At 70.3% G+C, this 225419-nt stretch carries 220 protein-coding genes, 5 tRNA genes and 3 pseudogenes (2 of these 228 running past the window's edge); 158 read left to right on the top strand and 70 right to left on the bottom strand.

What is annotated here, in order from left to right:
- The 4 genes in view from BLV39_RS04245 to BLV39_RS04260 are tightly spaced (at most 40 nt apart) and all read right to left on the bottom strand, a layout consistent with a single transcriptional unit that may run on beyond the window.
- Window positions 1–931, bottom strand: partial view of a dolichyl-phosphate-mannose--protein mannosyltransferase gene (locus tag BLV39_RS04245; RefSeq protein ID WP_090787456.1) — the 5' portion only. The gene continues 599 nt to the left of window position 1, outside the view; the window shows 931 of its 1530 coding nt (coding positions 1–931); its start codon is at window positions 929–931; its stop codon lies beyond the left edge, outside the window.
- Between the two features lie 16 nt (window positions 932–947).
- Complete coding sequence (locus BLV39_RS04250; protein WP_143049637.1) at window positions 948–1223, bottom strand: hypothetical protein; 276 nt, start codon at window positions 1221–1223, stop codon at window positions 948–950.
- A gap of 40 nt (window positions 1224–1263) precedes the next feature.
- Window positions 1264–2994 carry an NAD-binding protein gene (locus BLV39_RS04255; RefSeq protein ID WP_176984760.1) on the bottom strand — a complete coding sequence of 577 codons (1731 nt, stop codon included), beginning with the start codon at window positions 2992–2994 and terminating at the stop codon, window positions 1264–1266.
- 14 nt (window positions 2995–3008) lie between these two features.
- Complete coding sequence (locus BLV39_RS04260; RefSeq protein WP_204082785.1) at window positions 3009–3590, bottom strand: RNA 2'-phosphotransferase; 582 nt, start codon at window positions 3588–3590, stop codon at window positions 3009–3011.
- A gap of 82 nt (window positions 3591–3672) precedes the next feature.
- Between BLV39_RS04260 and BLV39_RS04265 the strand changes: the two genes are divergently transcribed.
- Window positions 3673–5349, top strand: a complete 1677-nt coding sequence (locus BLV39_RS04265; RefSeq protein WP_090787464.1) for a hypothetical protein — start codon at window positions 3673–3675, stop codon at window positions 5347–5349.
- On the opposite strand, the gene BLV39_RS04270 is transcribed toward BLV39_RS04265, so the two are convergent.
- Both BLV39_RS04270 and BLV39_RS04275 read right to left on the bottom strand, forming a co-directional pair.
- Window positions 5346–7304 (bottom strand): APC family permease, encoded by a 1959-nt coding sequence (locus BLV39_RS04270; protein ID WP_308442695.1) that lies wholly within the window; start codon window positions 7302–7304, stop codon window positions 5346–5348. The two genes, BLV39_RS04265 and BLV39_RS04270, sit on opposite strands and share 4 nt — an antisense overlap.
- Window positions 7305–7307: 3 nt before the next feature.
- On the bottom strand, window positions 7308–8768 hold the full coding sequence (locus BLV39_RS04275; protein ID WP_090787468.1) for an MFS transporter: 1461 nt from the start codon (window positions 8766–8768) through the stop codon (window positions 7308–7310).
- 92 nt (window positions 8769–8860) lie between these two features.
- Here BLV39_RS04275 and BLV39_RS04280 point away from each other — a divergent pair, with 92 nt between their 5' ends.
- The 3 genes from BLV39_RS04280 to BLV39_RS04290 are packed head-to-tail and all read left to right on the top strand — an operon-like array spanning window position 8861 to window position 11270.
- On the top strand, window positions 8861–9856 hold the full coding sequence (locus BLV39_RS04280; RefSeq protein WP_090787471.1) for a DUF5937 family protein: 996 nt from the start codon (window positions 8861–8863) through the stop codon (window positions 9854–9856).
- Between the two features lie 59 nt (window positions 9857–9915).
- On the top strand, window positions 9916–10422 hold the full coding sequence (locus BLV39_RS42145) for a maleylpyruvate isomerase N-terminal domain-containing protein (protein ID WP_143049638.1): 507 nt from the start codon (window positions 9916–9918) through the stop codon (window positions 10420–10422).
- Window positions 10419–11270, top strand: coding sequence for an alpha/beta hydrolase (locus BLV39_RS04290; protein WP_143049639.1), 852 nt, complete (start codon window positions 10419–10421; stop codon window positions 11268–11270). Before BLV39_RS42145 ends, BLV39_RS04290 begins: the two co-directional genes overlap by 4 nt.
- On the opposite strand, the gene BLV39_RS04295 is transcribed toward BLV39_RS04290, so the two are convergent.
- On the bottom strand, window positions 11263–11676 hold the full coding sequence (locus BLV39_RS04295; RefSeq protein WP_090787481.1) for an RbsD/FucU family protein: 414 nt from the start codon (window positions 11674–11676) through the stop codon (window positions 11263–11265). The genes BLV39_RS04290 and BLV39_RS04295 overlap by 8 nt on opposite strands.
- Window positions 11677–11838: 162 nt before the next feature.
- Here BLV39_RS04295 and BLV39_RS04300 point away from each other — a divergent pair, with 162 nt between their 5' ends.
- On the top strand, window positions 11839–13959 hold the full coding sequence (locus tag BLV39_RS04300) for a PhoX family protein (RefSeq protein WP_090787485.1): 2121 nt from the start codon (window positions 11839–11841) through the stop codon (window positions 13957–13959).
- A gap of 40 nt (window positions 13960–13999) precedes the next feature.
- Here BLV39_RS04300 and BLV39_RS04305 read toward each other — a convergent pair whose 3' ends face one another.
- The gene (locus BLV39_RS04305) at window positions 14000–16708 is read right to left on the bottom strand and encodes a helix-turn-helix transcriptional regulator (RefSeq protein ID WP_143049640.1); all 2709 of its coding nucleotides are present in this window, start codon (window positions 16706–16708) and stop codon (window positions 14000–14002) included.
- A 74-nt stretch (window positions 16709–16782) separates the two neighbouring features.
- On the opposite strand from BLV39_RS04305, the gene BLV39_RS04310 reads away from it, so the two are divergent.
- Both BLV39_RS04310 and BLV39_RS04315 read left to right on the top strand, forming a co-directional pair.
- Complete coding sequence (locus BLV39_RS04310; RefSeq protein ID WP_090787491.1) at window positions 16783–17601, top strand: alpha/beta fold hydrolase; 819 nt, start codon at window positions 16783–16785, stop codon at window positions 17599–17601.
- A 117-nt stretch (window positions 17602–17718) separates the two neighbouring features.
- The gene (locus BLV39_RS04315) at window positions 17719–19275 is read left to right on the top strand and encodes a PQQ-dependent sugar dehydrogenase (RefSeq protein ID WP_090791117.1); all 1557 of its coding nucleotides are present in this window, start codon (window positions 17719–17721) and stop codon (window positions 19273–19275) included.
- Window positions 19276–19328: 53 nt separating this feature from the next.
- Here the strand turns inward: BLV39_RS04315 and BLV39_RS04320 are convergent, their stop codons facing one another.
- Entirely contained in the window at window positions 19329–20627 is a 1299-nt protein-coding gene (locus BLV39_RS04320; RefSeq protein ID WP_090787494.1) for an aspartate aminotransferase family protein, read from the bottom strand.
- Window positions 20628–20792: 165 nt separating this feature from the next.
- Here BLV39_RS04320 and BLV39_RS04325 point away from each other — a divergent pair, with 165 nt between their 5' ends.
- From BLV39_RS04325 to BLV39_RS04365, 9 genes are all read left to right on the top strand, one after another.
- On the top strand, window positions 20793–21785 hold the full coding sequence (locus tag BLV39_RS04325) for a Gfo/Idh/MocA family protein (RefSeq protein WP_176984761.1): 993 nt from the start codon (window positions 20793–20795) through the stop codon (window positions 21783–21785).
- A complete protein-coding gene (locus BLV39_RS04330) occupies window positions 21782–22657 on the top strand; it encodes a Gfo/Idh/MocA family protein (RefSeq protein ID WP_090787500.1) in 876 nt (291 codons plus the stop codon). Before BLV39_RS04325 ends, BLV39_RS04330 begins: the two co-directional genes overlap by 4 nt.
- 6 nt (window positions 22658–22663) lie before the next feature.
- Window positions 22664–23509: a fumarylacetoacetate hydrolase family protein gene (locus BLV39_RS04335; protein ID WP_090787502.1), complete on the top strand. Its 846-nt coding sequence runs from the start codon at window positions 22664–22666 to the stop codon at window positions 23507–23509.
- A gap of 26 nt (window positions 23510–23535) precedes the next feature.
- On the top strand, window positions 23536–25146 hold the full coding sequence (locus BLV39_RS04340; protein WP_090787505.1) for an ABC transporter substrate-binding protein: 1611 nt from the start codon (window positions 23536–23538) through the stop codon (window positions 25144–25146).
- 73 nt (window positions 25147–25219) lie between these two features.
- The gene (locus tag BLV39_RS04345; RefSeq protein ID WP_176984762.1) at window positions 25220–26179 is read left to right on the top strand and encodes an ABC transporter permease; all 960 of its coding nucleotides are present in this window, start codon (window positions 25220–25222) and stop codon (window positions 26177–26179) included.
- Window positions 26176–27045 carry an ABC transporter permease gene (locus BLV39_RS04350; protein ID WP_090787511.1) on the top strand — a complete coding sequence of 290 codons (870 nt, stop codon included), beginning with the start codon at window positions 26176–26178 and terminating at the stop codon, window positions 27043–27045. The genes BLV39_RS04345 and BLV39_RS04350 overlap by 4 nt, the downstream gene beginning before the upstream one ends.
- Entirely contained in the window at window positions 27042–28136 is a 1095-nt protein-coding gene (locus BLV39_RS04355) for an ABC transporter ATP-binding protein (protein WP_090787514.1), read from the top strand. The genes BLV39_RS04350 and BLV39_RS04355 overlap by 4 nt, the downstream gene beginning before the upstream one ends.
- Window positions 28133–29128 (top strand): ABC transporter ATP-binding protein, encoded by a 996-nt coding sequence (locus tag BLV39_RS04360; RefSeq protein ID WP_090787516.1) that lies wholly within the window; start codon window positions 28133–28135, stop codon window positions 29126–29128. Before BLV39_RS04355 ends, BLV39_RS04360 begins: the two co-directional genes overlap by 4 nt.
- Window positions 29129–29139: 11 nt before the next feature.
- Window positions 29140–29991 (top strand): IclR family transcriptional regulator, encoded by an 852-nt coding sequence (locus tag BLV39_RS04365; RefSeq protein WP_090787519.1) that lies wholly within the window; start codon window positions 29140–29142, stop codon window positions 29989–29991.
- 5 nt (window positions 29992–29996) lie between these two features.
- Here BLV39_RS04365 and BLV39_RS04370 read toward each other — a convergent pair whose 3' ends face one another.
- Window positions 29997–30374 (bottom strand): RidA family protein, encoded by a 378-nt coding sequence (locus BLV39_RS04370; RefSeq protein WP_090787521.1) that lies wholly within the window; start codon window positions 30372–30374, stop codon window positions 29997–29999.
- A gap of 34 nt (window positions 30375–30408) precedes the next feature.
- Here BLV39_RS04370 and BLV39_RS04375 point away from each other — a divergent pair, with 34 nt between their 5' ends.
- From BLV39_RS04375 to hisD, 5 genes are read left to right on the top strand one after another with little or no spacing between them, the layout of a single operon-like run.
- Window positions 30409–31974: an N-acyl-D-amino-acid deacylase family protein gene (locus tag BLV39_RS04375; RefSeq protein WP_090787524.1), complete on the top strand. Its 1566-nt coding sequence runs from the start codon at window positions 30409–30411 to the stop codon at window positions 31972–31974.
- On the top strand, window positions 31971–32804 hold the full coding sequence (locus BLV39_RS04380) for an amidohydrolase family protein (RefSeq protein ID WP_090787527.1): 834 nt from the start codon (window positions 31971–31973) through the stop codon (window positions 32802–32804). The genes BLV39_RS04375 and BLV39_RS04380 overlap by 4 nt, the downstream gene beginning before the upstream one ends.
- On the top strand, window positions 32801–33880 hold the full coding sequence (locus tag BLV39_RS04385; protein ID WP_176984763.1) for an alanine racemase: 1080 nt from the start codon (window positions 32801–32803) through the stop codon (window positions 33878–33880). Before BLV39_RS04380 ends, BLV39_RS04385 begins: the two co-directional genes overlap by 4 nt.
- Before the next feature lie 46 nt (window positions 33881–33926).
- Window positions 33927–34760 carry a PIG-L deacetylase family protein gene (locus BLV39_RS04390; protein WP_176984764.1) on the top strand — a complete coding sequence of 278 codons (834 nt, stop codon included), beginning with the start codon at window positions 33927–33929 and terminating at the stop codon, window positions 34758–34760.
- Between the two features lie 20 nt (window positions 34761–34780).
- On the top strand, window positions 34781–36103 hold the full coding sequence (gene hisD, locus BLV39_RS04395; protein ID WP_090787535.1) for a histidinol dehydrogenase: 1323 nt from the start codon (window positions 34781–34783) through the stop codon (window positions 36101–36103).
- On the opposite strand, the gene BLV39_RS04400 is transcribed toward hisD, so the two are convergent.
- Window positions 36078–36977 carry a hypothetical protein gene (locus tag BLV39_RS04400; RefSeq protein WP_090787538.1) on the bottom strand — a complete coding sequence of 300 codons (900 nt, stop codon included), beginning with the start codon at window positions 36975–36977 and terminating at the stop codon, window positions 36078–36080. The genes hisD and BLV39_RS04400 overlap by 26 nt on opposite strands.
- Before the next feature lie 236 nt (window positions 36978–37213).
- Here BLV39_RS04400 and BLV39_RS42150 point away from each other — a divergent pair, with 236 nt between their 5' ends.
- The gene (locus tag BLV39_RS42150) at window positions 37214–37393 is read left to right on the top strand and encodes a hypothetical protein (protein WP_143049641.1); all 180 of its coding nucleotides are present in this window, start codon (window positions 37214–37216) and stop codon (window positions 37391–37393) included.
- 227 nt (window positions 37394–37620) lie between these two features.
- Here BLV39_RS42150 and BLV39_RS04405 read toward each other — a convergent pair whose 3' ends face one another.
- The 6 genes from BLV39_RS04405 to BLV39_RS04430 all read right to left on the bottom strand — a co-directional run bounded on the left by BLV39_RS04405 (window position 37621) and on the right by BLV39_RS04430 (window position 43976).
- Window positions 37621–38067 carry a phosphatase domain-containing protein gene (locus BLV39_RS04405; protein ID WP_090787541.1) on the bottom strand — a complete coding sequence of 149 codons (447 nt, stop codon included), beginning with the start codon at window positions 38065–38067 and terminating at the stop codon, window positions 37621–37623.
- Between the two features lie 42 nt (window positions 38068–38109).
- Window positions 38110–38832, bottom strand: coding sequence for an anti-sigma factor (locus BLV39_RS04410; protein ID WP_090787543.1), 723 nt, complete (start codon window positions 38830–38832; stop codon window positions 38110–38112).
- A complete protein-coding gene (sigK, locus tag BLV39_RS04415; RefSeq protein WP_090787545.1) occupies window positions 38829–39449 on the bottom strand; it encodes an ECF RNA polymerase sigma factor SigK in 621 nt (206 codons plus the stop codon). The genes BLV39_RS04410 and sigK overlap by 4 nt, the downstream gene beginning before the upstream one ends.
- Window positions 39450–39529: 80 nt before the next feature.
- Window positions 39530–40942, bottom strand: coding sequence for an urease accessory protein UreH domain-containing protein (locus BLV39_RS04420; protein ID WP_176984765.1), 1413 nt, complete (start codon window positions 40940–40942; stop codon window positions 39530–39532).
- A complete protein-coding gene (locus BLV39_RS04425) occupies window positions 40939–42246 on the bottom strand; it encodes a tetratricopeptide repeat protein (RefSeq protein ID WP_090787548.1) in 1308 nt (435 codons plus the stop codon). Before BLV39_RS04425 ends, BLV39_RS04420 begins: the two co-directional genes overlap by 4 nt.
- A gap of 62 nt (window positions 42247–42308) precedes the next feature.
- Complete coding sequence (locus BLV39_RS04430; RefSeq protein WP_090787551.1) at window positions 42309–43976, bottom strand: DUF4331 domain-containing protein; 1668 nt, start codon at window positions 43974–43976, stop codon at window positions 42309–42311.
- Window positions 43977–44345: 369 nt separating this feature from the next.
- On the opposite strand from BLV39_RS04430, the gene BLV39_RS04435 reads away from it, so the two are divergent.
- Window positions 44346–46682: an EAL domain-containing protein gene (locus tag BLV39_RS04435; protein WP_239083711.1), complete on the top strand. Its 2337-nt coding sequence runs from the start codon at window positions 44346–44348 to the stop codon at window positions 46680–46682.
- A gap of 137 nt (window positions 46683–46819) precedes the next feature.
- Here BLV39_RS04435 and BLV39_RS04440 read toward each other — a convergent pair whose 3' ends face one another.
- Entirely contained in the window at window positions 46820–47332 is a 513-nt protein-coding gene (locus tag BLV39_RS04440; protein WP_176984767.1) for an RICIN domain-containing protein, read from the bottom strand.
- 206 nt (window positions 47333–47538) lie between these two features.
- On the opposite strand from BLV39_RS04440, the gene BLV39_RS04445 reads away from it, so the two are divergent.
- Window positions 47539–48594 (top strand): hypothetical protein, encoded by a 1056-nt coding sequence (locus BLV39_RS04445; protein WP_143049643.1) that lies wholly within the window; start codon window positions 47539–47541, stop codon window positions 48592–48594.
- A 22-nt stretch (window positions 48595–48616) separates the two neighbouring features.
- On the opposite strand, the gene ahcY is transcribed toward BLV39_RS04445, so the two are convergent.
- From ahcY to BLV39_RS04460, 3 genes are all read right to left on the bottom strand, one after another.
- Window positions 48617–50062 (bottom strand): adenosylhomocysteinase, encoded by a 1446-nt coding sequence (gene ahcY / locus BLV39_RS04450; RefSeq protein ID WP_090787563.1) that lies wholly within the window; start codon window positions 50060–50062, stop codon window positions 48617–48619.
- A 112-nt stretch (window positions 50063–50174) separates the two neighbouring features.
- Window positions 50175–50837: a response regulator gene (locus tag BLV39_RS04455; RefSeq protein WP_090787566.1), complete on the bottom strand. Its 663-nt coding sequence runs from the start codon at window positions 50835–50837 to the stop codon at window positions 50175–50177.
- Window positions 50834–51979 (bottom strand): sensor histidine kinase, encoded by a 1146-nt coding sequence (locus BLV39_RS04460; protein WP_090787569.1) that lies wholly within the window; start codon window positions 51977–51979, stop codon window positions 50834–50836. Before BLV39_RS04460 ends, BLV39_RS04455 begins: the two co-directional genes overlap by 4 nt.
- 159 nt (window positions 51980–52138) lie before the next feature.
- On the opposite strand from BLV39_RS04460, the gene BLV39_RS04465 reads away from it, so the two are divergent.
- The 7 genes from BLV39_RS04465 to BLV39_RS04495 all read left to right on the top strand — a co-directional run bounded on the left by BLV39_RS04465 (window position 52139) and on the right by BLV39_RS04495 (window position 57003).
- Window positions 52139–52211, top strand: a tRNA-Arg gene (locus BLV39_RS04465).
- 493 nt (window positions 52212–52704) lie between these two features.
- Window positions 52705–53142: a hypothetical protein gene (locus tag BLV39_RS04470; protein ID WP_090787572.1), complete on the top strand. Its 438-nt coding sequence runs from the start codon at window positions 52705–52707 to the stop codon at window positions 53140–53142.
- A gap of 220 nt (window positions 53143–53362) precedes the next feature.
- Window positions 53363–54433, top strand: a complete 1071-nt coding sequence (locus BLV39_RS04475; RefSeq protein WP_090787575.1) for an RNA ligase RtcB family protein — start codon at window positions 53363–53365, stop codon at window positions 54431–54433.
- Window positions 54430–55035, top strand: a complete 606-nt coding sequence (gene prfH / locus BLV39_RS04480) for a peptide chain release factor H (protein ID WP_090787577.1) — start codon at window positions 54430–54432, stop codon at window positions 55033–55035. Before BLV39_RS04475 ends, prfH begins: the two co-directional genes overlap by 4 nt.
- Window positions 55036–55051: 16 nt before the next feature.
- Complete coding sequence (locus tag BLV39_RS42810; RefSeq protein ID WP_176984768.1) at window positions 55052–55609, top strand: hypothetical protein; 558 nt, start codon at window positions 55052–55054, stop codon at window positions 55607–55609.
- Window positions 55610–55654: 45 nt separating this feature from the next.
- Window positions 55655–55990, top strand: coding sequence for a DUF488 domain-containing protein (locus BLV39_RS04490; protein WP_090787580.1), 336 nt, complete (start codon window positions 55655–55657; stop codon window positions 55988–55990).
- 11 nt (window positions 55991–56001) lie between these two features.
- Window positions 56002–57003: an asparaginase gene (locus BLV39_RS04495; RefSeq protein ID WP_090787583.1), complete on the top strand. Its 1002-nt coding sequence runs from the start codon at window positions 56002–56004 to the stop codon at window positions 57001–57003.
- 1 nt (window position 57004) lies between these two features.
- Here the strand turns inward: BLV39_RS04495 and BLV39_RS04500 are convergent, their stop codons facing one another.
- The 3 genes from BLV39_RS04500 to BLV39_RS04510 form a co-directional block, all read right to left on the bottom strand.
- The gene (locus tag BLV39_RS04500) at window positions 57005–59014 is read right to left on the bottom strand and encodes a glycosyl hydrolase family 28-related protein (RefSeq protein ID WP_090787586.1); all 2010 of its coding nucleotides are present in this window, start codon (window positions 59012–59014) and stop codon (window positions 57005–57007) included.
- A gap of 138 nt (window positions 59015–59152) precedes the next feature.
- Window positions 59153–60886: an Hsp70 family protein gene (locus BLV39_RS04505; protein WP_090787589.1), complete on the bottom strand. Its 1734-nt coding sequence runs from the start codon at window positions 60884–60886 to the stop codon at window positions 59153–59155.
- Window positions 60887–60952: 66 nt separating this feature from the next.
- A complete protein-coding gene (locus tag BLV39_RS04510) occupies window positions 60953–61645 on the bottom strand; it encodes an SDR family oxidoreductase (RefSeq protein WP_090787592.1) in 693 nt (230 codons plus the stop codon).
- Between the two features lie 53 nt (window positions 61646–61698).
- Here BLV39_RS04510 and BLV39_RS04515 point away from each other — a divergent pair, with 53 nt between their 5' ends.
- The 4 genes from BLV39_RS04515 (at window position 61699) to BLV39_RS04530 (ending at window position 64505) form a co-directional block, all read left to right on the top strand.
- Window positions 61699–62112, top strand: coding sequence for a MerR family transcriptional regulator (locus BLV39_RS04515; protein WP_090787595.1), 414 nt, complete (start codon window positions 61699–61701; stop codon window positions 62110–62112).
- Between the two features lie 36 nt (window positions 62113–62148).
- Window positions 62149–62676, top strand: a complete 528-nt coding sequence (locus tag BLV39_RS04520; RefSeq protein WP_176984769.1) for a hypothetical protein — start codon at window positions 62149–62151, stop codon at window positions 62674–62676.
- A 67-nt stretch (window positions 62677–62743) separates the two neighbouring features.
- Window positions 62744–63313: a hypothetical protein gene (locus tag BLV39_RS04525; protein WP_090787598.1), complete on the top strand. Its 570-nt coding sequence runs from the start codon at window positions 62744–62746 to the stop codon at window positions 63311–63313.
- Window positions 63314–63641: 328 nt separating this feature from the next.
- Complete coding sequence (locus BLV39_RS04530; protein WP_090787601.1) at window positions 63642–64505, top strand: aldo/keto reductase; 864 nt, start codon at window positions 63642–63644, stop codon at window positions 64503–64505.
- Window positions 64506–64979: 474 nt separating this feature from the next.
- Here the strand turns inward: BLV39_RS04530 and BLV39_RS04535 are convergent, their stop codons facing one another.
- Window positions 64980–65450: a hypothetical protein gene (locus BLV39_RS04535; RefSeq protein WP_090787605.1), complete on the bottom strand. Its 471-nt coding sequence runs from the start codon at window positions 65448–65450 to the stop codon at window positions 64980–64982.
- A 103-nt stretch (window positions 65451–65553) separates the two neighbouring features.
- Here BLV39_RS04535 and BLV39_RS04540 point away from each other — a divergent pair, with 103 nt between their 5' ends.
- Window positions 65554–66399, top strand: coding sequence for an aldo/keto reductase (locus tag BLV39_RS04540; RefSeq protein WP_090787608.1), 846 nt, complete (start codon window positions 65554–65556; stop codon window positions 66397–66399).
- A 41-nt stretch (window positions 66400–66440) separates the two neighbouring features.
- Here the strand turns inward: BLV39_RS04540 and BLV39_RS04545 are convergent, their stop codons facing one another.
- Window positions 66441–66743 carry a DUF1905 domain-containing protein gene (locus BLV39_RS04545; protein ID WP_090787611.1) on the bottom strand — a complete coding sequence of 101 codons (303 nt, stop codon included), beginning with the start codon at window positions 66741–66743 and terminating at the stop codon, window positions 66441–66443.
- Window positions 66744–66845: 102 nt separating this feature from the next.
- Between BLV39_RS04545 and BLV39_RS04550 the strand changes: the two genes are divergently transcribed.
- On the top strand, window positions 66846–67820 hold the full coding sequence (locus BLV39_RS04550) for an aldo/keto reductase (protein ID WP_090787614.1): 975 nt from the start codon (window positions 66846–66848) through the stop codon (window positions 67818–67820).
- On the opposite strand, the gene BLV39_RS04555 is transcribed toward BLV39_RS04550, so the two are convergent.
- The 6 genes and pseudogenes from BLV39_RS04555 to BLV39_RS04580 form a co-directional block, all read right to left on the bottom strand.
- Complete coding sequence (locus BLV39_RS04555) at window positions 67817–68770, bottom strand: DNA polymerase domain-containing protein (protein ID WP_373315328.1); 954 nt, start codon at window positions 68768–68770, stop codon at window positions 67817–67819. The two genes, BLV39_RS04550 and BLV39_RS04555, sit on opposite strands and share 4 nt — an antisense overlap.
- A 5-nt stretch (window positions 68771–68775) precedes the next feature.
- The gene (locus BLV39_RS43960) at window positions 68776–69315 is read right to left on the bottom strand and encodes a helix-turn-helix transcriptional regulator (protein WP_239083698.1); all 540 of its coding nucleotides are present in this window, start codon (window positions 69313–69315) and stop codon (window positions 68776–68778) included.
- A gap of 41 nt (window positions 69316–69356) precedes the next feature.
- Window positions 69357–69767: pseudogene (locus BLV39_RS45060) on the bottom strand (AraC family transcriptional regulator ligand-binding domain-containing protein); the annotation flags it as partial.
- Between the two features lie 416 nt (window positions 69768–70183).
- On the bottom strand, window positions 70184–70603 hold the full coding sequence (locus BLV39_RS04570; protein WP_090787623.1) for a hypothetical protein: 420 nt from the start codon (window positions 70601–70603) through the stop codon (window positions 70184–70186).
- Window positions 70600–71019, bottom strand: a complete 420-nt coding sequence (locus tag BLV39_RS04575) for a hypothetical protein (RefSeq protein WP_143049644.1) — start codon at window positions 71017–71019, stop codon at window positions 70600–70602. Before BLV39_RS04575 ends, BLV39_RS04570 begins: the two co-directional genes overlap by 4 nt.
- 75 nt (window positions 71020–71094) lie before the next feature.
- A complete protein-coding gene (locus BLV39_RS04580) occupies window positions 71095–71415 on the bottom strand; it encodes a hypothetical protein (RefSeq protein WP_090787629.1) in 321 nt (106 codons plus the stop codon).
- A 174-nt stretch (window positions 71416–71589) separates the two neighbouring features.
- Here BLV39_RS04580 and BLV39_RS04585 point away from each other — a divergent pair, with 174 nt between their 5' ends.
- Together BLV39_RS04585 and BLV39_RS04590 are read left to right on the top strand one after the other, a co-directional pair.
- Complete coding sequence (locus tag BLV39_RS04585) at window positions 71590–72231, top strand: TetR/AcrR family transcriptional regulator (RefSeq protein ID WP_090787631.1); 642 nt, start codon at window positions 71590–71592, stop codon at window positions 72229–72231.
- 679 nt (window positions 72232–72910) lie between these two features.
- A complete protein-coding gene (locus BLV39_RS04590; RefSeq protein ID WP_090787634.1) occupies window positions 72911–74512 on the top strand; it encodes an MDR family MFS transporter in 1602 nt (533 codons plus the stop codon).
- A 388-nt stretch (window positions 74513–74900) separates the two neighbouring features.
- Here the strand turns inward: BLV39_RS04590 and BLV39_RS04595 are convergent, their stop codons facing one another.
- The 4 genes from BLV39_RS04595 to BLV39_RS04610 form a co-directional block, all read right to left on the bottom strand.
- Window positions 74901–76904: an FAD-dependent oxidoreductase gene (locus tag BLV39_RS04595; protein ID WP_176984771.1), complete on the bottom strand. Its 2004-nt coding sequence runs from the start codon at window positions 76902–76904 to the stop codon at window positions 74901–74903.
- A 54-nt stretch (window positions 76905–76958) separates the two neighbouring features.
- On the bottom strand, window positions 76959–77354 hold the full coding sequence (locus BLV39_RS04600) for a TOBE domain-containing protein (protein WP_090787637.1): 396 nt from the start codon (window positions 77352–77354) through the stop codon (window positions 76959–76961).
- Window positions 77355–77363: 9 nt separating this feature from the next.
- Window positions 77364–78968: an ABC-F family ATP-binding cassette domain-containing protein gene (locus BLV39_RS04605; RefSeq protein WP_090787640.1), complete on the bottom strand. Its 1605-nt coding sequence runs from the start codon at window positions 78966–78968 to the stop codon at window positions 77364–77366.
- Window positions 78969–79238: 270 nt separating this feature from the next.
- Window positions 79239–80549 carry a citrate synthase gene (locus tag BLV39_RS04610; protein WP_090787644.1) on the bottom strand — a complete coding sequence of 437 codons (1311 nt, stop codon included), beginning with the start codon at window positions 80547–80549 and terminating at the stop codon, window positions 79239–79241.
- 76 nt (window positions 80550–80625) lie between these two features.
- Here BLV39_RS04610 and BLV39_RS04615 point away from each other — a divergent pair, with 76 nt between their 5' ends.
- Window positions 80626–81849 carry a LeuA family protein gene (locus tag BLV39_RS04615; RefSeq protein ID WP_090787647.1) on the top strand — a complete coding sequence of 408 codons (1224 nt, stop codon included), beginning with the start codon at window positions 80626–80628 and terminating at the stop codon, window positions 81847–81849.
- Between the two features lie 38 nt (window positions 81850–81887).
- Window positions 81888–85475: an AAA family ATPase gene (locus BLV39_RS04620; RefSeq protein ID WP_090787650.1), complete on the top strand. Its 3588-nt coding sequence runs from the start codon at window positions 81888–81890 to the stop codon at window positions 85473–85475.
- Between the two features lie 355 nt (window positions 85476–85830).
- Here the strand turns inward: BLV39_RS04620 and BLV39_RS42155 are convergent, their stop codons facing one another.
- The 6 genes from BLV39_RS42155 to BLV39_RS04645 all read right to left on the bottom strand — a co-directional run bounded on the left by BLV39_RS42155 (window position 85831) and on the right by BLV39_RS04645 (window position 90988).
- Window positions 85831–86148 carry a hypothetical protein gene (locus tag BLV39_RS42155; RefSeq protein WP_143049645.1) on the bottom strand — a complete coding sequence of 106 codons (318 nt, stop codon included), beginning with the start codon at window positions 86146–86148 and terminating at the stop codon, window positions 85831–85833.
- 369 nt (window positions 86149–86517) lie between these two features.
- Entirely contained in the window at window positions 86518–87369 is an 852-nt protein-coding gene (locus BLV39_RS04625; protein WP_090787653.1) for an ABC transporter permease, read from the bottom strand.
- Complete coding sequence (locus BLV39_RS04630; protein ID WP_090787656.1) at window positions 87366–88352, bottom strand: ATP-binding cassette domain-containing protein; 987 nt, start codon at window positions 88350–88352, stop codon at window positions 87366–87368. The genes BLV39_RS04625 and BLV39_RS04630 overlap by 4 nt, the downstream gene beginning before the upstream one ends.
- 25 nt (window positions 88353–88377) lie before the next feature.
- On the bottom strand, window positions 88378–88947 hold the full coding sequence (locus BLV39_RS04635) for an NADPH-dependent FMN reductase (RefSeq protein ID WP_090787659.1): 570 nt from the start codon (window positions 88945–88947) through the stop codon (window positions 88378–88380).
- Between the two features lie 54 nt (window positions 88948–89001).
- Window positions 89002–89328: an ArsR/SmtB family transcription factor gene (locus BLV39_RS04640; RefSeq protein WP_176984772.1), complete on the bottom strand. Its 327-nt coding sequence runs from the start codon at window positions 89326–89328 to the stop codon at window positions 89002–89004.
- Between the two features lie 37 nt (window positions 89329–89365).
- Complete coding sequence (locus tag BLV39_RS04645; protein ID WP_090787665.1) at window positions 89366–90988, bottom strand: ABC-F family ATP-binding cassette domain-containing protein; 1623 nt, start codon at window positions 90986–90988, stop codon at window positions 89366–89368.
- An 80-nt stretch (window positions 90989–91068) separates the two neighbouring features.
- On the opposite strand from BLV39_RS04645, the gene BLV39_RS04650 reads away from it, so the two are divergent.
- From BLV39_RS04650 to BLV39_RS42815, 4 genes are all read left to right on the top strand, one after another.
- Window positions 91069–91821 carry an ROK family protein gene (locus BLV39_RS04650; protein WP_090791126.1) on the top strand — a complete coding sequence of 251 codons (753 nt, stop codon included), beginning with the start codon at window positions 91069–91071 and terminating at the stop codon, window positions 91819–91821.
- Between the two features lie 17 nt (window positions 91822–91838).
- Complete coding sequence (locus tag BLV39_RS04655) at window positions 91839–92204, top strand: tetratricopeptide repeat protein (RefSeq protein ID WP_090787669.1); 366 nt, start codon at window positions 91839–91841, stop codon at window positions 92202–92204.
- Window positions 92201–92455 carry a Smr/MutS family protein gene (locus tag BLV39_RS04660; protein WP_090787672.1) on the top strand — a complete coding sequence of 85 codons (255 nt, stop codon included), beginning with the start codon at window positions 92201–92203 and terminating at the stop codon, window positions 92453–92455. The genes BLV39_RS04655 and BLV39_RS04660 overlap by 4 nt, the downstream gene beginning before the upstream one ends.
- 78 nt (window positions 92456–92533) lie before the next feature.
- Window positions 92534–93850, top strand: a complete 1317-nt coding sequence (locus BLV39_RS42815; RefSeq protein WP_176984710.1) for a hypothetical protein — start codon at window positions 92534–92536, stop codon at window positions 93848–93850.
- Window positions 93851–93906: 56 nt separating this feature from the next.
- On the opposite strand, the gene BLV39_RS04675 is transcribed toward BLV39_RS42815, so the two are convergent.
- Window positions 93907–96300: a M28 family peptidase gene (locus BLV39_RS04675; RefSeq protein WP_239083712.1), complete on the bottom strand. Its 2394-nt coding sequence runs from the start codon at window positions 96298–96300 to the stop codon at window positions 93907–93909.
- A 167-nt stretch (window positions 96301–96467) separates the two neighbouring features.
- Here BLV39_RS04675 and BLV39_RS04680 point away from each other — a divergent pair, with 167 nt between their 5' ends.
- The 7 genes from BLV39_RS04680 to BLV39_RS04710 all read left to right on the top strand — a co-directional run bounded on the left by BLV39_RS04680 (window position 96468) and on the right by BLV39_RS04710 (window position 104845).
- The gene (locus BLV39_RS04680; protein ID WP_090791129.1) at window positions 96468–97661 is read left to right on the top strand and encodes a PP2C family protein-serine/threonine phosphatase; all 1194 of its coding nucleotides are present in this window, start codon (window positions 96468–96470) and stop codon (window positions 97659–97661) included.
- Window positions 97658–99277 carry a sensor histidine kinase gene (locus BLV39_RS04685; protein WP_090787681.1) on the top strand — a complete coding sequence of 540 codons (1620 nt, stop codon included), beginning with the start codon at window positions 97658–97660 and terminating at the stop codon, window positions 99275–99277. Before BLV39_RS04680 ends, BLV39_RS04685 begins: the two co-directional genes overlap by 4 nt.
- On the top strand, window positions 99274–99726 hold the full coding sequence (locus tag BLV39_RS04690) for a response regulator (RefSeq protein WP_090787684.1): 453 nt from the start codon (window positions 99274–99276) through the stop codon (window positions 99724–99726). Before BLV39_RS04685 ends, BLV39_RS04690 begins: the two co-directional genes overlap by 4 nt.
- Window positions 99727–99736: 10 nt before the next feature.
- Window positions 99737–100543, top strand: coding sequence for an inositol monophosphatase family protein (locus tag BLV39_RS04695; protein WP_090791131.1), 807 nt, complete (start codon window positions 99737–99739; stop codon window positions 100541–100543).
- A 147-nt stretch (window positions 100544–100690) separates the two neighbouring features.
- Window positions 100691–101671, top strand: a complete 981-nt coding sequence (locus tag BLV39_RS04700) for a coiled-coil domain-containing protein (protein WP_483294848.1) — start codon at window positions 100691–100693, stop codon at window positions 101669–101671.
- Window positions 101672–101689: 18 nt separating this feature from the next.
- Window positions 101690–103231, top strand: coding sequence for a fused MFS/spermidine synthase (locus BLV39_RS04705; RefSeq protein WP_090787690.1), 1542 nt, complete (start codon window positions 101690–101692; stop codon window positions 103229–103231).
- Window positions 103232–103276: 45 nt separating this feature from the next.
- Window positions 103277–104845: a serine/threonine-protein kinase gene (locus tag BLV39_RS04710; RefSeq protein WP_090787693.1), complete on the top strand. Its 1569-nt coding sequence runs from the start codon at window positions 103277–103279 to the stop codon at window positions 104843–104845.
- On the opposite strand, the gene BLV39_RS04715 is transcribed toward BLV39_RS04710, so the two are convergent.
- Together BLV39_RS04715 and BLV39_RS04720 are read right to left on the bottom strand one after the other, a co-directional pair.
- Complete coding sequence (locus BLV39_RS04715) at window positions 104842–105510, bottom strand: potassium channel family protein (RefSeq protein WP_090787696.1); 669 nt, start codon at window positions 105508–105510, stop codon at window positions 104842–104844. The genes BLV39_RS04710 and BLV39_RS04715 overlap by 4 nt on opposite strands.
- A complete protein-coding gene (locus tag BLV39_RS04720; RefSeq protein ID WP_090787699.1) occupies window positions 105503–106837 on the bottom strand; it encodes a TrkH family potassium uptake protein in 1335 nt (444 codons plus the stop codon). Before BLV39_RS04720 ends, BLV39_RS04715 begins: the two co-directional genes overlap by 8 nt.
- A gap of 68 nt (window positions 106838–106905) precedes the next feature.
- Between BLV39_RS04720 and BLV39_RS04725 the strand changes: the two genes are divergently transcribed.
- From BLV39_RS04725 to BLV39_RS04765, 9 genes are all read left to right on the top strand, one after another.
- Complete coding sequence (locus BLV39_RS04725; protein ID WP_090787702.1) at window positions 106906–108015, top strand: glycerophosphodiester phosphodiesterase; 1110 nt, start codon at window positions 106906–106908, stop codon at window positions 108013–108015.
- A 151-nt stretch (window positions 108016–108166) separates the two neighbouring features.
- Window positions 108167–109369 (top strand): substrate-binding domain-containing protein, encoded by a 1203-nt coding sequence (locus tag BLV39_RS04730; RefSeq protein WP_090787705.1) that lies wholly within the window; start codon window positions 108167–108169, stop codon window positions 109367–109369.
- 11 nt (window positions 109370–109380) lie between these two features.
- Entirely contained in the window at window positions 109381–110133 is a 753-nt protein-coding gene (locus tag BLV39_RS04735) for an ABC transporter ATP-binding protein (protein ID WP_090791133.1), read from the top strand.
- Window positions 110130–110858 (top strand): ABC transporter ATP-binding protein, encoded by a 729-nt coding sequence (locus BLV39_RS04740; protein WP_090787708.1) that lies wholly within the window; start codon window positions 110130–110132, stop codon window positions 110856–110858. Before BLV39_RS04735 ends, BLV39_RS04740 begins: the two co-directional genes overlap by 4 nt.
- Complete coding sequence (locus BLV39_RS04745; RefSeq protein WP_090787711.1) at window positions 110858–111748, top strand: branched-chain amino acid ABC transporter permease; 891 nt, start codon at window positions 110858–110860, stop codon at window positions 111746–111748. Before BLV39_RS04740 ends, BLV39_RS04745 begins: the two co-directional genes overlap by 1 nt.
- Entirely contained in the window at window positions 111745–112827 is a 1083-nt protein-coding gene (locus BLV39_RS04750; RefSeq protein WP_090787714.1) for a branched-chain amino acid ABC transporter permease, read from the top strand. Before BLV39_RS04745 ends, BLV39_RS04750 begins: the two co-directional genes overlap by 4 nt.
- A 165-nt stretch (window positions 112828–112992) precedes the next feature.
- The gene (locus BLV39_RS04755) at window positions 112993–113949 is read left to right on the top strand and encodes a DUF5715 family protein (protein WP_090787717.1); all 957 of its coding nucleotides are present in this window, start codon (window positions 112993–112995) and stop codon (window positions 113947–113949) included.
- A 9-nt stretch (window positions 113950–113958) separates the two neighbouring features.
- Window positions 113959–115551, top strand: a complete 1593-nt coding sequence (locus BLV39_RS04760; RefSeq protein ID WP_090787720.1) for an asparagine synthetase B family protein — start codon at window positions 113959–113961, stop codon at window positions 115549–115551.
- 50 nt (window positions 115552–115601) lie between these two features.
- Window positions 115602–117698, top strand: a complete 2097-nt coding sequence (locus tag BLV39_RS04765) for a RecQ family ATP-dependent DNA helicase (RefSeq protein WP_239083714.1) — start codon at window positions 115602–115604, stop codon at window positions 117696–117698.
- Here BLV39_RS04765 and BLV39_RS04770 read toward each other — a convergent pair.
- Window positions 117695–118717, bottom strand: a complete 1023-nt coding sequence (locus BLV39_RS04770; RefSeq protein WP_143049647.1) for a C40 family peptidase — start codon at window positions 118715–118717, stop codon at window positions 117695–117697. The genes BLV39_RS04765 and BLV39_RS04770 overlap by 4 nt on opposite strands.
- Before the next feature lie 127 nt (window positions 118718–118844).
- Between BLV39_RS04770 and BLV39_RS04775 the strand changes: the two genes are divergently transcribed.
- The 3 genes from BLV39_RS04775 to BLV39_RS04785 are packed head-to-tail and all read left to right on the top strand — an operon-like array spanning window position 118845 to window position 120368.
- On the top strand, window positions 118845–119153 hold the full coding sequence (locus tag BLV39_RS04775; protein WP_090787726.1) for a metal-sensitive transcriptional regulator: 309 nt from the start codon (window positions 118845–118847) through the stop codon (window positions 119151–119153).
- Window positions 119154–119173: 20 nt separating this feature from the next.
- Window positions 119174–119389, top strand: a complete 216-nt coding sequence (locus BLV39_RS04780) for a heavy-metal-associated domain-containing protein (RefSeq protein WP_090787729.1) — start codon at window positions 119174–119176, stop codon at window positions 119387–119389.
- Window positions 119382–120368, top strand: coding sequence for a hypothetical protein (locus tag BLV39_RS04785; protein WP_090787732.1), 987 nt, complete (start codon window positions 119382–119384; stop codon window positions 120366–120368). The genes BLV39_RS04780 and BLV39_RS04785 overlap by 8 nt, the downstream gene beginning before the upstream one ends.
- On the opposite strand, the gene BLV39_RS04790 is transcribed toward BLV39_RS04785, so the two are convergent.
- On the bottom strand, window positions 120365–120772 hold the full coding sequence (locus BLV39_RS04790) for a helix-turn-helix domain-containing protein (RefSeq protein ID WP_090787736.1): 408 nt from the start codon (window positions 120770–120772) through the stop codon (window positions 120365–120367). The two genes, BLV39_RS04785 and BLV39_RS04790, sit on opposite strands and share 4 nt — an antisense overlap.
- 277 nt (window positions 120773–121049) lie before the next feature.
- Between BLV39_RS04790 and BLV39_RS04795 the strand changes: the two genes are divergently transcribed.
- Window positions 121050–121517, top strand: coding sequence for a hypothetical protein (locus BLV39_RS04795; protein ID WP_239083715.1), 468 nt, complete (start codon window positions 121050–121052; stop codon window positions 121515–121517).
- A 162-nt stretch (window positions 121518–121679) separates the two neighbouring features.
- Here the strand turns inward: BLV39_RS04795 and BLV39_RS04800 are convergent, their stop codons facing one another.
- Entirely contained in the window at window positions 121680–122816 is a 1137-nt protein-coding gene (locus BLV39_RS04800) for a class I SAM-dependent methyltransferase (protein WP_090787743.1), read from the bottom strand.
- Window positions 122817–122818: 2 nt separating this feature from the next.
- Window positions 122819–123808, bottom strand: coding sequence for an MBL fold metallo-hydrolase (locus BLV39_RS04805; RefSeq protein WP_239083716.1), 990 nt, complete (start codon window positions 123806–123808; stop codon window positions 122819–122821).
- Window positions 123809–123898: 90 nt separating this feature from the next.
- Between BLV39_RS04805 and BLV39_RS04810 the strand changes: the two genes are divergently transcribed.
- Window positions 123899–124543, top strand: coding sequence for a biliverdin-producing heme oxygenase (locus tag BLV39_RS04810; RefSeq protein ID WP_090791137.1), 645 nt, complete (start codon window positions 123899–123901; stop codon window positions 124541–124543).
- A gap of 22 nt (window positions 124544–124565) precedes the next feature.
- Here the strand turns inward: BLV39_RS04810 and BLV39_RS04815 are convergent, their stop codons facing one another.
- Window positions 124566–126218, bottom strand: a complete 1653-nt coding sequence (locus BLV39_RS04815) for a DEAD/DEAH box helicase (RefSeq protein WP_090787746.1) — start codon at window positions 126216–126218, stop codon at window positions 124566–124568.
- 253 nt (window positions 126219–126471) lie between these two features.
- Between BLV39_RS04815 and BLV39_RS04820 the strand changes: the two genes are divergently transcribed.
- On the top strand, window positions 126472–127143 hold the full coding sequence (locus BLV39_RS04820; protein ID WP_239083717.1) for a ferritin-like fold-containing protein: 672 nt from the start codon (window positions 126472–126474) through the stop codon (window positions 127141–127143).
- Between the two features lie 40 nt (window positions 127144–127183).
- Here the strand turns inward: BLV39_RS04820 and BLV39_RS04825 are convergent, their stop codons facing one another.
- Together BLV39_RS04825 and BLV39_RS04830 are read right to left on the bottom strand one after the other, a co-directional pair.
- Complete coding sequence (locus BLV39_RS04825; RefSeq protein ID WP_090787752.1) at window positions 127184–127408, bottom strand: DUF3107 domain-containing protein; 225 nt, start codon at window positions 127406–127408, stop codon at window positions 127184–127186.
- 92 nt (window positions 127409–127500) lie between these two features.
- Entirely contained in the window at window positions 127501–128169 is a 669-nt protein-coding gene (locus tag BLV39_RS04830; protein ID WP_090787755.1) for a TetR/AcrR family transcriptional regulator, read from the bottom strand.
- Between the two features lie 150 nt (window positions 128170–128319).
- Here BLV39_RS04830 and BLV39_RS45315 point away from each other — a divergent pair, with 150 nt between their 5' ends.
- The 6 genes from BLV39_RS45315 (at window position 128320) to BLV39_RS04860 (ending at window position 137066) form a co-directional block, all read left to right on the top strand.
- Window positions 128320–132060: a hypothetical protein gene (locus BLV39_RS45315; RefSeq protein ID WP_176984773.1), complete on the top strand. Its 3741-nt coding sequence runs from the start codon at window positions 128320–128322 to the stop codon at window positions 132058–132060.
- 31 nt (window positions 132061–132091) lie between these two features.
- On the top strand, window positions 132092–133057 hold the full coding sequence (locus BLV39_RS04840) for an alpha/beta fold hydrolase (RefSeq protein WP_090787758.1): 966 nt from the start codon (window positions 132092–132094) through the stop codon (window positions 133055–133057).
- Window positions 133058–133212: 155 nt separating this feature from the next.
- Window positions 133213–133956, top strand: a complete 744-nt coding sequence (locus BLV39_RS04845) for a DUF3152 domain-containing protein (protein ID WP_090787761.1) — start codon at window positions 133213–133215, stop codon at window positions 133954–133956.
- A gap of 120 nt (window positions 133957–134076) precedes the next feature.
- Complete coding sequence (locus BLV39_RS04850; protein ID WP_244895837.1) at window positions 134077–134823, top strand: DUF3152 domain-containing protein; 747 nt, start codon at window positions 134077–134079, stop codon at window positions 134821–134823.
- Between the two features lie 107 nt (window positions 134824–134930).
- Window positions 134931–136112, top strand: a complete 1182-nt coding sequence (moeZ, locus tag BLV39_RS04855) for an adenylyltransferase/sulfurtransferase MoeZ (protein ID WP_090787767.1) — start codon at window positions 134931–134933, stop codon at window positions 136110–136112.
- 75 nt (window positions 136113–136187) lie between these two features.
- Window positions 136188–137066 (top strand): prenyltransferase/squalene oxidase repeat-containing protein, encoded by an 879-nt coding sequence (locus BLV39_RS04860; protein WP_308442698.1) that lies wholly within the window; start codon window positions 136188–136190, stop codon window positions 137064–137066.
- Here the strand turns inward: BLV39_RS04860 and BLV39_RS04865 are convergent.
- From BLV39_RS04865 to BLV39_RS04885, 5 genes and pseudogenes are all read right to left on the bottom strand, one after another.
- Entirely contained in the window at window positions 137059–138360 is a 1302-nt protein-coding gene (locus tag BLV39_RS04865) for a DUF2252 domain-containing protein (protein ID WP_090787773.1), read from the bottom strand. The genes BLV39_RS04860 and BLV39_RS04865 overlap by 8 nt on opposite strands.
- A 38-nt stretch (window positions 138361–138398) precedes the next feature.
- A complete protein-coding gene (locus BLV39_RS04870) occupies window positions 138399–139187 on the bottom strand; it encodes an SDR family NAD(P)-dependent oxidoreductase (RefSeq protein ID WP_090787777.1) in 789 nt (262 codons plus the stop codon).
- A gap of 206 nt (window positions 139188–139393) precedes the next feature.
- A pseudogene (locus tag BLV39_RS04875) lies at window positions 139394–139924 on the bottom strand (NADH-quinone oxidoreductase subunit B); the annotation flags it as partial.
- Window positions 139925–139934: 10 nt separating this feature from the next.
- Window positions 139935–141392: a pyridoxal phosphate-dependent decarboxylase family protein gene (locus BLV39_RS04880; protein WP_090787780.1), complete on the bottom strand. Its 1458-nt coding sequence runs from the start codon at window positions 141390–141392 to the stop codon at window positions 139935–139937.
- Between the two features lie 10 nt (window positions 141393–141402).
- On the bottom strand, window positions 141403–142788 hold the full coding sequence (locus BLV39_RS04885) for an MFS transporter (protein WP_090787783.1): 1386 nt from the start codon (window positions 142786–142788) through the stop codon (window positions 141403–141405).
- A gap of 89 nt (window positions 142789–142877) precedes the next feature.
- Between BLV39_RS04885 and BLV39_RS04890 the strand changes: the two genes are divergently transcribed.
- Window positions 142878–144275, top strand: a complete 1398-nt coding sequence (locus BLV39_RS04890; protein ID WP_176984774.1) for a gamma-glutamyltransferase — start codon at window positions 142878–142880, stop codon at window positions 144273–144275.
- Window positions 144276–144281: 6 nt separating this feature from the next.
- Here BLV39_RS04890 and BLV39_RS04895 read toward each other — a convergent pair whose 3' ends face one another.
- Window positions 144282–144587 (bottom strand): MGMT family protein, encoded by a 306-nt coding sequence (locus BLV39_RS04895; protein WP_090791139.1) that lies wholly within the window; start codon window positions 144585–144587, stop codon window positions 144282–144284.
- Between the two features lie 60 nt (window positions 144588–144647).
- Here BLV39_RS04895 and proB point away from each other — a divergent pair, with 60 nt between their 5' ends.
- Window positions 144648–145757, top strand: a complete 1110-nt coding sequence (gene proB / locus BLV39_RS04900) for a glutamate 5-kinase (protein ID WP_090787789.1) — start codon at window positions 144648–144650, stop codon at window positions 145755–145757.
- Between the two features lie 25 nt (window positions 145758–145782).
- A complete protein-coding gene (locus BLV39_RS04905) occupies window positions 145783–147027 on the top strand; it encodes a glutamate-5-semialdehyde dehydrogenase (protein ID WP_090791141.1) in 1245 nt (414 codons plus the stop codon).
- Here BLV39_RS04905 and BLV39_RS04910 read toward each other — a convergent pair.
- From BLV39_RS04910 to BLV39_RS04925, 4 genes are all read right to left on the bottom strand, one after another.
- Window positions 147016–148068 carry a glucose 1-dehydrogenase gene (locus BLV39_RS04910; protein WP_090787792.1) on the bottom strand — a complete coding sequence of 351 codons (1053 nt, stop codon included), beginning with the start codon at window positions 148066–148068 and terminating at the stop codon, window positions 147016–147018. The genes BLV39_RS04905 and BLV39_RS04910 overlap by 12 nt on opposite strands.
- 45 nt (window positions 148069–148113) lie before the next feature.
- Window positions 148114–148854 carry a hypothetical protein gene (locus BLV39_RS04915; RefSeq protein WP_090787795.1) on the bottom strand — a complete coding sequence of 247 codons (741 nt, stop codon included), beginning with the start codon at window positions 148852–148854 and terminating at the stop codon, window positions 148114–148116.
- Window positions 148847–149344 (bottom strand): SigE family RNA polymerase sigma factor, encoded by a 498-nt coding sequence (locus tag BLV39_RS04920; RefSeq protein WP_176984775.1) that lies wholly within the window; start codon window positions 149342–149344, stop codon window positions 148847–148849. The genes BLV39_RS04915 and BLV39_RS04920 overlap by 8 nt, the downstream gene beginning before the upstream one ends.
- Window positions 149345–149789: 445 nt before the next feature.
- Entirely contained in the window at window positions 149790–150758 is a 969-nt protein-coding gene (locus tag BLV39_RS04925) for an isopenicillin N synthase family dioxygenase (RefSeq protein ID WP_090787801.1), read from the bottom strand.
- A 22-nt stretch (window positions 150759–150780) separates the two neighbouring features.
- Between BLV39_RS04925 and BLV39_RS04930 the strand changes: the two genes are divergently transcribed.
- The 15 genes from BLV39_RS04930 to BLV39_RS05000 all read left to right on the top strand — a co-directional run bounded on the left by BLV39_RS04930 (window position 150781) and on the right by BLV39_RS05000 (window position 165861).
- The gene (locus BLV39_RS04930) at window positions 150781–151350 is read left to right on the top strand and encodes an NADH-quinone oxidoreductase subunit C (protein ID WP_090787804.1); all 570 of its coding nucleotides are present in this window, start codon (window positions 150781–150783) and stop codon (window positions 151348–151350) included.
- Window positions 151350–152309 (top strand): complex I subunit 1/NuoH family protein, encoded by a 960-nt coding sequence (locus BLV39_RS04935; RefSeq protein ID WP_090791143.1) that lies wholly within the window; start codon window positions 151350–151352, stop codon window positions 152307–152309. Before BLV39_RS04930 ends, BLV39_RS04935 begins: the two co-directional genes overlap by 1 nt.
- On the top strand, window positions 152306–152713 hold the full coding sequence (locus BLV39_RS04940; RefSeq protein WP_090787807.1) for an ester cyclase: 408 nt from the start codon (window positions 152306–152308) through the stop codon (window positions 152711–152713). Before BLV39_RS04935 ends, BLV39_RS04940 begins: the two co-directional genes overlap by 4 nt.
- Window positions 152714–152867: 154 nt before the next feature.
- Window positions 152868–154043 (top strand): sensor histidine kinase, encoded by a 1176-nt coding sequence (locus tag BLV39_RS04945; RefSeq protein ID WP_090787810.1) that lies wholly within the window; start codon window positions 152868–152870, stop codon window positions 154041–154043.
- The gene (locus BLV39_RS04950) at window positions 154033–155163 is read left to right on the top strand and encodes a hypothetical protein (protein ID WP_090787813.1); all 1131 of its coding nucleotides are present in this window, start codon (window positions 154033–154035) and stop codon (window positions 155161–155163) included. Before BLV39_RS04945 ends, BLV39_RS04950 begins: the two co-directional genes overlap by 11 nt.
- Window positions 155133–155855, top strand: coding sequence for a response regulator transcription factor (locus BLV39_RS04955; protein WP_090787815.1), 723 nt, complete (start codon window positions 155133–155135; stop codon window positions 155853–155855). Before BLV39_RS04950 ends, BLV39_RS04955 begins: the two co-directional genes overlap by 31 nt.
- Before the next feature lie 95 nt (window positions 155856–155950).
- Window positions 155951–156727 carry a hypothetical protein gene (locus tag BLV39_RS04960; RefSeq protein WP_239083718.1) on the top strand — a complete coding sequence of 259 codons (777 nt, stop codon included), beginning with the start codon at window positions 155951–155953 and terminating at the stop codon, window positions 156725–156727.
- 112 nt (window positions 156728–156839) lie between these two features.
- The gene (locus tag BLV39_RS04965) at window positions 156840–157394 is read left to right on the top strand and encodes a NuoI/complex I 23 kDa subunit family protein (protein WP_090787818.1); all 555 of its coding nucleotides are present in this window, start codon (window positions 156840–156842) and stop codon (window positions 157392–157394) included.
- Window positions 157391–157894 carry an NADH-quinone oxidoreductase subunit J family protein gene (locus BLV39_RS04970; protein ID WP_090787821.1) on the top strand — a complete coding sequence of 168 codons (504 nt, stop codon included), beginning with the start codon at window positions 157391–157393 and terminating at the stop codon, window positions 157892–157894. The genes BLV39_RS04965 and BLV39_RS04970 overlap by 4 nt, the downstream gene beginning before the upstream one ends.
- Entirely contained in the window at window positions 157891–158238 is a 348-nt protein-coding gene (gene nuoK / locus BLV39_RS04975) for an NADH-quinone oxidoreductase subunit NuoK (RefSeq protein ID WP_090787824.1), read from the top strand. The genes BLV39_RS04970 and nuoK overlap by 4 nt, the downstream gene beginning before the upstream one ends.
- Window positions 158235–160094 (top strand): NADH-quinone oxidoreductase subunit 5 family protein, encoded by a 1860-nt coding sequence (locus tag BLV39_RS04980; RefSeq protein WP_090787827.1) that lies wholly within the window; start codon window positions 158235–158237, stop codon window positions 160092–160094. Before nuoK ends, BLV39_RS04980 begins: the two co-directional genes overlap by 4 nt.
- Window positions 160091–161614: a complex I subunit 4 family protein gene (locus tag BLV39_RS04985; RefSeq protein WP_090787829.1), complete on the top strand. Its 1524-nt coding sequence runs from the start codon at window positions 160091–160093 to the stop codon at window positions 161612–161614. The genes BLV39_RS04980 and BLV39_RS04985 overlap by 4 nt, the downstream gene beginning before the upstream one ends.
- Window positions 161611–163098: an NADH-quinone oxidoreductase subunit N gene (locus BLV39_RS04990; RefSeq protein WP_090787831.1), complete on the top strand. Its 1488-nt coding sequence runs from the start codon at window positions 161611–161613 to the stop codon at window positions 163096–163098. The genes BLV39_RS04985 and BLV39_RS04990 overlap by 4 nt, the downstream gene beginning before the upstream one ends.
- Before the next feature lie 535 nt (window positions 163099–163633).
- Complete coding sequence (gene htpX / locus BLV39_RS04995; protein WP_090787834.1) at window positions 163634–164512, top strand: zinc metalloprotease HtpX; 879 nt, start codon at window positions 163634–163636, stop codon at window positions 164510–164512.
- 89 nt (window positions 164513–164601) lie between these two features.
- Window positions 164602–165861, top strand: coding sequence for an MFS transporter (locus tag BLV39_RS05000; RefSeq protein ID WP_090787837.1), 1260 nt, complete (start codon window positions 164602–164604; stop codon window positions 165859–165861).
- A gap of 519 nt (window positions 165862–166380) precedes the next feature.
- Here BLV39_RS05000 and BLV39_RS05005 read toward each other — a convergent pair.
- A complete protein-coding gene (locus tag BLV39_RS05005) occupies window positions 166381–166635 on the bottom strand; it encodes a hypothetical protein (RefSeq protein WP_090787841.1) in 255 nt (84 codons plus the stop codon).
- Window positions 166636–166819: 184 nt separating this feature from the next.
- Window positions 166820–167317 (bottom strand): YajQ family cyclic di-GMP-binding protein, encoded by a 498-nt coding sequence (locus BLV39_RS05010; protein WP_090791146.1) that lies wholly within the window; start codon window positions 167315–167317, stop codon window positions 166820–166822.
- Window positions 167318–167464: 147 nt separating this feature from the next.
- Between BLV39_RS05010 and BLV39_RS05015 the strand changes: the two genes are divergently transcribed.
- Window positions 167465–167548, top strand: a tRNA-Tyr gene (locus tag BLV39_RS05015).
- Between the two features lie 444 nt (window positions 167549–167992).
- Here BLV39_RS05015 and BLV39_RS05020 read toward each other — a convergent pair.
- On the bottom strand, window positions 167993–168454 hold the full coding sequence (locus tag BLV39_RS05020) for a hypothetical protein (RefSeq protein WP_090787844.1): 462 nt from the start codon (window positions 168452–168454) through the stop codon (window positions 167993–167995).
- A 214-nt stretch (window positions 168455–168668) separates the two neighbouring features.
- On the opposite strand from BLV39_RS05020, the gene BLV39_RS05025 reads away from it, so the two are divergent.
- The 19 genes from BLV39_RS05025 to BLV39_RS05115 all read left to right on the top strand — a co-directional run bounded on the left by BLV39_RS05025 (window position 168669) and on the right by BLV39_RS05115 (window position 187669).
- On the top strand, window positions 168669–168866 hold the full coding sequence (locus BLV39_RS05025; RefSeq protein ID WP_090787847.1) for a hypothetical protein: 198 nt from the start codon (window positions 168669–168671) through the stop codon (window positions 168864–168866).
- Between the two features lie 41 nt (window positions 168867–168907).
- Window positions 168908–171445, top strand: coding sequence for a putative bifunctional diguanylate cyclase/phosphodiesterase (locus BLV39_RS05030; RefSeq protein ID WP_090787850.1), 2538 nt, complete (start codon window positions 168908–168910; stop codon window positions 171443–171445).
- 92 nt (window positions 171446–171537) lie between these two features.
- Window positions 171538–171610 (top strand) — tRNA-Thr (locus BLV39_RS05035).
- 13 nt (window positions 171611–171623) lie between these two features.
- A tRNA-Met gene (locus BLV39_RS05040) sits at window positions 171624–171696 on the top strand.
- Window positions 171697–171802: 106 nt separating this feature from the next.
- Complete coding sequence (gene rpmG / locus BLV39_RS05045; protein ID WP_090787854.1) at window positions 171803–171970, top strand: 50S ribosomal protein L33; 168 nt, start codon at window positions 171803–171805, stop codon at window positions 171968–171970.
- Window positions 171971–172118: 148 nt separating this feature from the next.
- Window positions 172119–172565 (top strand): MaoC family dehydratase N-terminal domain-containing protein, encoded by a 447-nt coding sequence (locus BLV39_RS05050; RefSeq protein ID WP_090787857.1) that lies wholly within the window; start codon window positions 172119–172121, stop codon window positions 172563–172565.
- 3 nt (window positions 172566–172568) lie between these two features.
- Window positions 172569–172970 (top strand): MaoC family dehydratase, encoded by a 402-nt coding sequence (locus BLV39_RS05055; RefSeq protein ID WP_090787860.1) that lies wholly within the window; start codon window positions 172569–172571, stop codon window positions 172968–172970.
- 81 nt (window positions 172971–173051) lie between these two features.
- Window positions 173052–173124: transfer RNA gene (locus tag BLV39_RS05060), tRNA-Trp, on the top strand.
- A gap of 129 nt (window positions 173125–173253) precedes the next feature.
- Entirely contained in the window at window positions 173254–173634 is a 381-nt protein-coding gene (gene secE, locus BLV39_RS05065) for a preprotein translocase subunit SecE (protein WP_089244835.1), read from the top strand.
- A 66-nt stretch (window positions 173635–173700) separates the two neighbouring features.
- Window positions 173701–174447: a transcription termination/antitermination protein NusG gene (gene nusG / locus BLV39_RS05070; RefSeq protein WP_090791148.1), complete on the top strand. Its 747-nt coding sequence runs from the start codon at window positions 173701–173703 to the stop codon at window positions 174445–174447.
- A 124-nt stretch (window positions 174448–174571) separates the two neighbouring features.
- Window positions 174572–175003, top strand: coding sequence for a 50S ribosomal protein L11 (rplK, locus tag BLV39_RS05075; RefSeq protein WP_089244837.1), 432 nt, complete (start codon window positions 174572–174574; stop codon window positions 175001–175003).
- A 61-nt stretch (window positions 175004–175064) separates the two neighbouring features.
- Window positions 175065–175778 (top strand): 50S ribosomal protein L1, encoded by a 714-nt coding sequence (gene rplA / locus BLV39_RS05080; protein WP_090787863.1) that lies wholly within the window; start codon window positions 175065–175067, stop codon window positions 175776–175778.
- 711 nt (window positions 175779–176489) lie between these two features.
- A complete protein-coding gene (locus BLV39_RS05085; protein ID WP_090787866.1) occupies window positions 176490–177221 on the top strand; it encodes an ATP-binding cassette domain-containing protein in 732 nt (243 codons plus the stop codon).
- 2 nt (window positions 177222–177223) lie between these two features.
- Window positions 177224–177886 (top strand): hypothetical protein, encoded by a 663-nt coding sequence (locus BLV39_RS05090; RefSeq protein ID WP_090787869.1) that lies wholly within the window; start codon window positions 177224–177226, stop codon window positions 177884–177886.
- Window positions 177887–178116: 230 nt separating this feature from the next.
- Entirely contained in the window at window positions 178117–178671 is a 555-nt protein-coding gene (rplJ, locus tag BLV39_RS05095) for a 50S ribosomal protein L10 (protein WP_090787872.1), read from the top strand.
- 42 nt (window positions 178672–178713) lie between these two features.
- Window positions 178714–179100: a 50S ribosomal protein L7/L12 gene (rplL, locus tag BLV39_RS05100; RefSeq protein ID WP_090787875.1), complete on the top strand. Its 387-nt coding sequence runs from the start codon at window positions 178714–178716 to the stop codon at window positions 179098–179100.
- Window positions 179101–179538: 438 nt separating this feature from the next.
- On the top strand, window positions 179539–182970 hold the full coding sequence (gene rpoB, locus BLV39_RS05105) for a DNA-directed RNA polymerase subunit beta (RefSeq protein ID WP_090787878.1): 3432 nt from the start codon (window positions 179539–179541) through the stop codon (window positions 182968–182970).
- Between the two features lie 78 nt (window positions 182971–183048).
- Complete coding sequence (locus BLV39_RS05110) at window positions 183049–186939, top strand: DNA-directed RNA polymerase subunit beta' (protein ID WP_090787881.1); 3891 nt, start codon at window positions 183049–183051, stop codon at window positions 186937–186939.
- Window positions 186940–187165: 226 nt separating this feature from the next.
- Window positions 187166–187669 carry a P-loop nucleotide/nucleoside kinase family protein gene (locus tag BLV39_RS05115; protein WP_090787884.1) on the top strand — a complete coding sequence of 168 codons (504 nt, stop codon included), beginning with the start codon at window positions 187166–187168 and terminating at the stop codon, window positions 187667–187669.
- Here BLV39_RS05115 and BLV39_RS05120 read toward each other — a convergent pair.
- Entirely contained in the window at window positions 187666–188373 is a 708-nt protein-coding gene (locus tag BLV39_RS05120; RefSeq protein ID WP_239083719.1) for an APH(3') family aminoglycoside O-phosphotransferase, read from the bottom strand. The genes BLV39_RS05115 and BLV39_RS05120 overlap by 4 nt on opposite strands.
- Before the next feature lie 45 nt (window positions 188374–188418).
- On the opposite strand from BLV39_RS05120, the gene BLV39_RS05125 reads away from it, so the two are divergent.
- The 31 genes and pseudogenes from BLV39_RS05125 to BLV39_RS05275 all read left to right on the top strand — a co-directional run bounded on the left by BLV39_RS05125 (window position 188419) and on the right by BLV39_RS05275 (window position 209173).
- Window positions 188419–188763: a hypothetical protein gene (locus BLV39_RS05125; protein ID WP_090791150.1), complete on the top strand. Its 345-nt coding sequence runs from the start codon at window positions 188419–188421 to the stop codon at window positions 188761–188763.
- Window positions 188764–188834: 71 nt separating this feature from the next.
- The gene (locus tag BLV39_RS05130) at window positions 188835–189314 is read left to right on the top strand and encodes a hypothetical protein (RefSeq protein WP_239083720.1); all 480 of its coding nucleotides are present in this window, start codon (window positions 188835–188837) and stop codon (window positions 189312–189314) included.
- 395 nt (window positions 189315–189709) lie between these two features.
- Window positions 189710–190084 (top strand): 30S ribosomal protein S12, encoded by a 375-nt coding sequence (rpsL, locus tag BLV39_RS05135; protein ID WP_014440718.1) that lies wholly within the window; start codon window positions 189710–189712, stop codon window positions 190082–190084.
- 1 nt (window position 190085) lies between these two features.
- Window positions 190086–190559 (top strand): 30S ribosomal protein S7, encoded by a 474-nt coding sequence (rpsG, locus tag BLV39_RS05140; protein ID WP_089244855.1) that lies wholly within the window; start codon window positions 190086–190088, stop codon window positions 190557–190559.
- Window positions 190560–190592: 33 nt separating this feature from the next.
- Window positions 190593–192689 carry an elongation factor G gene (fusA, locus tag BLV39_RS05145; RefSeq protein ID WP_090787893.1) on the top strand — a complete coding sequence of 699 codons (2097 nt, stop codon included), beginning with the start codon at window positions 190593–190595 and terminating at the stop codon, window positions 192687–192689.
- Between the two features lie 113 nt (window positions 192690–192802).
- Window positions 192803–193996, top strand: a complete 1194-nt coding sequence (gene tuf / locus BLV39_RS05150) for an elongation factor Tu (RefSeq protein WP_090787895.1) — start codon at window positions 192803–192805, stop codon at window positions 193994–193996.
- 258 nt (window positions 193997–194254) lie between these two features.
- On the top strand, window positions 194255–194563 hold the full coding sequence (gene rpsJ / locus BLV39_RS05155; protein WP_007073037.1) for a 30S ribosomal protein S10: 309 nt from the start codon (window positions 194255–194257) through the stop codon (window positions 194561–194563).
- A gap of 12 nt (window positions 194564–194575) precedes the next feature.
- The gene (rplC, locus tag BLV39_RS05160; RefSeq protein ID WP_090787898.1) at window positions 194576–195235 is read left to right on the top strand and encodes a 50S ribosomal protein L3; all 660 of its coding nucleotides are present in this window, start codon (window positions 194576–194578) and stop codon (window positions 195233–195235) included.
- Window positions 195235–195882 carry a 50S ribosomal protein L4 gene (rplD, locus tag BLV39_RS05165; protein WP_090787901.1) on the top strand — a complete coding sequence of 216 codons (648 nt, stop codon included), beginning with the start codon at window positions 195235–195237 and terminating at the stop codon, window positions 195880–195882. Before rplC ends, rplD begins: the two co-directional genes overlap by 1 nt.
- The gene (rplW, locus tag BLV39_RS05170) at window positions 195882–196184 is read left to right on the top strand and encodes a 50S ribosomal protein L23 (RefSeq protein WP_090787904.1); all 303 of its coding nucleotides are present in this window, start codon (window positions 195882–195884) and stop codon (window positions 196182–196184) included. Before rplD ends, rplW begins: the two co-directional genes overlap by 1 nt.
- 12 nt (window positions 196185–196196) lie before the next feature.
- A complete protein-coding gene (rplB, locus tag BLV39_RS05175) occupies window positions 196197–197036 on the top strand; it encodes a 50S ribosomal protein L2 (protein ID WP_089244867.1) in 840 nt (279 codons plus the stop codon).
- A gap of 6 nt (window positions 197037–197042) precedes the next feature.
- On the top strand, window positions 197043–197324 hold the full coding sequence (gene rpsS, locus BLV39_RS05180) for a 30S ribosomal protein S19 (RefSeq protein WP_090787907.1): 282 nt from the start codon (window positions 197043–197045) through the stop codon (window positions 197322–197324).
- Window positions 197325–197359: 35 nt separating this feature from the next.
- Window positions 197360–197839, top strand: a pseudogene (gene rplV / locus BLV39_RS05185) (50S ribosomal protein L22); the annotation flags it as partial.
- Between the two features lie 107 nt (window positions 197840–197946).
- Window positions 197947–198831: a 30S ribosomal protein S3 gene (gene rpsC / locus BLV39_RS05190; protein WP_090787913.1), complete on the top strand. Its 885-nt coding sequence runs from the start codon at window positions 197947–197949 to the stop codon at window positions 198829–198831.
- Window positions 198832–198836: 5 nt separating this feature from the next.
- Window positions 198837–199262, top strand: a complete 426-nt coding sequence (gene rplP, locus BLV39_RS05195) for a 50S ribosomal protein L16 (RefSeq protein WP_090787916.1) — start codon at window positions 198837–198839, stop codon at window positions 199260–199262.
- Entirely contained in the window at window positions 199262–199495 is a 234-nt protein-coding gene (gene rpmC, locus BLV39_RS05200) for a 50S ribosomal protein L29 (RefSeq protein WP_090787918.1), read from the top strand. The genes rplP and rpmC overlap by 1 nt, the downstream gene beginning before the upstream one ends.
- Window positions 199495–199770, top strand: a complete 276-nt coding sequence (gene rpsQ / locus BLV39_RS05205; protein ID WP_090787921.1) for a 30S ribosomal protein S17 — start codon at window positions 199495–199497, stop codon at window positions 199768–199770. Before rpmC ends, rpsQ begins: the two co-directional genes overlap by 1 nt.
- Before the next feature lie 64 nt (window positions 199771–199834).
- Window positions 199835–200203, top strand: coding sequence for a 50S ribosomal protein L14 (gene rplN / locus BLV39_RS05210; RefSeq protein ID WP_089244879.1), 369 nt, complete (start codon window positions 199835–199837; stop codon window positions 200201–200203).
- Window positions 200204–200205: 2 nt separating this feature from the next.
- A complete protein-coding gene (gene rplX / locus BLV39_RS05215; RefSeq protein WP_090787924.1) occupies window positions 200206–200520 on the top strand; it encodes a 50S ribosomal protein L24 in 315 nt (104 codons plus the stop codon).
- On the top strand, window positions 200520–201086 hold the full coding sequence (rplE, locus tag BLV39_RS05220; RefSeq protein WP_090787928.1) for a 50S ribosomal protein L5: 567 nt from the start codon (window positions 200520–200522) through the stop codon (window positions 201084–201086). Before rplX ends, rplE begins: the two co-directional genes overlap by 1 nt.
- 4 nt (window positions 201087–201090) lie before the next feature.
- Entirely contained in the window at window positions 201091–201276 is a 186-nt protein-coding gene (locus BLV39_RS05225; protein WP_090787931.1) for a type Z 30S ribosomal protein S14, read from the top strand.
- 73 nt (window positions 201277–201349) lie between these two features.
- The gene (gene rpsH / locus BLV39_RS05230; RefSeq protein WP_090787934.1) at window positions 201350–201757 is read left to right on the top strand and encodes a 30S ribosomal protein S8; all 408 of its coding nucleotides are present in this window, start codon (window positions 201350–201352) and stop codon (window positions 201755–201757) included.
- Between the two features lie 17 nt (window positions 201758–201774).
- Window positions 201775–202314 (top strand): 50S ribosomal protein L6, encoded by a 540-nt coding sequence (rplF, locus tag BLV39_RS05235; protein WP_090787938.1) that lies wholly within the window; start codon window positions 201775–201777, stop codon window positions 202312–202314.
- A complete protein-coding gene (rplR, locus tag BLV39_RS05240) occupies window positions 202311–202700 on the top strand; it encodes a 50S ribosomal protein L18 (protein WP_090787941.1) in 390 nt (129 codons plus the stop codon). Before rplF ends, rplR begins: the two co-directional genes overlap by 4 nt.
- Before the next feature lie 31 nt (window positions 202701–202731).
- Window positions 202732–203346 carry a 30S ribosomal protein S5 gene (rpsE, locus tag BLV39_RS05245; RefSeq protein WP_090787945.1) on the top strand — a complete coding sequence of 205 codons (615 nt, stop codon included), beginning with the start codon at window positions 202732–202734 and terminating at the stop codon, window positions 203344–203346.
- On the top strand, window positions 203346–203528 hold the full coding sequence (gene rpmD / locus BLV39_RS05250) for a 50S ribosomal protein L30 (RefSeq protein WP_090787949.1): 183 nt from the start codon (window positions 203346–203348) through the stop codon (window positions 203526–203528). Before rpsE ends, rpmD begins: the two co-directional genes overlap by 1 nt.
- Window positions 203528–203971, top strand: a complete 444-nt coding sequence (rplO, locus tag BLV39_RS05255; RefSeq protein WP_090787952.1) for a 50S ribosomal protein L15 — start codon at window positions 203528–203530, stop codon at window positions 203969–203971. Before rpmD ends, rplO begins: the two co-directional genes overlap by 1 nt.
- A gap of 230 nt (window positions 203972–204201) precedes the next feature.
- Entirely contained in the window at window positions 204202–205530 is a 1329-nt protein-coding gene (gene secY, locus BLV39_RS05260) for a preprotein translocase subunit SecY (RefSeq protein ID WP_090787955.1), read from the top strand.
- Window positions 205530–206183, top strand: a complete 654-nt coding sequence (locus tag BLV39_RS05265) for an adenylate kinase (protein WP_090787958.1) — start codon at window positions 205530–205532, stop codon at window positions 206181–206183. Before secY ends, BLV39_RS05265 begins: the two co-directional genes overlap by 1 nt.
- Before the next feature lie 16 nt (window positions 206184–206199).
- On the top strand, window positions 206200–207057 hold the full coding sequence (gene map / locus BLV39_RS05270) for a type I methionyl aminopeptidase (protein ID WP_090787961.1): 858 nt from the start codon (window positions 206200–206202) through the stop codon (window positions 207055–207057).
- A 130-nt stretch (window positions 207058–207187) separates the two neighbouring features.
- Window positions 207188–209173, top strand: a complete 1986-nt coding sequence (locus tag BLV39_RS05275; protein WP_218137073.1) for a S9 family peptidase — start codon at window positions 207188–207190, stop codon at window positions 209171–209173.
- Here BLV39_RS05275 and BLV39_RS05280 read toward each other — a convergent pair.
- Complete coding sequence (locus BLV39_RS05280; protein WP_090787965.1) at window positions 209158–209934, bottom strand: class I SAM-dependent methyltransferase; 777 nt, start codon at window positions 209932–209934, stop codon at window positions 209158–209160. The genes BLV39_RS05275 and BLV39_RS05280 overlap by 16 nt on opposite strands.
- Before the next feature lie 57 nt (window positions 209935–209991).
- Here BLV39_RS05280 and BLV39_RS05285 point away from each other — a divergent pair, with 57 nt between their 5' ends.
- From BLV39_RS05285 to truA, 9 genes are all read left to right on the top strand, one after another.
- The gene (locus BLV39_RS05285; RefSeq protein ID WP_090791151.1) at window positions 209992–210507 is read left to right on the top strand and encodes a DUF1707 SHOCT-like domain-containing protein; all 516 of its coding nucleotides are present in this window, start codon (window positions 209992–209994) and stop codon (window positions 210505–210507) included.
- A gap of 198 nt (window positions 210508–210705) precedes the next feature.
- Complete coding sequence (gene infA, locus BLV39_RS05290; RefSeq protein ID WP_007073013.1) at window positions 210706–210927, top strand: translation initiation factor IF-1; 222 nt, start codon at window positions 210706–210708, stop codon at window positions 210925–210927.
- A gap of 94 nt (window positions 210928–211021) precedes the next feature.
- Window positions 211022–211135 (top strand): 50S ribosomal protein L36, encoded by a 114-nt coding sequence (gene rpmJ, locus BLV39_RS05295; RefSeq protein ID WP_023358216.1) that lies wholly within the window; start codon window positions 211022–211024, stop codon window positions 211133–211135.
- Between the two features lie 152 nt (window positions 211136–211287).
- The gene (gene rpsM, locus BLV39_RS05300; RefSeq protein WP_090787968.1) at window positions 211288–211668 is read left to right on the top strand and encodes a 30S ribosomal protein S13; all 381 of its coding nucleotides are present in this window, start codon (window positions 211288–211290) and stop codon (window positions 211666–211668) included.
- A 19-nt stretch (window positions 211669–211687) separates the two neighbouring features.
- On the top strand, window positions 211688–212095 hold the full coding sequence (gene rpsK, locus BLV39_RS05305; protein WP_030329919.1) for a 30S ribosomal protein S11: 408 nt from the start codon (window positions 211688–211690) through the stop codon (window positions 212093–212095).
- Between the two features lie 14 nt (window positions 212096–212109).
- Entirely contained in the window at window positions 212110–212736 is a 627-nt protein-coding gene (gene rpsD, locus BLV39_RS05310) for a 30S ribosomal protein S4 (protein ID WP_090787970.1), read from the top strand.
- Between the two features lie 102 nt (window positions 212737–212838).
- The gene (locus BLV39_RS05315) at window positions 212839–213861 is read left to right on the top strand and encodes a DNA-directed RNA polymerase subunit alpha (protein ID WP_090787972.1); all 1023 of its coding nucleotides are present in this window, start codon (window positions 212839–212841) and stop codon (window positions 213859–213861) included.
- A 32-nt stretch (window positions 213862–213893) separates the two neighbouring features.
- On the top strand, window positions 213894–214409 hold the full coding sequence (rplQ, locus tag BLV39_RS05320) for a 50S ribosomal protein L17 (RefSeq protein ID WP_090787974.1): 516 nt from the start codon (window positions 213894–213896) through the stop codon (window positions 214407–214409).
- 70 nt (window positions 214410–214479) lie between these two features.
- Window positions 214480–215298, top strand: coding sequence for a tRNA pseudouridine(38-40) synthase TruA (gene truA / locus BLV39_RS05325; RefSeq protein ID WP_239083723.1), 819 nt, complete (start codon window positions 214480–214482; stop codon window positions 215296–215298).
- Window positions 215299–215323: 25 nt separating this feature from the next.
- On the opposite strand, the gene BLV39_RS05330 is transcribed toward truA, so the two are convergent.
- Window positions 215324–216064 carry a hypothetical protein gene (locus tag BLV39_RS05330; RefSeq protein ID WP_143049648.1) on the bottom strand — a complete coding sequence of 247 codons (741 nt, stop codon included), beginning with the start codon at window positions 216062–216064 and terminating at the stop codon, window positions 215324–215326.
- 109 nt (window positions 216065–216173) lie between these two features.
- Here BLV39_RS05330 and BLV39_RS05335 point away from each other — a divergent pair, with 109 nt between their 5' ends.
- The 5 genes from BLV39_RS05335 to BLV39_RS05355 are packed head-to-tail and all read left to right on the top strand — an operon-like array spanning window position 216174 to window position 221459.
- Window positions 216174–216794, top strand: coding sequence for a class I SAM-dependent methyltransferase (locus BLV39_RS05335; RefSeq protein WP_090787980.1), 621 nt, complete (start codon window positions 216174–216176; stop codon window positions 216792–216794).
- A gap of 27 nt (window positions 216795–216821) precedes the next feature.
- Window positions 216822–218501: an ABC-F family ATP-binding cassette domain-containing protein gene (locus tag BLV39_RS05340; protein WP_090787982.1), complete on the top strand. Its 1680-nt coding sequence runs from the start codon at window positions 216822–216824 to the stop codon at window positions 218499–218501.
- A gap of 19 nt (window positions 218502–218520) precedes the next feature.
- On the top strand, window positions 218521–219540 hold the full coding sequence (locus BLV39_RS05345) for a lysylphosphatidylglycerol synthase transmembrane domain-containing protein (protein WP_090787984.1): 1020 nt from the start codon (window positions 218521–218523) through the stop codon (window positions 219538–219540).
- A gap of 48 nt (window positions 219541–219588) precedes the next feature.
- Entirely contained in the window at window positions 219589–220722 is a 1134-nt protein-coding gene (locus tag BLV39_RS05350; RefSeq protein ID WP_090787986.1) for a glycosyltransferase, read from the top strand.
- Window positions 220719–221459, top strand: a complete 741-nt coding sequence (locus BLV39_RS05355; RefSeq protein ID WP_090787988.1) for a class I SAM-dependent methyltransferase — start codon at window positions 220719–220721, stop codon at window positions 221457–221459. Before BLV39_RS05350 ends, BLV39_RS05355 begins: the two co-directional genes overlap by 4 nt.
- 49 nt (window positions 221460–221508) lie before the next feature.
- Here BLV39_RS05355 and BLV39_RS05360 read toward each other — a convergent pair whose 3' ends face one another.
- Both BLV39_RS05360 and BLV39_RS05365 read right to left on the bottom strand, forming a co-directional pair.
- A complete protein-coding gene (locus BLV39_RS05360; RefSeq protein ID WP_090787990.1) occupies window positions 221509–223017 on the bottom strand; it encodes a hypothetical protein in 1509 nt (502 codons plus the stop codon).
- A 13-nt stretch (window positions 223018–223030) separates the two neighbouring features.
- On the bottom strand, window positions 223031–223984 hold the full coding sequence (locus BLV39_RS05365; protein WP_176984776.1) for a glycosyltransferase family 2 protein: 954 nt from the start codon (window positions 223982–223984) through the stop codon (window positions 223031–223033).
- Between the two features lie 191 nt (window positions 223985–224175).
- On the opposite strand from BLV39_RS05365, the gene BLV39_RS05370 reads away from it, so the two are divergent.
- Both BLV39_RS05370 and thiD read left to right on the top strand, forming a co-directional pair.
- Window positions 224176–225120 (top strand): aldo/keto reductase, encoded by a 945-nt coding sequence (locus BLV39_RS05370; RefSeq protein WP_090787994.1) that lies wholly within the window; start codon window positions 224176–224178, stop codon window positions 225118–225120.
- 88 nt (window positions 225121–225208) lie between these two features.
- On the top strand, window positions 225209–225419 hold the 5' end (the start) of the coding sequence (thiD, locus tag BLV39_RS05375; RefSeq protein ID WP_090787996.1) for a bifunctional hydroxymethylpyrimidine kinase/phosphomethylpyrimidine kinase. Its footprint extends 599 nt past the window's final position; 211 of the gene's 810 nt are visible here — the first part of the coding sequence; its start codon is at window positions 225209–225211; its stop codon lies beyond the right edge, outside the window.

The following is a 225419-nucleotide window of genomic DNA, read 5'->3' on the forward strand; positions in this document are numbered from 1 at the left end:
CGGGAAGCTCGGACTGGCCGCTGTCGGCCCGCCAGTGCCGGAAGTAGCCGTCGTCGGTGAGCAGCCAGCCGGACCAGGAGGTCAGGTAGACCGCGACGATCACGAAGCCGCACAGCACCAGAGCGCCGGTCTCCTGGCGGAACGTCTCCTGCCACGGGTGGCGCACGCCGGCCGAGCGCCGGGCGCCGGCCTCCCACCAGAGCACCAGCAGGGCGAACACGGGCAGGAAGAACAGCGCGCTCCACTTGGTGGAGACCGCGCAGCCGAAGAGGAACGCGGCGAACAGGCGCCACCAGCGCACACCGGTCGGTGCCCCGGTGCCGGCGGCGAGGGCCTCCAGCCAGACCCGGCGCCGCTGGTCGCGGTCGATCAGCAGGGCGCCGAAGGCGGCGAGGACGAACAGCATCAGGAAGATGTCGAGCATCGCGACCCGGGACAGCACCAGGTGGAAGCCGTCCAGCGCGAGCAGCAGGCCCGCCGCGCAGCCGAGCACGGTCGAGCCGAACATCCGCCGGGCGATCCGCACCATCAGCAGCACGGACACGGTGCCGGCCACGGCGGCCGAGAAACGCCAGCCGAACTCGGGCGCCGCGTCGATGAGGTGGCCGGTCAGGTGCTGGTTGCCGTCGACGTCGTAGTAGCCGAACGCCCACTCGCCGAGCGCGATCAGCCATTTGCCGAGCGGCGGGTGCACGACGTACGCGGGCGCGTTGTCCCGGTAGTTCCACTCGACGCCCTTGGTGAGCAGGCCCCAGCCGTCTTTGGCGTAGTAGGTCTCGTCGAACAGCTTGCCCTGCGGCTGGGCCAGGCCCGAGAACCGCAGGACGGCCGCGACCAGCACCACGAAGCCGGTCGCGTACCAGGAGGAGACGCTGCCGCGCGGCTCGAAGCGCGCAAGGCGGCGTCGGGTGACTTCGGCAGCCGCGCGCACCGCGCGATCATACGGGTTAAATCCGCGCGGCCCAGCCGCCCTCCGGTGGCTTTCGGACGACCTTGGTCAAGTCCTTCCAGATCGATCGACCACCGGTCGAGGCGGCCATCAACCGATCGACCCAGGCCCGAGCCGCCCACTCCTCGTCGAACGCCGGCCAGGTCACGTCGCGGTCCTTGTCGCCGGCCCTGGCCCGCACCAGCCAGCCGGCATCAGGGTCGCGATGGAGCCAGATGTCGCGCCGGGTGCGGCTGTCGCGGTCACCGTTCCACCATCGTCCGACCAGTTCCACGATCGACAGGCTATCGAACACCTGTTCTATTGACAATCACTTACGGAGCGTCACTGCCGGTCGCTGGGTGTGGTCGGGCGAGCAGGCGCAGGGGCTGTGGTTCCGGCAGTGGCGCGGCGTCCGGGTTCGGCCGGGTGCGGGCGAGCAGGCCGGCCAGCCCGGCCCGGGTGGCCACGACGATCAGCCGGTCGGTGCGGACCAGCCGGCGGCGCTCGGGCACCGTCCACAGCGTCTGGCCGATCCGGCCCGTGCGGACGGCCACGAGACGCACCTCGTTGGGCCGGTCGACCTCTGGGCACAACCGGCCCTCCAGCTCCGAGCCGGCGCCGACGGGAAGCTCGGCGACCAGCAGCACCCGGCGGCCGACGGGGATCGCGTCGATTACCTCGCGGCCGAACAGCGCCGCCGCGAAGGCGGGTGCGGCCAGGTAGGAGACGCTGCGAGACAGGTCGATGTCGAAGGTGCGCTTGACCCGGCGGGCGAAGCCCTCGTCATAGAGGCGCAGCACCACCCGCAGTCGGCCGCCGTGCAGCGCCCGGCCGAGCAGCGCGGTCTCCAGGTTGGAGACGTCGTCGGTGGAGAGCACGAGCAGGGCCCGGGCGGTGGCCACGGACGCGGCCCGTAGCGTCTCGGCGCTGTTGCCGTTCGCGATGATCACCGGGACGCCGAGCTCGCGGGCGACCGCGACACCCCGGGCGTCGGGGGAACGGTCGACGCAGACCACGTCCACGCCGAACCCGTGCAGCTCGCGCAGCACCCGCGTGCCGACGTTGCCGAGCCCCACGATGACCACGTGGTCCGCGACCGGCCGGGTCAGCGCGCCCGAGGCGAGCGCGAGCCGGGCGGTGACCACCGCCTCGACGACGAGGACGGTGACGAACGGGACCAACGCGACCCCGGCCAGCCCGAGGGTGACCAGCACGACGTGTTCGACCGCACCACCGGTGACCTCGCCTTCGATGCCGCCGAGCGCGGTGACTGCGGCCAGGTAGCCGGCCTCCCAGAGGTTGAGGTCGCGCAGGTGGGCCAGCAGCGCGGTGCTGACGAAGAGCAGTGCGGCCACCCCGGCCAGCGCGTAGCGCAGTCGCCGCCGGCCGAGCACCAGCCGGGTCACCCGCAGCGGCAGCCTGGCGGGCCGGGCCGCCGGTCGGGGCGGCTCGCCGTAGCGACGGACCAGGAGCAGGTCGGCCGCGGCGTCGTCGGCCGGCAGGGTCTCCGGCTCGGCGCGGCCGTCGAGCACGGCCAGGCCGCAGACCACGTCGTCCGGGTCGGGCTGCTCGGAACGGTGCGCGGTGACCAGGAACTGGTCGGTCAGCCGGACGTACGTGGGCACGTCGTCCCCGAGCGCCGCCGCGACGAACGCGGGCGCCGCGATCTCCGAGCCGGAGAGCACGTCGCAGTCACCGAGCATCGCGGTCACGCCCTGGGCGAGGATCGGGTTGAACACCCGGACCACGATCCGGGCGGTCGGGTTGAGCTCGCGGACCATCATGGCGGCGTCCACGTTGGCCACGTCGTCGCGCTCGACCAGCGCGACCGCGTTCGCCTCCGCGACGCCGGCCCGGACCAGCACGTCCGGGGTGAGCCGGGCGGCGGCCACCAGCACCGGGCGCAGGTCGGGGTCGCCGGTGTCCGGCTCGAGGTCGGCGATGTCGGGCGCCTGGTCGGCGTCGGCCGACCGGACGATGACCGTGACCGGCACGGCGTACGTGTTGATCAGTTCGCTGGCCAACCGGCGGGCCAGCGTGTTGTCGCCCCACACGAGGAACACGCCCGGATGGTCCGTCACTCCGGTGGACGCGGCTCCAGCCGGCGGATGAACGCTGGTGGAACGTGTTCGGTCAGCCACACCCCGTTGGCGCTGCACTGGAAACGGTGTCCAGCGGCTGCCATCGCCGCCGCGTCGACCACTAACAGGGCCACCGCGCCGTGGCGCCGGGCGCCGACGATGCGGGCCGTGGGCACGTCGACCGACAGGTGCACGGCGTGCCGGCCGCGCTTGACCAGCCCTTCGCGCAGAATCGCCGGCACCGCGGCGGCCGAGGTGCCGTGGAAGAGCCGCTCCGGTGGCGTGCTGTCGGGCAGGCCGAGGTCGACCGGCACCGAGTGGCCCTGGCTGGCCCGGATTCGCTCGCGGCCGTCGGTGCCGATGGCCAGCGCGAACCGGCGCTTGTCGTTGCCGGCCACCACCGCGTCGAGATCGGAACGGGTGAGCGGTGTGCCGTGCGCGGCGAAGGCGGCGAGCAGGACGTCGACCTCGACCCAGCCCTGCGGGTCGAGCGTCAAACCGAGGCTGGCCGGGCGATGCCGCAACACCGTCGAGAGCCGCTTGCTGACGCGTACGTGTCGAGCATCCACGGCACCCATTGTCGCCCGACCTCGTCGGCGGCCGTGGTCCCGGCCGAACGGATGATCATTTACGGGCGCCGGGCACGTAGCGTGTCCGGCTGTGGCATACGGGGATATCGATCCGATCAACGCCGACGAGCCGGCGAACGTTCCGCCGGCCGCGCAGCCGCCGCCGCTAGCGGTGCCATCAGCCGAGGCGCCGGACGAGCCTCCGCTCGCGCTGCCGGCGCCGTTGCCCCCGTTCGCGTTGCCTCCGCTCGCCGCGCCGCCGGTCGCGGTGTCTCCGTTCGCGCCGCCGCCGGATGCCGTGCCTCCGCTTGCGGCAGAGCCCACGGTCGCCGAGCCCTCCCTGGCGGCCGCAGTGCCGGCGGCCGACGCGCCGGCGGTGGAGTCGCCGGAAATGCGCCCCTCAACGGAGAGCCCGGCCTCGACCGAGGCGGACGTGCCACCCGTGGGACCGGCGCCCAAGCGCAAGCGCGGCCTGCTGGTCGGCCTCGTGGTCACCCTGGTGCTGGTCCTGCTGGCGGTGCCCGCGTTCCTGGCGCTCGGCTCCGGCGGGGCGGACGAGGCCGCCACCGCGGCGGCACCCTCGCCGTCGGCCAGCGCGGCCGCGGCACCCACCGGCCCGCCCGCGTCGCCCAAGCCGGGCGACCCGCCGTACGTCGCGTTCGCCTGGGCGAAGGCCTCGATCCTTCAGTCGCTGACCGACATGAGCACGGCGTACGCGGCCGGGAGCCTGGCCGGCTTCGTCAAGCCGGCCGCCGACAAGAAGCTGCGCGGCGAGCTCGAGGTGCGGTTCCGCTCGCTGCGCGCGATGAAGGTGTCCAACCTCAAGCTGACCGCCGACAGTGGACCGTTCGACGACAAGAAGGTCGGCGGCTACTCCGAGTGGGGCGTGACGGTCGCCATCAACCACTGCTTCGTGGTGCCTAGCTGCGAGCCCGACAAGATGCTGGTCGACACGGCCTGGCGGGACTCGCCGTCCGGCTACCGGCTGGTGAAGTGGTCCCGAGTCAAGGACCTGCGTGGGCCGCAGCCCTGGGAGGTCAGCACGCTGACCGCGGCGGTCGGCTCGCGGGCCATCGTGGCGGCACCCAAGTCGTTGGCCGGCCGGGCGCGCTCCTTCCTGCCGGCGGCCGAGCGGGCGGCGAAGATCGCCGACAAGTACGTGCTGGGCCGCAAGCCCGACCGTTACGTCATCTACCTGGCCGGGCCGAGCGACTGGAAGAAGTGGTTCGGCGGGTCGGAGGACTGGGCGATCGGCTTCGCCATCCCGGCCAGCGAGGAGCGCTCCGACATCGTGCTGCGGGCGGAGGAGATCTCCGGCGGGTACGCCGAGTCGGTCATGAAGCACGAGATGGGCCACGTGGCGACGCTGGCGGGACGCGACTACCGCGACTACAACGGCGAGAACTGGTGGCTGACCGAGGGCATCGCCGAGTACATCGAATGGGACGGCCGCTCGGTCGGCTCGTACGACCGCAAGCTCTCGTCCCGGAAGTTCCTGCGCGAGAAGAGCTACAAGGGCAACCTGGAGCGGCTCGTCCCGGACGACGACGCGCCGGACTGGCAGATCGATGCCGCCTACGGCCTCGCCTACTACGCCACGCGGTGCGTCGCCGACCAGTACGGCCACAAGAAGCTGATGAAGTTCGCCGACCAGGTGCTCCGCAACGGACGCCCGTCCGAGGCGGAAAGCCCGGTCATCCTCGGCGCCGACTGGAAGACGGTCACGAAGCGCTGCCTGACGTACACGAAGCAAAAGGTCGGCGCTTAACCAACGTGCACGTGCGGCCGCTTCATGCGGTCCGGTTCGTGCTCGCGGAGGATCTCCCGGGTCACCGGTGCTACCTCGCCCTGGCCGAAGGCGAGGTAGCGCAGGAAGTTCGACGCCGGGTTGCCCTCCGTCCACTCGAAATAGATGTGTGGCCGCTGGCCCGTCGTCTGCTGGATCTCCAGGAGGAGGGCGGCCAGCGCGGTCGCCACGTTGGGGCTGGCCATCGTGAAGACCCGGTAGCGACCGTGCCGGATCTTGCCGCGCACCTGTAGGTCCGACTCGAAGTCGGACGGGTCGGTGATGGTCACCTCGGCGAACATCACGTCGTGCACTTCGGGCAGCACGTCCTCGTCGACGATCTTGCGTAGCTTGGCCCGGTACTCGTCCGCGTCCAGGGCGTCCGGATGGTTCGCGATGATCCGCACGACCGTGCCCTTGCAGTCCTCCAGCAACTGCTGGCCCAACTCGTCGAACTGGACGCTGGTGAAGCGGATCTCGAAGGCCCGGTAGAGGCGGGACAGAATCGAAACGAGAATCATGGCACCGATGAAGCTCCCCGCGATCTTCACGCCGTCCGGGCGCTCGATGACGTTGTCGATCGTCGTGTAGATGAAGACCAGCGAGATGATCCCGAACCCGATGGTCTGCTTGCGCTGCCGATGCCGCCGGCTGGAGATCGTCACGGCGATCGCGGCCGAGGTGATCAACACCAGCACGCCGGTCGCGTACGCGCCGCCCTGCGCGGTCACGTCGGCGTCGAACAGCCAGGTGATGAAGAACGCGATCGCTGTGAAGACCACGACCAGCGGGCGGACCGCCGTGGCCCAGTTCGGGGCCATGCCGTACCTCGGCAGGAAGCGCGGCACCAGGTTGAGCAGGCCGGCCATCGCCGACGCGCCCGCGAACCAGAGGATGAAGATCGTCGAGAGGTCGTACACGGTCCCGAACATCGCGCCGAGGTTCTCGTGCGCCAGGAACGCGAGCGCGCGTCCGTTGGCCGGGCCGCCCGGGTCGAAGGCGGGCGCCGGGATCAGCACGGTGGTGATGATGCTGGTGGTGATCAGGAAGCAGCTCATCGTGATGGCCGCCGTGGTGAGCAGCTTGCGGGCGCCCCGGATGCGGCCGACCGGGTTCTGCTCGGTGTCGCCGGGCGCGCCCTTGATGTGCGGCATCACCGCCACGCCCGTCTCGAAGCCGGACAGGCCCAGCGCCAGCCTCGGGAAGATGATGATCGACATCCCGATGATCGCCAGCGGCCCGCCGTGCATGGTGGTCAGCGCCGACCACCAGTCGTCGGTCAGCGTCGGATGGCTGATCACCCGGATCAGGCCGTCGACGACCACCACCACGTTGAGCGCCAGATAGACCCCGACCAGCACCACGGCGATGCCGATCGCCTCGGTGAAGCCCTTGAGGAACACCGCACCGAGCAGCGCCAGCAGTACGAGCGTGATCAGCACCTGGTGGCCGCGCAGCCCGTCCGGCCAGAACGGGTTCTCGTTGATGTGCGCGGTGGCGTCGGCCGCGGACAGCGTCATCGTGATGATGAAGTCGGTCGCCGCGAACCCGAGTAGGACGAGCACTACCAGCTTGCCCTGCCAGAACGAGAGCAGCTTGCCGAGCATCGCGATCGAGCCCGCGCCGTGCGGGCTCTCGCGGGCCACCCGGCGATAGACGGGCAGCGCGCCGAGCAGGGTCACCAGCACCAGCACGATGGTCGCGAGCGGCGACAGCACGCCGGCGGCCAGCGCCGCGATGCCCGGTTGGTAGCCCAGGGTGGAGAAGTAGTCGAGCCCGGACAGGCACATCACCCGCCACCAGCTATGCCGACGCTCCTGCTGCGGTGGTCGGGCGAACGGGGCCGGCGGGTTCAGCGTGCGGTGGTCGGCGCCGCGCAGGAACCACTCGGAGAAGCGGCGCTGCACGGTGACCTCGGCGGATGGCTTCTTCGACACGGGTCAGGGACGCTTCTTGGCGGTGTCGGAGAGCGGGCGGCGGCGTACCCCTCGCCAGATGTCCTTCCAGACCGGCACACCGGGCCGGTCGTCGATCTGGCGGAAGGCCAGGATGCCCACGCCGATGCCGGCGAGGCCGATCACGAACAGCAGCAGCCGGGTGGTGGACAGGGTGAAGTCGATCGGGCCGACGTGGATCTCCCGCGCGGCGCCGAGGCCGACGATCACGCTCGACAGCGCGATCGCGAGCAGCAGGGTGATCCGCACCGCCGACTGGATGAAGGCGACCACCCGACCGCGTACGTCGTCGGTGATCTCGCCGCCGATCAGCGTGAGACCGGACAGGAAGGCCATGCCGGCGGCGGCGCCGGTGATCCCGGCGCCCAGCACCGCCAGGGACAGCCGGGGCGCCACGGACAGCCCGATCACGGCGATGCCGGCCAGCACGATCGACAAGGCGAACCAGCGGCGGCGGGAGAGGGTGCCGATCAGGGCCGGCCCAAGGGCGATGCCGACGCCGAACCCGGCGAAGATCGCGGCGAACAGGATGCCGAACGTCGCGTCGCCCCCGCCCAGCGACCGGGCGTAGAAGTTGGCGGTGCCGATCACCACACCGGCACCGGCGAACGCGCCCAGCACACCGACCACGATGCCCCGGACCAGCCGCGTACGGACGATGAACCGGCCGCCGTCGAGCAGGTCGCGCATGGCCTGCTTCCCGGGCACCGCGTGCTCCTCGTTCTCCTCCTTCTTCACCGGGCTCGGCCGGGCCGTGCGCTGCGACATCTCCTTGGCGAAGAACAGCACCACGAAGGCGGACGCGAGGAAGGTGATCGCGTCGAAGATCAGGGCGTAGTCGGCCGGACCGACCCCGCCGGGGCGGGGCAGCCGGGCCATGCCGCTGAACAGCAGGGCGGCCAGGATCGGCGTGATGCCGTACGTGGTCGCCAGCGTGAGCTGGTTGGCCGCCTCCAGCCGGGAGCGGGGCAGCAGGTTGGGCACCGCCGCCTCCTTGGCCGGAGTCCAGATCTGCGCCGCGACCTGCGCCAGGAACAGTGCGATGGCGGTCCAGGTGACCACCCGCACGGAACTGTCCTCGAGGAAACCGACGAGCGGGATCGACAGGAACAGCACGAACCGCACCACGTCGGAGACGACCATCGTGAGGCGACGGTCGAACCGGTCGGCGATCACACCGGAGAGCGGCCCGAGGATGAACGCCGGCAGCAACTGCACCGCGATGACCGAGCCGAACGCGGCTCCCTTGGCGGTCGCGCCGGACACCTGTGACGAGGCGAACGCGGCGCCGGCCAGCAGGCCGAGCCAGTCGCCCAGGGCGGAGAGGCCGAGCACCAGGAACAGCCGGCGGAAGGGCCCTACCCGCAGTGCGTCGATGACCTCGGACATACCCGAGCCCTGGACCGTGCCTGACTTCTGCGTCTCGCCCACGCTGTTCGCGCTCATCCGCTCCGTGCCCGTCCCCCCGCGTGACCGACTCGTGACCCAACGTACCCTTGGGTCGGCCCCGAGCGCCGGGCCTATGATCTTTGTTCGCCATGCCAGTCGCGGTTGTCGGTCTCAACAGCGTCTCGGCCGCGGTGTCCCCGCTGTCCGAGCTGGGCTCCGCGCTGCACGCGGTCGGTGACCCGGGCCACCATGGCGCCGACCTGCCGCCGATGAGCGCGGCACTGCGCCGCCGGGTGCGGCGCTGGGCGTTCACGACGCGGGCGATCCGGGCCACGCCGTTCGTCACGGTCTGGGGTTCCGACGACGGTTTCGCGGCCCAACTCGACCAGCTCCGCGCTCTGCCGCCCCGCCGCCTCGCCACCCAGCTCATCCGGCCGATCTCGCCGCCGGGCGACACAGCCGCGGCGCTCCGCTACGCCCAGGCGCGTGGGCTCGGCGACCAGGTCGCGGCGCTGGTCGAGCGCCCTGGGCCGGCGGTGACGGAGTTCCTGGAGTTCCTGGCCGAGAGCTGGGATGCCTGGTTCGCCACTCGGTGGCTCGCGGTGCGGCCGGTGCTGGCCGCCCGCGCCCGGCGCTTCGCGCACGACCTGGCCGCCCTCGGTCCCGCCGCCGCGCTGGCCGCGCTGGACCCGTCGATCACGGTGGCCGGCGCGGGCGTGTCGATCGCCAAGGTCGCCAACCGCCGGCACGACGTGTCCCGCCGCGGCCTGGTAGTGGTGCCGAGCACGCTGATCCGGCCGCACCTCTACGTCGCAGACGTGCCGGGCCGGCCGCTGGTGCTGATCCATCCGGTCGACGCGGGGCCGCCGGTGTTGCCCACCCGCGACCTGCTGCGGCGGCTGGCCGCCCTGGCCAACCCGGGACGGCTGGAGGTGGCCCGGGCGATCGCCACCGAGCCGCGTACCGCCGGCGAGGTCGCCGACCTCTGGCACGTCGACCCGACGCTGGTCAACCGGCACCTGCGCGCGCTGGCCGCCGCCGGCCTCGCGCGGGCCACCCGGCGCGGCCGGTTCGTGCAGTACGAGCTCGACGCGTCCGCCGTCGATGCCCTCGGTGGCGACCTGCTCGGACTGCTGCTGCGCTGAGCTGACTGAATCCGTCAGCCCGCTCGGCCTGGGTCCCACCGGCTGTTTGGTTTGGTGCCATGACTGACCCGCTTTCCCCCGCGCAAGCCGTCGACCGCCTGCGCACCGACCACGCTCTGCTGCTCGCCACGGTCGACGGACTCGATGGCGACGCGCTCGCGGCGGATTACGCCACCGATGCCGGGCCGCTCGGCGACTTCTGCGCGTCGCTGCACGACCTGGTCGCCCACGTGCTCATGTGGAACGAGATCAACCTGGCCGTGCTCACCGAGGCGGACCGGGGCCGGGACCACTGGAGCCTGGCGCCGGCCTTCGAGACCGCCGAGACCGGGCGGGCGCTCAACCAGGCCGGCGTCGCGTCCGGCCGGATGCTCGCCGCCGACCTACTGCTCGACCGGCTGGCCAGCACCCACGCCGCCTTGCTCGACCAGTTCGCCGGCTACGCCGAGGACGACTGGCGCGACCGGGCCGGCCCGCTCGCCGCCCGGGTGTTCACGGTGCCCGGCCGGGAGCCGTTCTGGCACGCCGCCCTGCACCTGCGTGCCGTGCCGGCGGGTGTGCGGTGAACCGCCGGACCGTCTCGGAGCCCCGGTTCACCGCGGAGGCCGACGGGTTCACCATCGTCGGCGCGGCCGACGACCTCGAAGACGTGGCCGCCCTGCTCGACGACCGCGCGCTGCCGCCCGATCCCGCGCTGGCCGGGCGGCTGGACCCGGCCGTGCACGCCGCCGACTTGCGGCTGCCGCTGGGCGGCGGGCCGACCCTCGTCCGGGTCTACCAGGCCGCCGCCGGGCCTCGGCCGCTGCTGCTCTGGCTGCACGGCGGGGGGTTCGTCGGCGGCTCGGTGGCCGACCTCGACCACGTCTGCTCCGGGCTGGCCCGCCGGTCCGGCCGCACGGTGGTCTCGCTGGAATACCGGCTCGCGCCGGAGGACCCGTACCCGGCCGCGCTGGACGACACGTACGACGCGATGTGCTGGCTGGCCGAGCACGGGCAGGTGCTCGGTGGCGACGGGCGGCTCGCGGCCGGCGGCCAGAGCGCGGGTGGTGCCCTGGTCGCCGGCGCCACGCTGCGTGCCCGCGACCAGGGCGGCCCGGTGCTGGACCGGCAGGTGCTCTGCTACCCGGTGCTCGACGTGCCCGCCGAGCCGACCTGGGCGGACCGGCTGTATCTCACCGGCCCCGCCCCGGTCTACGCGGCACCGTTGCGCGCGCCGTCGCTGGCCGGGCTCCCGCCGACGTTGGTGATCGCCGCCGGCCGGGATTCGTTGCGCAAGGACGCCGAGAGCTATGCCGAACGGCTCGACGCGAGCTATGTGGAGTACGCGGACACGCCGCACGCGTTCCTCAACTTCTGCGCCGTGCTCTCGGCCGGCGAGCATGCGATCGGGGTGATAGGGGAGTTCCTTAGCTGACGACGCCGATGGTCAGGATGATGTTCGCGTACAGCCGGGTGTCGCCGCTGGCGATCGCCAGCGCCAGGTCGGGCTCGCGGGCCTTGTCGTAGAAGGCGAACCGGTCGAGCGCGGTCAGCGGCACCGGATCGAGGTGCTGGCGGAACACCGGGAAGATGTCGGGTTCCGGACCGTCCGCCGGCCGCATCACGAATGCCGACTCGACCGGTATAGCCGTCAGCACCGTCGTGAGGATGTCGTCGACCGCCACCAAACCGGGCCGCAGATTCAGGAAAACGACGTCCGCGCCCGGCTTCGTACCCGTGGAATGGGGGTAGTTTCCGTCTGAGATGAGGATCGTCGATCCATGTCCCGCGCGGCCGAGCGCGCCCGCGATGCCGGGATGGAGCAGGGTGGTTTTGAGCATGGGCGGATCATCATGGCCGCACACCGGGTCGTCTAGTAAGGACACCCTAAGCAGGGGTTCTACGTCCGTGGTTCACATTGCGGCTTTTCCATGTTTACCTGCTCTGATTAGCGTGCGGCTGTCTTGACGGAGAGATTTGTCGACGGTTCTAGGAGAGCCCGAATGACGGACCAGATCCGCCGCCAGTTGCCAATCGTCGGCGTGGCGAAGGTTTCGCACGGTCGTGACCGCATGACCTGCCTCTACCGCTGCGGAAACGCATGCGACCACGCGGTGCCGAACGGTTCCGACAACCAATACTTCGGTGACCTGGTCAAGAACGAGGTCACCCGCCGCGGCGTGCTGCGCACCGGAGCGGTGGCCGGGGTCGCACTCGGCCTCGGTGGTGCCGGCGTCCTGAGCGCCACCCCGGCGTTCGCCGCCACTGAGCCCCCGCCGGCGCTGCCGCTGGTCGAGGACTTCAGCGCGATGACCGAGCAGACCACGAACCTCACCTTCAAGGCGGTCGCTCCCAACCGGGTCGACGCGCTGGTCGTGCCCAACGGCTACGACCACTCCGTGGTGATCCGCTGGGGCGACCCGGTGGTGCCCGGGGCGCCGGAGTTCGACGTCCGCAACCAGAGCCTGGCCGCTCAGCTCAAGCAGTTCGGCTACAACAACGACTTCGTCGCCGTGCTGCCGCTCGACAAGAAGGCCAACCGCGCCCTGCTCGTGTGCAACCACGAGTACACCAACGAAGACCTGATGTTCCCGAACTTCGTGAGCCAGGACGCGCTGACCGTCGAGCAGATCAAGATCGCCATTGCCGCGCACGGCATGTCGGTCGTCGAGATCGAGCGGGTCGGCAAGACCGGCCAGTACGTGCTTGTGAAGAGCGGGTCGCGGCCGTACAACCGGCGCTTGACCGCGCTCCAGACGCATTTCCGGCTGACCGGCCCGGCCGCCGGCACCGCGCTGCTGAAGACCGCCGCCGACCCGACCGGCACCGACGTGATCGGCACGATGAACAACTGTGCCGGTGGCGTCACGCCGTGGGGCACGATCCTGTCCGGCGAGGAGAACTTCAATCAGTACTTCGTCGGCGCGGAGACCTCGACGGGCGACGCCAAGGCCCGGTTCAACCGGTACGGCATCGACACCGTCAACCGCTACCCGTCGGGCAGCCGCAAGTGGGAGCGGGCCGACGAGCGCTTCGACCTGACGAAGAACCCCAACGAGGCCAATCGCTTCGGCTGGGTCGTCGAGTTCGACCCGTTCACCCCGGGCTCGACCCCGCGCAAGCACACCGCGATGGGCCGTCTCAAGCACGAGGGTGCCAACATCATCAAGTCGCGCGACGCCAAGGCGGTCGCGTACATGGGTGATGACGAGCGGTTCGACTACCTCTACAAGTTCGTCTCCGACAAGAAGGTCGACGGCCGCAACACGCCCGAGGCCCGCAAGCACAACCTGACCGTGTTGGAGTCCGGCACGCTCTACGTCGCCAAGCTCGGCTACACCTCGGCCACCGAGATCGACGGCTCGGGCAAGCTGCCCACCGACGGCGCCTTCAACGGCACCGGCACCTGGATCCCGCTGGTCAAGGGCGGTGCGTCGATGGTCGACGGGATGACCGTCGACGAGGTGCTGGTCTTCACGCGGCTCGCCGGTGACAAGGTGGGCGCGACCAAGATGGACCGCCCCGAGGACGTCGAGCCGAACCTGGTCAACCGGAAGATCTACGCCGCGCTGACCAACAACACCAACCGTGGTGTCGGCAGCAACCCGGCGGCGGACGAGGCCAACCCGCGCAACGCCAACAAGCACGGGCACATCCTCGAGATCACCGAGGACAACGACGACCACACCGGCACGACGTTCACCTGGCGCGTGCCGTTCGTCTGCGGCGACCCGACGGACCCCGCGACCTACTTCATGGGGTACGACAAGACCAAGGTCTCGCCGATCTCCTGCCCGGACAACGTCGCGTTCGACGGTGCCGGCAACCTCTGGATCTCCACCGACGGCAACGCGCTGGGCAGCAACGACGGCCTGTTCGCGACGCCGCTGGAAGGTCCCGAGGCGGGTCACCTCAAGCAGTTCCTGAGCGTCCCCTACGGCGCCGAGACCTGCGGCCCGTGGATCACCGACGACAACAAGAGCGTGTTCGTCGCGGTGCAGCACCCGGGTGAGATCTCCGGTGCCTCGGTGGCCAACCCGGCCTCCAACTGGCCCGACGGCGACTTCGCCAAGCCCGGCATCGCGGTCACCTGGAGCGTCTGGAACAAGAACATCGGCGCCTGAGCCGTTGTCTTTCTGAGGGCCGTCCCGCGTGGGGCGGCCCTCAGCTTTCCGGCTTGAGCTCGTGCACCGCGTTGGTGAGCTGCACTCGCGACTGCACGTCGAGCTTGGTGAAGACCGACCGCAGGTGCGTGCTGACCGTGTTGGGCGAGAGGTTGAGCAGCCGCGCGGCGGCCTTGTTGGTGTGCCCGGCGCTGATCAGCTCGGCCACCTTGACCTCCGCGTCGGTGAGCGCCGCCCAGCCCTGCTGCGGCCGGGCCCCGTTGGTCTCCCACTTGGCGCGGCGCGCACCGGCCCGGCGCATCACCTGCTGCACCCCGACCACCGCCGACCGCGCCCCGATCCCGTGGTAGATCCCCCAGGCCCGGTCCAGCTCGGCGATGCCCTCCTCGCGCCGGCCGTACGCGAGCAGCATCCGGCCGCGGTCCTCGGCGGCGTTGCCCCGCAGCATCGGCCGGGGGCTGCGGACGAGCACCCGGTTCGCCGCAGTCAGCAGGTCGAGGTTCTTGTGGGCCAGGCCGCGCAGGGCCAGCGCCACACCTTCGAAACTGGCCACACCGGGGTTGCGGGCCGCGCCCTCGGCCGCGATCGACACCGCCTCGCCGATGAACCGCTCGTCGCCGGCGGCCCGTCCGACCCGCACGAAGACCCGCATCCAGCCCGGCCACCACGGCCAGTCGGCCCGGGCGTCGCGCGCCTCGAACAGCAGCGGCGCGAGGATCGACCGCGCGTCGTCGGCCCGTCCGTCGCTGGCGGCCAGCCAGCCCTCCATCAGCCGCAGGCCCGGCAGCCGCACCGACTCGTCGACCTGCCCGTCGCTGTCGGCCGGGGCCAGCCGGTCGGTGGCCTCGGCCAGGTTGCCGCGCAGCAGCGCGATGGCGCTCAGCACCAGCACCGCGTCGAGCTCGTGCACGTGGTCGCCGATCTCGCGGCCGATGGTGAGCAGGGTGCGCGCACCGGCCTCGGCCTCGTCCAGCCGACCGAGGTTGAAGTCCTGCCACACCTGCGCGGCGGTCACCGACGGCAGGGTCGCCTCGACGCCACCCCGGTCGTCCTGGTGCGCGGCCTCCAGCAGCGCGCCCGCGTCCGCGTACCGGTCAAGGAGCTGTAGCTCGATGATCTCCTCGGCCAGGTAGCTGGTCTCGCTGACCGCGCGCAGCTCACGGAAGTAGGCCAGCGACTCGGCGTGGTGGCCGCTGTTGCGACCCAGCTCGCCCATCGCCCGCAGGGCTAGCATCGTCGCGTCGTGGTCGCGGACGGATCGCGCCTCCGCCAGGGCCGGCTCGGCCGCCGCCCGGGCCTTCCAGGCGGGCTCCTTGCGGGTCAGCGCCAGAGCGCGGGCGGCGGCCAACCGGGCCCGCAGCGCGGCGGAGACATCCGGTGCCGCCAGTGCGTCGTCGATCCGGGCGACCGACTCAGCGGGCCGGCCGATCCGCCAGAGCGCCTGGGCCGCGATCACCTGGACCCGGGCGTACGTCTCACCGTCGCGGGCCCGAGCCAGCACGGCGTCGGCGATCCGCACCGCGTCCGCGCAGCGCTGGACCCGGTACAGCACGTCGACGCACCGCTCGCCGGTCGACTCCCACGAACCCTGCGCCGGCCGGACCAGCTCGAACGCCTCGACGACCAGGTCGCCGGCGGTGCCCGGCATCGCCGGGACCGCCTGGTGCGCCGCCTCGCACAGGATCGCGGCGCTCTCCTCGTCGCCGGGCGTCGCCGCCGCCCGGGCGTGTGGCGCCGCCGCCAGCGCGTCCTGCCCGGAGGCCAGCAGATAGCGGGCGCAGCGCCGGTGCAGGTCCCGCCGCACCGAGTCCGACAGTCCCGCGTAGACGGTCTCCCGGACCAGGTCGTGCCGGAAGCGCAGCCGGTGGCCGTCGCGGGTGAGCAGCCCGGCCGCCACGGCGCGGTCGACGTCGGCCGAGCTCACCGACGGCACGACCCGCTGCGCCTCGTCGATCGGGAACGGTCGGCCGAGCACCGCGGCCAGCAACACGACCGTCCTGTCCGGCAGGGTGTCGAGCGTCGCCTCGACCGCCCGGACGAAGCTGGCCGGCGGCCGTCCGTCGGTGTCGGGCTCGTCGAGGATCTGGGTGACCAGGAACGGGTTGCCGCCGACGCCCTCGAGCATCCGTTGGGTCGCCGGGCTGGCCGGGCGGCCCAGCCGGTCCCGCGCGATCGCGGCGACGTCGGCGTCGGTGAGCGGGCCGAGCGCGATGGTCTCCACCGGGACCGCCGCCGACGGCGCGGAGGTCAGTTCGTCGGCGGGATCGCGGGTGGCGAACGCCCAGACCACCGGGTTGCCGGCCAGCCGGTCCGGCAGCACCCGCAGCGCCAACCGGCTGAGCTGGTCGGCCCACTGCACGTCGTCGACCACGACCAGCACCGGTGCCATGCTGGCGACCCGTTCCAGCCGAGCGCACACCCGGTCGACGAGGACCAGTGGATGGTCGGCGAGGTGGGTGAGCTCGGCCAGCGCCGCGCTGTCCAGCAACGGCCTAGGGCCACTGCGCAGGGCCAGCAGCACGGGTGCGCCGGGCGAGATCCGGCCGATCTCGTCGGCCTTGCCGACCCCGGTGCGGAAGCCCATTCCGGTGGCCTGTGCGCCGATCGCGTCGAGTACGGCGGTCTTTCCGATTCCGGCCTCGCCGGTGACCACCACGATGCCGCTCTGGCCGTGTCGTGCCGCTCGGCGCAGCGCCGGCATCGCTGCCGACATCGCCGCCGAGCGACCACGCAGAACCACCCGTGCCACCTTCCACAACCTAGCGAGCGGCGCTCACGTATTCAGGTGATTCGGGGGATGGGCGGACGCGTTCTGCTGGCGGGATGGACGAGGAACGGTTCGAAGTGATCGACGACCTGGGCATCCGGTACGTTTCCAGCCCGGTCAGCCGGTCCGACCGCGATGCGGAGACGTTGCTGCTGCTCAGCCCGTGGCCGGAGAGCTTGTACGCGTACACGCCGACCTGGACCGCCCTGGCCGCCGAACGCCCGGTGATCGCCGTCGACCTGCCGGGGTTCGGCCGTTCAGAGGGGCGCGCGGAGCTGATGTCACCACGGGTGATGGGCGAGTTCGTCACGCACCTCGTCGACCACTTCGGCCTCGAACAGCCACACGCGGTGGGTCCCGACGTCGGCACCGCCGCGTTGTTGTTCGCCGCGGCCGCGCAGCCGGACCTGTTCCGCAGCGTGGTCGTTGGTGGCGGGGCAGCGACCCACCCGATGGCCCTGGAGGGCGAGCTGCGCCCGCTGGTCGAGGACGACGATGGCCCCGTTCCGGACGGGCAGCGGGTGGTGGCCAGCTTCGTCGACGACCGGCTGCCCCGCACGATCCGGGACGACTACGCCGCCTCGTACGCCGGTGACCGGTTCGCGGGCTCGCTGGCCTACCTGCGGTCGTACCCGACAGAGTTGGCCGCCTTGGATCCGTTGCTGGCGACGATCCGGACGCCGGTGCAGATCATCGCCGGCCGGGACGACCCGTACGGTCTCGCCCGCGACGCCGAGGTGCTCAACGCGAAACTGCCGGCCAGCCGCCTGGACGTGCTGGACTGTGGGCACGCGGCGTGGGAGGAACAGCCGGGCAACTACGCCGGCATCATCAGCGACTGGGTGGACGGTTCTTACCTGGGTGTGTCCAATTAGGTGGCTAGTTCGAGGCAATTCACCTTTTCGCGTTAAATGTCCCATCTGACCGTAACCTTCTCATGTCGACTGGCACCGTGGCGAACACAAGAGCCCCCTTCGCTTCGGGAGATGTCCATGCACAAACCCGCGATAGCCGCCGCCGCGGCCGTGGCCGGCGTCGCGTTGAGCGTCGCCGGCATCGCCGTCGCGGTGGACCGGCCGGCGACCCGGACGGCGCTGTCCGCCACCACGCCTACCGTCGACTTCATCAACCCGACCACGGCCGCGAGCAACCTGCGGGTGCCGTGGGGAATGACGTACCTGCCTGACGGCTCCGGGCTCGTCGCGGAACGCGACCGGAAACAGATCCTGCGCGTCCGGCCCGGCCTGCCGACCCAGATTGTCGGTGTGGTGCCCAACGTCGTCTCGGGCGGCGAGGGTGGCCTGCTCGGCCTGACGGTGTCGCCGACGTACGCGACCGACAACCTGGTCTACGCCTACTACACGTCGGCCACGGACAACCGCATCATGCGCTTCACGTTGGCCGACATGACTGCACAGACTCCGATCATCACGGGGATCGCCAAGGCCAACTCGCACAACGGCGGCCGGATCGCGTTCGGGCCGGACGGCATGCTCTACGCCGGTGTCGGCGACGCCGGCGTGCCCAGCCGGGCGCAGAACCTCGCCAGCCCGAACGGGAAGATCCTCCGGATGCGGCCCGACGGCAGCGTGCCGGGCGACAACCCGACCGTGGGCTCCCTGGTCTACAGCCTCGGCCACCGTAACGTGCAGGGCCTCGCCTGGGACTCCGCGGGCCGCCTCTACGCGACCGAGTTCGGCCAGGACACGTACGACGAGGTCAACCGGATCGAGGCGGGCGGCAACTACGGCTGGCCGAACGCGGAGGGCAACTCCACGAACCCGGCGTACCGCAACCCGCTCCTCACCTGGACCCCGATGGAGGCCTCACCCAGCGGCGCGGCCATCATCGGCGACTCGCTGTTCGTCGCGTCCCTGCGCGGCAACCGGCTCTGGGTGGTGCCGCTGAACGGCTCGGGAGGGGTCGGCACACCGGTGGCCGCGCTCAACGGCCGGTTCGGTCGGCTGCGTACGGTCGAGAAGGCGCCGGACGGCTCGCTCTGGGTGGCCACCAGCAACCGCGAGAGTCGAGGCAACCCGTCGACGAGCGACGACCGCATCTTCAAGTTCACGGTGACGATGCCGACGAGCCCGACGGCCTCGCCCACTCCCACCCTGTCGCCGACGGCGAACCCGACCACCACGGCGACCGCGACGCCGACGACAACGCCCACGGCAACGCCGACGGCGACGACGACGCCCACGGAGACTCCGAGCCCGACCGAGACGCCGAACGATCCTGAAGCGGAGTGCACGGTCAGCTACAGCGCCAACGGCATCGCCGGCCTGCTGATCGGCAACGTCCGGGTGCGCAACGACGGCCCGGCGGTCAGCTCGTGGACGCTGACCTGGACGTTCGGCGGCAGCCAACGGATCAGCAGCGCGTGGGGTGCTCGGGTGAGCCAGTCCGGCCGCTCGGTGACCGCCCGCAGCGAGAGCTGGAACGGCGGCCTGGACACCGGCGACAGCGCGAACTTCGGGTTCCTGGCCAACGGAAGCGGCACGGGCCGCCCGAGCAACATCCGCCTGAACGGCACGTCCTGCGACTGACGATCGCGCGCCACGAGCCGCCCGGGTCCGCGACGGACCCGGGCGGTTCTGCGTTAGCGCAGCGTCTTGAGGACCTCGCGGGCCGCCTCGAGGGTGCGGTCGACCTCTTCCTCCGTGTGCGAGCCCGAGATGTGGTTGCGCTTGAGTGACATCGGGAGCATCAGGAAGCCCCGGTCCGTCATGCCGCGGTGGAAGGCCACGTACGCCGCGTTGTCGTTGCGCAGCAGGTCGCGGTAGCCGAGGGCCGGCCCGGACAGGAAGTAGACCGCGAACACGCCGCCGAAGCCGGCGACCGTGGCCTCGATGCCCAGCTCCGCGAGGATGCCCCGCAGGCCCGTGCGCATCCGCTCGCCCAGGGCATGGGTGCGGGTGTAGAAGTCCGGGTGCTCGGCCAGGTAGTCGATGGTGGCCAGGGCGGCGGCGCAGCCCAGGGCGTTGCCGTTGAACGTGCCGGCCATCAGCACGTCGCCGGTCTGGCCGTTGAAGTGCTCCATCAGGTCGCGCCGGCCGGCCAGGCCACCGACCGGGAAGCCGTTGGCCATCCCCTTGCCGAAGGTGGTCAGGTCCGGCGTCACGCCGATCACCTGCTGGTAGCCGCCGAGTGCGTGCCGGAAGCCGGTGATCACCTCGTCGAAGATGAGCAGCGCGCCCTGCTGCTCGGTGAGCTTGCGCAGCCCGTCGACGAACTCGGTGGTCGGCAGCAGCGCGCCCACGTTGTGCGGGATCGGTTCGAGGATGACCGCCGCGATCCGGTCGCGGTGCGCGTCGAAGAGCGCGACGACCGAGTCCAGGTCGTTGAACTCGGCGATCAGGGTGGCGTCGACGGCCTGGTCGAGGATGCCCTTCGAGAGCGGGTCCCGGCCGTACGCCTTCTCCGGCGTGGAGATGACGTTGCGGGCCACCGCGTCGTGCCAGCCGTGGAAACCGCCCTGGAACTTGATGATGAGGTCTCGCTCGGTGACCCCGCGGGCCAGCCGGATCGCCTGTGCGGTCGCCTCCGAGCCGCTCATCGTGGCGATCATCGACTCAGCGGACGGGATGACCTCGACGATCCGCTGCGCGAGGCGCACCTCGGCCTCGGTCACGCCGATGCCGGTCAGGTCGACGCCGCCGAGCGCGGCGCGGATCGCGTCGTTGACGACCGGCGCGTTGTGGCCGAGCAGGATCGCGCCGAACGCGGCGTGGTAGTCCAGGTAGCGCCGGCCGTCGGCGTCGGTCAGGTAGGCGCCGTTGGCCTCGACGAACGCGTAGGGCGCGCCGATGTAGCGGGTCGACGAGTTGACGCCGCCGGGGATGACAGCCGCGGCAGCGTCCGCGATGGCTTTGCCGCGCGGGGATTCAGGGGATGGCATGTGCGACCTCGTATCCAGTTGGGCTGGCGGAGCCGACGCTAGAACAATGCTCATCAACATGGCAAGGCGTTCCATGTTTTATACATGCGACCTTGACAGGGCTCTCTGTCGACCACAGGATGACCGAACATGAAACATCGTTCCGTGCCTGGGGAGGTCGCGTCGATGGATCGGATCGGAATCGTGCTGGTGGGCGCCGGTTTCATCGCCGACGCGCACAGCGGCGCGATCGACGCCGACCCGCGGGCCACCCTGATCGGGATCGTGGATGCCGACCCGGGCCGCGCCGCGGCGTTCGCCCGCAAGCAAGGCGGCATCCGGCACGCTCCCGACCTCGACACCGCGCTGCAATGGCCCGGCGTCGACGCCGTCATCCTCTGCACTCCCAACGACACGCACGCGCCGATCGGGCTCGCGGTCGCTGCCGCCGGCAAGCACCTGCTGGTGGAGAAGCCGTTGGCCACCACGGTCGCCGACGCGCGGCGACTGGCCCGGGCGTTCGACGCGGCCGACACGGTGCTGGTCGCGGCACACACCCATCGCTTCTACGACTACGGCCGAGCGGTCAAGCAGACCATCGAGTCGGGCAGCATCGGCCGCCCGCGGCTGGTCCGGCTGGCCATCCTCGGCGGCTGGATCTGGCCGGACTGGAGTGCCTGGGTCGGCGACCCGGACCGCTCCGGCGGGCACGCGCTGCACAACGGCGTACACCTGCTGGATTTGGCCACCTGGTGGCTCGGCCAGGAACCGACCGAGATCTTCGCCCGCGGCCGCAAGCAGACCGCGGCGGAACTGCGCATCTACGACTACCTGGAGATGGTGGTGACCTACGCCGACGGCGCGACCGCGGTCTGCGAGATGAGCCGCGCACACCGCCCGGGTTCGCTGGCGCAGCGCGAGCTGCTGGTCGCCGGCAGCGAGGGGATCGTCGAGCAGGGTTGGGACGGCGAGTCCTCGCTCGTGTTCGGTGAGGCCGGCACGGCGACGCTGCCGGCCGCCGGTGGCAACGGCTTCGCGGCGCAGCTCGGCGCCTGGCTCGACGCGATCGGCGGCGCACCACCGTTGATGCCGGTCGCGGACGCCGTGCGGGCCGTCGTGCTCGGCGTCGCGGTCGAGGAGTCCATCGTGACCGGCAAGCCCGTGGCGGTGACGGCATGACGATCACCGTCGCGCTGGTCGGCAACGGGGGCATCGGCACCCAGGACCACCAGAACTCCATGTACAGGCCGGCGTTCGAGCGGCACCCGGGTTTTCAGGTCGTCGGTAGCGTCGACGAGGCCGAGGTGCTCAGCATCGCGCTGCCGTTGGCGGAACGCGGTAAGGCTGTCGCCGACGCGATCCGCGCCGGCAAGCACGTGCTCGCCGACAAGCCGCTGGCCGCCACCCTGGCCGAAGCGCTGGAGATCGAACGGCTCGCGGCCGAGCACCGCGTGGTCGTCGTTCCGGCGCACCACCAGCGGTTCGGCGCCGCCCTGCGGTCGGCGACCGCGGCGGTCCGGGCGGGCCGCGTCGGCCTGCCGTGGAACGTGCAGTGCGACTTCGTCGTGGCCGGCGGCGACCCCGCACCCACCGGCGAGCTCGTCAACTTCGGTCTCTACCCGGTCGACGTGGTGCGTGCGCTGCTCGGCCTCGAGGTGCGCCGGGTGCACGCGACCGGCTCGCCGGACCTGGTCACCCTGCTGCTCGACCACGACCACGGGGTGACGAGCACGATCGTCTGCGGCCGGGTGCCGGCGTTGCGCGACCTACCGCCCGGCGGGCTCGCGGTGCACCGCTACCGGATCAGCGGTTCGCACGGCGTGCTAGCGGTCGACGCCCGTAAGCCGGCTCTCCAGGTGCGCACCACGAACACCAACGGTCCGGTGTGGACCGGACCGGGAACGGTCGACGCGCTGCTCGACGTGGTGGCGGCGGGCGTCGCCTCCGGCCGGGCGGCGATCGGCCCCCACGACGCGGTGCAGGCGCAGCGCGTGATCGAAGCCGCGCAGCGATCGATAGAGGCCGGCCAGCCGGTCGAGACAGGGGAGTGAGCAACGATGCGACTCGTCACCTACCGCCGCGCCGGCGAGGTGCGCCACGGCCGGCTGACCGACGACGACCGGGTGGTCGAGTTCGGCGACGGTGACCTGGAGGGCTACCTCGACGGCCGCACCGGCGAGACCGGTCGGCTCGAGGTCGCCGTGGCGGACGTCGAGCTGCTCGCACCGCTGCTGCGTCCCGGCAAGCTGTTGGCGGCGGCCGCGAACTACCAGGACCACGTCACGGAGTCCGGTGCCGAGCCGCTGGACAAGACGCGACTGAGCCCTCGGCTGTTTCTCAAGCCGTCGACCTCGATCGTCGGCCCCGACGCGACGATCCCGCTGCCGGCGGTCAGCTCTGAGGTCGACTGGGAGGCCGAGCTCGCGGTCGTGATCGGCCGCCGGGTGCGCGACATCGCCGAGGCGGACGCGCTCGACGCGGTGGCCGGCTACATGACCTCCAACGACGTCTCCGCCCGGTCGGTCGACTACGGCTTTCCGCGCGACACCGACGACAAGATGGTCTGGTTCTTCGACTGGCTGGCCGGCAAGTGGCTCGACGGCTTCGCGCCGCTCGGGCCCTGGCTGGTCACCGCCGACGAGGTGCCGGACCCGCAGGCGCTGTCGGTGCACCTCGACGTCAACGGGGTCACCAAACAGACCGGATCTACAAAGGACATGATTTTCAGCGTGGCGGAGCTCGTCGCGCACGCGTCACGACTGATGACCCTCGAGCCCGGTGACGTGATCCTCACCGGTACGCCGTCCGGCGTGGGCGCCGCGACGGGTGAATTCCTGAAGGCCGGTGACGTGATGACCGTCGTCGTCGGCCCGCTGGGCCAACTCCGCAACACGGTTGCTTAGGCACCGCCCCCACTGAGAGGTCCAACATGTTCAGAAACCGGATACGGACGGCGGTCGTAGGTCTGACCGTCGCCACTCTCGCGGTCGCCGGATGCACGGGGCCGTCGACCACCCCCGAAGGCAGCGGCGCGGCCGCGAACAAGGCTCTCAACATCTACCTCTACCAGGAGCCGGCCGGGGTGTTCAACCCCATGGCTCCGGTCAGTGGTCCCGACGGCCAGGTCATGTCGTTCATCTACGAAGGCCTGCTCGGCGTCGACCCCAGCTACAAGTTGCAGCCCCGGCTCGCCGAGAGCTACGAGGTCTCGACCGACGCGACGACGTTCACCTTCAAGCTCCGTCAGGGTCTCAAGTGGAGTGACGGCACGCCGTTCACGTCCAAGGACGTGCTGTTCACCTACAACCTGATGGCGAACCCGAAGACCACCAGCACGACGGCCGGCAACTACAGCGGCGTCGCGGGCGTCACCGACTTCGTCGGCGGCAAGGCGACCAGCATCTCGGGCTTCACCGCGCCCGACGACAACACTTTCGTCATCAAGGCGACCAAGCCGAACTTCGGCCTGCTGGCGCTGATCGGCAGCGTGTGGATCCTGCCCGAGCACATCCTGGGCAAGGACAGCCCCGAGGCCGTCGCGAAGAACGAGTTCTTCCGCAAGCCGACCGTGGGCATGGGCCCGTACACGTTCGTCGAGTACAAGACGAACCAGTACGTGCACGTCACGGCGAACGCGAACTACCGCAGCCCGGCGAAGATCAAGGACGTCTACCTCAAGCCGATGACGTCGGACAACGCCACCGCGCAGCTCGGCAACGGCGGCATCGACATCGCCTCGTACTCGCCGACCGACATCGAGACGGTCAGCGGCTTCGGCACCGTCACCACGCAGGAGAAGCCGGGCGCCGGTTTCGTCCGGATCGCGGTCAACCAGGCGAAGCCGTACTTCAAGGACGCCAAGGTCCGTCAGGCGTTCCTGTACGCCCTCGACCGCAAGCAGATCGTGCAGACCGTACTCGCGGGCAAGGCCGAGGTCCGGCTCTCGAACTTCGCCAAGGCCAACGAGCCCGCGGGCCTCAACGAGTACGCCCAGGACGTCAACAAGGCCAAGGCGCTGCTGGCCGAGGCGGGCTGGGACAACAACCGCGAGATCGAGCTCCAGTGGGTGCACGGCCAGCGTGACCGCGACGCCACCTCGACGATCGTGCAGAGCCAGCTCGCCGCCATCGGCGTCAAAGTGAAGCTGGTCAACATCCAGGCCGCGGAGATCCCCAAGACGTACGCCGAGAAGACGTACGACATGGTGCTCTACGGCGGCGGCAACTACGCGGTGGACTCGTCCACGATCAACGGAATCACCGCGTGCGCCAACGCCTACCCGGCCGGTGGCAACATCAACTACTTCTGCAACGCGCAGCTCGACGAGCTGATGGCGCAGGCCAACTCCACGGCCGACGAGGCCCAGCGCAAGTCGCTCTACGACCAGGCGGCGAAGTTGGAGAACGACCAGGCCGACCTGATGTGGCTGTACTCGCCGTACGGTCTGTGGGCCGTCAACAAGAAGGTCCAGGGCTTCCAGGCGTCGGGCTCGCAGGATGCCCTCTACTGGGACCCGGCGAGCTGGAGCATCACGGGCTGACCACGAGCACCGCGGTCGGGCTGGTCAACGGCGCCCGGCCCGACCGCGGTCCGCACCACCGAAAGGAGTGAGTATGGGCGCATTCTTGGTCCGGCGACTGTCGATCAACGTGCTGGTCTTCTTCCTGATCACCATCGCGATCTTCGCGTTGGTGCACAAGACACCGGGCGACCCGATCGCTATGCAGATCCCGGCCGACCAGCTCAACTCCGGCAGTGCCGAGTTCATCGCACAGAAGCGGGCCGAGCTGGGTCTCGACGGTTCGCTGTTGACGCAGTACTGGCACTGGTTGACCAACGCGCTGCACGGCGACCTCGGCTACTCGTTGCTCAACGGGCGACCGGTGACCGAGGTGCTGGGCGAGCGGGTCGGCCCGACCGTCGAGCTGATGGGCGTCGGCCTGCTCGTCTCCGTGCTGATCGCGTTCCCCCTGGGCATCCTCGCGGCCCGCCGCCGCAACTCCTGGCTCGACTACGGCGCCACCGTGGTCAGCCTCGGCTCGGTCTCGGTGCCGGTGTTCTTCGTGGCGCTGATCGTGATCTACGTGTTCACGCTCAAGTTCCAGTGGTTCCCCTCGTCGGGCATCTCCGACCCGACCAACCCGAGCCTGCTGAACACCCTGCACCACCTGGTCCTACCAGCGCTGATCCTCGGCTTCGGCAACTCCGGACCCTTCATGCGGTACGTGCGCAGCAGCATGATCACCGAGCTGAGCGCGGACTACGTGCGCACCGCCAACGCCAAGGGCGCCCCACCGCGCCGGGTCGTGCTGCGGCACGCGTTCCGCAACTCGCTGATCCCGGTGCTCACGGTGATCGCCTCGAACCTGCCGCAGTTGCTCGCCGGCGCGGTGGTCATCGAGCAGGTCTTCGCCTGGCCGGGCATGGGCCAGCTCGCGGTCAGCTCGGTCAACCAGCACGACTACTCCGTGATCGTCGGCTTCGCCCTCCTGATCGCGATCCTGGTGCTGATGTCCAACCTGCTCGCCGACGTGCTCTACACGGTCGTCGACCCGAGAGTGAGGCTGCGATGACGGTGTCCGCGCCGGCCGTTCGAACACCCGCGGGAGCCGCCCTGCGCCGCTTCCGCAAGCACCCGGCGGCCGTGGTCAGCGTGGTGTTCATCGCGCTGGTGGTGCTCGCCGCGATCTTCGCGCGGCCGCTGTCGGGGCATGACCCTAACGCGATCGACCTGCTCAGCGCCCGGTCCGGCCCATCGGGTGGGCACCTGCTCGGCACCGACTCGACCGGCCGGGACGTGCTGTCGCGGCTGCTGTTCGCCGGCCGGATCTCCCTCGGCGTCGGCATCGCGTCCGCCGCGATCGCGGTCGTGATCGGCACCGTCCTCGGCAGCATCGCGGGCCTGCTCGGCGGCTGGGTCGACGGCCTGGTGATGCGGCTGGCCGACGTCTTCATGTCGTTCCCGTCGCTGGTGGTGATCGTGGTCGTAGCCGGCATCCTCGGACCCAGCGTGCTCACCATGGTGATCGCGATCGGCCTGTTCCAGTGGCCGGTCTGCGGCCGGATCGTCCGCGGCGTCACGCTCTCCCTGCGCGAGCAGGAGTTCGTGCTGGCCTCCCGAGCGACCGGCGCGGGTCCACTGTGGCTGATGCGCAAACACATCATCCCGGCCGCCCTGCCGCCCGTCAGCGTGGTCGCCACGTTGGCCGTCGCGCAGGCCATCGCACTGGAGGCCACCCTGTCCTTCCTCGGTCTCGGTGTGCAACCCCCGGCGGCGAGCTGGGGCAACATGCTCACGGACGCGCAAAGCCTCACGGTGATCCGCTCGGAGCCCTGGCTGTGGCTGTCACCCGGCATCGCGGTGGCCCTGACAGTGCTGGCGGTCAACTTCATCGGCGACGGCCTGCGCGACGCCGTCGACCCGAGGTCATCGTCATGACGGCCGAGCAGATTCCCGGGGCTGCGGCGGCGTCCGTGCCCGGGGCGGCGTCCGCGCCAGGGGCTGCGGCAGCGTCCGTGCCCGGGGCGGCGCCCGCGGCAGCGCAGCGGGTCGGCGAGGCGCCGTTGCTGCGCATCGACGGGCTGAGTGTCGACTTCCACACCGACGACGGGGTGGTGCACGCCGTAACCGACGTCAGCCTCGAGGTCGTGGCCGGGGAGATCGTTGCGATTGTTGGTGAGTCCGGGTCCGGGAAGACCGTGACCGCGATGTCCGTGCTGCGGCTGTTGCCTAAGGCCGCCGAGGTCAGTGCCGACGCGATCGCCTTCCGGGGCACGGATCTGCGGACGCTGTCCGGCTCTGAGCTTCGGAAGGTCCGTGGTGGGCCGGTCGGGATGATCTTCCAGGATCCGATGACCGCGTTGAACCCGGTGATGACCATCGGTGCCCAGGTCGCCGAGGCGGTGGTGCTGCACCAGGCCCGGTCGGACAAGAAGGCCGCCTGGCAGCGGGCCGTCGAGCTGCTCCGGCTGGTCGGGGTGCCGGACCCGGCCGAGCGGGTCAAGCAGTACCCGCACGAGTTCTCCGGTGGCATGCGCCAGCGGGCGATGATCGCGATGGCGATCGCCAACGACCCGGATCTGATCATCGCCGACGAGCCGACCACCGCGCTCGACGTGACGATCCAGGCGCAGGTGTTGGCGCTGCTCAAGAAGGCACAGGCGGAGACCGGCGCGGCGACCATCCTGATCACCCACGACCTGGGCATCGTCGCCGAGCTCGCGGACCGGGTCGTCGTCATGTACGCCGGCCGCGTGGTCGAGACGGCCGGCGTGGGTGAGCTCTTTGCGACGCCCCGGCATCCGTACACGAAGGGTCTGCTGGCCAGCCTGCCCCGGATGGACGTCGACGTCGACCAGCTCGACCCGATCCCCGGCAACCCGCCGAACATGGCCGACCCGCCCGCCGGCTGCGCGTTCCATCCCCGTTGCCCGCTGGCCCGCGACAAGTGCCTGACCGACCGGCCGCCGTTGCTGGCGATCGGTGCCGGACGGACGAGCGCCTGCCACTTCAGTGAGGAGTTGGCATGACGAGCCTGTTGAAGGTCGAGGGGCTGCACAAGCACTTTCCGATCCGGCGTGGCGTGCTGCGGCGGCAGGTCGGTGAGATCCGGGCCGTCGACGGTGTCGACCTCGAGCTGGAGACCGGCGAGACGCTGAGCCTGGTCGGCGAGTCCGGCTGCGGAAAGTCGACCACCGGCCGGCTGCTGGTCCGGCTGCTGGAGCCGACCGCCGGGAAGATCCTCTTCGAGGGGGCCGACCTGGCCACGCTGTCCCAGCGGGAGCTGCGGGCCAAGCGGCAGGCGATCCAGATCATGTTCCAGGACCCGTACGCGTCGCTGTCGCCCCGGATGACCGTGCAGGAGATCGTCGCCGAGCCACTGCGGGTGCAGGGCCGTTACGCCGATGCGGGCGCCGACCGCGTGCGCGAGCTGCTGGAGCTGGTCGGGCTGCGGCCCGAGCACTCCCGGCGCTACGCGCACGAGTTCTCCGGCGGGCAGCGGCAGCGGATCGGGCTGGCCCGGGCGCTCGCGCTCAACCCGCGGCTGCTGGTGCTCGACGAGCCGGTCAGCGCGCTGGACGTGTCGGTACAGGCCCAGGTGATCAACCAGCTTCGCGGGCTGCAGGACCGGCTCGGGCTGGCCTACGTGTTCATCTCGCACAACCTGTCGGTCGTGCGGCACATCTCGCACCGGGTCGCGGTGATGTACCTGGGCTCCATCGTGGAGGTCGGCAGCCGCGCCGACATCTTCACCGCGCCGACCCACCCGTACACGCAGGCGCTGTTGTCCGCCATCCCCGTGCCCGACCCTGTCGGCCGCGACGAGCGTGACCGGATCACGCTGGCCGGAGACGTACCCAGTCCGAGTAACCCACCGACCGGTTGTCGGTTCCGCACGCGGTGCTGGAAGGCTCAGGATGTGTGCGCGCAGGAGGCGCCCCCGCTGATCGACCGGATCGGCGTGGGCCACCCCAGCGCGTGTCATTTCCCCGAGGTTCCAGCCACCGTCGGCGGCGCGTAGGAGAGTCCACAATGCCGAGAGCAACCCGCATCTCCGTCGACGACGCCAAGCCGGCGTCGGCCAACTACCACGCCAACGCCCTCGCCCGCGGCCTCGCGCTGCTGGAGATGCTGGCGGCGGCACCCGATCCACTGACGCTCACCGAGTTCAGCGACGCGACCGCGCTGCCGAAGAGCACGCTCGTGCGCCTGCTCGCGGTGTTGTCCGAAATGGAATATCTCGTCCGGGTAGACGACCGACCGTCGTACCGGCTCGGCCACAAGGTTCAACGGCTGGCCGCCGCGTACGTGTCCAACCTGGACCTGACGGTGGTCGCCGAGCGCTACCTTCAGCCGGTCGCCGAGCAGACCGGGCAGACCGCCAACCTCGGCGTGCTCGACGGTGACCAGGTGTTGCACATCTGTGTCGCCGAGCCGGACCGGCCGCTGCGGTTCACTAGCTCGCTGGGCGCGCGCGACCACACGTACGCCACCGGTCTGGGCAAGGTGCTGCTCTCCGCGCTGCCGGACGACCAGGTCGCCGCGGCCGTGCCGGCCGAGCCGTTCGCGGCCTTCACCGATAGCACCATGACCACGCTGGCCGACCTGCGCAAAGACCTGAAGAAGGTGGCCCGGCGCGGCTTCGCGCTCGACGACAGCGAGCGCAGTGTCGGCTTGCGGTGCGTCGCGGTGCCGGTGCGGATCGACGGTGACTGCCTGGCCGCGATCAGCGTCTCCGGCCCGTCGGGCGAGTTCAGCACGGCCAAGCAGCAGGTCTACGTCGCCGCGTTGGATGAGGCCGCCAAGGCGGTGACCGACGACCCGGACTTCGTCACGGCGCTGCGCATCGTGCACCGTTCCCTCCGGGTCGCCGGTCGCCCATGAGCCGCTCAGCCCACGTAGGCGATCGCCTCGATCTCCACGCGTACGTCGGGGTGGCCGAACGCGACCACCACCGTCGTGCGGGCCGGCGGCGCCTCCGGGAAGCGGCGCCGGTAGATCTCGTTGAACGGCGCGAACAGGATCGCGTTGGACAGGAACGCGCCGATCTTGACGATCTGGTCGGGACGCGCGCCGGCCGAGGCCAGCACCGCCTCCACGTTGTCCAATGTGCTCTCCACCTCGCGGGCGAAGTCGCCGATGAAGACCTTGTTCTCGTGGTCGGTGGCGATCTGGCCGGAGACGAAGACGAAGTCGCCCGCCTTGACGGCGGGGGACAGCGGCACGGTCGGTGCGGGGAGCCCCTCGGGGTGGAACCTCTCGATCATTGGCACATGGAACCACATTCCATTCGAGCTGCCCATGCCTGACGAACTGCTGTTGACCGGCGGCCTGGTGGTCGACGGCTCGGGCGGCCCCGCCGTCACCGCCGACGTGCTGGTGCGCGAAGGCCGGATCGCCGCGATCGGCTCCGGGCTCACCGCGGGCGAGGTTCGCGACGTCACCGGCCGCGTGATCTGCCCGGGTTTCGTCGACGTGCACACCCATTCCGACCTGACGCTGCTCTCTGATCCGCGCGCGCTGAGCAAGGTGCACCAGGGCGTGACCACCGAGGTCGTCGGCAACTGTGGCCTCGGCGTGGCGCCGTTGGCGTCCGGCGCGGACATCGGCCCGATCCGGCAGGCGGTCGGCTACCTCGACCTCGATCCTGACGTTGACTGGTCCTGGCCGGATCTCGGCGGCTATCTCGACGTGCTGGCCGCAGCCGGCCCGGGCATCAACGTCGCCACGCTGGTCGGGCATCTCGCGCTGCACGCCTCGGTGGTCGGCTTCACGGACCGGCCGGCCTCGCCTTCCGAGATCGACCGGATGTGCGGGCTGCTCGGCGACGCCTTCGACGCGGGTGCGGTCGGGCTGTCCACCGGGCTGGTCTACGCGCCGTTGCCCTACGTGCGCGACGCCGAACTGCTGGCCCTGGCGTCGCTGGTCGCCGACCGGGACCGGATCTTCACCTGGCACGTCCGGAACTACGACGACGACCTGCTCGACTCGGTGGCGCAGGCGGTCGCGGTCGCGCGGGCGACCGGCGCCCGCACCCAGATCTCGCACCTGGCCGCGGTCGGCCGCCGCAACTGGGGCGCGGTCCGGCGGGCACTCGACCTGGTCGACGCCGCCAACGCGGACGGCTGTGACGTCGGCGTCGACATCTACCCCTACCTGCACGGCAACGCACCCCTGTCGCAGTTGCTGCCCGCGCACGTCCAGGAGGGTGGCCCCTCGGTGTGGGGCCCCCGACTGCGTGACCCTGACGTGCGTGCCGAGGTCCGCGCCGCCTGGGTGGACCGGCCGACCGGCTGGGACGAGCTGATGTTGAGCTGGACCAGCCGGCCGGCGCCGGACCCGGTGGTCGGGCGAACGATCGCGGACCTCGCGGCCTCGGCCGATCCCGCTGATGTCGTGCTCGACCTGCTCGCCGAGCTCGGCAACGGCGTGCTGATGACGGCCGGCGGGCGCAGCGAGGACGACCTGCGTGCCGTGCTCGGCCACCCGGCCGCGGTGGTCGCCTCGGACGGGCTCGCGCTCGACCCGAGCGGCGTGACCGGGGCTGGCGTGCCGCACCCGCGCAGCTACGGCACGTTTCCGCGCTACCTGCGCTCGTACGCCGCCGATCTGCCCGATGCGGTGCGGCGCTGCACCTCGGCGCCGGCGGCCCGCGTCGGGCTGCGCGACCGAGGTTGGCTGCGCCCGGGCGCGCCGGCCGATGTCGTGGTCTTCGACCCCGCGCGGTTGATCGACCGGGCCACCTTCACCGATCCGCACCAGTTCGCCGCCGGCATCGACCTCGTGCTCGTCAACGGCGTGGTCACCGTCGACGGGGGAGAGCACACCGGCCAGCGGGCCGGGAGCGTCTTGAAAGGGTCAGCATGATCGACGTACACACCCACTGTCATCTCGCCGAACACTGGGGTTGCGAGTGGCATCGCAACTGGCAGCCCGTCTACGGCCACGAGTACGCGAACCGCACCCCCGAGCAGTACGACGAGGCGATGGCCGCGGCCGGCGTCGACCTGGCGTTCGTGTTCGGCATGCGGGCCACCCGGGCCGGCGTGATCACCCCGAACGAGTACGTCGAGCAGTTCTGTGCTGACACCTCGACCAACACGATCGGCTTCATGGCGCTCGACCTCTCCGACGCCGACGTCATGGACCAGCTCGCCGACGGCATCGCCCGCGGCCTGCGCGGCGTCAAGCTCTACCCGGTGCTGGCCCACTTCGACCCGCGCGACGAGGCACACGACCCGTTCTTCCGGGCGGCCACGGAGGCTGGGCTGATCGTGCTCTGGCACATGGGCACCACCCCGAGCCCCGAAGGGCGGCTGGAACTGACGAACCCGCTGCTGGTCGACGACGTGGCCCGGCGGCATCCCGACCTCAAGCAGATCATCGCCCACCTGGGCCACCCGTGGCAGCGCGAGACGATCGTGGTGCTGCGCAAGGCGCGCAACGTGTTCGGCGACGTGTCCGCGTCGTGGGCCCGGCCCTTGGACGGCTTCATGGCGCTGGTACGCGCGCAGGAGTGGGGCGTCACGCAGAAGCTGCTGTTCGGCTCCGATTATCCGATGTGGACTCCGGCCGAAGCGGTCGCCGGGCTGCGTTCCCTGGCCGAGATGCGGCCTTCCGGCCTGCCGGCGATCAAGCCTGAGACGCTCGAATGGCTGCTCGACGGCGACCCGCGCGCGGCGCTGGGGCTGGCATGATCCCGCTCGCCGCGCTGCCGACCCCCGCGCTGCTGGTCGACCTCGACCGGCTGGAGCGCAACATCGCCGCCATGGCCGGAGCGTTCGCGGCCGCCGGTGTCGCGCTGCGCCCGCACATCAAGACCTCCAAGTGCTGGGAGGTCGCCCGCCGCCAGCTCGCCGCCGGCGCGATCGGCTTCACCTGCTCGACCGCGGCGGAGGTGGCCTGGCTCCAGTCGCGCGGCGTCGGCGACCTGCTGTGGGCACACGTCCCGATCGGGCCGCGCAAGGTGGCCTTCGTCGTCGACGCGATCGCCCAGCACGGCGGCGGGCTGACCGTCTCGCTGGACTCGGTCGAGGCGGCGCGGCCGCTGTCGCGCGCGGCCGCTGCCGCGGCCGTCACCGTGCCGTTCGTGCTCGAGGTCAACACCGGGCACGCCCGGCTGGGCGTCGAGCCTTCGTCGGCGGTCGCGACGGCTACCGCGATCGCGTCGCTGCCGGGTCTGCGGCTGCGCGGCGTGCTGACCCACGAGGGGCACATTTCCGCGCTGGCCGACCGCTCGGCTCTGGAACAGGCCGGCGGGGCGGCGGGTGCGCTGCTGGTGTCGGTCGCCGACGCGCTGCGTACCGCCGGATTTCCGATCGAGGTCGTCTCCGTCGGCTCGACGCCCGGTGCCACGTCGACGCCGTTCGTGCCCGGGGTGACCGAGGGCCGGCCCGGCACCTACGTCTACTACGACGCGAACCAGACCCGGCTCGGTAGCTGCACGCTCGACCAGTGCGCGCAGACCGTGCTCGCCACCGTGGCGTCCGTGCAGCGCGCCGGCCGGCCGATCATCGACGCCGGCATCAAGGCGATGAGCTCCGACGCGATCGCGGCCGCGGGCGGGGTGGGCCTGGTGCTCGACCGGCCGGACGTCACCTTCCCGGAGGCCAACGAGGAGCACGGGTTCCTGCTCGGTAGCGGCTTGGCCGTCGGTGACCTGGTGCGGCTGGTGCCCAACCACGCCTGCGGCACGACCAACATGTGGAGCCACCTGTACGCGGTGCGCGGCGACATGGCGGTCGAGCGGTGGGAAATCTCGGCCCGCTACTGATTGACATGGAACGACGTTTCACGTTCGCTGGACAACCATGAAGGTCATGACCATCTACGCCCACCCGGCGGACACCATCACGAACTGCGGCGGCACCCTGGCCCGGCACGCGGCCGCGGGTGACGAAGTGGTTGCGCTGATCCTCACTCACGGCGGCCGGATGCACGCCAACCGGTACGCGGAGGAATGGCGTAAAGAGAGCCCGGACGAGGCGATCGTCTCCGCCGACCTGGAGGCGATCGCGGCACACAAGAAGGACGAGCTGAAGCGCGCCGCGGAGATCGTCGGTATCTCCCGGGTGATCACGCTCGACCTCGACGACCACTACGCCGCCCTCCAGGAAGCGGTCGTCGACCAGATCGCCGAGCAGCTCGCGATCGAGCGCCCCGACGTGGTCATCTGTGACTACCCGGTCAATCCGGTGATGGCCGCCAACATGCACACGGTCGCGACGGTGAGCGTGCTGGCCGCCCTCGGCCGTGCGGGCATGTTCCTGCGCAACCTCGACGGCAAGTCAGAGTTCCACGTCAAGCAGGTCTTCTTCACCTCGCTGCCGGTGATGGCCGGTGACGGGCTGAGCCTGTACGGGTTGCGCAACGACGTCTACATCGACATCACGGACGTGGTCGGCAAGAAGGTCGCGGCGATGGACTGCTTCGACAGCCAGGGCTACTCGGGGTTGTTCGCCCGCAAGCTGATCGAGGCCAACAACGGCGAGAGCGGCCGGGTGGCGGGGGTCAACTTCGCCGAGGCGTTCTACCGCATGAACAACGAGACCCACACGCTGCTGCCGGTCACCGAGGCCGCGCGCGGCGACGACGTGCTGACCCGGCACATCACGTACAGCACGATCGACCTGCGGGCGACGTACCCGATCTGACTTTCTGGAGGTTTCTGGTCATGGCGGCGCGATATCTGAAGTCGGCTCCGGCGGCGGCCCACGACGACGCGCAGTCGCGCGGGGTGCGGGAGACGGTGGCGACGGTGATCGCCGACGTGCGGTCGCGCGGTGACGCCGCGGTCCGGGAGTACTCGGAGAAGTTCGACAACTGGTCGCCTTCGTCGTTTCGCCTGTCTCCCGAGGAGATCGAGCGGATCGTGGCGACTGTGCCCGCACAGGCCATCGCGGACATCAAGACGGTGCAGGCGCGGGTACGCGACTTCGCGCAACGGCAGAAGGACTCGCTGCGCGACTTCGAGGACGAGGTCTCGCCGGGTGTGTTCCTCGGTCAGAAGAACATCCCCGTCACGGCGGCCGGCGCGTACGTGCCCGGCGGCCGCTACCCGCTGGTGGCGTCGGCGCACATGACCGTGGTGACCGCGAAGGTCGCGGGCGTCTCGCGCGTCACCTCGTGCACGCCGCCGATCCGGGGCGAGATCCCGGCGGCGACGGTCGCGGCGCTGCACCTGGCCGGCGCCGACGAGATCTACCTGCTCGGCGGCACCCAGGCGGTGGCGGCGATGGCGCTGGGCACCGAGACGATCGGCAAGGTCGACCTGCTGGCCGGCCCGGGCAACGCCTACGTCGCCGAGGCCAAGCGCCAGCTCTTCGGTGAGGTCGGCATCGACCTGTTCGCCGGGCCGACCGAGATCCTGGTCATCGCGGACGGCGCGGCCGACCCCTTCGTGGTCGCGGTCGACCTGCTCAGCCAGGCCGAACACGGCCCGGACTCGCCGGCCATCCTGATCACCGACTCCGAGCCGCTGGCCCGTCGGGTGCTGGAGCTGATCGAGGAGATCCTGCCCGGCATGCCCACCCGTGACTTCGCCGCGCCGGCCTGGCGCGACCACGGCGAGGTGGCCGTGGTCGCCGATCTGGCGGAGGCGTTCGCGCTGGCCGACTCGTACGCCTCGGAGCACGTGCAGGTTTTGACCGAGTCACCCCGCGACGCGCTGACCGCGATGCGGAACTACGGCGCGCTGTTCCTCGGTGAGGGCACCTGTGTGTCCTATGGGGACAAGGTGATCGGCACGAACCACACGCTGCCGACCCGGGGCGCGGCCCGCTACACGGGCGGTCTGTGGGTGGGCAAGTACCTCAAGACGGTCACGTACCAGGAGGTCACCAGCCGGGAGGCCAGCGTCGAACTGGGCCGCCTGTGCGGCCGCGCGGCGCGGGTGGAGCTCTTCGAAGGCCACGCCCGATCCGGCGACGTGCGGGCGCACAAGTACGCCGGCGACCCGCTGCCCTGGGCTCCTACGGGATCGGGTGTGTCTGGTTGAGGTCCCACTCGTAATGCCGCCCGGCGGGCTTCTCGTCCCGCCACACGATGACCCATTCCTCGGTGCGCTCGTCGCGGGCCGGTTCGTCGAGCTCGCCGTACCCTCGTCGCTCTTTGACACTCGGTGGCTGGTCGCTGCGCGGGAAGACGAACCGGACCACGAACGAGGTCAGCGCCGAGGGAGCGCCGTTGGCCGTGGGGAGGCGGTCGTCCCAGCCGAGCCGGTCCCAGCCGCGTTCGCGCAGCGGCCGCCACAGACCCTTGGGGTGGTACTCCACCTCCCACCGGGTCTCGTGGGTCAGAGCCGGGTCGAAGACGAGCCAGACGCGCAGCAGCCCGATCCGCTCGCGGAGCGGCAGCGGGGTGATGCTGCCGGCGCCGTCGCGAAGCTCGGCCTTGAAGTCGATCTCCTCCAGCCGGACCACGCGCTCGTCGTCGGAGGGGATGATCGGCCGCATGGTCAGGTGGGTGACCCGGGGATTGGGTGTCGTCTGCCGTTTCTCGACGATCAGGTCGCTGTCGTCGTCGGTGCCGACTGTGACGGTGACCTCGAGCGTCTCGCGGAACAGTGGCGTCTCGCGGTCACTGATCCGCTCGATGGCGTCCCGGTAGCGTTGATGGCCGGCCTGGTGCATGTCGAGTAGCTGGGTGACCTTCTCGAGCTCGGTGCGGAGCCGCTTGACGTGGGCGCGGAAGTACACGAGCCAGAGCCGCGCGGCGAGGTAGAGCACGCACGAGATCAGCACGGCCCGCAGGATGATCCGGGCGACGCCGGCGGGGAAGTCCGCGAGCTGCGCGATGCCGGACGCCAGGCCGACGACGACCACGGTGTAGTTCAGGACCCGTAGGACGAGCCCCTTGACCTCGGTCGGCATGCGCACTGTCGGTTCATCCCCGTGGATCGGCTGGTCGTCTCAGCTTTCCAAAACAGGGCAAAGTCGACCAACCCCCGAACGGGCGACCGCGCCCGAACGGGCTCGCCCGACCGGCGCGTAACGATCGACCGGGTACTGACCGGGTGAATGCCGGCGGGTGCCTATTGCCCCGCCGTGACGGCGAACGCATGCTGTGGTGAGCCTGCGATCGCCATTGATCAATGTGGAGGGACTTCGTGCCGACCCGGTTACCGCACTTGCGCTTCGTGCTCCCTCGCCCCGAGCTGACCGACGGGACAGGTGGTGACGGCGGCAACCGGTGGGCGCTGACGAGCAACCCGTCGGCCTTGCTGGCGGCGTCACTGACCGTGTCGGCGCTGCTGGTCGCGCTGTTGACGGCCGGGTTGCGGTTCTAGCGTCGGGTCCCGCCGTCGCCGCCGCGCCGGTGGCAGGTGCTGATCCCGATCCTCATTCGCGTCCCCTTCGACGTCGGTGCGCTCGTTGCTACAACGGCGTACCCGCCGGGTCGGTGATTGCCGCCCACGGCCGAACCCACGACTCGCAGCTTAGCGAGCGTTGAGCCCCGGTTCGTCCGTTCCGCCCACCTGGTGTCACCCGCGCGCGGTGCGTTTCGCACACCTGTCTAGAAGTCCCCGTCGGCGACCTGGCAGACGGTCAGCTTGAAGACCGTGCGCCACATGCGGACCACGCTGTCGCGGTCGTCGATGACGAACGCGACCTCGTAGCGGGGCGCGACGAAGCGGCGGTAGAGGTCGGCCTTGGTCTTGTGGTCCGGGCGGTCGTCGTGGTCGGCCCGCAGGAACAGGTCGTCGAACTCGATGCCCTGCGCGTCGAGCCACATCTCGGTCTGCTGGCGGCACTGTTCCTTTCGCCCGGACATCACGACGATCCGATGCCGGCCGGCGGCCGAGACCGTCTGGACAAGCTCGATCACGGCCGGGTTCGGTTGGTCCTCACCGACCCGGCTCCAGTCGTAGGGCGAGCGCTTGCCACGGATGGCCAGCGTGCCGTCGACGTCGACCAGCACGGCCCGCTGTCGTCTGGTCACGGGCGGGTCGATCGAGGTCATCCCATGATGATCGCTGGCGGAATGCCGCGCAGCCAAGGCGGTTTAGGTCAGGGCCACCTGCCCGACGATCGGCAGGGTCGGGGTCGGTGAACCGCCCTCGGGCTCGATGGTGGCCGCGAACACGTCGGCCGACGCCGTGCCCTGGATCAGGCGGGTCGCCGTCGTGGTGCCCACCGGTAGGACGCCGGCGTTGGTCGGGGTGGTGCCGTCGAGCATCCATAGCTGGTAGGTGCGGTCGGTGCCGGCCGGCCGGTCGGCCGTCATCGTCAGGACGGCCTCGCCGCGGGCCGCCGAGGCGACCACCGTGAGGCGCACGCCGCTGGTGGACCCGGCCGAGCGGAGGACCGCGTCGGGCGCCGACAGGACATCGGTGACGCGGGCGGACTCGGCCTGGGCTGTGGTGCGTTGCTGGTCGAGTCGGCGTTCCTGGACCACGAAGGTGCCGGTCGCCGCCACCGCGGCCAGCACGACGGCCGCGGCCACCGTGAACAGGCGGCGGTTGCGTTGCGGGCGCACCGGTCTGGCCGGGGTCGGCGCGTCCTGGCGGGTGCGGGAGACCTCGGCGAAGACCCGGTCGCGCAGCGCGGGCGGTGGCACCGACCAAGCGCCGTCGGCCAGCCGGGCCGCCGTCTCCTGGAGCTCGGCCACCTCGATCGCGCAGGTCGCGCAGCCCGCCAGGTGGCGGCGGAAGGTGGCGCGCTCGATGTCGGTCAGCGCGTCGAGCACGTAGGCACCGGACAGCGCGTGCACGTCGCCATTCGTCATGACGGCACCTCCACGCCCAGGCAGTCGCGCAGGCGGATCAGGCCGTCGCGCATGCGGGTCTTGATGGTGGGCAGGCTGACGTCGAGCAGCGTGGCCACCTCGCGGTAGCTGCGGCCGCCGTAGTAAGCCAGCGTGATGGACTCCCGCTGCAACGACGTGAGGTCGTCGAGGCAGCGCCGGACCTGTTGCCGCTCCAGCCGTTCCTCGACCTCGCCGGACACCTCGTCGTAGGGCGTCTGCGCCGACCAAGAGCCGGCCTTTTGCACGCGGTCGCTGGCGGCCTGCTCGGAGCGCACCCGGTCGACCGCCCGCCGGTGGGCGATGGTGAACACCCAGGCGGTGGCCGAGCCGCGGACCGGCTCGAAGCGGGCGGCCGTGCGCCAGACCTCGACCAGCACCTCCTGTGCCACCTCCTCGGCCTGGGCGGGGTCGCGCAGCACCTGTCGGGCCAGGCCGTAGACGCGGGCCGCGACGAGCTCGTAGAGCTGCCGGAAGGCGCCCTCGTCGCCCCGACCGACCGCGACCAGTAGCCGGTCGGCCACGGACCGGTCATCGACCGGCTCGGGCACCGCGGTCAGGTGGTCGCGCGGCGGGTCGCCGTGGCTCTGCTCGCGCATGAAGACTCCTCGCCGCTGCTGGTGTCGCGCTCTTCGCAGGGGGAATGATTCCGCTCCCGTGGTCATGGTCGCCACCCCGGTCAGGCGATTGTGGATAACGCTCGGCCGGCCAGGCCGAGGCCGACCACGACGATCAGGGCCGCGGTGGCCGAGGGCGCTGCCAACTGCCATCTCTCCAGCAGCCGCAACCGGCCGGCGAACCGGTCTCGGACCCGGATGAGCAGAAGGCCCGCCGCGGTCAGGGTGGCCGCCATGCCCAGGCCGTAGGCGAAGACCAGCAGGACACCGAATGCGGTACGTCCCAGCGCGATCGCACCCAGCAACACCACCAGTGCGGACGGGCTGGGCACCAACCCGCCGGCGACCCCGATGCCGGCGATGCCCCACTTGCCAGGCCCGTGCGAATGCGAGTGGCCAGGTCCGTGGTGGTGGCCGTGGTCGTGGTCGTGGCTGTGCGAGTGGTCGTGGGGGTGGTCATGCGTGGCTGCGTGGCGGTTGCGGCTGCGTCGGCGCAGCGCGGACACCAGGGCGCCCACGCCGATCGCCGCCACGATCCCGCCGCTGACCACGCCCAACCACGCCAACACCGACTCGCCGGCGATCCCCGCGAACGTGGTCAGCAACAACCCGAGCGCCAGCACACCCCCGGTGTGGGTAAGCGTCACCGTCGCACCGACGGCCACCGCGTCCCGGGGCCGGCCCGCCCGCCCGGCCAGGTACGCCGCCATCACCGTCTTGCCGTGCCCCGGCAGGGCCGCGTGGGCCGCACCGAGCAACAGCGCCAACAGCACGGCCAGCAGCCCGACCAACGGCGTCAGCCGCGCACCGCCGACCACCGAGTCCAGCCACCGTTCGGCACCGGCCAACGGCCCGGACAACCCGAGCGGTGCCGCACCCGACGATTGCGACGCCGTAGCGCCCGCGGCCACCGCGGCACCGTCCGCCACGGCGGAGAACATAGCCGTGCGTACGTCCGGCGGCGACGACAGCAGATCGTCCGGGTACCCCCGCAGCTCGGCACTGACCGTGGCGGCCGGCACGGTGGAACCCTCCAACCGCACGCCGGCCCCCGTCGCGGTCAGCTCCCGCCACCCGATCCGGTCGGCCCGGAAGCCGTTGTCGACAGTGATGGCCGCACGGGAGGAGAACGAGGCGGGCGCGGTCAGCCGGCAGTCCAGCCGACTCGTCTGAAGCCCGCCGGCCCCGTCGGACAGCGTCAGGTCCGACGATCCGACCGTCCATGGGAGACGCCGGCCGGAGACGGTCACCACCAGCGCGTCCGCCGCTTCCGTGCACGACGGGGCCGGGTCCTGCAACGTCGGAAGCTCGGCCACGTCGGCCACCACGACGGCGTCGACCCGGTCCGGATGCAGCGTCAGCCCGGCGTACCGGTTGACCGAGAAGTTGCCCAGCGGGTGCGCCGCGGCAGGCGCCGACGGCAGCGCCAGGAACCCGACGACCGCCAAGCCCACGAATGCCAGGAAACGCCTCACGACCGTGCCTCCAATGCGGACAGTGCCCGACTGGCCGTCGGCCCGTCGGCGGGCGAGAAGTAGGGGTTGACGGCGCGCACCTGCCGTAGGGCGGACAGCGCACCCGGCTGGTCGCCCAGGGACAGGAGCGTCATGCCGAGGTGGTACGCGTAGCCGGCGTTGCGCGGCGACCCGGCGACCGCCCGCCGCAGCAGCGGCAGCGCCTCGGAGTCGCGCCCGGCCGTATGCAGTGACCAGCCCAGCGCGTCGGCCACGTCGGCGAACGGCCGCCGGCGCCACTCGGCCTGGGCCAGCCGCACGGCCGCGGCGGCGTCCCCCCGGGCGAGTGCGAGCTGCGCGCCGGTCAGGTCGTCCTGCCCGCCGTTCGCGACGAACAGCGTGTGCGCCGCCTCGGCGAGCGTGAGCTGGCGCTGCGACTCGGTGGTCCGGCCGGCCAGCTTCAGCAGCGTGGCGTACTCCAGCAGGGTGTCCGGGGTGGGCGTGCGGGCGGCGACCGTGCCCGCAGCGGTGACCGCGGCGGCCAGATCGCCCTGCGCGGCGGCGACCCTGGCCCGGCCCCGGAGCAGCGCCAGATAGCCGGGGTTGGCCGACAGTCCTGCCGCGTACTCGCGCGACGCGGTCGAGAGGTCACCGGTCGACCAGGCGAGGTCGCCCAACTGGTTGCGGCAGAAGGCGATGTCGGCCGGGTCGACGGCGGCGTCCAGCGCCCGCCGCATCAGGTCGGCGGCCTCGGCGGCCTCGCCGCGCTGTTCGAGGTCGTAGGAGGCGCGGGCGTACGCGGCGAGCCCGGGCCGCAGGTCGAGCATCCGCTGGATCGCGGTCGTCGCGGCGGCGGGGTCGCCGAGCTGGGTGTGCGCGTCGGCCAGCACCCCGTACGCGTCGGCGTCGAAGGGGTTGGCCTTCAAGGCGTCGGTGGCGAACTTCCGCGCGGCCGCGAACTCGTGCCGGGCGTTGGCGAGCGCGCCGAGTCCGACGAGGGCAGCCGGGTTCTCCTTCGGTTTCACCGCCAGTGAGCGCTTCAGCGCCCCTTCGGCCTTGGGGTAGAGGCTGGGGTCGGCGGTCACCCGGGCCTGCTCGACGTAGGCGAGCCCGAGTGCGGCCCAGGTCTGGTGGTCGCGGGGCAGGGTGCGCAGCCGTTCCTGGGCCCGGCCGATGTTCGCGGCCAGCCGGTCGGGTGCCACAGCGGGGGCGGCCGTGGACGACAGCGACGGCGCCGGCTTGCGAAGGCCGAACACCGCACCGGCACCGAGCAGGGCGACGGTGGCGACGGCCACCACCACGACCGTCCGAAGGGGAGTACGCATGAGCGGGGTCCTTCCGGGAAGGCGGGGCGCGCCCCAGGTTTGGGACGCGCCCCGTGCACCTGTCAGAGCTTTACGGTGTCGTCCGGAGCCGGGCCGGCTGCCGAGGTCGTTGCCGCCACCGGTCGCTGTCGGCGGAACCACCAGGTCACCAGGACCAGGGCCAGCAGGAGCGTGCCGAGCACGGCGACGGTGAGGACCGAGCCGGTGCCCATGTCGTCGGACGCCGCGGCGGCGGCCGGCGAGAGGGACGGCGCCGGAGAGTCGTCGTCACTTGGCGGCACGATCGCCGGCGCGTTCGGGTCGGCGGCCGCGCTGCTCTGGCCACCGTTGACCGCACCCACGTTCGGCAGTGCCACGTACGGGAACTGGCCGCCGAACTGGTTGTCGTTGGCGTCCACCTTGTCGCCCGCGGCGAGCGCGTCGACGAGCTGGCCGGTCTGCGCCGCGCCCTCGACCGCCTGGATCGAGATGTCAACCGCGTCGTCGGTCAGCCGCCGGCCGTTCGGGAAGCCCTGTAGGTCGCCACCGAGCACACCGAGCCGGTTGGGCTGGTCGGCGACCGGCACGCCCAGGTTGAGCCGGAGCATCTCGGAGGGCTGGAACCGCTTGGCGTTGACGTCCTTGTTGTTGAGCTGCGAGTTGAGGTCGGCCTTGATCGGACCGCCGGCCTTGGTGGTGATGCCGGTCAGGAAGATCTCGACCAGGTCGTTGCGGGGTGTGGCCGGCGCGGGCACGCCGTAGATGCCCTCGATCAGCTTGGGCAGCTCGGGGTCGGTGACCCGCTTGACGACGGCCGGGATGCCGGCGTCCTTGTCCGGTGAGATCGAGTTGAACGCGTCCTTCAGGTTCGCCGGCACGACGACCTCGTTGACCAGCGGGTTGCCGAGCCGCGAGACCTGCACGCGCTCGCCGCGGATGCCGTTGGTGCTCTGGCCGGTGACCCGCACCTTGGCGCGGTCGGTGGTGGTCCAGATGCCGACCACGGGGTTGCGGTTGGCGTCGCCGCGCAGTGCCACGTCCTTGAACGGCACCTGGAGCGCGATCGTGTTGACGTTGTAGCCGGCGAGCGTGTCCTGACCGGTCTCGCTCAGGTCACCGCCGTACAGCAGGTCGAAGACCCGCAGGTCGAGGAAGAACGGGTCGTCGGCCTGGCCGGCGAACAGCTTCCAACCACCGTCGAGCTTGATCGTCGCCTCGTCGCGGAGCTTCTGGTAGTCCGGCATCGACGCGTTGCCGATCCGGGACGGCGCGACCGGTGCGTTGCTGACGCGGGTCTTGAACGGCCCGCCGTTGAACGACGTCTCCAGCTTGTAGGTCTGCTTGAACAGCAGGTTCGGGTCGTCGAACGAGTCGACCGGCCCGTTGTTGTAGAGGAACGTCGAGCCGCCGCGCTTGTCGATGTTCTTGAACGTGTAGCGGAACACCGCGTCGGCGCGCGCGTCGCCGTCGTTGTCGATGTTGATGTTGTACGCCGCGTCGGTCGCGAACGGATAGAAGTTCGGCCCGCCGTTGGGCTCCTCGAAGGGGATCCAGTTGGCGATCAGCGTCACGTAGTCGGGCCGTTCGGGGCTGACGAACGCGTACAGGTCGGTGTTGTCGGCGGCCGGGTCGCTGGCGATCAGCGGCGCCTCGCGGTGGCTGGACGCCACCGTCGGCTGCGGCCCGAGCGCGGCCAGCGCGATGCCGGTTACGGCGAGCGCCGCGAGGATCGCGCGGGGTTTTCTGGTCATCTCTGTCCTCCCGTCAGGGGATGCCTGCGGGAGGACTTCGATACACGACCGGGTGCCGGATTGGTCGGAGTCGGCTTCCTGTCACCAACCCATCCGGATGCCCCGCGGCTCCGAATAGCCGCGCCAGGACCGGTAATACCTGGCCAGGGTTGTTGTCAGCATCTGCGCAGGACCAGATGTCGGGCTAAGCGGACTAAGCGTCCAATTAGGGCGGTTCGGGCGCTCGGAAGCGATCAAAAACGGCGTAACGGGCGGTCGACCCGTTCTTTAGCCACCTGGCACATTGCCAAGTGCCGTTGCGATTGACGTGTGCCGAGTTGTTTTCGTGTCAACGCTTACTGCACCATGACCTCTTGGCCATTGGGAACCATGGCCAATGCGGAGAGCAACCAAATAGCAGCGGCGCGTAGCCCCGTGTCGCTAATGGCCGTGGAGGCGGAGCCCGTGGGCGGTCGACGCGTGGCGGTAATTGTCGGCGTGAACGATTGTGGCTTGGATGCGGCGTTGCCGAGCCTGCGTTACGCCGAGGGTGACGCGCGCGCCGTGCACAAGGCTCTGACCGATCCCGTCACGGGCGGATTCGCTGCGGCTGACGTGTTTCTGCGCACGGGAGCCGAGGCGGACGCCCGCGGTCTTCGGACTCAGTTGCGGGCCATCACCGAAGAGTCCACGAGTTCCGACACGCTTTTCATTTACTTCGCCGGCCACGCTTTGACCGCGGACTGGCACGGAATCGCCGACGATTATCTGGTTACGCCGGATCTGCGGCGGGCCGCGTTGAACGAGCATCCGGACGAGGGCCTGCGAATGGCATTCCTGCGGGGTGAGGTCCTCGACAGATTCAAAGGCCACGCGTTTCTTGTTCTCGACTGGCAGCACGCCGGGTCGTACGTCGGTGCCGGTGCCGAGCAGATCGAGATGATGCGGGTCGGCGGGCGGCATTCGAAACAGCACAGCGTGCTGATGGCCTCGCCCAGGAAGGGCGGCTCCCGGGAGCCGGAACCGCTCGGCCACGGCCTGCTGACCAAGCACGTGCTCGACGCCCTCGACGGCAAGGCGGCCGACGGCGAAGGACTCGTGACCTTCGGCGCCATGACGGATTATGTGGTCGAGCGGGACATCGATCCCGAGCCGGACCTGTTCGTGCAGTCGCGCGGGACGACGACGGTCTTGACGCGCCCGGGCATCCGGACGTCCGGCGCCGTGGGCGCCGTAGTGGACCCGCTGCCGGCCAATGTGCGGATCGTCGACCTGGCGAACCCGCTGGAAAGGTCGGCCGCGGCGATCGTCGAACTGCTGGTTCGGGTTTTTCCGCGCCACACCTCGCCTGTCCGGTCGCCGACTTCTTCCACCACAGGGGCGTTCGGAGCGACCAGCGAAGGCCCACATCCCGCGCGCAAGCAGGAAAAGACGGAGCTGGTGCGGGCCGCGATGGAGGCCGACGCCGCGGCGGTGCTCGAATACACGAATTCGGGGTTCGTGACGATATCCGCGACGCGGCGCTTCCACGAGGACGACCTGCATTACCTGCTGCGCGGTACCGCGCAGTACACGTCGTTCCCGCTGCGCAGCCACGTCCTGGAGGGAACCTCTGTCGGTCGGGTGCTGTGCGTCCCGCTGCGCCATGGCCTGGAGACCTCGCTCGTCCTGGTCGTGGTCAACCCGGCCCAGGCCCTGCTCGACATCGGCGAGCCGCTGGCCAAGATCCTGGAGGCGATCTGGGCCAACGATCTCAGCGGACCCGTGGAAGAGGGCGAGATCGCGGTGCTCACCGCCCTGCGCGAGAGCTTCGGCCGACTACCTCCGCGGCTCTACAGCCGCTGCTTCGAGTTGTACCGCCAGGTGGTCGGGTCCTTCTCCATGGTCTTCCAGCCGATCGTCGCCATCGACGGCATGCAGCAGTACGTCGACATCCACAGCTACGAGGCGCTCGCCCGGCTGAACGCGGCCGACCCGCGGGCTCCGCGCGACCTGATCCGCCTCGCACACGTCTGGGGCGACGAGTTCGTGATCGAACGCGACGAGGCGATCCTGCGAAAAGCGATCCAGTCGTACGCCGAAGCCCATCGGCAGTGCTACGGCGACAACGCGGGTGCGCCGCGTCCCGTCTCCATCAACGTCGCCGTGCGCTCGTTGCTGAGCAACCCCTACGTCGACGCGGTCGAGCGGACGATCGCGGCCGCCGGGTTGCGACCGAGCTCGGTCACGCTGGAGATCTCCGAGCAGGACCCGATCGAGCCGCGCCCGTACGAATTCTGGGGCGACGACAAACTGGGCTACTTCCACGAACGGCTCGTGGCGATCGCGGACCGTTTGGACATCCGGTTCGCTGTCGACGACTTCGGTGTCGAGCACTCCTCGGTGTCACGCATGGCGGAGCTGCCGCTCACCCAGATCAAGGTCGACCGGGCGCTGTTGCGCCATCCGTTGGCCTACCAGGAACTCGAGTTGGTGGCCAAGGTCGCCCGACACCCCGTCAAGATCGGGCAATCGCCGGCTCGCCGGAGTGTGGTCATAGAAGGCGTCGAGGACGATTCGCCGATCAGCCTGCACCGGATCTACGGTCTCGGAATCCGGCACGTCCAGGGATTCATCACGGGAGAGCGGCCGGCGCCGACGATCAAGCGGGAGATCGGTCGCGAAATGCGTGAGCACCTCGCCTCCCTGGTGCGCGGAAACCGCGGTCCGCTGCGCAAGAGCGCCTGAGGGCCCGAGGGCTGTGGGGTGTCCGGCTGCGCGCGGCCTTCGCGGAGCCGCTCGACGACGTCCAGGCGGTGCTGGCGCGAGCGCTCCGCGAAGACCTCAGCCTGTCAGGGGCGTCGGGCGTCGCATCGTCCCCAGGGTTAGTTTCCCTCGATGCCCCTGGCCCAGGTGAAGATCTGGTTCTGCCCACCGTTGCAGGTGAACTGGAGCAGCTTGGCCCCGTTGGCCGTGCCGTTGTTCTGGACGGTCAGGCACTTCCCGCTCTTCACATTGCGGATCGTCAGGTCCGCGGGCAGCGTCCACAGCTCGTTCAGGCCGATGTTGCACGCGTACTGGATGACCGGCGTGTTGTTTGTCGTCTCGGCATTCAGGACCGTGAGGCACTTGCCGGTCTGGATGTTCCAGATGTTGTACTCCCCGTTGTAGATCTCTTGGATGTAGAAGAGCTGGTTCCCCTTGTCCTTGCACGTGTAGATGGTCAACTGCACGTTGTTGAACGTTCCGTTCGGCACATCGACGCACTTTCGCGACTGGATGCCCTGGATCTGCCATGGTCCGCGAACCTCGGCCGCGGCAGGCGACTGCGGCAGCACGACCGCCGCCGTGACGAGCACGACGAGGGCGAGAACGGAACGAAACAAGCGTCTGCGCACGGGGGACCCTTCTTCGACGGACATCGACGTCCAAGGATCATCGCAATGACAGATGCGTATGTCCATACTCATCAGACACCGACGTGGAACGCGATGCCATATCGGTGACGAGCCGAAGCAGGATGAGCACAACGAAGGCAGCGTTGGACGTGCCGTCCTCGGGCGGGCGCCCCACGCCGTTCGGACCGAGCCCCTAAGATCGGCCGATGCGGTGGAACCGGGGAAGATCCGTTGCCGAGCTGTGCACGGAGTTGGCCGAGGCGATCGACCGACAGGACGAGGGCGCGGCGCAGAAGGCTTTCAAGGAGATCGTCGGCGAGGTGGAACGCGCCGACGCCGCCGCCCTCACCGAGGCGCTGGTCGCGTTGCGGCCGGCGCTCGCGGAGGTGCCACTGGGCAACGGCGCGCCGCTGGCCGCGCTGGCCGGCGGACTGGTCGAGGCGGGCGGCGACCCGGCCGCGGCGCTCGACGTGCTGGCTTCGCGGGTGGCGGAGGGCCTGGAGCAGGCTTCGCGGTTCCCGGCGCTCGCCGGCACCGAGGTGGAACCGCCCACCGACGGGGAGTCCGCACGGGCGATCGTCGAGCGGGTCGCCGAGGCCGGCGGGTTCGACGTCGACGAGGCGTCGCAGGTGACCCAGGCGTGGTTCACGGTCAACGAGTGGATCCCGGCGCTGCTGCTGCCGTTGCAGCAGAAGGCGGGTCGGGCGGCGTTGCCGCACCGGCAGCGGCTGATCGAGGCCGCGTCGGTCGTGCCCGACGAGATCGCCGACGCGCACTGGCTGCTCGGGCTGTTGCTGGTGCTCGACGACGAGCCGCTGGTCGTGGTGCATCGCGCGTCCGAGGCCGTTTTCCTGCTCACGATCAGCGGCGTCGGCGACAACTTCCAGCTTCACACCCTGCTCGCCGACGCGCTGGTCGGCGGTGGGCACCTGCCGGGCGAGCCGCCGGAGCCCTCGTGGGTGGCCGCGGCGAGCGACGGGCCGCTCCAGCCGCAGGGTCCGATCCACGGGCAGTTCAACCTGGTCGACGCCGGCGGCAAATGGATCTGGAACGAGGGCCGTCCGGTCGACGTCGAACCGGTCGCCGGCCGTCGGATCATCGTGCTCGACCCGGCGCCGTACGACCGTACGTGGAATGTCGGTCGGGTCTATCCGCTGATGCTGCCGGAGGTCCGGCTCGACGCCGTGTTGCCGCCGGACCAGGCGGCGGGCTGGCTGCGGTTGGTCAGCCCGGCAAAGGACGACCGCCCGGGTCCAATGTGAACCCGGGCGGTCGCTTCGTGTCTCAGTAGCGGTAGTGCTCCGGCTTGTACGGGCCTTCGACGTGCAGGCCGAGGTACTCCGCCTGCTTCTTGCTCAGCTCGGTGAGCTGGACGCCCAGCGAGTCGAGGTGCAGCCGGGCCACCTTCTCGTCGAGGTGCTTCGGCAGCGTGAACACGGTGTTGCCGTACTCGCCCTGCCACAGCTCGAGCTGGGCCATCACCTGGTTGGCGAACGAGCACGACATCACGAAGCTCGGGTGCCCGGTCGCGTTGCCCAGGTTCATCAGCCGGCCCTCGGAGAGCACGAGGATGGCGTGCCCGTCCGGGAATCGCCACTCGTGCACCTGCGGCTTGACCTCGATCTTCTCGACGCCCGGGACCTTGGCCAGGCCGGCCATGTCGATCTCGTTGTCGAAGTGACCGACGTTGGCGACGATCGCGTTGTGCTTCATCCGCGACATGTGGTCCGCGGTGATGATGTCGACGCCGCCGGTCGTGGTGATGAAGATGTCGGCCTGGCCGACCACGTCCTCGAGCAGCACGACCTGGAGGCCGTCCATCGCCGCCTGGAGCGCGCAGATCGGGTCGATCTCGGTCACCACGACGCGGGCACCCTGGCCCCGCAGCGCCTCGGCCGAGCCCTTGCCGACGTCGCCGTAGCCGCAGACCACGGCCAGCTTGCCGCCGAGCATCACGTCGGTGGCCCGGTTGAGGCCGTCCGTCAGCGAGTGACGGATGCCGTACTTGTTGTCGAACTTGGACTTGGTGACCGAGTCGTTGACGTTGATCGCCGGGAACAGCAGCGTGCCCTCGCGAGCAAGCTCGTAGAGCCGGGTAACGCCGGTGGTGGTCTCCTCGGAGACGCCGCGCATGCCGGCCGCGATCCGGGTGAAGCGCTGACCGTCCTGGCTCACGCTGGCCCGCAGCGTCTCCAGGATCAGGCGGTACTCCTCGTGGTCGTCCTCGGTGGCCGCGGGAACCTGGCCGGCCGCCTCGAACTCGACGCCCTTGTGCACCAGCAGCGTGGCGTCGCCACCGTCGTCGACGATCAGGTTCGGGCCCTGGCCGTCACTGAAGTCGAAGAGGCGCATCGTGCACCACCAGTACTCCTCCAGCGTCTCGCCCTTCCAGGCGAACACCGGGGTGCCGTTGGGCGCGTCGACCGTGCCGGTTCCCACGACGACCGCGGCGGCGGCTTCGTCCTGTGTGGAGAAGATGTTGCAGGACACCCAGCGGACGTCGGCACCGAGCGCGACGAGCGTCTCGATGAGCACGGCCGTCTGCACGGTCATGTGCAGCGAACCGGCGATCCGGGCACCCCGCAGGGGCTGCTGGGCGGCGAACTCGCGGCGCAGCGCCATCAGGCCCGGCATCTCGTGCTCGGCGAGGCGGATCTGGTGCCGACCGGCGGTGGCGAGGTCGAGATCGCGCACGGCGAACTCGACACCGTTGATGTTTTGGACGTGCAAAGGGCACCTCCTGTGACAGGAGGCGCCCTTGGGAATCACTTGGCCTGGTCGAGCGTGGCGGACCTCGTTGTCCGTCGCAGCGCCTCTCGACTGGCCCGTCCACCATAACGCGTCACCGCGACGGCGACACAAGCCCCATTTCAAAGGCCATGATCACCAGGTGTACGCGGTCGCGTGCGTCGAGTTTGGTGAAGAGCCGCGCGACGTGGGTCTTGGCCGTGGCCACGCTGATCACCAGGCGTTCGGCGATCTCCGTGTTGGAAAGGCCCTGGCCGACGAGGGTGAGCACCTCGCGTTCCCGTTCGGTGACGGCGGCGAGCGCCTTGGGGCGCACTGTTTGTGCTTGGTGCGGCCGGCCGGCGAACTCGGCGATCAAGCGGCGGGTGACGCTCGGTGCGATCAGACCATCGCCGGCCGCGACGACCCGGATGGCGTCCAGGATGTCGTCGAGCGCCATGTCCTTGACGAGAAACCCCCCGGCGCCGGCCCGCAGAGCGCCGTAGACGTTGTCGTCGTCATCGAACGTGGTCAACATGATCACGTGGGCGACCGAGCCGGCCTCGACGATCTTGCGGGTGGCGGTGATCCCGTCCATGACCGGCATCCGGATGTCCATCACCACCACGTCGGGTGCGAGCTCCCGGGTGAGGTCGACGGCCTGGGCTCCGGTGCCGGCCTCGCCGATCACCTCGAGGTCGGGCGTATCGGCGATCAGCACCCGCAGGCCGGCCCGGACCAGCGGCTGGTCGTCGGCGAGGAGAACCCGGACGGTCATGCCTGATCCGCCGGCAACGGCAGGGTGGCGCGGACCTCGAAACCGCCCTCGGGGAGCGGGCCGGCGGTCAGTTCGCCGCCCAGGAGAGCGGCCCGTTCGCGCATGCCCGGGATGCCGTAGCCGGTGCCGCTGTCGATGCCGCCCCGGCCCGCATCGCTAACGACGATGGTGAGTGCGGGTAGTGCGTACCCGATGATGATCGTGCAGTTCTCGGTCTGTGCGTGCCGGACGATGTTGGTGAGCGCTTCCTGGATGATCCGGTACGCGGCGAGATCGACGTCAGGTGGCAGCACCCGTGGCTCGCCCTGGATGCTCACCCTGGCGCGGACGCCGGCGGCTTCTGTTGTCGCCACGAGGCTGTCGAGCTCGGCCAGCCCGGTGGTCGCGGTCGCGGCGGGCTCGGCGTCACTGCGGCGCAGGGCGACCAGCGTGCGCCGCAGCCCGGCGAGCGTCTCCCGGCTGGCGGTCTCGATCGTGTCGAGCGCCTTACGCGCCTCCTCGGGCTGCGTGTCGATCACCCGGCGCCCGACCCCGGCCTGGATCGCGATCACGCCGATGCTGTGCGCGACCTGGTCATGCAGATCGCGGGCGATCCGCAACCGCTCGGTGGTCACGGCGTCGGCGGCAGCCCGGGTGAGCAGGGCGGCGCGATAGTCGCGGCGTTGCCGCAGCGCGGTGCCGGCCAGCCAGGCGAGGAGGACGCCGAGCAGGAGAGCGACCAGCACGTTGACGTAGGTGTCGCCGCCCCCGGTGTAGATCGTGGCCGCGGCGCCCTCGGCAACGATGGCGGTGAGCACCGCGCTGACTGTGGCGATCCGCGACCTGGTGGCCGCGATGTAGACGACCGCGACGTCGAGGACCACGGCCTGCAGGAAGCCCACGAGCCCCGTGATGTTGAGCGGTGCCAGCCCGACCACACCGAGCAGCAGACCGACGAACCCGACCAGCGGCCAGCGCGTCAGCAGGAAAGCGGGCAACGCGAGCACGAGCACCGGCAGCACCGTCTCGGGCCCGGTGATGTTCTCGCCCGTGCCGAATGCGACCGCGAGGGAGAGCGCGATCGGGTACGCGGCGAGCAGGACCCAGGACGTGGCAGCCGAGGGGATCCGGGGATCGACGGGGCGGGGAACGGTGGCTTCCATGCTGCCGATGGTAGATATCCGCAGGTGAGAGCGCGTCGGCCCAGGGGCGTACGACCTCGGGCTGACGGCCGGGCTCTAAAAGCCCGGCGACCTGGACGCTTCCCGGGAGGCACGCCTGCGGTCCGAGCGAACGCCCAAGTCGGTACACTCTTCACTCGCGCCCTCGTAGCTCAGGGGATAGAGCATCGGTTTCCTAAACCGTGTGTCGCAGGTTCGAATCCTGCCGGGGGCACAATTTCCGCTCGCACAGAGCGCGAGCACAAATTGTGCTGATTCCTCCCCTGGGGCCCGATCCCCAGACCCCACGCCGTGGGGCCTTCTGCCCCCGGACCCCCGACCGGCCCGCCCGTCGAGGATCGCGCTCCTCGCCCCGACCTGACGGAACGAGTCATCAGGCAGGAGTACGGCCGTCCGCGTGCGCCTCGGAGGAACGTCATATCCCGTTCCCATGCTTGGCGGGACCCGCCGGGGCACCGGCACAGCGAAGATCGTCGATCCTGACGCTCTGAGCTGCGGACCGTGCCGCGCATCGGGCGCCGGCCCTTGATCATTTATATATGCACCTCTATCGTTGTCACGAGCCGTTCGCGGTGGTCGGCCAATCGACGTCTGGCCGGGCGTGACGGTGCCGCTGGAAGCGCAACGGGCCCGGACTCGGCATGTCCGGGTCCAGTAGGGAGCAGAAGATCTTGATGCGTAAGGCTTTCTCACCTCTCCGTCTGGCGATGGCCGGACTGCTGGCGATGGTGGTCGTCGTCGCCATCCCGGGGGTTGCCCAAGCCGCTTTGCCCTCCGGCTACACCGTCGTGACATACACGACGCCGCGCGACGGCGGGTCGTACGACCGGACTGTCACCCTCTTCGACCCCAACGACGTGGCCCCTGGGGACGGCAAGTTCCAGGCGGACCCGTACGCGGGCACGCCCGGCGACGCGATCCGGGCGTGTGACTGGCTCGCCGACGGTTGGGGCATGGAGATTCGGCTCGACACCAACCCGGGCACCGGCTGGGACCGGACGGCGACGACGCGCGGTAACAACTCGCCCTACTGCAGCGGTTGGGCCAGCGGCGACATCGCCGAGGACACGCTGATCTGGATCCAGGTCTGCCTGGTGAAGGGGGCCACGGAGTACTGCGACCAAATCAGGACCGCCAGGTCCTGATCACTGGCATCGGCGTCACGGTGACGACCCGTGGGCCGGTGACAGGTGCCGACGCGACCGACCGGCTCTGGGGTCTCCTGGGCCGGTCGTCCGCGGCTCGGGGCGGGCGACCGGTTAATCATTTGCGCTACGGCACGGCCCTCGCCAATATTTGACCCATGACGTTCTGACGAAGACACCCAGCCCAATATGAGCCCCGTCTTCGAAGAGAGAACGTCTCTTGTCTGTCACCGTGTTCGCTTCCGCCCGCAGTTGGATCGAGTCCGCCGCCGTTGACCAGTGCCATCAGGTCGCCGCGCTCGACGGGATGGTTCACGTCGCGGGCATGCCCGACCTGCATCCCGGCAAGGGCGCGCCCATCGGCGCGGCCATGGCCTCGAAAGTGCTTTACCCGCTCCTCGTCGGTTCCGACATCGGCTGCGGCATTGCCGTGTTCCCGGTCGGGCTCAAGCGGGCCGTTCCCGAGCGGCTGGCCCGCAAGTTCCCCAACCTCGACGACGAGCTGACCGCGGACGACCCGGCCTGGGACGCGGTGACCACGGACGTCCCGGGCGGTCACCTGGACGGCCTCGGCACCGTCGGCCGGGGCAACCACTTCGTCGAGCTCGCCCGCATCGGCACGGTCTTCGAGTCGGCGAGACTCGATCTCGCGAAGAACAGCCTCGTGCTTATCGTCCACAGTGGTTCGCGAGGTCTCGGCGAGCGCATCCTGCGGGCGCACACCGAAGTGCACGGCGCCGGGCCGGCGCCGGACGTCGGCTACCTGGCCCAGCACGACATGGCGGTCCGCTGGGGTTCGCTGAACCGGCGGCTCATCGCCGCGCGCGTGCTGCGGGCCTTGGGCGCGCGGATGGCCGAACCGATCGTCGACCTGAGCCACAACCTGGTCGAGGTACGTGACGGCGGATACCTCCACCGCAAGGGCGCCGCGCCCGGCGACGGCCGGGACGTGCTCATCGCCGGCACGCGAGGCACCCATTCCTACCTCGTGGCCGCCCACTCCGGGCCGGAGGCCAACTGGTCGGTGGCCCACGGCGCGGGCCGCAAGATGTCCCGTGCCGACGCGCTGCGCCACGGCAAGGCCAAGCACACGGTCGAAGGGCTCCGCCGCACCGCGCTCGGGTCCATCGTGGTGTGTGGCGACCGCCAGTTGCTGTTCGAAGAGGCGCCCACGGCGTACAAGCGGATCGAGCAGGTGATCGCCGACCTCACGGACCATGGGCTGGCCACTCCGGTGGCCACGACGGTCCCGCTGGTGACCTACAAGACCGCCGAGCGGGGGCGGTCGTGAACCACCTGCTCATCTCGGCCGGCCGTGGCCCGCAGGAGTGTGCCTGGGCGGTGGCCCGACTGACGAGCCGCCTGGAGGCCGAGGCGGCCCGGCTCAAAACGAAAGTCCAGCGGATCGAGACCGTCGCCGGCGAGCGCCCCGGCACGTACCGCTCGATTCTCGTCGGCATCGACGGCCCGGACGCGGACCGGCTCGTCGCGGCGTGGACGGGCACCCTGTGCTGGCAGGCGCCCAGCCCCTATCGGGCGAGCACCGGCCGGAAGAACTGGTACGTCATCGCCAGCCCGCACACGCCGGACAGCGTCCACACGCCGTTCCGTGAAGCCGACATCGACTTCGTACCCTGTCGCACCGGCGGGCCAGGCGGACAGCACCGCAACAAGGCGAGCACGGCCGTGCGCGCGACCCACCGCCCCTCCGGCACCGTCGTCGTGGTCGACACCGAGCGCCAGCTCAGCCAGAATCGCCGCCTCGCCGTCGATCTGCTGCGCGAGCGCCTGGCCCGCACCGACGACGAGGCGGACCGGGCTCGGGACGCTGCGCGCCGGCACATCCACGACGAGCTCGTACGCGGAAATCCCGTGCGGATCGAACGGCCTTAACCGTTCAATGGAGGGCATGGAAGCGAGGAAGGACGGGCGGAGCTGGCGGATCGGCACGGCCGCTGACGTCGGCTGGCTGGCCGAGGGCCGCGCCACGGCCGGCTTGTCCATCACGACGGCGATTCCGCCGGTCTATGAGGGGTACGCCACGTTCCACCTGCCCGAGGGTGTCAGTTTCGCCGCACACGAACGCGCCGTGGTCGACGTGCTGGCGGCGCAGACCCCGGCACAGCCCTGGTGGTTGGGTTTTCTCGAGACCGGCGCGCACGACGTCGTCTTCCCCGAAGCGCCGCGGGTGCCGCTCTACTGGGACTGGCCCTACGTGTTGGTCGAGGCCGGCCCCGAGCAGGCCCTCACCTGGCGCACGGGCCACATGCGTGGCGATGGGTCACTGCCCGACCTGTTCTTCCCCACGGACCGCTCGTGGCTCGTCTCGGCGCTCTGGGACGACAGTTGGACCGACCTGGGTGGCCCGGCATCGCTGATCGCCGCCCTGTGCCGTGACCCGCTCGTCAACGCCCGCCCCGTCGGCCCCGACGAGGACGCGCTGCCACCCGGTCTCACCCGCGAGTGACCGATTTCGAAACAGACCGCGCCTGGCTCCAATAGGTTGAGAAAGATGCGGCTACGACGGGTGTACGACGAGATCGAGCCCGGTGACGGCAAGCGCGTGCTGGTCGACCGGATCTGGCCACGCGGGGTGCACAAGGGCAGCTTCGACGAGTGGCTCAAAGAGGTGGCGCCGTCCACCGAACTGCGGCACTGGTACGGGCACGATCCGGACAAGTTCTCCGAGTTCCGCCGGCGCTACCTCGCCGAGCTCAAGGAACCGGAGCAGGCCGGGGCGCTGGACCAGCTCCGTACCCTCCAGAAGAACGGCCCGGTCACGTTGCTCACCGCGACCAAGGACGTCGAGATCAGCCACGCCGCCGTGCTGCTCAAGCTCCTGCAATAGAGTCACGCACCATGCCTACCGTCGCGGTGTTCTCGCTGGGCGGCACGATCGCCATGACCACCGGTCCGGACGGCGGGGTGGTGCCCGCGCTCGGCGCCGCCGACCTGGTGGCCGCCGTTCCGGGGCTGGCCGATACCGGCATCAGCGTCGAGGTCACCGACTTCCGGCGGTTGCCGGGCGCGGGGCTCGGGTTCGCCGACCTCGCCGCACTCGTCGCCGCGGCAAGCGGGACCGGCGCTGACGGCGTCGTCGTCACCCAGGGCACCGACACGATCGAGGAGGCCGCGTACGCGCTCGATCTGTTGTGGACGCTGGACACGCCCTTGGTCGTCACCGGCGCGATGCGCAACCCGACGCTGGCGGGGGCGGACGGGCCGGCCAACCTGCTGGCGGCGGTGCGGGTCGCGGCCGCGCCGGAGGCACGTGGGATGGGCTGCCTGGTCGTGCTGGGTGACGAGATCCACGCCGCCCGCTGGGTGCGCAAGACCCACACCACCAGCCCGGCCGCCTTCCGCTCGCCGGACACCGGCCCGGTCGGCCTGGTCGCCGAGGGCCGGCCGCGCATCCTCACCCGGCCCGTCCGGCACAGTCTGAGGATCGACGAGCCGATCGCGACGGTACGCACTGGCGTGGTCCCGGTCGTCCTCGGTGACGACGGTGAGCTCCTGCGCCAGGCCGGCGTTGTGCTGGACGGTCTGGTCGTCGCGGCCTTCGGGGTCGGCCACGTGCCGGTGAGCACAGTGGACGTCCTGACCGATCTCGCACGATCCAAGCCAGTCGTGCTCGCCTCGCGGATCGGCGCCGGGCCGGTGCTGACCCATACGTATGGCTACCCGGGTGCGGAAGCGGACCTGCTTCGACGAGGCCTGATCGCCGCTGGCGCGCTGGACCCGTACAAGGCGCGGATCCTGCTCCATCTCTTGCTGGCCGCGGGCCATGACCGTGCCGGCGTCGTGAACGCGTTCGCCGCGGTCAACGGGCGGGCGTCCGAGGACGCCCGCCCGCTCACCTAGCTCACCACTGCGAAGGCGCCGGAGGCACCACGACCGGAGGCCGGTCGTCGCAGGTGATCGTGTTGGGCAGCTCCCAGGCCGCCAGCCACGGACCGGTCGTGCCGCCGCCGTCGTTGCCGCCGAGGTCGGTCACGCCGAACTCGGAGCCGGTCGGCGGGAAGTTGAACGACCCGCAGTTGTTGATGCCGACCGCACCGACGTTGCGGGCGTCGACGTTCTCGAACGACGCACCGCCCTTGACCCGGGCGCTGAGCACCGAGGTGCCGGTGCCGTCCACCCGGACGTCCTTGAAGTGCACGTTGGTGATCGAGTAGAGGTCCTTCACGGTCCACTCGCTGACCATCATGATCGCGTTGTAGGTGCTGTCCAGGTAGTGGTCGCCGGTCACCCGGATGTCCGCGTCGATGTTCTTCTCCAACGCGTAGATCCAGATGGCCCCGAGCCCGATGTTCCAGTTGAGCTCGTACGTGCCGGCCCGCACGACGGTGTTGTCGGTGATGGACAACTTGCCGCCGAAGGCCACCGCGCCGAACCGGGAACCGACCTGGATGCCGCTGCCTTCGCGGATCGGGTCGGCGATCAGGTTGCGGGACACGGTGTTGTCGGTGCCGCCGTAGATGGCGATGCCGTTGGCCAGCGTGGGCGTCTGCACGGTGTTGCGGTCGAACGTGTTGCCCGTGTTGGCCGTCGTCTCCGACCACATGGCCAACCCGTCGTCGCCGGTGTTGCGGATGAAGTTGTTGCGCACCAACGAGTTGGTGACTCCGATGTGGAAGTTGAGCGCGTCGGCGATCTGGTCGACGACGATGTTGTCGGTCACCTTCGTGTTGGTCATGGGTCCGTCGAACCAGAGCCCGACCTTGGTGTGCCGGATGTGCAGCCCGGAGATGGTCGAGTCGCTCATCGCGCCACCGATGGCGTTGACCTGGTCGGTGTCGATCCGCTCGCGCACGTCGCCTTCGATCGAGAAGCCGGACAGGTGCACGTTGCGGCTGCCGCCGTCGGCCGCGTCCTTGCCGTAGAACCCGACGCCGGTGTGCACCGAACCGTCCGGCGCGGGCGGGTTCAGCGCGACTTCTTTGCCCTTGATCTTCGTGTACCAGTTGCCGGCGCCCTCGATCGTCACGTTGTCGACGATGATGTGCCGGTTGACCTGGTACGTGCCCGGCGGGACGTACACCTTGAGCCGGGCCAGCCGCGCGATGGCGATCGCCTTCTCGAAGGCCTTCGCCGAGTCCTTCTTACCGGTGGGGTCGGCGCCGAACAGCAGCACGTTGGACGCGAGCAGGTTGACGTGCGGCGCTTGGACGAGCTCGGAGTCGAGCAGGTCGACCACGGTCCAGGCCGCGGCGGTGCCCTTGGGCGCCGTCAGCCTCACCTTCGCGCCGGCCTGGTACGTGCGGCCGAGCAGCAGCCGCTCCTCGTCGTAGAAGTGCATCGGGCGGAACGGCTTGGTGATGACGGGAGTGGGGGTGGTGAACGCCGGGACACACGCGCACTCGGTGATCCACCAGTCCGAGTGCAGCAGGTCGGCCTGTGGGTCGTTGGTGAACGGGTACTGGTTGTAGAGCCATGCGTACTCGGACGTGAGCGTCATGGTCTTCTTGCCGCCGCCGTTGACGGTGACGTTCAACGGGGCGCGGATGCCGCCCCCGTTGGGTGAGTCCGGGATGCTGTAGCGCACGGTGACCGCGTTGGCCGCCGCGGGCAGCGTGAACTCGACGTACTGTCCAGGTTGGAGTCGCACCGCTTTGCGGCCGGACGCCTCGGCGGGCAGCGTGTAGGCGGTGCGGTCGGGGCCGATGACGGTGCCGTTGGTGGCCGCGTTCTCGGCTTCCTGCTCGAGGAAGTTGACGGAAGCGCCCCGGCCGGCGACCAGCGCCGGGTCCAGCGCGGCGCGGGTGACGACCGGCGCGGTGCCGGCACTGGCCGGACCCGCGATGCCGATCACGCCGAGGCCCAGGGCGGCGACGGACGCGACGGCCAGCAAACGAGATGGTGTCCGTGACATCAAGGACTCGTTTCTGTGGCGAGGTAGGGAAATGGGGACCCTGACCCTAGAGCCATCGATGTCGATTGCACAAGCGTCTGTCTATGATTTGCAGAATCTTGTAGTGCGCTTGCAAAGCCACATCATGTTTTTGCGTGATCACGGTCGTGGCTGTGCGGGTCCTACTCGTTTGTAGATCGACTCCGAGCTGTTGCCGACCACCCTCAGCTCGTCGCCGGTGCAGCTGTACTCCGAGGCTGGTCCACCCTCGGTGTCCTGACTCAACGCCGCGCTGGTCCGGACTGACCCGTTGACCCGCCAGGTCGTCTTGCCGGTCGCACCCCTGGGCGCGTACGACAATTTGGCGTTGATCGTCTGGTAGGTCCACGAGAGCGTGCCTTTGTGGATGACCTGGTACGTCTTACCGCCGGCCTTCCCGCTCTTGACGGGGCCCTTGCGGTAGTCGGTCCAGCCCTTGCCGTCAGGTAGGTAGCTCACGAAGCCACCCGTGCCGCTCAGCGTCAGGTTGACGGTGGTGCCGAACAGGTCCACGCCCGGCTTGTTGTAGCTGACCTCCTGCCACCGGCCCAGCAGACAGGCGCTGCCGGTGATCGGCGTGGGGGACGGTGTCGCTCGCGCGCTCGGCGTGACGGATGCGTCGATGACGTGCGGTGTGCCGGTGGTGCCGTCGCCGTCGGATGGCCGCATGGCCAGCGCCATTCCGGCGGCTATGACGACGACCGTGAGGCCGGCCGCGAGCGGAACGATCCGTCTGGCCTGTTGGCTTTGTCGACGCTCGGGTGTGGACTGCGGGCCCGTTGTGGCCGCCCCGGCGGCTGGCCGGACCGCACCCTCCGCCACCGCCAACTCGGGCTGTTCGATCGCCGTTGGTGCGCTGCCCAGTGCCTGGTGCAGGAGGGTGCTCACCAGGGGGTACCGGCTTGCTCCACCGACCAGGTAGACGCTGCTGAGGTCGGCCGGCCCGACACCGGCGGCGGCCAACGCGGCCCGGCATGCGGTGACCGTGCGGTCGAGCAGCGGCCGGGCCAACGCGTCAAGCTGTTCCCGGCCGAGCGGCGCTTCCTCGTCGAGGATCGGCAGCGCGATGCGGGCCGACGTGCGCCGGGACAGGGCCTCCTTGGTGAGGCGCACGTCGTCCCACAGTTGCCGGTTGAGCCGCCGATCCGCGTCCGACCGGGGTTCGACGAGCCGACTCCAGCCGTCGCGGCCGCCGTACACCACGGTCAGGTGGGCGACGATCGCCGCGTCGATGTCGAGCCCGCCGGCGCCGATCAGCCCCTCGGAGGCGAGCACCTCGAACCCGTCGGCCGTGCGGCGCACCACGGACGCGTCAAAGGTGCCGGCGCCGAGGTCGTAGATCAACGTGCGGGCACCGAGGGGAAGGCTTTCCCCGGCGACGCCGACGAAGTAGCCGGCCGCGGCGACAGGTTCGACCGCAAGTTCAGATCGCGGTACGCCGGCCGCCGCTGCCGCCGCCAGCAACGTCTCCCGCCGGTGGGGGCCCCAGCTCGCCGGGTGGGTGAGGATCAGCTTGACGGAGGCTTGGTCGGCGATCCGGGTCGCTTCCTGCACCGCGCGGCGCAGGACCGCGCCGATCAGGTCCGCGATCGGGTACTCCGAGTCTCCCAACAGGACGGTGCCGTCGTCGATGCGCTGTTTGGGGTGTAGCTCGGCGCCGCTGGGGTTGGCGCGCGACGCCTGGAGAGCGTCGGTGCCGACGAGGATGGTGTCACCCTCCACACAGACCGCGGAGGGCAGCAGCGGCGAGCCGTCGAAAAGCACGGAGCGAACCCGGCCGTCGGGCCAGCGCAGTGTGGCGGCGGTGTTGGAGGTGCCGAAGTCGACGCCCAACACGACCCCGCCGATATTCATGACGACAACGGTATCCGCTCGGCCCGTGTGGCCGTGTCGTCCGCTCGATCGCAGCCGTCGGCTTGATCACACAGGTGAACCGACTCGGCGCATCGTGATCGTGCTGATGTCGACGCCTTCGGGTTGGATCAGGGCCCAGACGATGCTGGCCGCGACCTGTTCGGCCGTGAGGTAGCCGCCGGGCCGGTCGGCCGGTGCGCCGCCGATCGGGTCGAAGAAGTCCGTGTCGGTGCCGCCCGGCGAGACCAGCGTGACCCCTACCCCCTGGGCGCTGACCAGTTGGCGGGTGTTGCCGGCGAGACCCGTCAGCGCCCACTTCGTGGCGCCGTAGATGTTGCCGGGTGTGTGCAGCAGCCCGGCGACGCTGCCGACCAGCACGATGCGGCCGCGGGCGGCGGCGAGGTGGGGGAGCGCGGCGCGGATTAGCGCCGCCGGGCCGAGCACGTTGGTGAGGACCATGTCGCGCCAGGCGTCCGGGTCGCCGTCGTCGAGGCCGTCGTGTGTCGCGTACCCGGCGTTGGCGACCACGTTGTCGAGCCGCCCGAACTTGGCCACGGTGCTGTCGACGGCGGCCTGCACCTCGGCCGGCACCGCGCTGTCGGAGACGAGAGTCAAGGCGTCGGGATTGTCGGTGCCGAACCGGTCAAGTCGATCGGCCCGCCGGCCGGTGACGGCGACGTGCTGGCCGAGGGACATCAGTTGCCGTGCGGTCGCGGCGCCGATGCCGGCCGATCCGCCAGTGATCAGGGTGACTGTCATGGGCGGACCATAGGACTTAGAGCGGGCTCTAGCTCAAGCGCTAACCTGCGGTTATGGCGTACGGCATCGGAGAAGTAGCCGCCCGCACGGGGCTGAGCGTGCACGCACTGCGGTTCTACGAGCGGGAGGGCTTGTTCGTCGGCCCGATCGTCCGCGACCCCGGCGGCCGGCGCGTCTACTCGGACGGCGACATCGGGTGGGTGGAGCTGTGCGCCCGGCTGCGGGAGACCGGGATGCCGCTGGAGGTGATCCGGAAATACGCCGACCTGGTCCGCGACGGCGTGGGCAACGAGCCGGAGCGCCTGGCGCTGCTGCGTGAGCACCAGGAACGCATCGAGTCGCAGATGCAGGCGCTGTCGGTTGGCCTGAGCATGATCAGTTACAAGGTCCGGGTGTACGAGAAGCGCCTGGCCGAGGGCACGGCGGCCGCGCTGTGGTCGAGCTCGACGTCTTCTTCGGGCGATTAAACACGAAAAAGACACATATGAAGGTACGTTGACCGCATGGCCGACGCCTCCGACGACACTCCGACGTCGAAGGCTGCCGTGCCCACGCCCGCCGAGTTCCGCCAGGCGTACCGGGAAGAGCTAGCACCCAACGAACGCTCGGTGCTCTGGTCCTGGCTCGGCTTCACGGTCACCTTCGCGGCGGTCCGGGCGATCACGTACAGCATCCGCCGAGGCGGCACCGGTTTCCACAACGTGAGCATCGGCGGCATCCACCTCCACCACTACATGTGGGGGATCGGCATGGTCAGTGCGGTCGGCGCGCTGGCAGTGGCCGGCTGCGAAGACGCCCGCCGCCATCCCGCGACGGGCGTGGTCTACGGGTCGGGGCTCGCCTTGATCGTCGATGAGTTCGCGCTGCTGCTGGATCTCAAGGACGTCTACTGGGCCAGCCAGGGCCGTGTCTCGGTTGACCTTGGCGTCGGGATGGTCGCCCTCGGCGGCACGGGGCTGAGCATCCGCCCGGTCCTGTCCCGTCTCGCTCGCGACCGCGGCTTGACCCGCCGGCGGCCCTCAACCGGTTGATCCCCGCTCTGGGTCCGCGATCGCGTTCCGTCTTTCTTGTTCTGCCGGTCGGGCGGTTAACCGGTTGATGCCCGCGCGCCTGGTGCTCCACGCTGACGGGGTGCGGGTGACCTTCGAGCGACCGCAAGACCACGTCTGGGGCTCGATCCTGATCGAGCGCGACGACGGCGTCGTCTATCGGATGAACGCGGGACCGATCACCGCGGAACTCCCGCACGACCTGGTGCACTTCACCGTCGAAGACGCGATGCGAGTCCGCGACGGCATCTGGGGCGCCATCGCCGGCGGCGTGGTCTTCAAGAGCATGACCCACCAATCCGGGCGGCGGCCACCGCATGCCGCGGAGCGGTCGGCCGCGCTCATCCGGGAGTACCGGGATCGCATCCAGCATGCCGAGCTCCTTGGTGGCTTTGTCGAGGCGGCGGCAGCGAAGCCCGGCGCCGACCTACGAAGACTGGCCGCGCAATGGTTCGCGACCCGGCCCGAGGACGCTCCGCCGAACGAGGCGGTGGTGGCCGCCGTCGAAGCCCTGCGGGTCGTGGCGGAGCGATGGCGCGCAGTGCCGGTCGGGAGTGGACTGGCGGTCGAGTGGCCGGCGTTTCGCAGCCTTAGGCCGCGCCGGGTGTCCCGACGCTGAGGGCGCCGGAGCCGGCGGACTGCCACCCTGCGCCGGTCGGCGCACTGGAGACGTTCCGGCGGGTCCGCCCTGACCGCCCGCATCCGTCCCTGGCTGCGGCGGAGAACGGCACGCAGATCCTCGGCCGGCGGACTGCCGAGGCAGGCTGGGCGGCTGCTCGGCAGTGCTGATCGCGCCCGCACTGCGCCTTTCGGTTGGGGCAACAATGCCACAAAGCCCTCATATACCTCAAAATCCCCGAACCGGGCGTACCGGTGCGGCGGAGCTAGGCTCCGAAGGAGGCGGTTGAACCAGGCGCCTCCGGCTTGCCTGGGATTGGAGACGCACCATGCCGAACGCCAGCGCCGCGGGGACTATCGACCTCGGCGGGGATCTCACCGTTAACCGGTTCGGTTTCGGAGCAATGCGGATCACCGGGCCCGGCATCTGGGGCCCACCGGAAAACAAGCAAGACGCCCTGGCGGTCCTGCGCCGAGCGGTCGAGGAAGGAATCAACTTCATCGACACGGCGGACTCGTACGGACCCAACGTGAGCGAGGAACTGATCGCCGAGGCGCTCTACCCTTACCCGGACGACCTGGTCATCGCGACGAAGGCGGGCATGTACCGCACAGGCCCCGACGACGGCGAGCCGGACGGGTTCTGGCCCAAGGACGGCCGTCCGGAGCGAATCGTCGAGGCCTGCGAGGGATCGCTGCGTCGGCTCAGGCTCGAACAGATTCCGCTGTTCCAGTTCCACAAGCCGGACCCCAAGGTGCCGTTCGAAGAGTCGATGACCGGCGTGGTGCGACTCAAGGAGGAAGGCAAAGTCCTCCACGTTGGACTGTCAAACGTGAGCGAGGAGCAAATTCGCGTCGCTCAACAGATGGTCCCGATCGTCTCGATTCAGAACCGCTACAACGTCGATGACCGCCGCTCGGAATCCATCGTGGACCTGTGCGAGCAGGAGCAGATGGTCTTCATCCCATATGCGCCGATCCAGAACAGGGACAACCCGACGGTGGCGGAGATCGCCGAGCGACACTCGGCCACCCCACGCCAGGTGGCGCTCGCCTGGCTACTCGGCCGGTCACCGTCAATGCTCCCGATCGCGGGCACCGGCGACCCAGAGCACCTTGACGACAACCTGGCCGCCCTGGACCTCAACCTCACCCGCGCCGAGATCGGCGCCCTCACCCAACTCGGAAGCTGAAGCCTCGCGCCAGGACGGTCGCGGCGATCAGCCCGAAGCATGGGGGCCGCGCGGCCCGTGCAGGCCGCGCAAGGCGTTTCCGGGCGTCCCTACGACGCAAGGGGTGTCGCGCAACGCGGTGAGCTGCGTCTACCGCGTTCGGCGTGTGGCTGCGCCTGCGGCGCGGGCGTGCGGGCTGCGCACTGCGAGTGCGGGCTGCTCGACGGCGCGGAGGCGCTGTGGGCTATGCCGATGGCGTGGGGCCGCGGGCTGCGCGACGCGTGTGGGCTGCGCCTACGGCGCGAGGCGTGCGGGCGCGGGCGTGTGGGCCGCGCCGATAGCGCGAGCAAATGGGAGCCGTGCTGGACGTCGGCAGCCGAGCTGCCAAAGCCCCGCTGTGCGGAGTTTTCTCAAGGCGACCTCGGCGGAACTGCGTATGGCCGCGTCGGGCGCATCCTTGTCCGGCTCAGAGCCGCGCGAACTTGCCCCGCGCCGCTAGTCAGCGGCCGGCATGGGTCGTTTAGCGGTCAATGCCTGTAGGTCGGCCTCGACCAGTGCGCGATCGTCCGCCTCCGCGATGCGAGCCGCCGCGCCGCGTGCCTGCTCCAGCAACGCGGCTGCGGCCTGGTCGCCGCCCGTGAGCGCTGCCCGGGCCAGGGCCTCGTACGCGTACGCCAGGTCAAAGTCCCCGATCCCGTGCTCGATACAAAGATCGAGACATCGCTGAGCGTGGTGGGTGGCGGGCTCCGCCCGGCCGCGTACCGAATAGACGCGCGAGCACTGCCACTCACCGCGCGCCAGGTTGACCGGTTCACCGACCTGGCCCCAATGGTGTCGGGTGGCGTGCGCCATGTGCAGCATCGTGTCGTCGTCCGCCGGGCTGCGGTCGGTGCGTTCCAGCAGGTCCCAGACGCGGTTGAAGAGTTCCGCCGCCAGCGTCCGTTCGTCGCCAACCTCCAACGCCATTCGGCCACCGTACGCAGGCAACCGACCGGAGATACGCTCGCAGGTACGCGGAGGTGAGTGCGTGTCGCGTCCGCCTCCGACATCGGATTGGAGTGTCTGCACCATGCCCAACGCCAGTTCCGCGGGGACCATCGACGTCGGCGGGGATCTCACCGTCAACCGGTTCGGTTACGGCGCCATGCGCATCACCGGCCCGGGCATTTGGGGACCGCCCGCAGACAAGGATGAGGCCATCGCGGTGCTACGCCGTGTGGTCGACGCCGGCATCAACTTCATCGACACGGCCGACTCCTACGGGCCCAACGTGAGCGAGGAGCTGATCGCTGAGGCGCTCTACCCGTACGCGGACGATCTGGTCATCGCCACCAAAGGTGGCCTGCTCCGGCCCGAACCGTTCGTGGGCTGGCCCGCCGACGGGCGCCCGGAGCACCTGCGCGAGGTCTGCGAAGGCTCGCTGCGCCGCCTCAAGCTCGAGCAGATCCCGCTCTACCAGTTCCACCGGCCCGACCCCAACGTGCCGTTCGAGGACTCGATCGGTGAACTGGTTAAGCTCAAGGACGAGGGCAAGATCCGGCACATCGGGCTGTCGAACGTCAACGAAGAGCACATTCGTGCCGCGCAGCGACTGACGCCGATCGTCTCGATCCAGAACCGCTACAACGTCGACGACCGCGCCTCGGAGACCATCGTCGATCTGTGCGAGCAGGAGTCGATGGTGTTCCTGCCCTGGGCGCCCATCCAGGATCTCGACAAGAACCCGACCATCCACGCGATCGCCGAGCGGCACTCGGCTTCGGCGCGCCAGGTCGTACTCGCCTGGCTGCTCGGCCGCTCGCCGTCGATGCTGCCCATCCCGGGCACGGGCGACCTCGCGCACCTGGACGACAACCTCGCTGCCCTCGACCTGAAGCTGTCCCAGGCGGAGATCGCGAGCCTGACCCGCGCCTGAACCGAACCGGGGTGCCGGCCCGACCGAGGCCGGCACCCCGTTCAGATGTCGACCAGCTCGACGCTCACCGTCGCGACGTCGCCGGCATCGAGACCTTCGGCCCGCCGGACGGCCCGTTTCAGCGGCAGCACGTAGCACCCGCTCGCGCCGTCCGGGAAGACCGACGTGCGCCACGCGCTGGAGCCGATGGTGACCTGAACCCGCACCGAGCCGAACCCGCGCCGGGTGCCGCCGGTGCGGTCACGGATCTCGGCGGACGCGTCGGCCGGCAGCGTGACGAACACCCAACTGTCGTCGCGCCGCGCCTCCCAGACCCACAGCTCGGCATCGAAAGAGAACCTCACCCGCCCAGCATCACACTGGGCTACGACAGTTCCGGCCGCACGCGCGGAGCTAGGGTCGGGGAAGGGACCGCGGAGGCCGGCCCCGGAACAGGAACAACCGCAATGAGAAACGTTTCGCTTGGCGGCGACCTCGAAGTCTCCCGCCTCGGCCTGGGCTGTATGGGCATGTCCGCCTACTACGAGGGCTACGGCGACGAAGCGGAGTCGGTACGCACCATCCGTCGGGCTGCCGAAATCGGCATCACGCTGCTCGACACGGCCGAGGTCTACGGCCCCTTCCTCAACGAAGAACTGGTCTCGCGTGCGGTCGCGAACCGGCGCGACGACTATGTGATCGCGACCAAGTTCGGTCAGCTCACCCACCGCGACGGGCCCGTCGTACGCAAGCTCGACAGCTCGCCGGAGAACATCCGCGTCGCCGTCGAAGGCTCGTTGCGCCGGCTCGGCACCGACCGGATCGACCTGCTCTACCAGCACCGGGTCGACCCCTCCGTGCCGATCGAGGAGACCGTCGGCGAGATGGCCCGGCTGGTCGCCGAGGGCAAGGTGCTCCACATCGGACTCTCCGAGGCCTCGGCCGAGACGATCCGTCGGGCGCACGCGACTCATCCGATAGTCGCCCTGCAATCCGAGTACTCGCTGTGGACGCGCGACATCGAGGACGCGGTGCTGCCGCTGCTCCGCGAGCTCGGCATCGGCCTGGTCGCGTACTCCCCGCTCGGCCGAGGCTTTCTCACCGGCCGTTACGCGACCCCGCAGGATCTGCCGAGCGACGACTTCCGAAGCACGCTTCCCCGGTTCAGTGCCGACAACTTCGCGGACAACCTGCGGATCGTCGACGAGGTACGCGCGGTCGCCGAAGAGGTCGGCGCCACCCCGGCCCAGGTCGCCATCGCCTGGTTGCTGGCGCAGGGGCCGGACATCGTGCCGATCCCGGGTACGACGCAGGTCTTCCGACTGGAGGAGAACGCGGCCGCCGAGTCGCTGGTGCTGGCCGACGAGCAGCTCAACCGGTTAAGCGCGATTCGCCCACCGGTCGGTGACCGCTACGCCGACATGACCTCCATCGACCGTTAGGACTCCGCCCGCTTCTCCCGCGCGCGGCGCTTGCCTTCGTGCATCGCGACCACGCGGGCGATCGGGATGGTGTGCCCCTCCTCGACCAAGCCGGGGTCGAGCCGTTGCGGCGGCGGCATCAGCTCCGCCCACGGATCGCCGGACGCCAGCGCCGCGGCGGCCGTGTGAACCGTGTAATCGGTGGGCACGGCCGCCTCCAACGCGTCCCACGGCACTGGGAACGACACCGGCACTCCGGGGCGCAGGCGCGGGCTGTAGGCGGAAACCACCGTCGCGCCGCCGGCCCGCGTGGAGTCGAGGAAGACCTTGCCCTCGCGCTGTTCGACGATGAACGCGGTGGTCGCGAGCGCCGGGTCGAGGCGCTCGGCCCGCGCCGCGATTGCCCGGGTCGCCGCCGCCACGTCGTCGTGGGCCGGGCCATCCGCCAGGGGTACGAACACGTGGGCGCCCTTGGCCCCGCTGGTCTTGGCCGCGCCCGCCATCCCGCACGCGCTGAGCACCTCGCGCACGAGCAGCGCTGCCTGTGCGGCCAACCGAAACGGTTCACCTTCGGGTGGGTCGAGGTCCATGATCAGGTGCGTCGGGTGAGTCCAGTCGCTATGCAGCGCCAAGCCAGGGTGGTATTCGACCGCCCGCTGGTTGGCGAACCAGATCAGCGTCCGCCGGTCGTTGCATAGCCCGTAGCTGACCATCCGCCGGGACCGGTCGGCCCAGACATCGGCCCGGGCGACCCAGTCGGGCGTGTACTTGGGCAGGTTCTTCTGCATGAACGGCGGCTGCCCGGGCCGCACCCGGATCACCGACAGCGGCCGATCCCGCAACGCCGGAACCATCCGCTCGTGTACGGCATCCAGATAGTCGACCAGGTCGCGCTTGCTCGCGCCGGCGCCGTCGAACAGCTCCTGGTCGAGGTTGGTCAGCGGCACTCCGTCGCGCTCTTCACCAGCCATGCGCCCTATGTTTCCACGACCGAGCGGCGCCGGTACGCACTCGGTGACACCCCGTTCCAACCGCGGAACGCGCGATGGAACGAGGTCGGGTCGGTGAACCCGAGTAGGAACGCGACCTCGCCGTCGGTGAACCCGGTATCAGCGAGGTATGCGCGGGCGTGCTCGTTGCGCACCTCGTCGAGCAGTCGGCGAAAGGTCGTGCCCTGCTCGTGCAGCAATCGTTGCAGCGCGCGCCCGCTCATCGCGAGGTCCCGCCCGACGGCACTGACGGTCGGCCGCTGGCCGCGCAACCGGTCCGCGATGGCGCGGCGCACGCGGGTGAGCGCGTCGTCGGTGGTGGCCGGCGTGCGTTTCTCCAGGTACGGCAGGAGCGCGCGGAGCAGGTCGGGATTGTGGCTGAGGAACGGGCGAGCGGCGTCGACCGCCCCGAACGCGATCGTGGTGACCGGCCGACCGAGGTGGATCGGGCAGCGGAAGTAGTCGTGGTGCGCCAGGTTGACCGTTTCAGCAATGAGCTCGATCCGACGCGGGGCGAGGTCGGACACCGGGTGGCGCGCCGCGCCACCTCGACCAGGAAGGCGAGCTCGGCGTCGACCAGCACACCGGGCGGACGCTCACCGGGCCAGCGCCATTCAAGCGTGACCAGCCCATCCGAATTGGACAGATCCAGCGTCTCCGGCGTCAGGATGCGCTTGTACGCGGCCACGGTGGCGAGAGCAGCGCCCACCGTCGCGGCGCCGAGGATGGCGAGGAAGAGCGGTTCGGTGTGGTCGGCGCGCAGCGCCTGGGCCAGCCGGATGCCGATCGCCGGGTCGCCGCTCGCGTCCTCGACCGCCTGCCAGAGCGCGAAGTAGTCCGGCACTGTCAGGCGGGCGCCGGGCACGTCGAGCAGGCGGGGTGGCAGGCCGGCCAGGGCAAGCACATCAGCCACTGCGATGCCCTGCTCGGCCAGCGCCGCCGCGAGCCCAACCGGCGGCTTGCAGCGCGCGGATGTCATTGCTCACCGTCCGACGGCGCGGCGGCGAGCCTGATCGGTGGCTTACCGCGGATGAACGCCATTTTGTCACCCGCCAGGCGCTGCGGCGAGCCTTGCCTACCGGCTGACAGCGGTCGGACGTCACTGGTCACCCACCGCGCTGCTACGGCGAGCCATGCCTACCGGCTGACAGCGGTCGGACGTCACTGGTCACCCGCCGGGCCGCTGCGGCGAGCCATGCCTACCGGCTGACAGCGGTCGGACGTCACTGGTCACCCGCCGGGCCGCTGCGGCGAGTCCTGCCCGTGGGCTCACAGCGGTCGGAGGTCACTGGTCACCCGCCGGGCCGTTGCGGCGAGTCCTGCCCGCAGGCTGACAGCGGTCGGACGTCGTCACCGGTCACCCGCCGGGCGCTGCGGCGAGCCATGCCTACCGGGTCACAGCGCTCGGAGGTCACTGGTCACCGGCCGTCCGGCGGCCACGATCGCTGCGGTCAGCAGCAGTCCGAGCAGGTAGTGGCTGGGTATCGCGGCGATGATCGCGACCCGGGCCTGCGTCGTGGCGAAGATGCCGTCGTCGCGAAGCGTCAGCCACATCATCCAGTCGATGGTGGCGCTGCCGAACTGGTAGGCGGCTAGGGCTGCTGCGATTCCCCGGTGCGGTTGGTGGCGTAGCAGCCATGCGATGGCCGCCTGAACGGCCAGCGAGACGCCGAGCAGCTTGAGCGTCCAGTGCCCGTCGGCGTTGAGGCGAAACCCGTACAGCGGCTCGACCAGGCTTGGTGGGGTAAGGGCGACGACCGTGTACGCCGCCTCCACGACTGCGATGATCGTGAGTGCCCTGCTCAACCGGTTCATGCCGGCACCGGGCGCGGCGTGGCCGGGCGGTTGGTGAGTAGCTGCCACGGCGTCCGGCCAAGCACCAGGGGGAGGCCGATGAGAGTGCCTGCCACGAGTACGAGGTCACCAGCCGCGAGCAGCGTGATGAAGGTGCCGGCGCTGTCGCCGAAGCCGAGTGTGAACGTCGCGATCACGAAGCTGAACCGGATAATGCCGTTCCAGAACGGGAACGCGCCGTACTGCTGGAGGTCCATCGCGGACAGCAGCAGCACGATGCCGGCGAACAGGCCCATGAGTGCGGGCAGCCAGACCCAGAAGTCGGAGTACGGCGGTGCGACGCCGAACGCGTCGAGGGCGCCCGGCGTCAGGAAGACGATCACCGCGCTCGCGTTGTACAGGCCGGCGGCGCGGACGAACCAGTTCATGAAGCGCATGACTGGAGCATCCGCGCCGCCGGTGGGGCCGGACAATGGCAAACCGCGCCAGCCGGCTGGCCGAACCCGCCTGCGTCAGTCGGGGGGTGGGGCGTGCATCAACCAACGCATGACGAGCCCGGCGATATACGCGAGGCCGAACGCGACGAACTGCCAGAGGGCATCGTGGCCCCGCCAGGACAGCACGCCCATGTCTCCGGCGATGAAGCCGACGAACAGGAAGTACGTGATGACCGCCAGACCGAGGCTGTAGCGCCAGTCGGGGATCAGGACCGCGCCCACGATCGTCGCGATCGCCAGGCCGGCCATTCCGAGCGGGAGGGGCACGGAGGCCAGCATGATCGTGAGTACGACGACCGCGACGGAGCCGATTCCAAGCTCGAGTCCGGGGGTCACCCGGGGGGTCGTCGGGTGCCGAGTTATTGCCATGCGCCCAGCTCAGCGCGGGTACGATCACGCATCCACGATCTTGACGGGTTCGCTATGCGGGTCGCGCGTGTCTTGACGTACCCCTGATTTGTGCCTTGCTTCACACACTAAAACTTTTCGTGTTGTGCAAGATTGGCCGGTATGGTGTGCGGCGTGAACACCGCACCAGTACTGGGTCGTCGCGACAGGAAGAAGCTGGCCACCAGGGCCGCGCTCTCTGCCGCAGCCCTGCGGCTGGTGGCCGAGCACGGGCTCGAGCACGTCACGGTCGAGCAGATCAGCGAGGCGTGCGACGTCTCCTCGCGGACGTTCTTCAACTACTTCGCCAGCAAGGACGAGGCGGTGCTCGGCAGCGACAGCGAAATCGGCGGCACGCTCGAACTGTTCCGCTCACTGCCGGCCGACATCGGCCTGTTCGAGGCGCTCCGGCTGGCGTTCGTCCCGGTGATCCACCAGATGGAGGACCACCGGGAGATGGTCAGCCTGCGGATGCGGGTGGTCGGCGACAATCCGCAGTTGCTGCCGCGGCTGCTTGCCACCAGCGTTGAGTCCGAGCTTGCGGTGGCATCGGCGATCGGTGATCGGCTCGGGCTGCCTGCCGGCCACAGCTACCCGGGGGTTGCGGCCGCGGTTGCTGGCGCTGCGTTTCGGGTCGCGCTCATGCGGTGGGCCAATGCCGAACCGGTTGAGCGACCGGCGACTCTCGCCAAGTTGGTTGACGAGGCGTTCGACATGGTCGCCAGCGGACTCGCCGAGCCACCACGAGACGGTGGGTCGCGATGAAGGCGTGAGCGGAGAGAAGTGGGCGCAGTCCGAGAACGCGCAGCCGGTCCGGCGGGACTAGCCACCCAGGGGCGTTGGCAATCCCCGGAGGCGGAGCTGTCCCGGAGGGCCGGGCTGCCTGCACAGGCTGAGGTTCGCGGCAAGCTGAGCCTGTGCCGCGGAGGCAGATCCATTCGGGCAGGCTGACCATCCCGACAGTTCGGCTATCCCGATGGGCGGACCGCATCCCGAGGCTGAGCGACCGCTAGAGCGAAGCCGCTGGAACCAGAGCGACCGGCGAAAGCTGAACCACTGCCGACAGGCGTGAGCGAGCGCCGAAAACCTGAACCACCGCCGACGAGCCCGAGTCACCACCGAAGATCACGAGCGACCGTCGAGAAGGCTGAACCACCCCGGAAAGTACGAGCCACTCCGAAAGCCGAGATCCCTCCCGAAAGCCCACCCACGTCGAGAAGGTCGAGCCGCCCACGAGGGGGGCTCACCCCGAGAAGCTGAGCCACCCGCGTGGTTGGCCCATCCCGAGATGCCGGGCCAACCGCAAGGTTGGCCATCCCGAGATGCTGGGTCATCCGTGAGGGTGGCCAACCCCCCAGAAGCTGAGCCACCCCGAGTAATCCGGTCTGAAATCGCGTCCTCTGAGTCGCCGGGCCGGCGCACACCCCTCCACTAAGGACAGTTAATGACCGACGTCACCACCTCGCCCGAGCCGGCCGCGGCGGCTACGCCCGAGTCGCCGGTCGGCGGCCAGGCGCCCGCGCGAATGTCTCAGCGTGAGGTGCTCCAAGCCCTGTCCGGCCTGATGGTCGGGCTTTTCGTCTCGATTCTCGCGTCGACGATCGTCGGCAACGCGCTGCCGCGCATCATTGCCGACCTCAACGGCAGCCAGTCCGTGTACACCTGGATCGTCACCACCGAGCTGCTCGCGATGACCGCCACCGTGCCGCTCTGGGGCAAGATGGCCGACCTTTACAGCCGCAAGCTGCTGATCCAGCTTTCGCTGGCGCTGTTCGTGGCGGGCTCGCTGATCGCCGGCTTCACGCCCAACGTGGAGGTGCTGATCCTGAGCCGGGTCGTACAAGGCGTCGGCGCCGGCGGCATGACCGCACTCGCGATGATCGTCATGGCAGCGATGATCCCGCCGCGGGAGCTGGGTCGGTACTCCGGCATCTTCGGCGCCGTCTTCGGCGTCGGCACGATCGCCGGTCCGCTGATCGGTGGCGTACTCGTCGACACGAGTTGGCTCGGCTGGCGCTGGTGCTTCCTGCTGGGCGTACCGTTCACCCTGCTCTCGATCTTCCTGCTCCAGCGGACGCTGCACCTCCCGGTCGTACGCCGCAAGGTCCGGATCGACTGGCTCGGCGCCCTGCTGATCACCGCGGGCGTCTCCACCCTGCTGATCTGGTCCACCCTCGCGGGCAGCAAGTTCGCGTGGGCGTCCTGGCAGACCGCCGTGCTGGTGGCCGCCGGCATCGTGATCCTGGCGCTGGCTGTGCTGGTCGAGTCGCGCGCCCCCGAGCCGATCATCCCGCTGAACATCTTCCGCAACCGAACCGTTTCACTTGCCACCATCGCCTCGATCCTGGTCGGCGTGGCGATGTTCGGCGGGACGGTGTTCCTGGCCCAGTACTTCCAGGTCGCCCTCGGCAAGTCCCCGACCGTGGCCGGCCTGATGAGCCTTCCGCTGATCTTCGGTCTGCTGGTCTCGTCGACGGTCGCCGGCCAGCTGATCACCAAGACCGGCAAGTGGAAGATCTACCTGGTAAGCGGCGCGCTGGTGATGACCGTTGGCATGCTGCTGCTCGGCACGATCGGCGCTGACACCAGCGTGGTGCTGATCTCGGTGTTCATGGCGATCCTCGGCGTCGGCGTCGGCATGCTGATGCAGAACCTGGTGCTGGCCGCGCAGAACGACGTACCGGCCGGGGAGCTCGGCGCCGCCACCTCGGTGCTGACGTTCTTCCGCAGCATGGGCGGCGCCATCGGCGTCAGCGCCCTGGGCGCGGTCCTGGCGAGCAAGGTCACCAGCGGCCTCACCGAAAAGCTGGGCGCGCAGGCCGGCGGCGGCTCCGGCACCGCAGCGGTCCCGGACCTGAAGGACCTCCCAGAACCGATCCGCCAGATCATCGCCGACGTGTACGGCTCGGCCACCGCCGAACTGTTCCTGATCGGCGCGCCGATCGCCTTCCTCGCCGTGATCGCGGTGGTCTTCATCAAGGAGAAGCCCCTGTCCACGCTGACCGGCGACGAGCGGCTCGCCGCGGAGACGACCGCCGTCCACTAAAAAGTGCGTGAGGCCCCCTTGCCGGTGCGGAAGGGGGCCTTTCGCATGTCCTTGTGCGGGCGACTGGAACGGTTAAGCGCGGCCTGGCAGAGCTGGCTTGAGCGAGTGGCCCGCCGGGGGTTGAGCGCCTCGGCCAGTGCGGCGGTTCTGCGCGTTGGCGACGCCAGAGCGAGTGGAGGCACGGCACGGCAACGCCAGGTACGGCCGGCCCAGGCCAGGGGCAGGCGCGGCACGGCTAGGCGGCGGCATGCTCCGGCCACGCCGGGTTCGGCCAGGCGGACACGGCCAGGCGGCGGCACGGCAAGGTGGCATGGCCACGCGCGGCCAGGCACCGCGAGGCGGAGCGGGCCACGCGCGGCTCCGGGCCGGCTATGTCGCCCTGGTCAGGTCATGCCGTGCGGAGCCACCGAGCGGCGTCGGCGATGACGTAGCCGTTGGTGTTCTCCGTGCGGATCAGCAGGCTGCCGCCAGTGCCAGCCGCAAAGGCATAGGAACCCAGCGACACCCATGACCCACCACTGCCCCGCTGGTCGACCGATCGCGTGGTCACGCCGGCGCTGTGGACGATGTCGATCGGTACGTTGCTGGCCCGGTTCGGGTCTGCGGTCCAGCGCAGGTAGACCGTGTACGTGCCGGCCTCCGGCAGCGACGGCCGGAAGCGTAACCGGTTAACCCCCTTGGCCGTGTTGCCGTCGTGCTCATAGTCGGTCCCCCAATAGCCACCGATCGACGTGCTCGACACCCACGTGCCGGCGCGCGTCACGGACGGGTCGTGGCTGTCCACGACCACTTCGCCCGGCGCCGAGGGTGGCGGCCATTGCAGGAGCTGACCGTCGGCCAGCAGGCGGGCGCGCAACGTGGCGTACGGGACCGCCTGCACCGACGACGACGCGGTCAGGGCCAGCATCGCCGCGGTGGCCGCCGACTGGCCGAGGATCATGAAGACCGGTTCCATACGGATCGAGCCGTACGCGACGTGGCTAGCCGCCAGACACACCGGGACCAGCAGGTTCGCACACTGCGCCTCGGCGGGCACGATCGAGCGGTAGCTGATCCCGTACGGTCCGGGCACGCCGATCTGCACGTCGCCTTCGTTCTTGACCAGCCCGCCCACCACCACCCGCTGGCAGTTGTGGGAGTCCATTGTGTAGCTGGCGAGCCCCACTGGATCCGGAATCGGCGATTGCCCGCGGCAGTTGAGCTCAGTCATGACGTGCGCGGAAATCATCCTGCGGGCCTCGCGGACGTAGAGCTGCGGCGGCCAGCCACCGCTGGTGGTGAACTCGTCCGCGGCCAACCCCCACGACGCGGTCGCCGAGCGGATCGACGCGGGCAGGCGGGGATCGTTGGCCAGGAACCACATCAAGCCCTGCTGATAGGTGCGGTGGTCGGCGGCGATGCTGTCGCGCACCGCGTACGAGGCCGTGGGATACGCGTAGTTGCCACCGATGAGGTCGGTGGAGAACGCGCCGTTGTTGTTCGAGTCCGTCTTGCCGGCGCCGACGCCGTGCGTGGTGAAGAACGGACCGTTCCAGCCAGCCTGCACGTAGCGGAGCAGCAGCTCGTAACGCGCGGCGTCGTAGCCCGCCGGCCGAGGGAACGGAAGACGGGACGCCGCCTGGGTCAGGCACATCCGGTAGTTGTAGGCCTGGATCAGCCCGTCACCGGAGCCGGCCGGCGCGACCGGCGTGGACGAGATGCCCGGCAGCAGGCCCGACGAGGGGCTCCCCGCCACGACATAGGGCGAGACCGGGAAGTTGAACTGGTGTCCACTCCGGACCTGCACACCGTTGATGGTCTCTCCGTAGGTGGCGTTGCTCTCCCGACCCACAGTCCACGACACCCCGGCCCGATCCATCAGGTCGCCCTCGTAGGACGCGTCGACGAACATCAGACCCTGGAACGCCTGCCCGTTATCGCCGATGACCGAGACCAGCCGGTTGCCCGACTTGCTGACCGTCGCCAGCCGCAGTCCGAAATAGACCGGGACACCAGCCGCGGCGAGCATCTCGTCGAACACCGTCCGCGCCACGTGCGGCTCGAAGGTGAACCGGGCGGGGGAGGTCGGGGTCACCGGCGTTCCCGCGTACGCCGCGTGGATCCGTCGGTAGAACTCGCCCGCGATTCCCTTGATGGACGCGGCCGTTCCGCTGTCCGTCTGGCCCAGCCCGCCGGTCGTCAGACCGCCGAGATGGTTCGACGGCTCCAGCACGACCGCCGTCCGGCCCATGCGGCGGGCCTGGATCGCGGCCACCAGGCCACCGGCGGTGGCGCCGTAGACGACGAGGTCGGCGGATACGACCGGCGCGGCGAGCGCCGATGGAGACAGGCCACTGGCGAGGACGGCAAGACCGCCGACGCGCAACAGGCCACGACGAGAGATGGACGGCACGAAGCTCTCCTCCCGGATCGGGGTGAGCGCGCCGCCGCTCGTACATCGATGACTCTAACGCCGTCCGGGCGCCTTCTCCACTACGACGGTCGTCGACTTGATGACGGCCGTGGCCACCGAGCCCACCCGCAGGTCGAGCTCGTCGACCGCTTCGCGGCTCATCAGCGAGACGATCCGGAACGGGCCGGCCTGGATGTCGACCTGCGCCATCACCCCGTCCTTGACCACCGCGGTGACGATCCCGCGCAGCCGGTTGCGGGCCGAGGTCTCGCCACCCTCGGCCTGCTCGTGCTGGGCCCGCGCGAACGCCGCGAGCTCGGTGCCCTCGACCAGCCGGTGCCCGTGCTCGTCGCGCTCGGCGGGTAGCTTGCCGGCGTCGATCCACCGGCGCACCGTGTCGGGGCTGACGCCGAGCAGCTCAGCCGCCTCGCTGATTCGAAACCGCACCACACTGCCACCCTACGCAGCCGGCGGGTCCGACTCACTCAGCGCGCCGTCGAGCCGCAGCCAGCGCGTGATCCCGAGGGTGTGCAGGAAGCCCAGGTCGTGACTCGCGACAACCAGAGCGCCCTGGTACGCGGCCAGCGCCTCGCCGAGCTGGCGCGTGCTGGCCAGGTCGAGGTTGTTGGTCGGCTCGTCGAGCAGCAACAACTGCGGCGCCGGTTCGGCCAGCATCAGCGCGGCCAGCGTGGCCCGGAACCGCTCGCCGCCGGAGAGCGAGCCGACCGGCCGCTGTGCCCGGGCCCCACGGAACAGGAACCGGGCCAGTCGCGCGCGGATCGCGTTGTCACCCGCCTCCGGCGCGAGCCGGTGCACGTTGGCCACAATCGACAGATCATCGTCGAGTACGTCGAGTCGCTGCGGCAACAACCGCACCGGCACGGCCACGTCGACCTCGCCGCGTTCGGCCGGCAACCGTCCGGCGAGCGCGGACAGCAACGTGGTCTTGCCGGAGCCGTTGGCGCCGAGTAGGGCGATCCGCTCTGGCCCGTACACGTCCAGGTCGATCCGCGCACCGTTGCGCAGCACGGCGTCACGCACAACGGCCACCCGGCGCAGCGCGGGCACCGCCGTCGCCGGGAGGTCGACCCGGATCGTGGCGTCGTCGCGGACCGCGTCCTCGGCCGAGGTCAACCGGTCAAGCGCGCTCGCGAGCCGGTCCTCGTGCAGGCCGCGGTACTTGCCGGCGGACACCTGCGCCTCGCGTTTGCGCTGGTTCATGATGGCCTTCGGCTCACGCTTGGTGTCCCATTTCTTCTGGCCGAAGCGGACCCGTCGGGCCAGCGTCACGTGCGCGTCGGCCAGCTCCCGCTTCTGGCGCCGCACGTCGCTCTCGGCGGCCCGCACGGCACGCTGCGCGGCCTCCTGCTCGACGGCCAGCGCGTGCTCGTACTCGCTGAACGAGCCGCCGAACAGCCGTAGGCCGCCGTCGTGCAGCTCCGCGACCTGGTCGGCCAGGTCCAGCAGCTCGCGGTCGTGGCTGACCAGCAGCAGGACGCCGGACCACGCGGCCACCGTGGCGTACAGCCGTTCCCGCGCGGCCCGGTCGAGGTTGTTGGTCGGTTCGTCGAGCACGAGTACGCCCGGGCGGCGCAGCAGTTGGCCCGCGAGCCCGAGCAGGACCGCCTCGCCGCCGGAGAGCGCGCCCACCGGCCGGTCCAGGCCGACGTGGCCTAGGCCGAACCGGTCAAGCGTCTCGCGGGCGCGATCGTCGACGTCCCAGTCGTCACCGATCGTCGTGTAGTGAACCGGATCAGCGTCGCCGCGCTCGACCGCGGCCAGTGCCCGCCGGGTCGCGGCGATGCCGAGCACGTCGTCGACCGGGCGGCCGGCGTCGAGCGTCAGGTCCTGCGGCAGGTAGCCCAGCGTGCCCTCGACCCGGACGGTGCCCCGGGCCGGCGTGAGCGCCCCGGCGACCAGGCGCAGCAGCGTGGACTTGCCGGAGCCGTTGGTGCCGATGAGGGCGGTGCGGCCGGTGCCGAGGACCAGGTCGAGCCCGTCGAACACGGGCTCGCCGTCAGGCCAGGAGAAGGTGAGGTCGGATATCAGGATGGCAGGAGACATGGCGGTCCTCCAGGGTTGTCGGAAACGTCGACAACCTCAGATCCGCATCGGCCCTGCCCCTCTCTGTCCGTTGATCGACTACGTTAGCGCGGCTCAACCGCTCAACTCAATCGATTAACGGGGCAGCCGAGTCCGCGAACGGGCTAGCCGTCCGCGGAGCGGTCCAGAAGGCGGCGCGGCTAGTTCTTCGGTCCGATCAATCGATTAACGGGCAGCCGAGACCGCGAATGCGATAGTCGTCCGCGGAGCGGTCCAGAAGGCGGCGCGCGGCTAGCTCTGCGGTCCGATGTAGACGGCGCGAAGCCGAAGCGGAGTCCGCCGCTCGTACTCTTCCATCGCGTGCGCCAGCCAGCCGGCGACACGGGCGATCGCGAAGATCGCTTCACCGGCGCCGGTGGGCATCCCGGCCGCCCGGGTCAGCGTCGCGAGCGCGAAGTCGATGTTGGGTTCGGGCAGCCGGCGCCGGCTGGCGGCCGCGATCAGCGCCTCGGCGCCGCGCAACACCGGATGGTCCGGCGCTGCGGCGGTGATCCGGTTAAGCAGGGCGCCGGCGCGGCCGTCGCCCGACTTGTAGACCGCGTGGCCGAAGCCGGGAATCCGCTCGCCACGACGCAGCAGCAGCCCGATCGTCTCGTCGGCGTCGGCGGGGTCCGCGACCGCGTCGAGCAGGGCCTCGGCGCCGAGCGAGGCGCCGCCGTGCAGGGTGCCGCTGACCGTGGCGAGCCCGGCGGCGACCACCGCATAGGGGTCGGCCCGGACCGACGCGGCCACCCGCGCTGCCAGCGTCGAGGCGGCCAGCTCATGGTCGGCGAGCAGCACCAACGCAGCCCGAATGCCGTCGATGAACCGGTTCTCCGCCCCGAGCCGAGCCGCCAACCGCCCCGCGATGCTGTCCTCGACGGCCTGGCCCGGAGCGTTGGGGTCAGCCCCGTGGGCCGCGAAGCCCGCCCCGCCGGTCTGGGCGGCGGAGCCCGCGTCGCTGACCACTGCGTCGCTGGCCCGAGCCGCAGAACCCGCCCCCGCGCTCGGGGCTGGGAGGCAGTCGACGATGCCAGCTACCAGCGCCCGCCCGATGTCGACCACCGCACCCGGATCCAGGTTGCCCCGCAGCGGGTCGGTCACCGCCAGCGCAGGCACGACGGCCTGGATCCGATCGAGCAGCAGCACCTTGCCAGGCAGCGCCGCGCCAGCCGCCCGCCCCGCCCTCAGCGCCGCCTCGCCCGCCCGCCACACCCGCGGACCCGAAGAGAGCTCCCCGGTCCACAAAAGCTCAGCGACCGACTCGAACGACGCCGACGAGGCCAGGTCGAGAGCGTCATGACCCCGATAGAACGGCCGGTCCGCGCCGAGCGCGGTGATCCGGGACTCGATCACCACTTCCGAGGCGCCGGTGGGCCGCTGGCGGGGACGGCCGCGCCGGGCCAGGCGCTCGACCTCGGCCGGGTCGAACAGGCTCTGGCCCGAGGGGGACTGGCGGCGGCCGAGCACACCGCGGCTGACGTACGCGTACAGCGTGGCTGGCTTCACACCCAGCCGCTCGGCCGCCTCGGCCGCCGTCAACCAGCCCGTGAGCTGCTCCATCGTGCCTCCGTACTCACGCAGATGTTGATTTTAGTCAACATTGACTGCTCGCAACCCATGCTGTCAACCTGAGGTTATGCCACGCATTCATTTCCTCGACGTCACCAACCGGGACGGCGTGCAGACGGCCCGGACCGGGCTGTCCAAGTTCGGCAAGACGATGGTCAACTTCTACCTGGGAAAGCTCGGGGTCGCGCAGTCCGAGATCGGCTTCCCGTTCCTGTTCCACGAGGTGCCCTATGTGCGGGCGCAGGTGGCGCTGGCCGAGGCGGGCGCTTTCGGTGACCTGCGGCTGTCGGGCTGGACCCGGGCGGTGGCCGGAGACGTAACAGCGTCCACGCCGCTCGGCCTCAAGCACTACAACCTGTCGATCTCGACCAGCGACCAGATGTTGCGCAACAAGTTCCGGGGCAAGTTCGACCGGGCCGCCGTGGTCGCGGAGATGGTCGGCGCGGTGCGGGCGGCCAAGGAGGCCGGCGTCGCGACCGTCGGCGTCAACGCGGAGGACGGCTCGCGGACCGATTTCGGGTTCCTGACCGAGTTCGCGTTGGCGGCGAAGGAGGCGGGTGCCGACCGGGTGCGCTACTGCGACACGATCGGTGGCGAGACACCCGGTCGGATCGGGGAGCGGTTCGCCAAGCTGGCCAGCGCCGTCGGCATGCCGGTCGAGACGCACTGCCACAACGACCTGGGCATGGCGGTGGCCAACTCGGTCGCGGGCGCGCTCGGTGACCTCGACGCCGGCCAGGACGCCTGGATCAACACCTGTGTCAACGGGATCGGTGAGCGCTCCGGCAACGCCGATCTGGTCTCGACGATCCTCGCGCTCCAGAACGGGTTCGGCGTCGCGGACCGGGTGGAGATCGGCGATCCGTTGGACCTGTCGTGGGCACGGCGGTTCGCCTACTGGGCCGCGTACGCCTTCAATCAGCCCTTGGCGATCAACCAGCCGGGGGTGGGGCGCAACGCGTTCGCGCACGAGTCGGGCATCCACGCCGACGGCGCGCTCAAGGACCATCGGAATTACGAGTTGTACGACGAGGATGTGCTCGGCCCGTTCCCGGCGGATTGGCACGAGCGGCGCGGTCGGGTGGTGTTGACCGGCGAATACGGCGGCATGGCCGGTTTCCGGCACGTCATGGACGGGCTCGGGGTCACGGTCGCGGAGCCGGAGCTGACCTTCAAGCTGGTGCAGCTCTGCAACGCCTCGACCGGCCGCCCGCTCACCGACGACGAGTTGCGCCTCATCGCGGCGTATCCGCACCAGTTGGCACTGCTTTATCCCGGTCTGCTGGCGTAACAAATTCTGTCGGTGGGTTCCGATACCGTCTATGGGTCATGGGGACCCGGGTGGGGGAGACGGTCATCGGGCGGGAGCATCCCGCCTCGATGCTGCGCGTCGAGGTCGACCGGGTGACGGAAAGCCACGGTGGGCTGGTGCTGGTCACCGGCGAGGCCGGCATCGGCAAGACCACGCTGGTGGCCGGCGCCGTCGACGAGGCCCGGGCGCGCGGGGTGACGGTGCTCGGTGGGCGCTGCTGGGATTCGGAGAGCGCACCCGGCTACTGGCCGTGGGTGCAGGTGCTGCGCGGGCTGCGCCGGCACGCCACCCCAGACCAGTGGGCGGAGATCCAGGAGGCCGGCGGCGGCGCGCTCGCGGTGTTGCTCGGCAAGACCTCAAACCCTGACACCGAGGCATTCACGTTGTACGACGGGGTCACCGCCGCGTTGGTCGCCGCGTCCCAGCACGCGCCGGTCATGGTTGTCTTCGACGACCTGCACTGGGCCGACCCGGCCTCGCTGCGGTTGCTGGAGTTCGCGGCGCAGCACACGTGGTTCGAGCGGCTGCTGCTGGTCGGCACCTACCGTGACGTCGAGGTCGAGTCGGCCGCGCACCCGCTTCGGCCGCTGCTGCTTCCGTTGCAGGCCAAGGCGACCACGGTCACCCTGACGGGGCTCGAGCCGGCCGATGTGGGCGCGCTGATCGAGCGGGCGGCGGGTCGGGCGCCGACCGACGACGTGGTCGCCGAGGTGCACCGGCGCACCGGCGGCAACCCGTTCTTCGTCGAGCAGACCGCCCGGTTGTGGCGGGCCGACGGCTCGTTGACCGCAATACCGCCAGGTGTACGCGACGCGGTGCGCCGCCGGCTCGACCTGCTGCCGGGTTCGTTGGTCGAGTTGTTGACCGCCGGTTCGGTGCTCGGCCACGAGTTCCACCGGCAGTTGCTGGCCGCGGTCGTCGCCGAGCCGGTGCCGCAGGTCGACCGCCTGCTTGACCAAGCGATCACGGCGCGGCTGGTGGTCGGCCGGGGCGGCGGGCGGTTCGCGTTCAGTCACGACCTGGTCCGCGAGACCCTTTACGACGGGCTCTCGGACGACGCCCGCCGGGTCCGGCACGCCGCGGTGGTGCGGGCGGTCGACGAGGCGCCGGGTTTGCGCGGCCGACTGTTCCCGGCCGATCTGGCCCGCCACGCGTACGCGGCCGGCGGCGAGATCCCGTCGGCGCAGGCGGTCGACCACCTGGTGGCCGCCGCCACCGACGCCTCGGGCCGGCTCGCGCCCGAAGAGGCGCACAACCACTTCCGGCGCGCGCTGGAACGCGTCGAGGACCCGGCCCGGCGGGTGAAGCTCCACCTGGACCTCTCGATGGAGCTGTTCCACGGCCGCTCCCGCGACGACGCCTGGGCGCAGATCGAGGCCGCCGCCGAGGTCGCCCGCACGCTCGACGAGCCCTCGGTGCTGGCCCGGGTGGCACTTGTCGCCGAGCGCCACCGCGGCCCCCAGAGCAGCCGCACCGCCGTGATCGAGGCGTTGCTACGCGAGGCACACGCCCGCTACGTGGGCGGCGACGGTTCCGAGCTTTCCCGCGAGCGGTTGGTCGGCAACCTGATCGCCCGCACCGAGGCGGATGCCCGCGCCGACAACAACGACGAGGCGCTGGCGTTCAGCCTGTGGAGCCGGCACGACGCGATCTGGGGCGCGGGTTCGGCCCGGGAGCGCGCGGCCCTGATGACCGAGATGGAGACCGTCGCCACCCGCTCCGGCGACTGGCAGACAGCGGCCTTCGCAGTGTCGCTGCGCTGGGTGGCGTTGCTGGAGATGGGCGACCCGGGCTACTACGCGCAGGTGCAGGCGCTGCATGCGATGACCGAGCGGTTCGACGTCGCGATGGCCCGGCTCATGTCGACGATCGACCGCAGCATCATCGCGACCCTCCGCGGCGACTTCACCGAAGCGGCCGCCCTGCACCGAGACCTGGCCGGCTTCATCGACGGCGACCAGGACGAAAACGCCTACATGGGCCAGCACATCCGCTGGGCGCTGCTGATGCTGCGCGGCCGATTCACCGAGTCGGCCCAGCTGATCGGGACGCGGGTCGCCGCGCACCCGCCTTACTACCCGCTGGTCACCGCCCTCAACGCCGTCGCCCAGGGCGACCCCGGCCCCGGCCTGCGCCACGTGGCCGAGACCGACGCGGGAGACCGCAGCTACCAGCGCTGGATGCAGCCGCTGTTCCTGCGGCTGGTGGCGGAGCTAGCGGTGCTGACCCGCGACCCGGACCTGTGCGCCCGAGCCCGGGAGGCGTTCGAGCCTTATGCCGGCGAGTGGCTGGTGTCCCTCTACGGCTGCGATGTGAGCGGCCCGGTCGAGCTCTGGCTGGCCCGCGTCGACGCCGCCGAGGAACGGTGGGCCGAGGCGGCGGAGGGTTTCGCCCGAGCACACGCAGCGGCCGACGAGCTGGGCGCGCGGCCGTGGTCGGTCCAGGCCCGCCTCGGCCTGGCGACGGCCCGACTAGCTCAGGGCGCGGACGCGGCGGAGCTGCTGTCCGAAGTGGAGCGGGAGGCCACGGACCTCGACATGCCGCACGTGGCCGAAGAGGCTCGCACATTGGCAGCCCGGCCGCCGCGCGTCTCCGACCGGCCCGCGCCACGGGCGGGCGTCGTGCCTTCCTCCGGGCGCACTGGGGCGGGTCGAGACGGTGATGGCCCGGCGGCCTGGTCGCTGCCATGGGCGGATACCACGGTGGACGGCCCCGGCGGCTTCGCCGCCGGTCCAGGGAAGGCGGGCGCTCCCGCCGCCAACACCGGATCTGCGGTCGCACACCGCTCCCCGGGCACCGGCGGCACGCCGCTGGCAGGGGAGGACACGCTGCCAGCCGACACAGCGGTCGAACGCGCTCGTTCGGCGGGCGGGGGCGGTCTTGACGGCGCACCGGTCGACAGGGCTCTTCCCGCGGACGGCAGCGGCCGTGACGGCGCACCAGTCGACAGGGCTCGGTCCACGGGCGGCAGCGGTCTTGGCGGCGCACCGGTCGGACATGTGCGTCCCGCGGGCGGCGGCGACCATGGCGTTGCGCCGGGTGATACGGCCGGAGCATCGCCGGCCGAGTTCCGCCGGGAGGGCGACGTGTGGCGTCTGGCGTTCGCCGGTCACGTGGTGCATTTGCCGGACGCCAAGGGACTACGCGACCTCCATGAACTGCTGAGCCACCCTGGCGACGACATCGCCGTCGCGGTGCTGCTCGACCCGACGGCCGGCCCCGAGTTGTTGGCGGCGCGCCGGATGGGCGGCGACCCGGTGCTCGACGACGAGGCCAAGGCCCGCTACAAGCGCCGGCTGAGCGAGCTGGACGACGCGATCGACCTGGTCGCCCAGCGGGGCGACGAGAGCAAGCTGGCCACGCTCGACGCCGAGCGCCGCGCGTTGATCGACGAGCTCCGCGCGGCAGCCGGGCTTGGCGGCCGGACCCGCCGGCTGGGCGACGAGGCCGAACGCGCGCGAAAGACGGTGACGGCGCGAATCCGCGACACGTTGCGCAAAATCGACGAGCGACACCCGGACCTGGCCGCTCACCTTCGCGAAGCGGTCTCGACGGGTGCTACCTGCCGCTACGCACCGACCAGCACCACCACCTGGCGGCTATAGGCACCTCGGGCCGGCTTGACCGACTCGACCTGCCGCGGTCCCTTCGGCCTGGCGCCGAACGAGCACGCCAGGCCGGCTTGACCGACTCGACCTGCCGCGGTCCCCCGGCGTGGCGCCGAACAAGCACGTCAGGCCGCCTTGACCGACTCGACCTGCCGCGGTCCCCCGGCGTGGCGCCGAACAAGCACGTCAGGCCGCCTTGACCGACTCGACCTGCCGCGATGCCCCGGGCCTGGCGCCGAACAAGCACGTCAGACCGCCTTGACCGACTCGACCTGCCGCGATGCCCCGGGCCTGGCGCCAAACACGCACGCCAGGCCGGCTTGACCTGCTGGTCTCGAAGCTCTGAGCTCCGTCAGATCGCTCCTAGCAACTTCGCGGCCGCAGTCAGAAGGAAGGCGATCGCGAAGATATACATCAGGATTCGGTCGTGGGCTGCCGCGTTGGCCAGCGCCATGAAGGCGGTGGCAGGTCGGACCGGTGGGAAGGACGCAGCCTCTGATTTGGGCACCGGTTCGTCCGGCTGCGCTTCGGGTCCGGCAGCGTCAGGATCGGGCGCGCTGTGGGCTCCACCGACCGCCCCTTGTTGGCTGTGCCGCTGACGACGCCGGCTGCCACGAGGTCTCCGGCGATGGTGACTCTCGCCTGCGCTTTGCTCCTCCAGCTGCGACATCAGACGACCTTTCTCTGGGGCAGGGCAGTGGAACCGACTGTCCGGCGCGGACGGTCGGGCGCTTAAGAGACTCAGGCGTACGTGCTCTAGGGCTGGTCGGCTGCCGACGTCTTGGGGCAGGACATCAGGCCGCGAACGAAGATCATCGCCCTTTCATTTTTCGAAGGCATGAAATATTTCATGGCAACAAGAGGAGGCTACATATCACTCGAACTGGCGCCTAGATCGCGAAGTTTCGATTCACTCGAACGAGTGCTGCGTCGGTCCGGATGGGCGTTCCCAGCCGACCGGTCGGGGACAGTCGTGCTCGCAGCAAACGGAAAAGAACGGCCCCACGCCGAAGCGTGGGGCCGCCGTCGAACGAACCGACTACCGCCGGTTGTAGCGGTACATCGTGAGGAAGCCGAACACCGCCACGAAGCCGGCGCTCCAGGCGAACGTCCACATGATGCTCATGGCGTCAGGTGAGCCGGCCATCACCGAGCGGATGGCGTCGACCAGGTGCGTGATCGGGTTGACCTTGACGAAGGCCTGTAGCCAGCCCGGCATCGTGGACGGCTCGACGAAGACGTTGCTCAGGAAGGTCAGCGGGAACAGGACCAGCATGCTGACGCCCATCACCGACTTCTCGCTGCGCAGGACCAGGCCGAACATGGTCCAGACCCACGAGAACGCGAACGAGAAGACGACCAGCAGGCCGATGCCGGCGGCTACGCCCATCACGCCGCCGTCTGGGCGGAAGCCCAGGATCAGGCCCACGCTCAGGATTACCAGGGCCGCCAGGATGTAGCGGAGGACGTCGCCGAAGATCATGCCGACCAGGGCTGAGGGGCGCCAGACCGGGAGCGTACGGAAGCGGTCGAAGACACCCTTCTCAATATCGGTGTTGAGGCCTACGCCGGTGTACATCGTGATCATCACGACGCTGGTGACCATGATGCCGGGCAGGAAGAACTGCAGGTAGGCGCCCGTGCTGCCGGCCAGCGCGCCGCCGAACAGGTAGGTGAACATCAAGGTCATGATGATCGGGAAGGCGGTGACGTCGAAGAGCTGCTCGGGTACGTGCTTGATCTTCAGCATCGCCCGCCAGCCGAACGTCACCGACGCCGACCAGGCGCTCGGCCTTGGCGGTCGGGCACCGGGCGCGAGGACCGCGCCTAGGGTCTCGGGCGACGGTACGAAGACGGTCTGTAGGTCAGTGGAAGTGGCGGCGGTGCTCATCGGGCGGGCTCCATTTCAGCGGAGGGGGCAGCGGTCAGTGCCAGGAACACCTCGTCCAGGCTGGGCTGTCCGAGCGAGAAGTCGTCGACGACGATGCCCGAGGCGGCTAGCTCCGACAGCGCCCGCGCGGCCTGGGTGCTGGCTTCGAAGTCCGATCCGTCGACCCGGGCCGACAGCGAGACCGGATCGGCATCCGGCTCGACCGACGCGCCGAGCGCCCGCGCCAGCACCTCCAGCGCCTTCGGGCGGGCGCCGGCGTCGCGCAGTCGCACGTGGATGGTGCCCGAGCCGACCGACGACTTGAGCTCGCCGGGCGTGCCCTCGGCGATCACCTTGCCGTGGTCGATCACCGCGATCCGGGAGGCCAGACGGTCGGCCTCGTCGAGGTACTGGGTGGTCAGCAGGACGGTCGTGCCGTGCGCGACGACGGACCGGATGATCTCCCAGACCTGGCTGCGGCTGCGCGGATCGAGACCGGTGGTCGGCTCGTCGAGGAACAGCAGCTCAGGGGTGTTGAGGATGCTCGCCGCGATGTCGATCCGGCGCCGCATGCCACCGGAGTACTTCTTCACCTGGCGGTCGCTGGCATCGGTCAGGCCGAACGCGGCCAACAGCTCCTCGGCCCGGGCCTTCGCGGCCGGCTTGCGGTGGCCGAGCAGTCGGGCCAGCAGGATCAGGTTCTCCAGGCCGGTCAGATCCTCGTCGACCGACGCGTACTGGCCGGTCATGCTGACCTTGCCGCGGACGGCGTTGGCCTCGCGCACCACGTCGTGCCCGAACACCCGGGCAGAGCCGCCGTCGGGGCGGGTCAGCGTGGCCAGCACCCGGACGGCCGTGGTCTTGCCCGCGCCGTTCGGGCCGAGCAGGCCGTAGACGCTGCCAGCAGGCACTGACAGGTCGATGCCGTCGAGTGCGCGGGTCTCGCCGAACGTCTTCACCAACCCCGCAGCCTCGATCGCGGGGCCGGTTGGGCGGTCACTCATGATGGTTCCCTCCGTTGACAAAAGATCAAGAGACATAGGGGTGCGCGGCGCGGCCGGACCGCAGCGTGCGGCCCCACCACGAGAGCTGATCGAGCAGGACCTGAGCCGCCTGTACGGGAGACTCCCCGGCCAGAAAAGCCTCGAGATCGTCGCCGCCGTCGAGCAGGTCGACGCCGACCCAGTCGCGGACCGAGACCGCGTGCAGGGCGGTGAAGACCGTGCGGAGCTGGTCGACCGCGTGCTGCCCGGCCGAGCGGCAGCCGTACGACACGAAGCCGACTGGTTTCGCGTGCCACTCGTCGTACGCGAAGTCGATCGCCTGTTTGAGCGAGGCGGGAAAGCTGTGGTTGTACTCGGGCGTCACCACGACGAACGCGTCGGCCCGGTCGACCTCGGCGGCGAACGCCGACATCTGCGGCGTCGCCCGTGCCGGATAGCCGGCGGGAAAGGTGAACGACGCGAGGTCGACGATCGCGACCGAGAGCCCGGCACGCCCGGAGGCCTGGGCGACGAACCAGCGTGCGATCCGGTCGCCGACCCGCCCTTCGCGGGTGCTCCCGATGATCACCGCCAACCGCAGCGGCGCGTCGGTCATGGTGACCACCTCCCCTCTCACAGGAGAGGCGCGAGACGGCCCGCTAGATGAGAACTAGCGGCGCTCGCGGCGGCCGCGAGCCAGCTCCGTCTCCAGGGCGTCCAGCCGCTGGGTCCAGAACCGGCGGTAGCGCTCCAACCAGGCATCGACCTCCCGCAACGGGGTGGCGTCGACCGCGTAGAGGCGGCGGGTGCCGGCCGCGCGGACGGTGGTGAAGCCGTTGTCGCGGAGCACTCGAAGGTGTTGCGAGACGGCCGGTTGCGAGATGCCGAACTCCGCTTGGACGACCGCGCCGATCTCGCCGGCCGCGAGCTCCCCGTCGGCCAGCAACTCCAGGATCCGCCGCCGGACCGGGTCACCCAGGACGTCGAACGCGTGCACGTCTCGACTGTCTAGCAGCCGGTTATATAAGTCAAGCCTAAAGCTCGGACACGCGCCCGGCGGCCACCGCGAGGCGGCGGTTGACATGGACCGCCTCGAGCATCCGGCGGTCGTGGGTGACCAGCAGCAGCGTGCCGGGGTAGCCGTCGAGCGCCGACTCGAGCTGCTCGATCGCCGGCAGGTCGAGGTGGTTGGTCGGCTCGTCGAGCACCAGCAGGTTGACCCCGCGGGCCTGGAGCAGCGCCAGCGCGGCCCGGGTGCGCTCGCCCGGCGACAGCGTGGCGGCTGGCCGCAGGACGTGGTCGCTGCGCAGGCCGAACTTGGCCAGCAGGGTGCGGGACTCCTCCGGAGCCATCCCGGGCGTGGCCGCCCGGAACGCGTCGACCAGTGGCTCGGCGCCGACGAAGGCGCCGCGGGCCTGGTCGACCTCGCCGACGACGACGCCGGGGCCAAGGTGTGCGTCGCCGGCGTCCAGCGCCAGCCGGCCCAGCAGCGAGGCCAGGAGCGTCGACTTGCCGGAGCCGTTGGGTCCGGTGATCGCCACCCGGTCGGCCCAGTCGATCTGGAGGTCGACGGGACCGAGGGTGAACGAGCCACGTTGGACGGTGGCGCCGCGCAGGGTGGCCACGACCGCGCCGGCCCGGGGTGCGGCGGCGATGGTCATCCGCAGCTCCCACTCCTTGCGCGGCTCGTCGACCACGTCCAGGCGCTCGATCATGCGCTCGGTCTGCCGTGCCTTGGCGGCCTGCTTCTCGGTCGCCTCGGCGCGGAACTTCCGCCCGATCTTGTCGTTGTCCTTGGCCTTGCGGCGGGCGTTGCGGACGCCGTTCTCCATCCAGCCGCGCTGGGTACGCGCCCGCGCCTCCAGGTTGGCCTTCGTCTGCGCGTAGTCCTCGAAGTCGTCCCGGGCGTGCTGGCGGGCCACCTCGCGCTCGTCCAGATAGGACTGGTAGCCACCGCCGAAGTGGTTGACCTGCTGCTGGTGCAGGTCGAGCTCGAGCACGCTGGTCACGGTGCGAGCCAGGAACTCGCGGTCGTGGCTGACCAGGACGGTGCCGGCGCGCAGCCCCGTGACGAACTCCTCGAGGCGGTGCAGGCCCGCCAGGTCGAGGTCGTTGGTCGGCTCGTCGAGCAGGAAGATGTCGTAGCGGCTGAGCAACAGCGAGGCGAGGCCCGCACGGGCCGCCTGGCCACCGGAGAGCGCGGTCGTCGGCAAGTCGGCCGAGAACCCAAGATCGATTTCGTCGAGGCGCTCGTCGAGGTCGGCGCCACCGAGCGCGAGCCAACGCTCCAAAGCGGTCGTGTACGCGTCGTCGGCGCCCGGCCGCCCCTCGGTGAGCGCCTCCGTGGCTGAGTCCAGCGCTGCCTGCGCGGCCGCCACCCCGGTGCGCCGGGCCAGGAAGGCCCGGACGGTCTCGCCGGGCCGCCGGTCGGGCTCCTGCGGGAGGTAGCCGACCGTCGCGCTGGGCGGGTTGAGCGCGATGCTGCCCTGCTCGGCGGGGATCAGCCCGGCCAGCGTGCGGAGCAGGGTCGATTTGCCAGCTCCGTTGGGCCCTACAAGGCCGATCACGTCACCTGGGGCGACGACGAAGGAGAGGTCAGCGAAGAGGGCCTTGTCGCCGTGGCCGGCGGCGAGGTCCTTGGCGATCAGCGTGGTCATGGCCAGAAAAGAGTATCCAACCCTTCGTCGATCTTGCGCTCCGTTTAGTGCGACGCCGCTCCGACCGGCAGACTGAGCGGGTGGTGACGACGTTGGCCATCGACTGCGGGGGCGGTGGGATCAAGGCCTCGGTGCTCGACGAGGCGGGCACGATGCGGGCCCGGCCGTTGCGCGTGCCGACGCCGTACCCCCTGCCCACCGCGCTTTTCGTGAAGACCCTGCTCGACCTGGCCGCCCGGCTGCCCACGGCGGACCGGGTCACGGTGGGCATGCCCGGAATGATGCGACATGGCGTGGTCGTGGCGACTCCGCACTATGTGACCAGATCGGGCCCGCGTACGAAGGTCGACCCGGATCTGGTCGCCGACTGGCACGGGTTCGACGCGCAGGCGGGGCTGGCCGAGGCGTTCGGCACGCCGGTGCTGGTGCTGAACGACGCCGAGGTGCATGGTGCGGGTGTGGTCGCGGGTGCCGGACTCGAGCTCGTGATAACCCTGGGCACCGGGCTCGGCTGCGCCCTCTTCGACGGCGGGGCGCTCGCGCCGCACCTGGAATTCTCACAGGCCCCGGTGCGTTGGGGCATGAGTTACGACACGTACATCGGTGAGCACGAGCGCCGCCGGCTGGGCGACGCGTTCTGGTCCCGGCGGGTCCGCACCGTGGTCGACGGCCTGCGGCCCGTGTTTCTCTGGGACCGGCTGTACCTGGGCGGCGGCAACTCCCGGCTGGTCCGGCCGGAGCAGCTAGCTCGGATGGGTGACGACGTGGTCGTGGTGCCGAATACCGCCGGCATCCTCGGTGGTGTGCGGGCGTGGTCGCTGCGGCGACCCTGAGAAAGGTGGAGGTGGCAATGGATCTCCTGGAGGAGTACCGCCGGGCGACCCTGTTCTTCGAAGCCGGTGACCCGACGGAGGCGGTGCGGCTGCTCGAGCCGATCGTCGCGGTGGAGCCCGACAACGCGTCGGTGCGCCAGTTGCTGGCCCGCGCCTACTTCCAGACGGCCCAACTCGGCCGCGCGGAGGAGCAGTTGCGGGTGCTGGTCGACCGGGACCCGAGCGACCACTACGCCCACCACGTGCTGGGCCGCACGTTGGAGCGCCAGGGCCGCACGTCCGAGGCGTTGACCCATCTGCGGATCGCCGCGGCGATGCACGCCGAGCACCCCGACTACGCGCAGGCGCTGGTGCGGGTCGAGTCGAAGGTCAAACCCCGGTGAAGCTGAAACTGGACCTGCACGAGATCTACAACCGCGGCCACGACATCGATCGGGCGCTGCGCGGGATCATCGACGAGGCGGTGGCCAAGAAGGTCACCCTCGTCGAGATCATCCCGGGCAAGGGCTCGGGCGCGCTCAAGAAGAAGGTCCTGCGGTTCCTCGACCAGAAGGACGTCAAGCAGCTCTACCACCGGGTCGAGAAGGACTCGAAGAACTTCGGGCGGCTGTTCGTACACTTCAAGCACAAATAAGGGGAATCTCCACATTCTGGTCCTGAATCGGGCACGATCGCACCTGGGTGCGTCTCATGTCTGATTCGGGGGAACGGGATGAGGGGACGAACGCTGCGCGCGGTTTTTGCGGCGGTACTGGGATCCGGGCTGGGCGTCGCGGCGCCGACGATCGCCAGCGCGGAGATGTACGTGAACGTCCTTCCGCTGAGCGTGCCCACGACGGCCGCCGAGTTCGGCAACCAGAGATGCGTGCCGGGGCTGGGCGGAGGCCCGTACGCGGACCGCGATGTCTGGGTCTTCGACCTCCGGGGCGACCGGTCCGGTGACTTCGTCTCGCTCAGCGGGACGTTCACGACCCTGGACCAGCGGCAGGTCGGTCGCGAGGCGCCCAGCGCCGACGGTGGCGTCGACGGCACCCAGGCCTGGCTCGCGGTCGAGCGCGGCTCTCGGCTGACCGACGGGGTCGCGGCCATCACGGGTACGGCCCGCGACTTCACCATCGCGCACACCTGCCCGGCCGCGGCGGTCGGTCCGGTGATCGAGCCGGCGGCCCTCCGGGCACCGAAGCCGACGCCGAGCGTGACCCCGACACCGACACCCACACCCACCCCGACGGTGACGCCGACGCCCACGCCGACACCGACACCGACCGCCAATCAGGTTCCACACGGGACGGTCGACCCGGTCGAGCCGGACGCGAACCCCGCGCCGGTCGCTCCCGAGGCCCCGGCCGCCGGCGGCGTTGTCGACACCAGCATCTCCTCGGGCTACAGCGACGTGCCCGGCACGGTCGCGAGCGACGGCCTGCCGAACAGCGGAGGCCCGTACACGGACGGCACCGTCCTCGACAACAGCCCATCCGGGTACGACGGCGGCGCGGTCCCGAACGACCCGGGCGCGGTCCTCGGCGACGGCAGCGGCACCTTCAGCGACCCCGGCGCGGTCCTCGGCAACGACGGCGGCTTCAGCGACAACGGGAGCTACACCGACGGCGGCAGCTACAGCGACGGCGGCGGCTACAGCGACGGCGGCGGCTACAGCGGTGACAGCGGCGGTGGCGACAACGGCCTCGGCGACGCCGGTGGGGACAACGGCCTTGGCGACAGCCCCTCGGCCAGCCCCGTCGTCAACTCGCAGATCTCGCCGACGACCGGCCTCAACTACAGCGGCTTCGGTTCGAGCACCACGGCCGACATCGAGAACCTTCCCAAGGCGCTGTCCTCGATCGAGCCGGGCCCGCTCGACAGCCCCGGCCCCGCAGCGGTCACGCTGCGGTCCGAGGACGGCAGCCTCACCACGCGCGGGACCGTCCTGAGCCTGACCGCGACCGGCGCCGCCTTCGTGCTGGCCGGGCTAGCGGTGACCATGTTCCGCCGCCGCAGCCGCGTGATCGGCCGCCACCGAGCGGCCTGATCCGTCCCGCATCGGGCCCCGCCGCCGGAAAGCCGGCCGCGGGGCCTGATGCGCGCTCAGAAGGTGTACGTCTTGGCGACCAGCACGAGCTCCGAGCTGTGGCTGCCCATCACGCCGACGCCCGGCGGGCGGGGCCGGAAGCCCGGCATGTTCTCGAGCCCGTCGCTGCCGTCCTCGACCCGGACCCGGACCGGTCCACTGCCGGTCGGCCGCAGGACCAACTCCACCTCGAAGCCGTCCGCCGGCGGTGCGTGGAAGATCAGGCCGAACGACCACGGCTCGGACGCGTCCACCGGCACCGGGAAGCCGCCGACGCTGGCCTTCTCCACGGCCGCGCTCGCGCCGTCGACGTGCAGCGCGGCCAGCCGGACCGGGCGTTGCGGCACGACCTTGAGGCGCATCGTCCGGCTGCCGCCCGAGACCGAGTCGGCCACCACGGTCACCGCGGCGGCCGGAAGGCTCGCCGCCTCGGCCGGGCCGGTCAGCACCTCCGCGCCGCCGATCTCCGGGAACGTAGCCGCGAGGTCTTCCGTGGCCGACACGTAGCCGGCCGTCCAGGACTGCGGCGACGACTCGTAGCTGACCCACTTGGCCTGGCCGTCGTCGGTGTCGAGCGCGTACATGAGGTGGGTCGGCACCGGGTGGGCCGGGTCGAAGCGGTCGACCGCGAACGCGGTTCCGCCGACCGCCAGCGTGGCCACCAGCGCCAGCACCGGGACGCCGAGGCCGATCCGGCGGGCCCGCAGTGCGGTCAGCCCACGCTGGCCACCGGCCGCCGGCAGCAGCAGGTCGAGCACCGGCAGGGCGGCCAAGCCGAGCAGTGTCGCGAACAGCGCGCCCACCCCGCCCATCGCCATGCCGAGCGCCGGGAAGAGCAGCACCACGGTCGGCGCGAGGATGACCACGCCGACCGCCGCGGCCACCGTCAGCGGGACCACCGTCCACGCGTCCCGCAGCCGCAGCGCCACCAGTGCGCCGAGCGCGCCGGCCAGCGCGGGCAGGGCGGCCAGGTAGGAGCCGCCGGGGGTGAGCGCGGCCAGGACCAGGCCGAGCACGGCCAGCCAGCCCAGGCCGCCGATCGCCAGCGCGGCCGGGCCCATCCGCCGACGGAGCAGCGCGTACCAGGTGAACAGGACGGCCGTGGCCAGCAGCACGACGGTAAGGCGCCAGAGCATGGGCCGGTAAGGGTCGAGCAGCGACACGTACCCGGGGCGCAGCGCGGTGACCAGCATCCAGAGCAACTGGGCGGCCAGCGGTGCGGCGATGATCGGCACGAGGGCCAGGCCGAACCCGCCCGCGACCCGGCCCCAGGTCGCGCGGCCGCTGCGGACGGTGAGCACGGCCAACGCTGCCACCAAAAGCAGCGCGACGCCGGCCAGCGGCCAGGTCAGCCAGCCGGGATAGACGATCAGGGTGCCGGGCACGGGGAAGTACGTGGCGTCGCCGCTGGCCCGCAGCGCGCCCAGGTCGGTGGCGCCGAACGCGCGGACCAAGCCGAGTGCGTTGTCGCCGTGCTGTTGCAGCGTGCGCTTGTCGACGGAGGCCGGGGTGTCCAGCGGGGTGTGGTAGAGGGCGCCACCGTCGATGTAGGCCGAGTTGAGGCCGACGAAGTCATTGCCGAGGAACGCGGTGAAGTCCGTGTCGTTGGGCAGCAGCCGGTAGACCTCGACCGCGAACGACGTGCCGACCGGGTGCGGCGCCGACCGCGCGAACACGTCGACGAGCTTCGCGTTGTCGCGCGAGGTCTCGAACATGATCACCGGCCCGGTGCTGCCGCGGGCCTCCAGGTTGAGCGCGACACCGCCGTCCTTCGCGAGCGGGTGGTTCGCGGCGAACGCGAGCGCGCCGCACAGGCACGCCTCCTCGGCGTCGGTGAGCACGAACACCACGTTGTTGCGGGGCGGGCCGGCCTGGGTCAGCGCTCGGGCCACCTCGACCACCGACGAGGTGCCGGCACCGTCGTCGTTGCCGCCCGGGCCGACCTGCACCGAGTCGTAGTGCGCGACCAGGAACACCGTGCCGGTCGGGTCGCTGCCGGGCAGTTCCGCGACCACGTTGCGGACGTGCGCGACGGCGGCGGCACCGGAACTGCCGCTGAGGTCGCCGGCCTCGCCACCGATGGCGTCCTGCACTGTCGTGCGCAGTCCGAATCCCGACAGCGTACGCACCAGGTAGTCACGCACGGTGTCGTTGGCGGCGCTGCCCGCGACGTGCGTCCGCGCGGCGACGGTGTCGATGTGCACAGCCGCTCGCCCGGCGCTGAACTCGCCGGCGGGTGCCGATACGGGCTTCGGCGCCGGCGGGCGGATGTCGAGCAACGAGATGGCACCGATCGCGCCCAGCACCACGACGGCGACGAGAGCCGTCAGCGCCCGTCGTGGAGGACGGGCCAGCGCCCGGTCGGCGGGCACCTGGGCCGGGGTGGTCGACTCCTGAACTCCAGCGGACACCGACGCCTCCTTCGCGCAAAGTGAGAACACCTTAGATCCGCAGCGTGGCCCCTGGGCGGGTCTGCCTGGCACGGTGGGTGCACCGTGCCATACGGTTGCCTACCGCAGGGTCAGTTGAGTGGGGACAACGATCAAGCCGAGAGGGGGGTGGCGTGGCCGAGCACCGGGTGTCAGCCGTCGCGGTGCCGCCCCAGCCTGGTCAGCAACGGTCCGCCGTGCAGCGGCTGCGGGTGCTGCTCATCGAAGACGACGACGCTGACGCTTTCCTGGTCAGCGAGCTTCTCGACGAGGCCGACGCGGCCGTCGACCTGGTCAACGCGAAGAGTCTCGCCGACGCCCGCCCGCTGATGGCCGGCGCCGACTGCGTGCTGCTCGACCTCGGCCTGCCCGATGCGCAGGGCCTCGACGGGCTCCGCCAGGTGCTCGCGCAGTCCGGCGGTGCCGCGGTCTGCGTGCTCACCGGCCGGCAGGACGAGCACCTCGGCGTGGTCGCGGTCGCCGAGGGCGCCCAGGACTATCTGGTCAAGGGCCAGGTCGACGGCGTGCTGCTGACGCGCGCGCTGCGGTACGCGGTCGAACGCAAACGGGCCGACGAGGACGCGCTGCGGTTGCGCGAGGTCGAGTTGCGCCAGGCCGAGTCGGCGCGGTTGGAGCGCGGCCTGCTGCCGCGGCCGCTGATGGAGACCGACCGGATCCGGGTGCACCCCTTCTACCGTCCCGGCCGGCACGCGGCGCTGATCGGCGGCGACTTCTACGACGTCGTGCAGAGCACCCCCGACCGGGTCGACCTGATCGTCGGTGACGTCTGCGGACACGGCGCCGACGAGGCCGCGCTCGGCGTGATGCTCCGGGTCGCCTGGCGCGCGCTGGTGCTGGCCCGGGTGCCCGACGACGCCGTGCTGCCGGCGCTGGAGCAGGTGTTGATCAGCGAGCGGCGGCTGCCGGAGACGTTCACCACGGTCGCCACCGTCCGGATCGACCTGCGAGCCAACCGGGCGACGGTGCGGCTCGCCGGTCATCCGACACCCTTGCTCTTGAGCAACGGTAAGGTCGCTCCCGTACCGGCGCCCAACGGTCTCCTGCTCGGTGTCGCTCCGCGCCCGCCGCGCGTCTACGACCTGGAGTTCGACAGCGATGACTGGTCCTTGCTGATGTACACCGACGGCCTTATTGAGGGGCGCGTGGGCGCGGGTGACGAACGCCTCGACGTGCCCGGCCTGGTCGAGCTCGTCGAAGCCGGACGGGACGTGCCGCTCCCCGACCTGCCCGGCTGGCTGGTCGGCCGCGCCGAGGACGGCAACGGCGGCGCTCTCGCCGACGATGTGGCGATGCTGCTGGTCACCGCGGGCGGTGGCCGATGAGGACCTGGACGCTGCGGCGCCGGTTGGTGACGCTGACGACGTTGGTCGGTGTCGTGCTCGTGCTGATCGCGGTGGTCGCCGCCACGGTGGCCGCGCAGAACCGCAACCACCTCGACACCCTGCTCGACAAGACCGGCCCACTGCGCACCAGCGCGCAGGGGCTGCAGACAGCGTTGCTCAACCAGGAGACCGGCGTCCGCGGGTACGCCGTCAGCGGTGACCGCAACGACCTGGTGCCCTACACCGAGGGTGTCGCGGCCGAGCAGCGCCTGGTGGCGGTCATGCGCCCGCTGCTCGACGACGAGCCGGACATAGCCCGTCAGCTCGACCGGATCGAGGAGCAGGCAGCCGCGTGGCGGTCGAGCGTCGCCGAGCCCGTGGTGTCCGCACCCGACGTGGCGACCGCCCGCAGCTTCATCACCGATCAGGCGCGGCAGCGCTTCGACGAGATGCGCGCCTCGCTAGACGAGTTGCAACGGCAGATGCTCGAGCTGCGCGACACCGTGGCCGGCAAGGCCCGGGAGACCGGCAACACACTCGTGTTTCTGCTGGTGGTCGCAGCAGCGGTGATCATCGTGGCCGGCGTCGCGCTGCTGGTGTCGCTCAACCGGGTGGTGATCGGTCCGGTCACCGACCTCGCCGACCAGGTGCGCGACGTGCGCGCCGGCGACTACCAGCGGAAGATCACCGGGATCGGCCCGCCGGAGCTGAGCCGGCTCGCGGCCGACATCGACGCGATGCGAGAGCAGATCGCCGCGGACCTGAGCGAGGTCGGCGCGGCCCGCGAGCGCATCGAGTGGGTCAACGGCCAGCTCCAGCGCCAGGCCGAGGAGCTGATCCGGTCCAACCGTGACCTGGAGCAGTTCGCCTACGTCGCGTCGCACGACCTCCAGGAGCCGCTGCGCAAGGTGGCCAGCTTCTGCCAGCTCCTGCAACGCCGTTACGCCGGCCAACTCGACGAGCGCGCCGACCAGTACATCGCGTTCGCGGTCGACGGCGCACAGCGGATGCAGCGCCTGATCAACGACCTGCTCGCGTTCTCCCGGATCGGCCGGGCCACCGCCGGCTTCACCGAGATCGACCTCGACCGCGTGATGGTCCAGGTGAGCAGCCAGACCGAGAGCGCACGCGAGTACGCCGGCGGCGAGCTGGTCTTCCACGACCTGCCGACCGTGCTCGGCGAAGAGGCGCTGCTGACCAACCTGTTGACCAACCTGGTCAGCAACTCGATCAAGTTCCGCCGTCCGGGAGTCGCGCCCCGGGTCGAGGTCTCCGCTCGCCAGATCGGCGAGGAGTGGGAGATCAGCTGCGCCGACAACGGCATCGGCGTGGAGCCCGAGTTCGCCGACAAGATCTTCGTGATCTTCCAGCGGTTGCACTCCAAGGACGCGTACCCCGGCACCGGCATCGGGCTGGCCATCGCCAAGAAGATCGTCGAGTACCACGGCGGCCGGATCTGGGTCGACGTCGACGCGACCGAGGGCACGATCATCCGGTTCACCCTGCCGGTGATCGCCGACGCACCCACCGACGACGACACCCCCGAGGCGGACCAGCCCCCGGCCCAGGCCGAACCCACGCACGACACGACCGGCGTAAAGGAAGTGGCGGCATGACCGCTCCCGCTGACGGCAGGAGTCCGATCGAGGTGCTCCTGGTCGAAGACGACCCGGGCGACGTGCTCATGACGCAGGAGGCGTTCGAGGAGCACAAGCTGCGCAACCGGCTGACCGTCGTCTCCGACGGCGCGGAGGCGCTGGCTTACCTGCGCCGCCAGGGCCGGTACGCGGACGCGGTCGCCCCGGACCTGATCCTGCTCGACCTGAACCTCCCGCGGCGGGACGGCCGCGAGGTGCTGGAAGAGATCAAGAAGGACGACGAGCTCTGCCGGATCCCGGTGGTGGTGCTGACGACGTCCGCCGCGGACGAGGACATCCTGCGCAGCTACCAGCTCCACGCCAACGCCTACGTCACCAAGCCCGTGGATTTCGAACGCTTCATCTCGGTCGTACGCCAGATTGACGAGTTCTTCGTCAGTGTGGTCAAGCTCCCCCCACGCAACTAGGACAAATGTGATCGACGCACAACTCGGCAGCCAGGTCGGCGCGCTGCTGCGGCACACCGCCGCCACCGTCGTCCTTCCCTCCTACCAGCACCTCCAGGATTCGGAGATCAGCGAGAAGGGCCCGGGCGACCTGGTCACGGTCGCCGACCGCCGTTCGGAGGAGGCCCTCACCGCAGGCCTGAGCGATCTGTTGCCCGGGTCGGTCGTCGTCGGCGAGGAGGCGTACGCCGCCGACAAGTCGGTGCTCGCCCGCATCGGCGGACCGGCCCCGACGTGGATCGTCGACCCGATCGACGGCACCGCCAACTACGCCGCCGGCAGCGGGCCGTTCTGCCTGATGGTCGCGCTGGTCGACGCGCAGGGCCTGGCGGCCGCCTGGATCTACGACCCGATCGACGACCTGATGGGGTACGCCGTGGCCGGCGGCGGTGCCTTCCTCGGCGACGTGCGGGTCGAGCCGGTCGCACCGCTCCCGGCGGACCGGCTGCGCGGTGTCGCGGCCGCCACGTACTACCCGGCGAACCTGCGGGCGCGGGTGGAGGGTGGCGGCGACCGGTTGGGCGAGGTCACCAACGGCCAGCGCTGTGCCGGCCGGGAGTACCTGGACCTGCTCGCCGGTCGGCAGCAGTTCGCGATGTCCTGGCGCACCTGGCCCTGGGACCACGCGCCGGGCGCCCTGCTCGTGCGCGAGGCGGGCGGCGTCGTCCGCCGGCTCGACGGCGCGGAGTACGTGGTCGCGGCCGACCCCGGCGAGGGCCTGCTCGCGGCCATCGACGACCAGACCTGGCGGACGGTGGCCGGCGCACTCGTTCCGTGACCGTCTGTGAGCAAATCTCACGGGACGGCCCGGTCGCTCCTGATCGGGTACTCTGTCCGGCGGCCAGCGGGGGAACCATTGTGACGGAAGGGAATCCCAGTGCCTCGGACGGTTACGCGACGGCGGTGGAGTGTCCTACTCGCCGCGCTGCTCGCGGCCGTGGTGGTCGCTACCGGTGCTCCAGTCACCGGCGCGTACGCCGCGCCGACCGCACCTAAGGAAAACGACGAGAAGAAGCTTCGCGACAACCTCGAGGCCGCGGCCAAGGGCCAGGTCGAGGCACAACGCAAGCTCGACGAATCGAAGAAGCGGGCGTTCCGCCTCAACAAAGAGGTCAACGCGCTCGACACCCAGGTCGACGTCATGCGCGCCCAGGTCGGTGTGATGGCCGTCGAGTCCTACCGCACCGGTCGGCTGACCACTTTGTCCGCGCTGCTCAACAGCGCCTCACCGGACGACTTCCTGGCCCGTGCCGGCAGCCTCGAGGTGATGGCCCAGCGCGACGCCGGTGCCCTGCGCGGCTACGACGAGGCGCACGAGGCGGCGCGGCAGGCCAAGGCCCAGCTCGACGCAGAGATCCGCGAGCAGCAGAAGCAGGTCGCGACCCTCAAGAAGCGCAAGGAAGACGCCGAGCGCGCCCTCCGCAGCATCGGCGGTGGCGTGACCACCGCTGGCTACATCAACGCGAACTCGCCGGCGGCCAAAGCCGCACCGCGTAACTCCGACGGATCGTGGCCTTCGGAGTCCTGCACGATCGACGACCCGACGCCGGCCAGCGGCTGCATCACGCCGCGCACGCTGCACGCGCTGAAGGAGGCGCAGTCCGACGGGTTCAAGCGATACGCCTCGTGTCACCGTTCCGGTGGCGGTGGCGAGCACCCGAAGGGCCGGGCCTGCGACTTCTCCGCGGCGGCCGGCGGTTTCCAGGACAAGAGCGCGACCGGCGGCGACAAAACGTACGGCAACAACCTCGCGGCGTACTTCATCAAGAACGCGAACGCGCTCGGCGTGATGTACGTGATCTGGTATCGCCAGATCTGGATGCCGGGCACAGGTTGGAAGTCGTACAGCGGTGCCGGCAGTCCGGCCGCTGACCACACCAACCACGTGCACCTTTCCATGCTTTGATCCCCGTACCCTGACGCAATGGACCAGAGCACCGCGACAGCGGTCGAAGTGCCCGAACGTCGCCCACTTCCGGGTGGCCTCGCCTCGTTCCTGGTGTTCCTGGCCAGCGGCGCCGTGCTCGTCCTGGAGACGGTCGCGTTGCGGCTGGTCGGGCCCTACCTCGGCGTCACGCTCCAGGTCACCAGCTCGGTGATCGGCGTGGCGCTGGCGGCGATCGCCTACGGTGCCTGGACGGGCGGCCGGATCGCCGACAAGCGCGACCCGCGCACGCTGCTGCCGGGCGCGCTGGTGCTGGCCGGCATCGCGACCGCGGTGACCCTGCCGGTGGTCCGTTACGCGGGCGAGGCACTGCGCGGCGGCGCGGTCAGCGGCATCCTGCTGCTCACCGCGCTGGCGGTGTTCGTCCCAGCGTTCCTGCTCTCCGCGGTCACCCCGCTGGTGGTCAAGCTCCAGCTCGGCGACCTGCGCAACACCGGGCAGGTGGTCGGCAAGCTCTCCAGCATCGGCACGCTCGGCGCGGTCACCGCCACACTGGTCACCGGTTTCATCCTGGTCGCCGCGCTGCCCACCTCGGTCATCCTGATCGGGCTGGCCGTCGCGCTCGGCCTGGCCGGCCTGGGCGTCGGCTGGTACCTGCGGCGCACCGAGAAGCTCGCGCTGGCCGGCATCAGCCGGGCCGGCGCGCTGCTCGCGGTGGTCGGCCTGGCCGGCGCCGGGCTCTCCGCGGCCGCGCCCACGCCGTGTGACATCGAGACCGCGTACCACTGCGCGGCGGTCGTGCCCGACCCCGCTCGCGACGGCGGCCGCACGTTGTTCCTCAACTCGGCCCGGCACTCGTTCGTCGACCTCGACGACCCCACCTACCTGGAGTTCGCGTACACCCGCTGGCTCGGCGCGGTGACCACCGTCGTCGCGCCCGGCTCCCAGCGGATCGACGCGGTGCATCTCGGCGGCGGCGGGTTCACGATGCCGCGCTACGTCACCGCCACCCGACCGGGCTCCAGCAACGAGGTGTACGAGATCGACGGCGCGCTGGTCGACCTCGACGAGCGGGAGCTCGGCGTGCGCCAGGGTCCGGACCTGACCACGAAGGTCGGCGACGCCCGGATGCTGCTCGCGCAGCGCCCGACGGCCAGCGCCGACCTGGTGATCGGCGACGCGTTCGGCCACCTGGTCGTGCCCTGGCATCTGGCCACCCGGGAGATGGCCGCGGACATCCGCCGCGTGGTCCGGCCCGGCGGCATCTACGCGCAGAACGTCATCGACTACCCGCCGCTGCGCTTCATCAAGGCCGAGGTGGCGACCGTGCGGGCCGAGTTCCCGCACGTCGCGCTGATCGCGCCGGTGCGGTCGCTGGCCGGCGAGCAGGGTTCCAACTTCGTCATCGTGGCCTCGCCCGCGCCGCTGCCGATGGAGCAGCTCAAGCAGCGGCTGACCGAGGACGACGACGGCGGCCAGACCACCATCGTGACCGGCGAGGAACTGTCCGCGTTCGTCGGCGACGCCGAGCCGCTGACCGACGAGTACGCGCCGGTCGACCAACTCCTCGCCAATGGCTGACCGATTTCAGGTTCGAACCGCCGTCCACCGGGCAACACATTTGCCATGGGTGCGGTGGGTGGCCGCTATCGGCTGGTAGAGCGACTGGGCGCGGGCGGGATGTCCGTGGTCTGGCGCGGCTACGACGAGGTGCTGGGCCGCCAGGTCGCGGTCAAGGTGTTGGCGCCCTCGCTCGCCGCCGACCCGGCGTTCCGTGAACGGATCCGCACCGAGGCGCAGGCCGCCGCGCGGCTGAGCCACCCCCACATCACCAACGTGTACGACTACGGCGAGTCCGGCGGCGTCCCGTACGTCGTGATGGAGCTTGTCGACGGCGTGCCGCTGGCCGCCTGCGCGACGCCGATGCCGTGGCGTGACGCAGTGGGGATCTGCGCCGAGGTCGCCTCGGCACTGGCCGCCGCGCACGCCCGCGGCGTGGTCCACCGCGACGTCACGCCAAGCAACGTGCTGCTGACCGCGGCCGGCGCCAAGGTGCTCGACTTCGGCATCTCGGCCGTCGTCGGCGAGCAGGAGGTCGGCCCGGACGGCTCGCTGCTCGGCACACCGGCGTACATCGCCCCGGAGCGCCTCGACGGCGGACAGGTCGCGGCGGCCGCCGACGTCTACGGTCTCGGTCTGCTGCTCTACCGGTGCCTGGCCGGCCGGTTGCCGTGGCCGGGCCGGTCCAGCGCCGAGCTGCTGCGGTCGCACCTGTACGCGGAGCCGTTGCCGCTGCCCGACCTCGACGGCCTGCCCACCGAGGTCGCCGAGTTGTGCCTGCGCTGCCTGGCCAAGGCGCCCGGCGAGCGGCCGACGAGCGCCGAGGTGGTCGACGTGCTGGCCGGGATCACTGGACACCTGCCGCGACCCGTCTCGCCGGCGCCCGCGGGCGGTGACAGCGTCGGCAACACCACGATCCTGCCGCGGACGGACGAGCCGGCCTCCCGTGGCGTGGTTCCGGCCGCCGGCATCGCGGGGATGGCCCGACCCGGTGACCTGTTGGCCGGCCGGCGCCGCCAGGTGCTCGTCACCGCGGCGGCCGTGGTGGCGCTCGGTGTCGGGGGTGCGGCGTTCGCGACGACCCGCGGCGGCGACGAGCCGGCCGGTGCCACGACGACGACGGCGCTGGCCGCACCGGCGGCCGCGGCGGACAAGCCGGCCTGCGAGGTCCGGTACGCGCTGCGGCGTGACTCGGGCAAGGCCTTCGACGCCGACCTGACGGTCGTCAACGGGGGTCCGGCGGCCGTCAGTGACTGGTCGCTGACGTTCACCTTCCCCGGCGACCAGAAGCTGACCCGGGCCGGGTCAGCGAAGGTCGACCAGCAGGGGAGCGCGGTCGTGCTGCGCCCGGCCGCGTCGACCGAGGTGCCGGTCGGCGGGTCGGCGGGGATGCGGCTGACGGGGAGCTATGCGCGGTCGAACGCGTTCCCTGTCGAGTTCCGGCTCGACGGCGAGTTCTGTGCGCCGAGGCTGTCGACGGTCACCACGACGACCCCGACCACGAAGACTCAGACCGCGAAGACCGCCGTGCGGAAGCCGGCCGCTCCCAGCAAGCCGAAGCCGCCGAAGGCCAAGGACGAGCCGGGCGGCAAGGGACCTGGTCCCAAGAGCGGCAAGGGCCCCCACAAGCCCTAGGTCGTCGCGGCGAACTTCTGGACCTTGCCGACCGTGCCGGAGACGATCAGGGTCGCGTTCGCCGGGATGGCCATGTTCGGGGTGGCGAACTCGAAGTCCCGGCCGGGCTCTTTGACGCCCACGACGGTGACGCCGTGCTTGCCGCGCAGGCCGAGCTCGGCCAGCGTCTTGCCGACGGCCGCCTGCGGCACCCGGGTCTTGGCGATCGCGAAGTCGTCGTCGAACTCGATGAAGTCGATCATCCGGCTGGTGATCAGGTGAGCGACCCGGTCGCCCATCGCCGACTCCGGGTAGATCACTTTGTGCGCGCCGACCGAGGACAGGATCTTGCCGTGTTTGGCCGAGATGGCCTTGGCCCAGATGTGTGGCACGCCGATCTCGACGAGCGCCAGCACGGTCAGGATGCTCTGCTCCATGTGCGTGCCGATCCCGACCACCGCGTGGGTGAAGTCGGCGACGCCGAGTTGGCGCAGCGCCTCCTCGTCGGTCGAGTCGGCCTCGGCCACGTGGGTCAGCCGCTCTGACCACTCCTGCACGAGCTTGGGGTCGTTGTCGATGCCGAGCACCTCGTGACCCAGCTTCTGCAGCGACCCGGCGACCGCGCCGCCGAACCGACCGAGTCCGATCACGACGACGTTGTCGCTGCCGCCTCCGTTGTCAGCCAACGATGGGTCGCTCCTCCGCGTATCGGTACAGCCGGCGCCGGGTGTTCAGGGCGATGGCCGACCCTACCGCGATCGTCCCCACCCGGCCGATGAACATCAGCACCACCAGGATCAACTGCCCGCTGGTCGGCAGCCCCGGGGTGATCCCGGTGGACAGCCCGACCGTGGCGAAGGCCGACGTCACCTCGAACAGCGCCGCTTCGAACGATACGTTCGTGGTCGACTCCAGCAGGGCGAACGTGCCGGTCGCGACCAGGCCGACGCCGAGCAGGGCGACCGTGATCGCCTGGCGCTGCGTGGTCTCCGCGATCCGCCGCTTGCCGATCACCACGTCCGGCTCGCCGCGCAGTTCGGCCAGGATGACGTACGCCAGCAGGAAGAACGTGGTCAGTTTGATGCCACCGGCGGTGCTGGCGCTGCCGCCGCCGATGAACATGAGCGCGGTCGACAGCGCCAGCGACTCGCTGTGGAAGGCACCCACGTCGACGGTGTTGAAGCCGCCCGACCGGGTCATCGCGTCCTGGAAGAACGCGGCCAGCATCTTCTCGCCGACCCCGAGCGGGCCGAGCGTGTCGGGGTTGTTCCACTCCAGCCCGAGCAGCGAGACGAAGCCGAAGCAGAGCAGGCTGATGCCGCCCCACACGGTGAGCCGGGTGTGCGTCGACCAGGTCGACGGCCGGCCGATCTCGCGGAACAGCTCGAACAGGACCGGGAAGCCGATCCCGCCGGCGATCACCCCGATGGTCAGCGGCAGGCAGATCCAGGGGTCGCCGACGAAGCCGACCAGTGAGTCGCTGAACAGCGCGAAGCCCGCGTTGTTGAACGCCTGCACCGAGTGGAACACGCCGTACCAGGCGGCCTTGCCGACCGAGTAGTCGTACCCCAGCCAGAACCGCCCGCCGACGATCACCGCGATGACCACCTCGAAGCCCGCCATGGTCAGCGCGATCCGGCCCAGCACGGACTTCACGTCGCCGAGTCGGAGCGACGAGTCCTCGGCCTGGGCCATCAGGCGGCTGCGCAGCCCCAGTCGCTGCGACACGAGCAGCGCGAGCAACGTGGCCATGGCCATGATGCCGAAGCCGCCGATCTGGGTCAGCACGGTCAGCAGCACCTGGCCGAAGCCGGTCCAGTAGGTCGCGGTGTCGACGACCGCCAAGCCGGTCACGCAGACGGCGGAGGTCGCGGTGAACAGCGCCGTGACGAACGGTGTCCCGCCGGGCTCCACCCGTGCCGCCGGCAGCATCATCAACAGCGTGCCGATCACCACGGCGCCGAGGAACGCCAACGGCACGAGCCGGGCGGGGTGTTGCAGGGTGCGGCGCATCAGGCATTTCTTACCACGTTCACCGCGTGGCTAAGCCCCGGTCGTCGGACATCGATTGACTGCGGCGCATGCGACGACGTACTGCACTTTCCCTCACGCTCGCCGGTGCGGGTGCCATCGTGGCACCAGCCGTCCTGCCCGCCGCCGCTGCCGCCAAGGAGCGTCACGGCGACAAGGAACCGCTGGTCATCGGCCACCGCGGCGCCAGTGGCTACCGGCCCGAGCACACGCTGGAGTCCTACCGCCTGGCCGTCCGGCAGGGTGCCGACTTCATCGAGCCCGACCTCGTGTCCACCAAGGACGGCCACCTGGTCGCCCGGCACGAGAACGAGATCTCCGGTACGACCGACGTGGCCTCCCACCCGGAGTTCGCCGGTCGCCGGACCACCAAGACGATCGACGGCAACCCGATCACGGGCTGGTTCACCGAGGACTTCACGCTGGCCGAGCTGCGGACGCTGCGGGCCAAGGAGCGGCTGCCGCAGGTGCGGGTCACCAACACCGCGTTCGACGGCAAGCTGCCGATCCCGACCCTGCAGGAGGTCATCGACCTCGCCAAGGCCGAGAGCAAGCGGACCGGCCGGACGACCGGCATCTACCCGGAGACCAAGCACCCGAGCTACTTCCAGTCGATCGGGCTCGCGCTCGAGGAGCCGCTGGTCCGCGTCCTGCGCGCCAACGGGCTCACGAAGAAGAGCTCGCCGGTGATCATCCAGTCGTTCGAGACGGCCAACCTGCGCAAGCTGGCCCGGATGACCGACGTGCGGCTGGCCCAGTTGCTCGACGCGGCCGGCAAGCCGTACGACTTCGTCGTCGCCGGTGACGCGCGCACCTACCAGGACCTGGTCTCGCCGGCCAACCTCAAGTGGATCTCGTCGTACGCGGACGGCATCGGCGCCAACAAGAACCTGCTGGTGCCCCGGGACGCGACCGGCAAGCTGCTCGCGCCGACCGAGGTGATCCGCGACGCGCACCGCGTCGGGCTGGACGTGCACGCCTGGACGTTCCGCGTGGAGAACCAGTTCCTGGCCGCCGACCACCGCATCGGCACCGATCCGAACGCCCGCGGCGACATCACGGCCGAGTACGAGCTGTTCTTCTCGCTCGGTCTGGACGGTGTCTTCAGCGACCAGCCCGACACCGCGGTAGCCGCCCGCGCCGCCCGCCCGGCGCGTTAAGGAAGGGCCCCTTCTTAACGGTTTCCGCAGAGGAAGGGTCCCTTCTTAACAGCGCGTGTTAATAAGAGGCCCTTCCTTACATCTCATCGCCGTTTATATGGCCGGCGGACACATGGCCGGGGTCACATCGATGCACCTAGCGTCTGTCGCCATGACGGTTAAGGCGATGCGGCGGGCGTTCGTCACCGCCGCCACAGTGATAGCGGTGGCTGCATCAGCCACGGCCTGCGGCAGCCCGCAGGAGACGGCGACCGGCGGCGGCGACGCCACGGCGCCGGTCAAGGTCGGCATCGTTTACTCCCAGACGGGCGCGCTGGCGTCCTACGGCAAGCAGTACCTGGACGGCTTCAAGGCCGGTCTCGCGTACGCCACGGATGGGACCAACAAGGTCGGCGAGCGCGCGATCGAGGTGACCGAGGTCGACGACGCCGGTGATCCGGCCAAGGCGGTCTCCGCGGCCAAGGACCTGATCGGCAAGGGCACGAAGATCATCGCGGGGTCGACCGCCTCGGGCGTCGCGCTCCAGGTCGCGCCGCTGGCCGCGCAGAACAAGGTGCTGTTCATCTCCGGTCCGGCCGCGACCGACGCGGTCACCGGCGTCAACAAGTACACGTTCCGCTCGGGTCGGCAGTCGTACCAGGACGTGATGACCGCCAAGTCCTTCATCGGCGACGCGGCCGGCAAGAAGGTCGTGGTGTTCGGTCAGGACAGCGCGTTCGGCAAGAGCAACGAGACCGCGGTCAAGGCGGTCCTCGGCGGCGCCGGCGCGACGGTGAGCAGCGTGCTCGCCCCGGCCAGCGCGACCGACTTCACGCCGTTCGCCAGCCAGCTCAAGACGGCCAAGCCGGACCTGCTGTTCGTCGCATGGGCGGGCACCACCGCGCCGGCCATGTGGCAGACCCTCGACCAGCAGGGCATCCTCGCCTCCACGACGGTGGTCACCGGCCTGGACATCCGGGCCTCCTGGCCGACCTTCGGCGCGGCCGGCACGAAGATCTCGTTCCTGTCGCACTACTTCGACGGCGCCAGCGACAACCCGGCCGCCCAGGCGGCGAAGAAGGCGGTCGGCGGCACGCTCGACCTGTTCCACCCGGACGGCTTCACCGCGGCCCAGATGGTCGTGCGGGCGGTCCAGGAGGGCGGCGACGACGTCGACAAGATGATCGGCGCGCTGGAGGGCTGGAGCTTCGACGGGGTCAAGGGCAAGATGACCGTCCGCGCGGAGGACCACGCCCTGCTCCAGCCGATGTACCAGGCGACCCTGACCGGCAGCGGTGACCAGCTCACCGCGAAGCTCGAGAAGGCGCTCACCCCCGAGGAGGTCGCCCCACCGGCGGCCGCGATGAAGGGCTGAGCGAGTTGGCCGTGCTCCGTACACAGGGGCTGACCTGGCGGGTGGGCGAGGTAGCGATCGTCGACGGTGTCGACATCGCCCTCGCCCCCGGCGAGTTCCTGGGCGTCATCGGGCCCAACGGGGCCGGCAAGACCTCGCTGTTCAACCTGGTCAGTGGGCTGCGCAAGCCGACCTCGGGCACGGTCTGGCTGGGCGAGGACGACGTGACCGCGCTGCCGCCGCACCGCCGCGCGCGGCGCGGTCTCGGGCGGACGTTCCAGTCGTCGTCGGTGTTCGGGTCGTTGTCCGTACGGGAGAACGTCCGGCTGGCGGTCCAGGCGCACCAGGGCGGCTCGCTTTCCCTGTGGCGCCGGGCTTCGTCGTTCGCGGCGGTCGCCTCGGCGGCGGACCAGGCGCTCGAAACGGTCGGCCTCGGCAACCGCGGCGAGGCGCTGGCCGGCACGCTCGCCCACGGCGAGAAGCGCAAGCTGGAGATCGCGCTGCTCCTCGCCGGTGAGCCGACCGTGCTGTTGCTCGACGAGCCGATGGCCGGCGTCAGCGCCGAGGACGTGCCGGAGCTCGTAGCGGTGATCCGCGGCCTGACCCGGGGTGCGGAAGCCACTGGGCGGTCGGTCCTCATGGTGGAGCACCACATGGACGTGATTCTGGACCTCGCCGACCGGATCGCGGTGATGCACCACGGCGCACTGCTCGCCTGCGACACCCCGGACGCCGTGATGGCGCACCGGGGCGTCCAGGAGGCTTATCTGGGCGAGGGGCTATGACCGAGCCGATTCTCAAGGTCGACGACCTGAGCGTACGAATCGCCGGACTGCACATCCTCCAAGGCGTGTCGTTCACGGTCGCGCCGACCGGGGTGACCGCGCTACTCGGCCGCAACGGCGTCGGCAAGACCACCACGCTGCGCGCGATCGTCGGCCTGACGCCGCGCGGCGGCGAGGTCTCGGGGTCGGCGTCGTTCGGCACCGTCGACACCCTGCGCACGCCGACGCACCGGTTGGTCCGGGCCGGGCTGGGCTACGTGCCCGAGGACCGATGCGTGTTCGCGGGGCTGACCGTCGCGGAGAACCTGCGGCTGGCCGAGCGGCCCGGGGCCGCCCCCGCGTACGACCGCGTGTTCGCGCTCTTCCCCGAACTGGCCAAGCGGGCCAAGCAGCGGGCCGGCACGCTCTCCGGCGGGCAACAGCAGATGCTCGCCATCGGCCGGGTGCTGCTCGCCGACAACACGCTGCTGCTGGTCGACGAACCGACGAAAGGCCTGGCGCCGAAGGTGGTGACGGAGGTGGCGGAGGCGCTCGAAGCGGTCGCCGAGGAGGTCCCGGTGCTGCTGGTCGAGCAGAACCTGGCGGTGGTCCGCCGGTTGGCCCGCGACGCGGTCGTACTGGCCGCCGGCAAGGTGGCCTGGACCGGCGCGGCTTCCCGCCTGCTCGGCGAGCCGGAGCTCACGAAGGCGTTGCTAGGGGTCGGCAGCGCGGGGGTGCACGCCTGATGTCGACGTTCATCCTGTTGACGCTGACCGGGCTCGGCCTGGCTGCGCTGTACTTCCTGGTCGCCTCTGGGCTGTCGCTCGTGTTCGGGCTGGCCGACGTGCTCAACTTCGCGCACGGGCTGTTCCTGTCGGTCGGCGCGTACGCGACCTGGTGGGCGGCCGGCCACCTGCCCGGCGCCGGCCCGACCGGGTTCGGCTTCGTGCTCGCGGCGGCGTTCGGCGTGGTAGCCGGCGCGGCGGTCGCGGCGCTGGTCGAGCTCGTCCTGATCCGGCCGCTCTACTCGCGGACGATCGAGCAGGTGCTCGTCACCGTCGGCTTGTCGCTGGCCGGAGTGGCATTGCTCCAGGCGACCTGGGGCGCCGACCCGCGCCCGTTCCCACGTCCCGAGTGGACCCGCGGGGTGACCGGCATCGGCGGCGCCAACATCCCGAACGCGTCGCTGCTGCTGGTGCTCGCGGCGGCCGCCGTACTCACGCTGCTTCTGCTGTTCCTCCGGTTCACCCGCGTCGGCCTGGTGATCCGGGCCGGCGTCGAGAACCGGGAGATGGTCACCGCGCTCGGCATCGACGTGCGCAAGGCGTTCACGCTCGTGTTCGCGATCGGCGGCGCCGCGGCCGCACTGGCCGGCGCGCTCGGCGGCGTCTACCTCGGATCCGTGTCACCCGCGCAGGGCGGATCGCTGCTGATCTTCGCCTTCATCGTCGTGGTGATCGGCGGAATGGGCTCGGTGGTCGGCTCGGCGTACGCGGCGGTCGCGGTCGGCCTGCTCCAACAGTTCGTCAACTACTACGGCACCGCCGGACTCGGCGACATCTGCGTGGTCGCCCTGCTGGCGATCGTGCTGCTGGTCCGGCCACAGGGCATCGCGGGAAGGGCGGTCACGGCATGACCCAGGCTGTGAGCGCCGAGGCGCCACCTGCGGCGACGCCGCCGGAACTGGCCCCTCCGAGGCGAAGGCTCGCCGCGTTCGCTCCGCTGGTGGTGCTGGTGGTGGCTGTTCTGTTGCCGTACTCCACGCTGCCGTTGCCCGGTCTTTTCGACGGCGCGCTCAACAAGCCCGGCAACCTCCAGATCCTCGCGGTCTGCCTGGTCTTCGGCGGCCTGGCGGCGAGCTACGACCTGCTGTTCGGACGGACGGGTCTGCTCTCGTTCGGGCACGCGCTCTACTTCGCCGCCGGCGTCTACGGCACCGACGTGCTGGTCACCCACGCCGGCTTCCCGCTCTGGCAGGCGGCCGTGTTCGCCGTCGTGGGCAGCACGATCCTGGCGGCGCTGCTGGGCGCGATCGCACTGCGCACGGCCGGCATCGCGTTCGCCATGGTGACGCTGGCCTTCGCCCAGGTCGGCGCGATCCTGGTGGCCCGCGACTTCGGTGGGCTCACCGGTGGCGAGGAAGGTCTCCCGCTGGCCTCCGACGGCCTGCCGGACTTCCTGCTCGGCGTGGCCAACACGGTCAACCTGTACTGGCTGGCACTGGCGTACCTCGCCGTGGTCGTGCTGGTGGTCTCCCGGGTGGCCGCGTCACCGACGGGCCGAGTGCTGGCGGGCCTACGCGACGACGAGCGCCGGGTCGGCGTGCTGGGCCTGGACCCGTACCGCTACAAACTGGTCGCCTTCACCCTGGCCGGCGGCCTGGCAGCCCTCGGCGGCGTGGTCTACCTGCTGGTCGTCGGCGGCGCGTCACCGCACGTCACAAGCTCGGAGCTGACCCTGTCGCTGCTGGTGATGGTCGTGCTCGGCGGCCCGGGCACGCGCTGGGGCCCGGTCCTGGGCGGCATCCTCTACATGTACCTGGACCACCGCCTGACGTCGCTGTCCGCCGACCTGCCAGGCCCGCTGGGCCAGCCCCTGTTCGTGCTGGGCGCCATCTTCATCCTGGCCGTCTACTTCTTCCCGGGCGGCCTGGCCAGCCTCCGCACCCGCATCGCCCCGCTGCGCGCCGCTCTCAAGAGGTCACCAACTAGCTGAGAGAAGAAGGAGCGGAACATGGGCTGGAACTGGACTTTGATCTTAGATGGTTTAAAAAAGAGTGAAAGGCTCTCATAAGCGTCATTCGTGCCCTCGGGGACGAAAGCGTCATTAGGCTCGGATCCGGAATACCCGCCTGTTATCGGGGGAAGAACGGGGGGCCCAATGTCGACTCGAATACCCGCGAACGCGGTCAAGAACGAGCAGCGAAAACGGTTGCCTACGCCGCGGCCAGCGGACAACGGGCCTGATCTTGTGGCCTACCGCGAGGCCGTGGAAAGCCTGCTCATCGAACTGGCCGGCCACAGTGGACAGGGGTTCGACCCCGGTGACACCACCAAGGCCGAGACCGTCCTGATCGAAAGGCTCGTGGAGCCTAACTTCACCGCCGTCCTTTCGGTGACGCCCCGAGGGCTCACCGGAACGATGGAATGGTTGCTCAAAGAGGTCCGCAACTACAAGCCCAGCACCCGCAGCTCCGCCGCCGACCTGGCGGCTCAGGTGCGGATCTTCCTGCTCGCGCAGGTCGAGGCGATGTGGTGGGGGCAGACGACACCGTTCGCCACCACCACCGATGTGACCACCTCACCAGACCTGATCGACATCGAGAAGCTGCGGCGGGCAGGCCTGTTGCCGTTCCGGTACCGGCGCCAGCCGAAGACCTTCGCTACCCGCGCCATGCGGGCCGTCGCCCGGCGGGTCGCGCCGGATCGGTGGCCACGGACGGCGGGGATGCGGTTCACCTACAGCCGACCGGAGACGATCGCGCTGCTCGGGCAGGTCGCGGCCGACTTCCAGCGGCAGGCGCCGCACGGCACGCCGGCTCTCTGGGTGACCAGCATGACCCGCAGCGTCCGGCACCAGCAGCACCTCCGCGACCTCGGGTACGCGGCCATGTCGCCGAGCGCGCACTGCGTGGGCTGGGCGGTCGACGTGGAGATGGCCTGGTTCGAGCGGTTCTCGGCGCGCACGGCGCTGGAGAAGGTGCTGCTCGAACGCCAGACCGCGGGGGACGTCAACGTGATCGACGAAGGGCAGGCGTGGCACGTGTGCGTCAGCCCGGTCGCGGTCGCCGAACTGCAACGGGAGTTCGCCACCAGGTACGAGACCGGGAGAAGGTGACCCGACACTTTGTGCGGTATCGCGCTCATCGTCGGCAACGAAGCCGACCCCGCGCTCTTCCGGCGGATGCTCGAATCCCTGACGCCGCGCGGTGACGTCCAGGAAGAGCTGCCGGCGGAGCTGCGGACCATCGGCGGGGGGCCGGCGACAGGACTGCTCGCCGGCACCCAGCGGCTGCGGATCGTCGACCGGGACCGGGCTGTGCAGCCGTGGGTCTCGCCCGACGAGGCGTGGGTGCTCTGCTACAACGGCGAGGTCTTCAACTACCGCGAGCTGCGGGCGGAGCTCCTCGCCGCGGGGCGTGAGCTGCGCAGCGAGAGCGACACCGAGGTCGTGCTCGAGGCCTTCCTGGAGTGGGGCGAGGCGGCGGTCGGCAAGCTGCGCGGCGAGTTCGCGTTCGCGATCGTCGAGCGGGCCACCGGCCGGGTCTTCCTGGCCCGTGACCCGCTCGGCGTCAAGCCGCTCTACTGGTCGCGCCGGGGCGGGCGGATCCACATCGCGTCCGAGGTCAAGGCGTTGGTGCCGGTCGGTGCCCGGGTCACCGAGGTGCCGCCCGGCCACCACGGCTGGGCGACACCGGTCACCGGGCCGCGGCTGACGCCGTACGTCGACCTGCTCCGGCTCGGCGAGGACCAGGTGCCGATCGAGGACCCGGACGAGGCGGCGAAGCTGGTCCGCGCCGCCATCCAGGACAGCATCCGGGTGCGCGTCGACACCGACCTGACCGTCGGCGTGGTGCTCTCGGGCGGCCTGGACAGCTCGCTGACGTTGCTCCAGGTGCGCGAGATGCACCCGGACTGCGTCGCCTTCACGGTCGGGGCGCCGGGCAGCCCGGACCTCGACTACGCCAAGCGGCTCACCCGCGACCTCGGTGTGCACCACGAGGTGGTCGAGCTCCGGCCGCGGGACATCCGGATGGGCGAGATCCGGGAAGCGATCCGGATGGGCGAGCTCTCCGAGTACGGGGACATCATCAACGCGGTGGTGTCGGTGCCGCTGTTCCGCCGGGTGCACGAGACCGGCGTCAAGGTGGTGCTCACCGGCGACGGCTCCGACGAGCTGTTCGGCGGCTACCCGATGTATCACGAGGTCGGCCCGGCCGCGGCCCGCCGGCTGTTCCTGCACAAGATCCGCAACCTCTGTCGTACGGAGTTGCAGCGGGTCGACCGCACCAGCATGGGTCAGGGCGTCGAGGCGCGGGTGCCGTTCCTGGACCTGGCCCTGGTGGAGCTCGCTATGCGAATGCCGCTGTCGCTGAAGATGCGCAACGGCAAGGAGAAGTGGATCGTGCGGGAGGCGTTCGCCGACATCCTGCCCGACTACATCCGGCAACGACCGAAGAATCCGATGTCGTACTCGTCGGGGCTGCACGAACGGGCCCGGCTCTACAAGGCCAGATATGCCCGGACACACCACGCGTTCGGGTACGGCCTGCTCGAACCGATCCGGCGCGACTTCGATCACGTGTTGACCAAGTGCGGCAACGACCTCGACGCGGCGATCCGCGAGTCGGCCGTGCGACAGGACTACACGCTGCTGGAGCACGCCCGGGACTTCGCGGGTGCGCTGCGCTGGTTCACCGGCGCCCGCGCGCCGTACTGACGGATGACGGGGAGGGCCCTTTCCCGGGCCCTCCCTGGTAGACATGTCGGGTGAGGGACCGGGCTGAAGAGATTCTCCGCCGGCTCGCGGGAGACCACGCGAAGCTGCGCGACGACCAGTGGACTGCCATCTCGGCGCTGGTCGAGGAGAAGCGCCGGGTGCTCTGCGTGCAGCGCACCGGCTGGGGCAAGTCCGCGGTCTATTTCGTCGCCACCGCGCTGCTGCGGGCCGACGGGGCCACCGGGCCCACGGTGATCGTCTCGCCGCTGCTGGCGCTGATGCGCAACCAGGTCGAGGCGGCCGAGCGGGCCGGCATCCGGGCCCGGACGATCAACTCCGCGAACCTCGACGACTGGGACGCCATCCACGCTGACATCGCCTCCGGGGCCGTCGACGTGCTGCTGATCAGCCCCGAGCGCCTCAACAACCCCGACTTCCGCGACAACGTGCTGCCCAAGCTGGCCTCCACCACCGGGCTGCTGGTGGTCGACGAGGCGCACTGCGTCTCCGACTGGGGCCACGACTTCCGGCCCGACTACCGACGGCTGCGCACCTTCCTCGCGGAGCTGCCGCCGGGCACGCCGGTGCTGGCCACCACCGCGACCGCCAACCAGCGGGTCACCGACGACGTCGCCGACCAGCTCGGCGACGCCCTGGTGCTGCGCGGCTCGCTGGAGCGCGACTCCCTGCGGCTCGGCGTGCTTTCCCTGGAGTCGCCCGCGGAGCGACTGGCCTGGTTGGCCGACCAGCTCGACGTGCTGCCGGGCGCCGGCATCGTCTACACGCTGACCGTGGCGGCGGCCACCGAGACCGCCGAGTTCCTCCGCCAGCGCGGCTACCCGGTCGCCAGCTACTCGGGCCAGTCCGACGACGCCGCCCGCCAGCAGGCCGAGCAGGACCTGCTCGACAACAAGCTCAAGGCGCTGGTCGCCACCTCGGCGCTGGGCATGGGCTTCGACAAGCCCGACCTCGGCTTCGTCGTGCACCTCGGCGCTCCGCCCTCGCCGATCGCTTACTACCAGCAGGTGGGCCGGGCCGGCCGGGCGGTACGCAACGCCGACGTGCTGCTGCTGCCGGGCCGTGAGGACGCGGCGATCTGGCGCTACTTCGCCTCCCTGGCGTTCCCGCCGGAGCAGCAGGTCCGCGACGTGTTGCACGCGCTGGAGGCGGCCGGCCGGCCCCTGTCGACGCAGGCGCTGGAGCCGATGGTCGACCTGCGCCGCACCCGCCTCGAAATGATGCTCAAGGTGCTCGACGTCGACGGCGCGGTGCGCCGGGTCCGCGGCGGCTGGGTCGCCACCGGCGAGCCGTGGGTCTACGACACCGCGCGGTTGCGCCGGGTCGCCGCGACCCGCGCCGACGAGCAGCAGAGCATGCGGGACTACGTGACGACGACCGGCTGCCGGATGGAGTTCCTGCGGCGCAGCCTCGACGACCCGGCCGCGGCGCCGTGCGGGCGGTGCGACCGCTGCACCGGCCCGTTCGTCGCGGCCGAGGTGTCGGCACCGGCGCTGGCCGCCGCGCACGCGTTCCTGGGCCAGGCCGGTGTCACCATCGCGCCGAAGAAGCTCTGGCCGACCGGGCTCGACGAGGTGCGCGGCAAGCTCGGCCCGGACGTCCAGGCGGCACCCGGCCGGGCCGTCGGCCGGCTCTCCGACCTCGGCTGGGGCGGCCGGCTGCGCGACCTGCTCGGCCCGGACGTCCCGGACGGTCCGCTGCCCGACGACCTGACCGGTGCGGTCGTCGAGGTGCTCAAGGACTGGTCCCGCGGCGCCGACCCGTGGCCGGTGCGGCCGGTCGCGGTGGTCGGCATCGCGTCCCGCCGGCGCCCCGAGCTGGTCCGGTCGCTGGCCGCCCGGATCGCCGAGATCGGCCGGCTCCCGCTGCTCGGCCAGGTCGAGCCGGGCCCGCAGGCACCGCCGTCCGGTGGCGGCGCCCGGGGCAACAGCGCGCAGCGCGTACGCGCACTGCACGGCGCGTTCGAGCTCCCGCCGGACCTGGCCGCCGCACTGTCCGGGGTGGACGGCCCGGTGCTGCTCGTCGACGACCTGGTCGACTCGGGCTGGACGATGACGATCGTCGCCCGCGAACTGCGTGGGGCCGGTGCGCCGGCGGTGCTGCCGCTCGCGCTGGGCGTTTCCGGCTAGCGGCGAGGTCGCCCGTACCCGTGGACGGGTTGATAGTCGACCCGGTCGAATCTGATCCGTTCGCCCTGCTGTGGCGCGTGGATGATCCGGCCGCCGCCGACGTACATGCCGACGTGCTGGATGTTGCCGTAGTAGAAGACCAGGTCGCCCGGGCTGAGTTGGCCACGGCTGACGTGGCTGACGGCGCCGTACTGGGCTCGCGCGTTGTGCGGCAGGCTGACGCCGGCGGCCTGCCAGGCGGCGGCCGTGAGACCGGAGCAGTCGTAGCCGCCGGGACCCGAGGCGCCCCACTGGTACGGCTTGCCGAGCTGCGCGTAGACGAACCGGACCGCGGCGCTCGCGGCACCGGGCGGCAGTGCCGGTGGGTTGGCGAAGATCGGCTCGGCGTCCGGGATGCCGAGGTCGAAGCGCAGCGCGTCGAGCCGGGCGATCTCGCCCTCGATGTGCCGCTTCTTGGCAAGCAGCTTCGCGCCCTGCAGCTTCTCCTTGGCAGCGAGCGCGCTGAGGCTTTCCTGCACCGCCGCCACGTCGTTGTTGGCCGTGGCGAGCGCCTCGATCGCCCGGCCGCGCTGGGTGCCGAGCGCCTCCAGCATGGCGAGCCGGTCACCGAGCGCCTGCGGCGAGCCCGAGTGCAGCAGCCCGATCACGCCGGCGGCCCGGCCGGTCCGGTACGCGGCCGCCGCGAACGTGCCGACCTCCGCGCTGCGCGCCTCGGCGACGGCCTCCAGCGGCGCGATCCGGGCTTGCAGCCGGTCCGCCTCGGCACGCCCGCGCTTGACCTCCAGCCGCAGGTCGTTGTACTGCTCGACGACCACTTCGAGCTGATGGGACGCCTTCTTGAGGCGCTTCTCGACCTCGGCGGCGGACGGATCGGCGGCGGCCGGCACGGCCAGCGGACCGAGCAGGGCCAGCAATGCGGCGGCCGCGATCAGCGTGCGGCGTGCGCCTGAGGGCCTGTCCTGCCGATCAACGCGGCCTGCGACGGGCCCAGCCGCCGCCTGGACTCCGTCTCGGCTCACGTTGATCGGCAGGACAGGCCCTAGTGTGATGATCGGCACGGTCGGTTAACGAGCCGCAAGGGGCAGAAGCCACGATGCGGGCATAGCGGACTAGGCACGGATACGCCCGGGGGGTATATTCGAGCGCATGACCGCCAACGACACAGAGGAGCAAGGCCCTTACTGGTACGCCGCCGACAAGCCGGCTCTGCTCGGTCGTCTGCGCCGGATCGAGGGGCAGGTCCGCGGCGTGCACCGGATGGTCGAAGAGGACACTTACTGCATCGATGTCCTCACCCAGATCTCCGCGGCGACCAAGGCCCTCCAGGCAGTCGCCGTCGGCCTGTTGGAGGGGCACATCGCGCACTGCGTGATGGAGGCCGCCGAGAACGGCACCGACCCGTCCGCCAAGGTCAAAGAGGCGACCGACGCCATCGCCCGGCTCGTCCGTTCCTGAACCCCGGAGGTAGCCCCCGAATGTCCACCGCGACCTACACCGTGACCGGCATGACCTGCGCCCACTGCGTGAGCGCGGTGACCAGCGAGCTCACCGCCCTGCCCGGTGTCACCGACGTGCGGATCGACCTGGCCAACGGCGCGGTCGCGGTGACCAGCGAGGCGCCGCTGGCGCTGGGCGACGTGCGGGCCGCGGTCGACGAGGCCGGCTACGAGCTCGCCGCCGCTGATGCCTGAGGCCGCGCGCACCAAGACCCGCGTCACGCCACCGGCCACCGACGGACCCGACCGGTCCGGGCTGCGGCTCGGCCTGTTCGTCGCCGGGCTCGTCTTCGCGCTGGTCGGCGGGTTCGGCCTGGGCAAGCTGACCGGCGGCGAAAAGCCGGCCGACGGTGCGAGCGCGGCCGGCGGGATGGCGATGCCGTCGACCGACCCGGCCAACCACGCCCACGCGCCCGGCACCGCCGAACACGACCACGGCAGCAGCGGGATGACCGCGACGGCCGGCGCCGACCTCGGTGGGCTGAGCCTGAGCGGCAGTGGCTACACGCTGGTCCCGGCCGCCACCGACTTCACCGCCGGCAAGAAGGCCGACCTCCGGTTCACCGTGCGCGGGCCGGACCGGCAGCCGGTCAAGCAGTTCGCCGTCGTGCACGAGAAGCAGATGCACCTGGTGGTGGCCCGCCGTGACCTGTCCGGCTACCAGCACCTGCACCCGACGATGGCCGCCGACGGCACCTGGAGCATCCCGCTGACGCTGGGCCAGCCCGGGCTCTGGCGGGCGTTCGCCGATTTCACGCTGGTCGACGCGGCCGGTGCGCAGATCGCCGCGACGCTCGGCACCGACCTGGTGGTGGCCGGCGACTACGCGCCCAAGCCGCTGCCCGCCCCGGCCCGCGAGGCCACCACCGGCGAGTTCACCGTCACCTACGAGGGCACGCCGACCGTGGGTGCGACCCAGCCGTTGCAGTTCCGGGTGTTCCGCGACGGCAACCCGGTCGCCGACCTCGAGCCCTACCTCGGCTCGTACGGGCATCTCGTGGTGCTCCGGCAGGGCGACGTGGGTTATCTGCACGTGCACCCCGACGAGCAGCGCACGCCGGGCACCGTCAAGTTCTGGCTGGCCGCGCCGAGCCCTGGCAGCTACCGGGCGTTCTTCGACTTCCAGGTGGCCGGAAAGGTGCACACCGCCGAGTTCACGGTGCGGGTCGACTAGGCCGTCTTGCGGATCGGCCGGGTGGCCAGGCGGCGCAGCGCCTCGCGGATGTGCCGCTTCTCGGCCGCGGAGACCGTCGGGTCGGTGAGCCGGTCGAGAATGACCTGAAGGTCTTTGTCGACCCGGCTCGGCCGGGCGGTCATGCCGGGGGTGCGGCCGGGCATGTTGAGTGCCCGGAACGCCGCCGAGACCGGCACGTCGAGTGCGGCGCAGAAGTTTTGCACCTTGGCTAGCTCGGGATAGTCGTGCCAGTCGCCGGCCAGCCAGCGGAAAAGCGTCGATCGACCGACACCGGTTTCGGACGCCAAGTCGTTGACCGTCCATCCACGGGCGTTCTTGGCATCGTCAACGGCCCGCCGGACGAAGCGCGCGAACGCAGCCTGCGGCGAATCGTCTGTGGCCATCGGCCGGTCGCCCTCCCCGCGGTAGTGAATCGTCACCGGAAAGGGTAACCCGTGCGGCTCAGATTGCAACGGGCCGTTCGGCCGACTAGTCCCGTCCGTGGGACTGCTCTAGAGTCGCGACAGGTCTTACCCGGACCCGTGCGCGGGACCCTCCCCACAGTGTCGATCCGCGCACCGTCCGCGCCGTGGCCATGGGCCGGCGGTCCGTGGTGCTGGTGTGGTGTCCCGCCGGCGGGGGGTCGGCAGGACACCACACCACCGGCGTCCGCCCAGTTCGGTGACTTACCAGACCGTTACCAGTCGTCTATGCTCACGCCCCGAGAGTGGAGAACGACGGGATGCGACTATGGCCCCACCAGAAGACCGCCCGGTTCCCAATCGACCAGGCGCGATAAGCCTGTTCTTCGTCGTGAAGGCCGCGATATTCGCGCTCGCCTTCTGGATCTGGCTGCTCGTCCTCGCCATACAAGGTGGCCAGGTCACCGGATGGCACGTGTTCGCCGCTTCCGGCGCGATTACCACCACATTGGTCGGCATGATGTTGGCGATCCGGATGGCGTTGCAGGCGAATGCCGCCGACCGGCACGCCGAGTTTCGAAAAACACTCGTCGAGATTTCCTGGAACACCGCGTTCGCGGCGCATCAGGCCGAGGACGACGACGACACCGACAACGTCGTGCGCTTCCCGAGCGCGGTGCCGGACGAACCCGGCGGCTGGCCCACCCAGGGCGACCGCCGGCGCTAGGGGGTGTCTCGTGGATCAAGGTGGTGCTCCGGCGAGGTCCAGGCGGCGTCCGGGCGTGCGCGGAGAGTGGTCGGACACCGGTGTTGTATCTGGCCGCTCTTCGCGTACGGTCGGTCGTCGTCTGGGCCCGGCGGAGTGCCGCCTTGATCCACGAGACACCCCCTAACCCAGCAGTTCGGCCAAGCGCGGTCGCACCTGCCAGGTGGTGACGAGCTCGTCGTACTCGGCGCGCGCCGTCGGTTGGCCGGTTCGGCGCGCACGCAGCAGCAGGTTTCGCGGCGTGTGCGCGGAGTCTATGAACTCCGTCACGTCGACCCGGTAGCCCTGCGATCGGAGCAACGCCGCCCGCAGCGAGTCGGTCAGCACGTCCGCGAAGCGCTCCCGCAGGATCCCCTGCCCGGTGATCAGGTGGTACGGACCGGGCGCGGTCTGCTTGCGCAACTGTGCGGCGATGTCGTGGTGGCAGCAGGGCGCGGCCAGGATCCATTCGGCGCCCCAGCCGACGGCGCGGTGCAGCGCCTCGTCGGTCGCCGTGTCGCAGGCGTGCAGGGCGAGCACCAGGTCGGGGGCGGGCTCGACCTCGGCGTCCAGGATGCTGCCGGCGACGAACCGCAGCCGGTCGGCGTAGCCCAGCCGTTCGGCCAGCCGGGTGTTCCGCTCCCGCTGGTCCTCGCGCACGTCGACGCCGGCCATCTCGACGTCCAGCCCGCGCACCGCGGTCAGCCAGCGGAACGCGGCGAAGGTCAGGTAGGCGTTGCCGCAACCCAGGTCGACCACCCGCAGCGGCGCCGGCAGCCCCTCGGCGGGCAGCGTCGCGGCCAGCGCCCGCAGGAACGCGTCGACCTGGCGCCGCTTGGCCGCGGTGCCGCCGATCACCTCCCACAGCGGGTCACCCGGGTCCAGCAGGTGCTCACGCACCCGGTCGTGGGCCTCGGGTTTCGCGTCGGCCTCGTCGGCCGCCTGCCGGTGCACCTGGGCGTCGCCCTTCTTGGTCACCCGCACCTGCACGGTCGCGCCGGCGCTTTCCACGTGCCAGTTGCCGAACGGCTCCGTGAGCAGGGCGTCGACCGCGGCTTCCGCGTCCGGCCCGGGTGCCACGTTGGTCGTGTGCGGGCGGGCGCCGTCGCTCGTGACGATCTGGAGCCGCCGCCCGGCCTTGAGCGCGACCGGTCGCAGCTCGGCTCGGACCACCGACGGGGTCGCGCCGCGCCGTCGGCCCGCGGCGACCGCTCGGGTCAGGGCGGGGTCGAGCAGCAGGTCGCGCACCTCGGCGAGGACGGCGGTCAGGTCTTCGGGCATACCTACATTGTCCGCGTTCCGCCGATCGGCAGCTCCCAGAGGTCGGCGAGGTCACGGCCGGCGGCCGTCCAGGCGGCGCGCAGCCGCTCCGGCGGCTCCAGCAGGGGCTCGCTGCTGAGTGGGAAGGTGCCCCAGTGCATTCCCGCGACCCGGCGGACGCCCAGGTCAGTGGCCGCCTGGACCGCGTCCTCCGGGTTCAGGTGCTGGTTGCGCATGAACCAGCGCGGCTCGTACGCGCCGATCGGCAGCAGGGCCAGGTCGAGCTCGGGGAAGCGGGCGGCGATCTCGGCGAACCTCTCGCCGTAGCCGGTGTCGCCGGCGAAGTAGATCTTCGGGCCGTCGTCGGTGGCCAGCACCCATCCGCCCCAGAGGCTCTTGTTGGTGTCGGCCAGGCTGCGCCGGCTCCAGTGGTGCGCGGGCACGAAGGTGAAGTCCACCGGGCCGATCCGCCGGGACTCCCACCAGTCGAGCTCGGTCACGTCCTGGAAGCCGCGGCGCCGGAACCACCACGCCAGATTCGCGGGTACGAGCATCGGCGTCGACCGCGGCAACCGGTCGATGGTCGGCGCGTCGAGGTGGTCGTAGTGGTTGTGGCTGATCACCACCGCGTCGATCCGGGGCAGGCCGGCCCAGGCCACGCCGGGCGGGGTGTAGCGGGCGATGAACGGCGGGATCCGCTGCGCCCAGACGGGGTCGGTCAGCACCGTGAGCCCGCCGGTCCGCAGCACGAAGCTGGCATGCCCGACCCAGGTGACGGCCGTGGTCGCCGGGTCCACCGGTGGCAGTGTGGCCTGCGGTTCCAGCGGCACGCTCCGGCCGGCCCGGGCCCGGTCCGCGGCGTTCGGGCGCCGCTCGCGCATCATCCGCGCGATGTCACCGGCGCCGGGCAGCGGTGCCGTCAGTCGGTCTGCGAAGGTCGGCGGCCAGTCCCGGCCGCCGTGGTTCCGGCGGCCTTCCTCGAGACGGCGGCGGACTCGGCTGGGGTCGAACACTCACCCACCGTCCGCGCGACACCACTGGACCGTCAAGTAAGGCTCGCCTAAGCTCACGGCACAACCCACGGCCGGGTGCGGGAGGTCAACATGGTCAGCGCAGCCGACACGGAACTGGGTCTGGCGGCCCGGGTCCGCTCCCTGACCCGCGCCGACCACGAGGCGGCGGAGACCACCCCGTTCGTGGGCGATCTGATGGCCGGGCGGCTCGATCTCGCGGCGTACGCGCGACTGGCCAGCCAGCACTACTTCATCTACGAGACCCTCGAGCGGGCCGCTGCCACGATGCGTGCGGATCCGGTGGCCGGCGACTTCGTGGGCTTCGGGCTCGACCGGCTGCCCGCGCTCGGCGCCGACCTGCACCACCTGCGCGGGCCGCGCTGGCGCTCGGAGATCACGCCGCTGCCGGCGACCCGCGACTACCTGGCCCGGCTGCGGGCGGTCGCGTTCGTCGACCCGCCGGCGTTCGTGGCGCACCACTACACGCGCTACCTGGGCGACCTGTCCGGCGGGCAGATGGTGAAGCGGGCGCTGCGCGAGCAATACGGCGTCGGTGCGGCGGGCACCCGGTTCTACGAGTTCCCGGGGGTGGCGGCCGGTGCGGTCAAGCGCCGCTATCGCGAGTTGCTGGACGCCGCGCCGTGGTCCGCCGACGAACAGGCGCGCTTCATCGACGAGGTGAAGCGCGCCTTCACGCACAACCGCCAGGTCTTCGAAGACCTGGCGGCTGCTTGATCGAGTTTCTTCGGCGGGGAGGTCAGGCCTCGGTCGGGGCTGCGGCGGCACCGCCCGCGCCGCGGGAGCGGCGACGGCGGCGGGCGCGCGGCTTGGCGGGTGCTTCCCCGTCAGAGTCGGCGACCGCTACCACGGCCGGCTCGGTGCCGGTCGCGTCGGCCGTGGTCTCACCGGCGACGACCTCGCCGACGCGGCGGCGTCGGCGCGGGCGCCGGGTGCTGCTCGCCGAGGGCTCGGCTCCGTCGGAAGCGCCGACCGGGTCCGCGTCCGAGGTTGCCGGCTCCGCACCGTCGCGCGTATCGCCGCGGCGGCGTGACCGGCTGCGGGCCGGGCGCTCGGCGCGAGCCGGACCCCGGCGACGGCCGCCGCCCAGGTCTTCTTCCTTCTCCGCCGAAAGACCCGCGCGGGTGCGCTCGCCCGTCGGCAGCGTGCCGGAGACGTCGGTCGGGATGGCCAGCTCCTCGTAGAGCCACGCCGAGGTGTGGTAGGTCTCCCGCGGCTCCGGCATGTCCAGGCCGAGGGTCTTGTCGATGATCCGCCAGCGCGGCATGTCGTCCCAGTCGACGAACGTGACCGCGACGCCGGTGGCGCCCGCCCGGCCCGTGCGCCCGATCCGGTGGGTGTAGGTGTCCTGGTCTTCCGGGCAGTCGTAGTTGATCACGTGCGTGACGCCCGAGACGTCGAGCCCGCGGGCCGCTACGTCGGTGGCCACCAGGATGTCGATCTTGCCCGCCCGGAACGCCCGCAGCGCCCGCTCGCGCGCGCCCTGGCCGAGGTCGCCGTGCACCGCGGCCACCGCGAAGCCGCGGAAGTCGAGATCTTCGGCGAGCCGGTCGGCGGCCCGCTTGGTGCGGGTGAAGATCATGGTCAGGCCGCGGCCCTCCGCCTGGAGGATGCGCGCGACGACCTCGACCTTGTTGAGCGAGTGGGTGCGGTAGACCAACTGCTGGGTCTGCGGCGACGGGCCGGTCTCGGCCGTGTGCCCGGCGTGGATCGTGACCGGGTGGCGCAGGAAGCGGCGGGACAGCGCGACGATCGGGTCCGGCATGGTGGCCGAGAACAGCATGGTCTGCCGGTCCTCGGGCAGCATCGCCAGGATCTTCTCGACGTCGTCGAGGAAGCCCAGGTCGAGCATCCGGTCGGCCTCGTCGAGCACCAGCGCGTGCACCCGGTCGAGCCGGATCTGCTTCTGCTTGGCGAGGTCGAGCAGCCGGCCGGGCGTGCCGACCAGGATCTCGACGCCGTTGCGCAGTGCTTCGGTCTGCGGCTCGTAGGCGACGCCGCCATAGATCGGCAGGACCCGGACACCGCGGGTGCGCCCGGCGGCGGCGAGGTCCTTGGCCACCTGGAGGCCGAGCTCACGGGTGGGCACGACGACCAGTGCCTGCGGGACGCCGTCGGAGCCCTCGCCGGGTGCGAAGACCCGCTCGAGCAGCGGGACGCCGAAGCCGAGGGTCTTGCCGGTGCCGGTGGGCGCCTGGCCGATCAGGTCGGTGCCGCGCATCGCGATCGGGATCGCGTATTCCTGGATGGCGAAGGAGTTGGTGATGCCGGCGGCGGCGAGGGCCTCAACGGTCTCGGGGCGGGCGCCTAGCTCGGCGAAGGTGGGGGAGTCTTTTCGGACGGGCGCGGTCGGGACAAGCGCGTCGTCCGTGGGTTCGATTAGTTCACTCATGTGGTGTTCGGGGTGCCCTCTCGTGGTGCGCCCCGTCGTGTCGTAGGGCGCGATATCGGATATCGCGCGGGCCACACGCGAGGTGACTCGCGGGCCGCACACGCGTGCCGTGGGGATCAACCCGCCCACGGCTAACGTGACCATGTTACCGGATTGACCTCGTGACGGTGCCGAACGTGAGGCGGATGCGCCAGCTGGGCCTGGTCGTGTGGCGCAGCTCTCGCCGATCAGGTGTCCGGAGTAACCTGCGGGCGTGACTCCTGAGCTGGCTGACATGGCCGCGCCTACGACTGAGGCGCTCGTCGACCTGCTCGGCATGGTGGCATACGGCGAGCTGTCCGCCTTTGAACGGATGGCGGCCGATGCCCGGCTCGCGCCTGACCTGCACCGCCGTGCCGCACTGAGCGAGATGGCAGCTGTGGAGATCGCCAATTACGGCCGCCTGGCCGCCCGGCTCACCGAGATCGGCGCTGACCCGGACGTGGCGATGACCCCCTACGTGGGCGTGGTGCAGGCCTATCACGACTCGACCGAGCCCAAGGACTGGCTGGAGGCGCTGACCAAGGCCCACGTCGGCGACGGCGTCGCCGACGACTTCTTCCACGAGATGGCCAAGCTGATCGAGGAGCCCGACCGCCAGCTCGTCCTCGACGTCATCCACGACAAGCGCTACGAGGAGTTCGCCGTCACCGAGATCCGCGCGGCGATCGAGGCCGACCCGAAGACCCGCGCCCGCCTGTCGATGTGGGCCCGCCGACTGGTCGGCGAGGTCTATTCGCAGGCGACGCGGGTGGCGGGCCAGCGCGCGGCCCTGACCACCTTGATCGTCACCAGCGGCGGCGACCAGGCCGCCGTCCAGGCGCTGTTCCGCCGCATCACCAACGCGCACAGCGCCCGCATGACGGCACTGGGCCTCAACAACTAGGCAGCGAAAGGGGTTCGGGTGAACCGAACCCCTCTGTTGGTCAGCGGGCGCTGAAGCCGACGGTGCCGCGGGTCGCCTCGGCGATCTCCACGTAAGCCAACTTGCTCACCGGGATGATGACCCGGCGGCCCTTCTCGTCGACCAAGGACAGCGTGCCCTCGTTCGCGATCGCCTCGGTGACGCTCTTCTCCACCTCGGCGGGCGACTGCGAGCTCTCGATGACCAGCTCGCGCGGCGCGTACTGCACGCCGATCTTGACCTCCACGGAAGCCCTCCTCGTCGTGGCGCGCGGTCGATACCGGCACCGCTGGGAAGGCTATCCGATCCGTGGGGTGAACGACGACGGCGGCTTGCGTGTCAGACGGGTTCGCCTTCCGCCCAGGCACCTTCCTGGGGCTCACCCTGCAGCGGGAAGCTCGCGATGCCCCGCCAGGAGAGGGCCGCGAGCAGCGCCTCGGCCTCGCTCTTGGGCACCTGGCGACCACCGGCCAGCCAGAACTGCGCGGCCGTCTCGGCGGCACCGACCAGGCCCGAGGCGAGCAACTCGGCCCGGGACTTGCTCACGCCGGTGTCCGAGATGATCGTGTCGGTGATCGCCGCGATGCAGCCGCGCTCGACCCGCTCGACCCGCTCGCGGACGGCCGGCTCGTTGCGCAGGTCGGACTCGAAGACCAGGCGGAACGCCTCACTCTCGTGGTCGACGAAGTCGAAGTAGGCCTCGACCGCGCCGCGTACGCGTTCCTTGTTGTCGCTCGTCGCCTCCATGGCCGCCTGCACGTGCGCCACGATCGCGTCACAGTGCTTGTCCAGCAGCGCCAGGTAGAGCTCCAGCTTGCCGGGAAAGTGCTGGTAGAGCACGGGCTTGGAGACACCGGCCCGCTCGGCGATGTCGTCCATCGCGGCTGCGTGGTAGCCCTGTGCGACGAACACCTCCTGGGCCGCCGCGAGCAGCTGCTTTCGGCGTGCCGACCGGGGCAGCCTCGTCGGCCGTCCGTCCGGCTGGGCATCGCCCGAAGCCGCCACCATGGTTTACCTCCGAAAATCCCTGATCCATCGACCGCTGATGACGCATCCGATCGGTGCCTGTCGCATCGGTCGGTGAAATGGACCGCGATTGCAACTTATCGCGACCGTGCCCACACGGTAGCCTCAGCGAGGGCGACCGAGGAGTGCACGGTGGATGATTCAGGTCAACCCGGCGACGCACCGGGCGGCGGCGGGGGCAACCCGCCGGCCTCTCGTGACCCCGAGGCCTGGGCCGACCGCGACCGTGACTCAGGCACGCGGTCCGCATGGCACAGGTCTCGTTACGCCAACCTGCTGACCCCGATCGTGCCCGCGTCCCGGCAGCCCCGCCAGCAGGTCAACGGCTCCTCCGAGGTGCATTCCACCAGCGCACCGCCCTATCCATATGAGGGTGACCTGGAAGACGCCGCGCACTCCCCGATACCGACCCAGGCGCACGGCGAGGAGCAGCCGCCCTGGCCGGCCGCGGCTGCGCCGCCGGCCGCCGACGGCGATCCCGATTGGCGTGGCTGGGCGCCACCGCCCGGCGCCGACGAGGCTCTGCCCGAGCCGCCGTCACCGTGGGCACCCGGTTGGGCTCCGGCCCCGACCGACGGGGGTGTGCCCGAAGTCGCGCCACCCGCACCGCCCGCCCCTCCGGCCGGCGGCGCTGTCGGTCCGTTCGCGGTGGCCTTCCCGCCCGCGCCGCCGCGGTTCGACGAGCCCGCGCCGCCGCCCGTGCGGTTCCGGCCGCGCCAGGACGAGCCGCCACGTCCGGCCGGCGACGGCCAGCAACCGGCGCCCGCCGACGGCAGAGTTGCTCCGGCCCCGCACGGCGAGACCCGCCGTCCCGACGACACCGACCCGGCGACCGGGGGCTTCCCGCCGATCGGCGCGGTCGCGGCCGGTGCGCCGACCGAGCACGTCCCGCCGGGCACGCCGACCGAGGCCGACCCTTATCCAGCCGGTTTCCGGCCCAGTGCCGCCGGCCCCACCGCCGCCCGCCCCGATTGGGCTCCGGAATGGCCGTGGTCTCCGGCACCACCGGCGCCGACCTCGCCGGCCGGCCGCATCCAGGTCCCCGCGCCGCGCCCGGACCAGCCGGCCGAGCCGTCGCCCGCTGGGCCGATGCCCGAAGAGGGCAGCCTGCCCAGCCGCCGTGGTTTCACTCCGCCCACCGAGCCGCCGCATCGCAACACGCTGCCCGGCTACATCCGCGGTGGCGAAGCACCGTCCGGCGACGGGAACCGCTTCATCACGGGCAGCCACCCGACGGTGGCGCCCCACTCCGTCCAGCGCCCGGCCGCCCCTGAGCCGACCGGCGGCGCCGCGACGGCCTCCGGCGGCTTTCCCGTCGTGGAGTCCGCGCCGGGTCGGGTCGAACGCACCGCGTCAGGCAGCTTCCCGGTCGTCGACCGGCGCTCGGCCGGCCTGAGCCGCAGCTTCCCGGCCGGCGAGCAGACCGACCCGCCGGTCACGCCCGGCCGGTTGACCCGCGCGTTCCCGGGCGGCGACGGTCCGCCCGCCGCACCCCAGGCCACGCCCTCGACGGGTGCGTTCCCCGGTGGCGGCGACCGCGTGTCGCCCACCGAGCCGGTGTCACCCGCGGGAGCCAACCGTCCGACCGACCTGTCCGGCCGCCAAGCCGCTGCCCAGCCGCCCGCGCCGGTGTCGCCGGCCGCCGCCGGCCCGCGCGACGATGCCCAGGTCCGTCCGCCGCTGCGCCTCGCGAGCCGCAACGGCGACCCGATCGGCAACGAGGCGGTGCCACCCGAGCACCGCACCGGCCAGCCCGAGCAGCCGGCCGAGCGCCCGACCGCCGACCGCTTCCGCGACGGTGCGACCGGCGATGTGGGTGGCCAGCGTGGCTTCCCCGGCCAGCCCGAGCAGCCGGCCGAGCGCCCGACCGCCGACCGCTTCCGCGACGGTGCGACCGGCGATGTGGGTGGCCAGCGTGGCTTCCCCGGCGAGCCGACCAGCGGGCCGCCGGCCGGCGCGCACCAGAGTGGTTTCCCCGCCGGTGACGGCGCCCGGCGCGGCTTCGGCGGCGGTGATCCTTCCGACGGTGATCCCACCGGTGGTGGCTTCGCCCGTGGTTTCGCCGGCGACCAGGGTGGCGGCGGCACGCGCGCGGCCAGCGGCTTCGCCGCGGAGCGGGCCAACGGCGGGTTCGGTGGCGAGCCCGCCAACGGCGCACCCGGCGGCACCACCAACGGTGGTTTCGGCGACGAGCCGCCGATCCCGTTGCACCAGCGGCCGATCGACCGCCCGGCGCCCGAACAGCGGTCCGTGGTCGACGACATGATCGACGAGTTGTCCGGCCTGCCGCAGCGTGTGCCGGCCGAGCCCGACGTGCCGACCGTGCCGGAACCGCCCTCGGACGCACCCGCGGACCCCCCGCAACTGGCCAGGATCGCCACCCACCTGCGGCGGCCCGACCTGCCCGAGGAGCGGGAGCGTCCCGACGGCTTCGACGTCGACGCGATCCTCGACGCCGTCCGCGGCGTCTCCGGGGTGAAGGGCGCCTCGCTGCGCCAGACCCCCGCGGGCGCGCACAGCCTCCGCCTCGACCTGGCCGACGGCGCCGACGCGGCCGACGTGAGCCGGCACGTGGCCCGGCTGCTCCAGGAGCGGATGGGCCTCGCCGCCGCGCCACAGAACCTGCCAGGCATGGCCCCGCCCGAGGCGCCGCTCGGCGGTGACACCCCGCCGACCGGGTTCAGCCGCACGGGCGGCTATCTGCCCCCACCACCGGTGGAGCGGGCGCCCGAGGCCACCCGGCCGGCGCCTCGCCCGGTCGAGGCCGCCCGCCAGGCACCGCGCCCGCCCGAGCCTCCGCGGCTGGCACCGCGCCCCGCCGACGCGACCAGGCCGGCACCCCGCCCCGCCGACGTGGCCCGGCCGGCACCGCGCCCCGCCGACGCGATCAGGCCGGTGCCCCGCCCGGCCGACGCGACCAAGCCGCGACCGGCCGAGCCCACCCGGCCGGCAGTCCGAGAGGCCGAGCCCACGCGGCCGGCGACCCGCCCGACCGATGTGCCCGCGGCGCAGATCTCGCCCGCACCCGCACCGCCGGGCTTCGAGCCACCGGCCGAACAGGACCAGAACGCGCCGGGTTCGCACCGTGGCCGCGCCCACGTCGGCTCGCAGTCCGGAGTGGACACCCGTGACCTGGCCGAGCGGGCGGCCGCCGCCGCATCGGCAGCGCCGGTGTCCGCGGCACCGGCGTCCGGCCTGCCGCAGCGCACCGAGCCGGCGGCGCACCGGCCGGCGACCGACAGCGCGGAACGCGGCCACCTCTACGGCGGCACCCGCGAATCCGACCCTCGCACCGGCTCCGACCAGCCGGCGTCGGGCTCCTTCCCGGAGTTGGGCAGCGCCGCCGGCATCATCGGCAACGTCGGTGGCCACCCGGTGATGGCTGCCGCGACGGCGTACTCGGGTGGGCAGATCACCACCACCGAGTCGGCACCGTCCCGCCCGCTGAACCCGGGCGCCAACCCCGGCCCGCGCGTGGTGATCGACCACGTGCAGGTCAGCACGTTCGGGTTGGACGCGACCGTGGAGACCCGGCTGGCCGCCGGGAAGCGGGTGGCCAACGGGCTGGCCACCGGCCCGGCCGTCGACGGCTACGTGCTGCGGCTCTGCGCGGTCTCCGCCGCGACGGCGATCGACGAGCTGCTGCGCACCGCCTCGCGGGCCGACGACCGCGGCCGTTGCTTCGTCGAGCACGCGGCGGTCGTACCGTTCGGCAACTGCGAGGTTGCGGTGGTTGTCGTGTTCCTCGTCTGCGGTGGGTGGGTTGAGCAGCTTGCCGGCTCTGCGCTGGTTTCGGGCGATCCGCGGCAAGCTGTCGTACGTGCGACACTTGCTGCCGTAAATCGTCGTCTGGAAGCGCTGCTCTCCGACTGAAACCGGGGCCAGATCCGGGCACAATAAATTCATGAAGCGCGCTCTGCTAGGCGCCGACGAGGTCTTCGGACCCGACCGGATGCCGCCGCCGTGGCCCGGTCGGCTCGCGGTCGTCGACGGCGAGCAGACCTTCGTGCGGGACACCCCCGGCACGACCACGGAGGCACAACCGGCCTTTTACGTGCACGGCCTGGGCGGATCCTCGCAGAACTGGACAGACCTCGCGGGCCTGCTCTCGGACCGGCTCGACGGCCAGGCGGTCGACCTGCCCGGCTTCGGCCGCAGCGGCCCGGCAAAGCAATACACGATCAAGGCCTTCGCCGATCGCATGATCCGCCTCATCGAGGTCGGCGACCGCGGCCCGGTGCACCTGTTCGGCAACTCGCTGGGCGGCGCGGTGGTGGTCCGGGTCGCCGGCCTGCGCCCCGACCTGGTCCGCACGCTCACCCTGGTCTCGCCGGCGATGCCGTTCCTCGACCCGCGCCGCTCCCTGCAGGGCCCGGTGGTCCCGCTGCTCGCGCTGCCGCGCGCCGACCGGGTGGCCGCCTGGATGATGGGCCGCTACGCGCCGGAGGAGTTGGCCGCGCAGGTCATCGAGGCCTGCTTCAACGACGTCACCCGGGTCAGCGAGCAGCGCCGCCGAGAGGCGGTCGAGGAGATCAAGATTCGCTACGAGGCGGCGCACTACTTCGACGCCTACGTGCGTTCGCTGCGCGGCCTGGTCAGCAGCTTCCTGCGCGCCTACCTGCCCGGCGCCAACTCGATGTGGAAGATCGCGTCACAGATCACCGCGCCGACGCTGGTCGTCGGCGGCCGTCAGGACCGGCTCGTCGACATCCGGGTGGCGCCACAGGTGGCCAAGGTCATCCCGGACAGCCGACTGCTGATCCTCGACGGCGTCGGTCACGTGGCGCAGATGGAGGTGCCGCGGATCGTGGCCCGCGGCGTGCTCGCCCTCCTCGACGAATACGAGCGGGGCCGGGCCGGGGTCACCTGATCGGGTGGTCGTGTGGCACTCTGAGCCCCAGCATGGTCAACGCGAGGCACCCCCAACCTCGTGGCCGGTCCCGCAATCGACGGTCGCGCCGCAGTCGCGGTCCGACCCGCGTACTCATTGTCGCCGGACTGTCGCTCCTGGTCGGAATCGGTTTGATGCTGTTCGGCCTGCCGTTGCGCGCCGGGCAGACCGACGGGGTGGCGCAGTCGCCGCCGTCCGGCCCCGCCGACACCGGATCGCCGTCCTCATCGCCGGCCGTCAAGCCGACGAAGGCGCCGCCGCCGGTCTACCGGTTGAAGGGCACTCCACCGCGCCGGGGTGACAACACCTTCCGTTACGGGAAGACCACCGGGAAGGTCGCCGGGAAGTCCGGCACGCTGCGCCGCTACCGGATCGCGGTGGAGAACGGATCCAAGGAAGACATCGAGGCGTTCGGCGACCAGGTCGACGCCGCGCTGAGTGACAAGCGGAGCTGGATCGCGAGCGGCGACCTGCGGCTCCAGCGGGTCGCGGACGGCGAGGACTACAGCTTCACCGTCTACCTGGCCACCGCCGACACCTCGCACGACATGTGTGCCCGCGGCGGCACGAACACCAACGTGGACGGCGACCCGTACACCTCGTGCCGGACCGTCGGGAAAGTGATCATCAACCTCGACCGGTGGAACATGTCCGTTCCCCAGTTCATCGAGTCGAAGATCCCGCTCTCGGTCTACCGCACCTACGTGGCCAACCACGAGACCGGGCACGAGCTCGGCAACCATCACGTGGCCTGTCCGGGCAGGGGCAAGCCGGCGCCGGTGATGATGACCCAGACCCTGGGCCTCAACGGCTGCAAGCCGAATCCGTTTCCGTACGTCAACGGAAAGCTCAACACCGGCCCGCCAGCCAACCAATAAGCGAGCAATGTCCGAAATGACCTGGCATCGTGTTGGTTCATGGCGACGCCGATCTCAGGCCACCGGCTCCCCGCACCACGCACACCCGAACCCCCGCCCACACCAGACCGCCATCGCGGCATGCTGGCGGTCGGCCTCGCGCTGATCGCGAGCGCGGCCCTGCTGATGGCCGTCAACCACGCCCGCCGCTCGCCCGACGCGGCACCGCACCCGAGCCAGACCCAGGCCGGGTCGCCGGTCCCCGGGAAGATCGGGCCCTTCGCGGCGCCGAGCGCGTCGCCGACCGGCAAGGCCGGCCCGGCGCCCGACGGGCCTGGTGTGTTCAGCACCGAGCGGGGCAACGGTCCCACCCTCGGTCGCGGCACGGACCTGCACCGGTTCCACGTCGTGGTGGAGAAGGGCATCAACCTGGACCTGGCGCCGTTCGTCGCCTCCGTCGACACCATCCTCGGCGACAAGCGGAGCTGGATCGCCGACGGCAAGCTCCGGCTCCGCCGGGTCGGTGCCGGCCAGCCCGCCGATTTCACGATCTATCTGGCCAGCGCGGGCACTTCCGAGCGGATGTGCGCGGAGGGCGGCCTGGACACCGAACGTTTCACCTCGTGCCAGCTCGGCGAACAGGTGATCATCAACGCCGACCGTTGGGTCAGTGCCGTGCCGTGGTTCGAGGCGCCGCTCGGGCAGTACCAGGCGTACGCGGTGAACCACGAGGTCGGCCACCAGCTCGGCCACCAGCACGAGGCGTGCCCGGCACCGGGCGCGGCGGCGCCGGTGATGCAGCAGCAGACGTACGGTATGCAGGGCTGTCTGCCCAACGGCTGGCCCTACGTCAACGGCCGGCGCTACACCGGACCGCCTATTCCCTGACGCGAGTCAAGGGGACGTGGCGCGTGTCATGGCAGTGGGGCGTGTCCCGAGCAACAATTGCTCGGCACCACCACATCGATCCGACCAGATACCCGGGGAGACCCACCGTGTCATTGCCCCCGCTCGTCGAGCCCGCCGCCGAGCTCTCCGTCGACGAGATCCGCCGCTACTCGCGCCACCTGATCATTCCGGACGTCGGGGTGACGGGGCAGAAGCGGCTCAAGAACGCCCGGGTGCTCTGTGTCGGCGCCGGCGGCCTCGGCTCGCCGGCGTTGATGTATCTCGCCGCCGCCGGGGTCGGCACGCTCGGCATCGTCGACTTCGACACCGTCGACGAGAGCAACCTCCAGCGGCAGATCATCCACGGCCAGTCCGACATCGGCCGGTCGAAGGCCGAGTCCGCCGCGGCGACGGTCAAGGAGATCAACCCGTACGTCAACGTGATCATCCACAACACGGCGCTGGACCGCGACAACGTCAAGGAGATCTTCTCCGAGTACGACCTGATCGTGGACGGCACCGACAACTTCGCCACCCGCTACATGGTCAACGACGCCGCGGTGCTGCTCGGCAAGCCGTACGTGTGGGGCTCGATCTACCGCTTCGACGGCCAGGCGTCGGTGTTCTGGGCCGAGCACGGCCCCTGCTACCGCTGCCTCTACCCGGAGCCCCCGCCGCCCGGCATGGTGCCGTCCTGCGCCGAGGGTGGCGTGCTCGGCGTCCTGTGCGGCTCGATCGGCGCGATCCAGGTGACAGAGGCGATCAAGCTGCTGACCGGGATCGGCGAGCCGCTGGTCGGTGGCCTGACGGTCTACGACGCGCTGGAGATGTCGTACCGCAAGATCAAGGTCCGCAAGGACCCGGACTGCGTGCTGTGCGGCGAGAACCCGACGCTGACCGACCTGATGGAGGACTACGACGACTTCTGCGGCGCGGTCTCCGTCGAGGCGCAGGAGGCGACCCTCGACGCGACGATCACCGCCCGGGAACTCAAGGAGTGGCAGGACGCCGGCAAGGACTTCTTCCTGGTCGACGTCCGTGAGCCCGCCGAATACGAGATCGTCCGGATCCCGGGCTCGACCCTGATCCCCAAGGGCGACATCCTCAACGGCGAGGCGCTGGCCAACCTGCCCCAGGACCGGCAGATCGTGCTGCACTGCAAGTCGGGCGTCCGCTCCGCGGAGGCGCTGGCGGCGGTGAAGGCGGCCGGCTTCAAGGACGCCGTGCACCTCCAGGGCGGCGTGCTCTCCTGGATCAAGCAGATCGATCCGAGCCTCCCCGCTTACTGAGCAAACCGACAAAAGCCAGTCCCACCGGCTCGGTGGGACTGGCTTTTCTCAGTTCTAAACCAGGCCGACGGGCCGTTGACCTTGGCCAACCGCTTGAGGCGGACTCGCCTTTCCGGCGGTACCGTTTCGGCCGTGGTGGATCTGGACGCGGCGATCGGATTCGTGGTCGCCCATGGCGACGCGGTCGACCGCGCCCGCCTGTCGTGGTTGCGGGTGGGCGCGCCGCCGCAACCCGCGATCCTCGACGACGCGGAGGTGGGCCAGGCCGCCGACGGCGGTTGGCCCGCGATCTGGGGCGGCGACATGGCCTCGGTCGACGCGACCTGCTTCCGACTCGCCGAACTCGACGACCTCGGTGCGCTGGGCCGCCCGGCGGCCCGGCGCGCGCTGGACTGGCTGGCCACCCGGCAGCGGCCGGACGGCACCTGGGAGGAAGACCCGTCGCTGTCCGGCTGGGCGCCGCCGTGGGCGACACCCGGCGACCCGGAGGCGACGCTCTACCTGACCGCCAACGCCGGCTTCTGGCTCACCGTCGCGGGCCACGACGCCCGGGCCGCTGGTCCGTTCGACCAGCGGGTGGGTGGCGTCTACGCCGGGGTGGTGCAGGGCGCGGCCCACGTGTTCGCGGCCGCGATGCACTCCGACGGCACCTGGCCCTCGTTCCTGGCGGCCGGTTGGCTCGGCGCCGCGGTGCTGTACCGCCAAGAGATGTACTACGAGTCCGCCCGGATCCAGGTGGTGCTCACCGACCGGGTCCGCGACATGACCCCGTCCGACGTGACCGCGATGGCCTCGGCCCTGCGCCGGGTCGGCCTGTCGGCCGACGACACGCTGCTGTCGGCCGCCTCCCGCCGCCTGGCCCAGACCCAACGCAGCGACGGAGGCTGGGCCAGCGACGACGGCGAGGCGTTCGACGTGCACACGACGCTGGCCGCCATCCGCGCGTTCAGGTGAGCCCGGGCACCCGTCCGTTGCGGAAGAGGTCGACGAAGATCTGGTGGTCCTCGCGGGCACGGATGCCGTAGCGCTGCGCGAAGTCGACCAGGTGCGCGACGAAACCGTGCTCGTCCTTGTCGACCGCCGCGACGATGGCCTCCTCCGTCGAGAAGTCGACCAGGTCGTGGCTGGACTCGTCGTCGGCGACCGAGTGCATCCGGGCCACCGCGCGGCCCAGGTCGCCGACCACGCCCAGGAGCTCGTCGGGTTCGTTGACGTCGGCCCAGTCCAGGTCGGCGGCGTACGGCGAGACCTCGGCGACGAGCTGGCCGATCCCGTCGAGCTCCGTGTAGCCCAGCCACGGGTCCGCGTGCGCCTGGAGCGCCCGCTGGGACTCGGCGGTGCGGTGACCCTGGTGGTGGAAGTAGCCCCGGACGCGACCGTCGGTGATGTGCCGGGCCACCGCCGGCACCTGGGCCTGCTTCATGTAGATCACGACGTCGTTCTCGAGCGCCTGGGTGTTCCCCTCCAGCAGGAGGTTGTACGAGGGCAGGCCGGCCGAGCCGATCCCGACGCCCTTGCGCAGCACCACGTCCTTGATCCGCGTCGCGACCGGGCGGTGCGCCGGCAGCGTGTCCAGGTACGCGCCGAACGCCGCGACCACCGCGTCGCGCCGGGCGTCGTCGATCTCGAAGACGCCGTCGCCGACGGCGAACCGGCGCTCGTAGTTGTTGATCGTCGTCTGCGTGTCGAGCATCGCCACCCGGGTGCTCAGTCGCGCCTGCTGGAGCACGGTGCGCAGCACGCCGTCGGCGTTGGCCAGGGTGATCGAGCCGATCGCGTCGTCGCCGCCGGCCGCGATCGCGCGTAGCTCGGTCAGGTAGGCGCCGGCGAACCGGCCGACCAGGTCCGCGATCACGTCGTCGGAGAGGGCCTTCGCGTAGCCGATCAGCGCCACGCTCGCCGCGAACCGCTTGAGGTCCCAGGAGAACGGCCCGACGTACGCCTCGTCGAAGTCGTTGACGTTGAAGACCAGCTCGCCGGACCCGTTCATGTAGGTCCCGAAGTTCTCCGCGTGCAGGTCGCCGTGGATCCAGACGCGGCTGGTGTGCTCGTCGAGGAACCGGTCGTCGGCGAACTCGCCGGCCAGGTCGGCGTAGAACACCGCGGCACTCCCGCGATAGAACGCGAACGGCGACGCCGCCATCTTGCGGAACTTGCGCCGGAAGGCGGCCGGGTCGAGGGCCATCAACTGGCCGAACTCCGTGGTCAACACGTCCACCAGGGCGGTGGCACGCCGTTCGTTGGTCATGCGCCGAACGCTAGACCGCCGGTGCCACCGTGGTCATGTCAAGATTCCGTCAACTCGGCGGCCCGGGCGGCCAGCGCGGCCCGGAACGCGGGGTCGTACGCCTGCGCCCGGACCCGTTCCTCGCGCTCGCCGTCGAAGTAGCGGCCGGTGACGCCGTCCAGAGCGGGATCGTCGACGACCCGCAGCGTGGCGCGTAGTCCCTGCTCGAGGGTGGACACGGGGGCGAACTCCGCGACCCGCACCAACGTGGTCGGCATCAACGTCGCCGGGTGCAGGCAATTGACGGTGATGCCGGTGCCGGCCAGTCGCTCCGCGAGGTCGAAGGTGTCGCAGATCATGGCCAGCTTCGCCCGGCGGTACGCGCGGATTCCGTCGTACCCATGCGCCATCATCAGATCGTCGAGGTCGATGTCGGCCTGTCCGATCGACGCGACGTTGACGATCCGCGCTGTCGCTGGTTTGCGCAGCAAGGGCAGCAGCAAACGCGAGAGGAGGTGAGGCGCCAGATAGTTGACCGCTAGCCGCAGTTCGATGCCGTCGCGGGTCAGTTCGCGCGGTGCACCGGGCGCCCCGAAGCCGACGGCGGCGTTGTTGACCAGCACGTCCAATGAGTCGTAGCGGTCGCCGATCTCGGACGCGAAGCGTCGCACCGATGCCTGCTCGGCCAGGTCCGCGCGCAGCGCAACGGCCCCGGTCGCGCCGGCGACCTCAGCCAACCGGTCGGCGTGCCGCCCGTGCAGCACCAGTTCGTGCCCTCGCTCGGCCAGGGCCAGCGCCAGCGCGCGGCCGAGACCGTCGGAGGCACCGGTGATCAGGATGCGGGACATCAGTCGGCGGTCGGGTGGTGGTAGTCGACGTCGCCCTCGTCCAGCGGCACCGCGTCGTCGCCGAACGGCGCCGAGGCACCGGCCCGGTTGCCGGTGGCCTCGCGGATCGGCAGTGTGCCGTCGGGACCGAGCAGTGCGGCCATTGGGGCTGGTGGGGTGTGTGCCCAGTTGACGCTGTCGGGCAGCGCCACCGGCCGGTTGGTGCCGTCGGGCGCGGGCACCAGGGGCGCGGTCAGCGCGGTGCGGGCGGCCAGCGGGTCGGGGCGGGGCACGCCGCCAAGCCCGGCCGACTCACCGGCGATCTTGTCCTGGAGGCGGAGGATGCCGTGCATCAGCGCCTCGGGCCGGGGCGGGCAGCCGGGCACGTACACGTCGACCGGGATGATCTGGTCGACGCCCTTGGTCACCGAGTAGGAGTCCCAGTACGGTCCGCCGCAGTTGGAGCAGGCGCCGAACGAGATGACGTACTTGGGCTCGGGCATCTGGTCGTACAGCCGCTTGATCGCCGGCGCCATCTTGTCGGTCACCGTGCCGGAGACCACCATCAGGTCGGCCTGCCGAGGGCCGTGCGCGAACGGGATCACGCCGAGCCGCATGAAGTCGTGCCGGCCCATGCTGCTGGCGATGAACTCGATCGCGCAGCAGGCCAGGCCGAAGTTGAAGACCCAAAGCGAGTAGCGCCGACCCCAGTTGAGCACGAACCGGATCGGCTCTCCTAGGACGGCAGGCAGTTCCACGATCTCCAGGCTAGTCGAACGTCGGCCGCTGCAGCAGGCCCAGGAACTCCACGAGCAACCGCTCCCGCACTGGTACGGGTGCCGCGTCGAGCAGGGTGTTGACCGAGGCCACCCGGGAGGGCAGCGGTGCACCGTCGCCGCCGAGGCCGAGCGCACCGGCCAGCCCCGCCACCACCTCGGCGGTCAGCGCCGCCGGGTCGAGCGCGGTCACGAGGGCCAGCACCTCGGGCGGCAGGTCGACGGGGCCGTGCGCCTTGGCCGCCGCGGCGGCCTCCGCCAGCGCGGTGGCGAACTCCGCCACGTGCGGTGCCACCGACGCCGTGACGGTCAGGTGGATACTGGCCGGGATGTCGCCGTAGTGCATCTGCGGCTGTGTGTGGAAGCCGCGCGCCGTGAGCTCGTCGGCCAGCACGAACAGGTCCGGACCGGTGAAGCAGACGACGGTGGTGGTGGGCGGCGCCATCAGCCGCAGGCCGTCGACCGACTCGACCGCCTCGGCCAGGCCGCGCACCGCGTCGCGGGTTACCTCGGCCAGCTTCAGGTAGCCGTCGTCACCGATCCGGCGCAGGGTGGCGTACGCGGCCGCGATCGGGCCGCCCGACCGGGTCGACGAGACACCCGGGTTGATCATCGTGTAGCCGGGCCAGTCGCCGAAGGCGAAGTACTGCGGTGCCCGCAGCGACGCGTCGCGGTGCAGCAGGACCGAGGTGCCCTTCGGCGCGTACGCGTACTTGTGCAGGTCCACCGAGATCGACGTGACACCCGGCACGGCGAAGTCGAAGGCGGGCAGGTCGGCGCCGAGCCGGCGCAGGTAGGGCAGCGTCCAGCCGCCGAAGCACGCGTCGACGTGGCAGCGCACCCCGGCCGCCGCCGCCACCGCGGCGATCTCCGCCACCGGGTCGATCACGCCGTGCGCGTACGACGGTGCCGAGCAGGCCACCAGCACGGTGTCGTCGGTGATCGCGGCCGCGATGTCGGCGACCGACGGCTGCAGGGTCGAAGGTGAGACGGGCACCGCGTCCAGCGCCATGCCGAGGTAGTGCGTCGCCTTCGCGAACGCGGCGTGGCCGCTCACCGGCACCACGATCCGCGGCGCGGTGACGTCGGGCCGGGCGTCCCGCGCCGCCTTGACGGCCAGGATCAGTGACTCGGTGCCACCGCTGGTCACGCTGCCCACGACGTCCGGGGCGGTGGTGCCCGGTCCGCCACCGAGCTGCCGGGCGGCCGCGCCGACGAGCGCGTTCTCCATCGCCAGCAGCGACGGGAAGGCGGTCGGGTCCAGCCCGTTGACCGAGGCCGAGATGGCGTACGCCGCGTTGGCCAGGTCGTCGAGCCCGGGAACCCCCGGGTCGTAGACGTAGGCGAACAGGCGGCCGCCGTGCGTGGGCTGGTCGGCCCGGCGCAGCGCGCGCAGTTCGTCGAGTACCTGCTCGGCCGGCACCCCTTGTTGCGGCAACGCCTCCACCATGGCGGAGACGCTAGTTGATCGCCGCCGCTTCGGCCGCACCGACCGCCGTGCTCAGCTTGGCCTCGGTCAGGTCGTAACCACGCATCAACAGCACCGCCAGCCCCACGATCAGCCCGGGCAGCACGGTGAAGCCGAGCAGCACGCCCAGCCGCGCGGTGTCGTCCTGCGCGGCGGACGCACCGGACGACGACGAGACGTATCCGAAGGCCTGCAACACCAGCAGGTAGATGCCGGGGCCGAGGGCCAGGCCGAACGTCTCACCGGCGGTCCACAGACCCGTGAACACCCCGGCCTGCCGCTTGCCGGTGCGGGCGGTGTCGTAGGCGATGCAGTCGGGCAGCATGGCCAGACCGAAGACCTGTTGACCGGCGTACGCGACACCGAGCACCCCGACGATCAGGTAGATCAGCGCGTCGGGCAGCACCGGTGCGAGCACCAGCAGCACCGCACCGGCGGCGAACAGCAGCGACGCCAGGACGAACGCGCGGGCCTTGCCGACCCGGGCGCCCACCCGGCTCCACAGTGGCATGACCAGCAGCGCCGGCCCGACGAAGCAGGCGAACAGCACCGTCGGCCCGGTGTCGGGGGAGAACAGCACGTGGTCGGCGAAGTACTGCACACCGGCCAGGATCATCGCGATGCCGACCGCCTGGATGACGAAGCAGATCAGCAGCAGCCGGAAGGGCCGGTTGCGGGACGCCACCGCCAACTGTGCCCGCAGCGTCGGCTCGCTCTCCCGGACGGTGCCGGTCGGTGCGCGCGAGGTGCCGACGAAGACCGCGATCGTGCCGACGACGATCAGGCCGGCGACGAACACGCCCATCCAGCGGTGTCCGGGAATCCCGTCGCCGCCCGCGTTGACCACCAGCGGCGCGATCGCGCCGGAGACCAGGATGGCGATCGCCAGGACGGCCACCCGCCAGGTCAGCAGCCGGGTCCGCTCGCTGTAGGAGTCCGTGAGCTCGGCCGGCATGGCCACGTAGGGGACCTGGAAGAAGGCGTACGCGGTCGCGGCCAGCAGGAACGCGAAGGCGACGTAAGCGCCTTGGCCGGACTGGAACGGGGCCGCGAAGATCGCCGCGAACAGCACGGCGAGGGTCAGACCGCCCACCAGGAGGTACGGGCGGCGCGCGCCCCAGCGGCTGCGGGTCCGGTCGGAGATCCGCCCGGCGACCGGGTTGACCAGCACGTCCCAGGCCTTCGGCGCCCACACCAGCACGCCGGCCAGCCAGGCCGCCACGCCGAGGGTGTCGGTCAGGTAGGGCGCCAGCAGCAGCCCCGGCACGGTGCCGAACGCGCCGGTGACCAGCGAACCCAGGGCGTATCCGGCGTGCACCCGGCGTGGTAGCTGGGTACCCGATCGGGTGATCGCCGAAAGGCTGCGCCGCGCGTCCATGAGGCGGGATGTTAGCGATCCGCACGCGAGAACGGGAGATTTACCTTTACCCTGCTGGCCGAGCGGGATTATCGGACGTAAAAGGGGTGATGCCGGTGAAAGCCGGTGTGGCAGCCGGGCATCCGGCAACCACCGAGGTCGGCCTGCGGGTGCTGGCCTCGGGCGGCTCGGCCGCCGACGCGGCGGTCGCCGCTGTGCTGGCTTGCTCCGCCTCGGAGAGCGTGCTGACGGGGATAGGCGGCGGTGGCTTCGCCACGTTCTACGACGCCGCCAACCGCACGGTCACCTGCCTCGACTTCTTCTGCTCGATCCCGGGCCTGGACGGCGACGTGGCACCGCAGCCGATGCTGCCGATCGAGGTGACCTTCGGCGGGGTGCCGATGCCGTACTCGATCGGCGGCCCGAGCGTGGGCATCCCCGGCGTGCCGGCCGGCTGCGGCGAGGTGCACCGCCGCTGGGGCCGCCTGCCGTGGCACGAGGTCGTCGAGCCGGCGGTGCTGCTGGCCCGCGCCGGGGTGGCGCTGCCCGAGGCGCAGGCCCGCACGCTGGTCAGTGTCGCGCCGGCGCTGACCCCGAGCGACGGCGGCGACATCTACGCGCCCGGCGGCCGATTGCTGCGCGGCGGCGAGACGCTGCACCACCCCGGTCTGGACAAGGCCCTCGACGGGCTGGCCGACGAGGGTCCGGACATCTTCTACACCGGCCGCTACGGCGACCTGCTGGTCGACGCGGTCCGGGCGGCCGGTGGCGCGATCGGTCCCGCCGACCTGGCCGCGTACCAGGTGCTCGAACTGCCCGTGGAGCACGCCCGGCTGGCCGGGCAGCACGTCTTCGCGCGCACCGACCTCAACGGCACCATCCGCACGATCCGTGCCCTGCCCGACCCGATCCAGGACCTGTCCCGCCCGAAGCGGGCGGTGGCCGTGGCCGACGCGTTGCGGGAGCACGGCCGCCCCCGGCTGGGCGACACCACCAACGTCTCGGTCGTCGACGCGGAGGGCAACGCCTGCGTGATCACCACGACGCTCGGCATCGGCGCCGGCGTGTGGCTGCCCGGCCTCGGCATCAACCTCAACTCGATGCTCGGCGAAGGTGAGCTGATCACCGAGGACATGGCCCCCGGCCAGCGGATGCAGTCGATGATGTGCCCGCTGGTGGTGATCGGCGACGACGGCGACCTGGTGTTGGCCGCGGGTTCGGCCGGTGCCTCGCGGATCCGCACCGCGCTGGTCGACACGCTGCTCGGTGTGCTGGTCGACGGCCTCGACACGGAGACGGCGGTGGCCCGGCCCAGGTTCCACGTGGTCGACGACGCGGTGCACGCGGAGCTCGGCTATCCGGAGGATGAGCTGGCCGAGCTGGCCCGGGCCGGCTACACGATCGTGCAGTGGGAGGAGCTCAACCACTTCTTCGGCGGCGTCAGCGCGGTAGGCGTAGCGGGCGCCGGCGGCGACCCCCGCCGAGGCGGCACAGGCCAACTCCTGTAGCACCCGTCACTCGGGCCACCAGGCAGCGCGGGACAAGTCGACGCGGTCGTTTCTCATCGGCGTCGCTTCGCCGACCAGGCGCGCCAGCGCCTCTTTTTCGTGCCCGGGCACGACGCGGCCGTTGGCGGCCACGACGCGGTGCCAGGGGACGCTGCCGCCGTGCCGGGCCATGATCGCGCCGACCAGCCGGGCGGAGGCTCGGCCCGAGCGGTCGGAGAGGTAGTCCGCGATCGCGCCGTAGGACATCGCCCGCCCCGGTGGGATGCGCTCGACCACGGCGAGCACTTCCTCCACGTACTCCTCCGGATCCACGACGGCCACACTATGGGATCTAAAAGTGATCTTGAGTGACCGACCGCGCAGAATGGACCCGTGCGCGAAGCAGTAACGACGGCACGCCGGATCGTCGTCAAGATCGGGTCGTCGTCGTTGACCACGGCCGACGGTGGGCTCGACGCCGGCCGCGTCGACGCCCTCGCCGACGTGCTGGCCGCCGCGGCCCGGGCCGGTCGCGAAGTGGTGCTGGTCTCGTCCGGCGCGATCGCCGCCGGCCTCGCCCCGCTGGGCATTCCCCGTCGCCCGCGCGACCTGGCCACCCAACAGGCCGCCGCGTCCGTCGGCCAGGGCCTGCTGATCGGGCGTTACGCGGCCGCGTTCGCCCGGCACGGCCTGACCGTCGGCCAGGTGTTGCTGACCGCCGACGACGTGACCCGCCGGGCGCACTACCGCAACGCGTACCGGACGCTGCGCAAGCTGCTCGACCTCGGCGCCGTGCCGATCGTCAACGAGAACGACACCGTGGCCACCGACGAGATCCGGTTCGGCGACAACGACCGGCTCGCCGCGCTGGTCGCCGCCCTGGTCGACGCCGACCTGCTGGTGCTGCTCTCCGACGTCGACGCGCTCTACACCGGTGACCCGCGCAAGCCCGGCGCGAGCCGGGTCGACGAGGTGCGCGCCGAGGCCGACCTGGCCGGCGTGGCGGTCGGCGGTGCCGGGCGGGCCGGCGTCGGCACCGGCGGCATGGTGACCAAGGTGGAGGCGGCCCGGATCGCCACCGGCTTCGGCATCCCGGTGGTGCTGACCTCCGCGCCGAACGCGGCCGACGCGCTGGCCGGCGAGCCGGTCGGCACCCTGTTCCACCGGATGTCCCACCGGCCCACGGCCCGGTTGTTCTGGCTGGCCCACGCGACCTCGCCACGCGGCCGGCTGCACCTGGACCCGGGCGCCGTGCAGGCGGTGGTGGCCAGGCGCAAGTCGCTGCTGCCGGCCGGCATCACCGCGGTCGACGGGGTGTTCACCGCCGGCGACCCGGTCGACCTGGTCGACACGTCGGGCGCGCCGGTCGCCCGGGGCCTGGTCAACTACGACGCGGTCGAGCTGCCGGCGCTGCTCGGCCGCTCGACCGGCGACCTGGCGGCCGAGCTCGGCCCCGGCTACGAGCGTGAGGTCGTCCACCGCGACGACCTCGTACTGTTGTGATTTCGTCACTGTGATGGAGGACCGGATGAGCGTGCGGGAGCAGGCGGAGCAGGCCCGGGTGGCAGCGGTCACCCTCGCGGCGACGCCGCGGGCGGAGAAGGACCGCGCTCTGCTCGGCATGGCCGACGCGTTGGTCGCCCGCTCGCCCGAGGTCATCGAGGCCAATGCGGCCGACCTGGCCGCCGGCCGCGCTGCCGGGCTCTCCGACGCGATCCTCGACCGGCTGGCGCTGACCCCGGCCCGGGTCACCGCCATCGCCGCCGCGCTGCGCGAGATGGCCGGCCTGCCGGACCCGGTCGGCGAGGTGGTCCGCGGCTCGACCCTGCCCAACGGGCTGGAGCTGCGGCAGGTCCGGGTGCCGTTCGGCGTGGTCGGCATGATCTACGAAGGCCGGCCCAACGTCACCGTCGACGCCGCCGGCATCTGCCTCAAGTCCGGCAACGCGGCGCTGCTCCGCGGCTCGTCGTCGGCCGCCAACTCCAACGCCAAGCTGGTCGAGATCCTGCGCGAGGCGCTCGAGGTGGCCGGGCTGCCGGCCGACGCGGTGCAGTTGCTCGACTCGTCCACCCGCGACTCCGTCAAGGAGCTGATGCGCGCCCGAGGCCTGGTCGACGTGCTGATCCCGCGCGGCGGGGCGTCGTTGATCCGGGCCGTGGTCGAAGAGTCCACGGTGCCGGTGATCGAGACCGGCGTCGGCAACTGCCACGTCTACGTCGACGCGGCGGCCGACCTCGAAAAGGCGGTGGCGATCGTCCTCAACTCCAAGACCCAGCGGCTGTCGACCTGCAACACCGCCGAGTCGCTGTTGGTGCACGCCGACGTCGCCGACGCGTTCCTGCCCCGCGTGCTGGCCGCCTTCGCCGAGGCCGGCGTGACCGTGCACGGCTCGCCCGAGGTGGCCGCGCACTCGGCCGACGTGGTCCCGGCCACCGACGACGACTTCGCCACCGAATACCTGTCGGCCGACATCTCGGCCGCCGTGGTCCCGTCCCTGGCAGCCGCGGTCGACCACATCCGGCGCTACGGCACGCAGCACACCGAGGCCATCGTGACCGAGTCGCTGGCCGCGTCGCGCGAGTTCGTCGCCGCGGTCGACGCGGCCGCGGTGATGGTCAACGCGTCGACCCGGTTCACCGACGGCGGCGAGTTCGGGTTCGGCGCCGAGATCGGCATCTCGACGCAGAAGCTGCACGCCCGTGGCCCGATGGGCCTGCCCGAGCTGACCTCGACCAAATACGTGGTCACCGGCGACGGCCAGCTACGCGGTTAGGAACTCCACGACGACCTTGATGTCGTCGGCCTGCGGCGGCCCGTACGCCTCGCGGTAGTTCTCGACCGGCACCCGGCGGGTGATCAACCGGTTGAGCCACTTCCGGTTGGCGGCGGCCAGCGCCTCGGCGCCCGCCTTCCAGTGCCGGGCGTTGGCGTTGACCGAGCCGAAGACCACGTTGTTCTCCAGCACCAGCGCCCGGTTGAGCGCGCCCGCGTCGACCGGGATCTGGTGGCCGCCGGTGGACACGCCGGTCAGGCAGACCACGCCGCACGGGCCGACCGCGTCCATCACGCCGAACACCACCGGCGGGGCGCCCGTGCACTCCAGCACCAGGTCGGGCGCGAAACCTAGCTCGTGCACGGGCTTGCTGTGGTACGTGGCACCCAGGTCATGGGTGAGCTGCGGCTTGGGGCCGTCGGTGGCCAGGTCGAGCACGTGCACGTCGAGGTCGCGCTGCTTGCCCAGCAGGGCGGCCAGCAGGCCGATCGGCCCGGCCCCGGTGATCAGCACGTTCTCCGGCTGCCAGGGGTCCCGCTCGATGAACCGGTCGATCAGCTCCCAGGCCTTGGCGACCACGCTGGTCGGTTCGAGCAGCACGCCGAGCAGGCCGAGCGACCGGTCCAGCTTGACCGCGTGCCCGGGCTCGATCCGCCAGCGGTCCCGGGCGAAGCCGTCCAGGGCCTTGATCCCGTGCTCGGTGTACTGGCCGTTGCGACACATGTCCCACTGGCCCTCCGCGCAGTTGGCACACGGCACGGGGTCGGGGTGCCGGACGATGCCGGCGACCAGGTCGCCGAACTTCAGCCGGCCGGTCGGGTCCTGGACCACGCGGCCGAGCGACTCGTGCCCGATCACCAGCCGGTCGCCGCCGGGCGGGGCCTCGCCATAGTCGCCGGCGATGATCTCCCGGTCGGTGCCGCACACGCCGACCGCGACCGCCTCCACCAGCAGCCCGCCCTCGCTCTCGGCGGGCTCGGGGAAGTCCTCGGCCAGCCGCAGCGAGTCCTTGGTGCCGGGTGAGACGGTCAGTGCCCGCATAGGACCATCTTGCGGCCCAGGCCCGCCGCGCGCTCAGAAACCGGGTCAGCGCAGGCAGATCTCGCCGTCCTCGCTGGCCAGCACCGAGTCGCCGGGGAACGGCGCGACCTCACCGGCCGCGATGATCAGGGGAATCGACGGGTTGGAGCGCAGCACGTACCAGGGGCCGACGCAGACCGACGACTCCCGCAGCGTGGTCGTCACCCGCGGCTCGCGCGCGGACAAGGTGTGCCGTTCGGTGGCGAACAGCGTCTGCGACCCGTCGCGCTGCGTCTCGTAGGTCACCCAGGACACGACGATCTCCGCGTTGGGACAGACCGGCCCGGCCGAGATCACCAGTTGGCTGCCCGTGGCGGCGGCGATCACCTCCGAGACGCAGTTCGCCGGAGGGATCGCCGCCCCGTCCGGCTGCGTCGGCGGGATGCTCTCGTCGGGTGCGTCGTCCTCCGGCGCCGTGGTGGACGGTGGGCTCGTCGCCGGCCCGGTAGGTGCGGACGTCGGCGGTGCGTACGGCGGGAGGAGCACGCTCGGGTGCGCCGCGGTGCCGCCCACGGTCGGTGGTTGGGCCACGTTGGCCGCCGGCTGTTCCATCAGCGGCAGCCGGACGAGCGTGATCACCCCGGCGACGGCGATCGCGGCGGCCGCCACGCCACCGACCCGGCGCTGCCGGCGGCGCCGGACGGTCTCCCGCACCGACTCGACCCCCGGCGGGCGCAGCAACGGGTCGATCGACTCGGTCAGCTCGGCGAACGCGTGGTGCACGCGGTCGGGCGGCGGCTCACGCACTGCGCACCTCCGGACTCGCGTGGACGTCGTCGTCGGTCAGCCGCAGCGCGAGCGTCGCGCGGCCCCGGTGCAACCAGGACTTGACCGTGCCCTCGGCCGCGCCGGTGAGCTCGGCGATCTCGGCGATCGACACGTCGGCCAGGTAGAACAACACCACGGCCTGGCGCTGCCGTTCGGGCAGGGTGGCTAGCGCGGCCCGCAGCGCGACCGCGTCCGGGCCCGGCCCGGGTGCGTGCTCCTCGCGCACGTTGCGGGTCAGGTGCAGCAACCGGCGGGCTCGCCGCCAGCGGCTGGTCGCGAGGTTCCACGCGACCCGGCGCACCCACGCGCCGGGGTCATCCAATGTGGACCAGCGCGGCCATGCCCGGCAGAATGCCTCCTGCACCACGTCCTGCGCCTCGGCCAGATCGCCCGTGTGGGCGAACAGCTGATGCGTCAGGGTGCGGAACCACGCGGCGTAGAACTCCGCGAAGTCGAGCTTGTCGGGCACAACACTCCCGGGGTCGACGGCACCCACACAGTATCCCGTCGATGCAGCCGTGCTTATTGTCGTAATTCGGCCGACGCGGGGGCGGTGTTGGGGTGAAACTGAGTGCCATGACGCGATCGCGGCAAATCAACGCCTCGCAATCCCGTCGACTGGTCCAGGACCCGTGCGACGACGAGAGCTGCCCCAACTGCTACGGCGACCCGGCGCAGGCAGCGGCCGTGCGTCGCGCCGGCCGGCTACCCGACCGCAACCACCGCCTAGAAGAACGCCCCGAAACGGATTAAGGGGTGTCTCGTGGATCAGGGCGGCACTCCGCCGGGTCCAGACGACGCCCGACCGCACGCGAAGAGCGGCCAGATACAACACCGGTATCCGACCACTCTCCGCGCACGCCCGGACGCCGCCTGGACCTCGCCGGAGCACCACCCTGATCCACGAGACACCCCTAGCCCCTCAGCTCCGGGAAGACCTTGGCCACCTTGGCGGTCAGGTAGTCCCCGTAGCTGCCGGTGAACGCCACCGGGTCCGCGCCGTCCCAGCGCGGCTCACCGGTCGCCGTCGTGCGCGCCCGGCCCGGCAGCGGCGGCACCTCCGCCATGAAGTCCGGGTCGAAGAAGAAGGGGTACGAGAGCCGCTCGTTGCCGCTCACGTTGCGCACCCGGTGCAGGGTCGACCGGTACCACCCGCCGGTCAGCCGTTCGAGCATGTCGCCGATGTTGCAGACGAACGTGCCCGGCAGCGGGGGAGCGTCGACCCAGCCACCCGGCGTACGTACCGCCAGACCGCCGTTGGGGTCCTGCGCCAGCAGCGTGAGCAGGCCGTAGTCCGTGTGCTCGCCGACGCCCCACTCGTCGGTGTCCGGCGGCTGCGGCGGGTAGTGGAAGATCCGGAACAGCACCGTCGGCACCCGGGTGTAGCCGGCCGCGAAGTAGTCGATGGGCAGGTCCAGGCTGCGGGCGACCCCGCGCAGCACGTCCTGGGCCAGCCCGGTCAACGCCGCGATGTAGTCGAGTACCGCGCCACGCAGCGAAGGCACCTCGGCCGGGAACAGGTTGCGCCCGTGCAGCGGCAGCCCCGTGCGCGGGTCACCCGCCGGAAGCTCCTCGCCGAAGTAGATGCCTTCCTTGCGGTCCGGCCGGCCGGCGGTCAGCTCGCCGCCCAGGGGGAAGTAGCCCCGCCAGGCCGGGCCGGCGTGCCGCATCGCGATCGCCAGCTTCCGCGGCTCCGGCAGCGCGAAGAACGCCCGGGCCGCCGTGTCCAACCGCGCCAGCAGGTCGGCCGGGATCCCGTGCCCGGTCACGTAGAAGAACCCGGTGTCCCGGCACGCGGACTCGATCTCCCGAGCCACCCCGTCCGGGTCGTCGCCGGTACGCAGTGGGCCGACATCGATCACCGGGAGCCTCGTCTCCGCCATGTGCAGAGCCTAGGATCTCCGCATGACCCCGGAGGAGATCGGAGCGCGGCTGATCGAGTTGATCGCCGGCGAGGCCTCCGTCTCCGGCGGCAACGCGCACGCCCGGGCGACGTTCGACGTGCCGCCCGCCGGGTGGGCCGAGGCGATCCGGGTCGCCCGCGACGACACCGCTCTGGCCTGCGACTTCTTTGACTGGCTGTCCGCGGTCGACGAGCTCGACGACGGCTTCGCGGTGGTCGCGCACCTCTGGTCGACCAGTCAGCACCACGGTTTGCTGCTGCGCACGCGGGTGCCGCGGCCCGAGCCGGTGGTCGACACGGTCGTGCCGATCTTCCCGGGCGCGGCCTGGCACGAGCGCGAGACCCACGAGATGTTCGGCATCGACTTCGCCGGCCACCCCGACCTCAAGCCGCTGCTGCTGCCGCCGGAGTTCGAGGGTCATCCGCTGCGCAAGGAGTTCGTGCTCGCCGCCCGGGTCGCCAAGTCGTGGCCGGGCGCCAAGGAGCCGGGGGAGAGCGAGGCCGGCACCGCCAAGCGCGCGCCGATGCGTCCGCCGGGCGTGCCGGCGCCGGGCGAGTGGGGACCGGCCTGATGCCGCTCTGGCTGGAGGTCCTCGTCCGCGTGGTCGGCGTCGTCGCCGCGTTCCTGGTCCTCCCGCTGGTCGTCGGCCAGACCGAGCACAAGGTGATGGCACACATGCAGGGCCGGCTCGGCCCGATGTACGCCGGCGCCTACCACGGTTGGGCGCAGCTCATCGCCGACGGCATCAAGTTCGTGCAGAAGGAAGACGTCACGCCGGCCGCCGCGGACCGGGCGGTGTTCCGGCTGGCGCCGATGGTCGCCCTGGTTCCCTACCTGCTGGTGCTGCTCGTCATACCGCTCGGCCCGGGTGACCTGGTCGGGCAGAACCTCGACGTCGGGCTGTTCTTCGTGCTCGCCGTGCTCGGCGTCGGCGTGGTCGCGGTGCTCATGTCGGCCTGGGCCTCGGCCAACAAATACAGCCTGCTCGGTGGCCTGCGGGGCGCGGCGCAGTTGCTCGGCTACGAGCTGCCGATGGTGCTCGCCGCGGCCAGCGTCGCGATGGCGGCCGGCACGCTGAGCCTGACCGGCATCGTCGAGGCGTGGCGGCCGTGGTGGCTGATCTGGCAGCTCCCGGCGCTGGTGGTGTTCTTCGTGGCCGGCCTCGCCGAGATCCGCCGGCCGCCGTTCGACATGCCGATCGCCGACTCCGAGCTCGTGTTCGGCTACCTCACCGAATACACCGGCCTGCGCTTCGCGTTCTTCCTGCTCGCCGAGTACGTGGGCATCGTGGTGATCGCGGCGCTGACCACCGTGCTGTTCCTCGGCGGCTGGAAAGGCCCGCTCGACGACCAGCTCGGCTGGCTGTGGACGCTGATCAAGATCTTCGCGGTCGCGTTCGTCGTGATCTGGTTCCGGGTCGCCTACCCCCGGCTGCGCGAGGACCAGTTGCAGCGGCTGTGCTGGCTGGTCCTGGTGCCGGTGTCACTGGGCCAGCTCGTGCTGACCGCGGCCGTGCGGGTGGCCCTGTGAGCGACCGCGAGGCCGCCGTCCGGCGGTTGATCGCCGACGTGTGGAACGGCGCCAACGAGGCCACCGCGTACGAGCTGATCTCGCCCGACTGCCCCGGCCTGGGCGCGAGCGGCCCGGTCGGCGTGCTCGCCTGGCACCACGAGCGTCGAGCGTCCTTTCCGGACCTCCGCTACAAGGTCGTCGACCTGATCGTCAGCGCCGACCGGGCGGCCGTGCACTGGCGGGCCGCCGGCACCCAGACGGGTCAATTCGGGCCGGTGCCACCAACGGGCACGTTGGTCAGCTATTCGGGTGCCACGTTCCTGCGCTTCGACCCCGAAGGGCTGATCTCCGACATCTGGAGCGTCAACGAGCTGTTCCAACTCCTTCAGCAACTAGGTGTCGAAATGTTGCCCCCCGCTTAGCGAAAGCCAACCCTGCGGGCGACCGCACGCTTGCAATGCGTGGTTGAATGCCGACATCGACACGCGTCTGGGTGCGTCGGTGCCCACTCCCAGTCTCCGGCGACCGCCTTCCGGTCCGCCGGACCGGCCGTGGTCAACTCCGGAGCCGATCTCCATGGCGCCGGTGCCCGCGGCACCCGACGCGCCGCCCACCGCCAACCCGGCCGGCGTCGCCCTGGCCCGGGTCTACGCGCTGTTCCCGGCCGCCATCCGGCTGAGCTGTGGGATCGCCGTCGCGGCGGTCGCCCTCGCGGTGCGCGAGCCACCGGTCCAGGCGGTGCCGTTGGCGCTGGCCGTGGTCGTGTTGACCATCTGGTCCTATGTCTTCTATCGGCAGACCATCGACAACGGCATCCGGGCCCGGGTCGTGCTGGTCGACGCCGCCCTGACCATCACCGCCTGCCTGGCGATGGAGGTGCTCGTCGCGCCCGCCGTCATGCCCGGCGGCGTGAGCTGGGTCGCGGTGCTGGCCAGCACCTCGATCGTCACCGCGCAGTTCGCGCTGCGGGTCGTGCACGGCATGCTCCTCGGGCTGACGATCGCGGCCGCGTACTGCGTCGGCGCGATCCTGGCCCATGACGTGGACGAGGCGATCAGCCACTCGGCGGTGCTGGTCGCACAGACCTTCCTCGCCGCGGGGCTGGTCTACGTGACCCGGCGCAGCGCCCGCGCGGCCGACAGCGTCTTCTCCGCCTACCAGCGCGCCCATCGCGAAACGGTGATCGCCCGGGCGGCGCGCGAGGCCGAGCGCAAGCAGAACCGCGACCTGCACGACACCGTGCTGTCCACGTTGACCATGGTCGGCCTCGGCGGCGTCGCCGGCCAGTCGGCGATGTTGCGCGCCCGCGCCTCGTCCGACCTGCGCACGCTCTTCGACCCGGCGCGCCGGCCCGCCCTCGACCCGACCGCCAAGGTGTCCCTCGACGAGCGGCTCCGGGTCGTGGTCGAGCGCTTCGAGGGCTATCCACTGACCGCGGCGCTGGAGCCCTGCCTCGTGCCGTCGGCGGTGGCCGACGCGCTCGCCGAGAGCGCCGACGCCGCCCTGTCCAATGTGGTCCGCCATGCCGAGAACGCGGTCGCCTGGCTGCGCCTGCACCGCACCCGGGGCGCCGTCGTGGTCGAGGTGATCGACGTCGGCCCGGGCTTCGACATGGCGGCCATTCCGCCTTATCGCTACGGCATCCGTGAGTCGATCATGGCTCGGATGGCCGCCGTCGGTGCCACCGCCCGGATCGACACCGCACCGGGCAACGGCACCCGCATCCAGTTGGAGTGGGTCGATGTCGGCTGAGCGCCTGCGGGTCGCCGGTGCCGCGGTGGCGGCCACCACCGACCGTGGCGGCCGGATCGCGGCCGTCGCCATCGCCTTCGGCTGGCACTTCGCGGTCAACGTGCCCGGGATCGCCGGCGGCTGGGGCGAATACCGGGTGCCCTGGGCCGCCGCGGCCGGCTGGGTGCTGTTCGTCGTGGTCGGCGTGCTGGCCACCGCCCGCCTGTTCTACGGCTTCGCGGTGCCGGTCTTCCCGCTGCTGGGCGTGCTGCTGATCGTCGACGTGCTGGTCATCGCGATCACCCCGGACGACCAGATCTTCAACACCCTCAACTGGGCGTGGGGCACGATCGGGTGGTTCGCGCTCCTGCTGCTCTACGACCGGGGCGTCGGCGCGCTGGTCGCCGTACTCGTGGCCAACGCCGTCTTCGGCCTGGTCGGCGTGGTCGCGGCGAGCACCGAGGCGAGCGGTGCGGCCGACCTCAGCCGCTTCGTCATGTACATCTACGGCACCGGCGTGCTGCCGATCGCCCTGGTGGCGGCCATGGGCGTGCTGCGCGAGACGGCTCTGTCGACGGCGGCGAGCGAGGCGGCCCGGGCGGCACTGGAGTCGGAGCGGCTCGGCGCGGCACACGCCCAGCAGGAGCGCCAGGACCGCCTCGGCATCGTCTCCGAGGCCGCCGGCGCGCTGCTGCACGACCTCGCCACCGGCCGCGCCGATCCTGCCGACCTCGACGTCCAACGGGCCTGCGCGCTCGCCGCCGCCCAGCTCCGCCGGCTGATCGCCGAGTCCGACGACGTGCCCGACCCGCTGCTGCACGAGCTGCGCGCCTGCGTCGACGTGGCCGAGCGGCAGGGTGTGCCGGTCGACCTCATCGCCGTCGGCGAGCTGCCCGAGCTCGACGTCGCGATCCGGCGCCGGCTGGCCGAGCCGCTCGCGGCGACGTTGGCGACCGCGCGGGATTGGGCCCGGGTGACGGTGGTGGCACAGCCCGACGAGGTGGTGGTCAGCCTGACCACCCCGGCGACGGCGGGGCCGGCCAAGGAGTCGCATTCCTGGCCGATGGACGGCGTAGTGGACTACTGGTACGAGCGGGACGAGGAACTGGTATGGACGCAGACACGGTGGCGAGCGGCATGATCTACGGGTCGGGAGGCGCGCGCACCACGGTCGCGATCGTCGACGACCATCCCGTGGTGCTCGAGGGCGTCCGCTCGTGGCTGGCCGCCGACCCGCGCCTCGAGGTGGTCGCGACCGGCGACAACGTCGACGCCGTGCTGGCCGCCGGACCGACCGACGTGATCCTGCTCGACCTGCGGCTGCACGGCCGGATGGCGATCGACAAGGTGAGCGAGCTGAGCGCGGCCGGGCAGCGCGTGGTGGTCTACTCCGAACACCACGAGCCGTCGACGATCCTGGCCGTCCTCGACGCCGGCGCGGTGGCCTTCCTGGCCAAGCACGAGGGGCGCGACCACTGTGTCGAGACGGTGTTGGCGGCCGCGGCCGACCGCCCGTACGTGCCACCGTCGCTGGCCGGTGCGATGGTCGGTGACCGGCGCAGCTCCCGGCCGGCACTGTCCGACAAGGAGCGCGAGGCGCTGCTGCTCTGGTTCCAGTCGATGTCGAAGGCGTCGGTGGCCAAGCGGATGCAGATCAGCGAGCACACCGTGAAGCAATACGTCGACCGGGCGCGGATCAAGTACGCCCGGGCCGGGCGCCCGGCGGCGACGAAATCGGCGCTGCTCGCGCGGGCCATCGAGGACGGGTTGATCCGCCCCGAGGAGATTGTGACGTACCGGTCATACGCGTCAACCGATCGGCCATTGCCCTAACCCGCCGATCGAACGACCCCCGGTTGACTGTCATGACACTGCGTGGCGGCAGGGCCAACATGGTGACAGGTTCCTCACCCTGGAGGCCCCTCCCCATGAGTGCCACACCCTTCTTCATCCAGCCATACCGGTTCGACGACCCGACCGCCGACGACACCAGCCCGATGCTCGACCGCCAGCGCGCCGTCGTGCTCGAGCCGGGTGAAGAGGTGCTCTGGCGCGGGCAGGTCAACGTCACGGGCTACCTCGTCGGCCCGACCGGCGGCAGCGTCGGCAACGGCCAAGCCGAGCGGCGCTGGACGCTGCCCCGATACGCCGACGTGACGATCACCGATCGCCGGCTCGCGTACGTCTGCGACGACTGGGACCTCGCCCGGGTCGGTGCGCCCCGGCACCGCTCGACGCCGTCCTTCGCCCGCCCCCGGCCGAGGCGCCGCCCCGCACTGGGCGGCGGCACCCGGGTGGCCACCGGCCAGATCCTCTGGCAGTGGCCGTGGCGGCTGCACCTGCTGCCCGCGCCCGGTCCGCAGGGTGTGCTGATCGTCTGCGACTCGATGCGCTCCAACCGCCGTCCGGCGCTGATGCTCGCCGGCGGCGTGGCGAGTGACGGTCGGGAGCTCGCGCTGACGGTGCGCCGTTCGATCGCCCGGTTCCGCCTGACCAACCCCGACATCGTCGAGCTCTCGCCGCGCGACCGCGACGCGCTGCAACTGCGGGCCGGCTCGGCCCTGCTGCTCGACGAGTTGACCGACCCGCAGCGTGGCGTCGCCCTGCCGGGCGGCCTGCCGGTCGAGTTCGTCAACCGTGACGACTACTACCACCCGGCCCCGGTCCAGCAACAGTGGGGCCTGGCTGGCGGCGGCCCCGCCTAGGCTCGTCGGCTTCCATCCCTCCCCGGCAAACAGGGCGTCCCGCGAGGGGCGTCCTGTTCGCATTGGGCGCACGGATTGAATCAAGACAACCAATCACGGCAGGATAAGGGTCATGGGTGTACCCGGAGCAGGGTTGGCGAAGGGCCTGGCCGTCACGTTGAAGACGATGACGCGTCGTTCGCACACCCATCAGTACCCGGATGTGGCCCCTGACCTGCCGCCGCGCTCGCGTGGAGTGATCGCGCTGCTGGCCGAGAACTGCACGGTGTGCATGTTGTGCGCGCGCGAGTGCCCCGACTGGTGCATCTACATCGACTCGCACAAGGAAGAGGTCGTGGTGCCCGGCGCGGCCCGGCCGCGCCAGCGCAACGTGCTCGACAAGTTCGACATCGACTTCTCGCTGTGCATGTACTGCGGCATCTGCATCGAGGTGTGCCCGTTCGACGCGCTCTACTGGTCGCCCGAGTTCGAGTACGCGGAATACGACATCAAGAACCTCCTGCACGACAAGGACCAGTTGGGCGAGTGGATGGACACCGTGCCGCCGCCGCCCGCGCACGACCCCAACGGCGAGCCGGCCAAGGAGGAGTCGACCGCGGCCAAGCGCGCCGCCGGCGGCGAGCCCGACTCCGGCCGCCCGGCCCGGCCGCCGCGAGCGCCGAGGTGACGGGCGCCGACGTGCTGCTGCTGGCCCTCGGGGCGGTGGCGGTGGGTTCCGGCGTCCTCGTGGTGACCACCGACCAGCTCGTCCGGGCCGGCCTCTACCTGGTCGTCTGTCTCGGCGCCATCGCCGGCCTCTACCTCGTGCTCACCGCCGAGCTGGTCGCCTGGGTCCAGGTGCTGATCTACGTCGGTGCGGTCGTCGTGCTGCTGCTGTTCGCGGTGATGCTGACCAGGGCGCCGATCGGCCGCTCGCCTGACCTCAACCGACCTGGCCTGCCGGCCGTGCTGATCGGTGGCGGCGCCGGGCTCGGCCTCGCGGTGCTGTTCGCGGACGCGTTCCGCTTCACCAAGGTCGACCTGCCGAGCCCGGGCAACGCGGAGGCCATCGGCACCGAGCTGTTCCGCTCCTGGGTGCTGCCGTTCGAGGTGCTCTCCGTGCTGCTGCTGGCCGCGCTGGTCGGAGCGATCATCGTGTCCCGGCCGGACATCGGGAGCAGACCTTGAGACCGGTCATCCCGTACGTCGTCGCCGCGCTGCTCTTCGGCGCCGGCGTCTACGGGGTGCTGCGCAGGCGCAACGCGGTCCTGGTGTTGATGGCCGTCGAGCTCATGCTCAACGCCGTCAACCTGATCCTGGTCACCGCCGACACCACGGTGCGCGGCACGCTGCCGCACGGCGGGCAGGTCTTCGCGCTGTTCGTGATCGTGCTCGCCGCGGCCGAGGTCGGTGTGGGCCTGGCCATCGTCCTCCAGCTCTACCGGCTGCGGTCCAGCGTCGCGGTCGACACCGTGCGACTGGACGCCGCGCCGGCCAGCGAGCTCGACGAACCTCGACTGGTGCGCGAATGAGCGTTGACGTGCTGGGGCCGCTGCTTCCCGTCGTACCCCTGGTGGCGGCTCTTTCCGGTTTTGTCCTGCCGCTGCGGTCCCGGACCGCGGCGGCTCTGCTCGGCATCGCGGGCGCCACCGGCGCGCTGGTGGTCGCGATCCTGCTCGCGGTCCGGGTCGACGAGCCGTTCGAGACGGTCGTCGAGTGGGTCCAGATCGGCAACCTGTCGGTCACCGCGGGCGTGCGGATCGACTCGGCGGCGGCGCTGGTGGCCGTCGCGGTCGGCGTGGTCGCGCTGGCCGTCCAGGTCTACTCGACCGCTTACCTGCACGACGACGACCGCTATCCGCCGTACGCCGCGCAGGTCAGCCTGTTCACCGCCGCGATGCTGCTGGTCGTGGTCGCCGGCGACCTGATACTGCTGCTGGTCGGCTGGGAGATCATGGGCATCTGCTCGTACCTCCTGATCGGCCATGACCGGCGGCTGCCCGAGGCACCCGCGGCGGCGGTCAAGGCGTTCCTCGTCACCCGGGTGGGTGACATCGGCTTCCTGCTCGGCATCGTGCTGCTGGGCGTCAACGCCGGCAGCTTCTGGATCACTCAGGTGCTGGCATCGCTGCCCGGCCTGCCGGCCGCCACCGTGACCGCCGCGGCGCTGCTGCTGCTCGCCGGGGTCGCCGGGAAGAGCGCGCAGTTCCCGCTGCACACCTGGTTGCCGGACGCGATGGCCGGCCCGACGCCGATCTCCGCCCTGATCCACGCGGCCACGATGGTCGCCGCCGGCATCTACGTGGTGACCCGGCTCTACCCGGTGTTCGTGCTCGGCGACCCCTCGCTGGTCGTGCTCGGCGTCATGGCCGTGATCACCGTGCTGATCGGCGCGCTCGCCGCGACCGCGCAGGACGACATCAAACGGGTGCTGGCCTGGTCGACCGTCTCGCAGATCGGCTACATGGCGGCCGCGCTGGCCGTCGGTGCGCCGGCGGTCGCGCTGTTCCACCTGCTCACCCACGCCGCCTTCAAGGCGCTGCTGTTCCTCGGGGCCGGCTCGATCATCCACGAGGTGGGCAGCAACTCGATGTCCGCGATGGGCGGGCTGCGCCGACGGATGCCGGCCACGTTCTGGTCCATGACCATCGGGCTCGGCGCGCTGATCGGGCTGCCGCCGCTGGCCGGCTTCTGGAGCAAGGACGCGGTGCTGCACGCCGCCTCCTCGGCGGAGGCCGGTTGGCTGCCGGGTCTCGTCTACGGCGTCGGCCTCGCCGGCGTGCTGATCACCGCCTGGTACGCGGGCCGCCTGTGGCTGCGCACGTTCTTCGGCACCCCGCGCTCGCCCGGCGCGTCGTCGGCCCACGAGCCGTCCTGGCCCATGACGGTGCCGGTCGTGGTGCTGGCCGTGCCCAGCGCGCTGCTCGGGCTGCTGGCGTTCGCCGACGGCTTCGGCGCCCGGCTGACCCCGTTCGTGGTCGACCTGCCGGAGGTGGAGCTGTCGCACCTCGGCGCCGAGACGGCCGCCCCGCTGGCCGCCCTGGTGCTCGGGTTCGTGCTGGTCTGGGCGCTGTGGCGCCGGGACGCGGCGCGCGACCCGGCCCGGTTCCTCGGCCCACTGCGGTCCACGTTCGACAACGCGTTCTGGCTCGACACCGTGCAGGACCGGCTCGTGGTCCGCCCGGTGGTGGTGCTGGCCCGGCGGGTCTCGACCGCCGACCAGCGCGTGGTCGACGGCGCGGTCGAGGGCACCGGCCAGGGCACCGCCGACGCGGGTGACGTGCTCGCCGCCTGGCACCGGGCCGGGCTGCCCCGGGCCGCGACCGCCCTGCTGGCCGGCGTGCTGCTGTTCGCGTTCGCCGCGGCGCTCTACGGGAGTGCGACATGAGCGAGGCGTTGCTGATAGCGGTGCTCGCCCTGCCTGCCGTGGGCGCGGCCGCCGCTTTCTTTCCCGACCGTGCCGGCCGACTCTTCGGCACCGTGTTGGCCGCGCTGGCGTTCGTCGCGAGCCTGTTACTCGGCGCGTACTCCCAACCAGCCAGTTGGTTCGCCTACACCCCCGCCGCACAGGGCGCGCCGCCCATCGTGCCGTGGACCTCGGTCGACACGCCCTGGGTGCCGGCGCTCGACCTGCGGCTGCACTTCGGTGTCGACGGCGTCTCGTACCCCCTGGTCGTGTTGACCACGCTGTTGACGCTGCTCTGCTGCCTCTACACGCTGTGGCATGTGCCCACCGGCGGCCGTGGCTCGACGCTGGTCGCGCTGCTGCTGGTGGTCGAGGTCGGGATGCTCGGCACCTTCCTCGCCCTCGATCTCGTGCTGTTCTTCGTGTTCTTCGAGGTCGTGCTGCTGCCGATGTACGCGGTGATCGCCGGCTGGGGTGGCGAACGGCGCCGGCACGCGGCCCGCAAGTTCGCCCTCTACACCCTGTTCGGCTCGGTGCTGCTGCTGGTCGGCGTGTTCACGGTGGTCGCCGCGGCCGGCACCGCCGACCTGGTCACGCTCACCTCGGGCTCGGTCTCCCTGACGCGGAACACCCAGTTGGCCGCGTTCGCGCTGCTGGCGATCGCGTTCGCGGTCAAGAGTCCGCTCTGGCCGCTGCACACCTGGCTGCCCGACGCGCACACCCAGGCGCCGACGGTGGGCAGCGTCCTGCTGGCCGGCGTGCTGCTGAAGATGGGCACCTACGGCCTGATCCGGGTGGCGGTCGGCGTGGCACCCGAGGGCGCGCGGTGGGCCTCGCCGCTGCTGGGTGCGCTCGCGGTCGCCGCGATCCTGGTCGGCTGCCTGGTCTGTCTCGCGCAGACCGAGCTCAAACGCCTGATCGCCTACTCCAGCGTCGGCCACATGGGCTTCGTGCTGCTCGGCGTCGCGACGCTGACGGCGACCGGCATCCAGGCCGCACTGATCGGCAACGTCGCGCACGGCATCATCACCGGCCTGCTGTTCTTCCTGGCCGGCGCGGTCAAGGACCGGTTCCACACCGGCGATCTCGCGGTGCTCGGCGGGCTGCGCGAGCGTTCGCCGTGGCTGTCCGGGCTGCTGGCGTTCGCGGCGATCGCGTCGCTCGGGCTCCCCGGCCTGGCCGGTTTCTGGGGCGAGGCGTTCGCGGTCGTGGCCGCATTCGAGCGCGGCGGCGCGGGCTGGGTGACGCTGGGCGTCCTGGCCGCGATCGGCGGCGCGCTGACCGCCGCGTACTTCCTGCGCATGCTGCGCAAGGTCACCCACGGCGCGGCCTCGCCCGCGGTCGCCGCTCCGCCACTGCCGGCCCTGCGGGTCAGCGGCATGGAGCTCGTCGCCTGGTCACCGCTGGTGGTGCTGGCCCTGCTGGTCGGCCTGGTGCCGGCGGTGGTGCTCGGCCTCTCCGCGGCACCGGTGCAGTCGCTGGTCGAGGCGGTGACCCCGTGACGCAGGCCGTCGACCATGTCGCACTGCTGCCGGGCTATCTGGCCGCCGCCACCGCGGTGCTGGTGCTGTTGGCCGACCTGTTCGTGGCCCGGCGCCCTGTCACGTTGGTGGTCGCCTTCTGCGGGGCGGTGGCGACCGCGGTGGTCGCGATCGTCGTGGGTCTTGGCAACTCCCGCTCGACGTTCTGCCTGCCGGAGGGTTGCTCCTACCTGGCCGACGGCCGGTCCGCCCTGGTCGCCGCCATGTTCGGTTTCCTGACCGCGGGCGTCCTGCTGCTGTCGGCGCCGCTGCTGCGAGCCGGCGTGGCACCGGCGGGGGAGTACTGCTTCCTGCTCGCCTGCTCGATGACCGGCGGCGTCGTGCTGGGCTCGGCAGGCGACCTGATCACCCTGATCGTCGCCCTCGAGACCTTGACCCTTCCCTTGTACGTGTTGGTAGGCATGCGCCGCCAGACGATGGAGAGTGCGGCCGCAGCGGTCACCTTCTTCGTGGTCAGCGTCGTGGCGACGGCGGTCTCGCTGCTCGGCGCGGCGCTGCTCTACGCGGTCACCGGTCGGCTGCACCTGTCCGCCCTGGCGCCGGCGCTGACCGGCGACGTGTCCCTGGCCGGCGGCGACCCGGTCCGCGCCCTCGACCTCCCGCTCACCTCGGCAGGCATCGCGCTGCTCGTGCTCGGCCTGGCGTTCAAGGTCGCGGCGGTGCCGTTCCACGCCTGGGCGCCACCGACGTACGACGGCGCGCCGCTGCCGGTCGCCGCCTACCTGTCGACGGCATCGAAGCTGGGCGGCGTGGTGGCTCTCCTAGCGGTGGTCACGGTCGCGTTGCCGCCCGCGGTCACGGGTCCGGTGCTGGCCGCGCTCGCGGTGCTGACCATGACGGTCGGCAACCTGGTCGCCCTCAGGCAGATCCGGATGACCCGCCTGCTGGCCTGGTCATCGGTGGCCCAAGCGGGCTACATCCTGGCACCGCTGGGCGCGCTGGCGCTCGCTTCCGGCCGCACGGGCGAGGCCTTCGACACGGCCGTAACGGCAGCCGTGGCCTACACGATCTTCTTCGTGGTGCTCGAACTCGGCGCGTTCGCGGCCGTGGTAGCCCTGCGCGAGCCCACCGCAGACGGCGGCCGCCTCGACTCCTACCGGGGCGCGGCCCGCCGGAACCGTTTCGTCGGAGCGGCGTTGGCGCTGGCCCTGATCGGCCTGGCCGGCCTCCCACCGGGCCTGGCGGGCCTGTTCGCGAAGGTCGCGGTAGTCCGATCCCTGCTGACCGGCTCGTCGGGTTGGCTGGCAGTGATCGTCGCCCTCAACGCAGTGATCGGCCTGGCCTACTACGTCCGCGTGGCCGCACTCCTCTACGCCCCGGACCCCCTGAACCGCCCGTCCCGCACGGTCCCCTGGCCGGTGGCCGGGGTCCTGGCAGCGGCAACAGTCTTCGCACTGGTCGTGGGCTTCGCCCCACAGCTGGTCCTGGACTGGGCAGCCGGCTGACAAACCCGCCCTACTCCCGGCGCTCGCGGCGGTGATCGACGCATGCATGGCGTTCGGGGTTCACCCCGCGCGCCAAACCAAAGCCGCAGCGTAGGGGCGGGTCCCGTTGTCGGGCGTAGCTCTCAAGTCAGGATCTCCGGGCGGTGACAAGGTGGAGCGCCCTACCGGACGTACGACCTTGTCACCGCCCGGAGATCCTGATGCCCTTGCGAAGTCCGACAACGGGACCCGCCCCGCCCGACCCGAGGGTCCCCGCAGCTCGGCTGGGGTCCGGGGCAAAGCCCCGAAAGGCCCGTGCACAGCGAACCTGGCAGGGACGGGCCCCCCAGGCCCGGCCCGGTCCCCGGCGGGAGCAACGGTCCGGACCCCAACGGACCCGGGAAAATCTGCCCTTTATCCGCCCTTGATCGTCCTTCGTCCCAATAGATGGCTTCGCCTTCAGGGAACTCTCAGCCGGCGCGGGCATGGTCGATGGACCGGGGTTGTTGCACTGTTCAGCGGGTTAACCCCACCCGCGTTCTGAAGGAGGGACGCGTTGCACAGGCATTTCAACGGCCTCAAGACGGCCGCGCTTCTAGGCCTGCTCACAGCGCTCATTCTCGGCATCGGGTTCGCGGTCGCCGGCACGTCCGGCCTGGTCATCGCTCTGGTCATTTCGCTGCTGCTGAACGGCACCAGCTATTTCTGGTCAGACAAGATCGCGCTGCGGTCGATGCGGGCCCGGCCGGTCAGCGAGGCCGAGTTCCCCGCGCTCTACCAGATGGTGCGGGAGCTCGCGGCGGACGCTCGGCAGCCCATGCCCCGGCTCTACGTCAGCCCCACGATGCAGCCCAACGCGTTCGCCACGGGGCGCAACCCCGAGCACGCCGCGGTCTGCGTGACCACCGGGATCACCCAGATCCTGGACTACCGCGAGCTGCGCGCGGTGATCGGCCACGAGCTGTCGCACGTCTACAACCGCGACATCCTGATCTCCAGCGTGGCGGCGGCGATTGGCGGCATGATCACGTTCCTCGCCTACCTAGCGTGGTTCCTGCCCGCCGGCGGTGACGACGACGAGGGCCAGAACCCGGCCGTCTTCTTCGCGATGCTGATCCTCGGCCCGTTCGCGGCGTCGATCATCCAGCTCGCGATCAGCCGCAACCGCGAGTTCCAGGCCGACGCCTCCGGCGCCGCGCTCAGCCGCGACCCGCTGGCGCTCGCCAGCGCGCTGCGCAAGATCGACGCCGGCGCCCGGCAGCTCCCGTTGCCGGCCGACAACCAGTACACGACCACCGCGCACCTCATGATCGCCAACCCGTTGCGCGGTGCGGGCCTCGCCAAGCTGTTCTCCACCCACCCGCCGATGGCCGAACGGGTCCGCCGGCTGGAGGAGATGGCCAACCGCGAGGTCGGTCCAGTGCAGTTCCAGTAATCTGCGTCACCCTGTAAAGAGTTAGGCCGGAAGACCAGCCGACCGTTAGGTTCGGCTGGTCTTCCGGTCGTTACAGGGGTGGGTTGGTCATGGCAGCGCTGCGTCAGTACCTGGTGGTCTGGCGGATTCCGGGCGCCCCTGTGCTGTTTATCTTCGGCATCATCGGCCGGCTCGGCATCGGCATGACCCCGCTCGCCCTCCTGCTGGTCGTGGAGGACGTCACCGGACGTTTCACGACGGCGGGCATCGCGGGCGGCATCTACGCGGTCGCCGGCGCGCTGCTCAGCCCACTCGCCGGGCGGGTGGCCGACCGGATCGGCCCGACCCGGGTACTGCTGGTCACCGGCGTGGCGCACCCACTGGCCCTGCTCGCCCTGGTGGTAGCGCACGACAAGGGCCTGGCCGTGATCTTCGCGGCCAGCGCGGCGGCCGGCGCGACCTTCCCACCGATTAGCGCCGCACTCCGCGGTGCCCTGAACGACGCCACCGCGCCCGCCACCGGCCGCTTCCACCTGCGCAACCTCGCGCTCGCCGCCGAGACAGCGGTGTTCGAGCTCGTATTCGTGCTCGGCCCCCTGCTGGTCGCCGCCTTCCTCCTCTTCGCCGACGCCACGGCGGCATTGCTCGGCGCCGGCGTGGTCACCCTGGTCGGCACCGTCGTGGTGGCCCTCGGCAAGGTCATGCGGGGTTGGCAGCCGCACCCACCGTCGACCCACGCCAAGGGCCTGGGCCCGCTGAAGGTCCCAGGCTTCCCCGCGCTGCTGGTCTGCGTCTTCGGCCTGGGCACGGCTTTCGGCGCGACCGGCGTGACGGTGCCGGCCTTCGCCGCGGCGGAGGGCGTCTCGGACCCGGACACCTTGGCCGGCGTACTGCTCTCGGTCTGGGCAGTAGGCAGCGCCACCGGCGGTTTCTGGTTCGGCACCCGACGCCCGGCGGCCAACCTGACCCGTCAGTTCACGGTGCTTCTGGCGCTGCTGGCCGGCACCTTCGCGGTCTTCGCGGTCATGCCCTCACCGCTGTGGCTGGGCATCGCCCTGGTCTTCGGCGGCGTAGTGATCGCGCCGGGGCTGACCGTCGAGAACACGATGGTGGGCCGGATCGCTCCAGGGTCGATGCTGAACGAGGCCTATACCTGGGTGGTCACCGTGTCGGTCGGAGCGTCCGCAGTCGGCGGCGCGGGCGCGGGCTGGCTCGTCGACAAGGCCGGCCCGCCGTGGGCGTTCGTGTTCGCGGGGATGGCGGTCGCCGTGGGCGCCCTGGTCGCGGCCCCGTCCGGAGGGCCGATCGCCCGCGCCGAAAAGCACGCAGCGGTACGCCTGGAGGCGGCCTTGGAGCCCGAGGCCGTCTGACGGCGGTTGTTCGCGCCTGCGGCCGGTCGATCGTGCCGGTTGAGTAGCGATCGGCGGTGGGCCTGGATGCGGCCTTGGAGCCCGAGGCCCGTCTGGCGGCGGTTGGTCGCACTTCCGGCCGGTCGATCGTGTCGGTTGAGTAGCGATCGGTGGTTGGCGTGGACGTGGCGTTGAGCCCGAGGCGGTCTGAGGGCGCTGGTCGCGCCTGCGGACGGCTGATCGTGCCTGAGTAGCGATTGGCGGTTGGCCTGGACGTGGCGTTGGAGCCCGAGGCGAACTGGCGGCGGCTAATCGCGGCTTCCGCCAGCCCGATCGCTTGCGCCGAGAGGGGCATACGGCGCTGTGCTGACTGCGGCGTGCCGTGGTGGTGTCTTCCCGCGGGCGTGTCGGGTGCGGGGCGCAGGTGTGTCCGGGAGCCAACATGTTTTTGCATGTACGTACATGCAAAAACATGTCGGCGCCCGCGAGATGCCCTGCCGGGCGGACGACACGCCCGGGCGGCGGCACGCCAGCTTCGGTCTAGTCGGTCGCCTGCGCGACGGCATGCCGGGCGGCTTTGGCGGCACCGTGGCCCGTCCGGCGACACGCGCGGACCCGCGGGTCGTCGTTCCTCGTCGGCCGTTGCTGGTCCCATCCGGCGCCGGTGGTCAGGGCGGCACCGCCGGTCTCGGCGAAGCCTCCCTCGATATCCAGGTCACCTCGACGTTGGTGCCGCGGTTGCTGACCAGGACCGCCGGAGCGCCGGGCGATTCCGCGGACCATGAGCGCGCCCACGGTCCCGCACCTTTGGCCCGCGGACCATGACCGCGGCCCACGCGGGCCAAAGTGCGGGGCACCGCTCAAGCGCGGTCTTGGACCTGCGATCTGCTGGCGGCGCAGTTCGGCCCGGCTGCGGGTGACGCGGCCGGGCCGAGAGGCTGACTGGCGAGTTCGCGACCGGAGGCCGCGCCGCTCGCGGTTAGCGGTAGTTCGTGAACTGGAGTGCGAGGCCGAAGTCGCCGCCCTTGAGCAGCGTGATGACGGCCTGGAGGTCGTCCTTCTTCTTGCCGGTCACGCGGAGCTGGTCGCCCTGGATCTGGGCCTGGACGCCCTTCGGGCCTTCCTCGCGGATCTTCTTGCTGATCGCCTTGGCCTTCTCGGTGTCGATGCCCTGCACGATCTTGGCGTCGATCTTGTAGGTCTTGCCCGAGGCGCGTGCCTCGCCGGCGTCCAGCGACTTCAGCGAGATGTTCCGCTTGATCAGCTTCTCCTTGAAGACGTCGAGCGCGGCCTTCACCCGCTCCTCGGTCTCGGCACTGAGGTTGACGGCGGCCTCGCCGCCGGCCCAGGTGATCTCAGCCCCGGTGCCGCGGAAGTCGAAACGGGTCGCAAGCTCCTTCTCGGTCTGCCGCACGGCGTTGTCGACCTCTTGCTGGTCGACCTTGCTGACGACGTCGAAGGACGGGTTCGCTGCCATGATCATGCTCCTGCTCGGTGCGGTGTTCTGGCGGTGTCCACGGCCGGCACGGCGGCGCGGACATGCCGACCGTACCCGGTTGCATTCCGGGCCGGTGCTACCGCTATCCTTGCTTCCGCTGCCGCATCCAGTGTGGCGGCACGCCCTGGCGGGTTGCCCGAGCGGCCAATGGGAGCGGACTGTAAATCCGTCGCGAAAGCTTCAGAGGTTCGAATCCTCTACCCGCCACCAGGCACCAAGTAACGACCCCAGACCGGTATTACGCGGTCCGGGGTCGTTTCATTTTGGGCCTTTGTTTGTTCGCCTTTTGCGGCGGGTCGAGCGACATTCCGTCAAACGCCGACAGCAGCCGTTGGCGAACAGCGTCCAAGGCTGGTCCTCCGCCGTACCGGCGGTCACCTCAAGCCCGTCCAAAGGCGCCGCGCCGCCATGATGAGCCGTTAGCGTCGCGTACTACCGACCGCTCGGCTGGGACGGCGAGCAGACCGGACCGCACGTCGGCCCGAGCGGGCGGAGACCAGCCCGGATGACGGCGTCCAGCCCTCGCGCCCGCCGCCTAAGGAACCAACGCCGAGCCAACGCCGCTGGCGGAGGATCTACCTCGGCGGACGTTCGCGCCATTCGCAAGAAAAAGCATGTCTCCATCTTCTAGATCAAAGTCTGCCAACTTGCTGGTCAGGCGCCGGCAGCGGTCAACGCGACCACCGCACGGTCGGCCGCCGCGCGCACCCGGGGGACCGGATCGGTCCGCAACACGCTGACGGCCATCAACGCGTCGCCGACCAGATGGCGGGCGACCACCTTCGCGGCCAGCTCGCGCACCCGCCACTCGGTGTCGCCCAGGGCTAGTACGGTGGTCGATGCGGCGCGGTCCTCCCACGCCCAGAGCAGACCGCGCGCGGCCCAGACGCGAACCCAGTACCAGCGAGAAGATCCCGGACCGCCGTCCACCGGATCGAGCGCCCACGATGCGGCCGGACCACCAAGGACGACGATGAGGGGCGCGTCCCGGTCGTCGGCGCCGGCCAGCAGGGCGATGCAGCCGTCCACCACCGCGTCCCGCCCGCGCCGGTCGCACTCGGCCAGGATCCTGGTCCGCGGCGGCGGGGCGGCCACCGCTCGGGCTTGGCCGGTCATCGCCGCATTGTCGCGCGGGTAAGCCCTCGGGGGTCGCTTCCGACTGGACAAATGCGACCGGCCAAAGGCGCGCCTAAGGTTAGGCTCGTACGATTGGTTGGGTTTTCATCTGCCGATGGTTCGGGCCCCACCCGATGCTCTGTGCGTCGCCATACATGATGTGGCACCATCTTCTTACCCAACGCCGTGCCACCCCCGTGACAGGAGCAATCAGATGCGCGCACGCTTGTTCGGCCGCTGGGCTGGTCGGGCTGCGATCTTCGCCGTCCTCGGGCTCGGCGCCCTTGTCGCTGGTGGAGTCGCCTCGGCGCAAAGCTACATCGACCACGCTGAGGTCCAGGCCGTCGGTGAAGCCACCTCTGGTGCCATGGTCAAGGGCGCTCTGGCCTCCTTGGCCGTCGAGTGGAACTGACGCCACCGAGCACATTCGACCGCGTCCGCTGAGGGACGTCGATGGTCAGCGTCCGTAATGTTCCACGGCCGCAGGAGTACGCCTGGTTGATCACCGGGCCACTCGGCCTGTTCACTGTTTTGGTCGCGCTCGTGCTCAGCACGACGCAGCGAACCATTTACGGTGAGTGGCTGCTTGGCCTGCTCTTTCTCGGCTTATTCGCGCTGGCGGATCTGCTGGTCCTGATGGTCCAGGTTCGACGGCAGACCTTCACGATCACGCTTGTCGAGATCCCGTTCCTGCTGGCGCTGTTCTGGCTGCCGCCAATGACGGTGATCTTGGCTCGGGTCATCGCGTCGATCATCGCCCAGACCAGCCGACACGTGCCGCCGGTGAAGCTCTGGTTCAACGTGGCCAGCAACGCCGCGTCGACCGCGCTCGCGACGCTGATTGTCTTCAGCGCCCACCCGCTGCACGTCAATGACGACGAGCGCGTCGGGCCGTACGCCTGGGCGGTGCTGGCCGCGGCGGTCACGGCGATGGTCCTCTCGACCCTGGCGACGACCGCCGGCGTCATCACGCTGGTGCAGGGCCGGATCTCCACCCGGGACCTGATCCGGATCGCGACGCCGGTGACCGTGGTCGCCGGCATCAACATCACGATCGGCTTGATCACGCTCGTCGTGCTCCAGCAGGGCGTCTGGTCGATCCTGCTGCTGGCCGCGCTCGCCACCTGTTTCGTTGCCGCCTATCGGTCCTACTCGCGCTTCCTGCGGCAGCACCGCACGCTCAGTGAGATCTACGACCTGACCAGGTCGATCGCGGACACCCCGCACGACGGCACGTTGATCGATATCTTGCTGCACCGGGTCCGCGGCCTGCTCCAGGCCGAGTACGCCACGCTGTGGTTGCCCGCGCTCGGCCGCTATCCGGAGATCCTGCTCTCCGCCCGCGTTGACGACACCGGTCTGGTGGACCTGACCCGCATCCCGGAGGCGATCCGGCAACGGGTACGCGACACCGGCACGACGATCGCGGTGGGGCACCGGCTCGGCACCGACGAGCTGCGGGCGGAACTGCGCGAGGCGCGTGCCAAGGACGGAATTGTGGTGGCGCTGCGCGCCGGCTCGGCCGTGATCGGCTGTCTCGAGGTCGCCAACCGACTCAGCGACCTCGACAGCTTCGGTGAGAGCGACGTGCGGCTGCTGGAGACGATCGCCGCGCACGCCGCCGTCGCGGTCGAGAACTCCCGCCTGGTCGAGCGGCTCAGGCACGACGCCTACCACGACAGCCTCACCGGCCTGCCCAACCGGCGACGGATCACGGCCGCGATCGACGAGTCGGTCGGCGTACGTGCCCCGGGTGAGCAGGTCGCCGTGCTGTTGTTCGATGTCGACGGCCTGCGGCAGGTCAACGAGTCGATGGGCCATAGCGCCGGCGACCAGGTGCTCGCCGAGGTCGGCCGGCGGCTGCGTGCCTGCGCGCCGCCCGGAGCGCTGATCGGCCGTCTGGGCAGTGACGAGTTCGCGGTCACCCTGCGGGTGGAGAGTCCGGACGCGGCGCAGGCGATCGCCGCGCTGATGCGGGAGCAGATCCGCGACGAGATGGTCTTCGGATCGCTCACCCTCGACGTCGAGACCGCGGTCGGCATCGTCGTACACCCGGATCATGGCAGTGACGCCGCCCTCCTGCTCCAGCGTGCCGACCTGGCCGCCACCGCGGCCAAGACCGTGCCCGGCAGCATCCAGCTGTTCAACGCCGGGCTCGAGTCACGTTCGGTGCGCCGTCTCGCCCTAGCGGGTGACCTGCGGCGGGCCCTCGACAACGACCAGATCGAGGTCTACTTCCAGCCGAAGGTGACGTTGACCGACCGGCGGCTGCTCGGCGTCGAGTGCCTGGCCCGCTGGGAGCATCCCGCGCACGGCGCCGTGCCGCCGGAAGACTTCGTCGCGGTCGCCGAGCACACGGGCCAGCTCGCCCGCTTGACCGAGGCGGTGCTCAAGGAAGGCCTCAAGCGGTGCCGTGACTGGTCGGCCACCGACCATCCGCTGTCGATCTCGGTCAACCTCTCCGCGCGTACGCTGATCGACGCCGATTTCCCCACCCGGGTGCAGGAACTGCTCGGGGAGTACGGCGTCGCGCCGCACCGATTGACCTTCGAGATCAAGGAGGAGGGCGTCCTGGACGGCACCGACCGTCCGATGCCCACCTTGCGCCGGCTGCGCGACATCGGCGTGCGGCTGTCGGTCGACGACTTCGGCACCGGCTACTCGTCCCTGTCCTACCTGCGCCGGCTGCCGGTGCACGAGGTCAAGGTGGACCGCTCGTTCGTGCAGGGCATGGCCACCGACCCGGCCGACCTGGCGATCGTCAACGCGGTCGTGACGCTGTCCCAGCAGTTCGGCCTTACCGTGGTCGCCGAGGGCGTGGAGAGCGAGCTCACCCTCGAGCTCCTGCAGGACATCGGTTGCGAGGTCGGGCAGGGCTTTCTGTTCAGCCGGCCGCTGCCTTACGAGCGGCTGGAGGCCTGGTTCTCGGCGCAGACCGAGTCCGAGTCGACGGCCGCGGGCGAGGTCCGGCGGCTGCGTGCGGTCACGTGACAAAGTGGTCCGGACGGCACTGGTATCCCGATTTCCTGGCCTGACAACAGCCGTGTACTCTTACCCCTGCGCATCAGCGAGCTAGATCGCGCGCCCCCTTAGCTCAGTCGGCAGAGCGTCTCCATGGTAAGGAGAAGGTCTACGGTTCGATTCCGTAAGGGGGCTCTGTTCCACCCGCGGCGGTGTAGCTCAGTTGGCAGAGCAAGCGGCTCATAATCGCTGTGTCGCCGGTTCAAATCCGGCCACCGCTACTGTTGATTCGGGCGCCGCTGGCGCCCGTTTTGCTGGATGACCGGGCCACCAGGTAGTCTGGTCGGCCGGTAGGTTCAACACCCGTTTCGAGGAAGGCACCCCGCCGTGGCCAAGGCGACCGACGTCCGTCCCAAGATCACTTTGGCGTGCACGGAATGCAAGGAGCGGAACTACATCACGCGGAAGAACCGGCGTAACGACCCGGACCGCATCGAGATGAAGAAGTTCTGCCCGCGCGACGGCCGCCACACCGTGCACCGCGAGACGCGCTAACCCGCAGCCCAAGCTTCCACGGCCGGCACCGCCATCGGCGGGGCCGGCCGTTGTGCTGCCATCGAGCAGGTTGGCAACGCTGCTCTGTCAACACGTAGGCAACGCCGGCCTCCACCGCACCTGGCGCACCGCGCTCTAGGCTAGGCAGATGCCCCTGGACCCGTCCCACGTCGGCCGCAGCTACCCGCCGACCCCGGCCTATCTGGTCGGCCGCGAGAAGATCCGCGAGTTCGCGAAGGCGATCGGCGCGACCGACGCCGCCTACCACGACCCGGACGCGGCCCGGGAGCTTGGCTACGCCGACGTGATCGCGCCGCCGACGTTCCCGACCGTCGTCTCGTTCGCGTCCAACAACGCGGTCGTCGACGACCCGGACCTGGCGATCGACTACTCCCGCGTGGTGCACGGCGACCAGCGCTTCCAGTACACGCGGCCGATCGTCGCGGGTGACGAGCTCGTCGGCCGGCAGACCATCGAAGAGATCATCTCGCGCGGTGGACACGACTTCATCACCACGCGCACCGACATCACCGACGCGTCCGGCGCATCCGTCGCCATCGCGTGGTCGAAGCTCGTCATCCGCGGGGAGGGCTGACGCATGGACCTACCCACGAAGAAATACCCGGTGACCCGGGCCGACCTGGTTCGCTACGCGGGCGCGTCGGGCGACTTCAACCCGATCCACTGGAACGAGCGGTTCGCCACCAAGGTGGGCCTGCCCGGCGTGATCGCCCACGGCATGCTCACCATGGCTCTGGTCGGCCGCGCGGTCACCGAGTGGGCCGGCGCCCCGGACGCCGTTCTCGACTTCTCTGTCCGGTTCAGCCGACCGGTCCCGGTGCCCGACGACGAGAGCGGCACCGAGATCGAGGTTTCCGCACAGGTGAAGAACACCACCGAAGAGGGTCACACCGTGCTCGCCATCACGGCCGTCTGCGGGGGCGAAAAGGTGCTCTCCCAGGCACGGGCGACGGTGCGAACCTCCCGGTTGGGAAAGTAGGTCCAGTACCCGTACACTGGTCCGCCGTGGGGTCCGTGACTCCTGCGACGCTGCTTGCGCTCGTGGGGTTGCACCTCGCAAAGGGGTGTAGCTCAATTGGCAGAGCAGCGGTCTCCAAAACCGCAGGCTGCAGGTTCAAGTCCTGTCACCCCTGCGCCTATGGCCTGACCGGCTTGACGTGGGATTGGTATCGCCGAGCAGGGCCCCTGTCGGTGATCGGCCAAACCCACTGAGCCGCTAAGGTCGGCGTTACCGAAGCACCACGACCGCGACGGAGGGCGAAGTGGCCGAAAAAAATCGGCGCGACGACGAGTTCGCCGACGACCGCCTTGAGGACGAGGCGTTCGACGACGCTGTCGACGACGACGCCACCGATGAAGACGAACCGGTATCGCGCGGCGGCACCGCAACGCGTTCCCGCGTCGCCAAGGCCGGTGAAAGCACCAGCAAGCGCACCGAAACCGGTCGCGTGGGATTCTTCGGGCGGATCGCCCGGTTCTTCCGCGAGGTCGTCGCAGAGCTGCGTAAGGTCATCTGGCCGACCCGCAAGGAGCTGCTGACCTACACGGCCGTGGTGGTCGTGTTCGTCGCGGTGATGCTGGCGATCGTGGCCGTCCTCGACTTCGGGTTCGCCAAGGGCGTCCTGGCGGTCTTCGGCAACTGATGGCGCGGCGCCGCGGCCCCGAACGGCCGGCCGCGCCGGCCAACACACAGACGGAAGTGAATGAGCGTGCCTGAGTACGACGAGACCGGCGAGACCATCGACGAGCAGTCGTCAGTGGCCACGGCGGACACCGACGGTTCGAGCGAGGCCGCGAACAGCGACGCTGAGACCAGCGAAGCGGAGGCCAGCGAGACCGCGCTGGTCGAGCCTGACGACGACTACGACCCGGTTGCCGAGCTTCGGCAGAAGCTGCGCTACGCGCCCGGCGACTGGTACGTCGTCCACTCCTACGCCGGCTACGAGAACAAGGTCAAGACCAACCTCGAGACCCGGATCACGAGCCTCGACATGGAGGAGTACATCTTCCAGGTCGAGGTGCCGACCCGCGAAGAGGTCGAGGTCAAGAACGGCAAGCGCCTCCAGGTGCAGAACAAGGTCTTCCCGGGCTACATCCTGGTCCGGCTGGAGCTGACCCCGGAGTCATACTCCTGCGTGCGCAACACGCCTGGAGTCACCGGCTTCGTCGGCGCCACCGACCGGGCCGACCGCCCCGCGCCGCTCTCGCTCGACGAGGTGCTCAAGTGGCTGGCGCCGGCGGTCGAGACCGAGCAGACCAAGAAGGCCAAGATCGAGGTCAAGGTCCTCGACTTCGAGGTCGGCGACTCGGTCACGGTCACCGACGGCGCGTTCGCGTCGCTGCCCGCGACCATCAGCGAGATCAACGCCGACCAGCAGAAGCTCAAGGTGCTTGTTTCGATCTTCGGTCGCGAGACCCCGGTTGAGCTCAACTTCAACCAGGTCGCGAAGATCTAAAACCGCTGAGTTACGCTTGTACGTCGGCCCGCCGGGGCCGCGCTCGACCGTGCGCTTTGCTCCGACCGGTCGAGCAGAGCCCGGCCCCCCGGCCAAGTGAGTCCACCCAAGCCCAGGAAGTGACATGCCTCCGAAGAAGAAGCTCGTCAAGACCTTCACGCTGCAGCTGCCGGCGGGTCAGGCGACCCCCGCGCCGCCGGTTGGCCCCGCGCTCGGTCAGCACGGCGTCAACATCATGGAGTTCTGCAAGCAGTACAACAAGGAGACCGAGGCTCAGCGGGGTGACATCGTCCCGGCCGAGATCAGCGTCTACGAGGACCGGACCTTCACCTTCGTGCTGAAGACCCCGCCGGCCGCGCGCCTCCTGATCAAGGCCGCCGGCGTGCCCAAGGGTTCCGGCACGCCGCACACCGCGAAGGTCGGCACGGTGAGCCGCGCCCAGCTGCGCGAGATCGCCGAGCGCAAGATGTCGGACCTCAACGCCAACGACGTAGAGCAGGCCGAGAAGATCATCGCCGGCACCGCCCGGTCGATGGGCATCACGGTCCGCGACTAATCAGTTCGTGGGAGGGCCGCCGCTGACGCGGTCCGCCATTCACCACAGGAGATAGACAGCAATGACACAGCGCAGTAAGAGTTACCGCAAGGCGGCCGAGCAGATCGACCGGGACAAGCTCTACACCCCGGCCGAGGCCGTAAAGCTCACCAAGGGCGCCACCGCCGTCAAGTTCGACCCCACCGTTGAGGTCGCCATGCGCCTCGGGGTCGACCCGCGCAAGGCTGACCAGATGGTCCGCGGCACGGTCAACCTGCCGCACGGCACCGGCAAGACCGCACGCGTCATCGTGTTCGCGGCCGGCGCCAAGGCCGAGGAAGCCACCGCGGCCGGAGCCGACGCCGTCGGCACCGACGAGCTGGTCGCCCGCATCCAAGAGGGCTGGCTCGACTTCGACGCGGCGATCGCCACGCCGGACCAGATGGCCAAAATCGGCCGGATCGCGCGGATCCTGGGCCCGCGCGGCCTGATGCCGAACCCGAAGACGGGCACGGTCACCATGGACGTGACCAAGGCCGTCAACGAGATCAAGGGCGGAAAGATCACCTTCCGCGTCGACAAGCACTCGAACCTGCACCTGATCATCGGCAAGGCCTCCTTCAGCGAGGAGCAGCTGGTCGACAACTACGCCGCGGTCCTCGACGAGGTCCTGCGCGCCAAGCCGTCGGCCTCCAAGGGCAAGTACCTCCGCAAGGTCGTCTTCACGACCACCATGGGCCCGGGCGTCCCGGTCGACCCGAACGTGGTCAAGAACCTGCGCGAGACCGAGGCCTGAGTTTCAGGTTTTTGATCGCCCGTCACCCCTCGGGGTGGCGGGCGATTCGCATTTTGCTCGGGTCCGTCGTGGGTTAGTGGCTCTTGGGCACTGCCCGCCCTGCAAGGGGCAATCTTTCCCGCCCTGACCCAGTTCATTCGCAGGGATTTCGCCTGCGGTGGATGGGACACAGTCCCTTTGGTCACGGCGCGTCGGACGCTTTGGCCGGTGGTCGAGGTAGTGGGCATGCTGCGGTCCATGGTGGACGCCGCTCGCGACCGAGCGCCGCGCGTAACCGGCGACGGGCGCGCGCCGCGCGCCGCCGGCGTGGCTCGGCTCAGGCGGCCGCAGTCGAGACAGACCGCGTCGAGCCGGCAGGTCGGGCGCGGCTGGATTCGGGGTTGCGAGCCAGGTCGAAGCCGCCATCCAAGACGGACTTCGTGGATCCAGGCCGCGTCCCCAACCAAAGCCGCAGCCTAGGGGCGGGTCCCGTTGTCGGGCGTAGCCCTGAAGTCAGGATCTCCGGGCGGTGACAAGGTGGAGCGCCCCACCGGACGTACGACCTTGTCACCGCCCGGAGATCCTGATGCCCTTGCGAAGTCCGACAACGGGACCCGCCCCGCCCGACCCGCGGGTCCCCGCAGCTCGGCTGGGGTCCGGGGCAAAGCCCCGGCGACGCGACCAGCCAACCACGTGTTCCGTTTCCAAGGACGACGTGGGAGAGTCACCGGCGTGCGACTGGACGGCGTTTCCTACCGCTATGGCCGGCGCGGCCCGTGGGTTCTGCGGGAGGTCGACGTCGAGATCCCCGCGGGCGGCACCGTCGTCGTGCTCGGGCGCAATGGCGCCGGAAAGTCGACCCTCCTGCAACTGGCGGCGGGTGTGTTGCGGCCCAGCAGCGGCGCGATCAAGGAGCGGCCCACCCCGGTCGGCTGGGTGCCTGAGCGGTTTCCGGCCGACCAACCGTTCACTGTCGTGGGTTACCTGACCGCGATGGCGAGGTTGCACGGCGCCGTCGACCAGAACGCCATCGAGGCCTGGGTCGACCGACTCGGGTTGGCGTCCTATCGGGGCACTCGGTTGGGTGAGCTTTCCAAGGGGACCGCGCAGAAGGTCGGCCTCGCGCAGGCATTGATCCCCAAGCCGGGTCTGCTCGTGCTCGACGAGCCCTGGGAGGGGCTCGACGCGGCCGCCCGCGAGCTCGTGCCCGGGATCGTTGCCGAGGTGGTCGCCGCCGGCGGCACAGTGCTCGTCAGTGATCATCGGGGTGAGACCGGGCGGTTGCCTGGCGCCGTCACCTGGACCGTCGCCGATGGCACCGTGGCACAGGGGGAGCCTCGGCAGGAGCGCGAGATCGCGATCATCGAGATCGCGGTGCCCGCTGACGATGCCGAGGAGACCGCGGCCGCGCTGCGGGCCGATGGGCACGATGTGGTCGCTGTGCGCACGAAGGCCGAGGTCTGAGGATGACCGCGCTGGTACGGATGCGGCTCACCGCCTACCTGCGCAGCGGGCGGGCGCTGCCCGGTCTGCTCGGCACCCTGGTCGTGGTCAGCATCATCTACGGCGGTGGGAAGTCCGATGCCGCTGAGGCGTACGGGTTCTCCGCCGTGGCGCTATTTCCGGTGATCGCGTGGCAGGCCAAGCTGCTGCTGGACACCGAGCCCGACGTGCAGCGCCGGCTGGCGGTCAGTGCCGTCGGGTTGCGTCGGGAGGTCACCGCCGGGCTGCTCGCCGCCGGCGTGGTCGGGCTGGTCACCGTCGCGCTGGCGATGGTGCTGCCCTGGCTGGTCGGCGGCATCACGGGGCCGGGTGGCATCGGGGCCGGGCTGTGGGCGCACGCCGCCGCCCTGGTCGGGGCCGTCGGCCTCGGCGCCCTGGCGAGCCGGCCGATCACCCGGTCGACGCTCTACGGGGTCGCCGTGTTGGTCACCGGGTCGGTGCTGGCGATCGTCCTCGGCCTCGACAACTCCGTGGCGCCCTGGCTCGCCCCGCCGCTGATGGCCACCGCCCGCCATCTGGCCGGTCACCCGGACAGCGCGACCATCCCGGCGCTCACGATCCAGGCCGCGCTGTGGGCTGGTGTGGTGGGTGCGATCTACGCTCGGTTGCGTCGTACCCGGGGCTGATTTGGCGCGTGTCGTCGCGTCGCGTAGTCTTTCCCACGAAGTTCCACCAGAGACCGCTGGTCATCGCGCCGCAAGGCGTGATCGAAGGCTCCGCATCGGGAGCGGCCCGCGCAGGTTGAACGGTTCGTGAGCCGCGGCCCAGCCGCCCTCCCGCCCCGTGCGCCCTGCGCCAGGGCGTTTCCCATTCTCGGAGCCGAGCAAGCCAGCTTCGAGCATTTGGAAGGAGGGACATGGCGGACAAGCCGGTTCGGGCCGACAAGGCCACCGCCGTCGCCGAGCTCACCGAGCAGTTCCGTAGCTCGGGCGCCACCGTGCTGACCGAGTACCGGGGCCTGACGGTGTCGCAGCTCACTCAGTTGCGGCGCACGCTGGGCAAGGAAGTCACCTACTCGGTCGCCAAGAACACGCTGGCCAAGCGGGCAGCCTCTGAGGCGGGCATCGACGGCATCGAGCAGCTGTTCACCGGTCCTACCGCGCTCACCTTCGTCTCCGGCGACGTCGTGGAAGCAGCGAAGAGCCTGCGCGAGTTCGCGAAGGCCAACCCGCTTCTCGTCATCAAGGGCGGCGTTTTCGAGGGCAAGGCCATCACGGCCGCAGAGGTCAACCGCCTCGCCGACCTCGAGTCCCGCGAGGTGCTGCTGGCCAAGCTGGCCGGCGGCATGAAGGCCAACCTGGCCAAGGCCGCGGCCCTGTTCCAGGCGCCGCTGTCGAAGACCGTCCGTACGGTCGCCGCTCTGCAGGACAAGCGCGAGCAGGAAAGCGCCCCGGTCGCCGACGCGGCCTGAGCGCATCACCGACCCACGATCTACCAAAAGAGGTAAGGAAACATGGCGAAGCTCAGCACTGACGAGCTGCTCGACGCGTTCAAGGAGATGACGCTGATCGAGCTCTCTGAGTTCGTGAAGCAGTTCGAGGAGACCTTCGACGTCAAGGCCGCCGCGCCCGTCGCGGTCGCCGCTGCCGGCCCGGCCGGTGGCGCCGCTGCCGAAGAGGCCGTGGAGCAGGACGAGTTCGACGTCATCCTCGACGCCGACGGTGGCAAGAAGATCCAGGTCATCAAGGTCGTGCGCGAGCTGACCGGCCTGGGCCTCAAGGAGGCCAAGGACCTGGTCGAGGCCGCGCCGAAGGCCGTCCTCGAGAAGGCCAACAAGGAGACCGCGGAGAAGGCCAAGGCCAAGCTCGAGGCCGAAGGCGCCAAGGTCACCCTCAAGTAAGTACCGAACCAACCAACGGGCGGCGATCCACGGATCGCCGCCCGTCGGCGTACGCTCGAATCGGATCAAGTTCAAAGACCTGGTCCGACCCGCGTCATAACCCTTGACGCGGAGTGTGCTGACAGGCACGCTGGCATCAAGCAAGACCTTCCGCGCTTGCAACAGCCACCGGTTGGGTATGGGACACCAGACCTGATTGAGGTGCAGAAGACGCGTTCTGAGCGGCCAGTGCGGCGCCTACGGGTGCCCCAAGACACGCTCCGCGATCTCCTGCGCTGCGGGCTGGACAGCGGTTAGCCGTTCGGCTACACTGCTAGTTTGCCGTGTCTTCCGTCTTTGACCCTGTCCGTAATGTCCATCTGGGCGTTTGCGGGTAGGGCCCGTCGGACTGCACGAACAACGGCCGTTTAGCAACACCGGTCCTCGGAAGGACGCATCTTGGCAGCTTCCCGCCCTGCGAAGACCAGTCGTACGTCGAGCGCTTTCGCTCCCCGCCGAATTTCCTTCGGCCGGATCACGGAACACCTCGAGGTCCCCAACCTCCTCGCTATCCAGACCGAGTCATTTGACTGGCTGGTTGGCAACGAGGCGTGGCAGGGCCGGTCGGCTGATGATCCGCACGCTCGCTCGGGTCTCGCAGAGATTCTCGAAGAGATCAGTCCGATTGAAGACTTCTCTGGCACCATGTCCCTTTCCTTCTCCGCGCCCCGCTTCGACGAGGTCAAGGCCTCGATCGAAGAGTGCAAGGAGAAGGACCTGACCTACTGCGCGCCGCTCTTCGTGACCGCGGAGTTCACCAACAACACGACTGGCGAGATCAAGAGCCAGACCGTGTTCATGGGTGACTTCCCGATGATGACGCCCAAGGGCACCTTCATCATCAACGGCACCGAGCGCGTCGTGGTGAGCCAGCTCGTCCGGTCCCCGGGCGTCTACTTCGACAAGCAGCCGGACAAGACCTCCGACCGCGACCTCTCCAGCGTCAAGGTGATCCCGAGCCGGGGCGCCTGGCTGGAGTTCGACATCGACAAGCGCGACACCGTCGGCGTCCGCATCGACCGCAAGCGTCGGCAGGCCGTCACGGTCCTGCTGAAGGCTGTCGGTTGGAGCAACGAGCAGATCCGCGAGCGGTTCGGCTGGTCCGAGCTCATGATGACCACGCTCGAGAAGGACCACATCGCCGGTGCCGACGAGGCACTGCTCGACATCTACCGCAAGCTCCGCCCTGGCGAGCCGCCGACGCGCGAGAACGCCCAGACCTTGCTCGACAACCTCTTCTTCAACCCGAAGCGGTACGACGTAGCCAAGGTCGGTCGATACAAGTTCAACAAGAAGCTCGAGCTCGACGTCCCGATCAACAAGGGCACGCTGACCGAGGACGACATCGTCGCCACCGTGGAGTACCTGTGCCGGCTGCACGCCGGTGAGGACGGCTACGAGGCCGACGACATCGACCACTTCGGCAACCGGCGCCTGCGTACGGTCGGCGAGCTGATCCAGAACCAGGTTCGGGTCGGCCTGTCCCGCATGGAGCGGGTCGTCCGTGAGCGGATGACCACCCAGGACGTCGAGGCGATCACGCCGCAGACCCTGATCAACATCCGCCCTGTGGTGGCTGCGATCAAGGAGTTCTTCGGCACCTCGCAGCTCTCGCAGTTCATGGACCAGACCAACCCGCTGGCGGGTCTCACCCACCGGCGCCGGCTGAGCGCGCTCGGCCCGGGCGGTCTGTCCCGTGAGCGGGCGGGCTTCGAGGTCCGCGACGTGCACCCGTCCCACTACGGCCGGATGTGCCCGATCGAGACGCCGGAAGGCCCGAACATCGGCCTGATCGGTGCGCTCTCGACGTTCGGGCGGGTCAACCCGTTCGGCTTCATCGAGACGCCGTACCGCAAGGTCGACAACGGTGTGGTCACCGACCAGATCGACTACCTGACGGCCGACGAAGAGGACCGTTACGTCAAGGCACAGGCCAACGCCGTGCTGAAGGCTGACGGCACCTTCGCCGAGGACCGCGTCCTGGTCCGCCGAAAGGGCGGTGAGGTCGACTTCGTGACCGGCACCGCAGTCGACTACATGGACGTCTCGCCGCGCCAGATGGTGTCTGTCGCGACCGCGATGATCCCGTTCCTCGAGCACGACGACGCGAACCGGGCCCTGATGGGCGCCAACATGCAGCGTCAGGCCGTGCCGCTGGTCAAGGCCGAGTCCCCGTTCGTCGGCACCGGCATGGAATACCGTGCCGCGGTCGACGCCGGCGACGTGGTCGTGGCCGAGGTCGGTGGCGTGGTCGAGGACCTGTGCGCCGACTACGTGACCGTGCACCAGGACGACGGCCACCGCCGCACGTACCTGCTGCACAAGTTCCGTCGGTCGAACTCCGGCTCCTGCGTCAACCAGAAGCCGGTGGTCTTCGAGGGCGACCGCGTCGAGGCCGGTCAGGTCGTCGCCGACGGTCCGTGCACCGACGAGGGCGAGATGGCGCTCGGGCGAAACCTGCTCGTGGCGTTCATGCCCTGGGAGGGTCACAACTACGAAGACGCGATCATCCTGTCCCAGAAGCTGGTGCAGCAGGACACCCTCACCTCGATTCACATCGAGGAGCACGAGGTGGACGCCCGCGACACCAAGCTGGGCCCGGAGGAGATCACGCGCGACATCCCGAACGTCAGCGAGGAAATGCTCGCCGACCTCGACGAGCGCGGGATCATCCGGATCGGCGCCGAGGTGGTCACCGGTGACATCCTGGTCGGCAAGGTCACGCCCAAGGGCGAGACCGAGCTGACCCCGGAGGAGCGACTGCTCCGCGCGATCTTCGGTGAGAAGGCGCGTGAGGTCCGGGACACCTCGCTGAAGGTTCCGCACGGCGAGACCGGCACGGTCATCGGCGTTCGCACCTTCTCGCGCGAGGACGGCGACGAGCTGCCCCCGGGCGTCAACGAGCTGGTCCGTGTTTACGTGGCACAGAAGCGCAAGATCCAGGACGGCGACAAGCTCGCCGGCCGCCACGGCAACAAGGGCGTCATCTCGAAGATCCTGCCGGTCGAGGACATGCCGTTCCTCGAGGACGGGACCCCGGTCGACATCGTGCTCAACCCGCTCGGTGTGCCGAGCCGGATGAACATCGGCCAGGTGCTGGAGACGCACCTCGGTTGGGTCGCCAAGACCGGTTGGAAGATCGAGGGCGACGACACCAAGTGGAAGACCGCGCTGAAGTCCATCGGTGCCGGGGAGTCCGTTCCCGACACCAACGTGGCCACGCCGGTCTTCGACGGTGCCAAGGAAGAAGAGATCACCGGGCTGCTCAGCAGCACCCTGCCCAACCGGGACGGAGTGCAGCTGGTCGGTGGCTCGGGTAAGGCGCAGCTGTTCGACGGACGGTCCGGCGAGCCGCTGCCCGACCCGATCGCGGTCGGATACATCTACATCCTGAAGCTGAACCACCTGGTCGACGACAAGATCCACGCTCGCTCGACCGGCCCGTACTCGATGATCACGCAGCAGCCGCTGGGTGGTAAGGCGCAGTTCGGTGGCCAGCGGTTCGGCGAGATGGAGTGCTGGGCGATGCAGGCCTACGGCGCGGCGTACGCGTTGCAGGAGCTGCTCACGATCAAGTCCGACGACGTGCTGGGCCGCGTGAAGGTCTACGAGGCGATCGTCAAGGGCGAGAACATTCCAGAGCCGGGCATCCCGGAGTCGTTCAAGGTGCTGCTCAAGGAGCTGCAGTCGCTGTGCCTCAACGTAGAGGTGCTCTCCAGCGACGGCGTGGCCCTCGAGATGCGCGAGACCGACGACGAGGTGTTCCGCGCCGCGGAGGAACTCGGCATCGACCTGTCCCGGCGTGAGCCGAGCAGCGTCGAGGAAGTGTGAGTTGGAGCCGGGGCCCCAACCAGGGCCCCGGCTCCCCGCCCGGTAGGTACGAGAAACGACAGACTCGAGGGACATAAATTGCTCGACGTCAACTTCTTCGACGAGCTGCGCATTGGCCTTGCCACGGCTGACGACATCCGTCAGTGGTCGCACGGCGAGGTAAAGAAGCCCGAGACGATCAACTACCGCACCCTGAAGCCGGAAAAGGACGGGCTCTTCTGCGAGAAGATCTTCGGTCCTCAGCGCGACTGGGAGTGCTACTGCGGTAAGTACAAGCGCGTCCGGTTCAAGGGCATCATCTGTGAGCGCTGCGGCGTCGAGGTGACCCGCTCCAAGGTCCGGCGTGAGCGGATGGGCCACATCGAGCTGGCCGCGTCCGTTACGCACATCTGGTACTTCAAGGGCGTGCCGAGCCGCCTCGGCTACCTGCTCGACCTCGCGCCCAAGGACCTCGAGAAGATCATCTACTTCGCGTCCTACGTTGTCACCAGCGTGGACGCCGAGGCCCGCCACCGCGACCTGAGCACCATCGAGAACGAGATCCTCGCCGAGAAGCGGCAGTCCGAGAACAGCCGGGACTCCGCGGTCGAGGGTCGCGCCGCCAAGCTCGAGGCCGACCTGGCCGAGCTCGAGGCCGAGGGTGCCAAGGCCGACGTGCGCCGCAAGGTCAAGGAGGGCGGAGAGCGCGAAATGCGCCAGATCCGCGACCGGGCGCAGCGCGAGATCGACCGCCTCGACGAGGTGCTCGACACCTTCCGCAAGCTCGACTCCAAGCAGTTGGTCACCGACGAGCTGCTCTACCGCGAGCTGCGCGACCGCTTCGGTGAGTACTTCACCGGTGGCATGGGCGCTGAGGCGATCAAGGCCCTGCTGCAGAACATGGACCTCGACGCCGAGGCCGACCTGCTGCGCGAGATCATCCGCAGCGGCAAGGGCCAGCGGAAGATCCGTGCGCTCAAGCGGCTCAAGGTTGTCGCGGCGTTCCTCAACACCCGCAACTCGCCGCTCGGCATGGTCCTCGACTGCGTCCCGGTGATCCCGCCGGACCTGCGGCCGATGGTCCAGCTCGACGGTGGCCGGTTCGCGACCAGCGACCTGAACGACCTGTACCGCCGGGTGATCAACCGGAACAACCGCCTCAAGCGCCTGATCGACCTGGGTGCTCCCGAGATCATCGTCAACAACGAGAAGCGGATGCTGCAGGAGGCCGTCGACGCACTGTTCGACAACGGCCGCCGCGGCCGGCCGGTCACCGGCCCGGGTAACCGCCCGCTGAAGTCGCTGTCCGACATGCTCAAGGGCAAGCAGGGCCGGTTCCGCCAGAACCTGCTCGGCAAGCGCGTCGACTACTCCGGCCGTTCGGTCATCGTCGTCGGCCCGCAGCTCAAGCTCCACCAGTGCGGCCTGCCCAAGCAGATGGCGCTCGAGCTGTTCAAGCCGTTCGTGATGAAGCGGCTCGTCGACCTCAACCACGCCCAGAACATCAAGTCCGCCAAGCGCATGGTCGAGCGCCAGCGCCCGGTGGTGTGGGACGTGCTCGAAGAGGTCATCGGCGAGCACCCGGTGCTGCTCAACCGCGCACCGACGCTGCACCGACTGGGCATCCAGGCGTTCGAGCCGCAGCTGGTCGAGGGCAAGGCGATCCAGATCCACCCGCTGGTCTGCACCGCCTTCAACGCCGACTTCGACGGTGACCAGATGGCGGTGCACGTGCCGCTGTCCGCCGAGGCCCAGGCCGAGGCGCGGATCCTGATGCTGTCGTCGAACAACATCCTCAAGCCGGCCGACGGCAAGCCCGTCACCATGCCTACCCAGGACATGGTCATCGGCCTCTACCACCTCACCCACTTCTCTCCGGAGGAGAAGGGCGCGGGCCGGGCGTTCAGCTCGGACGCCGAGGCGCGGATGGCGTTCGACAACGGCGAGCTGCACCTGCAGGCGCCGATCAAGGTTCGCCTCCAGAACATCGTCGAGGTCGACAACGGCGCGGGCCAGCCCAAGTGGGAGGTCCCGGAGGAGTGGACGGCCGGCGAGCAGCTGACCGTCGACACCACCCTGGGCCGGATCCTGTTCAACGAGACGCTGCCCCCGGGCTACCGCTTCGTGAACTACGAGATCCGGCGGGGCCAGCTCTCGGCGATCGTCAACGACCTCGCCGAGCGGTTCCCGAAGGTGGCGCTGGCCGCGACCCTCGACGGGCTCAAGGAGGCCGGTTTCCACTGGGCCACCTGGTCCGGCGTGACGATCGGCATGGAAGACGTCATCCAGCCCCCGCGCAAGTGGGAGATCCTCGAGCGTTACGAGCGCGAGGCCGAGCAGATCGACAAGCAGTACCAGCGTGGTTTGATGACCGCCGAGGAGCGTCGCGGCGAGCTCATCGAGATCTGGACCAAGGCGACCAACGAGGTCGCCAAGGAGATGGAGACCGCACTGCCGCAGGAAAACCCGTTGTGGAAGATGATCAACTCGGGTGCCCGCGGTAACCTCCTCCAGCTCCGTCAGATCGCCGCGATCCGTGGTCTGGTGGCCAACCCGAAGGGCGAGATCATCCCGCGGCCGATCAAGGCCTCGTACCGGGAGGGTCTGTCCGTGCTGGAGTACTTCATCTCCACGCACGGTGCCCGTAAGGGTCTGGCTGACACCGCTCTGCGTACCGCCGACTCGGGTTACCTGACCCGTCGTCTGGTCGACGTCTCGCAGGACGTGATCATCCGCGAGGAGGACTGCGGCACCGACCGGGCGATCACCATGCAGGTCGGCACCAACACCGCCGAAGGCAAGCTGATCGTTCACGAGCACGCCGAGACCGGTGTGCACGCGCGGACGCTGGCCGACGACATCAAGGGTCCCGACGGCTCGCTCGTGGTCGAGCGGGGCGCTGACCTCAACTCGATCATGGTTGACAAGCTCGTGGCCGCCGGTGTCGACACCGTGCGGGTGCGCAGCGTGCTGACCTGCGAGTCGAAGCTGGGCGTCTGCGCGGCCTGCTACGGCCGTTCGCTGCCGACCGGCAAGACCGTCGACGTCGGCGAGGCGGTCGGCATCATCGCCGCCCAGTCGATCGGTGAGCCGGGTACGCAGCTCACGATGCGTACCTTCCACACCGGTGGCGTCGCGGGTGAGGACATCACCCAGGGTCTGCCCCGTGTCCAGGAGATCTTCGAGGCCCGTGTCCCCAAGGGCAAGGCGCCGATCGCGGAGTCTCCGGGTCGCATCCGGATCGAGGACGGCGAGCGCTCGCGGAAGATCATCATCGTGCCGGACGACGGCAGCGAGGAGATCGTCCACGACAAGGTGTCCCGCCGTGTCAAGCTCCGGGCCGGCGACGGTGCGCACGTCGAGGTGGGCGAGAAGCTCACCGAAGGCACCATCGACCCGCACGAGCTCCTGCGCATCCTCGGTCCGCGCGCGGTCCAGGTCCACCTGACCAACGAGGTCCAGGAGGTCTACCGCTCGCAGGGCGTGCTCATCCACGACAAGCACATCGAGATCATCATCCGCCAGATGCTCAAGCGGGTCACGGTCATCGACTCCGGCTCGACTGAGTTCCTGCCGGGTGTGCTGGTCGATCGGGCGCTGTTCGAGTCGGAGAACCGCCGCCTCGTGTCCGAGGGTGGCGAGCCTGCGGCTGGTCGTCCGGTGCTGATGGGTATTACCAAGGCCTCGCTGGCCACGGACTCTTGGCTGTCGGCGGCCTCCTTCCAGGAGACCACCCGAGTGCTGACGGACGCGGCGATCCACGCCCGCAGCGACTCGCTGATCGGCCTCAAGGAGAACGTGATCATCGGAAAGCTCATCCCGGCGGGTACTGGCATCAGCAAGTACCGCAACGTTCGGGTCGAGCCGACCGAGGAGGCGAAGGCCAAGGTGTACTCGATGACCGGGTACCCCGAGACCGACTACGGGTTTGGTCCGGCCGCTGGTCAGGCTGTTCCGCTCGACGACTTCGACTTTGGGTCTTACCGCTAAGTCTTTGTCGTACGTTCGTCGGAGGCGCCCTTCCCCTGCTGGGGTTGGGCGCCTTCGCCGTTGGTGGTCGCCGTTTAGGGCGGGGGAGAATATTGTGAGTGCCGACAGGCCGCAGAGGGCGCGACCTCTATAGTCGGCATTCACAATATTCTCCCCCGCCCTGACTCAGTTCGGCCTTTGTCGACTCCGTGCCTGGTCGCGGGTCACAGTCCATTGGGGACGGTTGATGGGGCGGCTTCCGACTTTGGTTGTTGTCAGTGGGCCGCCGGGGGCTGGGAAGACCACGTTGGCGCACGCGTTGGCGACTGCTGTGGGGTGTCCAGCCATTTGTCGCGACGAGATCAAAGAGGGCATGGTTCACGGGGTCGACGACTACGTGCCCGCGTTGGCCGACGAGTCTGCCTTCCGCACGTTGGAGACGTTCTTTGGTGTGCTGCGGCTGTTGCTCTCGGCCGGCGTGACGGTTGTCGCTGAGGCGGCTTTTCAGGATCGGCTTTGGCGGCCTGGGTTGGAGCAGTTGGCGCCGTTGGCTCGGGTGAAGGTTGTGCAGTGTCAGGTTGAACCTGACATCGCGCGGCGGCGGATGGGGGAGCGTCGGCGGGCCGCTCATGCTGACGGGCAGTGGGTCGTGCGGGAGTTCGAGCGGGTCGCGTTGGATGTGCCTGAGTTCTGGGTGGACACGACCGACGGGTATGAGCTCGACGCTGTTGTGGCGTTTGTGAACGGCTAGAAGAACTCGTCCAGTAGGCGGTAGAAGGCGATCTTGGTTGGGTCTGGCTCGGGGAGGCCGTAGGCAGCCAGGAAGCTTGTCGCCTCGGTCTCGGACCAGTTCGCGGTGATGTTTCTCGTGGCTATGGCCAGGTCGTTGTGGCGGTCGGCTACGCCTAGGCGGGCTACGTCGACGACGCCGGTGGGTCGTCCGTCGTCCGTGAAGAGGATGTTCGGTAGGCAGGGGTCGCCATGGCCGACCACCAAGTCCTCCGGTTCTCGTGGGCGGGTGGATTGCAGTTCTGCCCGTAGGCGTTCGATTGACCAGCCTGCTCGGGCGGCGTCTAGGTTGGCCAAGTCGACATCCGCCGTGCGAGCCGCTGCCTCCGCCTCGCTGATAGCGGTCGACAATCGGCGGTCGAATGGGCAGGTGGCTGTCGGCAGTTGATGGAGGTCGTGGAGCAGGGCGCCGATCGCGGCCGACAGGCTGGGGCGCTGGGCCGCGGGCCAGGTATTTGCCGGGCGGCCTGGTAGGGCTTTGGTGGTCAGGGTGCCGGGGGTGTGGTCCAGGACTTCGGGGCACGGGAAGTTTTGGGTGGCTAGCCAGGTTAGGCGGGCGGCTTCTGCGGCGATCTCGTCTTGGTCGCCTTGCTTGCGGTAGGCGTCGGCGTTCTGCCAGACCTGGGCGGTGGATTTGCCCGTGGTTACTGGGTGCCAGTGGGTCACGCGATCATCGTGCCGTCGGGTTGGGTGGGCGGATAGGGTCGGGGCGTGCAACCCGTTGAGGCGCTTCGGCATCCGCTTGATCCGGATCCGGTTCGGTCTTCCAAGGCTGGGGCCGTTTTCGGGTTGGGGTTGTTGGCCGTGGTTACCGGGGTTTTGGTCGGTGGGGTGGTTCCCGCGACCGTCGCTCTTTTGCTCGCTCGGCAGGCTCGGCGGGAGGCGTTCGCTTCCGGTGGGTATCTGACCGGCAGTGTGTGGATTCGGCGCGGGGAGCGGTTGGCCTGGATCGGGATCATGCTCTGCCTGGCGACTGTGGTGGTCGCGACCGTGATCGGGATTCTGAAGTCGGCCGGGCCTGGTGGCGTGCAGGACTTCGCGCCTGGCGTTGACTGACGCCGGCGTGAAAGGTCGCGGAATTCTGTACCCCGTCGGGTGATGTGGTGGGGCATGGCATGCTCGTGGGCGTGGCGCAGCAGGGGGGACCGGTCTACCCGGTGAATCAGCCGCGGCCCGTTTCGGTGCCGCCGCCTACCGACGCGCAGCAGCGCACCCGGCGGGTCGAGGCCGTGCCGGGCACCGCGTTCGGGATCGTGCACCTGGAGGTGCCGCCGGCGACCTCGGGTCTGGCCGTCGGCGGGCTGATCGCGGGCATCGCCTCGATCGTCGTGTCGTTCGTCGTGCTCTGTTTCGGGCTCGTGGGTGCCCAGGACGGGTGGGGTGCCTGGGCCGCCGGCGCGTTCACCGTGTTGGCCGTGTCGGCCGGCGTGGCCGGTGTGGCGTTGGGGATCCTCGGGCGGCGGCAGATCCGGCAGGTCGGGCCGGCCGCCTCGATGCGGTTCCAGGGCAAGGGACTGGCCTCGGCGGGCTTCATCTGCGGGATCGTCGGCCTGGTCATCGCCCTGCTCGCGTTCTTCGCCGCGGTCGGGCTCCAGGTAGCGGCGTAAACCGGCCCAATACGGCCAAGTGCCTGGCTCGGCAGTCCTCCGGGGCAGCCGCTACAATTGACGGAGATAGAGCCTGATCGCGCGCGTCACAGGGCTTTTGACCTGCGCCCTCGCGATGGGTACTCTTTCCTTTCGTGCCCGGGCTCGCCCGGGCAATCCGTGCGTGCGCGCACCGTTCTGGCCAGGCAGCGCCAAGCCGCCGAGTGCGTGAGCACGAACAATGGCAAGAAACCCGGGCTCGCGTCAGCGCGCACGGGGACCGTGGAGAGGCCGACACGCCCGACCGCGGGTACCGGGAGCACCTGGCCCGGTTGGAGTGTTGGAGAACCGTCCACTCGGGCGGTTAAGGCGACGGCGCGGCCGCTGGTAAGCGGCCGAAGGGAGCGGAAAACCCGGTGCCAACGATTCAGCAGCTGGTCCGAAAGGGCCGGCAGGCGAAGACGAGCAAGACCAAGACCCCCGCGCTGAAGGGCAGCCCTCAGCGTCGCGGCGTGTGCACGCGTGTTTACACGACCACCCCGAAGAAGCCCAACTCGGCGCTGCGCAAGGTCGCCCGCGTCAAGCTGAGCAGCCAGATCGAGGTGACCGCCTACATCCCCGGCGTCGGCCACAACCTGCAGGAGCACTCGATCGTGCTCGTGCGTGGCGGCCGTGTGAAGGACCTTCCCGGCGTGCGTTACAAGATCGTGCGTGGCTCGCTCGACACCCAGGGTGTCCGCAACCGCAAGCAGGCCCGCAGCCGCTACGGCGCCAAGAAGGAGAAGAGCTGACATGCCGCGTAAGGGACCCGCTCCGCGTCGTCCGCTTGTCGCGGACCCGGTTTACAACTCCCCGCTGGTGACCCAGCTGGTCAACAAGATCCTCATGCGCGGCAAGCGTCAGCTCGCCGAGCGCATCGTGTACGGCGCGCTCGAGGGCGCTCGTGAGAAGAGCGGCGGCACTGACCCCGTCGTCATCCTCAAGCGGGCGATGGACAACGTGAAGCCGGCCATCGAGGTGAAGAGCCGCCGGGTCGGTGGCGCCACCTACCAGGTGCCGATCGAGGTGCGCGCGCCCCGCCAGACCACGCTTGGTCTGCGCTGGCTGGTGCAGTACTCGAAGGCCCGCCGCGAAAAGACCATGGTTGAGCGCCTCATGAACGAGCTGCTCGACGCGAGCAACGGCCTCGGTGCCGCGGTGAAGCGACGCGAGGACACGCACAAGATGGCGGAGTCCAACAAGGCCTTCGCCCACTACCGGTGGTAACCACCACCCGAACGACGACGAAGAGGGATTGAAGTGGCCGCCGCAGACGCGCTCGCCAGGGTTCGCAACATTGGCATCATGGCGCACATCGACGCTGGTAAGACCACGACCACCGAGCGGATCCTGTTCTACACCGGTATCACGTACAAGATCGGTGAGGTCCACGAAGGCGCTGCCGTCATGGACTGGATGGAGCAGGAGCAGGAGCGAGGCATCACGATCACTTCCGCCGCCACCAAGTGCGAGTGGAAGGATCACACGATCCAGATCATCGACACGCCCGGCCACGTCGACTTCACGGTCGAGGTCGAGCGGTCGCTGCGGGTCCTCGACGGCGCGGTGGCCGTCTACGACGGTGTCGCCGGCGTGGAGCCCCAGACCGAGAACGTCTGGCGGCAGGCTGACAAGTACAACGTCCCGCGGATGTGCTTCGTCAACAAGCTCGACCGCACCGGTGCCGACTTCTTCCGCTGCGTGCAGATGATGATCGACCGGCTGCACGCGACCCCGCTGGTGCTGCAGATCCCGATCGGGAACGAGGCCGACTTCATCGGCGTCGTCGACCTGATCGGGATGCGCGCGCTGACCTGGCGCGGCGAGACCCAGAAGGGTGAGGACTACGCGATCGAAGAGATCCCGGCAGACCTCGCCGACCAGGCCGCCGAGTGGCGCGAGAAGCTCATCGAGACGCTCGCCGATGTCGACGACGTGATCACCGAGAAGTACCTCGAAGGCGAAGAGCTCACCATCGAGGACATCAAGGCCGGCATCCGCCGCGCCACGATCGCGGGCAAGGCCAACCCGGTCCTGACCGGTTCGGCCTTCAAGAACAAGGGCGTTCAGCCGATGCTGGACGCGGTCGTCGACTTCCTCCCCTCGCCGCTGGACGTTCCGGCGATCGAGGGCGTGGCCACCGACGGTGAGACCCCGCTGCTGCGCAAGCCGTCGAACACGGAGCCCTTCTCGGGCCTCGCGTTCAAGATCCAGACGGACAAGCACCTCGGCAAGCTCACCTACGTCCGGGTCTACTCGGGCACGCTCGACTCCGGTTCTCCGGTCATCAACTCGACCAAGGACCGCAAGGAGCGCATCGGCAAGATCTACCAGATGCACGCCAACAAGCGTGAGGAGCGGTCGACCGCGCAGGCGGGTGACATCATCGCCGTGCAGGGTCTCAAGCAGACCACCACCGGTGACACCCTCTGCGACCCGGCCAACCCGGTCATCCTGGAGTCGATGACGTTCCCGGAGCCGGTCATCTCGGTGGCGATCGAGCCGAAGACCAAGTCCGACCAGGAGAAGCTGGGCACCGCGATCCAGCGCCTCGCCGAGGAGGACCCGACGTTCCGGGTCCGCAACGACGAGGAGACCGGCCAGACGGTCATCTCCGGCATGGGCGAGCTTCACCTCGACATCCTGGTCGACCGGATGCGGCGTGAGTTCAACGTCGAGGCCAACGTCGGCAAGCCGCAGGTGGCGTACCGCGAGACGATCCGCCGCAAGGTGGAGAAGGTCGAGTACACCCACAAGAAGCAGACGGGTGGCTCCGGCCAGTACGCGCGGGTCATCGTCAGCCTCGAGCCGTTGCCGCTCGACAACGACGCACCGACCTACGAGTTCGCCAACGCCGTCAGCGGCGGCCGCATCCCGCGGGAGTTCATCCCGTCCGTGGACGCGGGCGCACAGGACGCCATGCAGTACGGCATCCTCGCCGGCTACCCGTTGGTGGGCCTCAAGCTGACCCTGCTCGACGGTCAGTACCACGAGGTCGACTCGTCGGAAATGGCATTCAAGATCGCCGGTTCGATGGTGCTGAAGGAGGCGGCCCGCAAGGCCGACCCGGCACTGCTCGAGCCGATGATGGCGGTCGAGGTGACGACGCCCGAGGAGAACATGGGCGACGTGATCGGCGACCTGAACTCCCGGCGCGGCATCATCCAGGCGATGGAGGAGCGCAGCGGCGCTCGCGTCGTCCGGGCCCTGGTGCCGCTGTCGGAGATGTTCGGCTACGTCGGTGACCTGCGGTCGAAGACCCAGGGCCGGGCTAGCTACAGCATGCAGTTCGACTCCTACGCCGAGGTTCCGCAGAACGTCGCGAAGGAAATCATCGCCAAGGCAACTGGCGAATAGCTGTGTGAGGGTGCTGGGGCTTCATCGTCCCAGCACCCACCAATCGGACAGTGTCGTCGGTGCCATCTGGCGCCGAGGACGTACGGAACAAGAAGTCCTTGAGGAGGACACCAGTGGCGAAGGCGAAGTTCGAGCGGACTAAGCCGCACGTCAACATCGGCACCATTGGTCACATCGACCACGGGAAGACGACGCTGACCGCGGCCATCACCAAGGTGCTGCACGACAAGTACCCGGACGTGAACCCCTACACGCCGTTCGACGAGATCGACAAGGCGCCGGAGGAGAAGGCCCGCGGTATCACGATCTCGATCGCGCACGTCGAGTACCAGACCGAGTCGCGGCACTACGCGCACGTCGACTGCCCCGGTCACGCCGACTACATCAAGAACATGATCACCGGTGCCGCGCAGATGGACGGCGCGATCCTGGTGGTCGCGGCGACCGACGGCCCGATGCCGCAGACCCGCGAGCACGTTCTGCTGGCTCGCCAGGTCGGCGTTCCCTACATCGTCGTGGCGCTCAACAAGAGCGACATGGTCGATGACGAGGAGCTGCTCGAGCTCGTCGAGCTCGAGGTCCGCGAGCTGCTGTCGGCGCAGGAGTACCCGGGCGACGACCTGCCGGTCGTGCGCGTCTCGGCGCTCAAGGCCCTCGAGGGTGACCCCGAGTGGACCGACAAGCTCATGGAGCTCATGAACGCGGTCGACACCTCGATCCCGCAGCCCGAGCGCGACGTCGAGAAGCCGTTCCTCATGCCCGTCGAGGACGTCTTCACGATCACCGGTCGTGGCACGGTCGTCACCGGTCGCGTGGAGCGCGGTGTGCTCCTGCCGAACGAGGACGTCGAGCTTCTCGGTATCAAGGAGAAGGGCTTCAAGACCAAGGTCACCGCGATCGAGATGTTCCGCAAGACCCTTGAGGACGCTCGCGCCGGTGAGAACGTCGGCCTTCTGCTGCGCGGCACCAAGCGCGACGAGGTCGAGCGCGGCATGGTCGTGGTGAAGCCGGGTACGAACACCCCGCACACCGAGTTCGAGGCGACCGTCTACATCCTCTCCAAGGAGGAGGGTGGACGGCACACCCCGTTCTTCCAGAACTACCGCCCGCAGTTCTACTTCCGTACCACGGACGTCACCGGCGTCGTCACGCTGCCTGAGGGCACCGAGATGGTCATGCCGGGCGACAACACCACGATGTCCGTGAAGCTCATCCAGCCCATCGCGATGGAGGAAAACCTCAAGTTCGCGATCCGCGAGGGTGGTCGTACGGTCGGCGCGGGTCGCGTCACGAAGATCATCAAGTAAACAGGTAACCCCGATTAGGTCTGCTGGACTCGATCCGGCATACTAGTCAGGTTGCGTACGCGACGGGTGGCTGTTTGCCCCTGGCTCACAGCCACCCTTCGCGCGTGGCACCTCTTCTAGAGGTGCCCGGCCCCCGAAAGACACCGCCGCTTTGCGGCGGAGCCTGGCCACAGGGCGCGACACGCCCGACCGCGGGGGTCGGAGGAGTGGGGCCAACCCACGACAAGAGCGGCATCGAGAGAAGGAACAGAAGCCACCATGGCGGGACAGAAGATCCGCATCCGGCTCAAGGCCTACGACCACGAGGTCGTCGACTCGTCGGCGCGCAAGATCGTCGAGACGGTGACCCGGACCGGGGCGCAGGTCGCGGGCCCGGTGCCGCTGCCCACGGAGATCAACCGTTTCTGCGTCATCCGCTCGCCGCACAAGTACAAGGACTCGCGCGAGCACTTCGAGATGCGCACGCACAAGCGGCTGATCGACATCATCGACCCGACGCCGAAGACTGTCGACTCGCTCATGCGCCTCGACCTTCCGGCCGGCGTCGACATCGAGATCAAGCTGTAGGGACGCGAACTCATGGACAGGCAAGTGAAGGGCATCCTGGGCGCCAAGCTCGGCATGACCCAGGTCTGGGACAACAACCGCGTCGTCCCCGTCACCGTGGTCCAGGCCGGCCCCTGCGTCGTGACCCAGGTCCGCTCCGGTGACAAGGACGGCTACGCCGCGGTTCAGCTGGCCTACGGCGCGATCGACCCGCGCAAGGTCAACAAGCCGAAGTCGGGCCACTACGCGAAGGCGGGTGTGGCGCCGCGGCGGCACATCGTCGAGCTGCGCACGGCGGACGCCGACAACTACGAGCTCGGTCAGGAGGTCACCGTCGAGGCGTTCACGCCCGGCGCGTCGATCGACGTGACCGGCCGCACCAAGGGCAAGGGCTTCGCGGGTGTGATGAAGCGTCACGGCTTCCACGGCCTCAAGGCCAGCCACGGTGTCGAGCGCAAGCACCGCTCGCCCGGCTCGATCGGCGCCTGCGCGACCCCCGGTCGCGTCTTCAAGGGCGTCCGGATGGCCGGTCGCATGGGCGGTCGCCGCTACACCGTGCAGAACCTGACCGTTCAGGCGGTCGACACCGAAAACAACCTGCTGCTCGTCAAGGGTGCCATCCCCGGCCCCAAGGGCGCGCTCATCCTGGTCCGCTCCGCGGCCAAGGTGCTGGCCACGAAGGGTGGTAAGTGATGACGTCGGTCGACGTGATCACCGTCGACGGTGGCAAGAACGGCTCGGTCGAGCTGCCTAGTGACATCTTCGACGCGCAGGCCAACATCCCGCTGATGCACCAGGTGGTGGTGGCCCAGCTGGCCGCCGCGCGCCAGGGCACGCACAAGGTGAAGACCCGTGGCGAGGTCCGTGGTGGCGGCAAGAAGCCGTACAAGCAGAAGGGCACCGGCCGCGCGCGGCAGGGCTCGCTGCGCGCACCGCAGTTCGCCGGCGGTGGCGTGGTGCACGGCCCGGTCCCGCGTGACTACAGCCAGCGGACGCCCAAGAAGATGAAGGCCGCCGCCCTGCGTGGCGCCCTCTCCGACCGGGCCCGCGGCGGGCACGTGCACGTGGTCGAGAGCTTCGTGACCGGCGACACCAAGTCCACCAAGGGCGCCCTGGCCACGCTGGCCAAGGTCACGCTGGCCAAGCGCGTGCTCGTCGTGCTCCCGGAGACCGACGAGAACAACTGGGTGTCGCTGCGCAACGAGCCGCGGGTGCACCTGATCGAGGCCGGCCAGCTCAACACGTACGACGTGCTGGTCGCCGACGACGTGGTCTTCACCAAGGACGCCCTGGACGAGTTCCTGGGTGTGCCGGCTGAGGCCACGCAGGAGGAGAACTGATGGCGACCATCGCGGATCCGCGCGACATCATCGTCGCGCCGATCGTCTCGGAGAAGAGCTACAGCGAGCTGAACCGCAACTGGTACACGTTCCTCGTGTCGCCGGATGCGAACAAGACGCAGATCAAGATCGCTATCCAGCAGATCTTCAACGTCCGCGTCCTGACCGTCAACACGCTCAACCGTGAGGGCAAGCGCAAGCGCACCCGCAGCGGCTGGGGCAAGCGCAAGGACACGAAGCGCGCGATGGTGAAGCTGGCTGAGGGCGATCGCATCGAGGCCTTCGGCGGCCCGGTCAGCTGAGGGGTATAGACAATGGCTATCCGTAAGTACAAGCCGACGACGCCGGGCCGGCGTGGCTCCAGCGTCGCCGACTTCGCTGAGATCACCCGGTCGACGCCGGAGAAGTCGCTGCTGGCTCCGCTGCCGAAGAAGGGCGGGCGCAACGCGCACGGCCGGATCACCACGCGGCACCACGGCGGCGGGCACAAGCGTCAGTACCGGATCATCGACTTCAAGCGGGTCGACAAGGACGGCGTGCCGGCCAAGGTCGCGCACATCGAGTACGACCCGAACCGCACGGCGCGCATCGCGCTGCTGCACTACGCCGACGGCGAGAAGCGCTACATCATCGCGCCGAAGGACCTGAAGCAGGGCGACGCGGTCGAGTCCGGCCCCGGCGCTGACATCAAGCCCGGCAACAACCTGCCGCTGCGCAACATCCCGGTCGGCACCCAGGTGCACGGCGTGGAGCTGCGCCCGGGCGGCGGGGCCAAGCTGGCCCGTTCGGCCGGCGTCGGCATCCAGCTGCTGGGCCGCGAGGGCCAGTACGCGACGCTGCGGATGCCCTCGGGCGAGATCCGCCGGGTCGACGTGCGCTGCCGGGCGACTGTTGGAGAGATCGGCAACGCCGACCAGTCCAACATCAACTGGGGCAAGGCCGGCCGGATGCGGTGGAAGGGCAAGCGCCCGACCGTCCGTGGTGTCGCGATGAACCCGGTCGACCACCCGCACGGTGGTGGTGAGGGTAAGACCTCCGGTGGTCGCCACCCGGTCAACCCGCAGGGTAAGCCGGAGGGTCGCACCCGCCGCAAGGGCCAGCCGAGCGACCGGCTGATCGTCCGCCGTCGTTACGCCAACCGGAAGCGGGGATAACCCGAAATGCCACGCAGCCTGAAGAAGGGCCCGTTCGTCGACGACCACCTGATCAAGAAGGTGGAGACGCAGAACGACAAGGGTTCGAAAAACGTCATCAAGACGTGGTCGCGCCGTTCGACGATCATCCCCGAGATGCTGGGGCACACGATCGCCGTACACGACGGTCGCAAGCACGTCCCGGTGTTCGTCAGCGAGGCCATGGTCGGGCACAAGCTCGGCGAGTTCGCGTTGACCCGCACGTTCAAGGGTCACGAGAAGGACGACCGGAAGAGCCGCCGCCGCTGACGCGGTGCAGATAGAGGATCAGAGGGGTTACAGCGATGCCAGTCAAGGGCGACGCTCCGGCGCTTCCGGGCGCACGGGCGGTTGCGCGCCACGTGCGCATCTCGCCGAACAAGGCGCGCCGAGTGGTCAACCTCGTCCGCGGTCTGCCCGCGAAAGAGGCGCTCACGGTGCTCCAGTTCGCTCCGCAGTCGGCGAGCGAGCAGGTCTACAAGGTGCTCGCCAGCGCGATCGCCAACGCGGAGAACAACGAGCGGCTGGACCCCGACGCGTTGCTCGTCAGCGAGGCGTTCGTCGACGAGGGTCCGACCATGAAGCGGTTCCGGCCGCGCGCACAGGGTCGGGCCTACCGGATCCGCAAGCGCACCTGCCACATCACCGTGGCGGTAGAGGCGGTGGCTCCGGCCAACCGCCCGGGCAAGAAGACCGCGCCGGCCAAGCAGGCCGCCAAGGCCACGAAGGCCGCTCCGGCGACCGAGGCCGACGAGACCACCACCGAGGCAACCGCCGCAGCTGAGCCGGCACCGGCCAAGAAGGCCGCCGCCAAGAAGGCGACCAAGGCCACCAAGGCCAGCAAGGCGACGGAGACCAAGGCGGACGAGACCGCCGAGGAGGGGACCGAGTAATGGGTCAGAAGGTTCACCCGCACGGGTTCCGGCTCGGCATCTCGACCGACTGGAAGTCCCGCTGGTTCGCGGACAAGCTCTACAAGGACTACATCGGCGAAGACGTCAAGATTCGCCGGATGATGTCCAAGGGCCTGGAGCGTGCCGGGATTTCCAAGGTCGACATCGAGCGCACCCGCGACCGGGTCCGCGTTGACATCCACACCGCTCGGCCGGGCATCGTCATCGGCCGTAAGGGTGCGGAGGCCGACCGGATCCGCGGCGAGCTCGAGAAGCTGACCGGCAAGCAGGTGCAGCTCAACATCCTCGAGGTGAAGAACCCCGAGTCCGACGCTCAGCTCGTCGCGCAGGGCGTGGCCGAGCAGCTGTCGAGCCGGGTCAGCTTCCGCCGCGCGATGCGCAAGGCCATGCAGTCGGCGATGAAGAACCCGGTCGTCAAGGGCATCCGGGTGCAGGTCTCCGGCCGCCTCGGCGGGGCTGAGATGAGCCGCACCGAGTTCTACCGCGAGGGCCGGGTCCCGCTGCACACGCTGCGCGCCAACATCGAGTACGGGTTCTTCGAGGCCCGCACCACGTTCGGCCGCATCGGTGTGAAGGTCTGGATCTACAAGGGCGACGCCGTTCCGGGCCGGGAGGCTCCGGCCGACGCCGGTGCGCCGCGTCCGCGCCGTGAGCGCGGCGACCGTCCCGAGCGTCCGCGCCGTGGCCGGTCCGGTTCGTCCGGCACGACCGCCGGCGGCACCGAGGCGGGTCGGGCAGCCCAGCAGGCCGCCCAGGCCGAGGCCACCGGTGGCGCGCCCGCGGCACCGGCCGCCGAGCCCACCACGAACGACACCGCCGCTGCGGCTCCTGCCGCGCCGGCGACTGAACAGCAGGAGGGCTGACCACCATGCTGATGCCGCGTAAGCCCCCGAAGGGCTTCCGCAAGCCGCACCACCCGGACCGCCATGGCGCGTCCAAGGGCGGCAACCGGGTGGTCTTCGGCGAGTTCGGAATCCAGGCGCTCGAGTCGGCGTACCTCACCAACCGGCAGATCGAGGCGGCTCGTATCGCGATGACCCGCCACATCAAGCGCGGTGGCAAGGTCTGGATCACGGTCTTCCCGGACCAGGCTCTGACCAAGAAGCCCGCCGAGACCCGAATGGGTTCCGGTAAGGGTTCGCCCGAGTGGTGGGTGGCCAACATCAAGCCCGGCCGCGTGCTGTTCGAGATGTCCTTCCCCAACGAGCAGATTGCGCGAGAGGCGATGCGTCGCGCGATCCACAAGCTTCCGATGAAGTGCCGCATCGTGACACGCGAAGTGGGTGAATCCTGATGGCAGCGGGCACCAAGGCCGCCGAGCTGCGAGAGCTTCCTGAAGAGGAACTGATCTCGTTGCTGCGCGAGGCCAAGGCGGAGCTGTTCAACCTCCGCGTGCAGTCCGCGACGGGCCAGCTCGACAACAACCGTCGGCTGCAGGTCATCCGTAAGGAGATCGCCCGGATCTACACGATCATGCGTGAACGTGAGCTGGGGCTCTCGGTCGCGCCTACTGAGGTGACTGCGTGATGACTGAGAACACCACCGCTCCCGAGCGGGCCCGCCGTAAGACCCGTGAGGGTCTCGTGGTGAGCGACAAGATGGACAAGACCGTCGTGGTCGAGGTCGAGGACCGGGTCAAGCACCCGCTCTACGGCAAGGTTCTGCGGCGTACGCGCAAGCTCAAGGTCCACGACGAGCAGAACTCGTGTGGCATCGGCGACCGGGTCATGATCATGGAGACCCGTCCGCTGTCCGCCACCAAGCGCTGGCGAGTCGTGGAGATCCTCGAGCGCGCGAAGTAAGTAAGCCGACCGGTTCTTCCAAGCTCCGGCAACGCCGGAGGACTGGCAGACAGAGGAGATAGACGTGATTCAGCAAGAGTCGCGACTGCGTGTCGCCGACAACACGGGTGCGCGGGAGATCCTGTGCATCCGGGTCCTCGGTGGCTCGGGTCGGCGCTACGCGGGCATCGGCGACGTGATCGTCGCCACTGTGAAGGACGCCATTCCCGGCGCTGGTGTGAAGAAGGGCGACGTCGTCAAGGCGGTCGTCGTCCGCACCGCGAAGGAGAAGCGGCGTCCGGACGGCTCGTACATCCGCTTCGACGAGAACGCCGCCGTGATCATCAAAGATGGCGGCGACCCCCGCGGCACCCGTATCTTCGGCCCCGTCGGCCGTGAGCTGCGGGACAAGCGTTTCATGAAGATCATTTCTTTGGCACCGGAGGTGCTCTAGCCATGAAGGTGAAGAAGGGCGACACGGTCGTCGTCATCGCCGGCAAGGACAAGGGCGCCAAGGGCAAGGTCATCTCGGCCATGCCGCGCCAGGACAAGCTCATTGTCGAAGGCGTCAACCGGGTCAAGAAGCACGAACGCATCCGCACCACCCAGCGCGGCGCCAAGACCGGTGGCATCGTCACGCAGGAGGCACCCATCCACGTCTCGAACGTGATGGTCCTGGACTCCGACGGCAAGCCGACCCGGGTCGGTTACCGCGTCGACGAGAACGGCACCAAGGTTCGCGTCGCCCGCAGCACCGGTAAGGACCTGTGATGACCACGACAGCCGAGAAGACGCTGCCGCGTTTGAAGCAGCGCTACCGCGACGAGGTCGTGGGGCAGCTTCGCGAGAAGTACAACTACGCCAACCCGATGCAGACCCCGGGCCTGGTCAAGATCGTTGTCAACATGGGTGTCGGTGAGGCGGCTCGCGACGCGAAGCTGATCGACGGCGCCGTCCGTGACCTGACCACGATCACCGGCCAGAAGCCGCTGGTCCGCCGGGCGACCAAGTCCATCGCGCAGTTCAAGCTGCGTGAGGGCATGCCGATCGGCGCGAAGGTGACCCTTCGCGGCGACCGGATGTGGGAGTTCCTCGACCGGCTGCTGTCGATCGCCCTCCCGCGTATCCGCGACTTCCGTGGCCTCGACGCCCGCAAGCTCGACGGCAACGGCAACTACACGTTCGGGCTTACCGAGCAGTCGGTGTTCCACGAGATCGACCAGGACCGGATCGACCGCGTGCGGGGCATGGACATCACGGTGGTAACCACCGCGACGACCGACGACGAGGGCCGGGCGCTGCTCAAGCTCCTGGGCTTCCCGTTCAAGGAGAACTGAGTACATGGCTAAGAAGGCGCTGATCATTAAGGCTGCCGCGAAGCCGAAGTTCGCGGTCCGCGCGTACACCCGTTGCCAGCGCTGCGGGCGTCCCAAGGCGGTCTACCGCAAGTTCGGTCTCTGCCGGGTCTGCATCCGGGAGATGGCTCACCGCGGTGAGCTTCCCGGTGTGTCCAAGGCCTCGTGGTAAGCCACCACCCGAAATGCCACTTCGCCGCAGGCCCTTGGCGGGGAACCACGGCGAGAAAGGTTGACGAGAACTCATGACGATGACCGACCCGATCGCAGACATGCTCACCCGTCTGCGCAACGCCAACCAGGCGTATCACGACCGGGTGACGATGCCCTACTCGAAGATCAAGGCGAACATCGCCGAGGTCCTCAAGAGCGAGGGTTACATCGCCACCTGGGTTGTCGAGGAGCCCGCCGAGGGCGTCGTCGGCAAGCGACTGGTCGTCGAGCTCAAGTACGGCCAGAACCGTGAGCGGAGCCTGGCCGGGATCAAGCGCGTGTCCAAGCCCGGTCTTCGGGTTTACGCCAAGTCGGACGGGCTCCCGCGGGTGCTCGGCGGTTTGGGCGTGGCGATCATTTCGACGTCCCAGGGACTGCTGACCGACCGGCAGGCCCGCAAGCGGAGCGTGGGCGGGGAAGTCCTCGCCTTCGTCTGGTAACCGGGGAGTTTAAAGAAATGTCGCGAATTGGACGTAAGACGATCCCGGTGCCGACCGGCGTCGACATCACGATCAACGGCCAGGACGTTCAGGTGAAGGGCCCGAAGGGATCGCTCAGCCACACGCTGGCCGAGCCGATCACCATCGAGCGCGCCGAGAACGAGCTCGTGGTCAAGCGCCCCAACGACGAGCGGAAGGCCAAGGAGCTCCACGGCCTCTCGCGTACGCTGGTGGCGAACATGGTCGTAGGGGTGACCGACGGTTACCGCAAGACCCTCGAGATCGCGGGCACCGGTTACCGGGTCACCGCGAAGGGCAAGGACCTCGAGTTCGCGCTCGGGTTCTCGCACCCCGTCGTCGTCCCGGCGCCGGAGGGCATCACCTTCACCGTGGAGCGGCCCACGCTGTTCCACATCGCTGGCATCGACAAGCAGCAGGTCGGTGAGGTGGCCGCCAACATCCGGAAGATCCGTCCGCCGGAGCCGTACAAGGGCAAGGGCGTCCGGTATCAGGGCGAGGTCGTTCGCCGTAAGGCTGGAAAGGCAGGTAAGAAGTGACCGCCACGCTACTCAAGCGCCGTCGCGGCGTTGCCGCGAAGCGGGCCGTGGGCCGGGCGCGTCGGCACTTCCGGGTCCGCAAGAACCTGGTGGGTTCGGCCGAGCGTCCGCGCCTGGTCGTCACCCGCTCGCTGCGGCACATCAACGCCCAGATCGTCGACGATGCCAAGGGTCACACCCTGGCGTCGGCGTCGACCCTGGATGCCTCGATCCGAGGCACCGACGGCGACAAGAGCGCTCTGGCCGGCAAGGTCGGCGCGCTCCTCGCCGAGCGGGCCAAGGCCGCCGGCGTGTCGAAGGTCGTCTTCGACCGCGGTGGCAGCAAATATGCGGGTCGCATCGCCGCGCTGGCCTCCGCCGCGCGCGAGGCCGGGCTCGAGTTCTGATGCCGTCACATCTGAGAAAGGAAGGCTGCTGATGCCAGGTCAACAGCGCCGTGGCGGCGGGTCCGGTGGCAACGAGGGTGGTCGCCGCGACAACCGCCGTGAGGGCGGCCGCGGAAACGCGCCCGTCGAGAAGACTCCGCACCTCGAGCGGGTCGTCGCGATCAACCGTGTCGCCAAGGTCGTCAAGGGTGGTCGGCGTTTCAGCTTCACCGCCCTGGTGATCGTCGGCGACGGCGACGGCACGGTCGGCGTCGGGTACGGCAAGGCCAAGGAGGTGCCCGCGGCGATCGCCAAGGGTGTCGAGGAGGCCAAGAAGCACTTCTTCAAGGTGCCGCGGATCGCCCAGTCGATCCCGCACCCGGTGCAGGGCGAAGACGCCGCTGGCGTGGTGCTGCTCAAGCCGGCCTCGGCCGGTACGGGCGTCATCGCCGGTGGGCCGGTCCGCGCGGTGCTGGAGTGCGCTGGCATCCACGACGTGCTCTCCAAGAGCCTCGGGTCGTCCAACCCGATCAACATCGTGCACGCCACCGTGGCGGCGCTCAAGGCGCTCGAGTCGCCGGAGGCTGTCGCCGCCCGTCGTGGCCTGCCGGTCGAGGACGTGGCTCCGGCCGCGATGCTGGCCAGCCGGGCTGGGGTGAGTGTGTGATGGCACGGCTCAAGGTCACTCAGGTCCGGTCCGGGATCGGGTCGAAGCACAACCAGCGGGAGTCCCTGCGGTCGCTCGGCCTGAAGCGGATCAACGACGTGGTGGTCAAGGAAGACCGGCCCGAGATTCGGGGCATGATCTTCAAGGTCAACCACCTCGTGAAGGTCGAGGAGGTCGAGTAATGACCATCAAGGTTCACCACCTGCGTCCGGCCCCCGGCGCCAAGACCGACAAGACCCGGGTGGGTCGCGGTGAAGGCTCCAAGGGCAAGACCGCCGGTCGCGGCACCAAGGGCTCCAAGGCCCGGAAGAACGTCCCGGCGTCGTTTGAGGGCGGGCAGATGCCCATCCACATGCGGCTGCCGAAGATGAAGGGCTTCCGCAACCAGAACAAGGTCGTCTTCCAGGTCGTCAACCTGGACAAGCTGGCCGAGCTGTTCCCGAACGGCGGCGAGGTCGGCCCGGCCGAGCTCGTCGACGCCGGAGCGGTCCGCAAGGGCCACCCGGTCAAGGTGCTCGGCAGCGGCGACCTGGGTGGCGTATCTCTCCGACTCACCGCGCACGCGTTCAGTGCGTCGGCGAAAGAGAAGATCGCCGCCGCTGGTGGCGCCACCACCGAGCTGTAGCGCGGACAGGGGCGCGGCGCCGACGGTCCAAAGACCGTCAGGTGCCGCGCCCCTCCGGCGTTGATCCGGAGCTAGGTGGCCGGATATCGTTTTTGATGGATGGGCGCGGCCAGCCGGTCACCGCCCGAGCCAGATAAGTTAGAGTCCGTTCCCGACAGGGTGTCGGACCACTACCGACAGCCACCCCGAGCCGCCACGTCCCCGGCGGTCGCCCGCGCAGGAGGAAGACGTTGCTCTCCGCATTTATCAGTGCGTTCCGCACGCCTGACCTGCGCAAGAAACTATTGTTCACAGTCGGGATCATCGCGGTCTACCGACTGGGCGCCACGCTGCCCAGCCCGGGCGTTTCCTACGGAAACGTGCAGAAGTGCATGGACCTGATGGCGAACAACAACGCAGGTGGCGTCTTCAACCTGCTGAACCTGTTCTCCGGCGGTGCGCTGCTGTCGCTGTCGGTCTTCGCGCTCGGCATTATGCCGTACATCACAGCCTCGATCATCTTGCAGCTGTTGACCGTCGTGATCCCACGGCTGGAGCAGCTCCGCAAGGAGGGTCAGGCCGGCCAGGCGAAGATCACGCAGTACACCCGCTACCTGACGCTGGGCCTGGGCATCCTCCAGGCGTCGGCCTTCGTGGCGCTCGCCCGCTCGGGTCAGCTCTTCAACAACCAGTGCGACCAGTTCCCGATCGTCCCGAACACCGCGCTGCCGACCTGGGTCACCCTGGTGGCGCTGGTCGTGACGATGACCGCCGGCACCGGCGTGGTCATGTGGCTGGGCGAGCTGATCACCGACCGCGGCGTCGGCAACGGCATGTCGGTCCTGATCTTCACCTCGATCATGGCTCGCCTCCCCAGCGAGGGCTGGCAGATCAAGATCAGCCAGGGCTGGTGGAAGTTCTTCCTGGTGATCGCGCTCGTCCTGCTGATCATCTTCTTCGTGGTCTTCATCGAACAGGCCCAGCGCCGGATCCCGGTGCAATACGCCAAACGGATGATCGGCCGGCGGATGTACGGCGGCACGTCCACCTACATCCCGCTCAAGGTGAACCAGGCCGGCGTCATCCCGGTCATCTTCGGGTCGTCGTTGCTCTACCTGCCCGCGTTGCTGCTGCAGTTCTACGACCGCAACAACCTCAACGGCTGGCAGTCGTGGATCCAGAACAACCTGGTCGACCCCACCAGCTACATCTACATCACGCTGTACTTCCTGCTGATCATCTTCTTCACCTACTTCTACGTGTCGATCACGTTCAACCCGACTGAGGTTGCGGACAACATGAAGAAGTACGGCGGGTTCGTGCCGGGCATCCGGCCGGGCAAGCCGACAGCGGAGTACCTCGACTTCATCCTGAGCCGGATCACCCTTCCCGGCGCGCTCTACCTGGGTGTCATCTCGATCCTGCCGAGCTTCTTCTTCATCTGGCTCGACCGTCAGCAGTACATGAACTTCCCGTTCGGCGGCACCGCCGTGCTGATCATGGTCGGCGTCGGGCTGGAGACGGTGAAGCAGATCGAGAGCCAGCTCATGCAGCGGAACTACGAAGGGTTCCTGCGCTAGTGCGAATTGTTCTCGTAGGTCCTCCGGGCGCGGGAAAGGGGACGCAGGCCGAATTCATCGCCGCGCACCTGGCCGTGCCCAAGATCTCGACCGGGGACATCTTCCGCGCGAACGTCTCGCAGGGGACGCCGCTCGGCGTCGAGGCCAGGCGCTACATGGACGCCGGCAAGCTGGTGCCCGACGAGGTGACCATCAACATGGTCCGGGAGCGGCTTGCCGAACCCGACGCCGGCGAGGGCTTCCTGCTCGACGGTTTCCCGCGTACGACGCCCCAGGCGGCCGCGCTCGACAAGCTGCTGGCCGACCTGGGCACCGCGCTCGACCTGGTGATGGAACTCGTGGTCGACGACGACGAGGTGATCCGGCGGCTGTCCGGCCGGCGCACCTGTCGCGGCTGCGGCAAGATCTGGCACGTCGAGTTCGACGCGCCGACGCGGGAAGGCATCTGCGACCGCTGCGGCTCGAAGCTCTTCCAGCGCGACGACGACAAGGCCGAGACGATCGCCAAGCGGCTGGTGGAGTACGCCGAGAAGACCGCGCCCCTGGTCGACTACTACGGCGCGCAGGGCAAGCTGGTCGGCATCGACGCCACTGGGCCTGTCGAGGACGTCACCGTTCGGGCGATCGACGCGTTGCGGTCGTACGGCGGTTAGCGGTTAATCTCGATTGATGCGCCGACACCAGCTGGACATTCAGCTGAAAACCCCTGAGCAGATCGACCTGATGCGCCGGGCCGGCCTGGTCGTGGCCAGCGCTCTGGCCGCGATGCGGGCCGCGGTGGCGCCGGGCGTGACCACCGCCGACCTGGACGCGGTCGCCGAGCGGGTGATCCGCGACGCGGGCGGGACCCCGTCGTTCAAGGGCTACCACGGCTACCCAGGCTCCATCTGTTCCTCGGTCAACGAGCAGATCGTGCACGCCATCCCGTCGCCGAGCCAGGTGTTGCGCGAGGGAGACCTGATCTCGCTGGACTGCGGTGCCATCCTCGATGGCTGGCACGGCGACGCGGCGATCACCGTGCCGGTCGGCGACGTCGACCCGAAGCTGCTGAAGATGGCCTCGGTCGCCGAGGACTCCATGTGGGCCGGCATCGCGGCCGCGGCCCGTGGGGTGCGCTCCGGACGCGGCCGGCTGACCGACATCAGCCACGCGGTGGAGACCGCGGTGCGGGCCGGCGGCAACTACGGCATCGTCGACGGCTACGGCGGGCATGGCATCGGCACCGAGATGCACCAGGACCCGCACGTCCTCAACCACGGCCGACCGGGCCGCGGGATCAAGCTCTCGCCGGGCCTGTGCCTGGCGATCGAGCCGATGATCACGATGGGCTCGCCACGCTCGGTCGAGCTCGACGACGGCTGGACCGTGATCACCCGCGACCACTCGGTGGCCGCGCACGTCGAGCACTCGATCGCCCTGCTCGCCGACGGCGTCTGGGTGCTGACCGCGGTCGACGGCGGCCGGGCCCGGCTCGGCGACCTGCTCTCCGCCCGAGCTTCCGCGTCGTCCGCGTCCGCACCCTCCTGACCACGGGGCCAACCACCGCCCTACTGTTGATCTATCTTGGGGCATGGATTTTCCGGCGCTGCGAGCCAGGACACGGAACTTCACGGTAGGTCTGCCAGGACAGTTCGCCATCCGTGGCGACGGGCGGCAAGTGCTCTTCGCCCGCAGCCGCGCCGGCGACGATCCGGTCGCCTGCTTGTGGGCCTACGACGTCGCGTCGGCACGGGAGCGGCTTCTGCTCGACCCGCGTGAGCTCGGGCACGACGAGTCCGCGTTGCCCCCGGCCGAACAGCGGCGCCGGCAGCGGAGCCGGCAGGCCGCCGGCGGCGTGACCGGCTTCGCCAGCGACCGCACGCAGTCGGTGGTCTCGCTGGCCCTCGGCGGCGAGCTCGTCCTCGTGGAGCCGGACAGCGGCGTCGCCCGGACCCTGCCCACCGACGGCGGTGTGGTCGACCCCTGGCCGGATCCGGACGGCCGGCTGGTGGGCTACGTCAGCGGTGGCGGTCTGCACCTCATCGGCGTGGACGGCACGGGTGCGCGCACGCTCGCCGCGCCGGACGGGCCGGCGGTCGGCTACGGGCTGGCCGAGCACGTGGCGGGCGAGTCGATGCACCGGTACCGCGGCTGGTGGTGGGCGCCGGACGGTCGGCGGGTGGCGGTGGCCCGGGTGGACGAGAGCCAGGTCCAGGTCTGGCACATCGCCAACCTGGCCGAACCGACAGCCGCGCCGATCGCGTTGCGCTACCCGGCCGCGGGCACCGCCAACGCCGACGTCAGCCTGCACGTCGTCGACCTCGACGGCGGCCGCGTCGAGGTCGAGTGGGACCGGCGGACGTTCGAATATCTCACCGGTGTCTGCTGGGATCCCGCGGGCCTGACTGTCGCGGTGCAGAACCGGGCCCAGACCAGCGTCCGTGTGCTGCGCGTCGACCCGGACACCGGTGCGTCCAGCGTCGAGCACGAGCAGGACGACCCGGCGTGGGTCGAGCTGGTGGCGGGCACCCCGGCCCGCACCGGGAGCGGTGCGCTGGTCTGGACGGTGGATCGCGACGAGACCCGGCACCTGCTGGTCGATGGTGAGCCGGTCACGCCGGCGGGGCTCCAGGTCGACGCGATCCTGGCCGTCGAGGGCGACACCGTGCTGTTCGCCGGGTCGACCGAGCCGACGCGGCGACACGTCTGGTCCTGGTCCGCCCCGAGCGGCGTCACCTGCCTGACCGGTGTGGACGGCGTGCACGACGGACTGCGGACCGGCGGGACCACGGTGCTGGTCAGCCGGAACCTTTCCGAGCCCGGCGTCCAGGTCACCGTCCGGGCCGACGGGGGCACGCCGACTGCGCTGGCCGGCCTGGCACTGTCCGCGCCGGTCGAGCCGCGCCCTGACCTGTTCGAGGCCGGTGAGCTGGGCCTGCGTACCGCGGTGTTGTTGCCGACCGGCCACCGACCCGGCGGGCGGCGGCTGCCTGTGCTGCTCGACCCCTACGGCGGCCCGGGCGCCCAGCGGGTGCTCGCCGCCCAGTCCGCGTACCTCACCTCGCAGTGGTTCGCCGACCAGGGCTTCGCCGTCGTGGTGGTCGACGGGCGGGGCACGCCGGGCCGCGGACCGCGCTGGGACAAGACGGTGCACGGTGACGCCGGCGCCGCCGCACTCGAGGACCAGATCGTCGGCCTGCGGGCCGCGGCGCAAAGGCATCCGGACCTGGACCTGACCCAGGTCGCCATCCGCGGCGGCTCGTACGGCGGCTACCTCGCCGCCCGCGCCGTGCTGCGTCGTCCGGACGTATTCCACGCCGCCGTCGCCAGCGCCCCGGCGACGGACATGCGGCTCTACGACACCCACTGGCAGGAGCGGTTCTTCGGGCACCCGGACGACAACCCGGACACGTACGACCGTGACTCGCTGATCGCCGACGCACCCGGGCTGTCCCGGCCGTTGCTGCTCATCCACGGGCTGCTGGACGACAACGTGCATCCGGCACACACGCTGAAGCTGTCCGCGGCCCTGCTCACCGCCGGCCGCCCGCACCAGTTGCTGACGCTGCCGACCAGCAGCCACATGTTCACCGGAGACGAGGCGGCGCACGTGCTGGAGATCGAGGTGGACTTCCTGCGCGACGCGCTTCAGCGGCAGAGGTAGGCGGTGGCCCCACCGGTCACCGGGAAGCTGCCGTGCGCCGTGATGTGCGCGTCGGCCCGCCTCTCCACCTCGGCCAAGACCTCCGCGCGGCGGCCGGCGGGCACCGCGATCGCCTCGGCCGGCAGGCTCTCGAGGTAGCCGCGGACGACGGCTGCCGCCGGCACCGGCACCAGTTGGCCCAGGTCGCGCTTGTCGACCTCGGCGAAGACGGTGGGCAGCAGCAGGTCGGCCTGGTTCGTGCGGAACCGCTGGCCGTCCCACGCCATGCGCACCGGTGTGCCGAGCAGGTCACCCGTGACGTCCGCGAGCAGTGTGTCGAGCTCGTATCCGTGCCGCGTGCTGTTGGTGACGACGACCACGCGGCCCCCGGGCCTGGTGATCCGGCGCAGCTCGGCCAGGGCCAGCGGGATGTCCGGGACGTGGTAGAGCATGTGTGGTGCGAGAGTGACCTGCGCGGCGCCCGTCCGGATCGGGATGGTCTGTGCGTCCGCGACCGCCGTCGCCGCTCCCGATGCCGATCGGGCGGTTGCCGCCATGCCGGGCGACAGATCGAGTCCGACCAGCGGCCCGCGGTGCCCACGGTCCCGCAGCGCGCCCAGGTAGCGACCGTTTCCGCAGCCCACGTCCACGACCGTCGCATCCGCGGCGACGTCGACGAGCTCCAGCACCCGCCCGACTAGCGGCGCTTTGGTGCCGTACGCCCAGATTCCCTGACGGGTTCGGAGATTCTCGTCGTTGACGTAATTCGCGGAGACATTCATGAGCCCGCACGTTAGTGGTCCGCCGGTGGCATCCTCAGGGGTATGGACCGGCGCCAGATGCGGGCGGGTGACTCGGATCGGCAGCACGTTGCCGACCAACTCCGGACGGCCCTGGAACTCGGGCGCCTGGACCTACCCGAATACGACGAACGGCTGCAGAAGACCTACGCGGCGAAGACCTTCGGCGACCTCGACGGACTGCTCGACGACCTCCCGGACACCTCCGCTCCCACCGCCGACTCGCAGCTCATCGTGCCCAGGCGCAACGACGCGCTGGTTCCGGACGTCGACGGCCGGTTCCCGAACGCCACCGCCCGGTGGCTGGCGCATACTTGGGACGGCTACTTCGCCACGGTCGCGATCGTCGTCGCGATATGGGCAGTTATCTGCCTGATGACAGCGGAGTGGCTCTACTTCTGGCCGGCGTGGGTGGCCGGGCCGTGGGGCGCGGTTCTGCTGGTCTCCACGATCGGCGGGCTGGCCAGCGGCGAGCCGCAGAAGTGGGCCTCCGGGCAGGCCCGCGAGCACAAGCGCAAGCGGGCCAAGGAACAGCGCGAGCTCGAAGAAGACTGACTTCGGCTGCCGTTCGACGCCGGTTTGGCGTCGATGCGTACCCCCGCGTAGTATGTAGTGTCGGCGCACAGCGTCCGCTCTGTCATGCCCGCCATCGCGCTTCGGCGGTCGACAGGGCCCGCGGCTGGCCTGGGCGATCCCTCGCTCGGGAGACTCTGTGCACCGTTCCGGAACACCGACGTCAGGACAGCGGAGGATATGCCGAAAAAAGACGGGGCCATCGAGATCGAGGGTCGGGTCATCGAGCCATTGCCGAATGCCATGTTCAGGGTTGAGCTCGCCAACGGCCACAAGGTACTGGCTCACATCAGCGGCAAGATGCGGCAGCACTACATCCGCATCCTGCCCGAAGACCGGGTTGTGGTGGAGCTCTCACCCTATGACCTGACTCGTGGGCGCATCGTCTACCGCTACAAGTAACACCTGGCGACGGGACATCCAGTCCCCGTCCGTTACGACGGTCCGGCATGCCATTGCGGCGCCGCCGGGCGTTGATGGGAAGTAAAGGCAAACCGTGAAGGTCAAGCCGAGCGTCAAGCGAATCTGCAACAAGTGCCGCGTCATCCGCCGGCACGGCCGGGTCATGGTCATCTGTGACGACCCGCGCCACAAGCAGCGCCAGGGCTAAGTCCCGGGCGGCAATACAAACGAACAAGCTCGTCCCAGCCGCGGGAGCAAGGCGACTCGTGGCACACCCTTGGCCGGAGGCCAGGGCCCGCGCGGGCACGCGGGGCGGGATGGGCACAGACCTCCGCGAACACACGAGGAGTACGCCCGCACATGGCACGTCTAGCCGGCGTTGACCTCCCGCGCGACAAGCGCATGGAGATCGCGCTCACTTACATCTACGGGGTCGGTCGGACCCGCGCCAAGGAAGCCCTTGGCGCTACCGGCGTTTCCCTGGACAAGCGTGCGAAGGACCTCTCGGACGAGGAGCTTGTTCAGCTCCGCGACTACATCGAGGCCAACTTCAAGGTTGAAGGCGACCTGCGCCGCGAGGTCGCCGCTGACATCCGCCGCAAGGTCGAGATCGGCTGCTACGAGGGCATCCGGCACCGTCGGGGTCTCCCCGTTCGTGGCCAGCGGACTCGCACCAACGCACGTACCCGGAAGGGTCCGAAGCGGACCGTCGCCGGCAAGAAGAAGCCCGGCAAGAAGTAACTAGGAGCGCAGAAGACTTATGCCACCGAAGGCTCGTGCCGGGGCCGCTGTAAAGAAGGTCCGGCGCAAGGAACGCAAGAACGTCGCCCACGGGCAGGCGCACATCAAGAGCACCTTCAACAACACCATCGTGTCGATCACCGACCCGACTGGTGCGGTCATCTCCTGGGCCTCCGCGGGCCAGGTTGGCTTCAAGGGCTCCCGCAAGTCGACTCCGTTCGCCGCGCAGCTGGCCGCCGAGGCCGCCGCTCGTCGGGCCATGGAGCACGGCATGCGCAAGGTCGACGTGTTCGTGAAGGGTCCCGGTTCCGGCCGGGAGACCGCGATCCGTTCGCTGCAGGCCGTGGGCCTCGAGGTCGGCCAGATCGCCGACGTCACCCCGCAGCCGCACAACGGGTGCCGTCCGCCGAAGCGTCGTCGGGTCTGAGAGGTTAGAGGAAAATGGCTCGTTATACCGGTGCTGACTGCCGCCGTTGCCGGCGGGAGAAGATGAAGCTGTTCCTCAAGGGCAGCAAGTGCGACGGCCCCAAGTGCCCGTTCGAGTCCCGGCCCTTCCCGCCTGGACAGCACGGCCGTGGCCGCACGAAGGAGACCGAGTACCTGCTCCAGCTTCGTGAGAAGCAGAAGGCCCGCCGCGTGTACGGCGTGCTGGAGAAGCAGTTCCGCGGTTACTACGAGGAAGCCGTCTCGAAGAAGGGCAAGACCGGCGAGGTCCTGCTCCAGATCCTCGAGTCGCGCCTCGACAACGTGGTCTACCGGGCTGGCCTGGCCAAGTCCCGCGACCACGCGCGCCAGCTGGTCAAGCACGGCCACTTCGTGGTCAACGGCAAGAAGGTCGACATCCCGTCGTACCGCGTCCGGGAGCACGACATCGTGCAGGTGCGGGAGAAGTCGCAGGACCTCACCCCGTTCATCGTGGCCCAGGCCGAAGCCGGTTCGAAGACCGTGCCGGCGTGGCTCGAGGCCATCCCCACCCAGCACAAGGTGCTGGTGCACTCCCTCCCGGCCCGCCAGGTGATCGACACCCAGGTCCAGGAGCAGCTGATCGTCGAGCTCTACTCCAAGTAGCGCTCGGTGGCTCCGCGCCGCCGCCGTTTCGCGGCGGCGGCGCGGAGCAACCATCAGGCGACCGTCAAATAGTGGGCGGTCCCGAACGAAGGAAGAAACGAAGTGCTCATCACCCAGCGGCCGACTCTCTCCGAGGAGTCGATCAGCGAGACCCGTTCCCGGTTCACCATCGAGCCGCTCGAGCCCGGCTTCGGCTACACGCTCGGCAACTCGCTCCGGCGGACCCTGCTCAGCTCGATCCCGGGCGCGGCCGTCACCAGCATCAAGGTCGACGGCGTCCTGCACGAGTTCACCACCATCCCGGGCGTCAAGGAAGACGTCGTCGAGCTGGTCATGAACGTCAAGGAGCTGTGCGTCAGCTCCGAGCACGACGAGCCGGTCAGCATGTACCTGCGTAAGCAGGGCCCCGGCGACGTGACCGCGGGCGATATCCAGCCCCCGGCCGGCGTCTCGGTGCACAACGCGGACCTCAAGCTGGCGACGCTCAACAGCAAGGGCCGGCTCGACATGGAGCTGACCGTCGAGCGGGGTCGTGGTTACGTGACCGCGAACCAGAACAAGAGCGCGGGTGCCGAGATCGGCCGGATCCCGGTCGACTCGATCTACTCGCCGGTGCTGAAGGTCACCTACAAGGTCGAGGCGACCCGTGTCGAGCAGCGCACCGACTTCGACCGGCTGATCATCGACGTCGAGACCAAGCCGTCGATCGGCCCGCGCACCGCCCTGGCGTCCGCCGGCTCCACCCTGGTCGAGCTCTTCGGCCTGGCTCGTGAGCTCGACGAGACCGCCGAGGGCATCGACATCGGCCCGTCGCCGCAGGACGCGCAGCTCGCTGCCGACCTGGCCTTGCCGATCGAGGAGCTGGACCTCACCGTCCGCTCGTACAACTGCCTCAAGCGCGAGGGCATCAACACCGTCGGTGAGCTCATCGGGCGCACGGAGGCCGACCTCCTCGATATAAGGAATTTCGGTCAGAAGTCGATCGACGAGGTCAAGATGAAGCTCGCCGGCATGGGTCTGGGCCTGAAGGACTCGGCGCCCAACTTCGACCCCGCGCACGTCGTGGACTCCTTCGGCGAGGTTGACTACGACACCGACGACTACCGCGAGACCGAGCAGCTCTGACACCCCGCTGCGACACCTGAGGAGCACCAACGATGCCCACGCCCACCAAGGGTCCCCGCCTCGGCGGTAGCCCGGCGCACGAACGGCTGTTGCTGGCCAACCTGGCCACTGCGCTGTTCCGGCACGGGAAGATCACTACGACCGAGACGAAGGCGAAGCGCCTGCGTCCGCTCGCCGAGCAGCTGATCACCAAGGCCAAGCGCGGTGACCTGCACGCCCGGCGCCGGGTGCTGACCGTCGTCCGGGACAAGGACGTGGTCTTTGCCCTGTTCGATGACATCGCACCGCGGTACGCCAACCGCAGCGGCGGCTACACGCGGATCATCAAGACCGTCCCCCGCAAGGGCGACAACGCTCCGATGGCGATCATCGAGCTGGTCGAAGAGCTCGCCGAGGCGCCCGCCGCCCCGGCGAAGAAGGCGGCCCGCAAGGCCACCGCGCAGCGCGACAAGGTCGAGGCGCTCACCCGCGAGGAAGAGCCCCCGTCCGCCACGTCGACCGAGGCACCGGTCTCCACCGAGGCCGAGGCCAAGGACGACGACAAGTAAGCAGCAGCACGGCACGACGATGAAGGCGCCCTTCGCGGGGCGCCTTCTTCGTCTCATCAGGGGGTACGACGTGCGAGCGCGACTGGACATCGCCTACGACGGCACCGACTTCTCCGGCTGGGCGGTGCAGCCGGAGCGGCGTACGGTCGCGGGCTCGATCCTGGCGGTCCTGGAGCAGGTGCTCGGCGCGGGCGTGGCGACGGGACTCACGGTGGCCGGCCGCACCGACGCCGGGGTGCACGCCACCGGCCAGGTCGCGCACGTCGACCTGCCCGACCCGGTGTGGGCGGCGACCGGGCCGACCCTGCTGCGCCGGTTGGCGGGGCTGCTGCCGGGCGACGTGCGGGTGACCGCGCTGGCCGAGGCGCCGCCCGAGTTCGACGCCCGGTTCTCCGCGACGTTCCGCCGGTACGAGTACCGGGTCACCGACGCGCCCTGGGGTGCCGAGCCGCTGCGCCGCCGCGACACCCTCGCCTGGCCCCGCAGCCTCGACCTGGAGCGCCTCAACGCGGCCGCCGAGGGTCTGCACGGCGAACACGACTTCGCGGCGTTCTGCAAGCGCAAGGAGAACGCCACCACGGTGCGGGAAGTGACGCGGCTGGAGTGGCACCGGGTGGTGGCCGACGGCGTGCTGGTCGCGACCGTCCAGGCTGACGCGTTCTGCCAGGCGATGGTGCGCAGCCTGGTCGGCGCGATGCTGGTCGCCGGCGACGGCCGCCGCCCGCCGGAGTGGCCGGCCAGCCAGCTCACCCGGCGCGAGCGCAGCAGCGCGGTGACCGTCGCTCCGCCGCACGGCCTGGCCCTGGTCGCGGTGGGCTATCCCGAGGAGCCGGGCGCGCTGGCCGCCCGCGCCAACGCGACGCGCCGGCTCCGAACGCCCGCCTCTTAGGCCCCGCCTTCTTAGGCCCTGCCTCTTAAGATCCCGCCGCCCGGCGGTCCAGGACGCGGGTGCGTAGGTGTTGCTCGATCAGGTCGGAGAGGACCTGCCGGGCGGTCGGGTCGTCCGGGTAGATCTTGCCGCCGTCGGTGCGGGCGATCACCGCGTACGCCAGGAAATGCCCACGGGCGTGCCAGCCGAGTTGGGCGGTGTCGCGGGCCAGGCCGCCGGTGCCGCTGCCGGCCGGCAGACCGCGCAGTCGACCGCTCTCGGCGTCCAGCAGCGACTTGATCCCGCCGCGCACCGTCTCGGCGCCGTCCGCGTCGGACAGGTTGAGCAGCCCGGCGGTGACCGCGTAGTCGCCGTCGGGGGAGCGCAGCGTCGCCCGCACCACCTGGTTGCAGCCGGCCGCCTCGAGCAGCGGGACGACCTCGCCCTCGGCCGCACCGGCACAGCGCTCCAACGTCTGCACCCGCAGCACCCGGTAGCGCGCGCCGGTCGGCCCCGCGACCACCACCGAGCCGGGGAACACCTCGCCCGCGGTCAGCGGGCGAGGGTCGTCGGCCCGCGAGGTCAGCTCGCGCAGCACGGTGGCGGCGGCCGGCTGCCCGGTCGCCTCGGCCCCGGCGACCGGCGGATCGTCGCCGGCCACCAGGTAGGTGCCATAGCCACACAGCGCGAGCACCGCCAGTGCGGTGAGCACGCAGGTGGGCCGCCATTGCCGCGGTGGCCGCCAGTCCGGTGACCGCCAGGCCGCGAGTACGCGCCCGAGAAGCACGCGGGCCACGCTAGGCGGTGGGACCGGCCGGACGGCCGGAATTCGGTCGGCTCCCGTCGAACGGGTGGCGCCCATTCGAGTGACCGCCTCGTGGGCGAGAATGCGAGGCGTGACCGGGGACCATTACTTCACCGCCGAGCCGGACGCCGCCACTGCGGGTGCCGAGCGCACCGTCGAGTTCGCCGCCGGCGGCCACGAGTTCCGCCTGCGCGCCTCCGGCGGGGTGTTCTCCGCCGGCCGGCTCGACCCGGGCACCGCGGTGCTGCTGCGAAAGGCCGACCTGCCCGACCGCACCGAGAGCGGCGCGCTGCTCGACCTCGGCTGCGGCTACGGGCCGATCGCCTGCGTGCTCGCCACCGTCGCCCCGTCGGCCACCGTCTACGCGATCGACGTCAACGCGCGCGCCCGCGCTCTGGCGGCGGCCAATGGCGCGCCGCTCGGCGTGCGGGTGTCGGACCCCGAGGGGGTCGACGACAGTGTCGGGTTCGCACAGATCTGGACGAACCCGCCGTTCCGGGTCGGCAAGACCGAGCTGCACGCGCTGCTCGGCCGCTGGCTGCCCCGGCTCGCGCCCGACGGCGTCGCCTGGCTGGTCGCGGGCCGGCACCTGGGTGGCGACTCGCTGCACCGCTGGCTGGAGGACGAGGGCTGGCAGGTGACCCGGCACGCGAGCCAGAAGGGCTTCCGGGTGCTCCGGGTCTCGTCGCCGGGCGGAATTGACGCGACGTAGGGCGGCTTTGTACTGCACCATTTCGGCGTGGGCTACATCGATGTTGCCGGCGTCGGGCATGTGCTGCCCGACGGCCGCGAGCTTTTCGCTGACGTCTCGTTCCGGGTGGGCGAGGGTGCCAAGGTGGCCCTCGTCGGCCCCAACGGCGCCGGCAAGACCACGCTGCTGCGGATGGTCGCCGGCGACCTGCCGGTGCACACCGGCGTGGTGGCCCGCTTCGGCGGGCTCGGCGTCATGCGGCAGTTCATCGGCATGGTCGGCGACGAGACCACGCTCCAGCAGCTCGTGCTCTCGCTCGCGGCGCCGCCGCTGCGCGCGGCCGGTGAGCGGCTGAGCAAAGCCGAGACCGCCATGCACGCGGCCGAGCTGCGCGGCAAGTTCAGCACGTCGGCGGGCAAGGCGCAGGTGGCGTACGCGGACGCGCTGGCCGCCTGGGGCGAGGCCGGTGGCTACGACGCCGAGGTGCTGTTCGACACGGTGTCGACGATCGTGCTCGACAAGCCGTGGGAGGAGACCCGGCAGCGGCCGGTGCGCACGCTCTCCGGCGGCCAGCAGAAGCGGGTCGCGCTCGAGCTGCTGCTGCGCGGCGCCGACGAGGTGCTGCTGCTCGACGAGCCCGACAACTTCCTCGACGTACCCGGGAAGCGTTGGTTGGAGGCCCGGCTGCGCGAGTCGGCCAAGTCGGTCCTCTATGTCTCCCACGACCGCGAGCTGCTGGCGCAGACCGCCGACCGGGTGGTCGCGGTCGAGGGCGGCAGCGCCTGGGTGCATCCCGGCGGCTTCGCGTCGTGGCACGACGCCCGGCTGGCCCGGCACGAGAAGCTCGAGGAAGACGGGCGGCGTTGGGAAGAGGAGCATCAGAAGCTGCGTGAGCAGATGCTGATGTACAAGCAGAAGGCCGCCTACAACTCCGACATGGCCTCGCGCTACCGGGCCGCACAGACCCGGCTGCGCAAGTTCGAAGAGGCCGGCCCACCGCCGACTCCGCCGCGCGACCAGGACATCCGGATGCGGCTGACCGGCGGGCGCACCGGCAAGCGGGCGGTGATCTGCTCAGGGCTCGAGCTCGACGGGCTGACCTACCCGTTCGACCTGGAGCTCTGGTACGGCGACCGGCTGGCGGTGCTCGGCGCCAACGGCACCGGCAAGTCACACTTCCTGCGGCTGCTGGCCCGCGGTGGCACCGACCCGGACCCGGCCAACCTGCCCGTCGACGGTGGCGAGAAGCTGGCCGCCGTCGCGCACGGCGGAGTGGCCCGGCTCGGCGCCCGCGTGCGGCCGGGGCACTTCTCGCAGACTCACGACCGGCCCGAGTTGATGCCCAAGACCCTGGTCGAGATCCTCTGGCGCGGTGACGAGCACCGCGACGGGCTCGACCGGCAGCAGGCGATGAAGGTGCTGGGCCGCTACGAGCTGGCCGGGCAGGGCGACCAGCGGTTCGGCACGCTGTCCGGTGGCCAGCAGGCGCGCTTCCTGGTGGTGCTGCTGGAGCTGTCCGGCTGCACGCTGCTGCTGCTCGACGAGCCGACCGACAACCTCGACCTGGCCTCGGCGGAGGCGCTCGAACAGGGCCTGGCGGCATTCGCGGGTACGGTCATCGCCGTCACCCACGACCGCTGGTTCACCCGCTCCTTCGACCGGTTCATCCGGTTCGCCGGCGACGGCGAGGTCACCGAGACCCCGGAGCCGGTCTGGGGCGATGCGTGAGACTGGGTAGGGTGCTCCTGTGTCCGCCCCCGCCTCCGCCCCGGCTCCGGTGAAGAAGCGCAAGTCCGTCCTGCGCCGGGTCGTCGAGATCGCCATCACGGCGGCCTTCGTGGCCTACGTCGCGTACTCGGTGAGCAAGCGCTGGTCCGAGGTGCAGGGCGTGCTCGGCGAGCTGTCGGTGCCGGCGATCGCGCTGTCCCTGGTCGGCTCGCTGGCCGCGGTCTGGTGCTCGTTCCTGGGCTGGCGGGTGCTGCTCGCCGACTTCGGCAGCCACGTGCCGCTCACCGGTGCGATGCGGATCTTCTTCGTCGGCCAGCTCGGCAAGTACCTGCCGGGCAAGGTCTGGCCCGTGCTGACCCAGATGCGGCTCGGCAAGGCGTACAACGTGCCGGGCCGTTCCTCGGCCGCCGCCGTGCTGATCACCATGTTCATCACGCTCGGCACCGGCCTGCTGCTCACGGCCGTGATGCTGCCGCTGCTCGGCGGCGAGGCGTGGCGCAACTACTGGTGGACCCTGCTCACCGTGCCGGTGGCCGTCGTGGTGCTGCTGCCGCCGGTGCTCAACCGGCTGCTGGGGTTGGCCATGCGGCTGGCCCGCCGCGAGCAGATGCCCAAGCCGCTGTCCGCCCGGGGGATCGGGCTGGCGGTGTTCTGGGCGGTGGCCACCTGGCTCTGCTACGGCGCGCACCTGTGGGCGCTGCTCCTCGACTTCGGCGCGGGCGGCTCCGACCTGATCATCCGGTCGGTCGCCGCGTTCGCCGGCGCCTGGTCGATCGGTTTCCTGCTGGCGATCGCTCCCGCCGGTCTCGGCCCCCGGGAGACGGCGCTGGTGGTGCTGCTCGCCGGGTCGGTGACCGAGCCGGTGGCCCTGGTCGCCGCGCTGGTGTCCCGCCTGCTCATGACGGTGGCCGACCTCGCCTGGCCGGCGGTGGCACTGCTCACCGACCGTAAGCGCCGGCGTCCGATCGTGACCGCACCCGACATCGATACGGTGCCGGACCCCGCACCCGCCGCATCGACCGCGGTCGCAGGCGAATAGCGCCTACCGCCACCTGCCCTGGTCGCGCGGGTCCGTTACGCTACCGCGGTGCGCTGGCTCGCTTTCGGTACTTACGACGTCCATCGCCACCCCCGCGTCGGCGTCCTGATCGAAGGTCTCCGGGCGGCCGGTGACGAGGTCGTCGAGGTCAACGTCCCGCTTGAGCTCGACACCGCGGGGCGCGTCGCCATGCTGCGCCAGCCCTGGCGGCTGCCCAAGCTGGCGTGGCTGCTCGCGCGCTGTTGGACGTTGCTCGCGGTGCGTGCCCGGCGCGCGCCGGCGGCCGACGCCGTCCTGGTCGGCTATCTCGGGCACTTCGACGTCCGGTTGGCGCGGCGGCTGTTCCGCCGCACGCCGATCGTGCTCGACCACCTGGTCTCGGCGGCCGGCACGGCCCGCGACCGGAGCCTGACGGCCTCGGGCGGCGGTGGCCTCAAGTCCAAGCTGATGCGCTGGATCGACCGGGGCGCGTTGGGCTCCGCCGACGTGGTCGTGGTCGACACCGACGAGCACCTCGCCGCGCTGCCCGCCGATGCCGCCCCGCGTGGCGTCGTGGCCCTGGTCGGCGCCGGCCAGCAGTGGTTCGCCGCGCGCCCCGATGCGCGTCCCGGTGGTCCGCTCAAGGTGATTTTTGTCGGTTTGTTCACGCCGTTGCACGGCACCTCTTATCTCGGCGAGGCGCTGGCCGAACTGGCCGGCGACGACCGGATCGACGTGACCATGGTCGGCAAGGGGCAGGACTACGAGGCCTGCCGCGCCGCCGCGGCCGCCAACCCGCGCGTCACCTGGATCGACTGGGTCACCGCCGAGGAGTTGCCCGGCCTGGTCGCCGCGCACGACGTCTCGCTCGGCATCTTCGGCACCACCGACAAGGCGCAGAACGTCGTGCCGACCAAGGTCTTCCAGGGCGCCGCCGCCGGGTGCGCGATCATCACCTCGGACACCGCGCCGCAGCGCCGCACGCTCGGCGACGACGCGCTGTTCGTGCCGCCGGGTTCCGCGCAGGCACTGGCCGCCGCGCTGCGTTCCCTGGCCGACGACCCCGCGCTGCTTGCCGCATACCAGGCCAAGGCGGCCGCCCGCGCGGTCGACCAGTTCGCCGCCGCCACCGTTGTCGAGCCGATCCGCGTGCGGGTCGGCAGCACCTCCACCCAGCCACCCGCCATGCAGGAGACCCGATGACAACCCCGCAGATCCCGCCCCTGGCCCCTCGGGCCGCGCTGCGCTGGAACGTCGTGCGCCGGGTCGTAGCCGACCTGAACCCGACGACCATCCTGGAGCTGGGCTGCGGGCAGGGCGCGATGGGCAGCCGGCTCGCCGGGATGGGCACCTACCTGGCCGCCGAGCCCGACGACGAGAGCTTCGAGACCGCGCACGCGCGGATCACCCCGCTGGGCGGCACGGTGATCCACGGCGACCACAACAAGGTCCCCGAGGGCACGACGTACGACGTGGTGTGCGCGTTCGAGGTCCTGGAGCACATCGCCGACGATGCGGGCGCGCTGGCCGGCTGGATGCCGCTGGTCAAGCCCGGCGGGCACCTCGTGCTGTCGGTGCCGTCCGAGCCTGACCGGTTCGGCGCGTGGGACGAGCTCGTGGGCCACTACCGCCGCTACGACGCCGCGTCGCTGACCGCCCGCCTCACCGACGCCGGCGGGGTCGAGGTCCAGATGATCCACTACGGCTGGCCGCTCGGCTACCTGCTCGACTCGGTCCGCGACCGGCTGGCCGGCGGCAAGACCGCCGAGGGCGACACCGCTGAGGAGCGCACCTCCGGCTCGGGCCGCATCCTCCAGCCGAGCGGTGCCGCCGCCGGCACCCTGATCAAGGCAGCGGTCGCGCCGTGGATCGGCCTCCAGCGCCTCCGCCCGGGCAAGGGCCCGGGCCTGGTCGCGGTCGCCCAGCGCCCCCTCGCCTGACAACCAAAAAGCCGCCGCCTCGACGAGGCGGCGGCTTTTTCATGGCTTGCTAAGGGGTGATCTCGCCGGCCTTGAGGTCGGAGATCTTGACCAGCGCGTACGTGCCGTCCTTGGCGACGGCGCGGTCGCCGATGTTCGGCTGCAGCCACTTCGGGACGCGGCGGAGGTCCATCAGCACCAGGTCGGTGGGGTTGGCCTGCGTGCCGTCCAGAACCTCGGGCGTGACGGCCTCGGGCTCGAGGTTCCAGTAGTAGGCGTACCAACGCGGTGTCGACAGCCCACCACCAGCGACCCAAGCGACCTTCTGGCCCGGCCCGGGGCCGTTCTCCGAGACGAGCGCGCCGGCGTCCGTGGGCTGCTCGACGTACGTGCGGTCGACCCGGCCGGTCACGATCACCGCGAGCGCGGCGACCAAGGCCAAACCGGCGGCCGCGACGCCGGCCAGGGTGGCACGACTCGGCATTCGGGTGGCCAGCCAGGTGATCACCCGGTCCAGCAGCGTGCCCATCCCTACCAGGCCGAGGATCAGCACCGGGTAGTTCCAGTACTCGTGGATGTAGGCGCCGTTGTTGAGGATGATCGTCCAGAAGCCCTGGAACACGACCGCGAAGGCCATGAAGAGCCGCGTGCGCTTGTCGAGCAGGCCGGCCACCGTGCCCACGACGAGCAGCACGAGGTACCAGATCGGCAGGAGCGTGTCGAGGTAGTGGACCTGGCGGCCGGCGAACTGGCGCGCCGTGAACGTGCCGCCCTGCGTGCGGAACTCAGCCTGGTTGGTCAGGTCCGCGATGCCGCTGACGCCCACGATGAAGGTCAGGCTGATCGCCAGGCCGACCACCATGGCGCCGCCGATCCAGAGCACCACCCGGTCGATCCGGCGGCGGCCGATCAGCAGCCACAGGCCCATCGCCCCGGCGAAGCCGATGCCGGGCCAGGAGACCAGCGTCGAGAGCAGGGCCGCGACCACGCCGACCGCCAGCAGCCCGCGCGACGGCTGGTAGTCCTTGCGGCGGGCGATCACGACGACAGCGGAGATCAGCAGGATCGGGCCGAGGTCGAACATGATCGGCGCGTAGACCCAGAAGAACGTCGTCGACGCCATCAGGCCCACCGCGAGCAGCGTGGCCGACCAGCGCAGGCCGAGCCCGCGCAGCAGCAGCGCGCCGGCCGGGACGATCAGCAAAGCCAGGAGGTACGGCGAGAGCCAGACCTCGATCGGCTGGTCGCCGGGGAACGAGCCGAACAGCGCGGTCAGGATGTTCAGCAGCGGCGGGTGGTGCGCGTAGGCCGAGTTGGAGTAGGGCTCCCAGTCGGCGCTGAAGTCCGAGCCGACGATGCCCTTCTCGTGCAGGTTCGCCAGGTGCAGCGCGTACCGGCTGATGATCCGGCCCATGTGGTTGTCGCCGAAGGGCAGGTTGAGCCGGGGGATCCAGGTCGCGGCGAGCACCAGCGTGATCGCACCGACGCCGAGCCAACCCCAGCGATCCTCCTTGGCGGAGGTGGGCCGGGGCGGCTCTTCCGTGGTCTTCTCAGGGGTGGCAACGTCGGTTGCGGTCATCGGGGGGCAGCCTCTATTCGGAGCGCGACCGCACGATGAGGTCGGCCAGCAGGGCCACGGCCCCGATGATCAGGCCAGCCATCAGGATCATCGTCGTGTTGTTCGCGACCCGCACCGGGTGCGCGATCACGTCGTAGATGATCTTGACGAGGCCGATGCCGATCAACCACAGCGCCGGCGGCATGAGCACCTTGAGCGGGTTGAAGTACATGACCATGCGGACGACCTGGAGGATGTAGCGGTAGGCGTCGCGGACGAAGTGGAACTTCGACGAGCCGGCGCGCTTCGCGTAGTCGATCGCCACGTATCGCACGTCGTGCTGGTTGTGCAGGAACGCCATCGTGATGGTCGTCACGCAGGAGAACCCGGGCGGCAGCAGGCGCAGGTAGGGCAGTGACACCTCGCGGCGGAACGCGCGCAGGCCCGAGTTGAGGTCGGGGATCTTCTGGCCGGCGAGCCGCTCAGCGATCTTGCGGATGACCCACTTGGCCGGCACCCGCAGCATCTTGTGCGTGCCCTGCTCGCTGGTCCGCGCACCGACCACCTGGTCGATGTTCTGGTCCTTCTCGAGCAACTGCACGAGCTCGGGGATGCGCTCGTTGGGGTAGGTCATGTCGGCGTCGGTCCACACGACGATCTCGCCGCGCGCCTCCCGGGTGCCGATCCGCCGGGCAGTGCCCGAGCCACCGTTGCGGTGGAACGGCATCACGCGCAGGCTCGGGAAGCGCACCTCGGCTTCGCGAAGGACGGCGAGCGTGTTGTCGGTCGAGCAGTCATCGATCGCGAGTAGCTCGTAGCTGTATCCACTGCGGTCCATCGCCGCGGAGATTCGCTCGATCTCCTTGAGCACATGGTCCTGCTCGTTGTAACACGGCAGCACGACCGTCACGTCCAGCCGCTCCGGCGCCGTGACGTCGGCTGGTTCCGCAGCGGAAGACCGCTGCAGGAACCGGTTAGGTGCCGTCATTCCGGTCCACGCTCCCATCGGGGGGCGACCGAATCGAATGGCCGCCGCAAAGTGTCAGACTCTAGCAATGCCCGCGCAAAGGATAGTGCCACGCGTTGCTGTGCGGGTCATCGGCCGACACCGTCGCCCGCTGTATGGAAATGGGCGCGCGGTGTGACAGAACCCTCTTTCTGGAGTGCGGTGTGAGCGCGATGAGCTATCGCCGGCTCGGCAACTCGGGACTTGTCGTCTCGATTGCCGGCGTCGGCTGCAACACCTTCGGACGGGATATCGACCAGCGCGGCGCAGCCGCCGTCGTCGATGCGGCGTTGGATCTCGGAATTAACTTCTTCGACACCTCGGATACATATGGCGGCCCCGGGCACGAACTCTCGGAGCGCTTCCTCGGTGCGGCGCTCAAGGGTCGCCGCGACGACGTGGTGGTGGCGACCAAGTTCGGCAAGCCGATGTCCGGTGTCAACGGTCCCGACCTCGGTGCGCGCGGTGCCCGCCGGTACGTGTTGCGGGCCGTCGAAAGCTCGCTGCGCCGGCTGGAGACCGACCACATCGACCTCTATCAGATGCACGAGCCGGACCCGGCGACACCGATCGAGGAGACCCTGTCGGCGCTCGACGACCTGGTCACCGCCGGAAAGGTGCGTTACATCGGTTGTTCCAACTTCGCGGCCTGGGAGGTGGCCGACGCTGCCTGGGTGTCCCGGACCCGCGGCTGGGCGCCGTTCGTCAGCGCGCAGAACCACTACAGCCTCCTCAACCGCGAGGTCGAGGCCGAGTTGGTGCCCGCCTGTCAGCGGTTCGGGCTCGGGCTCCTGCCATTCTTCCCGCTGGAGAGCGGCCTGCTGACCGGCAAGTACCGGCGCGGGCAGGCGGCGCCGGCCGGCACCCGGTTGACCCAGGAACGGTTCATGCAGCGGCTCGACCACGCGCCGTGGGATCGGATCGAGGCGCTGCGGGCGTACGCGGAGGAACGCGGGCGTTCGCTGCTCGACGTCGCCCTCGGCGGCCTGGCCGCGCAGCCGGCGGTCGCCTCGGTGATCGCGGGTGCCACCACGCCGGACCAGATTCGCGAGAACACGGCCGCGGTCGAGTGGCAACCCTCCGCGCAGGATCTGGCCGCGTTGCGCGCTCTCGGGTGAGCCGCCTGTCGATCGTTAGTGCGACTTAGTCCGTTGCGCGCCCCGCCCCTCGTGCTACCTGGTGTAGGACGAGAGGCGGGAGGAACCCATGACACCACTCGCGGTGCTCGCGATCGGCGGCTCGGACTCCAGCGGCGGATCCGGGTTGCAGGCTGATCTGAAGGTGCTCGCGGCGATGCGGCTCTACGGCGCGACGGTCGCGACCTCAGTGACCGCCCAGAACACTCGCGGCTTGCAGGACGTGTTCGAACTACCCGGCAACGTCGTCTCGGCGCAGCTTTCCGCGGTGCTCGAGGACA

The organism is Asanoa ishikariensis (genome assembly GCF_900107455.1).
In the GTDB taxonomy this organism is placed as follows: Bacteria; Actinomycetota; Actinomycetes; order Mycobacteriales; family Micromonosporaceae; genus Asanoa; species Asanoa ishikariensis.

Excerpts from the sequence above, each read along its gene's own strand:
- BLV39_RS05370 (WP_090787994.1), top strand. The coding sequence starts at position 224,176 with ATGAGCTATCGCCGGCTCGGCAACTCGGGACTTGTCGTCTCGATTGCC.
- BLV39_RS04750 (WP_090787714.1), top strand. The coding sequence starts at position 111,745 with ATGACCCAGGCTGTGAGCGCCGAGGCGCCACCTGCGGCGACGCCGCCG.
- BLV39_RS04725 (WP_090787702.1), top strand. The coding sequence starts at position 106,906 with ATGCGACGACGTACTGCACTTTCCCTCACGCTCGCCGGTGCGGGTGCC.
- BLV39_RS05360 (WP_090787990.1), bottom strand. The coding sequence starts at position 223,017 with ATGACCGCAACCGACGTTGCCACCCCTGAGAAGACCACGGAAGAGCCG.
- BLV39_RS04385 (WP_176984763.1), top strand. The coding sequence starts at position 32,801 with ATGATCCCGCTCGCCGCGCTGCCGACCCCCGCGCTGCTGGTCGACCTC.
- BLV39_RS04275 (WP_090787468.1), bottom strand. The coding sequence starts at position 8,768 with ATGAGCGCGAACAGCGTGGGCGAGACGCAGAAGTCAGGCACGGTCCAG.
- rpsG (WP_089244855.1), top strand. The coding sequence starts at position 190,086 with ATGCCGCGTAAGGGACCCGCTCCGCGTCGTCCGCTTGTCGCGGACCCG.
- BLV39_RS05115 (WP_090787884.1), top strand. The coding sequence starts at position 187,166 with ATGGGGCGGCTTCCGACTTTGGTTGTTGTCAGTGGGCCGCCGGGGGCT.
- BLV39_RS04520 (WP_176984769.1), top strand. The coding sequence starts at position 62,149 with ATGGCCGACGCCTCCGACGACACTCCGACGTCGAAGGCTGCCGTGCCC.
- BLV39_RS04625 (WP_090787653.1), bottom strand. The coding sequence starts at position 87,369 with ATGAGCACCGCCGCCACTTCCACTGACCTACAGACCGTCTTCGTACCG.
- BLV39_RS04685 (WP_090787681.1), top strand. The coding sequence starts at position 97,658 with ATGAGGACCTGGACGCTGCGGCGCCGGTTGGTGACGCTGACGACGTTG.
- BLV39_RS04515 (WP_090787595.1), top strand. The coding sequence starts at position 61,699 with ATGGCGTACGGCATCGGAGAAGTAGCCGCCCGCACGGGGCTGAGCGTG.
- BLV39_RS05020 (WP_090787844.1), bottom strand. The coding sequence starts at position 168,454 with ATGACCGGCCAAGCCCGAGCGGTGGCCGCCCCGCCGCCGCGGACCAGG.
- BLV39_RS04710 (WP_090787693.1), top strand. The coding sequence starts at position 103,277 with ATGGGTGCGGTGGGTGGCCGCTATCGGCTGGTAGAGCGACTGGGCGCG.
- BLV39_RS04690 (WP_090787684.1), top strand. The coding sequence starts at position 99,274 with ATGACCGCTCCCGCTGACGGCAGGAGTCCGATCGAGGTGCTCCTGGTC.
- BLV39_RS04400 (WP_090787538.1), bottom strand. The coding sequence starts at position 36,977 with ATGCCGACCGAGGTCAAGGGGCTCGTCCTACGGGTCCTGAACTACACC.
- BLV39_RS04705 (WP_090787690.1), top strand. The coding sequence starts at position 101,690 with ATGGACCAGAGCACCGCGACAGCGGTCGAAGTGCCCGAACGTCGCCCA.
- BLV39_RS04730 (WP_090787705.1), top strand. The coding sequence starts at position 108,167 with ATGACGGTTAAGGCGATGCGGCGGGCGTTCGTCACCGCCGCCACAGTG.
- BLV39_RS04555 (WP_373315328.1), bottom strand. The coding sequence starts at position 68,770 with ATGGCTGGTGAAGAGCGCGACGGAGTGCCGCTGACCAACCTCGACCAG.
- BLV39_RS04335 (WP_090787502.1), top strand. The coding sequence starts at position 22,664 with ATGCGACTCGTCACCTACCGCCGCGCCGGCGAGGTGCGCCACGGCCGG.
- rpmC (WP_090787918.1), top strand. The coding sequence starts at position 199,262 with ATGGCAGCGGGCACCAAGGCCGCCGAGCTGCGAGAGCTTCCTGAAGAG.
- BLV39_RS04745 (WP_090787711.1), top strand. The coding sequence starts at position 110,858 with ATGTCGACGTTCATCCTGTTGACGCTGACCGGGCTCGGCCTGGCTGCG.
- BLV39_RS42810 (WP_176984768.1), top strand. The coding sequence starts at position 55,052 with ATGGAAGCGAGGAAGGACGGGCGGAGCTGGCGGATCGGCACGGCCGCT.
- BLV39_RS04575 (WP_143049644.1), bottom strand. The coding sequence starts at position 71,019 with ATGCGCTTCATGAACTGGTTCGTCCGCGCCGCCGGCCTGTACAACGCG.
- BLV39_RS04540 (WP_090787608.1), top strand. The coding sequence starts at position 65,554 with ATGCCCAACGCCAGTTCCGCGGGGACCATCGACGTCGGCGGGGATCTC.
- BLV39_RS04840 (WP_090787758.1), top strand. The coding sequence starts at position 132,092 with ATGAAGCGCGCTCTGCTAGGCGCCGACGAGGTCTTCGGACCCGACCGG.
- BLV39_RS04965 (WP_090787818.1), top strand. The coding sequence starts at position 156,840 with ATGGGTGTACCCGGAGCAGGGTTGGCGAAGGGCCTGGCCGTCACGTTG.
- BLV39_RS04530 (WP_090787601.1), top strand. The coding sequence starts at position 63,642 with ATGCCGAACGCCAGCGCCGCGGGGACTATCGACCTCGGCGGGGATCTC.
- BLV39_RS04280 (WP_090787471.1), top strand. The coding sequence starts at position 8,861 with ATGCCAGTCGCGGTTGTCGGTCTCAACAGCGTCTCGGCCGCGGTGTCC.
- BLV39_RS04955 (WP_090787815.1), top strand. The coding sequence starts at position 155,133 with ATGGACGCAGACACGGTGGCGAGCGGCATGATCTACGGGTCGGGAGGC.
- BLV39_RS04790 (WP_090787736.1), bottom strand. The coding sequence starts at position 120,772 with ATGGCCACAGACGATTCGCCGCAGGCTGCGTTCGCGCGCTTCGTCCGG.
- sigK (WP_090787545.1), bottom strand. The coding sequence starts at position 39,449 with ATGCGCGAGCAGAGCCACGGCGACCCGCCGCGCGACCACCTGACCGCG.
- hisD (WP_090787535.1), top strand. The coding sequence starts at position 34,781 with ATGGCGGCGCGATATCTGAAGTCGGCTCCGGCGGCGGCCCACGACGAC.
- rpsJ (WP_007073037.1), top strand. The coding sequence starts at position 194,255 with ATGGCGGGACAGAAGATCCGCATCCGGCTCAAGGCCTACGACCACGAG.
- BLV39_RS04620 (WP_090787650.1), top strand. The coding sequence starts at position 81,888 with ATGGGGACCCGGGTGGGGGAGACGGTCATCGGGCGGGAGCATCCCGCC.
- BLV39_RS04985 (WP_090787829.1), top strand. The coding sequence starts at position 160,091 with ATGAGCGAGGCGTTGCTGATAGCGGTGCTCGCCCTGCCTGCCGTGGGC.
- BLV39_RS04340 (WP_090787505.1), top strand. The coding sequence starts at position 23,536 with ATGTTCAGAAACCGGATACGGACGGCGGTCGTAGGTCTGACCGTCGCC.
- BLV39_RS04905 (WP_090791141.1), top strand. The coding sequence starts at position 145,783 with ATGAGCGTGCGGGAGCAGGCGGAGCAGGCCCGGGTGGCAGCGGTCACC.
- BLV39_RS04455 (WP_090787566.1), bottom strand. The coding sequence starts at position 50,837 with ATGACCGTCCGGGTTCTCCTCGCCGACGACCAGCCGCTGGTCCGGGCC.
- BLV39_RS04445 (WP_143049643.1), top strand. The coding sequence starts at position 47,539 with ATGCGGTGGAACCGGGGAAGATCCGTTGCCGAGCTGTGCACGGAGTTG.
- map (WP_090787961.1), top strand. The coding sequence starts at position 206,200 with ATGCGCCGACACCAGCTGGACATTCAGCTGAAAACCCCTGAGCAGATC.
- BLV39_RS05055 (WP_090787860.1), top strand. The coding sequence starts at position 172,569 with ATGGACCTACCCACGAAGAAATACCCGGTGACCCGGGCCGACCTGGTT.
- BLV39_RS04355 (WP_090787514.1), top strand. The coding sequence starts at position 27,042 with ATGACGGCCGAGCAGATTCCCGGGGCTGCGGCGGCGTCCGTGCCCGGG.
- BLV39_RS05030 (WP_090787850.1), top strand. The coding sequence starts at position 168,908 with ATGGTCAGCGTCCGTAATGTTCCACGGCCGCAGGAGTACGCCTGGTTG.
- BLV39_RS05025 (WP_090787847.1), top strand. The coding sequence starts at position 168,669 with ATGCGCGCACGCTTGTTCGGCCGCTGGGCTGGTCGGGCTGCGATCTTC.
- BLV39_RS04655 (WP_090787669.1), top strand. The coding sequence starts at position 91,839 with ATGGATCTCCTGGAGGAGTACCGCCGGGCGACCCTGTTCTTCGAAGCC.
- rpsK (WP_030329919.1), top strand. The coding sequence starts at position 211,688 with ATGCCACCGAAGGCTCGTGCCGGGGCCGCTGTAAAGAAGGTCCGGCGC.
- BLV39_RS04910 (WP_090787792.1), bottom strand. The coding sequence starts at position 148,068 with ATGCGGGCACTGACCGTCTCACCCGGCACCAAGGACTCGCTGCGGCTG.
- BLV39_RS04645 (WP_090787665.1), bottom strand. The coding sequence starts at position 90,988 with ATGACCACGCTGATCGCCAAGGACCTCGCCGCCGGCCACGGCGACAAG.
- BLV39_RS05010 (WP_090791146.1), bottom strand. The coding sequence starts at position 167,317 with ATGGCAGCGAACCCGTCCTTCGACGTCGTCAGCAAGGTCGACCAGCAA.
- BLV39_RS04460 (WP_090787569.1), bottom strand. The coding sequence starts at position 51,979 with ATGGAAGCCACCGTTCCCCGCCCCGTCGATCCCCGGATCCCCTCGGCT.
- BLV39_RS04635 (WP_090787659.1), bottom strand. The coding sequence starts at position 88,947 with ATGACCGACGCGCCGCTGCGGTTGGCGGTGATCATCGGGAGCACCCGC.
- rpmD (WP_090787949.1), top strand. The coding sequence starts at position 203,346 with ATGGCACGGCTCAAGGTCACTCAGGTCCGGTCCGGGATCGGGTCGAAG.
- BLV39_RS04830 (WP_090787755.1), bottom strand. The coding sequence starts at position 128,169 with ATGGTGGCGGCTTCGGGCGATGCCCAGCCGGACGGACGGCCGACGAGG.
- BLV39_RS04865 (WP_090787773.1), bottom strand. The coding sequence starts at position 138,360 with ATGACCAACGAACGGCGTGCCACCGCCCTGGTGGACGTGTTGACCACG.
- BLV39_RS04300 (WP_090787485.1), top strand. The coding sequence starts at position 11,839 with ATGACGGACCAGATCCGCCGCCAGTTGCCAATCGTCGGCGTGGCGAAG.
- BLV39_RS04550 (WP_090787614.1), top strand. The coding sequence starts at position 66,846 with ATGAGAAACGTTTCGCTTGGCGGCGACCTCGAAGTCTCCCGCCTCGGC.
- BLV39_RS42145 (WP_143049638.1), top strand. The coding sequence starts at position 9,916 with ATGACTGACCCGCTTTCCCCCGCGCAAGCCGTCGACCGCCTGCGCACC.
- BLV39_RS04810 (WP_090791137.1), top strand. The coding sequence starts at position 123,899 with ATGGTCAGCGCAGCCGACACGGAACTGGGTCTGGCGGCCCGGGTCCGC.
- BLV39_RS04815 (WP_090787746.1), bottom strand. The coding sequence starts at position 126,218 with ATGAGTGAACTAATCGAACCCACGGACGACGCGCTTGTCCCGACCGCG.
- rplP (WP_090787916.1), top strand. The coding sequence starts at position 198,837 with ATGCTGATGCCGCGTAAGCCCCCGAAGGGCTTCCGCAAGCCGCACCAC.
- rplE (WP_090787928.1), top strand. The coding sequence starts at position 200,520 with ATGACCACGACAGCCGAGAAGACGCTGCCGCGTTTGAAGCAGCGCTAC.
- BLV39_RS04310 (WP_090787491.1), top strand. The coding sequence starts at position 16,783 with ATGGACGAGGAACGGTTCGAAGTGATCGACGACCTGGGCATCCGGTAC.
- BLV39_RS04325 (WP_176984761.1), top strand. The coding sequence starts at position 20,793 with ATGGATCGGATCGGAATCGTGCTGGTGGGCGCCGGTTTCATCGCCGAC.
- BLV39_RS05355 (WP_090787988.1), top strand. The coding sequence starts at position 220,719 with ATGACAACCCCGCAGATCCCGCCCCTGGCCCCTCGGGCCGCGCTGCGC.
- rplL (WP_090787875.1), top strand. The coding sequence starts at position 178,714 with ATGGCGAAGCTCAGCACTGACGAGCTGCTCGACGCGTTCAAGGAGATG.
- BLV39_RS04800 (WP_090787743.1), bottom strand. The coding sequence starts at position 122,816 with ATGCCCGAAGACCTGACCGCCGTCCTCGCCGAGGTGCGCGACCTGCTG.
- BLV39_RS04360 (WP_090787516.1), top strand. The coding sequence starts at position 28,133 with ATGACGAGCCTGTTGAAGGTCGAGGGGCTGCACAAGCACTTTCCGATC.
- BLV39_RS04510 (WP_090787592.1), bottom strand. The coding sequence starts at position 61,645 with ATGACAGTCACCCTGATCACTGGCGGATCGGCCGGCATCGGCGCCGCG.
- rpsH (WP_090787934.1), top strand. The coding sequence starts at position 201,350 with ATGACGATGACCGACCCGATCGCAGACATGCTCACCCGTCTGCGCAAC.
- BLV39_RS04405 (WP_090787541.1), bottom strand. The coding sequence starts at position 38,067 with ATGACCTCGATCGACCCGCCCGTGACCAGACGACAGCGGGCCGTGCTG.
- BLV39_RS04980 (WP_090787827.1), top strand. The coding sequence starts at position 158,235 with ATGAGCGTTGACGTGCTGGGGCCGCTGCTTCCCGTCGTACCCCTGGTG.
- rpsM (WP_090787968.1), top strand. The coding sequence starts at position 211,288 with ATGGCACGTCTAGCCGGCGTTGACCTCCCGCGCGACAAGCGCATGGAG.
- BLV39_RS04925 (WP_090787801.1), bottom strand. The coding sequence starts at position 150,758 with ATGGCGGAGACGAGGCTCCCGGTGATCGATGTCGGCCCACTGCGTACC.
- rplD (WP_090787901.1), top strand. The coding sequence starts at position 195,235 with ATGACGTCGGTCGACGTGATCACCGTCGACGGTGGCAAGAACGGCTCG.
- rplQ (WP_090787974.1), top strand. The coding sequence starts at position 213,894 with ATGCCCACGCCCACCAAGGGTCCCCGCCTCGGCGGTAGCCCGGCGCAC.
- BLV39_RS04610 (WP_090787644.1), bottom strand. The coding sequence starts at position 80,549 with ATGGAGCAGCTCACGGGCTGGTTGACGGCGGCCGAGGCGGCCGAGCGG.
- BLV39_RS05365 (WP_176984776.1), bottom strand. The coding sequence starts at position 223,984 with ATGACGGCACCTAACCGGTTCCTGCAGCGGTCTTCCGCTGCGGAACCA.
- BLV39_RS04315 (WP_090791117.1), top strand. The coding sequence starts at position 17,719 with ATGCACAAACCCGCGATAGCCGCCGCCGCGGCCGTGGCCGGCGTCGCG.
- BLV39_RS05285 (WP_090791151.1), top strand. The coding sequence starts at position 209,992 with ATGCGGGCGGGTGACTCGGATCGGCAGCACGTTGCCGACCAACTCCGG.
- rplW (WP_090787904.1), top strand. The coding sequence starts at position 195,882 with ATGGCGACCATCGCGGATCCGCGCGACATCATCGTCGCGCCGATCGTC.
- rplO (WP_090787952.1), top strand. The coding sequence starts at position 203,528 with ATGACCATCAAGGTTCACCACCTGCGTCCGGCCCCCGGCGCCAAGACC.
- BLV39_RS04345 (WP_176984762.1), top strand. The coding sequence starts at position 25,220 with ATGGGCGCATTCTTGGTCCGGCGACTGTCGATCAACGTGCTGGTCTTC.
- BLV39_RS04720 (WP_090787699.1), bottom strand. The coding sequence starts at position 106,837 with ATGCGCCGCACCCTGCAACACCCCGCCCGGCTCGTGCCGTTGGCGTTC.
- BLV39_RS04775 (WP_090787726.1), top strand. The coding sequence starts at position 118,845 with ATGACCGCCAACGACACAGAGGAGCAAGGCCCTTACTGGTACGCCGCC.
- BLV39_RS04615 (WP_090787647.1), top strand. The coding sequence starts at position 80,626 with ATGCCACGCATTCATTTCCTCGACGTCACCAACCGGGACGGCGTGCAG.
- rplJ (WP_090787872.1), top strand. The coding sequence starts at position 178,117 with ATGGCGGACAAGCCGGTTCGGGCCGACAAGGCCACCGCCGTCGCCGAG.
- rplB (WP_089244867.1), top strand. The coding sequence starts at position 196,197 with ATGGCTATCCGTAAGTACAAGCCGACGACGCCGGGCCGGCGTGGCTCC.
- BLV39_RS04880 (WP_090787780.1), bottom strand. The coding sequence starts at position 141,392 with ATGGTGGAGGCGTTGCCGCAACAAGGGGTGCCGGCCGAGCAGGTACTC.
- BLV39_RS05280 (WP_090787965.1), bottom strand. The coding sequence starts at position 209,934 with ATGAATGTCTCCGCGAATTACGTCAACGACGAGAATCTCCGAACCCGT.
- BLV39_RS04410 (WP_090787543.1), bottom strand. The coding sequence starts at position 38,832 with ATGACGAATGGCGACGTGCACGCGCTGTCCGGTGCCTACGTGCTCGAC.
- BLV39_RS04960 (WP_239083718.1), top strand. The coding sequence starts at position 155,951 with ATGAGTGCCACACCCTTCTTCATCCAGCCATACCGGTTCGACGACCCG.
- BLV39_RS04935 (WP_090791143.1), top strand. The coding sequence starts at position 151,350 with ATGCCGCTCTGGCTGGAGGTCCTCGTCCGCGTGGTCGGCGTCGTCGCC.
- BLV39_RS04780 (WP_090787729.1), top strand. The coding sequence starts at position 119,174 with ATGTCCACCGCGACCTACACCGTGACCGGCATGACCTGCGCCCACTGC.
- BLV39_RS05050 (WP_090787857.1), top strand. The coding sequence starts at position 172,119 with ATGCCCCTGGACCCGTCCCACGTCGGCCGCAGCTACCCGCCGACCCCG.
- BLV39_RS04930 (WP_090787804.1), top strand. The coding sequence starts at position 150,781 with ATGACCCCGGAGGAGATCGGAGCGCGGCTGATCGAGTTGATCGCCGGC.
- rplA (WP_090787863.1), top strand. The coding sequence starts at position 175,065 with ATGACACAGCGCAGTAAGAGTTACCGCAAGGCGGCCGAGCAGATCGAC.
- BLV39_RS04370 (WP_090787521.1), bottom strand. The coding sequence starts at position 30,374 with ATGATCGAGAGGTTCCACCCCGAGGGGCTCCCCGCACCGACCGTGCCG.
- rplK (WP_089244837.1), top strand. The coding sequence starts at position 174,572 with ATGCCTCCGAAGAAGAAGCTCGTCAAGACCTTCACGCTGCAGCTGCCG.
- BLV39_RS04365 (WP_090787519.1), top strand. The coding sequence starts at position 29,140 with ATGCCGAGAGCAACCCGCATCTCCGTCGACGACGCCAAGCCGGCGTCG.
- BLV39_RS04500 (WP_090787586.1), bottom strand. The coding sequence starts at position 59,014 with ATGTCACGGACACCATCTCGTTTGCTGGCCGTCGCGTCCGTCGCCGCC.
- BLV39_RS04295 (WP_090787481.1), bottom strand. The coding sequence starts at position 11,676 with ATGCTCAAAACCACCCTGCTCCATCCCGGCATCGCGGGCGCGCTCGGC.
- rplF (WP_090787938.1), top strand. The coding sequence starts at position 201,775 with ATGTCGCGAATTGGACGTAAGACGATCCCGGTGCCGACCGGCGTCGAC.
- BLV39_RS04490 (WP_090787580.1), top strand. The coding sequence starts at position 55,655 with ATGCGGCTACGACGGGTGTACGACGAGATCGAGCCCGGTGACGGCAAG.
- rpsE (WP_090787945.1), top strand. The coding sequence starts at position 202,732 with ATGCCAGGTCAACAGCGCCGTGGCGGCGGGTCCGGTGGCAACGAGGGT.
- BLV39_RS04845 (WP_090787761.1), top strand. The coding sequence starts at position 133,213 with ATGCTGTTCGGCCTGCCGTTGCGCGCCGGGCAGACCGACGGGGTGGCG.
- BLV39_RS04330 (WP_090787500.1), top strand. The coding sequence starts at position 21,782 with ATGACGATCACCGTCGCGCTGGTCGGCAACGGGGGCATCGGCACCCAG.
- BLV39_RS04380 (WP_090787527.1), top strand. The coding sequence starts at position 31,971 with ATGATCGACGTACACACCCACTGTCATCTCGCCGAACACTGGGGTTGC.
- BLV39_RS04505 (WP_090787589.1), bottom strand. The coding sequence starts at position 60,886 with ATGAATATCGGCGGGGTCGTGTTGGGCGTCGACTTCGGCACCTCCAAC.
- rpsC (WP_090787913.1), top strand. The coding sequence starts at position 197,947 with ATGGGTCAGAAGGTTCACCCGCACGGGTTCCGGCTCGGCATCTCGACC.
- BLV39_RS04260 (WP_204082785.1), bottom strand. The coding sequence starts at position 3,590 with ATGGGTGCCGTGGATGCTCGACACGTACGCGTCAGCAAGCGGCTCTCG.
- rplC (WP_090787898.1), top strand. The coding sequence starts at position 194,576 with ATGGACAGGCAAGTGAAGGGCATCCTGGGCGCCAAGCTCGGCATGACC.
- BLV39_RS04885 (WP_090787783.1), bottom strand. The coding sequence starts at position 142,788 with ATGGACGCGCGGCGCAGCCTTTCGGCGATCACCCGATCGGGTACCCAG.
- BLV39_RS04890 (WP_176984774.1), top strand. The coding sequence starts at position 142,878 with ATGCCGGTGAAAGCCGGTGTGGCAGCCGGGCATCCGGCAACCACCGAG.
- BLV39_RS04585 (WP_090787631.1), top strand. The coding sequence starts at position 71,590 with ATGGTGTGCGGCGTGAACACCGCACCAGTACTGGGTCGTCGCGACAGG.
- BLV39_RS04320 (WP_090787494.1), bottom strand. The coding sequence starts at position 20,627 with ATGCCATCCCCTGAATCCCCGCGCGGCAAAGCCATCGCGGACGCTGCC.
- BLV39_RS04495 (WP_090787583.1), top strand. The coding sequence starts at position 56,002 with ATGCCTACCGTCGCGGTGTTCTCGCTGGGCGGCACGATCGCCATGACC.
- BLV39_RS04430 (WP_090787551.1), bottom strand. The coding sequence starts at position 43,976 with ATGACCAGAAAACCCCGCGCGATCCTCGCGGCGCTCGCCGTAACCGGC.
- BLV39_RS05225 (WP_090787931.1), top strand. The coding sequence starts at position 201,091 with ATGGCTAAGAAGGCGCTGATCATTAAGGCTGCCGCGAAGCCGAAGTTC.
- BLV39_RS04590 (WP_090787634.1), top strand. The coding sequence starts at position 72,911 with ATGACCGACGTCACCACCTCGCCCGAGCCGGCCGCGGCGGCTACGCCC.
- rpsS (WP_090787907.1), top strand. The coding sequence starts at position 197,043 with ATGCCACGCAGCCTGAAGAAGGGCCCGTTCGTCGACGACCACCTGATC.
- BLV39_RS04570 (WP_090787623.1), bottom strand. The coding sequence starts at position 70,603 with ATGAACCGGTTGAGCAGGGCACTCACGATCATCGCAGTCGTGGAGGCG.
- BLV39_RS05090 (WP_090787869.1), top strand. The coding sequence starts at position 177,224 with ATGACCGCGCTGGTACGGATGCGGCTCACCGCCTACCTGCGCAGCGGG.
- BLV39_RS04535 (WP_090787605.1), bottom strand. The coding sequence starts at position 65,450 with ATGGCGTTGGAGGTTGGCGACGAACGGACGCTGGCGGCGGAACTCTTC.
- BLV39_RS04950 (WP_090787813.1), top strand. The coding sequence starts at position 154,033 with ATGTCGGCTGAGCGCCTGCGGGTCGCCGGTGCCGCGGTGGCGGCCACC.
- rplX (WP_090787924.1), top strand. The coding sequence starts at position 200,206 with ATGAAGGTGAAGAAGGGCGACACGGTCGTCGTCATCGCCGGCAAGGAC.
- BLV39_RS04630 (WP_090787656.1), bottom strand. The coding sequence starts at position 88,352 with ATGAGTGACCGCCCAACCGGCCCCGCGATCGAGGCTGCGGGGTTGGTG.
- BLV39_RS04375 (WP_090787524.1), top strand. The coding sequence starts at position 30,409 with ATGCCTGACGAACTGCTGTTGACCGGCGGCCTGGTGGTCGACGGCTCG.
- rpsQ (WP_090787921.1), top strand. The coding sequence starts at position 199,495 with ATGACTGAGAACACCACCGCTCCCGAGCGGGCCCGCCGTAAGACCCGT.
- BLV39_RS04350 (WP_090787511.1), top strand. The coding sequence starts at position 26,176 with ATGACGGTGTCCGCGCCGGCCGTTCGAACACCCGCGGGAGCCGCCCTG.
- BLV39_RS04740 (WP_090787708.1), top strand. The coding sequence starts at position 110,130 with ATGACCGAGCCGATTCTCAAGGTCGACGACCTGAGCGTACGAATCGCC.
- BLV39_RS04945 (WP_090787810.1), top strand. The coding sequence starts at position 152,868 with ATGGCGCCGGTGCCCGCGGCACCCGACGCGCCGCCCACCGCCAACCCG.
- BLV39_RS04850 (WP_244895837.1), top strand. The coding sequence starts at position 134,077 with ATGCTGGCGGTCGGCCTCGCGCTGATCGCGAGCGCGGCCCTGCTGATG.
- BLV39_RS05000 (WP_090787837.1), top strand. The coding sequence starts at position 164,602 with ATGGCAGCGCTGCGTCAGTACCTGGTGGTCTGGCGGATTCCGGGCGCC.
- BLV39_RS04755 (WP_090787717.1), top strand. The coding sequence starts at position 112,993 with ATGTCGACTCGAATACCCGCGAACGCGGTCAAGAACGAGCAGCGAAAA.
- BLV39_RS04390 (WP_176984764.1), top strand. The coding sequence starts at position 33,927 with ATGACCATCTACGCCCACCCGGCGGACACCATCACGAACTGCGGCGGC.
- BLV39_RS42155 (WP_143049645.1), bottom strand. The coding sequence starts at position 86,148 with ATGTCGCAGCTGGAGGAGCAAAGCGCAGGCGAGAGTCACCATCGCCGG.
- BLV39_RS04435 (WP_239083711.1), top strand. The coding sequence starts at position 44,346 with ATGGCCAATGCGGAGAGCAACCAAATAGCAGCGGCGCGTAGCCCCGTG.
- BLV39_RS04470 (WP_090787572.1), top strand. The coding sequence starts at position 52,705 with ATGGCCGGACTGCTGGCGATGGTGGTCGTCGTCGCCATCCCGGGGGTT.
- BLV39_RS42815 (WP_176984710.1), top strand. The coding sequence starts at position 92,534 with ATGAGGGGACGAACGCTGCGCGCGGTTTTTGCGGCGGTACTGGGATCC.
- BLV39_RS04425 (WP_090787548.1), bottom strand. The coding sequence starts at position 42,246 with ATGCGTACTCCCCTTCGGACGGTCGTGGTGGTGGCCGTCGCCACCGTC.
- BLV39_RS04785 (WP_090787732.1), top strand. The coding sequence starts at position 119,382 with ATGCCTGAGGCCGCGCGCACCAAGACCCGCGTCACGCCACCGGCCACC.
- rpsD (WP_090787970.1), top strand. The coding sequence starts at position 212,110 with ATGGCTCGTTATACCGGTGCTGACTGCCGCCGTTGCCGGCGGGAGAAG.
- BLV39_RS04605 (WP_090787640.1), bottom strand. The coding sequence starts at position 78,968 with ATGTCTCCTGCCATCCTGATATCCGACCTCACCTTCTCCTGGCCTGAC.
- BLV39_RS04870 (WP_090787777.1), bottom strand. The coding sequence starts at position 139,187 with ATGTCCCGCATCCTGATCACCGGTGCCTCCGACGGTCTCGGCCGCGCG.
- infA (WP_007073013.1), top strand. The coding sequence starts at position 210,706 with ATGCCGAAAAAAGACGGGGCCATCGAGATCGAGGGTCGGGTCATCGAG.
- BLV39_RS04525 (WP_090787598.1), top strand. The coding sequence starts at position 62,744 with ATGCCCGCGCGCCTGGTGCTCCACGCTGACGGGGTGCGGGTGACCTTC.